Source organism: Streptomyces sp. NPDC044003 (genome assembly GCF_056435185.1).
Window position 1 is genome coordinate 579,697 of record NZ_JBWKFA010000002.1, and the last position, 225,856, is coordinate 805,552.

Here is a 225,856-nt window from a genome sequence, read left to right on the forward strand (position 1 = left end):
CTCGTCAACGCCGATGACTGGACCAAGGACACGGAGAAGGACAAGCAGAAGGACTGGACCAAGGACACGGAGAAGGAAGAGGGCGGCTACAAGGAGAAGCCGAAGGGCGGCATGCACACGGGCGGCGGCGGCCTCGCGAGCGGCACCACCAACGTGACCGGAGCGGCCCTGGTCGTGGGCGGACTGGCCGCGTTCGTTCTCCACCGCCGCAGGAAGTCCGCCGGCGCGGCTGCGTGAGGAAGTACGGACGTTAGGGGGTCGTCTTCTGAAAGACGGCCCCCGCGTCCGGTCGTCCACGCCTCCGTACCCCATCCCGGATCCCCCGCCCGAGTCCCAAGGAGCCCCTGGTGACGACCCGACCGGATCCCGCTGACGTGGGAGCCTCCCGGCGTATCCCGCGGTGGGTGGTCCCCGCCGTGTTCTGGACGCTGGTTCTTGCCGTGCTTCTCCTTGTCTTCCGTCCGGGGATGTCCGACCAGGACACGGAAGCACCGGCCCGACCCGCGGCTGCCGCCGAGTCCGGTCGCGCTTCGGCCCCCGACCCGTCATCCCGCCCCAGCGCCTCGCGGCCTGCCTCGCCGGGTGCCGTCCCGGCGGCCGGTCAACCGTCGATGCCCAGGTCGGCTCCCGTCCGTCTGAGGATTCCCGGGATCGGAGTGGACGCGCCCTTCATCGGCCTGAAGATCGGCCCTTCCGGTGCGCTCGACCCGCCTCCGGCCGACGACACGAACCTGGTGGGCTGGCAGGCGTCCGGTGTCTCCCCCGGTGAAGTGGGGACCGCGATCATCGCGGGCCACCTGGACACCGCCACCGCCCCCGCGGTCTTCGCCCGGCTCGGCGAACTGAAGGCCGGGGACACCTTCGAGGTGAGTCGCGCCGACGGTACCGACGCCGTGTTCCGCGTCGACTCCGTGGAGGAGTTCTCCAAGGACGACTTCCCGGATCAGCGCGTCTACGAGGACACTCCCAGCGCGCTCGTCCGGCTCATCACGTGCGCGGGCCCCTACGACCGTACGGCGAGGGACTACACCGACAACCTCGTCGTCTTCGCGCACCTGGAGCCCACCGACTGACCCGGCCGTGCACCTGTGAGGATGTGGGCGCCCGCCGTGCCTTCGAGGGCACGTGCGGGCGCCCTTCGGTCGCCCGTCCGCCGGGCGTGGTCCATGCCTTCGCGGCGCAATGTCAGCGTGCCGTCGCCGTCGCCGTCGCCCCGCTCTTCGCCCTGGCGCCGCGCGACCAGGGCGACCTCGGCGCACTCTCCCCCGCTGATAGGAATGCGCCGCCGTGAGATGCCGGGGCCGTCGGTGGAGTTCCTCGGCGCGGTTGCCCTGACGCGGCGTAGTCGCCGCGAGACTCTGCCAGGCCGCCGAGGATGACGATCGTCTGCAACTCGCCCCAGCTGTTGCCGAGTTCGCGGAACACCGCGCCGGCGTACGCCGCGTCGGCGCGCGCGGTGTCCGGCTGCCCCCGGTAGAGGGCGACCTCGGCCCGGACGCAGAGTGCGGCGGCCGCTCCCCAGCGGTCTCCCAGGGCCCGGAACTCGACCGCGGCGCCTACCCGGCCGAGGGCGCCGTCCTCGAAACCCACCTGGCCGCGATCAATTACCTCGTACGCGAGAGCGCCGCCGTAATCGAGTCCGTCGCCGGTGCCAAATAGGCGTCTTTATACGGCAGCGCGTCGCCGGATCGCAACCACGTGAAGATTTCGGGCGAATCGCCGATCCGGAATCCAATCAGGTCGGCGAGAATTACTTCTGCTCGGCCTGAGCCACTCCCGTGCACGTGGCGCGCCCGAATGCGCCCATCGCGGTGGCGCGCTGCACGTGCTTATTGCGAATGGCGAGCGTGCAGGACGCCTGCCCGCCCTTGTCGTCGAGGATGATGCTGACGGTCGGGGCCTTGCCGTCGAGGGGCATCTGGACCGACTTGGTCCAGGGGAGTTTGACGCCCTTCTCGACCGTGGCCGTACCCGCCTCATTTCGGGCGAGGTACGAAATCTCCGCCGTTCCCGTCCCCGTGACCTCGTACGTCACCTCGGCCGTCGGCTCGGCGTGCGGCTTCGACTGCTCGTCGGTGTCGAGGAGGCCGTAGCCGGCGAGTCCCAGGCAGGCGAGCAGGGCGACGCCGGCGATCAGCCACCCGCGTCGGCCCGGGGAGCCCCCCGTGCCCTCCTGCTCGGTCTCCTCCCGCACTGCGCTTTCCACAAGTTCATCGGATGACATGAGGGAGCCGGCTTTCGGTTGGGTGGCAGAGGAACCGGCTGGTTATACACCAGGCCGCCGACCGATTGCGAGCGAGCGGAAGAATCGGGCGAACCACACCCCCTCCGGCCTGCTGATTGTCCTTTATGTCGCAGGGGTTGACCGGGCCTCGTCAAAGTGGTTAGAAAGCCCGCTGCAATGCCTGTGAGCTCGTGGCTCATGCCATCCGCGCAATCACTCCGTATTGCTCCAAGCCGGGCGGAAAACTTCGCACCGGCTCGTTTGGCGTACCCATTTCGCGTGCCGCGATGCGGGTGCGTCGATGCCGAAAGGTATTGAGGTGAAAGTTCCGTACAGGAGATATCTCTCCTGTCTGGTCGTGTCGGCGGTAGCGGGCACGCTACTGCCGCAGGTTGCCTATGGGGCTCCGCTGTCACCGGCGACGAGCGACGACAAGGGCGCCTTCGACGCGATCGCGGGTTGGTTCTCGGACGACGAGAACAACGACGAGTCGCGCGGGCTCGAGGCGCAGTCGACCGCTGGGGCTCCCGTGAGCCGGGAGAAGCTGCCGAAGGGCAAGGCTGCGGCGAAGCCGAAGCGTGTCGCGGAGCTGACCGGTAAGCGGACGGCGAACGCGCGGTACTGGCAGCTGTCCGACGGCCGGGTGCAGGCCGAGGTGTCGGCCGTGCCGACCGGGTACCGGGCGGGGAAGTCCTGGAAGGACATCGACGCGACGGTCGTTCCGTCCGATGCCAAGGGCTTCGACTTCGCCAACACGACGAACGCCGCGTCCAGCTGGTTCGGTTCGGACGCGGGCAAGCTGGTCCGCTTCGAGGCCGGTGCCGGTCACGTGGTGACTCTTGGTCTGAAGGGTGCGGGGAAGCTCGCGCCGGTGGCCAAGGGCGACACGGTCACGTACAAGGACGCGGTGTCCGGTGCGGATCTGTCGTACGTGGTCGGTCCGGGCCGGGTGAAGGAGAACATCGTCCTGGACGCGAAGCCGTCCGGTCCGGTGTCGTTCACGTTCACGCTGGACGCGGGCGGTCTGACGCCGAAGCAGAACAAGGACGGCTCGATCTCCTTCTTCGGCGAGGGCGCGGACCCGGTCCTCGTCATCCCGGCGGCGTTCATGACGGACGCGAAGAAGGACGCGAAGGCCGCTTACGGTTCCGCCTACAGCGGGAACGTCACGCAGAAGCTGACGCGGGCCGGCAAGGGCTGGGAGCTGTCGGTCACGCCCGACGCGAAGTGGCTGGCCGCGTCCGAGCGGCAGTACCCGGTCACGATCGACCCGACGATCTCGATCGCTCCGACGCCGTCGACGGCGCAGGACGTGATGATCTCGTCGGACGGTGCGACGACGAACTACGACGACAACTGGCGTCTGTCGGTCGGCAACACCTCCACGGGTGCCTCGCGTGCGCTGATCCGGTTCCCGGTCAGCAGCATCCCGGCCGGCACCAAGCTGGACTCGGCCGATCTGAAGCTGTACTTCGACCAGACGCACACCACGGGTGACACCGAGGTCCAGCTGGAGGCGCACCGCGCCACCCAGGCGTGGACCGAGTCCGGGGCGACCTGGAGCAACGCCAACGCGATCACCGGTGAACTGTCCGGCACCTCGGTGCTGGTGGACAACGGCGAGGCCGGCCGTACCGCTGCGGTGGGTGCCTGGCCGGCGTCGGGGAACACGGCGTACACGCAGTACGCGGTGAACCAGACGTACATGTACAACAAGGATTCGGTCGCGGGTGACACGTACACCTGGCAGCCGAGCCTTCCCGAGGACGGCACCTACCAGGTCGAGACGCACTACGTCCCGGCCTCCGACCGTGCCACCAACGCCCCCTACACCGTCACCTACGACGGCGGTACGAAGGCCTACACCGTCAACCAGCAGGCCGGCACCACCGGCGTCTGGAAGACGCTCGGCTCGCACCCGTTCAAGGCCGGAACCCTCGGCAAGATCGTCCTCGGCGACGGGCCCGTCACGACCGCGACCTCGGTGATCGCGGATGCGGTGCGGTTCACCAAGGGTGGTGTGGTCACCAAGCAGCCCGGTGAGCTCAACACCTGGCACTCGTTCCCCGTCACCAAGACCGTGCAGTCCTGGATCGACGGTACCAACGTCAACAACGGTTTCGTGATCAAGGCCGGTGACGAGTCCGCGAACGGCCCCAAGGGCGGTCCGCGCTACGAGGGCTCGGAGTTCGGGTACGGCGGCGAGACCGCCAACTACCCGCGCCTCGTCCTCACCTTCGGCCGTCAGGGCGTCGACCTCTCCGCCCCGACGACGATCCACGACACCGGCGCGGAGCTGAACTGGTCCGCGTACCAGGACAAGGACCCGGTCGGTACCGGCGACGACATCGTCGAGTACCAGGTCCACCGCTCGGTCAGCCAGACCTTCACCCCGTCGGCCGCCACGCTCGTCGCGCCGGTCACGCCGGGCACGACGTCGTACACGGACACCTCCGCGACGCCGACGAAGGCCGACGACCCGGATCCGTACGGCCGTGCGTACTACTACATGGTCGCGGTCAAGACGAAGGACGGGCAGGTCGTCGCAGCGCCGACCCAGCTCGTGCGTCTGCCGAAGGCCGGCCGTACGACGAAGGTGTTCACCGCCTCGCAGGACACCACCCTGTCCTCGACGCAGTCCACCCTCGCGCACGACACCATCGACGACAGCGGCCCGAAGAACTGGCTGAGCGTCGGCAACAACTCCGCCACCTACGGCGACACCCGCGCCCTGCTGAAGTTCCCGGCCCTGGGCATTCCCGCCACGGCCCGGGTCCTGGACGCCAACGTGCGCCTGTGGTCCACGCAGACCGCCCAGGACACCACCGGCGCCCTGTACGAACTGCGGCCGCTGACGCGTGACTTCGACGAAGCCGCCGCCACCTGGGTCAAGGCCGACAGCGCCACGAACTGGACGACGCAGGGCGGCGACTTCGGCGCCGTGACGGCCGACACCGGCGCGATGACGAACGACCCGGCCCGTCACGACTGGAACGTCACCTCGCTGGCGCAGTCCTGGGTGACCACCCCGGCCTCCCAGAAGGGCGTCGTCCTGAAGATGGCCGACGAGGCCGCCTCGCAGGAGCGCACCCTGTTCCTGTCGTCCGAGGGCACCGAGCCCAGGCTCGCGCCCAGGATCGTGGTCACGTACATCGACTCCACCACGGAGTCGACGTACTACGCGCCGCAGACCCCGGCCCGTATGACCCCGAACTCGGACTACACGGTCGACTTCAACCTCACCAACACGACCGCGTCCAACTGGACTTCGGCCGACAACGTCCTGACGTACAAGTGGGCGCTGCCGGACGGCACGGACGTCACCACCGGCGGAAACCAGGTCCAGACGGCGCTGCCGTCGAACGTCGCCCCGGGCGGCTCGGTCAACCTGCAGGCGCAGGTCAAGACCCCGATCAACTCGGACAACGGCAACAAGCGCACCGACTACGTGCTGACCTGGGACGTCTACAACAAGACGACCGGCACCTGGATCTCGGGCACCTCCGGCATCGCCGGCCTGAGTCAGAACGTGGCGGTGGAGGACCCCACCTCCAACAGCCTCGGCCTGGAGAAGTTCTACGGCTACACCGGCAAGAACACCGGCGCCGGCGCCAGCATGATGAACAACATGGCCTCCGGCAACGTGGTGTGGTCGTACAACGGGTTCAACAACCCCGGCCGGGGCCTGAACACGTTCTTCCGGCTGGCCTACAACAGCTTGGACACCTCCGACACGGTCTCCGGCTACGGCTGGTCCATGCAGGCATCGGGGCCGATCCGGCTCGGGGCCCCGCTGGACTTCCACCCCAACCCCAACCCCACCGAGGTGCGCCTGCCCGACGGTGACGGCACCACCCACGTGTTCCGCTGGGACTCGGCGACGAGCTCGTGGAAGGCGCCGGCCGGTGTCCACTACAAGCTGGCCGCCAAGGCGGGTCTGGACTGCACCCCGCTGAAGGACCCGATCCCGGACGCCTGGACGATGACCCGTCCCGACGGCACCCGCTTCCTGTTCGGCTGCGACGGCTACCTGACCTCCACGGTGGACAAGAACGGCAACACCATGCTGTTCACCTACGAGGAGCGGAAGTCCAACAACAAGCCGACCAAGTTCCTGAAGTACATCACCGACCCCGCGTCGCGGCAGACGCTGACGGTGGACTACTTCAAGAAGGGCGACAACTCCTACGAGTACGTCTCGGGCACGGGCACCATCGCCACGGGCTCGAACCTGACCAACTCCAAGATCTACGACCACATCAAGTCGGTCACCGACGTCTCCGGCCGTAAGATCAACTTCTGGTACACGGACAAGGGTCTGCTCGGCCAGTTCACCGACGGCGTGGGCTCTTCGCAGCCGAAGGTGTTCAAGTTCACCTACGACGCCACGCAGGGCAACAAGAACGTCAAGATGGTGGCGGCCACCGACCCCCGGGGCAACGCCACCAAGCTGGACTACTACGCCCCGCAGACCGGTGACGACCCGAAGTACCACTGGTGGACCAAGACCATCACGGACCGCCTGAACAACAACACGACGTTCGCCTACAAGGCGGACACGGTGAACCCGAGCTTCACCGACACCAAGGTCACGGACTCCGAGTCGCACGCCACGGACTACGTCCTGGACGACTTCGGCCGCCAGGTGAAGTCCACCAACGCCAAGTCCGAGTCCCTGGACATGTCCTGGGACGCGGACAACAACGTCATCCTCCTGAAGGAGGCGAACGGCGCCCAGACCACCTGGACGTACGACCAGAAGACCGGCAACCCGCTGACGAAGAAGGACGCGGAGGCCAACAAGAACGGCACCGCGGCGACGGTCTACACGTACCAGACCCGTGCGGACGGCTTCTCGGCCGACCTGTCCACCAAGACCTCCCCCGAGGGCCGCAAGTGGCAGTTCGGCTATGACGCCTTCGGCAACCTGAAGACGGTCACCGACCCCATGGGCGCCGCCACCACCTCGGTGCCGGACGATTACACCACCAAGTACGACTACGACGCCTACGGGCAGTTGACCAAGGCCACCGACGCCAACGGCAACGCCACCAACAACTCCGACTTCGACGTCATGGGCTACCCCAAGACGATCACCGACGCGGAGAACCACCCCACCTCGTTCGTCTACGACGAGCGTGGCCAGGTCACCTCGGTGACCGACGCGGCGGGCACCACCACCACCCAGACCTACGACGCCTTCAAGCGTCCGCTGGTCAACAAGGTGCCCAAGGACCAGGCGCAGGCGGTGTTCATCACCACTCCGGCCCCGGTGTACGACGCCAACGACAACGTCACCACCAGCACGGCCGCGGACGGCGTGGTCTCCACCGCGGTCTACGACCCGGCGGACCAGGTGACCGAGTCGACCGGCCCGGACAACAACCTGAGCGGTCGCACGACGCGCTACACCTACGACAAGGTCGGCAACCTCAAGACCACGACCGAGCCCAAGGGCGTGGCGACGACCTCCGTCCCGGACGACTACGTCACCACCAACAACTACAACGAGATCTACCAGCTCATGTCGGTGGTGAACGCCCAGGGCGACAAGGTCTCCTACGAGTACGACATCGTCGGCAACCCGGTCACGCTCATCGACCCGAAGAAGAACGCCACCGCCGACACCACCGACTACACCAGCAAGAGCTCCTTCGACCTCAACCACCGCGTCACCAAGGTCACCGACGCGGCGGGCAAGTTCACCACGAGCGAGTACGACAAGGACTCGCTGGTGGTCAGGAGCACCGACAAGGAAGGCAACGTCAGCGAGGTCGTCTACGACCAGCGCGGCAAGACGATCGAGCAGCGGGTCCCGTACTCGACCGGCGTCGTCCGTACCACGAAGTACGAGTACGACCAGATGGGCAACGCCACCAAGGTGATCAGCCCGCGCGGCACCGCGACCGCGGCCGTCGACGACTTCACCAGCCGCACCGAGTACGACAAGCTCAACCGTCCGGTCAAGCAGTACCAGCCCTACGACCCGGCGGACGCGCGCTACAACGACCCCAACGTCTACACGCAGACGACCTACGACGTGGTCGGCCGCACCTCGCGGGTCTCCGCGCCGCCGTCGGCGGGTCAGACGGTCCGTAACGACACCGACTACACCTACTTCGACAACGGCTGGACCAAGACGTCCACCGACCCGTGGGACATCGTCACCTCCTACGGCTACAACACGACCGGCCAGCAGGTCTCGCGCACCCTCTCCTCCGCCGGCGGCTCCAGCTCGCGGACCCAGGGCTGGGCGTACTACCCCGACGGCAGCATCCAGGCCCGCTCCGACGACGGCGTGCCGGTCGGCGCCCACGTGGTGGTGGCCGACAACTCGGACACCCAGACCACGTCGGCGACCGGTACCTGGGCCACGGCCTCGGCCACCGGCCAGCAGGGCTACGACCACCGCACCCACGCGGCGGGCACGTCGACGGACACGTTCACCTGGAACCTGAACGTCCCGCAGGACGGCAGCTACACCGCCTACGCGAAGTACCCGACGACCTCGGGCGCCTCCACGGCGGCGAAGTACACCGTCACGCACGACGGCGGCACCACCGACAAGACGGTCAACCAGACCACCGGTGGCGGCACCTGGGTCTCCCTGGGCTCGTTCACCTTCAAGCAGGGGATCACGTCCAAGATCACCCTGGCGACCGACGCCTCCGGCAAGGTCGTCGCCGACGCGGTGAAGATCGTCCGTACCGTCACCGAGACGGACACCGAGAAGAAGAACTTCACCTACTCGTACGACCTCAACGGCAACCTCGAGTCGATCACCGACACCTCCTCGGGTGCCAAGATCGACAAGTACTCGATGACCTACACCGGCCTCAACCAGGTCCAGAAGGTCAGCGAGTCCCTGGCCGGCGTCGAGAAGAAGGCCACGTCGTTCACCTACGACGCCAACGGCCAGAAGGCGACGACGTCCCACCCCGACCAGTACGCGCAGTACATCTACGACCTGCGTGAGCAGGTCAAGACGGTGAAGGTCGGCAAGTCCGTCTCGGACGCCTCGCCGAAGGTCACCGACTACACCTACACCGACCGCGGCCTGCGGCTGAAGGAGACGAAGGCCAACGGCAACACGGTCGACTACACCTACTACCTCAACGCGGCGCTGAAGACCCAGAACGAGAAGAAGCCCAACGGCACCCTGGTCTCCTCGCACACCTACGCCTACGACGCCAACGGCAACCAGGCGCAGGACGTCGCGTCCAAGATGAACGCCGACAACCACGGCGCGTATCTGAACTCCACCACGGACTCCACCTACGACCCGGTCAACCGGCTCGCCCAGTCCGTCAAGACGGGAACCGGCGCGGGCACCGAGACCTACGTCCACGACAACAACGCCAACGTCGTCACCCAGACGATCAAGAACGTCACGACCAACTACACCTACGACCGCAACCGGCTCCTCAGCTCGAGCATCGGCGCCGCGAGCAACAGCTACAACTACGACCCGTACGGTCGACTGGACACGGTCGTCGCGGGCGGCAAGGTGGTCGAGGACCGGGACTACGACGGCTTCGACCACGTGGTCAAGAACGCCAAGCTGCAGACCGACGGGGTCACGACGAAGACGACCACGTACGTCTTCGACCCGCTGGACCGCACGGCGTCCAAGACGGAGGGCGGCAAGACCACCGACTTCAACTACCTCGGCACCTCCAGCGAGGTCCTGAACGAGGCCGTCGCCGGCGAGGTCACCAAGTCCTACCAGTACAGCCCGTGGGGCGAGCGCCTCACGCAGCTGAAGAAGAACACCGACGGCTCCGAGGAGCTCGGCGTCTACGGCTACAACGGCCACACCGACGTCGAAACCCTCACCGACACCACCGGTGACACCAAGTCGACCTACGGCTACACGGCCTACGGCAGCAACAACGACGACGAGTTCACCGGCATCGACAAGCCCGACACCGCCCAGCCCGACAAGGAGGCGTACAACCCCTACCGCTTCAGCGCCAAGCGCTGGGACTCCGCCAGCGGCACCTACGACATGGGCTTCCGTGACTACAGCCCCGGCCTGAACCGCTTCACCAGCCGGGACATGTACAACGGCGCCCTGGCCGACATGCAGCTGGGATCGGACCCCTTCACGGGGAACCGCTACGCCTTCACGGGCGGCAACCCGATCAGCAACGTCGAGATCGACGGTCACAACTGGTGTGAAGACGGGGCCTTCTGCCCCTACAACGACACCTTCGCCAAGGCGTGGGTCGGCGGTATCGGGCTCCTCACGGACACCCTCGCCAGCCCCGTGATCGCCGCCGAGCCGATCCTTCGAGAGAAGTGCCCTTCGTGCTTCGGAACTGCCGGTAATCCCAATGGAGTGGATCTGGGATTCGAATGGGTCACCGGCAGCGGCCCCAAGCATCGGGACTTCGGCGGAAACGACGCCTTCACGCAGAACCTCATGGACCACTACCACGTCCAGCGGGTGCGCGAGATCGCGGCCGGCAACATCAACATCGGTAACTACAACCTGGGCGACCCGGTCAAGCAGAAGAAGGAGGACGACGGCAGCATCACCAACAACGGCTTGAACCAGTCGCTGAACACCAAGAGCCTCATCCTGGACTTCACGACCAACATGTCCGCGGCGTTCCTCGGTTCCTACACCATGGACTACACGGTCCAGTCGGTGGACAAGGAGGCGGGGACGGCGACCGTTCAGTTCCATGTGCAGAACACCAGTGACATCAACTCCGGTACGCACATCGGTCCGGGGGCCGGCGGGTACAGCCCGTGGTGGGATGAGCACATCGCCGAACCTCTCCTGGCGAATTACGCCACGGGGCGTTTCAGTGAGAAGACGCAGGACGTGACGTGGACGGAGACGATCGACCTCGCGGATCCCAAGGCTCCGTCGGGGCAGTCGGAGTCGTCGCCCGGCCTGCTGGACAGCATTACGAATGCGCTGACCAGCCTCTTCTGGTAGCAGACTGACGCGCTCCCGCCGGTCGGTCGGCGGGAGCGCCTTGAAAGTGGCCGGGCCGCCCCTGGGGACCTCAAGGGATCCCTGGGGGCGGCCCGGCCGTCCGGAGCGACTGGAAGTAGACAGCGTGAAATTCGGCGTATTGCGCAGCGGTGCAAGCCTTGCGGCTGCCATCTTGACGGTATTCGCTTCGACCGCTTGCGGGACGGACGAACCCACCTACGTCCACCCGAAGACCGTAAGTCATTCCGAATTGGTCGGCCGATGGGACGGGGGCCGGGAATGCGGATCACCGCTTCCGGTGATCCGACTGCGGGACGACTACGCCTTTACCGTCAAGGACTATCCGATCGAGTGGAACGGTCCCGTGCGGGGCGAGCAGGTGACACGTCGTTCGACCGACGGGAAATGGCATGCGGTCACCAAAGACCCTGGCCGGCCACCCTATCTCGTGCTTCGTTTCGAGAAGGGGGGAGTGGTGGAAACAGATACCCTCGTCTTCACTGTGGACAAGGGGGCCCTGCGGATGAGTACGACGGTCGAGGCGCACGGGGATCCCGAACACACCTTCCCGTGCAGATTCAAACGCACTTCTGCCGACCCTGAATTCGGCCGATAGCGGGTCCGTCGCGCATCTGCTGACGAGCTCTTCCTGATGGTCCCGCGTCGCCCGAAGCGCCTGCCGCTGTCAGTTCACGGCCCCGTTCGAACAGGACATGCTCGACCTGCCCGCCCCGGGACAGCCGGCCGGGGAGGCCCTGGAGCCGATGTCCACCGCCGAGGCACTGGCCCTGGTCGCGGCGCTCCCCCCGGACCAGGCCGAGGCGGTGCTGCTGCGGGTGGTCATCGGGCTTGACGGCCCTGTGGCGGCCCGGGTGCCGGGCAAGCGGGTCGGAGCGGTACGGTCCGCCGCGCACCGCGGGCTGAAGCGGCTTGCGAAGGAATGACTGGGATGAGCGCTGAGAACGGTATGCAGAGACACGACGACGTCAAGGCGGCGTTAGTCGCTGCCCTGCGCCCCGAGGACGTGGACGACGCCTCGGCCCGAGCGGCCGTCGCCGCGTTCCGAGCGGCCCGCGACACGGGCCTGCACGGGTCTCGGCGCACCAGAAACCGCGAGGACTGGCGTCCCGTGAAGCAACGCTGCGTCGCCTGAGCCCTTCGACGAGACCGAGGCCGCTCGGACGCATCATCGCTCCAGGAGCTCGTCGAGTGCGGCGGCCAGCTCCGCGGCGCCCGTGAAGTGGAGCGCGGTGATTCCCACGGCGCGGGCACCGGCCACGTTCGCCGGCTTGTCGTCGATGAACACCGCCTCGCCGGGCGAGGCTCCCGCGAGGCCGAGGGCCCGGGTGTAGGCGGCCGGATCCGGCTTGGTCGACCCCAGCCGGCAGGAGAAGATCAGCGGGTCGAACCGGGCGGCGACCTCGGGGAGCTGCTCGGGGAGCGCCTCCAGGACCAGGGCGTCGTTGTTGGTCAGCAGCGCCGTACGGTACGGACGCAGCCCGTCCACCAGGTCGAGGACCCGCTCGTCGGGCTCGAACGCGCTGCACCACACCTCGTGGACGGCGGCCGTGTCGCCCGGATACCCGAGCTCCTCCCGCAGGGTCCGGTGGATCTCCGCCGCGGACGCGAGCCCCTGGTCCCACCGTGCGATCCGCCCGGACTCGTACAGCGTCCGCTCCACCCGCTCGGCGCTCACCCCACACGCCTCCGCGAGCAGGTCCATCCGCCGCCGCGGACGGAACCGGCAGACCACGTCTGCGAGATCGAACAGGATCACCTGGGGCCGCATGACCCGACGATAGCCACCGGAGCCCCGGATCTGGCCGGATGGCGCCCCTCCGTTCGGGGGATCGGCGCGCGTGCATACCCCGGTACCTGCGTGGACAGGCTGGTACCTGGAGGCCGGCAGCCGCGCCCGCGGGCCGGAGCCGGCACCTCCGCTCGGGTGGCATTCCGGGCGAAGCCGTACAAGCGCGTAGCGACCGCCCCCGGGCACGCGCAGACCTCCCAAGGTCTTCTGCCTCCCGTTCATGTGCTCGCCGTTGCTGCTTCACCGGTCTGTGGAGTGGTCAGCCCCCGACGCCGTGATTGTCATGCCCGCAGCCACGACGCCGTGTGGTCGATCCTCGGCCACACGCGATGTCCGGGCGAAGGGGGCGGTTCCGTGTCTCGGCCACGGTTTCTGTTTGTCTCACGGGTGGACTTCGAAAGACCTCAGGGGCGCCGCGCCTGGGCGCCCGACGCGGGCCCCACGGCCGCGGTGAGCTGGCGGCTCGTCGGCGCCAACAACCACGAACTCGGGCGCGGACCCGAGCTCCACCGCGACCACACCGCCTGCAGCGCCGCCGTCGGACGACTGCGCGCCGGACTCGACCGCGCGGTGCCCCACGTGGCCATGGCCGCCGTCCGCGGCGCCTGGACCTGGCAACTCGCCGTGGACGAGCGCTGCGTGGCGGTCGCCGCCCGCGAGTTCAGCCGCCAGCGCGAGTGCCGTGACAGCCTCCGCCTCTTCCTGGCCGCGGCCGCCGAGGGCGAGGTCGCCACCGACGTGACGCACACCCGCCGGCTCCGCGGCCTGCGGCTGTCCGGTGCCGTCCAGGAGAACGCCTCGTGAGCACCGTGACCCCCGTCGTCCCCGCCGAGCCCGAGCTGCCGCGCACCGGGACCGCGGCGCACGACCCCGCCGACCGGGTCTTCCGCATCGGCGCCCGCGGAGCCGGAGCCGTCGTCCTCGTCACCATGACCCTGGTCGGCGTCTTCCTCGCCGTCCGCGCCGCCCAGGCGCTCGGCGAGGCCGGCGGCTCCTTCGTCACCACCCCGGCCTGGGAGCCCGACTCCCGCCACTTCGGCATCGCCGCCGTGCTCCCCGGCACGATCCTCATCGGCCTCACCGCGGTCTCCTTCGCGCTGCCGCTCGCCCTCGGCACCGCGCTCTACATCACGGAGTACGCGCCCCGCCGGCTGCGCCGCACCCTGGTGAGCCTCGTCGACCTGATGGCCGCCGTGCCCAGCGTGGTCTACGGCCTGTGGGGCTTCTTCTTCCTCCAGCCGCACATCACCGGCCTGGCCCGCTGGATCTCCACCTACCTCGGCTGGATCCCGCTCCTCTCGGTGAACGGCGCCGACCCGGACGACCCGCTCGCCCCGGCCACCGTCTACACCTCCTCCACCTTCATCGCCGGGATCGTCGTGGCGCTGATGGTCACCCCCATCGCCTGCTCGGTGATGCGCGAGGCCTTCGCCCAGGCCCCGCCCGGCGAACGCGAAGGCGCCTTCGCACTCGGTGCGAGCCAGTGGGGCGTCATCCGTACCGTCGTCCTGCCCTTCGGCAAGGGCGGCATCATCGGCGGCACGATGCTCGGGCTCGGCCGGGCGCTCGGCGAGACCATCGCCGTCGTCATGATCATCTCGCCGGTCTTCGTCTTCCAGCCGCACATCCTGGAGAACGGCGCCAACTCCGTCTCCGCCCTGATCGCCCTGCGCTACGGAGCCGCCAGCCCCTTCGGCATGTCCGCACTGATGGCGGCCGGCCTCTCGCTCTTCCTGATGACCCTCGTCGTCAACTTCGTCGCGTCCTCCGTGGTCGCCCGCAGCCGGTCCGGAACGGGAGCCGACGCATGACCCTGACCACCGACCCACTCCGCGCGGACGCCGTCACGGTCACCCCCGACGTCGTCCCCGACGGCCCCGGCGCCCCCGCGGAGACCCGCCGCACCACCTCCGCCCTGCACGCCCGGGACGTCTTCGCCCTGATCGGCGCGGGCGCCGCCGCCCTCGCCCTGACCTCGGTGCTCTTCGAGCGGGTGCTGCCCTTCGACGGCACCCTCGGCTTCACCGTCGTCACCTATCTCGCCTTCATGGCGCTGTACGCGGTGCTGATCTCCCTCGACGAGAACGGCGCCACGATCCGCGCCCGGCTCGCCCAGACCCTCGTCCACGCCCTGGCGTTCCTGCTGCTCGCCGCGCTGCTGTTCATCGTGGGCTACGCCCTCTGGCGCGGCCGGGAGGCCCTGCCCCACCTGAACTTCTTCACGGAGGACATGTCCGGCACGGGCCCGCTCCAGCCGCTCACCGAGGGCGGCATGCTCCACGCCATCGTCGGCACCCTCGAACAGATCGGCATCTCGCTGCTTGTCACGGTGCCGCTGGGCCTGGCCTGCGCGGTCTTCCTCAACGAGGTGCCCGGCCGGTACGCCCGCTTCGTACGCACCATCGTGGAGGCGATGACCGCCCTGCCCTCCATCGTCGCCGGGCTTTTCATCTACGCCACCGCCATCCTCGCCCTGGGCCTCGGCAAGTCGGGTTTCGCCGCCTCGCTGGCGCTCTCGGTGATGATGCTGCCGATCATCATCCGGGCCGCGGACGTGGTCATCCGGCTGGTGCCCGGATCGCTCCGCGAGGCCTCGTACGCCCTGGGCGCCGGACAGTGGCGCACCGTGTGGACGGTGGTGCTCCCCACCTCCCGCTCGGGCCTCACCACCGCCGTCATCCTCGGCACCGCCCGCGGCATCGGCGAGACCTCCCCGGTGCTGCTGACCTCAGGCGCCGCGACCGGCCTCAACCTCAACCCCTTCGACGGGCCGCAGACCTCGCTGCCGCTGGCCACCTTCACCCTGGTGGCCTCCCCGGAGAAGGCCATGATCGCCCGCGGCTTCGGCTGCGCGGCCCTCCTGATGGCCCTCGTCCTGCTGCTCTTCCTGCTCGCCCGGGTGATCGGCGGGCGCGGACCCGGCCAGTTGAGCCGCCGTCAGCAGAAGCGCAGGACCGCCGCCTCGCTGCGGGACCTGGAGCGCATGGGGTCCTCCGCCGACGGACCCGACCCGGCGGGCGACCGCCCGGACGACCCCGGGGCCGAGGCCTTCGCCGCCCCGCCGCCCCGGGCAGGCTGACCGCCCCCCCCCGTACGACCCCGACACCACCGGTACGACCCGCATCCGCCCGCGGACCCGGTTCCGTACGCGTGCCGGTACGACCCGCACCACCCGCCACCGATCAGGAGAACCCGATGTCCGGACGCCCACCGGCATTCCCCGCGAGCGTGCTGCGGCGCACCCTGGCCGTGCTCGTCACCGCCCTCGCCCTCGTGGCGCCCGCAGCGACGCCCGCCGCCGCCGAGAGCTACGTACCGGTCTCCGGCGCCGGCTCCACCTGGAGCCAGAACGCCCTCGACCAGTGGCGGGCCAACGTCAAGCAGTACGGGATGACGGTCAACTACAACGGCACCGGCTCCTCCGACGGACGCAACCAGTTCCGCAACGGCACCGTCGACTTCGCCGTCTCGGAGATCCCGTACGGCATCAACGACTCGGGCGTCGCCGACCCGCCGCCCTCGCGGAAGTTCAGCTACATGCCGATCGTCGCGGGCGGCACCGCCTTCATGTACAACCTGCGGATCGGCAACCGGCGGGTGACCAACCTGCGGCTCTCCGGAGAGAACGTCGCCAAGATCTTCACCGGCGCCCTCACCATGTGGAACGACCCCGCGCTCAAGGCCGACAACCCGGGCCTCGCGGCGAGCCTCCCCGCCCGCCGGATCGTCCCCGTGGTCCGCTCCGACGGCTCGGGCACCACCGCCCAGCTGACCACCTGGATGAGCAGGAAGCACCCCGCGCTCTGGGACGCCTACTGCCGCCGGGCCGGCCGCAGCACCCCCTGCGGGCCGACCTCCAACTTCCCCGTCGTCGGCGGCACCGGCTTCGTCGGCCAGTCCGGCTCCAACGGTGTCTCCGGCTACGTCGCCCAGGACGGCAACCAGGGCACCATCACCTACGTCGAGTACTCGTACGCCGTGTCCACCACCGGCTTCCCGGTGGCCAAGATCCTCAACGCCAAGGGCTACTACACCGAGCCCACCGCCCAGAACGTGGCGGTCTCACTCACCGAGGCGCGCATCAACCCCGACCTCACCCAGCGCCTCGACGGGGTCTACGACTCCACCGACCCGCGGACCTACCCGCTCTCCAGCTACAGCTACATGATCGTCCCGACGGCGGTCGAATCGAACTTCAACCCGCAGAAGGGCAAGTCCCTCGGGGCCTTCGCCTACTACTTCCTGTGCCAGGGCCAGCAGTCGGTGGACCGGCTCGGCTACTCGCCGCTCCCCGTCAACCTCGTGCAGGCCGGCCTGGCCCAGGTCCGCCGCATCCCCGGCGTGGTCGCCGAGAGCATCGACATCCGCACCTGCAAGAACCCGACCTTCTCCGCCGACGGCACCAACACCCTCGCCAAGACCGCCCCCATGCCGCGTGACTGCGACCTCAAGGGCGCCACCCAGTGCGACACCGGCACCGGCGGCGACAAGACCCCGACCAGGACGGGCGGTTCCTCCGGCGGCACCACCGGCACCGGCGGCGCGACCGGGGGATCCGGCGGAGGCACCGGCGGCGCGGGCGGCGGCACCGGCTCGGGCGGCGGCGCGGCGAACGGCGGAGCCACCGGTTCCGCCGCCGGCGGCGCGACGGGCGGCGCGGACGGCAGCTCCGGCGGGGGCGCCACCGGCTCCGGCGGCGCCGCGGCCGGCGGCACGACCGGCGGCGCACTCGACCCCGAGACCGGCCAGCCCCTCGGCGACGGCGGCGGCGCGGCCGGCGGCACGGGCGACGGCGGCGCGAGCGGTGGCGGAGGCGGAGGCGGCGATCTGTACGGCGTCCCCGTCACCACCGCCGCGAGCGTCGGCGGCGGACTCCAGACCACCCTCATGGTCCTCGGCGCCCTGCTGCTCGTCCTCGTCACCGTCGGCCCGCCGCTGCTGCACCGCCGGCTCGCCGCCCGCCGCGCGGGGGAGGGCCCCCGATGACCGGCGCCCGCCCCGGCCGGCTGCGCAGGCTCCTCGGCACCCTGTGCCTGGCCCTCGTCCCCGTCGTCGCCACCGTCGGCACCGGCCTCGACCCGGCCGCCCCGCCCGCCTACGCCGACACCGGGCAGAACTCGGCGGTCACGGTCTCCGGCACCGGTGAGTTCGCCGACCTGAGGATCACCGTCGGCCAGACCCGGAACCTCGTCAACCAGGTCGTCCGGATCAACTGGACCGGCGGCGCACCCACCGTCTCCGACACCGCCTACGCCGCGAACTACCTCCAGATCATGCAGTGCTGGGGCGACGAGCAGGGCCCCGGGACCGACCAGTGCCAGTTCGGCGGCTCCTCCGCCCTCGGCGCGGGCGCCGGAAACCAGGCCGCCGGCGCCTACACCAACGGACGGCAGCTCAACTACGGCGCCCACCTCAAGGACTCCGAGAACCAGCCGATGCCGCCGCCCGGCCCCAGCGGCATCTCGTACGCGCCCTTCCGCTCGGTCACCGGCGACGACGTCAGCCCCGGCAACTGGAACGAGTTCTTCGACGTCAACAGCACCAACGAGGTCCCCTACGCCCGCACCGACGCCCGCGGCACCGGCGAGGTCCACTTCGAGATGCAGACCGGCGTCGAGGCACCCGGCCTCGGCTGCGGCGCCGCCGTCGAGACGCAGGGCACCGTCACCGGCCGCGGCTGCTGGCTGGTGATCGTGCCGCGCGGCACGAAGGAGGTCGACGACACCCCGTACACCGCCCAGTCCAGCGGCCAGCTCCAGTCCTCCCCGCTCAGCCCGGCCAACTGGAAGCACCGCATCACCGTCCCCCTCGGCTTCGAACCGATCGGCAGCTACTGCCCGATCGGCGCCGAGGAACGCGGCACCCTGGGCAGCGAGATGGTCGCGGAGGCCGTCACCCGGTGGCAGCCCACCCTCTGCCGGACCGGCGCGCACGCCATCTACGGCTACGCCCAGGTCCCCGACGAGACCGCCCGCGTCAAGCTGCTCTCCGGCATGCCCGGCCTGGTCTTCGTCGGCCGCGCCGCCCCCGCCTCCTCCGGCCGCACCCCGGTCTACGCCCCGGTGGCGCTCTCCGGCATCACCATCGGCTACTCCATCGAGAGCCAGGCGTCCTTCCGGGCCCCCGAGGAGGTCCGGCAGCGCAACGGCACCCGGATGACGACCCTGCGGCTCACCCCGCGCCTGGTCGCCAAGCTCCTCACGGAGTCGTACCGCGACGGCGTCTCCCGCTTCGCCGACAGCGTGGCGGGCAACCCCGAGAACCTCGGCCGCGACCCGGAGTTCATCCGCCACAACCCCGAGTACGCCGACCTGGACTTCGGCGGCAAGCTCGGCGACGCCCTCGTCCCGCAGCCGCTCGCCGACACCACCCGGCAGCTGTGGGAGTGGGTGGCCCAGGACCCGGCCGCCGCCGAGTTCCTCCGCGGCACCCCCGACGACGAGGGCGCCCACGGCGACCCCGGCAACTCCGGCATGAAGATCAACCCGCACTACCGGAACATCGCCCTGCCCCTCGACTCCTTCCCCAAGAGCGACCCGTACTGCCAGACCTTCGACGACCGGCCGGAGCACCCGCTCTGCGTCCAGGACAAGAAGCCGTACGCCACCGACATGCACGCCGCGGCACGCGCGGCCGGTCGCGGCGACACCCTGGCCCGTACCTCCTGGGACGCGACCGCGACCCCGCCCGCGTACAAGAAGGACCCGCCGCAGCCGGCCGGCCAGCGGGCCGTGCTCGCCGTGACGGACACCGCGACCGCCGAGCGGTACGGCCTGATGCGGGCCGAACTGCTCAACGCGGCGGGCCGGTTCACCGCACCCGACGCGGTGTCCCTGACGGCCGGGGCGAAGGCCCGCAAGCCGGGCCCGAACGGCGTGAGCCTCCCCGACCCGGGCACGAAGGACCCCGCCGCCTACCCGCTGACCGTCCTCACCTACGCCGCCACCGTCCCCGCCGACCTCACCGCCGCCGAGGGACGCGACTACGGCACCCTGCTGACCTACGCCGCCGGCGCGGGACAGACCCCGGGCGTCACCGCCGGCAGCCTCCCGCACGGCTACGCGCCGCTGACCGAGGAGCTGCGGCGGCAGACCCGCGAGGCCGCGCGGCAGGTGACGCAGGCGGGTGTGAAGCCGTCGACGCCCACGCCCACGCCGACGCCCGTACCGTCCACGTCCACCGGCACCGGCGGCACGACCACCGGCACCGGCTCCGACGGGGGCACCACCACCGGCGGCTCCGACAACGTCACGACCACGGGCGGGTCGGGCGGATCGGGCGGATCGGGCGGTTCGAACGGGGGCGCATCGGGCGCAGCGAGCGGATCGGGGACGGGCGGATCGAGCGCCGACGCCGGTGGTACGGGCTCCTCCTCCGGGGGCACCAGCTCGAACACGGCCCCGGGCACCACCCCGAGTGCGACCCCGAGCACCAGCGCGTCCGCCCCGCCCGCCGCCACCACGAAGCCCGCCCAGGAGAAGCAGACCGTCACCGCCCTGGGCGCCCCGACGCCCGCCTGGACGGTCGGCGCCGTCCGGAACGTGCTGCTCGTCTGTCTGATCGTCGGCGCGCTCGCCGCCTTCGCCGGCCCGACGCTGCCGAGGTACCTGCCGCGCCTCGTGGCGGTCGTACGCGAACGGACGGGGAGGTGACGGTGCCCGAGAACGTCTGATTCGTCCGCGCCAACGGAAGTCCTGCACACGCGCCCCGGGCACCACCGGAGCGCAGCCTAGCTGAGGAGAACCCCCAGTGAACAAGAAGAAGACCGGCCTCGCGCTCGCCGTAGCGGCGCTCGCGGCCCTCACCGTCGGCAGCGGCCTGGCCGCCGCCGACCCGGCCGGCCCTCCCCAGTACCGCCAGCTCGCCGGTGTCGGCTCCGACACCACCCAGGACGTCATGAACGGCCTCGCCGACGTCGTCACCGTGAACGGCCAGAAGGTCATCGGCTCCTACGACGCCACGGGCTCCGCGACCATCACCACGAAGAACCCGGCGACCAACCCCAACTGCACCATCCCCCGGCCCAACGGCTCCGGCGCCGGACGCTCCGCGCTCCTCAACTCCCTCCAGAGCGGCAACGGGTGCCTCGACTTCTCCCGTTCCTCCTCGCTCAGCCTCGGCGCGGCCAGCCCGGGCCTGACGTACGTGCCGTTCGCGATCGACGGCGTCAGCTACGCCATCACCCCCGGCTCGTCGATCCCGCGCAAGCTCGCGATGGCCGACCTCAAGGCCATCTACCACTGCGACCCCAACTACGTGGGCGCCGGGCCGAACTACGACCTGACCGTCTACCTGCCGCAGGCCGGCTCCGGCACGCGCTCCTTCTGGCAGTCGCAGATGGGCATCACCGAGGCCGACGTCGTCGCCGGCGTCTACCCCTGCATCAAGGACAAGAAGGGCACCGCCCCGGTCCAGGAGCACGACGGCCGCGTCCTCGACGACAAGTCGATCGTGCCCTTCTCCATCGCGCAGTACCAGGCGCAGTCCTCGCAGACCATCGCCGACCTGCGCGGCCGCGCCATCCTCGGCACCGTCGAAGGCGTCTCGCCCACGGTCCTCAACACCGGCTTCGGCGTGAAGCGCGATGTCTACAACGTCATCCCGACGAGCAAGGTCACCACCTCCCCGTGGAGCGACGTCTTCGTCGGCCCGGACTCCGGGATCTGCAAGCAGTCCGCCGTGATCAACACCTACGGCTTCGCGACCAACCCGAACTGCGGCGACATCACCAAGCAGACCCCCTGACAGGAGCCTTCGTCGTGCTGAAGAACAGAATCTCCCGGGCCCTCGCGCTGGGTGTCGCGGCCGTCACCACCGCCTTCGCGGCGGGCCTCGCCACCGCGGGCGCCGCGTACGCCGCCCCCATCGGGACCCTCGCCATCACCCCCGCCACCGGTGCCGACACCAGCGGCGTCTCCTTCACCACCTCGGGCGCCTGCCCGGCCAACGCCACCAACGTCCTGGTGAAGGTGGAGGGTTCCGGCTTCCCGGCCGGCGGCCTCAACGTGGTCGGCAACTCGCCGATCACCACCTACCCCACGGCGGCCAACGGCGGCATGGTCATCCCGCTGACGTCCACCATGCGCGACTACGCCTCCCAGGCGGGCTTCACCACCCTCCAGGGCCGGTACGACTTCACGGTCATCTGCCGCACCGCCTTCAACGGGACCAGCCTCGGCGACTTCACGGGCGCGATCTGGTTCACCTCCAACACCACGTACCAGGCGAACGACCCGGCCGTGAAGACGGACACCGCCACCTCGCTCGCGGTCACCCCGGCCGGCCCCGCCCAGGCGGGCTCCCCGGTCACCCTCACCGCCACCGTCACCCCCTCCGGCGCCGCCGGCACCGTCCAGTTCAAGGACGGCTCCGCCGACTTCGGCACCCCGGTCACCGTCAACGGCGGCACCGCGACGCTCACCACGAGCAACCTGACGGCCGGCACGCACGCGCTCACCGCCGTGTTCACCCCGTCCAACGCCTCCTTCAACGGCTCCACCTCGTCGGCCGTCTCCTACGAGGTCAAGCCCGCCGCGGCGACCCAGACCACCACCGCCCTCGCGGTCTCCCCGGCGGCGAGCGCCCCGCAGTACAGCCCCGTCACCCTGACCGGCACGGTCACCCCGGCCGGCGCCGCGGGCTCCCTGAGGTTCACCGACACCATCGGCGGCACCACCACCCCGCTCGGCACGGTCCCGGTGAGCAACGGCACCGCCGTCCTGACCACCTCCAGCCTGCCGGCCGGCCCGCACTCCTTCACCGCCGTCTTCGTCCCCGCCGACCCGGCCCGGTACACCGGCTCCGACTCCGCCGCCATCCCGTACACCGTCGGCGCCTTCGCCGGCGTCACGGCCTCGGAGACCATCACCACCACCGTCAACGCCGGAGCCCTCGTCATCAGCGTCGACAACCCGCAGGTCACCCTGCCCTCGCCGGTCCTCAACGGCGACGGCGACCTGCTGACCACGGCCGGCGCCCTCAGCCCGGTCACGCTGACCGACACCCGCGCCGGCAACCCCGGCTGGACCGTCAGCGGCCAGGTCGGCGACTTCACCGACGGCGCCACCCACACCATCAACGGCCAGAACCTCGGCTGGTCCCCGAAGGTCGTCGACAAGGCGCCCGCGCAGACCGTCACCGCCGGCTCCGCCGTCCCCGCCGCCAAGGGCGCCGCCCCCGGCGACGCGGGCAGCGCGGGCCTGAAGTCCGCGCGCACGCTGGCCAACGGCACCGGCCTCGGCACCGCCCACATCGGCGCCGACCTCGCCCTCAGCGCGCCGACCTCCACCACGGCCGGCACGTACACCACCACCCTCACCCTCACCGCCATCTGATCCAGGCGTGAGCTCCGGGGCGGAACCGCGCCGCGGTTCCGCCCCGCCCCTGACCCCTGGAGACCCGCCATGACCACACCCCGCCAAGCCCACCGGACCGGCGCCCTCCTCACGGCGCTGCTCGCCCTCCTGCTCGCCTTCGCCGGAACCCCGCGCGCCACGGCCGCCGTTCCCGCCGACGGCGGGAAGAACGACACGAAGGCCGTCTTCGGCGTCCAGCCCTCCGGCCCCGGGAAGCCCGACCAGCGGCCCCACTTCTCGTACGGAGTCACCGGCGGCGCCGGGATCCACGACCAGATCGCCCTGTGGAACTACGGCACCCGGCCGCTGACCCTCGCCGTCTACGCGAGCGACGCCGTCAACACCGTCGACGGCGGCTTCGACCTGCTCCCCGCCGGCGCGAAGCCGACCGACGCCGGAAGCTGGATCAAGCTCGCGAAGAACACGGTGACGGTGCCGCCCAAGGGCCGGGTCATCGTCCCCTTCAGCCTCACCGTGCCGAGGAACGCCACCCCCGGCGACCACACCGGAGGCATCGTCGCCTCGCTCTCCGGCACCGGCAAGGACGCCCACGGCAACCAGGTCCGGCTCGACCAGCGCGTCGGCGCCCGCGTCTACCTACGGGTGGCGGGCGCGATCCGCCCGGAGCTGACCGTGGACGGCGTCCACGCCGAGTACCACGGCAGCCTCAACCCCTTCGCCGCCGGCACGGCCACCGTCACCTACACCGTCCGCAACACCGGGAACGTGCGGCTCGGCGCCCGCCAGGCCGTCCGCGTCAACGGCCTCTTCGGCTCCTCGGTCATCGCCTCGGGCACCCGCGACCTCGGCGAACTGCTCCCCGGCAGCGCCCTGACGGTCACCGCCGAGGCCGAGGGCATCGCGCCGCTCCTGCACGCCTCCGCCGTCGTCTCCGTCCAGCCCGTGCAGACCAGGGACGGCGTCGATCCCCGGCTGCCCTCGCTGACCCGCTCGGTGCCGCTGTGGACGGTGCCGTGGACGGCGCTCGGCCTGCTCCTCCTCCTCGTCGCGGGCGTCCTGTGGCGCCGGCGGTCGCGGCGGAACCGGCGCGGGCCGCGGACGGCGGCGTCCCCGAAGCAGTCCACCGAGAACCCCGAGAACCCCGAACTCCCCGACAAGGAGCTCATCGTGCAGTTCAGACGCCTCACCCGGCGCACCGCGGCCGGCGTGGCCCTCGGCGCGGCCACCGCCCTCGCCGGCGTCGGCATCCTCACCGTGCCGACCGCCACGGCCGCCCCTCTGGGCACGGCCGGGATCACCCCGGGCCAGGGCGCCGACGACACCAGCATCGCCCTGACCACCTCGGGCGCCTGCCCGTCGCCCGCCACCCACGTCCTCGTGAAGGTGACCGGCAAGGGCTTCCCCGCCGAGGGCAAGAACGTGGTCGGCAACGCGCCCCTCGGCACCTACGGGCAGGACCCCACCGGCACCGGCTTCATCGTGCCGCTGACCATGACCATGCGGGACTACGCCAACGAGGCCGGGTTCACCACCCTCGAGGGCCGGTACGACCTGACGGTGATCTGCCGGAAGGCCTTCGGCACCGAGACGTACGGGGACTTCACCGGCTCGCTCTGGTTCACCTCGCCCACCGTCTACCAGGACACCGACCCGGACGGCCCGAACCCCACCGGCACGCCCAGCGGCACCCCGACCGGTACGCCGACGTCCACGGAGACCCCCACCGGCACGCCCCCCACCCCGAGCGACACGGCCACCGCGTCGCCCACCGACACCGCCTCGCCCTCGCCTTCGACGAGCACGACCGCGACCGGAACCCCGACCGCGTCGGCGACCGCGACCGGGGGCGACACCGTCGGCGTCTCGACCAGCATCCGGCCCACCACGGCCACCCCCTCGGCCACCGGCACCGGCACCGGCTCCGCCGACGCGGGCGGCACGACCGGCTCCGGCTCCGGGGACGCCTCGGGCGCCGGCGGCAGCGGTGGCGGCCACGGGGGCGGCGGTCTGGCGCACACCGGAGCCGACCCCCTGCTGCTCGGGCTGTTCGCCGCCGCTCTGGTGGCCGCCGGCACCTTCGCCGTCCGGTGGGCCCGCCGCCGCGGACTGATCACCTTCGGCACCCACTGAACCCCCGACGTACGGAGCACACCCGATGACAGCCACCCTCACCCCGGTGGACGTGCGCCCCGCCCCGGCCCCGGCAGGACCCGCACCCCGCTCCAGCCGGCTGTGGACCGTCGGCGGCACCCTGGCGATCCTCGGCGCGCTGCTCCTCGGCTTCGTCGCCGAGGTCGGGCCGTTCGGCGACCTCCGCCAGGAGCGGGACCGCCGCGTCGGCTACGCCGATCTGCGCGCCGCGCTGGCCGAGGCCACCGCGCCGATCGGCTCGTCCACCGAACCTGGCACCCCCATCGCCCTGCTGACGATCCCTCAGCTCGGCGTGAAGGAGGTGATCCGGGAGGGCAGCTCCGCCGAGGTGCTGGCCTCGGGACCCGGGCACCGCCGTGACACGGTGCTGCCCGGGCAGGCCGGGAACAGCATCGTCATGGGCCGCCGGGCGGGGTACGGGGGGCCCTTCCGGCACCTGGACAGCCTCCAGCCCGGCGAGTCGATCGGGGTCGTCACCGGGCAGGGCGAGCACACGTACCGGGTGACCGGCGTCCGGAGGGCGGGCGACCCCAAGCCGCCCGCCCTCCAGGCCGGGCAGGGCCGGCTCACGCTGATGACCGCGACCGGCTCCCCGTACCGTCCGGACGGGGTCCTCCAGGTCGACGCCGAGCTGATCTCGCCGCCCCAGCCGGGAGCCGTCCCCGCCTTCCGCTTCGGCCGCGTCCCGGCCGACGAACTCCCGCTCGCGGGCCGCCCCTCGGCCTGGCTCCCGCTGGTGCTGTGGGCGCAGGCCCTGCTCCTCGCGGCGGCGCTGCTGGTCTGGGCGCGGACGCGGGTGCCCCGCGCGCACGTCTGGCTGGTCGGCTTCCCCGTCCTCGTCGCCCTCGGCCTCACGGCCGGCGACCGGGCGGCGCTCCTCCTTCCCAACCTCCTGTAAGGACAGTCGTGGCTTCCCATCTGGACGCACGTTCCCTCTCCGCCTGGTTCGGGTCCCGCAAGGTCCTCAACCGGGTCTCGCTGACCATGCCCGCCGGCCGGGTCACCGCGCTCATCGGGCCCTCCGGCTGCGGCAAGTCGACCTTCCTGCGCATCCTCAACCGGATGCACGAGCTGATCCCGGGCGCCGAGCTCGCGGGAGAGGTGCTGCTGGACGGCGACGACATCTACGCGCGCGGGCGGCGGCTCACCGAGGCCCGCCGTGACATCGGCATGGTCTTCCAGAAGCCGAACCCCTTCCCGGCGATGTCGGTGTACGACAACGTCACGGCGGGGCTGAAGCTGACCGGCGCCCGCGTCTCCGCCGGCGACCGGGACCTGCTGGTGGAGGAGTGCCTGACCCGGGCCGGGCTGTGGAAGGAGGTCCGCGACCGGCTGCGCCAGCCGGGCGGCGCGCTCTCCGGCGGGCAGCAGCAGCGTCTGTGCATCGCCCGTTCGCTGGCGGTCCGGCCGCGGATCCTGCTGATGGACGAGCCGTGTTCGGCGCTCGACCCCACGTCGACCCGGCGGATCGAGGAGACCATCCGGGAGCTCGCGGAGGAGGTCACCATCGTGATCGTCACCCACAACATGCAGCAGGCGGCCCGGGTCTCCGACCAGTGCGCCTTCTTCCTCGCGGAGCAGGCCACCCCGGGCGTGATCGTCGAGCACGGCCCCACGGAGGCGATGTTCTCCAGCCCGAAGGACTCGCGCACCGCGGACTACGTGGAGGGCCGCTTCGGCTGAGCGGCGGGGGAAAAGCGGAGAGGGCCCGTACGCGTCGCGTACGGGCCCTCGCCATGTGCTCAGGCGGTCAGGATGCCCGGGTCGGACTGGCTCGCCGCGCCGGTCTCGACGTGCCCGGCCAGCCGGCGGAGGTAGTCCGCGTGGACCGGGGAGGTGATCGTGACGTCGTACCAGTGGTGGGCGGCGGAGACGTCGACGCCGTGGGTCGTGGTGCCCTTCGGGAGGGCGAGGGTCACCGTGGTGCCGTAGGCGTCGGTGAGGGTCGCCGTCGTCGCCGCGCCCGCGTTGACGAAGGTGAGGTCCAGGGTGCCCGTGGTGGCGTTGTGGCGGGCGGTGACCTCGGGGACGGCCGTCTTGGCGGGGGAGCGGAAGCGGCGGAGGAAGCCGTTGGGGCCGTGGACCGTGAGGTCGGTGGTGCCCTTGGAGTACTTGGTGTTCCAGGTGTCCGCGATCGTCTTGTTCGCCTCCGCCGTGTACGTCCAGGGGGCGTCCGTGCGGTTCGCGGAGGTCACGTAGAACTGGGCGCCCGACGCCGGGCCGCCGCTGAAGGTGAGGCGGTAGGTGCCCGCCGTCACGTCCGCCGCGCCGTCCACGTACGGGGCGTACTTCAGCGGGCGGGTGGGCTTGGCGCCCGGCTCCTGGCGGGGCATCGTGCCGACCGCCGGGGCGGTGGCCAGGAAGTCCGGGTGGCGGTTCTTGTCCGGCGGGTAGTAGCCGGCCGTCGGCGGGAGCGGGGCGGGCTGCGCGTCCGTGCGCGTGAAGTCGAAGGCCGAGGTCAGGTCGCCGCAGACGGCACGGCGCCAGGGGGAGATGTTGGTCTCGCGGACGCCGAAGCGGGACTCCATGAAGCGGATCACCGACGTGTGGTCGAAGGTCTCCGAGCAGGTGTAGCCGCCCTTGGACCAGGGGGAGACGACCAGCATCGGGACACGCGGGCCCAGGCCGTAGGGGCCGGCCACGTAGCCCGTCTTCCCCGGGAAGTAGTCGAGCGTCGTGGGCGCGGTGGAGAGACCCTGCGCGGCCGAGCCCGGGGCGTACGGCGGGACCACGTGGTCGAAGAAGCCGTCGTTCTCGTCGTACGTGATGAACAGCGCCGTACGGGCCCACACGTCCGGGTTCGAGGTCAGCGCGTCCAGGACCTGCGCGATGTACCAGGCGCCGTAGTTCGCGGGCCAGTTGGCGTGCTCGGAGAAGGCCTCGGGCGCGGCGATCCAGGAGATCTGGGGGAGGCTGCCCGCCTGTACGTCGGCGCGGAGCTTGTCGAAGAAGCCCTCGCCGGCCTTGGCGTTCGTGCCCGTGCGGGCCTTGTCGTACAGCGGGTTGCCCGGCTGGGCGTTCCGGTAGGTGTTGAAGTAGAGGAGGGAGTTGTCGCCGTAGTTGCCGCGGAAGGCGTCGTTGATCCAGCCCCAGGAGCCCGCCGCGTTCAGGCCGTCGCCGATGTCCTGGTAGATCTTCCAGGAGACCCCTGCCGCCTCCAGACGCTCGGGGTAGGTGGTCCAGCCGTAGCCCGCCTCGGCGTTGTTGAGGACGGGGCCGCCGCCCGTGCCGTCGTTGCCGACGTAACCGGTCCACATGTAGTAGCGGTTGGGGTCGGTCGCGCCGATGAACGAACAGTGGTACGCGTCGCAGAGGGTGAAGGCGTCGGCGAGCGCGTAGTGGAACGGGATGTCCTCACGGGTGAGGTGCGCCATCGTGGCCTTGGTCTTGGCCGGGATCCAGTTGTCGTACTTGCCCTTGTTGAAGGCGCTCTGGCCGCCGGCCCAGTCGTGGTTGAGGCCCTGGAGGTACTCCATGCCCAGCTTGTCGCTGGTCGGCCGGAAGGGGAGCGTGACCTTGTTGCCGTCGGACTGGTTCCAGACCGACTTCCCGCTGGGCAGGGTCACGGGGCGCGGGTCGCCGAAGCCCCGTACGCCCTTCATCGCCCCGAAATAGTGGTCGAAGGAACGGTTCTCCTGCATCAGGACCACGATGTGCTCGATGTCCTGGATCGTGCCGGTGGAGCCCTGCGCCGGTATCGCGGCGGCGCGGGCGATGCTCTCCGAGAGCATCGTGAACGCGGCGGCGCCGCCGGTCAGCTGAAGGAACCGGCGGCGGTTGAGGTCGGCCATGGGGGAGTTGCCCTCCGGGGGTGAGTGCTACGTCGACGGGGGTGCGGGTGCGACGGCCGGGCGGACCGGCTGACGGGCGCCCCACAGGAGAGCGCCCGTGAACCACCGCCCGGCGGCCGTCCCATGACTGCCCGTCGTACGGCAGACGAATCCCCCGTGCCCGAACGTGAAAACTCACAACCGAACGCCCCCGGTGGGTCGATGACCACCAGGGGCGTACGGGAACCAACAGAAAACCACGCGCCGCGCTGATCGGCGGGCGGCCGGCGAACTACTCGACGACGAGCTCGACCTCGATGTTTCCGCGGGTGGCCTTCGAGTACGGGCAGAAGGCGTGCGTCTTCTTCAGGAGGGTGAGGCCCGCCTCGCCCTGGAGGTGGTCGGGGAACTCGGCGCGCATCACGACCGCGAGGCCGAAGCCGCCGTCCGCCGGGTCCTTGCCGATGGAGACCTCGGCGGTGACGGAGGCCTCGGAGATGTCGATCTTCTCCTGGCGGGCGACGACGCCCATGGCGCTGGCGAAGCAGGCCGCGTACCCGGCGGCGAAGAGCTGCTCGGGGTTGGTGCCCTGGCCGTTGCCGCCGAGCGCCTGCGGGTGGGCGAGGGGGAGGTCGATGTGGCCGTCGGAGCTGACGGCGCGGCCCTCGCGGCCGTTGGCGGTGGCGACTGCGGTGTAGATCGCGTCCATGGGTGTTCTTCCGTCCTGTCCGGGTTCCGGGAAGTGGTGGCCCTCCATTTGTAGCGCACGATTCAGTTGTGCACAACTTAATCGCGTGTGAGGGGCCTCGCGTATCCTGGAGCCATGGAGACGCTCGACTCGGTCCCGGACGCCGACTTCCTCCGGCTCGACCACCAGATCTGCTTCTCGCTGCACGCGGCGACCCGCGCCTTCAACGGCGTCTACCGGGAGGCCCTCAGGGAACTCGGGCTCACCTATCCCCAGTACCTCGCCATGCTCGTGCTCTGGGAGCACGGCGAGCTGCCCGTGAAGGGGATCGGGGAGCGGCTGAAGCTCGACTCCGGAACCCTGTCGCCGCTGCTCAAGAGGCTCGAAGCGGCCGGATACGTCGAGCGGCGCCGCAGCCCCGAGGACGAGCGGTCCGTCACCGTCCGCCTCACCGGCGACGGCACCGCCCTGCGCGAGAAGGCCCTCGGCGTGCCGCGCCGGATCGCCGCCGCCACGGGCCTCGGCCTCGACGAGATCCGCGAGCTGCGGGAACGGCTCGACGCGCTCGCCGCCCGCCTCGACGCGGTCGACCCGGACGACCTGGCGTCCTGCGCGACCGGTCTCTGAGGCGTACTCGACCGTCCGGCCCGTGCGGCAGCCCGTCCGGCCCGCCCGGCAGCCCGCCCGGCCCGCCCGGCCCGCCCGGCCCGCCCGGCCCGTGCGGCCCGTCCGGCCCGTGCGGCCTCCCGGGCCTGGCGGGACCCCTGGAGTGCGGGCCGTCAGGCCTCGGGGTGGGCCAGGCGGCCGAGCAGGGCTACCGCCTCCTCGGCCCGTACCGGCCGGAAGAACTCGGCGTCGACCGCCTCGACCGCCGCGATCGCGCGGGGTGCCAGGGCGGCGCCGGTGTCCGTGACCCGCAGCCGCTTGGCGCGGGTGTCGGCCGGGTCGACCTCGCGTGCGACGAGGCCCTTGTTCTCCAGGGTGCGCAGGACCTGGGAGGTCATCTTGACGTCCGTGCCGGCCTGCCGGGCCAGGGCCAGCTGGTTCGGCTGCTCGCCCTGGGTGTTGAGCCACCAGGCGCAGGCGAGTAGCACGAACTGCACGTGCGTGAGACCGAGCGGGGCCAGGGCCGCCGCGATGTCGCGCTGCCAGCGCAGCGTGGCGTGCCACAGCAGGAATCCGGGGCTCTGCCCGGGGTCGAGGGGCATCAGCGCTGCGCCAGCTCGACCAGGGCGGCCATGGTGTCGGGCCAGTCGGCGGTGATGCCCGGGCCGATCTGCGGGCCGGCCTCGTCCGCGCCGGCCCCGGTGATCTCCATCCGGTAGACCACCCGGATCCGGTCCTGTGCGACCCGGTCGATCCGGTGGACCGTGCGCAGCAGCAGGTCCCCGAAGCGGGCCTCGTCGACGAAACGTTCGTTCTCGACGGCCTCGGCGACGTGCAGCAGGACCGGGTCGTCCCCGGGCGGGGTCATCGTGATCCGGGCGCCCGTCACGAAGGGGCCGCTGATCTCGATCTTCTCGATCTCGGCGTTCCAGCTGCCCCAGCCGGGGACGTCGGCCCAGAGACGCCAGACGGCCTCCGGGGTGGCGCTGGTCTCGATGCTGTGCTCGTACTCCCACATGAGGACCTCCTCGACCAGATGATGTGCACGTAGACTATCTCCGCGCAGACTATCTGTCGAGGGGTGCGGTCGTACGGCTCTCAGGGCGCGCGCCGTGCGGACGCGCGCGCGTGGTTCAGACCCAGCAGCACGCACACGTCCGTCAGGAGCGGCACGTGATAGGGCAGCGGCCGCGGTCCGGCCTGGTCGGGGCGGGAGACGAAGCCGCCGTCCGGCCGCTGCCGCTCCAGGAGGTGGCGTACCGCCCGCCCGGTCGCACCCCGGGCGGACGGCACGGTCGGCGTCCGGGCCACCGCGATCAGCGCGTACGCGGTGCTGATCGGATCGCTCGGATCGGACGGCACGTGCCCCCAGCCGCCGTCCGCGTTCTGTGTGTCGACAAGGCGCGCCACGGCCCGCGCCCGGGCCCGCGCCACCTCGGTCCGGGCCGCCGTGCCGGGACCGCCGGCCGTCACGGCCAGGAAGGAGTCGTACGCGAGGACGGTACGGAACAGGGCGTTGCTCTCGTTGAGGCTCCAGCTGCGCTCGAACGGCCCGGCGGCCTCCTGCCGGGCCGCGACGAACCGGACGGCGGCCTCCACCGCCGGGCGGTGCGCGGGCTCGGGCGCGAGGGCGTTCACGGCCGCCGCCGTTATCGCGACCTCGGAGGCGGTGCCGTGCTCGAAGGTCGGGAAGCCGCCGTCCGCGCCCTGCCGGGCCAGCAGATACCGCTCGCCGGCCGCCACCTCGGCGCCGAACAGTCCCGGATCGGCCGCCCGCAGGAACTCCACGCAGTACGAGGTGTCGTCCACGTCGCTCTGCGCGACCCGCCGGTCGAACCCCCAGCCGCCGTCGGCGTTCCGGTGCTCCGTCAGGCCGGTCGCGAGGGCCCGCAGGGTGTGGGCGGGGGCCCCTGCCCCGGCCAGGGCGAGTCCGCCGGTCGCCGTCGTGAACACGTCCATGCCCGTGAGGAACGGCAGCCCGCCGTCCTCGCGCAGCCAGTCGCGCAGTTCCCGCGCCCGCGCGCGCACGTCCGCCGCGTACCGGGGCCGCAGCCGCAGGGCGAGCAGGGCCAGGATCCGGGCGAGATGGTTGCCGTACGGGGGCGGGCCGGGCAGCGAACAGGGTTCGAGGGCCCGCCAGTCCTCCTCCGTGACGAGCCGCGGCGCGCCGGTCCCGTGGGCGTACAGGACCTTGAGGGCGGCCATCTCCGTGATCAGCCACCGCTGTTGGCCGCGCGCCTCGAACAGTGCCTCGGGGGAGGGGAGTTCGGGGAAGGGGTGGGCGCCGAGCTCCGCCAGGAGCGTCCGGAACATCAGCCGTTTGCGCCCGGCGGTGAAGTGGTCGAAGCCGCCGAGCAGCCGGGCGAGCGCGCCCCGCCCGTCCACGTACTCGCCGAGGGCGGCACGGGCCGCGGCCTCCTGCACGGGGTCGGGGGCGCCCTCGTCCAGGGCGGTCTTCAGCCGGCGGGTGAGCCGTTCCTGGGCGTCCGGGTCCACGCCCGTCACCGTCAGCAGCCGCAGGGCCAGGGCGGATTCCAGGATCCGGCTGTCGCAGGGGGCCCGGAGCAGCCCGTCGGGTCCCGCGGCCGCCACCAGGCGGGTGGCGAGCCGGGCCCGGGCGCGGTCCAGTGGCTCGCTTCCCGGGAGGGGTTCCGGCCGGGGGCCGGGGGCGGCGAGGGAGACGCCGGGTAAGGGCGGCGCGCAGTGCGTCATGGGGGAGGTGTCCTTGCAGCGGTGTCGTACGGAAGGTGAGGGAGGGGGGAGGGGTAGTCGGCGGGGGAGGGGCGTGGCACGACGCCGCCCGTCGGGGAGTGTGGCGCGCGGCCCCGTCGTGTGGCGGTCAGCAGGGGAAGAGGCGCCGCACGGCCTCCGCGCCGGCCGGGACCAGCGGGGTGTAGCCACCGGTCAGGACCGCGAGCGGTGCGACGAAACCGCACCACGCGATCTCGCGCGGATCGGGCCGGGGCGCGCGGTCCGCCGGCCAGCGGTGGACGGTCAGGAAGCAGGCGCCGTGCGGATCGTCGACGCGGATCCGGTACGCCTCCGTGAGTCCGGGCGCCTGCTCCCAGCCCAGCTCCTCGCGGAGCTCCCGGAGCGCGGCCGCGCGGTACTCCTCGCCGCTGCGGACCGCCCCGCCGATCAGGACGTCGTAGTGGCCCGGGTAGGCGGGCGCCGAGGCGGTCCGCCGGTAGAGGAGGACCCGGCCGGCGTGGTCGGTGCAGACCGTCGCCGCGTACCGGCGGAGCAGCCCGTCGGGGGGCCCGCCTGCCCGCCCGCCCTGGGTCACCACCCGGTCCCCGGGATCGACGTAGTCGACGCGCTCGGAGCCGTGACTCCCGGGTGCCGGCGCGTTCACACGCGCTCGCGGACGCGTGCGCGCACCGGGCCCGCCGGGCGCAGGTTGATGCCGAACACCGGCTCGCCCGCCGGTTCGGTCGTCGCCACCTCGAACCGGGCGAGGAGCGCGCCCAGCAGCACCTCCATCTCCCGCATCGCGAACCGCGTGCCGAGACAGGCCCGCGAGCCCATGCCGAAGGGGAGGTACGCGCCCGGCGGCAGGGGCGACCGGGCCGGGAAGCGGCCCGGGTCGAAGACCTCGGGCTCCGGCCAGACCTCCGGGTCGCGGTGGGTGAGGTACGGGCAGACGAGGAGGTCCGTGCCGGCGGGGATCGCCCAGCCGTCCAGCGTCTCGTCCGCCGTGCTGTGCCGGGGCAGCAGCCAGCCCGTCGGGTAGAGCCGCAGCGTCTCGGAGAGCACCGCCTCGACGGCCCCCGCGTCCCCCGCGGCCCGCTCCATGACCTCCGGGTGCGCGTCGAGCAGGACGAACGCCCAGGTCAGCGTGCGGGCGCTGCTCTCGTACCCGGCGACGAGCAGGGTGACGAGCTCGTCGCGGATCAACCGGTCCGTGTACGCCGGATCCGTCCCGGCCGCGTCGAGCAGCCGGTCCAGGACGCTCACCCCCGCGCCGGACGCCCGGTGGCGGGCCCGGGCGTCGGCGAGCGCCCGGAACATCCGCTCGTCGACCGCGGCGAGTGCCGTCGCCGCCTCCGGTGGCAGCGTGCTCGCGCCGCCGACCTCGGCGGGCAGCGCCGCGACGATGTCCTGCACGGCCGCGAGGTCGACGTACGTCTCCCGGTCCAGGGGCCGGTCCGTGAGCGAGCGCCAGATCGTGTCGACGGTGAAGAACTGCACGTCCTCGGCGATGTCCGTCGGCTCGCCGCGGCGGGCCCGCTCCGCCCAGCGGTCGACGACACACGCCGCCGCCTCCACGATGTGCCGCTCCCAGCGCTGGATGCCCCGGCCCGTGAACATCGCCTGGAGGAGCTTCCGTTGGGACCGCCAGGCCTCGCCCGTGGCGGTGATCATGCCGTCGCCGAGGAGGGGCCTCGCCCGGTGCGAGCGCTTCACGTACCGCTCGCCGCCGACGCCGAGCACCTGGTGCACGTGCCGGGGCTCCGTGACCAGGACCGACGTCCGGCCGCCGCGGCGGAATCCGGTCAGCCGGCCCGGGGTGTGTGCCTGGCGGAGGAGGTCGACGAAGGGTGCTCCGGAAGCGGTCCAGGCCGCCACCGCCTCGTCGTCGAGGAGGTCGGGAGGCAGGCCGGCCGTCACGCCTTCCGTCACGCATTGCGATTGCATGATGACGTATCGTAGCGCTCTGTGCGATCTCCAGACCCCATCCGATCTTCCGCGGCGGTGCCGCCGGCGGTGCTCGCCCCCGAGGCCTGGGAGTCGGCGCTCACAGGGCGCGAACGGCGCGCCGGGGAAGGCGCGTTCGCGGTGGTGAGCGGAGGGGTGGGCGCGCCGTGACCCCGTCCCCGCCCGGCCGCGACGCCGTGACCCCGTCCCCGCCCGGCCGCGACGCCGTGACCCCGCCCCCGCCCGGCCGCGACGCCGTGACCCCGCCCCCGCCCCGCCGCGACGCCGTGACCCCGCCCCCGCCCCGCCACGGCGACGCGCCCCGCGCCTGGCCCCTGTTCGGGCATCTGCCCCAACTGGCCACCCGGCCCCTCGTCTTCCTCGACTCCCTGTCCGGTCACGGCGATGTCGTCCGCGTCCGGATGGGGACCCGGACCGCTCACGTCGTGAGTCATCCCGCGCTCGTCCGCCGCGTCCTCACCGACCGGCGCTCCTTCGACCGGAGCGGTGTCCTGTACGAGAAGGTCCGCGCGCTGCTCGGCAACGGCCTCGCCACCTGCTCCAACGCCGAGCACCGCGACCAGCGCCGCGCCCTCCAGCCCGCCTTCCACCCCTCCCTGATGGACCGCTACACCACCGTGATGACGGCCGAGACCCGGGCCCTGACCGCGCGCTGGCGGCCGGGGGCGGTCGTCGACGTCACCGAGGAGGCGTTCCGGCTCACGACCGCCGTCGCCGTCCGCACCCTGTTCTCCGCCGGCATCGCCCCCGGCGCCGCCGAGGAGCTGCGGGAGGCCCTCGAAGTCCTGCTGCGCGGGGTCTACACCCGGGTCGTGGCGCCCGCCGTCGACCGGGTGCCGTCCCCGCCGCGCCGCCGCTACCGCCGGGCCCTGGACCGCTGGCGTACCGGCGTCTCCGCCATCGTCGCCGCGTACCGGGCGGCCGGGGTGGACCACGGCGACGCCCTCTCCCTGCTCCTCGCCGTGCGCGACGAGCACGGCCGGGCGCTGTCGGACGCCGAGCTCGGCGACCAGGTCGCCACCCTGGTCCTGGCCGGCGCCGAGACCACCTCCTCGGTCGTCGCCTGGGCCCTGCGCCTCCTGGCCGACCACCCCGAGGCCGCCGCCCGGCTGCACGAGGAGCTCGACACGGTCCTGGCCGGAGAACCGGTCACCGGGGCCGACCTGCCCCGGCTGCCGTACACCCGCGACGTGGTGCGCGAGGTGCTCCGCCTCTACCCGCCGGCCTGGGCGGTCACCCGCACCGCCACCCGCGCGACCGAACTGGCCGGGCTGCCGCTGCCGTCCGGGGCCACCGTCATCTGCTGCCTCTATCTCCTCCACCGGCGGCCCGAACTCTTCCCGGACCCCGCGCTCTTCGATCCCGGCCGGTGGGCCGGCGCAGACGCGCCCCGGGACGCCTGGCTGCCGTTCGGGCTCGGCGCCACCAAGTGCGTCGGCGAGGCGTTCGGCACGGCCGAGGCCGGTCTCGCGCTCGCCGCGATCGCCTCGCGCTGGCGACTGACCCCCGTCTCCCCGCGCCCGCCCCGCCCGGTCCCGCGCATCGTCCTCTCCCCGGGGCCGCAGCCGATGCGGCTCGCCGAGCGGTGAGGGGGGAGGGGCGCGGGCCGGCGTTTCCCAAATTGTAAGGAGCATGGCAGGCTCGCGCTCCTATACTCACTCCATGTCCGACATCACCATCCGGCGCGCCACCGCCGACGACTCCCCACGGCTCACCCGGCTCGTCCGGACCTCCCGGGCCTACCGGGGCGACTACGCCGCCATGGTCGAGGGCTACCAGGTCGGCGGGACGTACATCGAGCACCACCCCGTCTACGTCGCCGTCGACGAAGCCGACGGCGGCCGCGTCCTCGGGTTCTACGCGCTCCTCGTCGCCGAGGCCGAACTCGACCTCGCGTTCGTCGCCGACGCCGCCCAGGGGCTCGGCATAGGCCGGCTCCTCATGGAGCACATGACCGAGCAGGCCAGGGCCGCAGGGCTCGACTCCGTGCGGGTCGTCGCCCATCCGCCCGCCGAGGAGTTCTACCTGCGGACCGGCGCCGTCCGCACCGGCACCGTCCGGCCCGCCGGACACATCCACTGGGAGCGCCCCGAGCTGCGCTACGACGTCGCGTGACCGCCACCCAGCAGGCCTCCGAGCCCGAGCAGCGCCGCCTCTTCGCCGACCTCACCCCGCTGCGTACGTCCGCCGACTACCGCCGCCTCTGGTTCGGCAACACCGTCACCTGGGTCGGACAGGGCATGACGGCGCTCGCCGTCTCCCTCCAGGTGTACGACATCACCCGCTCGCCCTTCTCCGTCGGGCTCGTCGGGCTCTTCGCCCTCGTCCCGCTCGTCGTCTTCGGCCTGTACGGCGGCGCCATCGCCGACACCGTCGACCGCCGCAAGCTCGGCCTCGCCAGCTCCACCGGCCTCGCCGTGCTCTCCGCCGGCCTCGCCGTCGCCGCCTTCGCCGGCTTCCACCGGGTCTGGTTCCTCTACGGGATCGTCGCCCTCCAGGCCGTCTGCGCCGCGCTCAACGCGCCCGCCCGCTCCTCGATGATCCCCCGGCTCCTGCCGCCCGAGCAGCTGCGCGCCGCCAACGCGCTCAACTCCATGACCACCACCTTCGGCACCCTCGTCGGGCCCAGCCTCGGCGGCGTGATCGTCGGCCTGGCCGGCTACCAGACCGCGTACCTGATCGACGCGATCGCCTTCTCCGCCTCGCTCTACGCGATGTGGCGACTGCCCTCGATGCTGCCGGAGCGCACCGGCGGTTCCGACGCCAAGAGGGCCTCGGTCCTCGACGGGCTCCGCTTCCTCGCCACCCGCCCCAACCTGCGCATGACGTTCTTCTCGGACTTCTGCGCGATGATCCTCGCCCACCCCCGCGCGCTGTTCCCGGCCATCGCCGTCCTCTGGTACGGCGGCGACGCGAAGACCACCGGACTCCTCGTCGCCGCGCCCGCGTTCGGGGCGCTCCTCGGCGGCGTCCTCTCCGGCTGGCAGGGCCGCATCCGCCACCACGGGCAGGCGATCCTCCTCTCCGTCGCCGCCTGGGGCACCGCCATCGCCGTCTTCGGACTGACCCGGAACCTCTGGCTCGGCCTGCTCCTGCTCGCCGTCGCCGGCTACTCCGACACCGTCTCGATGATCTTCCGGAACACGATGATGCAGGTCGCCGCCCCGGACGAGATGCGCGGCCGGCTCCAGGGCGTCTTCATCGTGGTCGTCGCGGGCGGGCCCCGGCTCGGTGACTTCCTCGCGGGCTCCGTCGCCGACCTCACCTCGCCGGCGGTCGCCGTCACCGGCGGCGGGATCGCCTGCGTCCTGGCGATCGGACTCCTCGCTTTCTACGGGCGCGGATTCCGCCGCTACGACGCCCTCGACCCCACTCCGTGACCCTTCTCCCCGAATGACCCCTGTCGTCCTGGCGGTTGGCCGCCACGGCACATAACCGCCAGGAGTGACGGGGGTCAACTCCCGCCCCACAGGCCAAGACTCCTCGCGGCACCCGGAACCACCCCCGACCCCGGGTCCGCGAGGAGTTCCCACCATGACGTCGAGGACCGCACCCTTCGACAGAGGGAGGGCCGCGCTGCTCGCCGCGGGCATCTCGCTCATGATGCTCTCGGCCGGGCAGACCGCCGCCGCCGCGAACACCGCCCCCACCGTGCCGGACACCTTCAAGGCGTCCGCGACGAGCACCACCGTCACCCTCGTCACCGGCGACCGCGTCACCCTCACCGAGCTCGGCGACGGCGGCAGCACCGTCACCGTCGACCGGGCGAAGGGCGCCACCGGCGCGGTACGCAGCCGGACCGTGAACGGCCGGGTCACCGTCGTCCCCGACGAGGCCCGTCCCTACCTGGCCTCCGGCGCCCTCGACCCGCGCCTCTTCGACGTCACCGGCCTCGTCGAGCAGGGCATCACCGGTGACCTCCCGCTGATCGTCACGTACGGAGCCAAGAGCGCGCGGAGCAGCGCCGCCGCCCCGCGCGGCACCGAGACCGTCCGTACCCTGCCCAGTGTCGGCGGCGCCGCCGTCACCGCCACCGACCCCGCCGCCTTCTGGCAGGGCTTCACCGCCCGCTCCACCGCCCGTTCCGCCGCCCCCGCCAAGGTCTGGCTCGACGGGCGCGTCGACGCCGCCATGGCCGAGTCCAACACCCAGATCGGCACCCCGAAGGCCTGGGAGGCCGGGCTCACCGGCAAGGGCGTCAAGGTCGCCGTCCTCGACACCGGCGCCGACCTCGGCCACCCCGACCTCGCGGGCCGCATCGCCGAGACCAAGTCCTTCATCGAGGGCCAGGAGGTCGCCGACCGCGGCGGCCACGGCACCCACGTCACCTCCACCGTCGGCGGCTCCGGCGCCGCGAGCGACGGCAAGGAGAAGGGCGTCGCGCCCGGCGCCACCCTCGCCGTCGGCAAGGTCCTCAGCGACCAGGGCTCCGGCACCGAGTCGCAGATCATCGCGGGCATGGAATGGGCCGCCAAGGACATCGACGCGAAGATCGTGTCGATGAGCCTCGGCTCCCGCGAACCCAGCGACGGCACCGACCCGATGGCCCAGGCCGTCAACACGCTCTCCGCCGAGACCGGCGCCCTCTTCGTCATCGCCGCCGGAAACTCCGGATACCCCGGCTCCATCGGCTCGCCCGGCGCCGCCGACTCCGCGCTCACCGTCGGCGCCGTCGACTCCGCCGACCGCGCCGCCTACTTCACCAGCCAGGGCCCCCGCTACGGCGACCAGGCCCTCAAGCCCGACGTGTCGGCGCCCGGCGTGAACATCCTCGCCGCCCGCTCCCAACTCGTCGCCGGCAGCGGCCTCTACACCACCATGAGCGGTACGTCGATGGCGACCCCGCACGTCGCCGGCGTCGCCGCGCTGCTCGCCGAGAAGCACCCCGACTGGACCGGCGCCCAGCTCAAGAACGCGCTCATGTCCTCCTCGAAGACGCTCGACGCCGGCTCGTACGAGATCGGCGCCGGCCGGGTCGACGTGGCCGCCGCGATCTCCGCGAACATCACCGCCACCGGCTCCGCCGACCTCGGCTTCACCTCCTGGCCGTACGAGGCGAACAAGCCGGTCACCAGGACCGTCACCTACACCAACTCCTCCGACCAGCCGGTCGAGTTGAACCTCGCCGTCGAGGGCATGCCCGCCGGTGTCGCCACCCTCGCCGACACCGCCCTCACCGTCCCCGCCCACGGCACCGCCTCCACCACCGTCACCGGCGACGGCACCAAGGCCCCCGTCGGCGCGTCCTCCGGACGGATCACCGCCACCGCCGGCGGCTCGGCCGTCGCGCACACCGCGCTCGGCCTGGTGAAGGAGGAGGAGCGCTACACCCTCACCGTCCACGTCAAGGACCGCGACGGCGCCGCCACGCCCGCCTACCTGGGCGTGCAGAAGCTCGCCGAGGGCGAGGACCCGTTCCCGGCGACCGTCGGCGAGTCCGGCACGCTCCAGCTGCGCCTCAAGCCCGGCACGTACACCGTCGACACCTTCCTCGACGTCCGCGGCTCCCACGGCGAGGACTCCCTCGGCCTCGGCTTCCTCACCGAGCCGGAGATCGTCCTCGACCGCGACCGGGAGATCACCCTCGACGGACGGCAGCTCCGCGAGATCCGCGCCGAGGTCGAGAAGCGGACCGAGACCCGCCAGCTCCTCATGGAGTTCGACCGCAAGGCGAACGGCGCCTCCTACGGCGGAGCCGTCCAGGTCCCCATGACCTACGACTCGGTCTTCGCCGCGCCCACCCGGAAGCCCGCCACCGGCACCTTCGAGTACCGGACCGTGTGGCGCCTCGGTAAGCCGCTCATGGAGGCGAGCGTCGACGGCGTCCGCCTCGCCGGCGCCACCGTCCAGGGCGGCGGAACGTTCCTGGAAGGCCGCCACCGCCTCGGCCTCGTCGACGCGGGCACCGGCACCCCCGCCGAGTACACCGGCAAGGACGCCGGCGGTAAGGCCGTCCTCGTCCGGCTCACCGAGGGCGCCGACCCGAAGGCGCTCGCCCAGGCCGCCCAGGACGCGGGCGCGAAGGTCCTGTTCGTCACCGACGACCGGCCCGGCCGGCTGATGGCGTACTTCGGCACCGCCGACTACGAGGACCGGCCGCTCGCCGTCGCCACGGTCAACACCGCCGACGCGAAGCGGCTCGCCGCCGGCGCAGCCGAGGGCCTGCGCGTCGACCTCACCGGCACCCGCTTCACCCCGTACACCTACGACCTCTCCGAAGGACACCCCGGCGCCATCGGCACGGACCTCGTCTTCCGGCCGGACGAGGACGAACTCGCCACCATCGACTCCACCTTCCGCATGCCGACCAAGCGGAAGGAACTCGGCGGCGAGTTCCGGTACTCGCTCACCGACACCTTCCGCATCGGCTTCGGCTTCAAGGAGTGGATCGCCTTCCCGACCACGCGCACCGAGTACGTCTCCACCGGCACCGGCCAGCGCTGGCACGAGTCCGTCGACCTCGGCGACTCGCTGGAGGAGCGCGGCGGACAGTCCGTCTACCGGGGCGGCAGCCGCGTCGGCCTCGACTGGTTCGGCCCCGTCTGGCACCCCTGGCTCGGCACCGGCCTCGGCTGGGGCCAGCAGCGCACCGGCAACGACCTCCGCTTCAACACCCCCGGCTGGGGCGACTCCGGCAGCGACCACACCGGCTTCGGCAACGTGTGGAGCGACGACACGATGACCCAGTACACCGAGGTGTACGTGAACGGCGTCCGCGTCGACCGGAAGAAGAGCTCCGGCGCCTACGCCTGGGACGCACCGGCGGAGGAGGCCACCTACAAGGTCGTCACCGACACGGCGCTCGACGCGGACCGCTGGCGGCTCGGCACCAAGGGCCACAGCGAGTGGACCTTCCGCTCCGCCGAGACCCCCGACGACCGGATCACCTATCTGCCCCTGCTCAACCTCGGCTTCGACGTGGACACCGACCTCGACGGCGACGTCCGCGCCGGCAGCCGGCTGCCCGTCGGGATCTCCGCCGAGTACGTGAAGGGCGCGGCCGGCACCGGCACGATCGGCACCGGCACCCTGGAGGTCTCCTACGACGAGGGCGCGACCTGGACGAAGGTCGCGCTCAAGAAGTCCTGGCGCGGCGCCTCCTGGACCGGTGAGCTGCGGATCCCGTCGGGCGCGGGCTCGGTCTCGCTGCGGGCCGGGGCGAGCGACGACCGGGGAGGCTCCGTGACGCAGGAGCTGATCCGCGCGGTGGGAGTGAAGTAACCGGGCGGGATACGGCCGGGCCCCTCCTCCAGGAGGGGCCCGGCCTTCCCCTTCGCGCTCAACCGGCCGTCGGGAGTGCCTTCTTCAGGACCTTGCCCATGTCGTTGCGGGGGAGGGCGTCGAGGTAGCGCACCACCCGGGGGCGCTTGTGCGGTGCGAGCAACCCGGCCACGTGATCGGCGAGCTCCTTGTCGTTCGGCGGCTTCTCCCCGTCCTGCGGCACCACCCAGGCCACGATCCGCTCGCCCAGGTCCGGGTCCGGCTCGCCCGTGACGGCCGCCTCGCGGACGCCGGGGTGGTCGAGGAGCGCGTTCTCGATCTCGCCCGCCCCGATCTTGTAGCCGCCGCTCTTGATGAGGTCGGTCGCCTTCCGGCCCACCAGACGCACCCCGCCGTCCGCCTCGCGGACCGCCATGTCGCCGGTGCGGAACCAGTCGCCGTCGAAGGCCGCCGCCGTCGCGTCCGGCCGGTTGAGGTAGCCGGAGAAGAGGTTCGGGCCGCGCACCTGCACCTCGCCGACCGTCTCCCCGTCGAGCTCCTCCAGGACGGAGCCGTCCTCGTCCACGAGGCGCAGGTCCACGCCCGCGAGCGGGTTCCCGACCGTCCCCGGCCGGGGCTCGCCGCCCGGGCGCACGCTGGTGTTCATGAGCGTCTCGCTCATCCCGTACCGCTCCACGACCGTCCGGCCCGTCGCCGCCGCGATCCGCTCGTGGTCGTGCACCGGCAGCGCCGCCGAGCCGGAGACGAGGAGCCGGGCGCCCGCCAGCGCGTCCGTGAGGCGGTCGTTCGCGTCGAGCGCGTCCGCGAGCCGGTGGTACATGGTCGGTACGCCGAACAGCATCGTGCCGCCCCCGGCGCCGAGCTCCCGCGCGACGCCGTCCACCGAGAACCCGCCCAGGTGCCGGACCTCGCCGCCGCGCCGCAGCGGGCCCAGGATCCCGAGGACGAGCCCATGGACGTGGAACAGCGGCAGCGCGTGCACGAGGACGTCGTCCGCCGTCCACGACCAGGCCTCGGCCAGCGCGTCGAGGGAGGCGGCGACCGCCCGGCGGGAGAGCAGAACGCCCTTCGGCGGGCCGGTGGTTCCGGACGTGTAGACGACGAGCGCGGTGGCCTCCGGGTCGACCGGCGCCGCCGGCGGCGCTTCCGGCCCGGTGAGCTCCACGTCGACCCGGGGGAGCGCCGCGAGCCCGCCCGGCAGCTCGTCCTCCGGCCCCGCGAGCACGAGGCCGGGCGCGCTGTCGCCCAGGATGTGCGCCAACTCCCGCTCTCCGGTGCGCGGATTGAGCGGTACGGCAGGCACGCCGGCGAGCAGCGCGGCGACCACGGCGACGGCCGTCCGGGCGGTCGGCGTGGCCCAGACGGCGACCCGCTCCACCCCGGCGAGGCGCCCGGCGAGCGCGCCGGCGGCGCGGGCCAGCTCGGCGTACGTCAGGGTGTCGGGGCCGACACGCAGGGCGGGGCGGTCGGACGGGTCCGCCAGGGCGGGGAAGAGCGCACTCACCGGTCGTACTCCTCGGGTCGTCGAGGGAGGGGGCTACCAGGAGGAATTCTGCCCGTGCGGAGGGCGCGGCGTGGCCGATGGCCCAGGTCGGGGACCACCCCTTCGTGGTGGGCGCGCGGCGATCACCGCGCACAGGGCCGCGAGGGGGAGCTCCGCGCACACGGCCATGGCGACGGCGACGGCCAGCTCCGGTCCTGCGGCGGAGGTGGCGAGGTCGACGCAGGCGTCGCCGAGGAGGAACACCGCGGCGGCGGCCGCGGGCGCGCGGTGACGGGCGTCGCCGCGCAGCAGCCGGCTGCCGGCGGTGAGCAGCGCGGCGGCCTCCAGGGCGTCGAGGGCGACCCAGGCGGCGGCCTCGGCGGGCGGGAGCGTACCGGCGATATAGCCGAGCCAGGGCAGCAGGGCGAGGCCCGCGCCCAGGAGCACGCGGCCCTGCAGGCGGCGGACGCGGCCGAGGCGGGGGATGCCGACGGAAGCGCGACTGTCGTCAGCGGCAAGGGGGATGAGGGAGGTCAGAGCCATGTCGGAGGTCGCTTTCGCTGTCACGAACCCGGCCGTCGGGCTCGTGATCAACCCTCCGGTCGCCGCGCTCCGGAGTCAGTAACACCGCTGTCCGTCTTGGGGTGGCACTGGCTACACCCCCGATGCGGACGACAGGTTCATGGCAGGCCGCGGAGACCGGCCCCTACGGTGAGGGCATGAAGATCCGTACCCGGCTGCGGCGAGCGCTCACCCGCCTGACGCGCGACGCGTCCTTCCTCGCCCTCGGGGCGCCGCTCCATCTCCTCATGAGCTCCCTGCTGTTCGTGGTCTTCGGCTTCGTGTGGGAGAGCGTCGCGGGAGCGGACGGCAGCTGGCCGATCGGCCTGGGGATCACGGTCGTGTTGACGGTGCTCTGCGTGCCGGCGCTGACCGTGGCCCAGTGCTGGCGTTTCCGGCGGCTGCTCGGCATCGACATCCCCCGCCCGGGGTGGCGGCGGCCCTGGCGCCAGTTCGGCTACCACTCCCTGGCCGGGATGCTGTTCGGCTGGCTCGAAGCGCTGGTGGTGGCGCTGATCCCGGCCGGCCTCGCCACTTCGCTGACCACGGTGTGGGTCTACGCCGTCCCCTGGAAATGGCGGATCAAGCACCCCGAATACTCCACGCAGGCCGCGTACATCTCCGTCGCGGGACTGCTCGTGCTGGCGGCGGTCCCGTACCTGGCCGCCGCCCTCGTACGCCTGGAGAGCGAGGTGGTCCCCGCCCTGCTCGGCCGCAGCCGGGAAGAGGACCTGGCGCGACGGGTCGAGGACCTCACCGAGAGCCGGGCCGGCGCGGTGGACGCCGCCGACGCGGAACGGCGGCGCATCGAACGGGACCTGCACGACGGGGCGCAGCAACGGCTCGTCTCGCTGGCACTGAACCTGGGCATAGCCAAGGCCACGCTCGTGGACCTGCCGCCCGAGGCGCGCGAGGTGATCGACGCGGCGCACCGGGAGGCGAAGGAGTCGATCGAGGAGCTGAGCAGCCTCGTGCGCGGCCTGCACCCCGCCGTCCTGGACGAACTCGGCCTGGACGCAGCCCTGTCGGGACTCGCGGCCCGCGCCCCGCTGCCCGTACGGCTGAGGGCGGACCTGCCGCGACGGCCGCCGCCGGTGATCGAGGCGGTCGCCTACTTCGTCGTCTCCGAGGCGTTGACGAACGTCGCCAAGCACGCACGGGAGGCGACCCGGGCCGATGTGACGGTCACCCGGCTGGGCGGGATACTGCGGGTGATGATCGAGGACGACGGCCTGGGCGGGGCCGACCCCGGCAAGGGAAGCGGCCTGACGGGGCTCGCCCAGCGCGTGCGGTCCGTCGACGGAACGTTCCGAATGAGCAGCCCGGTGGGGGGACCGACCATGATGAGCGTGGATCTGCCGTGCCAGAACTGAAGAACGCCGGGCAGGAGGAGCCCCGTGTGCGACGTGCGGTGATCGCCGAGGACTCCGTCCTGCTGCGGATGGGACTGGTCAAGGTCGTGGAGATGGCCGGCTTCGAGGTGGCCGCCGAGGCGGGCGACGCCGAGGGGCTCCTCGCCGCGGTCGAGGAGCACCGCCCCGACCTGGCGGTGATCGACGTCCGGATGCCGCCGGGCTTCACGGACGAGGGGGTGCGCGCCGCGCTGTCCATCCGCCGCAGCCGGTCGTCGACCGCCCTGCTGCTGCTCTCCCAGTACGTCGAGGAGCGCTACGCGGCCGACCTGCTCGCCGCCCACACCAGCGGCGTGGGCTATCTGCTCAAGCAGCGGGTCGCGGACGTCGAGGAGTTCATCGAGGCGCTGCGGCGGGTCGCGGACGGCGGCACCGCGCTCGATCCGCAGGTCGTCGCCCAGCTCCTCGTACGGCGGTCGAACGATCCGCTGGAACGGCTGACGGCCAGGGAACGGGAAGTGCTCTCCCTCATGGCCGAGGGCCGCTCCAACGCGGGCATCGCCACCCAGCTCGTCGTCAGCGAGAGCGCCGTCGCCAAACACATCAACAGCATCCTCGCCAAACTCGACCTGTCCAAGGCGGACGCCGACCACCGCCGGGTCCTGGCCGTGCTGCGTTTCCTCGGCGTGGGCGCGTGACCGTGTCCGGTGGGCGCGTGACCGTCTAGGGGCGGCGCGCCGTGACCTCGGCGGGCTTCGGGTCCGGGCTCTCGCCGCCCGGCCTGATCCCCCGCATCCGCCCGTACGCGTACACACACCCCGCCAGCGCCAGGTCCGACAGCAGCATGAAGCCGATCGAGTACGAGCCCTTCGCGCTGTAGATCGCGCCCATCACCAGCGGCGGCACGAATCCGCCGAGGCCGCCCATCGCGCCGACGATGCCGGTCACGCTGCCGACCTGGGCCTGCGGGGTGACCTGGGAGACGAGGGCGAAGACCGAACCGCTCGCCGTGCCGAGTCCGGCCGCCATGAAGAGGAGGGCGATCGTGCCGCCCGGGTACAGCGGCGGGTCGAAGGCCTGGACGATCGCGAACAGGGCGGCCGTGCCGAGCGCCCCGGCCGTCACGAGCGCCGGGTGGATCCGGTCCGAGAGCCAGCCGCCGATCGGCCGGAAGATGACCGTGACCAGGGCGAATCCGGCGGCCTTGGTGCCCGCGTCCGTCGGGTCGAGCTCGTACCAGGTCTTCAGGTACGTCGGCAGGTAGACGCCGAACGCGACGATGCCGCCGAACCCGATCGCGTACAGCGCGGACAGCTCCCACGTCACGCGCAGCCGTCCCGCCGAGGCGAGGCGGGACCCGAGGGAGGCCGTCGGGACGGGCCGGTCCGGGCGGTCGGTGATGAGGAACGCGGCCAGCACCGCGTACACGGCGAGCGCGATCGCGACCACGATGAACGGCAGGTTCTCGCCGTGCTTGGCGATCCGGGGCGTGAAGTAGCCGGAGAGCGCCACACCGCCCATGCCCATGCCGAACACCCCGAGCGCGAGACCGCGCTTGGCGGGCGGGAACCAGGAGTTGACCAGGGGGATGCCGATGGCGAACGTCGTGCCGCCCAGACCGAGGAGGAAGGCGACGACCAGCAGCAGGCCGTAGGTGTCCTTGACCACGGTCAGCAGCAGCACGGGGACGATGGTCAGCGCCGAGACGAGCGGGAACATCCGCTTCGCGCCGTACCGGTCGGTCAGGGCTCCCGCCGGGACGCGCCCGAGCGAACCGACCAGGACGGGGACCGCGACGAGGAACGACTGCGCGAAGGAGCTGAGGTCGAGCCGGTCGCCGTACCAGCTTGCGAGCGGTGCGATCAGGTTCCACGCCCAGAAGGTGAGCGTGAAGCCGATCGTGGCCATCACCAGATTGCGGTAGGCCGCCGCTGTCGGGGACTTGGTCTCGGTGGTCACGTCCTCAGTCAAGTTCCGGGGGAGGGGCTCGGCGCGCCCAACTGCTCCGTACGAGGGACGCCGTCCGGTCCTACGGCCAGGTCACCGTGGTCGGCGGCGTCCCGTCGTCCTCGACGCGCAGCCGGGCGCCACCCTCCCCGGCCGACACCTCGACCGTGATCGCGCCGACCCCGGCCCGCCGGTGCGCCGCCGCGAGCGCCCCGCGCAGTACGGCGAGGAGCTTGTCCGCCGTCGCCTCGTCGACGAGCGTGTCGACCGCGCCCGAGAAGTGCACGGACGGCTGGAAGCCCAGCAGGGCCGCCGCACCGCCGGTCTCGCGCAGCACCCGCCCCCGGAAGGAGGTCGGCGCGTCCGCCGGCGGCTGCTGGAGGGCGAAGATGGTCGTCCGGACCTCCTGGATCGTCGAGTCCAGTTCGTCCACGGCCCGGCCGAGCAGCTCGTTCTCGTCGGAGGAGCCGGCGGCCCGCCGCCGCGTCGACTCCAGCATCATCTCCGTGGCGAACAGCCGCTGCACCACCAGGTCGTGCAGGTCCCGCGCGATCCGGTCGCGGTCCTCGAAGACCGCGAGGCGCTCCCGGTCGTGCCGCGCGTCCGCGAGCACCAGGGCGAGTGCCGCCTGCGAGGCGAACTGCGAGGCGTGCAGCCGGTCCACGGCCGAGTAGGGCGCGCCGCCGCGCCGCCGGGGCAGGGCGAGGGTGCCGATGAGTTTCCCGCCGCTCTGCAGCGGCAGCATCATCGAGGGGCCGAAGCGGGACCGTACAGGGGTGGTCATCCGGGGGTCCGTGGCCGAGTCCTCGATGAACACCGGCTCTCCGCCCAGGAGCTGGACCAGGACCGGGGAGCCGGGCGCGATCGTCGTGCCGACCAGGTCTCCCGGGTCGTCCGTGGTGGAGGCGGCGACGATCTCCATCCCGCCCTCCTCGGTGGGCTGGAGGACGACGCCGGCCGAGGCGTCGGCGAGGATGCGGGCCTGCTCGGCGACGGTCGTCAGGGCGTTCTCGGCGGGGGCGCCGGTGAGCAGGGCCGTGGTCACCGCGGCCGCGCCCTCGATCCAGCGCTCCCGCTGCCGGGCGGTCTCGTACAGCCGGGCGTTGCCGATGGCGATCCCGGCCTGGGAGGCGAGGACCCGCAGCAGGGCGAGGTCCTCCTCGGTGAAGCGCCCCGCGTGCTTCTCGGTGAGGTGCAGATGCCCGAAGACCTGGGTGTGCACCCGGATGGGGACATCGAGGTGGTCCTCGGGGACGCCGGTCGAGCGCGGACCGTTCGTCAGATCGTCGAGGCGGCCGATCCGCTGCCGCTCCTCCTCGGTCATGCCGGAGGTGAAGAGCTCGGTGAGGCGGTGGCGCTCGGGGTCGACGACCCCGAGCGCCCCGTGGCGGGCTCCGGTCAGCTCGGTGGCGGAGTCCACGATGTGCTGGAGGGTGGTGCGGAGTTCGAGGTCCGTGCCGACGCTGAGGACCGCTTCGAGCAGCATCGGCAGGCGGGGCGTTTCCGCGCCGTCGTCGGTCTCCGCGTCCGCGTCCTCGTCCATGATCGTCATGGTCTCATTGTCGTACGGAACATCCGGTTTTGCGGTGTTCAGTCCTCGTCGTCGGCGAGCGGGTCCCGCTCCGACAGCGGGTCGAGGACCATCGGCTTGACCTTGCCCTCCAGCATCGCGCCGAGGCCCAGGACCGCGCACACGTCCGGCCGTTCGGCGATGTGCACCGGCATCCCGGTCGCCTCGCGCAGCATCTGGTCGAGGCCCGGCAGCAGGGCACTGCCGCCGACCATCATGATCCCGCGGTCCGCGAGGTCGGCCACCAGGTCCGGCGGGCAGTCCCGCAGCACCTTCCCGATGCCGTCGAGGACCGCCGTCAGCGGGGTGTGGATGGCGTCCCGTACGGCGGCGGTGTCGACGGTCACCGACCGGGCCAGGCCCGTGGCGACGTCCCGGCCGTGGATCTCCGTCCAGGCGGGGCCCTGCGTGGTCAGGCCGTTGCCGCTGAGGGCGAGTTGCAGCGGGCGCACCGACTGGCTCGGCAGCATCAGCTCGTGGTGGTGGCGCAGGTGCTGGATGACGGCGTGGTCGATGGCGTCGCCGCCGACCGGCATCCGCTCCGCCGTGACGATCGCGCCGAGCGAGAGCACCGCGACCTGCGTGGTCGCCGCCCCGCACACAAGGATCATGGTCGCGGTCGGCTGCTCGACGGGAAGCCCGCACCCCACGGCCGCCGCGATCAGCGTGTCGACCAGCTCGACCCGGCGCGCCCCCAGACCGACGAGGGTCTCCACGGCGGCGCGCTGCGCCAGCGGATCGCTGTCGTGCGGGGTGCAGGCCGCCGCGCGCAGCCGGGGCTTGCGGCGCAGCTGCCGGCGCAGCTTCTCGCCGAGGAGGTGACGGAGCATCCGCTGCGCCATGTCGATGTCGACGACCGTGCCGCCCGAGACCGGGCGCACGACCCGGATGTAGTCGGGGGTGCGGCCGGTCATCTTCTCGGCGAGGGCGCCGACGGCGATCAGCGCTCCGGTACGGGTGTTGACGGCGGCGACGCTGGGCTCGTCGACGACGAGTCCGGCGCCCTTGACGTAGACCCGGGTGCGGGCGGCACCCAGGTCGACGGCGACATGGCAACGGCGCAGCTGCTCAAGGCTGACGGTCACGGCGGATCCTCCGGAGTGCGGTGCTGGCACGGGCGAGGCGGGTCGCGATGCGCGGTCCTGTTCGCATCGTCCGGCCGTCCGGGGCGCGGCGCGCGCTGGGCTGCGCCGCCCGGGGCTCCGGTGCGGGCCGTGTCGGCGACCCCACTCCGGGTGAGGGGCGCCCCGGAGGCCATCCCTCCCGAAGCGGGAGAATCACGGCGCACCGCCGACGACCTGCGGTTTCCACACAGGATCCTCACTTCCGCGCCTACCTGACGCCGCACCTGGCCGCATAGCCTGCGGGCCCCATGGACTACTGCCACGCGTGCCGGCGGCATCTCAACGGGGCCCTCGCCTGTGCCGGGTGCGGGACTCCCGTCGAGGAACTGCGGTACGAGACCCCCCACATACCGGTCCACACCCCGGACCACAGCTACGGCGGGCCGACCCGGCCCGCTCTCTACGAGACGCCGAACCAGCCCGCGATGTACGGCGGGCAGACCGGGTCCGCGGTCTACGGTGCCCCGAACGGCCCCGCGGTCTACGGTGCGCCGAACGGGCCGGCGGTCTACGGTGCGCCGAACGGGCCCGCGGTCTACGAGACGCCGAACCAGCACGCGGTCTACGGTGCGCCCACCGGCCCCGCGGTCTACGGCGATCCGATGCGCCCCGCGATCTACGAGTCGCCCCTGACGCCGGACGCGCCCGAGACTCCGGACGCGCCGGAGGACCACGACGAGTCCGACCGGCCCGCGCCCGAGCACGTCTACGAGCTGGACGTCCTGGAACCGCCGCGCCCGGCTCCCGGCGGGCGCCGGGCCGCCCGTGGCGCCGCGCAGGACCGCGCCGCCTCGCGGGGCCGCTCCGCCGCGCGGCGGGGGAAGAGCGCGCGCCGGGGCCGTACGGTCCTGGTGGGAACGGTGGGACTGGTCCTCGCGGCCGGGACGCTGACCCTGGCGAAGCTCGCCCTGGAGGAGCCGCCGCAGGACGGCGCCGCCACGGCCGTCGAGGAGCTGGAGGCCACCGAGACCCCGATGTCTCCGCCCCCTGTGGAGGCCTCCGAGACGCCGGAGGGGACGAGCCCGTCCCCGGCGACGGACGCGCCGAGCTCCGTCGCGGCACGCCCCCGCCAGGTGAGCGCGGGCTCGAGCTCGGGATCCGGTACGGGCTCGGGCACGGGATCCGGTACGGGGACGGGCTCGGGGACCGGTACCGGCCACGGGAGCGGCGGCGCACCGACCTCCGCGCCGACCACCCGCCCGAGCTCGCCCTCCGGCACGCCGACCGCGACCCCGTCCGCGCCGGCGGGCGGCGCGACGCCGAGCGAATCGGGGACGCCCGGCGGTCCCGTACCGTCGACCACCGGCCCCACCCCGAGCCAGACGCCGACGCCCAGCCCGGAGCCGACGTGCACCCGCTTCCTCTGGTGGTGCGTGTAGGGCCTGCCTCAGGCCACGGCCTCGCCCAGCATCCGCTTCAGGAGGTCCCGCAGGAGGGTCCGCTCGGTCTCGGTCAGTTCGCCGAGCGGCTCGCGGGCGAAGTCGAGGGACTCGCGGAGGCGGCGGGCGGTGTCGCGGCCCTCGTCCGTGGGGACGGCCAGCTTGACCCGCCGGTCGTCCGGGTCGGGGCGGCGCTCGACCAGGCCGCGGGCCTCCAGGCGGTCGACGATCCCGGTGATGTTGGAGGGCTCGCACTTCAGCTTCTGGGCGATGCGCCGCATCGGCAGCGGATCGAGCGAGAGCAGGCCGAGGACGCGGGCCTGGGCGCCGGTCAGCGCGTGCTGTGCGGCCGCCTGCTCGTACTCCTCGTAGTAGCGCGCCACGACCGTGCCGATCAGCTCGACGACTTCGACGGTCAGGGGGTCCGTGCGTGAGGTGGCCATGGGGCTCAGTCTACCCAGATACTTGACAACATGAAATATCCAGGCGCATGGTTGTTTCAGTCAGTGAACCTTTTGTGATCTCAAGCTTTGCCTGGAGGCCGTGCTCATGTCCGTTCTTCCCGCGTCCAGCCGTGAGTGGCACCTCGTCGCCCGTCCGCACGGCTGGCCCGTGCCGGCGGACTTCGCCCTGCGCGAGACCCCGGTCACCGAGCCGGCCGAGGGCCGCATCCTCGTGCGCAACCTGCACTTCTCCGTCGACCCGTACATGCGCGGCCGGATGAACGACGTGAAGTCGTACATCCCGCCCTTCAAGCTCGACCACCCCATGGACGGCGGCGCGGTCGGCGAGGTCATCGCCTCCAACGCCGAGGGCTTCGCCGTCGGCGACCACGTCCTGCACGGCCTCGGCTGGCGCGAGTACGCCGACGTCCAGGCCCAGCACGCCACCAAGGTCGACCCGGCGCTCGCCCCCCTCTCCGCCTACCTCGGCGTGCTCGGCATGACCGGCCTCACGGCCTACGCCGGCCTCTTCGAGGTCGCCTCCTTCAAGGAGGGCGACGCGGTCTTCGTCTCCGGCGCGGCCGGCGCCGTCGGCAGCCAGGTCGGCCAGATGGCGAAGCTCAAGGGCGCCTCCCGGGTCATCGGCTCCGCCGGCTCCGACGAGAAGGTCAAGTTCCTCGTCGAGGAGCTCGGCTTCGACGCCGCCTTCAACTACAAGAACGGCCCGGTCAAGGACCAGCTCCGTGAGGCCGCCCCGGACGGCATCGACGTCTACTTCGACAACGTCGGCGGGGACCACCTCGAAGCCGCGATCTCCTCGCTCAACGTGCACGGCCGCGCCACCATCTGCGGCATGATCGCCCAGTACAACGACACCGAGCCGGTGGCGGGACCACGCAACATGGCGATGATCATCGGCAAGCGGCTGCGGCTCCAGGGCGTCCTCGTCGGCGACCACTACGGCCTGCAGAACCAGTTCGTCCAGGAGGTCGGCGGCTGGCTCGCCTCGGGCGAGCTGAAGCACCGCGAGACCTTCGTCGAGGGCATCGAGAACGGCGTGGACGCCTTCCTCGGCCTGCTGCGCGGTGACAACACCGGAAAGATGATCGTCTCGGCGACCCGCTAGTCTTCCCTCAGCCGTCGCGATCGTGGGCGCGAGTCGTCGGCGGAGTGAAGAAGGAAGACATCCGCATGTCCATCCAGCAGTCCGAGGTTCTCTACACCGCCGTCGCCACCGCCGAGAACGGCCGTGACGGCCGTGTCGCCACCGACGACGGTCAGCTCGACGTCGTCGTGAACCCGCCCAAGGCCATGGGCGGCTCCGGCGCGGGCACCAACCCCGAGCAGCTCTTCGCGGCCGGCTACAGCGCCTGCTTCCAGGGCGCGCTCGGCGTCGTCGCCCGCAACGAGAACGCCGACGTCTCCGGCTCGACGGTCACCGCCGAGGTCGGCATCGGCAAGAACGACGACGGCTTCGGCATCATCGTCAAGATCTCGGCGACCATCCCGAACGTGGACGCCGAGACCGCCAAGAGCCTGATCGAGAAGGCCCACCAGGTCTGCCCGTACTCCAAGGCGACCCGCGGCAACATCACGGTCGAGCTCGCCGTCTGAGTCACGGACGCGCACACCGTGCGAGGACCGCACCCCGACCGACCGGGGTGCGGTCCTCGCCGCGTACGGAGGGCTGCGGCATCATGTCCGTGTCCTGCGGACGGGGGGAGCCAGCGTGTCGAACAACCGGTCGGAACAGGCCGATCACGAGCTGATCGGCGGGCGGTACCGCCTCGGCGAGCGGCTCGGCCAGGGCGGCATGGGCGTCGTCCGGCGGGCCACCGACGAGCTGCTCGGACGCCAGGTCGCCGTCAAGACGCTCGCGCTCGACTCCGGCGCCGACCCGGAGGGCGCCCTGCGGGAGGCCCGGGTCGTCGCCCAGGTCCGCCACCCGCACGTCATCGTCGTCCACGACGTCGTCGAGCACCAGGGACAGCCCGCCCTGGTGATGGAGCTCGTCGACGGCGGCTCGCTCGCCGACCGGCTGGCCGCCGGCGAGGTCCTGTCCCCGCGCGAGACCGCGCGGCTCGGACTCGACCTGCTCGACGCGCTGTCCGCCGCCCACGCCCGCGACGTCCTGCACCGGGACGTGAAGCCCGCCAACGTCCTCCTGGAGAAGGGCACCGGCCGGGCCGTCCTGACCGACTTCGGCATCGCCAGCCTCCCCGGCGCGACGACGCTCAGCCGCACCGGGGTCTTCATCGGCACCCCGGAGTACACGGCGCCGGAGCGGATGCGCGGCGACGACGCGGGACCCGCCTCCGACCTGTGGTCGCTCGGCGCGCTGCTGTGCGCGGCGTCGACGGGCACGTCGCCGTTCCGCCGGGACTCCATCGGCGCCGTCCTGCACGCGATCGTGTACGAGGAGATCCGCCCGTCCGAACGGATGGGACCGCTCGTCCCCGTCGTCCAGGGCCTCCTCGAACGCGACCCGGCCCGCCGCCTGGGCGCCGCCGAGGCCCGCCGTCTGCTCGCCGCGTGCGCGGCCGAACCCCAGCCGGTGCCCGACCTCCACCCGCCGACCGCACGGGACACCGCCCCGGAGCCACGGCACCGACCCACGGGCCCCGAAGGCCCCTCCCGCCGCGGCGGGCTCGCGCTGCCGTTCGTCGTCGCGGCCGTCGCCGCCTCCGTCGCGGCGGTGACCGTGGCCGTGCTGCTCGCCGGTCGCGACGAGCAGCCCGCGGTGGCCTCGCCCACCGGTTCGCGGAGCTCCTCCGCGACACCCGCACCCGCGCCCGTACCCGCCGGATACACCGCCGTCCGGGACGAGCGCGGCTTCACCCTCGCCGTGCCCGCCGGGGCGCGCCGCTCGACCGACGGCGAGCGGGTCTTCTACACGACGGGGGACGGGGGCGTCTGGGTCGGGATCAGGATCCGGGCCATCCCGACCGGCGGGGCGATCGGGGTGATGCGTACCGCCGACGCGGCCGGCCCGAAGACCAACAAGGGCTACCGCGACGCCACCGTCGAGGAGACGCGGCACAAGGGACTGCCCGCCGCCCGCTGGGAGTTCACCTGGGACGGCTTCACCGGCGCCGAGGGCCCCCGGCACACCGTCGACCTGTGCTGGGAGCAGGCCGGGACCCTGTACGACCTGTGGGCCTCGGCCCCGGTCGGCCGCGCCGCCGAGGCCCGCCGTCACTTCGCCACGGCCCTGGAATCCTTCCGTACCACCGGCGGTTAGGGTGGCCCCCATGCGTGATCTCGGGGTCGGTTTCAAGTACGTGCTGCAGGGCCAGAAGTGGGTCGGACAACACGGGCGGTGGTTCGGTTTCGGGCTGTTGCCCGGGCTCGTGACGCTCGTCCTCTACGCGGGCGCCCTCGTCGGCCTCGGCTACGGCGCCGACGACCTGGCCGCGTGGGCGACGCCGTTCGCCGACGACTGGACCTCGCCCTGGCAGGGCCTCTTCCGCGGAGCCCTGACGGGGCTCGTCTTCGCCTTCGGGCTCTTCCTCGCGGTGATCACCTTCACCGCCGTCACCCTCCTCGTCGGCCAGCCCTTCTACGAGTCGCTCTCCGAGGAGGTCGACCGCAGCGAGGGCGGCGAGGTCCCCGAGTCGGGCCTGCCGCTCTGGCGAGAGCTGTGGATCTCGGCCCGTGACAGCCTGCGGATCCTGCTGCGGGTCGCGCTCTACGGTGTCCTGCTCTTCGCCTGCGGGTTCATCCCCGTCGTCGGCCAGACCGTCGTCCCCGCCATCGGCTTCTGTGTCTCCGGCTTCTTCCTCACCGAGGAGCTGACGGCCGTCGCGCTCCAGCGCCGGGGCGTCGAGCTCAAGGAGCGGCTGCGGCTGCTCCGCGGGCGCCGGACGGCCGTCCTGGGCTTCGGCGTTCCGCTGACGCTCGCCTTCCTGGTGCCGTTCGTCGCCGTCCTCCTCATGCCGGGAGCGGTCGCCGGAGCCACCCTGATGGCCCGTGACCTGTGCGGAGAGACGTCCGGCGACGACTCCGAGGAAAACGATCAAGAAGGCGGCAACCTTCCTTCCTCCGGTGGCGACCAGGAGGTGCATCACCTCCCCCACTGAAGAAGGAACACATGACGTCCCACAAGCGGAAGACGGGCCGCCGCCGCGCGGTCATCGGCGGCCTCAGCGCCCTCGGTATCACCGGCGCGGCCCTCGTCACCAGCTCCCTGCTCGCCCCGGCGGGCGCGGCGAGCGCCGTCCCGGCCTGGCCGGCGGCGAAGGGCGAGAAGCCGGTCGCCACGACCATCGAGGTCTCCGGCACGTACGACGGGAAGCTGAAGCGCTTCTACGGCACCGGTGAGCTGGGCTCGGACGGCCAGGACGAGAGCCAGAAGCCGGTGTTCGTCCTCAAGGACGGCGCCGTCCTCAAGAACGTGATCATCGGCACCCCGGCCGCCGACGGCGTCCACTGCCTCGGCAGCTGCACCCTGCAGAACGTCTGGTGGGAGAACGTCGGCGAGGACGCCGCCACCTTCAAGGGCACCTCGGCCTCGTCGGTGTACGCGGTCTACGGCGGCGGTGCGAAGAGCGCCTCCGACAAGGTCTTCCAGTTCAACGGCGCGGGCAAGCTGGTCGTGACGAAGTTCCAGGTCGCCGACTTCGGCAAGCTCGTCCGCTCCTGCGGCAACTGCAGGAAGCAGTACACGCGCACGATCCTGGTCAACGACGTCGACGTCACCGCGCCCGGCAAGTCGATCGTCGGCGTCAACGCCAACTACGGCGACACCGCGACCCTGCGGAACATCCGGATCCACGGCGACGCCAAGCAGAAGATCAAGCCGTGCACCCGCTTCACCGGCAACAACACCGGCAAGGAGCCCAAGGAGATCGGCACCGGCCCGGACGGCACCACCTGCCGCTACTCGGCCGGGGACCTTTCGTACGACTGATTCCGGACGAGCACCCGGTCCTCAGACCTCGAGGACCGGGTGCAGTTCCGGCCGCGCGTCCCACCAGGCCCGGTGGAAGGCGTTGTTGTCGACGTTCGCCAGATAGGCGCGGGCCGCCGCCCCGTACAGCAGTTCCGCCTGCGGGGCGGGGACCGCCGCCCGGTTCCAGGCGAGCCGGATCCGCCCCGTCACCGGATCGCCCTCCAGGGGGCGCAGGACCGTGCCCTCCGCCGCCGGGGCCGTCGGCTGGCTCATCGAGATCGCCCGGCCCGCCGCGATCAGGTCGTAGTGCATCTTGCGGTCGGCGACCCGGTGCCGCAGCGAGGGCGTGAACCCGGCCTTCTCGCAGGCCGCGACGAGCGCCTCGGGGCCGCCGTCGTCGTCCTCCACCAGCGTCATCCAGGACTCGCCCGCGAGCTCGGCGAGTGCGATCCGCTCCCGGCCCGCCAGCGGGTGCGCCGCCGAGAGCCGCACGCAGAACGGCTCCTTGGGGACCAGGGTGCGGGCGCTCGTCCCCTCGGGCAGCGGCACCTCGTGGTCGTTGACCTCCCCGTACAGCACGGCGTCGTACCGGCCCGCGCCGAGCTGCCGGGTCAGCGTCGTCGCCGAGTGCTCCACGGTGACGGCGATCTCCTGCCCCGCCATGACCTCCTCCAGCTCCCCGAGGAGCCGGTCGACGAGGACGAGCAGGATGCAGCCGAGCCGCAGCGGGGTGTGCGGGGCGACGGCCCGCGCCCCGGCGGCCAGCGCGTCCATCTCGCCGAGCACGAGCCGCGCCTTGGAGAGCACGAACTCGCCCAGCGGAGTGGGCTCCACGCCGTGCCGGCCGCGCAGGAAGAGCTCCCCGCCCGCGACCCGCTCGATGCGGCGGAGCTGCGCGGAGAGGGCCGGCTGCGAGACCCCGAGCCGCCCGGCCGCCCGCCCCAGACTGCCCGCTTCGGCTATCCGGCAGACGGCCTCGAGATGCCTCAACTCCAGCTGCATTTCAGCAGCGTACGCAGCGGTGCGCGGGCGCACCATAACCCGCGTCTTATGCCGCGTGAGATGTCCCGAACTAGCCATGTCCACGCCCATACTCGGCGCGACGATCCGTCTCCCCCACCCTTGAACGGAGCACGACGTTGCACCCGACCAGACTCACGGCGGCCGTGGCCGCCCTGGCGCTCTCGGCGAGCCTCGCGACCGCCCTCGTCGGACCGGCGACCGCGGCGACCCCGCAGGCACAGCCCGTACCCCCGGGCCACGGCAAGGCGCTCGCCCTCGCCGCCGCCGACAAGGCCGCGAGCAGCGGTCTCGACGAGCTGCGGCACGGAGCCGACGAGGACCTCGTCCGGACGTCCGTCACCCCCTGGACGAACGGCCTGTACTACGCCTCGTACGAGCGCACCTACCGCGGCCTCCCGGTCGTCGGCGGCGACGCGGTCGTCGTCTCCGACAGCTCCGGCAAGGTCCGCGAGGTCACCGGCGCCCCGGCCCCCGTGATCAGGCTCTCCACCAAGGCGAAGGTGACGGCCGACGCGGCCCTCGCCACCGCCCGGAAGCAGCTGGCCTCGGTCGAGAGCGCGAGCGCCCCCGAGCTGACCGTGCTCCTGAAGGGCGGCAAGGCCGTCCTCACCTGGCACACCCTGGTCATCGGCCGGACGGCGCAGGACGCGCCCAGCTCCCTCGACACCTTCGTCGACGCGCGCACCGGGTCCGTCGCCCGCGCCACCGACAAGATCCTGCACGCCGACGGCCGCGGCTACCACAACGGCAACGTCACCATCGACACCGCCGCGACCTCGATGACCGACCCCACCCGCTCCGGCTTCAAGTGCGGCGGCCAGAACGGCAGCGCCTACACCGGCTCCTCGCCGTGGGGCAACGGCACCGCCAACGATCTGGTGACCGCCTGCGTCGACATCATGTACGCCGCGCAGAAGGAACACTCCATGCTCAAGGAGTGGTTCGGCTACAACGGCCAGAACGGTCAGGGCGGCATGGTCCCGGCCCGCGCCGGACTCGGCGAGGTCAACGCGTACTACGACGGTACGAAGACCACGTACGGCCGCAACCAGACCGGCTCCATGCAGCTCACCGGCATCGACGTCGTGGCGCACGAGTACGGCCACGAGATCTTCGACCGGACGCCGGGCAGCTCGGGCTCGTCCAACGAGAACGGCGGCATGAACGAGTCGACGGGCGACATCTTCGGCGCGCTCACCGAGCACTACGCCGACAACCCGAACGACACCCCGGACTACACGGTCGGCGAGAAGCTGAACTTCCTCGGCGACAACAAGCCGATCCGCTACATGTACAACCCCTCGCTCGCCGACAACGCCCCCAACTGCTACCCGCAGTTGACCTCGGGCACCGAGGTGCACGCGGCGGCAGGACCGCAGAACCACTGGTTCTACCTGCTCGCCGAGGGCTCCAACCCGGGCGGCGGCAAGCCGAGCAGCCCGATATGTTCCGGCGGGCCCTCCTCGGTGACCGGCATCGGCATCCAGAAGGCCGGCAAGATCTTCATGGGCGCCCTGCTCATGAAGACCTCCTCCTGGAACCACCCGGCCGCCCGCAAGGCGACCCTGACCAGCGCCAAGAACACCTACGGCAGCGCCGAGTGCAACGCCGTGAAGGCGGCCTGGAACGCGGTCGGCGTGCCCGCCCAGTCCGGTGAGACCGACTGCGGCGGCACCACCACCCCGGACTTCTCGCTCGCCCTGAACCCGTCCTCGGGCTCGGTGCAGCCGGGTGCCTCCGCCACCTCCACGGTGAACACCTCCACCACCGGCGGCAGCGCGCAGACCGTGCAGCTCTCCGCGAGCGGCGCCCCGAGCGGGGTCACCGTCTCCTTCAGCCCGGCCTCGGTGACCTCGGGCTCCTCGTCCACGATGACCGTCCAGGTCGCCGCGGGCACCGCGAACGGCACGTACCCGATCACCGTCACCGGTACGGGCTCCGCCACGCACACGGTCACGTACCAGCTGTCGGTCGGCACCACGACGCCGCCCACCGGCTGCGACACCACCGAGTACACCTACCAGGGCACCCTGGCCGACGGTCAGGCCGAGGCCCAGCCCGACGGTTCGTACTACTACTCGGCGACCTCCGGCACCCACGTGGGCTGCCTGCGCGGCCCGGCCGGCACCGACTTCGACCTGTACCTGCAGAAGTGGAACGGGTCGGCCTGGGCTGACGTGGCCGTCGGCGGCACGGCGGGCGCCGACGAGGACACCAGCTACTACGGCACCGCGGGCTACTACCGGTACGTGGTCCACGCGTACAGCGGCTCCGGCGCGTACACGCTGGGCCTGAGCGCCCCGTAAGGGAATGAGCGCCCCGTAACGGGGGCGGGTTGACGTCGCGGACCGGGGGTTCCGCGGCGGGCTCCCCGGAGGGCCGGACGGTCGTATGTCCCACGACCGTCCGGCCCTTCCTCCGTGCTCAGCCCACCTCGGCGAGGACGAACCCGGGCTCCTCGGAGCCCGCGTCCGCGATCCGCCCGCCGTCCGGGCCCCAGGCCCCGGCCCGGCCGCAGCCCACCCCGTCCTCGTTGGGCCCCAGGACGTTGCCGAGCACCACGTGCAGACCGAAGTCCCGGGCCCGCGCCGGATAGACCTTCTCGAAGGAGTCGTTGTCCGCGCCGAGCACCGAACTCGCCAGATAGGCGGCACAGTTGTCGGCGGCGGCCCGCTCGGCGAGCTCGGGGAAGCGGTTGTCGTAGCAGGTGGCCAGGGCGAAGCGGACCCCGTCGAGCGCGAACCGCCCGTCGGTGGCCCCGGGTTCGAAGACCTCTGCCTCGACGCCGTACAGGTGCTGCTTGTCGTAGCGCGCGAGGAGCGAGCCGTCGGGACCGATCACGAGCGTGGTGATCCCGGTGCCCGAACCACCCGTCCGTACCGGCCCGTTGACCACGGCCGCCGCACCGGCGGCCCGGCAGGCCTCCCGTACGGGGTCGAGGCGGGGGTCGTCCTCGGTCAGGACGAGGCCGGGCGTGTCCCGGATCAGGGACGGCTCGTACCCGGTGAGCGAGAGCTCGGAGAAGACCACGACCCTGGCCCCCTCCGCCCCGGCCGCCCGGACGAGGCCGGCGATCGTACGGACGTTGGCGTCGATGTCCCCGGCGACCGGGGCGAACTGGGTGGCTGCGACGATCATGACCGCCATCCTCTCGCGCGGGCCTGTAAGGGTCAATATGGGGTTGAGTCTGTTAGCTCGCGGGCCGTCTCGCGCAGGACGGAGAGGAAGGCGGTCGCCGCGACCGTCGCGGCCGGCGGGGTGGCCGCGCAGATCCGGCGGTACGGGACGTCCTCCGGGTGGATCGTGACCAGCGCGACGTCCGGGCGGACCGAGGCCGCCGCGAGCGCCGGCACGAGCGTGACGCCCAGACCCGCCGCGACCGCGCCGAGCTTGGCGATCCAGTCGTGGGCCAGCAGCCCGGTGCGCGGGCGGAACCCGGCCGCGACCGCCGGGCGGAACAGGGTGTCCTCCAGGCGCTCGTTGCCCACGATCCACTCCTCGTCGGCGAGCTCGGCCAGCCGCACGGCCCGCCGCCCCGCGCGCGCGTGCCCCCGTGCGAGCGCCACCAGCATCGGCTCGTCCAGCAGGTGGTGCAGGGTCACGCCCGGCGGCGGGGGAGTGTCCTGGGGCGGGCTGACCACCGCGAGGTCCTCCTCCCCGGCGGCCACCAGGCGCAGGTGCTTCACGGAGGGCCCTTCGAGGCGGCTGACCGTCACCCCCGGGTGCCGCTCCCGGAACGCGGCCTGGGCGCGCGGCACCAGCGCGGCCGTGGCGCTGGAGAAGGAGCCGAGCCGCAGCAGTCCGCCGTCCAGGGAGCGCAGGGCCTCCAGCTCCGCCCGGGCGGTGGCCAGCCGGTCCCGGACGGCCTCCGCGTGCGGAACCAGCACCCGGCCCGCCTCGCTCAGCCGCACCCCGCGCGGCAGCCGCTCGAAGAGTTCGGCGCCGACCTCGTCCTCCAGGGCCTGGACCTGCCGCGAGACCGCGGACTGGGTGTAGCCGAGGAGCTGGGCGGCGGCGGTGAAGGAGCCGGCGCGGGCGACGGCGAGGAACACCTCGTACAAGCCATGAGAACGGGGCATGGGAACCATGCTAGACATTCGCTTGTCGCATGCCGGAGCCGGTTCTAGCGTCGACGGCATGGACACCACCCCGCAGAAGATCGCCTTCCTCGGCCTCGGATCCATGGGCCTGCCCATGGCCCGCCGCCTCCTCGACGCCGGACACCCCCTGACCGTCTGGAACCGTACGGCCGCCAAGGCCGACGCCCTCGTCGCCGACGGCGCCGTCCGCGCCGCGACCCCCGCCGAGGCCGTCCGGGACGCCGACGTCGTCGTCACGATGCTCGCCGACCCCGCCGCCGCCCTCGCCGTCGCGGACGAGCTCGTCCCGGCGCTGCGCCCCGGCACCCACTGGATCGACACCTCGACCGTGGGCCCGGACACCGTCGCCGCCCTCGCCGCCCGGCTCCCCGCCGGGGTCACCCTGATCGACGCGCCCGTCATGGGCAGCGTCGACCGGGCGGCGACCGGCGAGCTGCTGATCCTCGCGGGCGGCGACACCGCGCCCGTCGCCGCCGTCCTCGACCGGCTCGGCTCCGTGACGCCCTGCGGCGGCCCCGGCACCGGCGCCGCCCTCAAGCTGGTCCTCATCAACGCCGCCATCGGCGGGGTCGCCCTCGTCGCCGAGGCCCTCACGCTCGCCGGCTCCCTCGGCCTGCCCCGCGAGCTCGCGCTGCGCACCCTCGGCGCGGGCCCGCTGTCCGGCGCCGTCGCCCGGGCCACCGCCACCGGCTCGTACTTCCCGGTCGCCCTCGCCGCGAAGGACGTCGCCCTGGCCACGGCGGCGGCGAAGCTCCCCGTCCTGGAGGCCGTCCACCACCTGCTGACCGAGGACCCGGCCCTCCTGGGCGAGGACCTGTCGGCGGTCGTCCGCTAGCCGCGCCCCTCGGCGCCGTCCTCGGAGCCGTACAGCAGCCGCAGGAAGTCGCGGAAGGCGCCCGGCATGTCCACCGCCGACGGATCCAGGAGCCACTGGTACTGGAGGCCGTCCATCACCGCTGTGAGCAGCGGCGCCGCCCGCTCCGGGGTGAGGCCGCCCGGCAGCCGCTCGCCGAACTCCAGGCGCAGCACGTCCGCCATGTTGGCCCGCACCTGTGTGTACCGCTCGGTGAAGAACTCCCGCGCCGGATGCCCGTCGGTGACGCTCTCGCCGAGCAGCGCCGAGAAGGTCTGCACGATCCCCGGCCGCATCGCGTTGTACTCGACGAGGGACTCCAGGAGGTCGAGCCGCCAGCCCTCGCGGTCCCGGCCCCCGCTGGTGTCCCAGCGGTCGCGCTCCTCCAGGACCGCGACGAGCAGCGCCTCCTTCGTCGGGAAGTAGTGGAGCAGCCCCTGCTGGGTCAGCCCGACGCGCTCGGCGACGGAGCCGAGGGTGGCGCCCCGGTAGCCGCGCTCGGCGATCACTTCGAGGGCGGCGCGCAGGATGTCCGCGCGCCGCTCCTCGCTTCTGGCCCGCACCATCGCCGTGGCCCCCTTTCACAGGTCCGTCCGACAGGACCGTACCTCCTCGCGACGACAGCGAAGTAACGGAATGATTACGTCACCTACCGATCTACAGGTAGGTGGGTGCACGATGGGCGCATCGGGGTCATTCGGTACGTCAACGAGGAGGTACGGCCATGGCGGAGACCAGCGCGGAGACCGTGAGGAACACGGTCGTCGAGGCGGCGCTCGGCAAGCTCGACCTGGACGCCAAGACCCGGCTGCTCGCGGGCCAGGACATGTGGTCCCTGCCCGCCCTGCCGGAGATCGGCCTGAAGTCCCTGGTCATGTCCGACGGCCCCATCGGCGTCCGCGGCGTCCGCTGGACCGCCGACGACCCGTCGATCGCCCTGCCGTCCCCGACCGCCCTCGCCGCCACCTGGGACCCCGCGCTCGCCCGCCGGGCCGGCCGGCTCCTCGCCCAGGAGGCCCGCCGCAAGGGCGTCCACGTCCTCCTCGCGCCCACGGTCAACCTGCACCGGACCCCGCTCGGCGGCCGCCACTTCGAGGCCTACAGCGAGGACCCGTACCTCACCGGAGCCATCGGCACCGGCTACGTCCAGGGCGTCCAGGACGGCGGGGTCGGCACCACCGTCAAGCACTACGTCGCCAACGACGCCGAGACCGACCGCTTCTCCGTCGACAACCGCATCGCCCCGCGCCCGCTCCGCGAGCTCTACCTCGCCCCCTTCGAGGCCATCGTCAAGAACGCCCACCCCTGGGGCATCATGACCGCCTACAACCAGGTCAACGGCGTGACGATGACCGAGCACCACCAGCTCGTGAACGAGGTCCTGCGCGGCGAGTGGGGCTTCGACGGCTACAACGTCTCCGACTGGATGGCCGCCCGCTCCACCACCGCCGACATCGCGGGCGGCCTCGACGTCGCCATGCCCGGCCCCGACACCGTCTACGGCCCGGCCCTCGCCGCCGCCGTCCGTGCCGGCGAGGTCGAGGAGTCCGCCGTCGACACGGCCGTACGCAACGTCCTGCGGCTCGCCGCCCGCGTCGGCGCCCTCGAAGGCGCCCCGCCCGTCGTCACCGAGCACCCCGCCGCCATCGACGGCGACGCCCTCGCCCGCGAGATCGCCCGCCGCGGCTTCGTCCTCGTACGGAACGAGAACGGCGCCCTGCCTTTGAAGAACGCCACCGTCGCGCTCTCCGGCGCCGCCGCCCGCGACGCCCGCGTCCTCGGCGGCGGCTCCGCCCAGGTCTTCCCCGACCACGTCGTCTCCCCGCTCGACGGCCTCACCGCCGCCCTCCCCGCCGACGCCCTGACCTACACGATCGGCGCCGACCCCAGCGAGGAACTCGCCCCCGCCGACCAGGGCTTCACCCTCCGCGCCCGCTGCCGCGACGCCGCCGGAATCGTCATCGGCGAGGGCTCCCTGCCCAACGGCCAGGTCCAGTGGATCGGCGACGACCTCCCCGCGGGCGTCACCCACGAGACCCTCGCCTCCATCGAGGTCGTCGGCACCTTCACCCCGCGCGAGTCCGGCGAGCACGCCTTCGGCACCCGCGGCCTCGGCGCCTTCACCCTCACCGTCGCCGGAGAGACCGTCTTCGACGGCACCCAGGCCATGGGCCCCGAGACCGACCCCTTCGAGGCCTTCTTCGGCTCCCCGGTCGAGCGCGCCAAGGTCACGCTCACCGCCGGCGAGACCGTCGAGGTCTCCCTGCTGCACACCCTCGACAAGGCGTTCGCGGCCCCGCTCCCGGCCGTCATGTTCTCCTTCGTCCACCTCGGTCCCCGCCGTGACCCCGACGAACTGATCGCCGAGGCCGTCGAGGCCGCCCGCGCCGCCGACACCGCCGTCGTGGTCGTCGCCACCACCGAACGCGTCGAGTCCGAGGGCTTCGACCGCAAGGACCTCGCCCTCCCCGGCCGCCAGGACGACCTCGTACGGGCCGTCGCCGCCGCCAACCCGAACACCGTCGTCGTCGTCAACGCCGGCTCCCCGGTCGAACTGCCCTGGCGCGAGGACGTGGCCGCGATCCTGCTCAGCTGGTTCCCCGGCCAGGAGGGCGGCGCCGCCCTCGCCGACGTCCTCACCGGCGCCGAGGAGCCCGGCGGCCGCCTCCCCACCACCTGGCCCGTCGCCCTCGCCGACGCCCCCGTCACCGAGGTCACCCCGACGGACGGCGAACTGCACTACACCGAGGGCGTCTTCATCGGCTACCGCGCCTGGGACAAGGCCGGCGCCGTCCCCGCGTACCCCTTCGGCCACGGCCTCGGCTACACGACCTGGTCGTACGACTCCCTGGTCGCGGCCCCCGACACGGTCACCGTCCGGCTCACCAACACCGGCGCCCGTACCGGACGCGAGACGGTCCAGATCTACCTGGCGCCGACCGGCGCCACGGTGGAACGCCCCGCCCGCTGGCTCGCCGCCTTCGCGAGCGTCGAGGCCGCGCCCGGCGAGACCGTCGAGACCGAGATCGCGCTGCCCCGCCGCGCCTTCGAGATCTGGGACGAGGACAAGAACGACTGGACCTTCGTCGCCGGCACCTACGAGGTCGTCGCCGCGCACTCCCTCACGGACGCGCGCCTGACGGCCACCCTGGAGGTCTGACCTCCCCCGTGACCGGCCCCGGGGCGGAACCTGACAACCGCCCCGGGGCCCCTCACTCCTTCGTGATCCGCCGGTACGCCAGCTCCGCGAGCCGCGCCTGCCCGTCCTTGCTCGGATGGAACCAGTCCCAGGGGCTCAACTGCCCGCCGCCGAATCGGAACCCGAAGACCGCCCCGCCGTCGTACCGGCAGCGCGCGTCCTTCGCGCAGACCTGCTCCAGGACCTCGTTGTACGCCACCACCCGGTCCCGCACCGACGCCCGTCGCCGCTCGGCCGCCGGACCCAGGTCCTCCGCGTCCGCCAGCATCGCGCCGCAGATCCCCAGCTTCCACACCTCGCGCCCCATCGGGCTCACCCGCCCCGTCGACCACAGGTGCTTCAGGTCCGGCACACTCGCCACGTACACCTGCGCCTTCGGTGCGCCCGCCCGCAACCGGGCGAGGGCCGACTCGAAGGAGGCGCGGAAATCGGCCACCGGGGTCATCAGGTCCGGGGTGGCGCGGCAGGCGTCGTTCGCCCCCATCATCACCGTCACCAGCTCGGGCCTCTCGGCGGCCGCCCCGGCCATCTGCTCCGGGAGCTCCGCCATCCGCGCGCCCGTCCTGGCCAGGTTCCAGCTGCGGGTGGCCACCTTCTCCGGCCCGAGGAGCCGCAGCGCCAGGCTGTTGACGGCGGTGTCCGTGCCGGTCGCCCACGACACCTCGGGGCAGTCCGACAGCACCGAACAGGCGTCGAAGGCGCGGGTCACGGAGTCGCCGACGGCCGCGACGGAGGCGGGGGAGACGTCCCACAGAGGCGTCGGCTTCGGTACCGGTCGTGCCGAGGGCGCCTTCGCCACCGGCTCCCCGGCCGTGCAGCCGGAGAGCACCCCTCCGCACAGCAGCGTGGCCGTCGCGGCGGCGACAGCGGTACGGAATCGGCCTCGGCCGCGCATCCCCGGCCCCTCCTTCGGCGTCCTGGCGGGTGAAAGCTTCGTGTTCACCGACCCCCGGACCGACCGTACGTCACACCGATGACGGTGCGGCACGGTAGCTTTTCCCCCGTCGAACCAGAGGCGCCTTCGCCGACCGGCTCCGGTAAATTACATCACGTCACATGCTGTCCCCTTTTTGAGGGTTTGCGGTGTTCTGCTCCTGATGCTGTTTACTGAGGCCGCTGGGCAAGGCGAACCTCGTCCCACACTGGAGGTCCCGGTGACGACACGTGGAGTCCTGTACGTACACTCCGCACCGCGCGCGTTGTGCCCGCACGTCGAATGGGCGGTCGCGGGCGTCCTCGGTGCGAGGGTCCAGCTCGACTGGATCCGCCAGCCGGCGTCCCCCGGCACCTGGAGAGCCGAGTTCTCCTGGCAGGGCCGGACCGGCACCGCCTCCGAACTCGCCTCCGCGCTCCGCGGCTGGCAGATGCTCCGCTTCGAGGTCACCGCGGAGCCCTGCCCCACCGCCGAGGGCGAGCGCTACAGTGCCACCCCCGACCTGGGCATCTTCCACGCCGTCACCGGCATGCACGGGGACATCCTGGTCCCCGAGGACCGGCTGCGGGCCGCCCTCGCGCGCTCCGCGCAGGGCGAGACCCAGCTGGAGGCGGAGATCGCCAAGCTGCTCGGCAAGCCCTGGGACGACGAGCTGGAACCCTTCCGGTACGCGGGCGAGGGCGCCCCCGTCCGCTGGCTCCACCAGGTCGTCTGACGGGGCTGTAGATTCCGCCCGGGCGCGCAGGGGGCGCGCCGGGTGGGAGAGAAGTGACGCGTGACGGTATACCGGGCGCCGCGTTCGGCGCGGCGGCGGTCTTCCTGGGGGCAGGTGTCGCCGGCGGTGCCTGGCCGACGGGCTGGGCGGCGCTCGTGTGCGCCCTCGTGTGCGGGGCGCTGGGGGCGACGCTCCTCGCGGTGCGGCGGAGCCGCCGTACGCCTCCGGTCCCGGAGGAGGTACGGGACAGGGCTCCGCGCCTTGCCAAGGAGGACCTGAAGCGGGCCCCGCTGCCCACGCGGCCGGGCCGGTCCTCGCTCGTGGCCGCGGCCGTGGTCTGGGCGCTCGCCCTCCTGGCCGGCGGCGTGTGGGCGGTGACGGCCGGGGACGACGACACCACCGCCGAGGACAAGGCGCCCGGAAAGCCCCCGTCCACCGCTTCCCCCTCGCGCACCCCGAAGCCGGCCGTCGCGTGGAAGGTCCCGGGCGTCGGCCAGAAGTACGACGAGGGGGTCGGCTCCTGGGGTCTCGGCTCCGTCGTCGCGCAGGGCCGGATCGACGGACTCTTCGCGTACGACGGCTCCGACGGCCACGTCCGGTGGAGCGTGCCCGCGCCCACGCGCGAAGCCCTGTGCGCGATGACCCCGGACACCGAGGAGGGCGTCGGGCTCGTCGCGTACGGCCGGCACGACAAGCCCTGCGCGACGCTGCTCGCCGTCCGTACCTCCGACGGCAAGGTCCTGTGGAAGCGGAGCCTCGGCGGAAAGGGACTCGTCGAAGGTGCCCTCGCCGTCGGCGGCACCACCGCCGTCGGCGTCGAGGACGGAGCCGTACGGGCCCGCTCCACCGAGTCAGGCGAGCAGCGCTGGCAGCGGGCGGTGCCCAAGGGGTGCGAGACCCTGGCGGTCGACGCCGACGCCACCCGTACGCTCCTCGCCGAGCAGTGCGGGAAGGGCGCCCGGCTCCTCGCCCTGGACACCCGTACCGGAGCCCGGCGGTGGGCCCGCGACCTGCCCGTCGAGTCGAAGGCCACGGCGGCGGTCGTCTCCGTCTCCCCGGTGATCCTCGCCGTCGACGAGGAGGACACCCGGGGCACCCACGCCTTCCTGGGCTTCGACGACAAGGGCGCGCCGACCGTGACCGTGCCGCTGAACGGGCCCGAGGGCGTCCTCTCCGCCCCCGGCGAGGTGGGCGACGGCCGCACCGTCAGGCCCCTCGTGCTCGGCGACCTCCTGATCACCCTCGCGGAGAGAGGTTCGAGCGTGCCGACGTCGGTCGTCGCGTACTCCCTGAAGGACGGCCGGAAGGCGTGGCTGTACGGCAGCGAGCACCAGACGATGGCCCTCGCGACGGAGCCGGACGGCCGCGTCGCCGTCCTCGGGTACGACGCGGGCATCACCGTTCTCGACCGCGCCACCGGCACGGTCCGCACGCGCCTCGCGCCCGACACGGCCAAGACGCCGGAGATCTCCATCAGGCCCGAGCTGCACGCCGTCACCGGCGGCCACGTCGTCCTCAACCAGATCCTGATGCAGGCGGAACCGGCGGCCTTCGCCCTCCGCTGACCCCACGACGAAGGCCCACCCCCGAACGGGGGTGGGCCTCACTGTTCAGACAGGCGTCAGACGGTGCGGAACGCGGCGGGCACGGCGGAGGCCCGCCCCCGTGCTGGGGAGCGGGCCTCGCTGTTCAGGCAGGCGTCAGACGGTGCGGAAGGCCAGCACCACGTTGTGGCCGCCGAAGCCGAACGAATTGTTGATCGCCGCGATCGTGCCCTGCGGCAGCTCGCGGGGCTCGTCGCGGACGATGTCCGCGTCGATGTCGGGGTCCAGCTCGTCGACGTTGATCGTCGGCGGGGCCAGGCGGTTGTGCAGGGCCAGGACCGTGGCGACGGTCTCGATGCCGCCCGCGCCACCGAGAAGGTGACCGGTCATCGACTTCGTCGCGGAGATCGCGACGTGGTCCAGGTCGTCGCCCAGGACCTTCCGCAGCGCCTTGATCTCGGCGGTGTCGCCCTGCGGCGTCGACGTGGCGTGCGCGTTGAGGTGGACGACCTCGGACGGCTTGAGGTCCGTCGAGTCGAGCAGGTTCTGCATCGCGGCGGCGATGCCCCGGCCGGTCGGCTCGGGCTGCGCGATGTGGTGGCTGTCGGCCGACAGGCCCTGGCCGAGCACCTCGCAGTAGATGCGGGCGCCGCGCGCCTTCGCGTGCTCCTCGGACTCCAGGATCACGACACCGGCGCCCTCGCCGAGCACGAAGCCGTCGCGGCCGGTGTCGTAGGGACGCGAGGCCTTCGTCGGCTCGTCGTTGTTCTTGGACATCGCCATCATGTTGGCGAAGGCGGCGATCGGCAGCGGGTGGATCGCCGCCTCGGTACCGCCGGCGACGACCACGTCGGCACGGCCGGTACGGATCATCTCGACGGCGTAGCCGATCGCCTCGGCACCCGACGCGCACGCGGAGACCGGGGTGTGGACGCCCGCCCGGGCGTTCACCTCGAGGCCCACGTTCGCGGAGGGGCTGTTCGGCATGAGCATGGGCACGGTGTGCGGGGAGACGCGGCGTACGCCCTTCTCCTTCAGCACGTCGTACTGGTCGAGCAGGGTGGTGACACCACCGATGCCGGAGGCGATGACGGAACCGAGCCGCTCGGGCACGATCTTCTCGTCCTCGCCGGCCGGGCCGGTGTAGCCCGCGTCGGCCCAGGCCTCACGGGCCGCGATCAGCGCGAACTGCGCCGAGCGGTCCAGCTTGCGGGCCAGCGGGCGGGGCAGCACGTCGCCGGGGTCGACCGCGGCGAGCGCCGCGATCTTGACGGGCAGTTCGGCGAAGCGCTCGCCCTCGAGGGGCTTGACGCCGGAGCGTCCCGCGATCAGACCTTCCCAGGTCGATGCGGAGTCGCCACCCAGCGGTGTGGTTGCGCCGAGACCGGTGACGACCACGGTGCGATTGGTCGAGCTCACAGGAATTCTTTCTCCACGTGTGTGATGGTCGAAATACGGCGCCACCGCCGGGTGGCGGACCGAGTCAGCAGGGGCCGAATCAGGCCTGGTGCTTCAGGATGTAGCTGGCGGCGTCGCCAACGGTCTTGAGGTTCTTGACGTCGTCGTCCGGGATCTTGACGTCGAAGCGCTCTTCGGCGGCGACGACGACCTCGACCATGGACAGCGAGTCGACGTCCAGGTCGTCGGTGAAGGACTTGTCCAGCTGGACGTCCTCGACGGGGATGCCGGCGATCTCGTTGACGATCTCGGCGAGACCCTCGACGATCTCCTTCTCGGTGGCGGCCATGTGGCGCTCCTTCTTGTGGTTGTACTGAGGAAAACGGCTTCCGGAAGATCCGGTGTGCCTAGGGGAGAGTAACGACCGTCGCGGCGAAGACGAGACCCGCCCCGAAGCCGATGACGAGCGCGGTGTCGCCGCTCTTCGCCTGCCCGGTCGCCAGGAGCCGCTCCATCGCGAGCGGGATCGAGGCGGCCGAGGTGTTGCCGGTGGTCTCCACGTCACGGGCGACCGTGACGTGCTCCGGCAGCTTCAGAGTCTTCACCATCGAGTCGATGATCCGCATGTTCGCCTGGTGCGGGATGAAGACGTCGAGGTCGTCCGCCGAGATGCCGGCGGCGTCCAGCGCCTGCTGGGCGACCTTCGCCATCTCGAAGACGGCCCAGCGGAAGACCGCCTGGCCCTCCTGCGTGATGGCCGGGAACTTGATCTCGCCCTGCTCGTTGAGGGGAAGCTTCGAGACGTCGCCGACGTGGAACTCGTTCCACGGGACGGTCTGCTTGATCGTCTCGGACTTGTCGCCCTCCGAACCCCACACGGTGGGGCCGATGTGCGGCTCGTCCGAGGGGCCGACGACCACGGCGCCGGCGCCGTCGCCGAACAGGAAGGCCGTCGCGCGGTCCTCCAGATCCGTCAGGTCGCTGAGCCGCTCGACACCGATGACGAGGACGTACTCCGCCGAACCCTCGACGATCATGCCCTTGGCGAGCGTCAGGCCGTAGCCGAAGCCCGCGCAGCCGGCGGAGATGTCGAACGCGGCCGGCTTGCCGGCGCCGATCTTGTCGGCGATCTCGGTGGCGACGGCCGGGGTCTGCTTGAAGTGCGAGACCGTGGAGACGATCACGGCACCGATCTGCTCGGGGCTGATCCCGGCGTCGGCGATGGCCTTGCCCGAGGCCTCCACGGACATGGCGGCGACCGTCTCCTCCGGAGAGGCCCAGTGGCGGGTCGCGATGCCGGAGCGCGAGCGGATCCACTCGTCGGACGAGTCGATCTTCTCGAGGATCACCTCGTTCGGCACGACCCGGGTCGGACGGTAGCCGCCGACACCGAGGATGCGTGCGTACGGGGCGCCCTTGCTGGGCTTGATCTTCGACATGTTTCTCGACACTCCTTGTCAGACGGCCGCGTGCTCGGCGATGAGCGTACGGGCCGCGTCGAGGTCGTCGGGAGTCTTGAGGGCGACCGTGGCCACGCCCGGCAGGGCACGCTTGGCGATGCCGGTCAGGGTGCCGCCGGGGCACACCTCGATCAGCGCGGTCGCGCCGAGCGCCTGGAAGGTCTCCATGCACAGGTCCCAGCGGACCGGGTTCGCGACCTGGCCGACCAGACGGGCCACGACCTCGGCGCCGTCGGCGACGACCTGCCCGTCCTTGTTGGAGACGTAGCGGGTGGTCGGGGCGGCCGGGGACAGCTCCTTCGCCGCCTCCTCCAGCTTCGCCACGGCCGGGGCCATGTGGTGCGTGTGGAACGCGCCGGCGACCTTGAGCGCGACGACCCGGCGGACGCCCTCGGGCTTGTCCGCCTCCAGGGCGGCCAGCTGCTCCAGGGTGCCGGCGGCCACGATCTGGCCCGCGCCGTTCACGTTGGCCGGGGTCAGGCCGAGCTTCTCCAGGTGCGGGACGGTGACCTCGGGGTCGCCACCGAGCAGCGCCGACATGCCCGTCGCGGTGATCGCGGCGGCCTCGGCCATCGCGAGACCACGGGTACGGACGAGGCGCAGCGCGGCCTCGTCGTCGAGGACGCCCGCGAAGGCGGCGGCCGTGAACTCACCGACGCTGTGACCGGCGACGACGCCGGGCTTCACGTCACCGAGCGCGGCCGCGGACAGCAGGCCGGCGGCGACGAGGAGGGGCTGTGCCACGGCGGTGTCACGGATCTCGTCCGCGTCCGCCTTCGTGCCGTAGTGCACGAGGTCGAGCCCGATCGCGTCGGACCAGGCCGCGAGGCGGTCGGCGGCGCCGGGGAGTTCGAGCCAGGGGGTCAGGAAGCCGGGCGTCTGGGCGCCTTGGCCGGGAGCGACGAGTACGAGCACCCTCACACCTTCTCTTGGGGACGGCTCCGAGCGCCCGTGGGGACAAGGACGAAGAACCGTCGGGGGATTTGTTGGTGTTCGACAAAAGTCTAGGACTGCGGATCTCCGTCGGCCAAGCGTCCCAGGATCAGGGCGATCCGCAGCGTGAACGCGGAGCGAACATCGGAGGGTGACCAGCCGGTGACGTCGGTCACACGTCGGAGCCGGTAGCGCACGGTGTTCGGGTGGACGAAGAGCATCCGGGCCGCGCCTTCCAGGCTGCTCGCCTGCTCCAGATAGACACTGAGAGTTTCGAGCAGCGCCGAGCCCGCCTCCTCCAGCGGTCTGTAGATCTCCTCCACCAGCTGCTCTCGCGCCGAAGGGTCGGAGGCGATGGCGCGCTCCGGGAGGAGATCGTCCGCCAGGACCGGCCGGGGCGCGTCCTGCCATGCCGAGCAGGCCTTGAGCCCGGCGGCGGCGGCCTGCGCGGACCGGGTCGCGGCGAGCAGATCGGGCACGACGGGCCCGGCGACGACGGGCCCGGGCGCGTACGGACCGATCAGCGCCTTCGCGACGGCCAGCGGGTTGTCGTTGCCGCCGGCGATGACGACGAGCCGGTTGCCGAGGACACCGGTGAGGACCTGGAGCTTGGCGTGCCGGGCCGCCCGGCGGATCGCCTCGACGGTGAGCTCGCTGTCCCCGTCGGGCGCGGTGCCGAGAACGACGCACACATGGTCGGGCGAGTTCCAGCCGAGGGCGGCGGCGCGGGACACGGCCCCCTCGTCGGCCTCGCCCGAGAGCACCGCGTTGACGACGAGGGACTCCAGGCGCGCGTCCCAGGCGCCTCGGGCCTCGGCGGCCTGCGCGTACACCTGGGCGGTGGCGAAGGCGATCTCGCGGGCGTAGACGAGGAGCGCCTCGCGGAGCACGGACTCGTCGCCGGGGGCGGCGACCTCCTCGATCGCCGACTCCATGACCTCGATGGTCGTCCGGACCATCTCCACGGTCTGGCGCAGAGTGATCGCGCGGGTCAGCTCGCGGGGCGCGGTGCCGAAGACGTCCGTCGAGATGGCCTGCGGGGTCTCCGGGTGCCGGAACCACTCGGTGAACGCGGCGATACCGGCCTGGGCGACCAGACCGATCCACGACCGGTTCTCGGGCGGCATCGCGCGGTACCACGGCAGCGTCTCGTCCATGCGGGCGATGGCGCCGGCGGCGAGCCGCCCGGACGACTGTTCGAGGCGCTTCAGGGTCGCGGCGTGCGGATGGGCGGCGTTCACGGGTTCAGGCACGGGGACAAGACTGCCTTATCGGGACGCCGGCGTGCGGGGTCGGGGCTACGGTACGTCCGTGATACGCATCCAGCGCGCCGGCGAGCGCTACCCCGGGGGCGACCCGGCGGCCGGGATCGAGACCCGGCACGCCCTGTCCTTCGGGCCGTACTACGACCCCGACAACCTCCGCTTCGGCGCGCTCCTCGCCTGCAACGAGGAGCGGCTCGCGCCCGGCGCCGGCTTCGACGAGCACCCCCACTCCCACACCGAGATCGTGACGTGGGTGGTGGAGGGCGAGCTGACGCACGCCGACAGCGCCGGCCACACCTCGGTGGTCCGCTCCGGCGACCTCCAGCACCTCAGCGCGGCGGGCGGCGTCCGCCACGTCGAACGCAACGACGCCGCCGTCCCCCTGGTCTTCGTCCAGATGTGGCTGGCCCCGCTCCAGCCGGGCGGCTCGCCGTCGTACGAGGTGGTGCGGGGCGTCGGCGACACGTACGAGGTCCCGGCGGCGGGGGCGGTCCTGCGGGTGGAGCGCATGAAGGCGGCCGAGTCCGCCGCACTGCCGCCGGCGGACTTCACGTACGTGCACGTGGTGCGGGGCGGGGTGTCGCTGGACGACGAGGAACTGGGCCCGGGGGACGCGGCGAGGCTGACCGGGGAGGGGACGGTGGACCTCTTGGCGACCACGGACACGGAACTCCTGACCTGGCAGATGCGAGCCCCGTAGACCTACACGGGCACGGGAGGCGCGTCAGTGCAGCGCGCTCTTCGACTTCCACTCCGGCCACGGCACGTTCCACGCCCCGTACCCGTTCCCCTCCGCCACCGTCCCCTTCGTCTCGCGACCGGTGATCTCGAAGGGGTCGCCCACCTTCACCGCCGCATAGAACGACGCCGCGTTCTCGTCGCTCATCCCGATGCACCCGGAACTGTGGTTCGCCCGGCCGAAGTACGCCGCGTTCCAGGGCGCCGCGTGCGCGTACATCCCCGACCACGTCAGCCGCATCGAGTAGTCGACGTCCTTGTTGTAGGCGTCGCCGAGCCCGACCGTCTCCGAGTTCATGTTGATCGTGCCCTCCTTCGCCATCAGCACGGCCGTCCCCCGCCAAGAGCGCTTGTCGCCGCCGGGGGTGCCGCCGGAGACGGGGATCGTGCGGACCGCCCGCCCGTCCCGTTCGAGAGTCAGCCGGTGCGCGTCGAGGTCGACCTTCACCACCTGCGCCGCGCCGACGGTGAAGCCGGTGCGGTAGTCCCGTACGAACCAGCCGCCGCCCGAGTCCGTGCCGTCGAGGTCCGCTTCGAGGGTGACCTTCGTGCCCGGCTTCCAGTACTCCCGGGGCCGCCAGTCCGCCCTGTCCCGGCCCGAGTAGTCCTTGACCCAGCCCCAGGAACCCTCGGTGCCGTTCGAGGTGGTCACCTTGAGCTGCTTCTCCACGTCGGCCTTCCGCGTCACCGGCAGGTCGAACACGATGGAGAGGGGGTGGGCGATGCCGACGGTGGTGTTCTTGCCGGGGGCCAGGGTCAGCTTGTTGACCTTCTCGGGCTCCGGGGTGGCGAAGGACGACCGGCTGGTCGACTCCTTGCCGTCGGCCGTACGGGACGTCACCTCGACCGTGTAGGAGGCGCCGGGCACCGCCTTGCGGTCCGAGACCCAGCTCGAACCGCCCGCGTCCGTACGGCCTTCCAGGACACCGCCGTCGGCGTCGACGACCCGTACCGCCCTGAGCGTGCCGCCCGTCGCCGTCACCGTCACCGGACTGCCGGCCGTCTTCTTCACGACCGTCACCTTCGCCGGCGGAGCCTCGGACGCCCCGACCCGCGTCCCGGACGGGCCCCCGTCCGCCGCCTGGGCCGTGCAGGCGGTGAGGGACACGGTCAGCGCGACGACCGCCAGGGCGGGACGGGATGTGCGTATCGGCAGCACGGAAGACCTCCGCGGTGTGAGGGAGAAAGGGTGGGATGTCCTGGACTGTAGGCCGCCGCCGAGCGCCCCGGGGCGCCGGACGCCTCTGTGACGACGGCTGAGGCGGAACGGTCATCGTCCGGTCACAATCGCCGCGCGCACCCGTCGAATTCGGCTGTGAGTCTGCTGTGCGCCCCACCACCGAGGGGCGGAACAAGGAGGCTCCCGTTGTGTCAGCGCTGCTCGTGACGGCCGCACCCACCGACCGCCGCGCCCCCGCAGGACCGGTCAGGCTCGGGCCCGTGACCCCCGAGGCGTACCGCGCGTTCCTCGACTCCCGCTCCGGCGCGGACGGGCCCAGCTTCCTCCAACTCCCCTCCTGGGCCCAGGTGAAGGACGGCTGGAGTCATCAACTCCTCGGGTGGGGGCGGGAAGGCGCCGAGCTGTCCGGCGTCGCGCTCGTCCTCCTCCGGCCCTTCCCCGGCACCCGGAAGTACTTCGCCTATCTGCCCGAAGGGCCCGTCGCCGACTGGGCCGACCCCGACCTGGACGGCTGGCTCGGCCCGCTCCTCGGCCACCTCCGCTCGCTCGGCGCCTTCGCCGTCCGCATGGGACCCGGGCCCGCCTACCGCCGGTGGAACGCCGCCACCGTCAAGGCCGGCACCGGGCCCGGCCGCCGGCTCTCCGACGTCCTCGCCGACGAGGTCGACCCGCTGGGCACCGCCGTCGCCGAGCGCCTGCGCGCCCGCGGCTGGCGCAAGTGCGGCGGCGACTCCGAGGACGGCGCCGACGCCCAGCCCCGGCACGTCTTCCAGGTCCCGCTCGCCGGCCGGAGCACCGACGACCTGTGGACCGGCCTCAACCAGGAGTGGCGGCGCAACGTCCGCAAGGCCCGGAAGTCCGGCGTCGAGGTCGTCGTCGGCTCCGCCGCCGACCTTCCCGAGTTCTACCGGCTCCTGCGCATCACCGAGGAACGCGACGGCTTCCGCCTCGGCCGCTCCCTCGCCTACTACGAGCGCCAGTACGCCGTCCTCAACGCCGAGCAGCCCGGCCGCATGCGGCTCTACCTCGCCCGCCACGAGGGCGGGATCCTCGCCGCGCACACCATGCTCGCCGTCGGCGGCCGCGTCTGGTACCAGACCGGCGCCTCCGCCGACCACCGCCGCGAGGTCCGGCCCTCCAACGCCCTCCAGTGGCGCATGATGCTCGACGCCCACGCGCTCGGCGCCGCCGTCTACGACCTGCGCGGGGTACCCTCCACCCTTGATCCGGACGACCGCGCCCACGGGCTCCTTCGCTGGAAGCTCGGCACGGGCGGGCAGGTCGTCGAGACGCTGGGGGAGTGGGAGATTCCGATGCAGGGCACGACCAACGGGGCGCTGTACCGCGCCTTCCAGGCCTATCTGGCCCGTCGATGACCGCGACGCTCACCGCGGCACCACCCGAGCCGAAGTCCTCCGCCCTCCGCAGCGGCGCCCTCATGGCCGCCGGCTCGCTCGTCTCCCGCGCCACCGGCTTCGTACGGGCCTCCGTCGTCGCCGCCGCGCTCGGCGCGGGCCTCGTCGCCGACGGGTACGCGGTCGGCAACTCCGTCCCCACCATCGTCTACATGCTGCTCCTCGGCGGCGCCCTCAACGCCGTCTTCGTCCCCGAACTCGTCAAGGCCGCCAAGGAACACGAGGACGGCGGCGTCGCCTACACCGACCGTCTCCTCACCCTCTGCGTGCTGGCCCTCGCCGCACTCACGGCGGTCGCCGTGCTCGCCGCGCCGCTGATCGTCGACACGTACACCGACTACGCGGGCGGACAGCGGGACATGACGGTCGCCTTCGCGCGCTCGTGCCTGCCGCAGATCTTCTTCCTGGGACTCTTCACCCTGCTCGGACAGGTCCTCAACGCCCGGGGCCGGTTCGGCGCCATGATGTGGACCCCCGTCCTCAACAACGTGGTCGCCGTCACCGTCTTCGGCCTCTTCCTGGCGGTGAGCGACGGCGGCGAGCTCACCCCCGGGGAGACCGCCCTCCTCGGTTGGGGCACCACCGCGGGCATCGCCGTCCAGGCCCTCGCCCTGCTGCCCTCGCTGCGCGCCGCCGGCTTCCGCTGGCGGCCCCGCCTCGACTGGCGCGGCAGCGGCCTCGCGGCCCCGCTGCGCTCGGCGGGCTGGCTGGTGCTGCTCGTCCTCACGAACCAGGGCGCGTACTGGGTGACGACCTGGATCGCGACCTCGGCGGGCGGCCTGGTGCAGGACGGCGGCGCGGGCCTCGCCGCGTACAACAACGCGTACCTCCTCTGGACCGTCCCGCACGGCATCATCACCGTCTCCCTCGTCACGGCGCTGCTGCCCCGGATGAGCGGCGCGGCCGCCGAGGGCGACCTCGCGGGCGTCCGCCGGGACGTCTCGTACGCCCTGCGGACCAGCGCGGCGGCGGTGGTCCCGGCGGCCTGCGCGCTCCTCGCCCTCGCCGTCCCGCTGATGACGCTGGTCTTCGGGTACGGGGCGACCGGCGGCGACGACGTGCGCGCGATGTCCTGGACCCTGATGGCCTTCGCGCCGGGCCTGGTCGCCCTCTCCGGCCAGTACGTGTGCACCCGGGCCTTCTACGCCCTGCGGGACACCCGCACCCCGTTCTTCCTGAACCTGGTCATCGCCGCCCTGAACGCGGGCCTCTCCCTGGCCGCGTACCACTACCTCCCGACCCGTTGGGCCGTCACGGGCATGGCGGCGGCGTACTCGCTGGCGCTGTGGGCGGGCTGGGCGGCCACGGCGTACGTGCTCCGCCGGCGGCTCGGCGGGGCGCCGGGCGGGGCGGTCCCCGCGCTGGCCCGGCTGCTCGTGGCGGCCGTCCCCGCGGCGGGATACGGCCTGTTCGTCGCCGACACGGCGGGAGTCGCGGGGCCGGTGGTGGCGGGCCTCGCGGGAGCGGCGACGATCCTGACGACCTTCGCCCTCCTCTCCCGCCCCCTCCGCCTCACCGAGCTCCAGGCCCTCCTCGCCTCGACCGCGAACCGCCTCCGCCGGACCTGACCCGCCGAACCCGACGCCCCGCCCCGTGCGGGCGCCCGCACCGACCTTGGGATACTCCACACATGCCCCGCGTGCTCCTCATAGAAGACGACCCCTCCGTCCGCGAGGGCGTCGAGCTGGGTCTCCGCCGCCGCGGGCACGACGTCCGGACCGCCCCCACCGGCGAGGCGGGGCTCGCCGCGCTCGGGGAGTTCCGGCCCGACCTGCTGCTCCTGGACCTGATGCTGCCCGGCATGAACGGCGTCCAGGTCTGTCGTCAGGTCCGGGAGAGCAGCCAGCTCCCGATCATCATGCTCACCGCGCGGGGCGACGACTTCGACGTCGTCGTGGGCCTGGAGGCCGGGGCCGACGACTACATCGTCAAGCCCGCCCGTACCGAGGTCATCGAGGCCCGGATACGGGCCGTGCTGCGGCGCATCGAGGAGCCGGGCTCCGGCCGCTCCGCCGTCGAGTTCCACGGGGAGCTCGCCATCGACCGGTCCGGCCTGACCGTCGCCAAGGCGGGCGAGCGCGTCGCCCTCGCCCCCTCCGAGCTGAAGCTGCTGCTGCACCTCACGGCCGCCCCCGAGCAGGTCTTCAGCCGGCAGCAGCTCCTCGAACACGTCTGGGAGCACAGCTACCACGGCGACGCCCGGCTGGTGGACGCCTGTGTCCGTCGGCTGCGCAACAAGATCGAGGACACCCCGGGCGAACCCCGGTACATCCAGACCCTGCGGGGCTTCGGCTACCGCTTCGGTCCGCTGTGAAGGCCTGCGTGACCCCGGAGCCGGACACGGAGCCGCAGGCAGGACGGGCCCGGCGCCGCGCCCGGCGCCCCCGTCCGTACCCCTTCGGCCTCCGTACCCGCCTCGTCCTCGCCTTCCTCCTCGTCGCGGCCGTCGGCTGCGGCACCACCGCCGCGCTCACCTACCGCGCCGCCCGCAACGCCATCCTGGAGCAGACCCAGGACACCGCCGTCTCCGCCCTGCGCGACCAGGTCGACCCGATCGTCATCAGCCTGCCCGTCAACACCGACCAGCTGCAGTCGCTGGTCCTCGGCATCGCCCGTCAGGGCAAACCCCGCCCCTGGCGCGTCTACGCCGAGTACGGCAGCGTCCGCGTCTCCTCCACCAACCGCCCCACCTCCTCCGTCATCACCCCCGCGCTGCGCGCCCGCGCCCAGGCCCGGCCCGGAACCCCGCACGGCAGCTTCCAGCGGGTCGTGAAGAACGGCACCCCGTACCTGACCATCGCCGTCCCCGCCGTCTTCCGCACGCACGCGACCCAGGGGACCGCCCAGCCCACCGGCCTCGTCTTCTACGCCGTGATGGAACTCGACGACGAGGAGGCGAACATCGAGGCCATGGTCAGTGCCGCCCGCGACGGCGCCCTGCCGGCCCTGGCCGTGGCCCTCGTCCCCGCGCTCATCGCCTCCCGCGGCGTGCTCCGCCCCGTACGGGAACTGCGGCACGCGGCCCACAGCATGGGCCGGGGACGGCTCGACACCCGCATCCACGCCAAGGGCAGCGACGAACTCGCCGATCTCGCCCGCACGTTCAACGAGTCCGCCGCCGAGCTGGAACGTTCCGTCGCGGAACTCCGCAACGCCGAGGCCCGCGCCCGCCGCTTCGCCTCCGACGTCTCGCACGAGCTGCGCACCCCGCTCGCCGGCATGCTCGCGGTCACCGAGGTCCTCGACGAGGACGCCGGGAGCCTCGACAGCGACACCGCCCGCGCCGTCCGGCTGATCAGCGCCGAGACCGGGAAACTCGCCGTGCTCGTCGAGGACCTGATGGAGATCTCCCGCTTCGACGCGCGCGCCGCCGAGCTGCACACCGACGAGGTCGACGCCGCCGACTGCGTCCGCAAGACCCTCCAGCACCGGCACTGGACCGATCCGGCGCAGGTCGTCCCGTACCTTGAGGAGGGCATCAGGGCCCGGCTCGACCCGCGCCGGTTCGACGTCGTCGTCGCCAACCTCGTCGGCAACGCCCTGCGGCACGGGGCCGCGCCGGTGACGGTCAGGCTGTACGCGGAGGGGGACGAGCTGGTGACCGAGGTCGCCGACCGGGGGCCGGGCATCCACCCGGACGTCCTGCCGCACGTCTTCGACCGCTTCTACAAGGCGGACCAGGCCAGGACCCGTTCGGCGGGCAGCGGTCTGGGCCTGGCGATCACCCTGGAGAACGTCCGGCTGCACGGCGGCACCGTCCGCGCCGCCAACCACCCGGCGGGCGGGGCGGTCTTCACCGTACGGATGCCGCGGTGAGGCGCCGGCCGGCCGCCGTGGCGGTGGGGCGTGGGACGGCCGCCGCCGTGGCGGTGAGGCGTCGGAGGGCCGCCGCCGTGGCCCTGCTCGCCATGGTGTCGCTCGCCGCCTGCGGCATCCAGGAGAGCGACGTCGTGGAGGCGGGCGGCGCCGCGACCGTCGCCGTCAGCCCGGCGCCCGAGTTCCGCATGGTGCTCTACTTCCTCGGACCGGACGGCCGGCCGGTCCCGGTGGTCCGCGAGGTCGGGCCGTCGATCCCCGATCCGACGTTCGCCTCGGGCGGCTCCGAGTGGGCCCAGGACCGGAAGGCCCAGGGACTGGGCACCGGGCAGTCGCACGAAGAGCACGGCACGGGGGTCGCCACCGACAAGGTGCTCGCCGCGCTCGTCGCCGGCCCGGCCGACGCCGACACCGTGGCGGGCCTGACCACGGGTCTCCCCGTGTCCAGGGAAGCGCCGCACGCCGAGCAGATCAAAGGCCTGAACCCGGAGGGCCGCCGGATCGTCCGGCTCCGGTCGCCGTTCCCCGTCCTGGACCTGTCGGAGGCGGCCGTCCAGCAGCTGGTCTGCACGGCCGCGTACGCGGAGGACGACGGGGGCATGGCCGACGTGAGCGTCGTGGGCCTCGACGGCACGCTCCCGACGACCCGCTGCGAGACCTAGGGGGTGCTCCTGGGGGTCAGCGCGCCCGCAGGTCCGCGAGCACCGCGTCCGTGAACGGCGGCCAGGCCTCGACCGCCCACGCCCCGAAGGGCCGGTCGGTGAGGGCCACGCACGCGGCCCGCGCGTCCGGGTCGATCCACAGGAAGGTGCCCGACTGCCCGAAGTGCCCGAAGGTGCGCGGCGAGGAGCTCGCGCCCGTCCAGTGCGGGGACTTGCCGTCACGGATCTCGAAGCCGAGCCCCCAGTCGTTCGGCTTCTGGTGCCCGTAGCCGGGCAGGATGCCGGTCAGACCGGGGTACGTGACGGTCATCGCGTCCAGGACGGTCCGCGCGTCGAGCAGCCGCGGCGCCTGCACCTCGGCGGCGAACCGCACGAGGTCGTCCACGGTCGACACGCCGTCCTTGGCGGGCGAACCCTCCAGGGTCGTGGAGGTCATCCCGAGGGGCTCCAGGACCGCCTGGTGCAGATACTCGGCGAAGGGGATGTCGGTGGCCTTGGCGACGTGGTCGCCGAGCGCCTCGAAACCGGTGTTGGAGTAGATCCGGCGGGCGCCGGGCGCGGCCATCACCCGGTTCTCGTCGAACGCGAGCCCCGAGGTGTGGGCGAGGAGGTGGCGGACGGTCGCACCCTCGGGCCCGGCCGGCTCGTCGAGGTCGATCGCCCCCTCCTCGTACGCGACGAGGACGGCGTACGCCGCGAGCGGCTTGGTGACGGAGGCGAGCGGGAAGCGCTGCCCGGTGGGGCCGTGGGACCCGGCCAGGGTGCCGTCCGCGCGGACCACGGCGGCCGCCGCGGTGGGGACGGGCCAGTTCTCGATCGACGCCAGGCTCGGCACGCTGCTCTGCATGGGGCCGAGCCTACTTGCTTCGAGTGCACTCCAACGTTTTAGCGTGGACCCATGAGCGTGATCGAGAGCACGACCGGGCTTACGGGGAAGGACCGCTACACGATCAGCGAGGTGGCCGCGCTGACCGGGCTCACCGCGCACACCCTGCGCTGGTACGAGCGGATCGGCCTCATGCCGCACGTCGACCGTTCGCACACCGGACAGCGCCGCTTCACCGAGCAGGACCTCGGCTGGCTGGCCTTCGTCGGCAAGCTGCGGCTGACCGGAATGCCGGTCGCCGACATGGTCAGGTACGCCGAGCTGGTGCGCGAGGGCGACCACACCCGGGACGCGCGACGGGAGCTCCTGGAGGCCACCCGGCGCGACGTCCTCACCAGGATCACCGAACTCCAGGACACGCTCGCCGTGCTCGACATCAAGATCAGCCATTACGGGACCGCATGCGGAGGAGCACCTTCATGACCAGCGTGACCAAGATCGACACCGTACGTCTCGGCGGCCAGGACGGACCGGAGATCGGCGTCCAGGGCTTCGGTGCCATGGGCATCAGCGAGTTCTACGGCGACACCGACGAGGCCGCCGCCCGCGACACCCTCGACGCGGCCCTGGAGGCCGGCGTCACCCTGATCGACACCGCCGACATCTACGGCAGCGGCGCCAACGAGGAGTTCCTCGCCCCGTTCCTCGCCGCCCACCGCGACGAGGTCACCCTCGCCACCAAGTTCGCCATAGAGCGCCGGGCCGACGACCCCACCTACCGCGGGATCCGCAACGACCCGGCGTACATCAAGAAGGCCGCGGAGGACAGCCTGCGCCGCCTCGGCATCGAGACCATCGACCTCTACTACATGCACCGCCGCGACCCGGAGATCCCCTTCGCGGAGTCCGTCGGCGCGATGGCCGAGCTCGTCCAGGAGGGCAAGGTCCGCTTCCTCGGCCTGAGCGAGGTCACCGGGCCCGAGCTGCGCGAGGCCCACGCGGTGCACCCGATCGCCGCCCTGCAGTCGGAGTGGTCGCTCTTCTCCCGGGACGTGGAGCGCAGCGCCGTCGGCGCCGCCGCCGAGCTCGGCGTGACGTTCGTGCCGTACTCGCCGCTCGGCCGGGGCTTCCTGACCGGCGCGTTCGCGGACGCCGCCAAGGAGCTGTCGGGCGGTGACTTCCGCCAGTACCAGCCCCGGTTCACCGGCGACAACGCCGAGCGGAACGCCGCCCTCCTCGACCCGGTCCGGAAGATCGCCGCCGCCCACGGCGCGACCCCGGCGCAGATCGCCCTCGCCTGGGTCCAGCAGCGCGCCGCCGTGCACGGCCTCACGGTCGTCCCCATCCCCGGCACCCGCAAGCGCTCCCGCCTCCTGGAGAACGCGGCCGCCACCCGGATCACCCTGACCACCGCCGAACTCGCCGAGCTCGAGCCGATCGCGGGCCTGGTGGCCGGCGACCGCTACCCGGACATGAGCTCCACGTCGGCGGCCCGGGAGGCCTGACATCCAGGGGGTGTTGCGCACGTCCCGCACAGCACCCGCGGCGCCCGGCACGCACCGGACACCGCGGGCACCGCACGGGACTTTCGCGACACCCCCCTAGGCCAGCCCCAGGGCGAAGACCGCGAAGCCCGCCGCGAGGACACCCGCCAGGGTGCGGCGGGCCGGGCCGGTCTTGGCCCACGGGGACTCGAAGACGCGCGCGTACCGGCCGATCAGGACCAGGAGACCGGCGAAGACCGGCATCCAGGCGAGCCGGGCGAGGATCCAGCCGACCGAGTCCGGCCCGCCGACCAGACCGGCGACCTCCCCGGCGTACGAGGCGGGGATCGCGGCGGTGAGCATCGCCGTCTGGTGCCAGCACAGGATCGTCATCGCGGACAGGTTGACCACGACGACCGGCGCCCACAGCGCGGGCCGCTTCAGGAGCCGGCCGAGCCGGTCCCGGAGCAGGATCGCCGCGCCGCTCTGCGCGGCGGCGAGGGCGAGGACGAGCAGCGACGGCGGGTGCGAGTTGGTGCGGGCCTCACCGGGCACGCCGACCATCGACGCGGGGTAGCCGAAGGCGAGGAGCAGGGCGGCGAAGAGCGCGGCGCCGCCGAGCAGCAGCCCCCACGCGTGGCGCCGGGTGACCCGGCCCTCGCCCCACGAGACGCCGAGCTGATACGCGAAGAGCCAGCCGGGCAGGATGTTCAGCAGGCTCAGCCAGGACGGCACGGCGTCGGCGTACGGCCCGTACCGCAGGAAGTCGACGACGGCGACCGAGCCGAGCAGCGGCGCCGCGGCCCACACCCCGAGACGGCGGGCCGCCCGCACGCACAGCGGGGTCAGCGCGGTGACCACCGTGTACACCCCGACGAACCAGAGCGGCTGGATCACCAGCGTGGACGCCGTCCGCAGCGTGTCCACGGGCACCCCGAGACCGAAGTGAAGGACCGGGAGCAGCGCCGCCCACACGGCGGTGACCCCGAGCACCGGACGCCCGAGCCGGGCGAGCCGGCCGCCCAGCCACGCGCGCGTGGAGCCCTTGCGGCGCCGGTACGACAGGACGGAGGCGTAGCCACCGACCAGGAAGAAGATCCCCAGCATCTGGAGGACCCAGCTCACCGGGGCGAGGCCGGCGAAGGTGCCGAGCGGGCTCGCGTTGTGGAGGGCGCCGTCGGAGGAGAGCGTGAAACCGCCGAGCAGCCAGTGCCCGGTCGGCACGGCGAGCAGCGCGAGGGCGCGCAGCCCGTCGATCGCTCGGTCGCGGTGGGCGGGCGTGGAGGACTCGATCTTCGCGACGAGCGTCTTCATCGGACGTCCCCCTCGGCGATCGCGGCGAACGCGCGGAGGGAAGCGGTGCCGGGCGCGAAGTAGCCGCCGTGCCCGGCGGCGTCCTCGGCCGGGATCCGGCGGGCCCCGAAGGCCGGGTCGGTGGGGTCGGCGCCGTGCCCGAGGCCCGCGAACTCGACGTTCGGGACCCGGTCGATCCAGTCGGTGGGATCCTTCGCCGCCCAGACGCGGGCCGAGGTGCCGAGCTCGGAGACGTTCTCGGCGCGCATCCCGGGGGAGCCGAAGACCACCAGGTCCTTGGCCTTCAGCCGGTGGGCGGCGAGCCCGCAGACCACGGAGCCGTAGCTGTGGCAGAAGACGGACGGCTCGGCCGCCCCCACGGTCGCCAGGCCGTCCGTGAACCGGGTCAGACGCTCCGCCCCGGCCTCCGCGAGCCGCCCGGTGGCCGCGTCGAGCCCGACGCCGACGGGCGTGGTGTACCCGGCCCAGGCGACGACCGCCGTACGGCCGCCGGTCGCCCGGCGCAGCTCGGCCGCCATGTCCGCGAGCGGCTCGACGTGCTCCGCGTCGATGTCGGAGCCGGGCACGATCACGGCCACGTGCTCGGCCCGCGCCAGGTCCCCGTAGACCAGGGCCACCTGCCCCCGGCCGCGCGGATCGTGGGCGAGGACCCGAGCCCCGGCGAACTCCCCGTGCGTGGAGCGGGCGTTGGCCTCGTACCGCAGCTCCAGGGGCGCCCCGTCGAGGTTCCCGACGACCGTCGGGTGCGTGCGGGCCAGCTCCCGCTGCCGTACGGGACTCAGCCCCGCGAAGAACCGCGCGACCTCGGCCGGGCCCATCCGCTCCGGGTCCGGCAGCCCCTCGGCCCGCCACGCCGCCGTTCCGGCGGGGGCCCCGGTCACGGCCTCCTGGGTGTTCCCGGACGCCCAGCCGGCCGTTCCGGCGATCACGCCGGTCACCACGGCCGCGGTGATCAGGGTCCTCGTGAAGCGGCGCATCGGCCCGCCCTCCCTCGCTCTTGTCGTTGGCGAGAGGAAGGTAGGAAGACGAGGGGTGACGGCACGTCACACCCGGGAGCCAACTCCCGTCTGATACCGGGGTAGGGGGTGGAGGAGCAGCCAACCCGAGGGTGGGGGTGGGGTTTTCCCCCGGGCGCTCGGCGTCAGCTCGCCCCGGGGGTCACCAGGCCCGACTCGTACGCGAAGACCACCGCCTGCGCCCGGTCGCGCAGGTCCAGCTTGGCGAGGACCCGGCCGATGTGGGTCTTCACCGTCTGCTCGGCGAGGACCAGGCTGTCCGCGATCTCCTGGTTGGACAGGCCCCGGGCGATCAGCTCCAGGACCTCCGTCTCGCGCGGGGTGAGCCCGTTCAGGCGCAGCGCCGTGGTGTCCCGGCGGGGCGCCGGGCGCGAGGCCGCGAAGTCGGCGATGAGGCGGCGGGTCACGGACGGGGCGAGGAGCGCCTCGCCCGCCGCCACCACCCGTACCGCCGCGATGAGATCGGCCGGCGGCGCGTCCTTGAGGAGGAAGCCGGACGCGCCCGCGCGCAGCGCCTCGTACACGTAGTCGTCGACGTCGAAGGTGGTCAGCATCAGCACCTTCGGCCGGTGCGTGACCCCGGCCGGCGGGTGCAGGATCTCCCGGGCGGCCGCGAGCCCGTCCAGCTCCGGCATCCGCACGTCCATCAGGACCACGTCCGGGTGCGTCGAACGCGCCACCTCCACGCCCTGCCGCCCGTCCGGCGCCTCGCCGACCACGTCGATGTCGGGCTGCGCGGCGAGCAGTGCGGCGAAACCGGCCCGCACCATGGCCTGGTCGTCGACGATGATCACGCGGATGGTCACTCGGTGTCCTTCGTACGCAGGGGAAGCCGGGCCGCGACCCGGAAGCCGCCGTCCGGAAGCGGCCCGGTGTCCAGGGAGCCGCCGGTCAACCGTACGCGTTCCCGCATGCCGACGAGCCCGTGCCCGGTGCCGGGGGCGCCGCGCTCGACGGACGAACGCTCCTCCAGGGGCGGCCCGTTGACGACGAGGATGGTCAGCCAGCCCTCGTCGGCCCGCACCGACACACGGGTCGAGGCCCCGGGCGCGTGCCGTACGACGTTGGCGAGGGCCTCCTGCACGATCCGGTACGCGGACAGGTCCACCGCCTGCGGCACGTCCCCGAGATCGGCGGCGAGCCGCAGCTCCGCCGGCACGCCCGCGCGTACGGTCGCCTCGACGAGCTGCTGGACCCGGTCGAGGCCCGGCTGCGGGGCCCGCTCGCCCTCGCTGCCGTCACTGCGCAGCACGGAGAGCAGCCGCCGCATCTCGGCCAGCGACTCCCGGGCGCTCGCCGCGATCGAGGTGAACTCCTCGCGGGCGGCCTCCGGGAGTTCGGGGATGCGGTACGGGGCCGAGTCCGCCTGCACGGTGATCACGGACATGTGATGGGCGACGACGTCGTGCAGCTCGCGCGCGATCCTGGCCCGCTCCTCCAGGAGCGTGCGGCGGGCCCGTTCGGCCTCGCTGATGGTCTCCTGCTCGGCGAGCCGCCGCTGCGCGTCGCCGCGGGCACGGACCGCCGAGGTGAGGAGCAGCAGCACGCCGCTCAGGACGAGCAGAAGGACGTGGAGGCTGGTGAGCCCGGCGGGCCGGAAGGCCTCCAGGACGAAACCGGCGACGCCGGTGGCCAGCCACACCCCGAACAGCGCCCGGCGGGACTCGCGCAGTCCGAGCGCGACCATGAGGGCGCAGTAGCCGATGACGACCGGCGGGGTCCATGGCCACATCTCCGCCTGGGGACCGTCCGAGCCGAGCAGCACGAGCGCGCCCAGCACATCGGCGGCGAAGACGATCCACCAGGCCTGGAGGGGGCGGGTGACGGCGAGGAGCAGCGGCGCGGCCTGGGCGGTGCCGAGGGCGCCGGCGAGGGCGCCGTTGACGCCGTAGTCGTTGACGAGGAGCAGGATGGTGGAGGGGAGGAGCGCGGCGCTGAACGCGAGGGCGACGACGTAGGGCAGCAGCCGCACCCACCGCCCCGAGGCACCCGCGAGAAGCGGAGCCCCCGGCGTGGTCGGGGTGGTGAGCGCGGCCCCGAGCCCCTGGAACATCTCACGCAGACGTGTGGCGGACGGGCGGGCGGCGGGCGGCTCGGGCCGCGATGCGGTAACCATGACGAGCCCAGAGTAGGCAAGCCCCCACCCCCGGACGTCATACCGGAGACTGGACCGGGGGGTGATACCGGGGTATGACCCCCACCCCCGTTGCGGGCGCAGTCGCTCCGCCGGGGCGGTACCCACCCACCCCCGTTGTGGGCATGCGTTCCGCCGGGGCGGTACCCACCCCGTTGTGGGCAATCGTTCCGCTGGGGCGGAACGGGTGGGCACAACGGACCCGCGCCCTGCCGGCGCCAGAGGCTTTCGCGCCTGAACCCGCACCGCAGGTACGGCGCACAACGTGGTGCGGGTCAGGCTCGGAACGCGGAGGCGCCGCTAGAGGGCGCCGTCCCGTGTGCCCACCCGTCCCGCCCTGCGGGACACCTGCCCACACGGCGGGTGGGCGGTGGGCACCGCCCAGCCCAGGCGCGGGCACAGGGCAAGGCGCGGGCGCAGGGCAAGGCGCGCCCCCTCAGAGCTCCGCCAGGAGTTCCGCCTTCTTCGCCGAGAACTCCGCATCCGTAACCAGCCCCGCCTGATGCAGCTCCCCCAAGTGCCGAATCCTTTCAGCCACCGCCCCCGGATCCCGAGCCTCCCCGTCCCGCCCCCCGGCCGACGCCGCGACGGGCACGGGCACGGGCACGGGCGTCCGGTCCTTGCCCCGGATCGCCGCGAGGACGGAGGCCGCGAAGGTCAGGGACTCGTACACCGGCCCGTAGCGGCCGAAGACGACGCACGCCGGGTCCTGGTCGGGCCGGTCGGCCCGGGGCCCGCCGCCCCGCGGCACCAGCCGCAGGTACCCGTCGACGCCGTCCGGCGAGCGCCATTCGACCCCGCAGAGGTCCCGTACGGGAAAGACCTGATCGCCGGACTTCCACTTCTCCGTGGACGCCCCCGTCCAGGACCAGCGGAACGCGACCTCCGAGGTTCCGTCGAAGCTGGCCTTCCCGTCGTACGCCTTGAAGGATTGCGGCCCCGGCGGCGGCGCCACCAGGAACCGCTCGGCGGGCGCGACGCCCCCGACGTCCCCGCCCGCGTCGTACGCCTCGTACCCGGCGGCCCCCGCGGCCCCCGGGTGCGACGCGAGGAGCGCCCGCAGCTCGTCCCGGTACTGCTCGGCGAGCGTCTCGCGCTCCGCCGGGAGGACCAGGCGGTACGGATCGCTGCCTTCCTTGAGCTGTCCCGCGGCCGCCTCCATCAGCGGATCGGCGCCCGGCCTCGGCACGGCGTGCAGCACGACGGTGCCCCGCTTGCCGGGCGTGAGCGTCACAGACGCCAGCGCCTCGTGCGGTACGCGTCTCTCGCGCAGCGCGGAGAACAGCTTCGGCGTGCGGATCCCCCGATCGAAGCGGATGACGAGTGCGTCGCTCTCGAGCTCCCAGGTGGCATGAATTCCGGCCAGCACATCACCCATACGCCTCATCGTAAGCGGCGTGTGCCCTCGCGTCGCCCCTGTGAAAGGTCCCGAAATTGCGTGATCTACGCGCGTCAGAGCCCTTCCGTGCCGGATATTCCGTCGTGGCAAGCGCTGTCGGCACGTGCGCAGATCAGCCTCGGGTAGGCCCCGACGCCTATCGAGGCGAAGTTTCCGAGGCTCTCCGTACCCGGCTCGAAATAGCCGCTGTGGCCGAGTGCCCCGCGCGCGGAGAGCAGCCGGGCGCCGAACTCCGGCGCGACGGGGTCGGCGCCGTGCCCGAGCCCGGCCACCTCCAGGTGCGGCACGTCGGCGATCCAGTCGTCGGTGTCCCGCATGGCCCACACGTGCGCGGGGCTGTCGAGTTCGGCCGCCCGCTCGACCCGCATCCCGGGGCTTCCGGCCACGGCCACGTCGGTCACCCGGGCGGGCAGCCGGGGCGCGGCGACCCCGCAGAGCACGGAACCGTAGCTGTGGCAGAAGAGCGCCACGCGCGTCTGCGGGGGCAGCGACTCGGTGAGCCCGACCAGGCGCGCGGCTCCTTCCTCGGCCAGCCGGCCGGTCATCGCGTCGACGCCGATCCCGGCGGGCGCGGTGTAGTCGGCCCAGGCGACCACCGCCACGCGCGCGCGGGGCGCGGCCTGCCGCTCGGCGGCGTAGAGGGCCTCGGCCATGCCGACCGGGGCCCTGTACCGGCCGTGGGTCTTCTGGAAGGTGAGCAGGTTGGTGTCGACGCCCGGCACGATCACCGAGACGCGCCGGGCGCGCTCCAGGTCCCCGAGGACCTCGGCGGCCCGCCCCGTACCGGTCGGGTCGAAGGCGAGGACCTGGCGGCCGGGCCGCATCAGCGAGGCGAAGCGGTCGACGCGGCGCCGGGCCTCGTGCCGGCCCTCGGGGGAGAGCCTGGTGTCGTCGACCCGGCCGCGCTCGGCGGCGTACGCGCGCGCGAGGGTGATCCGGTTGGCGCGGTAGCGCAGGGAGACCGGGACGCCGTTGAGGTTGCCGACGACGAGCGGATGCCGTGCGGCGAGCCGGTCGCCCTCCGCGGGGCCGAGTCCGGCGAAGAAGGCGGCGACGGTACGGGCCGGGGCGGCCGGGTCGGGCAGCGGACGGAGGTCGATCCGGTCGCGCGCCCAGGCGGCGAGCGCTGCCTCGCGGGACGGCCAGGGCACGGGCCGGTGCCGGATGGTGGTCCACCCGGTGGTCGCGAGGAGCACGAACACGACGGCGAGCGCGAGGAGCGCGCGCGTGGCGACGACGGCGGGCGAGGAATCGACGGAGGTCACGGGCGGCCACCCTACGGGGCGAAGATGACGGCCCCGGACCTGCGGGGTCCCAGGGCCCGTCCGGTGGATCATGGCCGGGTCCGCCCTGGTCCGCCGGACAGGCCCCGGGGCCCTATCCCTCCCGCTCCCGCCAGTGCGGGGCCAGAGCCGGGCCGAGGTGGTCGAGGTACTCCTCGGTGAGCGCCCTGATGGCCTCCAGGCTCTGGTCCGTACCGCGGCCCCACATCTGGCCAGTGACGCGCATCACCCCGCCGAACGCCGCCACCGCGATCCGGGGGCGGGGGTCCTCGTCGACGTCGAGGCCCTCGCGCGCGGCGATGATCCGGGCGAGGGTCTCCTCCGTCTCCGTGGAGCGGCGCAGATGGACGGCGAGCAGCGCGGGCGTCGACTCGATCATGAGGTACGTGCGCAGGTGCAGCTCGACGGGGACGACCTCGGCGATCGCCTCGCCGATGGTGTCCCAGGCGCACAGGACGGCGTTGCGCATCGCGTCGAGGGGCGCCTCCTCCGGGGGGCGCTGCCCGAGGGCGTGCACGAAGCGCTCCTCCACCATCTGCTGGACGGCGAAGGCGACCTCCTCCTTGGAGGAGAAGTACCGGAAGAAGGTGCGCTGGGAGACCTCCACGGCGTCGACGATCTCGTCGACGGTGGTCCGCTCGTACCCCTGGGTGGTGAAGAGCTCCAGGGCGACCCGGATCAGCGCGTCGCGCGTGCGCTGCTTCTTCCGCTCGCGCAGTCCGGGCACGGGCACGGTCACGTCGGGGTCCTCTTTTCCGGCATTTCGTCCGCTCAGCCTACCTGTGAGCTACGTGACAGTTACCGACGCGTGAATCGCTTTGTCAATTGTCAGTGACTGTCATTAGCCTCGTTCGCATGACTAGTCAGACCACCGTGGAAAAGGCCCCGCAGGGTCAGGGGGACACCCGGGAACCCGTACCGGTCCCGGCGAAGGGACTGCGCGGCCACCCGTGGTTGACGCTGTTCGCCGTCGCCGTGGGCGTGATGATGGTCGCGCTCGACGGCACGATCGTCGCCATCGCCAACCCGGCCATCAAGGAGGACCTCGGCGCCACCCTCGCCCAGGTCCAGTGGATCACCAACGGCTATCTGCTCGCCCTCGCCGTCGCCCTGATCACCGCCGGCAAGCTCGGTGACCGCTTCGGCCACCGGCAGACCTTCCTCATAGGCATCGCCGGCTTCGCCGCCGCCTCCGGCGCGATCGGCCTGTCCCACTCCATCGGCGCGGTGATCGCCTTCCGCGTCCTGCAGGGCCTCTTCGGCGCCCTGCTGATGCCGGCCGCGCTCGGCCTGCTGCGCGCCACCTTCCCCGCCGAGAAGCTGAACATGGCGATCGGCATCTGGGGCATGGTCATCGGCGCGTCCACGGCGGGCGGCCCGATCCTCGGCGGCTTCCTCGTGGAGCACGTCAACTGGCAGTCCGTCTTCTTCATCAACGTGCCGGTCGGCGTGCTCGCGCTCGTCCTCGGCCTGGTCATCCTCAAGGACCACCGCGCCGAGAACGCGCCGCGCTCCTTCGACATCCTCGGCATCCTGCTGCTCTCCGGCGCCATGGCCTCCCTCGTGTGGAGCCTCATCAAGGCCGGCGAGTCCTGGGGCTGGTCCAGCGGCAAGACCTGGGGCTGCCTGATCGGCGCGCTGGTCCTGTTCGCGGTCTTCGCCTTCTGGGAGACCAAGGTCAAGGAGCCGCTGATCCCGCTGGGCATGTTCCGCTCCGTGCCGCTCTCGGCCGGCGTGGTGCTGATGGTCCTGATGGCCTTCGCCTTCATGGGCGGCCTCTTCTTCGTGACCTTCTACCTCCAGGGCGTGAAGGGACTCGGCCCGGTCGACGCCGGTCTGCACCTGCTGCCGCTGACCGCGATGATGATCGTCTCCTCGCCGCTGGCCGGCGCGCTGATCACCAGGTTCGGGCCGCGCGTGCCGCTCGTCGGCGGCATGGTCTGCACGGCCGTCGCGATGTTCGGCATGATCACGCTCACCGCAGGCACCGGAACCCTCGCCATGTCCCTCTGGTTCGCCCTGCTCGGTCTGGGCCTCGCCCCGGTCATGGTCGGCGCGACCGAGGTCATCGTCGGCAACGCGCCGCTCGAACTCTCCGGCGTGGCCGGCGGTCTCCAGCAGGCCGCCATGCAGGTCGGCGGCGCGCTCGGCACGGCGGTGCTCGGTGCCGTCATGTCCTCCAAGGTCTCCGACGCCTTCGCGGGCAACTGGAAGGAGGCCGGCATCCCGGTCCCGGCCGACCCGCGTCTGGAGCAGGCCGCCGAGTTCGGCATGGCCCCGCCGGAGCTGGCCCAGGCGCCGGGGATGACTCCCGGGCTCCTCCAGCAGATCACCGGGGTCATCCACGACACCTTCCTCGACGGCATGGGCCTGGCCTTCACCGTCGCCGGCGGCGTCGCCGTCGTCGCGGCCCTCGTGGCCACGCTCACCAAGCGCGGCGAGAACGCGGAGGCGGGCGGCATGGGCGGTCACATCTGACGTCCGCCCGTCAGGGTTCCCGTAGGGGGCCGTCACCCGTTCGCGTGAACGGGGGCGGCCCCTCTTCCGTCGCGGGGAGACCTCCGCCATTCTCGTGATTACAGAGAGTGACGAAACGGGGGTTCATCAGCATGTACGTCAGCGTGTATACGAAGACCGCTCTCACGATCGCGGCGGTCCTGACCGCACTCCTCGCCGCGCCCGCAAGCGCCGCGCCCGCAAGCGCCGCGCCCGCAAGCGCCGCGCCCGCAAGCGCCGCGCCCGCAAGCGCCGCGCCCGCGAGCGCCGTGCCCGCGAGTGCCGCGCCCGCGGGCGCCGCACCTGCCGGGGGCACCGCCCTCGGGGCCTGCGGACCGGGCCGGCTCTGCCTCTGGCCCAAGCCCGACTTCAAGGGCAGGCCGTGGACGCACGAGCTGGCCACGACCGACATCGACAGCTGCGTCGCCCTGCCGCCCGGCACCTCGGCCCAGTCCCTCGCGAACCGCACCGGACGCCCCGTCACCACCTACCAGTCGGCCGAATGCGGGGAGACGGGGGAGTTCGAGACGTACCCGGGGCGGGGGACCTGGGTGCCGCAGACGGCCTACGAGGTCAGAGCGTTCAAGCTCTGGGAGCGGTAGGCGAGGGGACCTCGTGCGGGCCCGGCGGTTCCTGCGGGCCCGACGGGCCGGGGAGACCGGGCGGTTCGTGCGGGCCCGGTCCCGGCGGGGCCGACAGCCGCGCCACCTCGGCGCGCAGCTCCCGGACCTCCTGGGTGAGCGCCTCCAGGAGCTCGGTCTGCCGGCGCTCCACCGCGTCGTCGCGGTCGAAGCGCGAGATGAACCAGGCCGCGATGTTGGCCGTGACGACACCGAGCAGGGCGATGCCCGAGAGCATCAGGCCCACCGCGAGGATCCGGCCGAGCCCCGTGGTCGGCGCGTGGTCGCCGTAGCCGACCGTGGTCATCGTGGTGAACGACCACCACACCGCGTCCCCGAGCGTCTTGATGTTGCCGTTCGGCGCGTCCCGCTCCACGTGCAGCACGGCCAGCGAGCCGAACATCATCAGCCCGACCACCGCGCCCGCCACATACGTGGTGAGCGTTATCTGCGGGGCCATCCGGGCCCGCCGACCCACGAGGAGGAGCGTGGAGACGACCCGCAGCAGCCGCAGCGGCTGCACCATCGGCAGTATCACCGCGAGCAGGTCCAGCGGATGGCCGCGGACGAAGCGCCAGCGGTCCGGGGCGAGCCCGAGACGGACGAGATAGTCGAGCGCGAAGGCACCCCAGACGGCCCACTCGACGTGCGTGCACAGCCCGTGCACCCACGGCTCGGCGCCGGGAGCCACGATCGGCACCGCGTAGGCGACGCCGAACGCGACAGCGAGCACCAGGAGCGGCGTCTGGGTGCGCTCTTCCCAGCGAAGTTTCATGACGGGCATGACCGGCATCGTAAGGAATGGCGAAGGGCGGCGGGACCGCGTCCCACCGCCCTCACCAGCCGAAACGAACGACCGGCGTCAGGCGTCGCCGCCCGCCGCGCCCGGGTCGGCGGCCGCCACGTCGAGGAGCTGGTAGCGGTCCACGGCCTGCTTCAGGGCCGAGCGCTCGACCTTGCCCTCGCGGGCCAGCTCGGTCAGCACCGCCAGCACGATCGACTGCGCGTCGATGTGGAAGTACCGGCGGGCCGCGCCGCGCGTGTCCGCGAAGCCGAAGCCGTCCGCGCCCAGCGAGGTGTACGAGCCGGGAACCCAGCGGGAGATCTGGTCCGGCACCGTGCGCATCCAGTCCGAGACCGCGACGAACGGGCCCTCGGCGCCCTGGAGCTTGCGGGTCACGTACGGGACGCGCTGCTCCTCGTCCGGGTGGAGCAGGTTGTGCTCCTCGACGGCCACGGCCTCGCGGCGCAGCTCGGTCCAGGAGGTCGCGGACCAGACGTCGGCCTTGACGTTCCACTCCTCGGCGAGGATCCGCTGCGCCTCGATCGCCCACGGCACGGCGACACCGGAGGCCATGATCTGCGCCGGGATCGTGCCCGCCTCGCCGGGCTTGAGGCGGTGGATGCCCTGGAGGATGCCGTCCACGTCCACGTTCTCCGGCTCGGCCGGGTGCTGGATCGGCTCGTTGTAGACGGTCAGGTAGTAGAAGACGTCCTCGGCCTCGGGGCCGTACATGCGGCGCAGACCGTCCTTGACGATGTGCGCGATCTCGAAGCCGAACGCCGGGTCGTAGGCGATGCAGGCCGGGTTGGTCGAGGCCAGGAGGTGCGAGTGGCCGTCCGCGTGCTGGAGACCCTCCCCGGTCAGCGTCGTCCGGCCGGCGGTGGCGCCGAGCACGAAGCCGCGCGCCAGCTGGTCGGACATCTGCCAGAACTGGTCGCCGGTCCGCTGGAAGCCGAACATCGAGTAGAAGACGTACACCGGGATCAGCGGCTCGCCGTGCGTGGCGTACGCCGAGCCGGCGGCGATCAGCGAGGCCGTGCAGCCGGCCTCCGAGATGCCGTCGTGCAGCATCTGGCCGGTCGGCGACTCCTTGTAGGCGAGGAGGAGTTCGCGGTCCACCGCCTCGTACTGCTGGCCCAGCGGGTTGTAGATCTTGGCGCTCGGGAAGAACGCGTCCATGCCGAAGGTGCGGTACTCGTCGGGGGCGATCAGCACGAAGCGCTTGCCGATCTCCTTGTCCCGCATGAGGTCCTTCAGGATGCGGACGAAGGCCATCGTGGTGGCGATCGACTGCTGCCCCGAGCCCTTCTTGGCGGCCGCGTAGGCCTTGTCGTCGGGGAGGACCAGCGGCTTCGCCCGCACGACCCGGGTCGGGACGTACCCGCCCAGCGCCTTGCGGCGGTCGTGCATGTACTGGATCTCCTCGGAGTTCCGGCCCGGGTGGTAGTACGGCGGGAGGCCCTCCTCCAGCTGCCGGTCCGTCACCGGGATGTGCAGCCGGTCGCGGAAGCGCTTGAGGTCGTCGACCGTCAGCTTCTTCATCTGGTGGGTCGCGTTGCGGCCCTCGAAGTTGGGGCCGAGCGTCCAGCCCTTGACGGTCTGCGCGAGGATCACGGTCGGCTGGCCGGCGTGGCCCTTCGCCGCCGCGTAGGCCGCGTAGATCTTCTTGTGGTCGTGACCGCCGCGGCCCAGGTGCAGGACCTGCTGGTCCGACATGCCCTCGACCATGGCCCGCAGCCGGTGGTCGTCGCCGAAGAAGTGGTCGCGGATGTAGCCGCCGGTCTCCGTGGCGTACGTCTGGAACTGGCCGTCCGGGGTGGTGTTCAGCTTGTTGACCAGGATGCCGTCGCGGTCCTGCGCGAGCAGCGGGTCCCAGGAGCGGTCCCAGATCAGCTTGATGACGTTCCAGCCGTTGCCCCGGAAGATCGACTCCAGCTCCTGGATGATCTTGCCGTTGCCGCGGACCGGGCCGTCGAGCCGCTGGAGGTTGCAGTTGACGACGAAGGTCAGGTTGTCCAGACCCTCACGGGCGGCGATGGAGAGCTGGCCGAGCGACTCGACCTCGTCCATCTCGCCGTCGCCGAGGAACGCCCAGACGTGGGACTTGGAGGTGTCGGCGATGCCGCGCGCCTCCATGTACCGGTTCATCCGCGCCTGGTAGATCGCGCCGAGCGGGCCGAGGCCCATCGACACGGTCGGGAACTCCCAGAAGTCCGGCATCAGCCGCGGGTGCGGGTACGAGGAAAGGCCGTTCGGGAACTTCGACTTCTCCTGGCGGAAGGCGTCGAGCTGCGTCGCGTCCAGCCGGTCGAGCAGGTACGCGCGGGCGTAGATGCCGGGGGAGGCGTGCCCCTGGAAGAAGATCTGGTCGCCGCCGTCGCCCTCGTCCTTGCCGCGGAAGAAGTGGTTGAAGCCGACGTCGTACAGGGAGGCCGAGGAGGCGAAGGTCGCGATGTGACCGCCGACGCCGATGCCCGGGCGCTGGGCGCGCGAGACCATCACGGCCGCGTTCCACCGGGTGGCGTTGAGGACCTTGCGCTCGATCTCCTCGTTGCCGGGGAAGAACGGCTCGTCCTTGGTGGCGATGGTGTTGACGTAGTCCGTGCTGCGCATCTCGGGCACGGCCACGCGCTTCTCGCGGGCCCGCTCGATCAGGCGGAGCATGAGGTAGCGGGCCCGCTCACGGCCCCGCTCGTCGACGGCGGCGTCGAGGGAGTCGAGCCATTCCTGGGTCTCTTCCGGGTCGAAATCCGGGACCTGGCTGGGAAGGCCGCCAATGATGATCGGGTTGCGATCGGATCCGGGAGCCACGCTCTTCCTTCGCTGTTCGGTGGTGCCCACGGGGCCACGGGCTGTCGGGATGTCCATCGTGTACCCCGCCGACGCCAGACGTCACATTTACCGAGGGGTAACCCCCGGGGGTGCCTCGCCCTGCCCTCCAGATGTCCGGTGCGGTCGATCCGGCTGTTCTGTGCGGTCAAATCGCAACCTTACGCCCAACCCGCGCATGCGTTTCGTCCGGGCGTTCGGCAGACTGAAACCGCAGAAGCCAGCAGAACGGGACGAACCGTGTGTGCCTGATCGTGGAGGAGGGTCCGACGATGCCGGAAGTTGCGGCGAGACGGCCCCAAACGTCACCGTTTCGGCGGTCTCGGCGGCCGGGTACTTGCGCGATCCGCCCCGGCACGTGTGGACTACGGCCAGCGCCGCGCGCATACGCGCGGCCCACAGGATTTTCCGAATGAGCAGGAGGCAAGCCGTGAGCGCGACCGCGGACCACGCGGAGGAGCGGACCAACCCGGCAGCGAGGCTGGGGTTCGAGCCCGGACAGGTGGTCCAGGAGATCGGCTACGACGACGACGTCGACCAGGATCTCCGTGAAGGCATCGAGTCCGTCATCGGACAGGACCTCGTGGACGAGGACTACGACGACGTCGCCGACGTCGTCGTGCTGTGGTTCCGTGACGAGGACGGCGATCTCACCGACGCCCTGGTGGACGCCATCGGTCTTCTGGAGGACGGCGGCAATATCTGGCTGCTGACCCCGAAGACCGGCCGCGACGGCTACATCGAGCCGTCCGACATCCAGGATGCCGCGCAGACAGCGGGTCTCTCCCAGACCAAGAGCATCAGCGTCGCCAAGGACTGGTCGGGCACCCGTCTGGCCGCCCCCAAGCGCTGATCACCACGCTGCGAGAAGCCCCCGCCGGTCCGCCGGCGGGGGCTTTCGTGCGCAGGCCGTAGGGTGGGAGCCACCCGGGTTCACCGATACGGCCCAAAGCCCCGGGACCCGTCGAAAGGGACGCGTACGCGATGGCGATCGAGGTCGGCACCAAGGCCCCGGAGTTCGAGCTCAAGGACAACCACGGCCGGACCGTGCGGCTCTCCGGCTTCCGCGGCGAGAAGAACGTGGTGCTGCTCTTCTACCCCTTCGCCTTCACCGGCGTCTGCACCGGTGAACTGCGCGAGCTCCGCGACAACCTCCCGGCGTTCGTCAACGACGACACCCAGCTCCTCGCCGTCTCCAACGACTCCATCCACACCCTCCGCGTCTTCGGCGACCAGGAGGAGCTGGAGTTCCCGCTGCTCTCCGACTTCTGGCCGCACGGCGAGGCCTCCCGGGCCTACGGCGTCTTCGACGAGGAGAAGGGCTGCGCGGTCCGCGGCACCTTCGTCATCGACAAGGAGGGCGTCGTCCGCTGGACGGTCGTGAACGCCCTGCCGGACGCCCGCGACGCCGCCGAATACATCGAGGCCCTCAAGGCGCTCTGAGCGCCCCGGGGCCCGCCGGGACCCGACACCCACGGATTCACCGGGCGAATCGACTGTTTCGACCGGGAACCCGTCACTAGGATCCAGACGTTGATCCGATGCCAACGCACGACTGGGGGCGCTGCCCCTGGAAACCTATGGAGGGACTCGTGGGAGTCAGCCTCAGCAAGGGCGGCAACGTCTCGCTGACCAAGGAGGCCCCTGGCCTCACCGCCGTGACCGTCGGTCTGGGCTGGGACGTCCGCACCACCACCGGTACGGACTTCGACCTCGACGCCAGCGCCATCCTGGTGAGCGAGGAGGGCAAGGTCCGCAACGACCAGGACTTCGTCTTCTTCAACAACCTGAAGAGCGCCGACGGCTCGGTCGAGCACACCGGTGACAACCTCACCGGCGAGGGCGAGGGCGACGACGAGCAGGTCAAGGTCAGCCTGGCCACCGTGCCGGCCGACGTGGCCAAGATCGTCTTCCCGGTCTCGATCTACGACGCCGAGAACCGCCAGCAGTCCTTCGGCCAGGTGCGCAACGCGTTCATCCGCGTCGTGAACCAGGCCGGCGGCGCCGAGATCGCCCGGTACGACCTCTCCGAGGACGCATCGACCGAGACCGCGATGGTCTTCGGCGAGCTGTACCGCCACGGTGCCGAGTGGAAGTTCCGCGCCGTCGGCCAGGGCTACGCCTCGGGTCTGCGCGGCATCGCGCAGGACTTCGGCGTCAACGTCTGAGCCGAGCACCGTACGAACCGTCCGGCGCCGCACCTCACGTGCGGCGCCGGACGTGCCTCATCACCACCGGGGAGGAACCGAATCATGGGCGTCACGCTCGCCAAGGGAGGCAATGTCTCCCTCTCCAAGGCCGCACCCAACCTCACCCAGGTCCTCGTGGGGCTCGGCTGGGACGCGCGCTCCACCACCGGAGCCCCCTTCGACCTCGACGCCAGCGCGCTGCTGTGCCAGGCCGGCCGGGTGCTCGGGGACGAGTACTTCGTCTTCTACAACCAGCTCCGCAGCCCCGAGGGCTCCGTCGAACACACCGGCGACAACCTCACCGGCGAGGGTGACGGGGACGACGAGTCCCTCATCGTGGATCTCACCAAGGTGCCGGCCCACTGCGACAAGATCGTCTTTCCGGTGTCGATCCACGACGCCGACAACCGCGGCCAGAGCTTCGGCCAGGTCAGCAATGCGTTCATCCGCGTCGTGAACCAGCTGGACGGCCAGGAACTCGCCCGGTACGACCTCTCGGAGGACGCCTCCACGGAGACCGCGATGATCTTCGGTGAGCTCTACCGGTACAACGGCGAATGGAAGTTCAGGGCGGTGGGACAGGGGTACGCGTCCGGGCTCCGGGGCATCGCTCTAGACTTCGGGGTCAACGTTTCGTAAAGCCATGTAATTTCACGATGGGGTAGACAGTGATTCTGAAAACCTTCGGCTGGTCGTTCGCGATCACTGTGATCGGCCTGGCCGTGGCGGTCATCTACGGGGGGTGGGAGGCGTTCGGGATCGTCGCGATCCTCTGCGTCCTCGAGATCTCCCTGTCGTTCGACAACGCGGTGGTCAACGCCGGAATCCTGAAGAAGATGAATGCCTTCTGGCAGAAGATCTTCCTCACGATCGGCGTCATCATCGCCGTCTTCGGCATGCGCCTCGTCTTCCCCGTCGTGATCGTCGCGATCAGCGCGAAGATCGGCCCCATCGAAGCCGTCGATCTCGCACTGAACGACGCCGACCGGTACCAGGAGCTGGTGACCGACGCGCACCCGTCGATCGCCGCCTTCGGTGGCATGTTCCTGCTGATGATCTTCCTCGACTTCATCTTCGAGGAGCGTGACATCCAGTGGCTGCGCTGGATCGAGCGCCCGCTGGCCAAGCTCGGCAAGGTCGACATGCTGTCGGTCTGCATCGCGCTCGTCGTCCTGCTCATCACCTCGATGACCTTCGCGACCCACGCCCACCAGCACGGCGGCGCGCACGTCGACAAGGCGCAGACGGTTCTGATCTCCGGCATCGCCGGCCTCATCACGTACCTCGTCGTCGGCGGTCTCTCCGGCTACTTCGAGAACAAGCTGGAGGAGGAGGAAGAGGCCGAGCAGGAGGCCGAGGAAGAGGCCAAGCGCACGGGCAAGAAGGTCTCCGTGGTCCAGCTCGCCGGCAAGGCCGCCTTCTTCATGTTCCTCTACCTGGAGGTCCTCGACGCCTCCTTCTCCTTCGACGGTGTCATCGGCGCCTTCGCCATCACCAACGACATCGTCCTGATGGCGCTCGGCCTCGGCGTCGGCGCCATGTACGTCCGTTCGCTGACGGTCTACCTGGTCCGCCAGGGCACCCTCGACGACTACGTCTACCTGGAGCACGGCGCCCACTACGCGATCGGCGCCCTGGCCGTGGTCCTCATGATCACCATCCAGTACGAGATCCCCGAGATCGTCACCGGCGGCATCGGCGTCGCGCTCATCGGCTGGTCCTTCTGGTCCTCCGTCCGCCGCAACCAGCGGCTCGCGGCGGCCGAGGGCGGCTCGGGCTCCTCGGGCGACAAGACCGAGGTGTCGTCCGGGGTGTGACACCCCCGGCAGCGAGGAATGCTTCCCTGCGGGGCGGCCGGTGCATCCGGCCGCCCCGCAGGCATGTGCGCGGTGCTGACGACCGCGGTGTTGACGACCAGTGGGGGGTGAAGGCGACATGGCCTTCTGGGACAACCTGTTTCCGGGCAGGGCGGCGCAGTTCGACTCGGGCAGCGCCGCATCGAACTCGATCGACCTGACGAAACGGCGCCCGACCGTCTCGCTCACCCAGCAGGGCGCCGCCACCGGCAACCTGCGGGTGAACCTCTCCTGGCGGATGCGGACCTCCGACATCGAGGGCCGCTCGCGCCAAAGCGGACGGCTGTTGCGGAACCCCGCCCAGTTCTTCAAGCCCGAGGTCGTCCAGGCCCACACCCAGGGCATGGTCAACGTCGACCTCGACCTGGGCTGTCTCTACGAGCTCACCGACGGCAGCAAGGGGGTCGTGCAGCCGCTCGGCGGCTTCTTCGGCGACCTCAACGCCGCCCCGTACGTGAAGCTGAGCGGCGACGACCGCTTCGGGGGCTCCTCCGGGGAGACGATCTTCGTCAACCTGGACCACCGGGACGAGATCAAGCGGCTGCTGTTCTTCGTGTACATCTACGACCAGACGCCGGCCTTCGACCGTACGCACGCCAAGGTCACGCTCTACCCGAGCAACGGCCCCCGGATCGAGATCGAGCTCGACGAGCGCGCCCCGCAGGCCCGCTCCTGCGCCGTCTTCTCCATGGAGAACGTCAAGGGCCAGCTGACCGTCCGCCGCGAAGTGCGGTTCGTGTACGGCTTCCAGGCCGAACTGGACCGGCTGTACGGCTGGGGACTCCAGTGGGGGCGCGGCTACAAGACCAAGGCGTAGCCGTTGCCCCCGTCCTGCTTACGACCGGACGAACTGGGGTCCCATCGGCGGCATGCGGAACTCCGGTGCCGGGTTCTGCTCGGGGGCGGTCACCGGCTGGGGGTAGCCGTACGCGGGGGCCGGGGCGTTCTCCTGCTGCTGGGGGTAGCCGTAGGAGGGCGCCCGGTCAGGCATGGGCGGCACCGTCGGCTGCGGCGGTACGGGGGTGTGGACCACGGTCCGATCGAGATCGGGGTCGTGCGCGCCGGCGGGGCCCCAGGGGGCCTGAGCGGCGCCCTGAGCGGCGTCCTGCCCGCCTCCCTGTCCGCCTTCCTGCCCGCCTCCCTGTCCGCCTTCCTGTGCGGCTGCCTGTGCGGCTTCCTGTGCGGCGTCCTCGTCGACCGAGATGCCGAAGTCCGTGGCGAGGCCCACCAGACCCGTCGGATAGCCCTGGCCCACCGCGCGGAACTTCCAGGCGTCCCCGCGCCGGTACAGCTCGCCGCAGATGACCGCCGTCTCCTCGCCGGTCTCCGCCGTCACGTCGAACAGCGCCAGCGGCTCGTGCTCCGCCCCGCCCACCGCGTCGTACAGCAGGATCCGCAGGTCGGAGACGGAGCGGAAGGTGCCGCCGTCGGAGGAGGCCGCGATCACCACCCGGTCGACCGAGACGTCGAGCGCGGCCAGATCGGCCTCCACGGTGTCCGTCAGACCCTCGGCGACCCGCTTCTTCGGCAGCCGCCGCACCAGGCCCGAGGGGTGGCGCGGCTGGTTGTAGAAGACGAAGTCCTCGTCGGACCGCACACGCCCCGACGGCCCCAGGAGCAGGGCCGAAGCGTCCACGTCGGGGACCCCGGGGCCCGGGGTCCAGCAGAGCACGGCCCGTACGGCCGCGGTGTCGAGAGGGACGTTGGAGCCCTTCAGCATCGCGTGCGTCATGACGGCAATCCTGCCCTCCCGCCCGACCCGCGGACAACGCGGGGGCGCCACCGATAACGGGACAGGGTGACGGATGCTGACGAGTTACCTGAATTTCATGCAGGGAGGGAACTAAGGACACCCGTACCTACGTACTATTACCGGCCACATGTCATCAGGGCCCGGAGGGGCAGGCGGGGGATTTACATGCGTCATTTCGGGCACATCCCGTCCGCGGTGCGGACCGGGCTGTTCCACCGCGAGCCGGCCGAGTTCACCGCCGACTCGCCCGCCCGCACGCTCGCCGTGGCCCTGGGCGCCACGCTCTACAGCCCGGCCACCCGGCCCCGGCTCGCCGACGCCGTACGCAAACAGGCCGGTCGCGGAGTGGTCTCCATGGTCCTCTGCCTGGAGGACTCCATCAGCGACGCCGAGGTCGAGGCGGGCGAGGCCAACCTCGTCCGGCACTTCGCCGACCTCGCCGCGGACCCCACCACCAGGCCGCGATACCCCGCGGACCCCGCAGGGACGCGACCTTCCGCAGACCCCGCAGGGACGCGACCTTCCGAAGACCCCGCCGCCGGGACCGTGACGGACGCCGACACCGCCACGGACCTCCCCCTGCTCTTCATCCGGGTCCGCGAACCGCACCAGATCACCGACCTCGTCGACCGCCTCGGCGCCTCGGTCCGCCTGCTGTCCGGATTCGTACTGCCCAAGTTCACCGAGACCCGCGGCCACGCCTTCCTCGAAGCGCTCACCCAGGCCGAGCGGACGAGCGGCAGGCGCCTCTTCGCCATGCCCGTCCTCGAGTCCCCCGAGCTCCTCCACCTGGAGACCCGGGCCGAGACCCTCGCCGGGATCGCCTCGATCACCGACAAGTACCGCGACCGCGTCCTCGCCCTCCGCCTCGGCGTCACCGACTTCTGCTCCGCCTACGGGCTGCGCCGCTCGCCCGACATGACGGCCTACGACATCAAGATCGTCGCGAACGTCATCGCCGACGTCGTCAACGTCCTCGGCCGCTCCGACGGCACCGGCTTCACCGTTACCGGACCCGTCTGGGAGTACTTCCGCCCCGGCGAGCGCATGTTCAAGCCACAGCTGCGCCGCAGCCCCTTCCTCGAAGGCCGCGCCGAGGACCTGCGCACCGCCCTCATCGAGCACGACCTCGACGGCCTGCTCCGCGAGATCGAACTCGACCGGGCCAACGGCCTGCTCGGCAAGACCTGCATCCACCCCACCCACGTGGTGCCGGTGCACGCCCTCTCGGTCGTCAGCCACGAGGAGTGGAGCGACGCCCGGGACATCCTGCGGCCCGAGCGGGACGGCGGCGGAGTCCTCCGCTCCGCCTACACGAACAAGATGAACGAAGTGAAGCCGCATCGCGCGTGGGCCGAGCGCACCCTCCTGCGCGCCGAGGTCTTCGGCGTCGCCAAGGAGGACGTCGGCTTCGTGGATCTGCTCACCGCCGGCCTGGCCGGCTGACGAAGGGACGTCGACGACGTGGTGTGGACCGGAACGTGGGTCGCGGAGCGACTGGGCGTCGAACTGATCGGCGACGAGGAGCTGCCGGCCCTGTTGGGCCTCGCACTGCGTCGCAACCCCAAGCGCGCGCACCTGCTGGTCTCCAGCGTCCTCGGCAAGCACGTGCCGCAGCGCCCCTCCGTCGTGTACGGCTCCGGCCTCGCACTCGGCCGGCGCGTGCGCGAGCTCCTCGGCGACGAGGAGGCCGCCCGGTCCGTCGTCCTCGGGTACGCGGAGACGGCCACCGCCCTCGGGCACGCCGTCGCCGACGGCCTCGGCCTCGCCCCGTACCTCCACTCCACCCGCCGTCCGGTGGCCGGCGTCGCCCGCGCGGGCGGCTTCGAGGAGTCCCACTCCCACGCCACCTCGCACCTCCTGCTCCCCGAGGACCCGAAGCTCCTCGCCGGCGACGGCCCGCTCGTCCTCGTCGACGACGAGTTCTCCACCGGCAACACGGTCCTCAACACCATCCGCGACCTCCACGAGAGCTACCCGCGCGGGCGGTACGTGGTGGTGGCCCTCGTCGACATGCGCTCGGCCGCCGACCTCGGCCGCCTGGACGCCTTCGCGACGGAGATCGGCGCCCGCGTCGACCTGATAGCCGGCGCAGCGGGCACGGTCCGCCTCCCGGCCGGGGTCCTGGAGAAGGGCCAGGCACTGGTGGCGGAACACGAAGGCACCGCCGCCGTGCCGCACCCCCGCGCGCCGCGGGAGGCACCCGTACGGGTGGAACTCGGCTGGCCCGAGGAGCTTCCCGACGGCGGACGGCACGGCTTCACGACCGAACACCGGGAACGCCTGGAGGCGGCCCTGCCGGGGATGGCGGGCGCGATCGCCGAGGCATTGCGACGCCACCCGGGCGCGGGGGAACGGGCCCACGGCACCACAGAGCCCCCGGCCACTCCAGGGCAGGCCCAGGAGACCGAACGAAGGCCCGCCGCCCTGGCCGGGGAGGTCTTGGGGGCCCCGGTGGCAGGGGAGGTCCTGGAGGCCTCGATGACCCAGGAGGCGCAGGAGGCGCAGGAGGCCCTGGTGACCCGGGAGGTCCAGGAGGTCCTGGAGGCCCCGGTGGCCCAGGAGGCCCGGGTGGCCCCGGTGACCCGGGTGGCCCCGGTGACCCGGGAGGCCCCGGTGACCCGGGAGGCCCCGGTGACCCGGGAGGCCCCGGTGACCTGGGAGGTCCAGGAGGCCCCGGTGGCCCTGGTGACCCGGCAGGCCCAGGAGGACCCGGTGGCCCAGGACGCCCCCGCCGCGCCCCCCGCAGGGCCCCGCGTCCTCGTCCTCGGCTTCGAGGAGCTGATGTACGCGCCGCTGCGCCTCGGCACCGCCCTGGAGGAGACCGGCCACGACGTCCGCTACTCCACCACCACCCGCTCGCCCGTCCTCGCCGTCGACGACCCCGGCTACGCGATACGCACCCGGCTCGTCTTCCCCGCCCACGACGCGCCCGCCGACGGACCCGGCGAGCGCTACGCCTACAACGTCGTGGGCGCGGGCTTCGACGCCGTCGTCCTCGTCGTCGACTCCGCCGCCGACACCCCGGCCCTGCACGCCCCGGACGGTCTGCTCGCGCAGCTCGCCGCGCACATCCCGCGCGTCGTGCTCGCGGTGATCCCGTCCTACACACCGTCCTCCACACCCACGGTCCGCGTCACCGAAGCCACCGAAGCTCCCGAAAGGAGCTCCATGCTGCCCGAGCCCCTCCGCGGCCCCGCCTTCTCCTCGTACGCCCCCGAAGAGGTCGGCTGGCTGCTCCAGGACCTCTCGGACGTCGAACTCGAAGCCCCCACCGAGGAGCGCGAGGAGGCCATCCAGAGCGGCGGCGCCCACTACGCCGAGTCGCTCCCTGTCGAGTACCAGCCCAGCGAGCGCTACCAGAACCTCTTCCACGCGGCCCTGGAGAGCTCCGCCGCCCGCATGGCCCGCGCGGTCGGCACGGTCACCGAGACCGTCCTCGCCGAGCGGTCCACGCGACCCGTCCTGGTGTCCCTGGCCCGGGCCGGCACCCCCGTCGGCGTCCTCATGCGCCGCTGGGCGAAGGCCCGCCACGGCCTCGACCTCCCGCACTACGCCGTCTCCATCGTGCGCGGCCGCGGCATCGACGCCAACGCGCTGCGCTGGCTCGCCGCCCACCACGACCCGGCCGACGTCGTGTTCGTCGACGGCTGGACGGGGAAGGGAGCCATCACCCGCGAACTCGCCGAAGCCGTCAAGGAGTTCGACGGCTTCGACCCGGAGATCGCGGTCCTCGCCGACCCCGGCTCCTGCGTCCGCACCTACGGCACCCGCGAGGACTTCCTCATCCCCTCCGCGTGCCTCAACTCCACGGTCTCCGGCCTGATATCGCGTACGGTCCTCCGCTCCGACCTGGTCGGACCGGACGACTTCCACGGCGCCAAGTTCTACCGGGAGCTGGCCGAGGTCGATGTGTCCGTGGCCTTCCTGGACGCCGTCGCCGCCCGCTTCGACGAGGTCGCCGCGACCGTCGACACGGACGTCAAGGAGCTCCTGGCCGCCGACCGCACCCCCACCTGGGAGGGCTGGGCGGCCGTCGAGCGGATCAGCGAGGAGTACGGCATCCACGACGTCAACCTGGTCAAGCCGGGCGTGGGCGAGACCACGCGCGTGCTGCTGCGCCGCGTCCCCTGGAAGATCCTCGCCAAGCGGGGCGCCGACGCGGACCTCGCGCACGTCCGACTGCTCGCCGAGCAGCGCGGGGTGCCGGTCGAGGAGGTCGACGAACTCCCGTACAGCTGCGTGGGACTGATCCACCCTCAGTACACGAGAGGCGCGACAGGCGCCGACGGCAAGGCGGTGGTGTCCCAGTGAGCAGCCCCACCAGCGTGAAGACCCTGGTCGCGAGCGACCTCGACCGCACCCTCATCTACTCGACCGCGGCCCTCGCCCTCGGCATGCCGGACGCCCAGGCGCCCCGGCTGCTCTGCGTCGAGGTCCACGAGTCCAAGCCGCTCTCGTACATGACCGAGGACGCGGCGGACCTCCTGGCGCGACTGACCGGCGAAGCCGTCTTCGTCCCCACCACGACGCGGACGCGCAAGCAGTACCAGCGCATCCAACTCCCCGGCACCGCACCGAAGTACGCGATCTGCGCCAACGGCGGGCACATCCTCGTCGACGGCGTCTCCGACCGCGACTGGCACGAGTCCGTCGTCCGCAGGCTCGCCGAGGAATGCGCGCCGCTCTCCGAGATCCGCGCCTACCTCACCGCCACCACGGACCTGTCCTGGGTACGCAAGCACCGGGTGGCCGAGGACCTCTTCGCCTACCTGGTCGTCGAGCGGGAGCGGCTCCCCGAGGACTGGCTGGACCGCTTCGGCACCTGGGCGGGGGACCGCGGCTGGACCGTCTCGCTCCAGGGCCGCAAGGTGTACGCCGTACCGAAGCCGCTCACCAAGAGCGCGGCGGTCCGCGAGGTCGCCCGCCGCACCGGCGCCACGCTCACCCTGGCGGCGGGGGACTCGCTCCTCGACGCCGACCTGCTGCTCGCCGCGGACCGGGCCTGGCGCCCGGGCCACGGAGAACTGGCCGACAGCGACTGGACGGCCCCCCACCTCGACGTCCTCGCGGAGCGCGGGGTCGCGGCGGGGGAGGAGATCCTCCGCCGCTTCAGGGCGGCGGCAGCGGTCTAGGCCCTAGCCGCAGCAGCCCCCACCGCAGCAACCGCCACCGCCGCCACCGCCGCCACCGCCCTGAGCGGGGGCGGCGGAGGAGCTTCCGCCGACGGCGACGGCGGAGAGCAGCTTCACGGTGTCGTCGTGCCCGGCGGGGCAGGCGGCGGGAGCGGAGGACTCGGCCATGGGACGGCTGAGCTCGAAGGTGTCGCCGCAGGTGCGGCAGCGGTATTCGTAACGAGGCATGGGACCAGGCTAACGGCGGGGTCTGCCGGGCATCAGTGCGCGGCTCCCCGCTCCTCCCGGATCAGGCCGACGACGCGGGCGGCCGAGGCGCGGACGGCCTCCAGCTCGGTCAGGAAGTGCCAGTAGTCGGGGTGGCGGCCCTCAAGCCCGTCGACCGCGCGGTCGAGGCGGGAGACGGCGTCGTCGAGGGGCCGGGCGTGGCGCGGGTCGGGCGTGTTCCGCCCGGCCATGGCGAGCCGCTGGGCGTCCCGTACGGCGAACCGGGTGCGGTCGATCTCCGCCTTCGGGTCCTTCGCGACGGCGTCCAGGCGGCGCAGCCGCTCCCCGGCGGCCGAGACGGCCTCGTCGGTGGAGTCGAGCAGCGCGCGGACGGTGGAGAGCAGAGAGGTGGCGTCGGGCCAGCGCTGCTCGGCCCGCGCCTTCCCGGCCTCGGCGAGCCGCTCCTCGGCCTGCCGGAGGGTCACGACGGCCTGCTCGGGCACGTGCTGGAGGTCCTGCCAACAGGCCGCCGAGTACCGCCGGCGCAGCTCGGAGAGGACGGGCTCGACGCCCCCGGCGCGGGTGGTGAGCGCCTCCGTGCGGGTACGGAGCGACACCAGCCGCTTGTCGATCTCGGCGGCCCGCTCGGGCAGCCGCTCGGCCTCGGCGCGTACGGCCTCGGCGTCCCGCAGCACCCGGTCGGCACGCTGCAGGGTCTCGGTGACGCCGTGCCGGCCCGCGCCCTCGTTGAGGCGGGTCAGCTCGGGCCCGAGCGCGGCGAGCCGCGCGGCGAGGTCATCGGCGCGCAGCCCACCCTCGCGTACGACATCCAGGGCACCGCTCGCACCCCGCAGCGCCTGCCGGGCGCGCTCGACGGCGGGGGCGAGGCGGGCGAGCTGGGTCTCGGCGCGCCCGAGGAGCGGGGCGAGGCCCTCCTCGAACCGGTCCAACTCGCCCTTGACGCGGTCGAGCTCCTCCTTGGCACGGGTGAGTTCGGCACGGGCGCGCGACGCACTGCCCGCATCCAACTCGTCCCGATCAAGGTCATGAGCATCGACGGCATCGATGTACAGATGGCTGACCTCGTCGATCCGCCGCCCGAGCGCCTCGAACCCGTCGACGGCGCGACGCGCCTCGGGGGAGCTGTCGACGGCGGTGATCGTCTCGATGGAGATGCGGAGCCCGCGCTGGGCGGTGTCGAGCTCGTAGAAGGCGGCAGCGGCGGCGTCCTTGGCGGCCTGGGCCTCGGCCCGCTGCCCCTCCCCGCGCCCGCCGAACCAGCGGCGGGTCCCGCCGCCGGCGAAGGCCTGCGGCAGCAGCGCGCCCACGAGCAGGGGAAGCGCGAAAGCCAACCGGAACGCGGAGGTATGCCTGGGCGCCGAAGTACCCCTCACGTCACTCGCCGCCACGTACTTCTCCCCGTGCTGTGTCCGCCGTGCCCGGTCCGGTTCATTCTCCCACCCGGTAAGGACGAACACACGGCCCGGTCAGTTCACTGTGCGGACGGTGACATCCCCGTCGTCGCTGCGCAGGTTCACGACATGCCCGCTGCCACCACGGAGGGGCACATCGACACGGACGTCACCGTCGTCGCTGGCGCCGGTCGCCTCGTACTCGGCCTTCGGCACGGCAACGTCGACGTCACCGTCCTTGGTGGCGACGTCGACGTCGCGGGGGACGGCGGCGAGGGTGATCCGTACGTCCCCGTCGTCGGACCGGACGGCGACGGAGGGCGAGCTGACGGAGTCCTCGACGCTCACGTCCCCGTCCTGACTCCCGAGATCGAGAGCCCCACTGGCCTTGCGCACCCGTACGTCCCCGTCGTCGGCCCGCACCGTGAGAGGCGTGGTGAAGCCCTCGACGCTCACGTCCCCGTTGCCGCCCTCGACGGTGACGGCGACCCCGCGGGGCACCTGGATCCGGTGCACGGCCGAACAGCTCGCCGCCATGGCATCACAGTCCACCCGCAACGTGAGCCGCCCGTCCACCAGCTCCCAGCTCGCCTCGGGCCCGGACCCCATCACCACCCACCCGTCGACCTGCCGCTCCACCCGCACGCCGTCGACGTCGGCGGGCGTGATCACCAGATCGGAGTCGTCCGAGTCGACGGTGAGCGCGTCCCCGTCGAACGCGAACGCCCTCCGCTCCACCGGCGCCCCCTCGGCATCGGCGACCGCCCCACACCCGGCGAGCGCGAGCACGGCGACCCCGGAAGCGAGCAGCACACGGAACGGGCGACCTACGGCCATGACGATCCTTCCCCCAGAGAGACACGACGACCCCCCGACGCTACGACGCCACTACCCCAGGTCACGATCAGGCGACCCACCGTCCCAGGGGTGGGGCTACCCCCCGCCGGACCATCCATTTGCAGCACCCACCCCCGGGCCATGTAGGCTGTTGCCTCTTCCACGGGTGCGTAGCTCAGGGGTAGAGCGCTGCTCTTACAAAGCAGATGTCGGCGGTTCGAAACCGTCCGCGCCCACCAGGGAAAAGGCCCCCAGTCGATCATGACTGGGGGCCTTTGACATCTACATCTGACATCAACGCCCATGGTCACCTGTACTAGCGGGCTGCGATTCCGTCGAAGGGGGAACGGTGGAGGACGTTTTCGACACGACCGGCAGACCGCCGAAGGGCTGGATGCACGCCATCTTCCACGGTGGCCCGTACGGGGAGGATGCGGGTCGCTGCATCCCCGGTCCTCCCGCGCCGGAAATCCTTGCGGTGCGGCTGGCCGAGGGTGGCGTCCACACGTACCGCCTGTGGACGGTGGGCTCGTGGTCCGATCCGGAAGACCCCATAGCCGTCTACAACCCTGACGGCCCCCCCGTACCGCCGCCTCTCCTGACTGGCCAGGAGAAAGGGTGGCTCCGGGATAGGCATCAGAAGGAGGGACTCGGTCCGCTCAAGCTTGTCGCGCTGGCCGCCAGCGGACGGCTGGTCCGTGACCCCGGCGCCCCCACCATCGAGGCGATGCTTGCCGAGCTGCGGCGCAGAGAGCACCTGCTGCTCCAGCGAATGACCGACCACGATGAGGGCGACTGGTACATCCAAGTCCTGCTCGACGAGGACGACACTTACGAGGTGGTTCACCAAGCGGGCACGGCCGCCGAGCGTCACCGGACGCGGTCAGCTTCCCAGGCGGAGGTCCGTGATGCCGTCCTCCGCTGGGCAGCCGATCAGCCGAGCGGCACGTGAAGGAGCTGGAGGGAACAGCCGTAGCTGAGGGGACAAGTCGGGCGACATTGAACGCATTTCCAACGCGCACATCGTGGTCGGCTGGTTCGCGCCGGCGGAGAGGGAAGAAGGCATGTCCAAGGTCTTCGCGATCCGCCCCCTGGAGGGTCACGGATCCACGTGCGCAGCCACGAGGCCGCCAGTTGGTCGTTCAGCCGTGACCCGGCATCGTCAGCCGAGGATGACCCGGGACGAAGCGATCAACCTCGTGAGCCGCCTGATGAACGGAGAGCTGTCTGACGAGGAGTGGACTGAGACCGTGGACGTCCTCCGTCAAGGCTTGAGCTGCCCACACATCAGCGACTACATCTACTGGCCCTCCACCCCCGAGCCGACAGCAGAGCAGATCGTCGACAGAGCCCTGTCTCACAAGCCGATCGCTCTCTGAAGTCCCAGGCACCACGGCGCGATAAGACTTTCTCTACTTCATCAAGGCACCCGCCGCGCACGGCGCGGCGCGTGCGGCCCGTCACCCGGGCCTGCGCTCCTGTCTGCGCCCCGCTCCAGCCCGGCCGCCAGCCCGCACGCCTGACGGCTCGGGTTGATGGGTGACGAACCCCGGAGCGGCCGAGGCGGTACGCGAGTGCGGCTCAAGGCGATGCTTCCGGCGGGGGCGCTCAGGCTCCGGGATGGAGGAGGCTCCGTGGGCGGGTGCCGGCCGGTGGGGTGTGATGGTGGGGGGCTCCCGTCCCGTCTGCCGTCGACCCAGGCAGAGCCGAGCAGACACGGCACCGGGCGTCCAGGTCGTTCGTACAGTGGCGCGCTCCACCTGGACGCCCGGCACCGCGCCTGCTCCACGGTGTGTGGGTCGACGGCAGACGGGACGGGAGCAGGACGCACTATGGCGGCGGCCGTCCCACAGCCGTCCGCAACCCCATGGGCCAATGTGAAACGTTCCGCCCCCAGCCCTTGCTGAATCGTCATAAAAGGGACACGTTCGCAGCCTGCACCTCCTTCAGAACCCGAACCGTTTCGGATCAATGGGGCCACCGCTACTTCAGCCGGCGGCGCCTGACGATCGGCTCCACTCAGCTGAACCGGCGACGTGCTCCTCCACAGGTTGGTCTAGCTGCTGCTGCCGACGTCGCTGCTCATTCCGGAAAACTTCAACCCTCTCAACGAGGCGGGCAAGGGCTTCCGGCCGCGTCAAGCCGGAATAGTCGCCGATTCCCAACGTCATCGCATTAACCTCCTGCTCGATCAAATCAGCCGTTTGCTGGAGGTAAAAACTGCGCTCTCGGAACTTGAAGTACCCCATAAATCCAGCAGCCAGCCCCACGGAGAAGCTCAGACCTACCGTGAGCCACCTATCGAGCGTCATCTCCCCCGACTGCAGTGCGGCCACAGTGGTAGTAGAAAGGGAACCGATGATAATTACCGACTGGAGACGATTATGAACCTTCCTATATTTGTCGCTTTCGTCTTGGTACTGGGAGATGTGAGCTGCAATATCGGCCCTGTAGAGACTCTGACTCAACTCGCTGGAAACGGCATTGCCTGCCTCGGTCCACCGTAGATCATCACGGATTCTTTCGAGCGTCGCCTCAGCCTCTTCGAGGCCAGGCAACCCGCGGCGGCGAGTCCAAACATTGATACCCAAGGCAGCGGTACCAGAAATCACAGCGAGAACGCCACAAATCAGATCTACTTTCTCAACTACTTCGTTACCCCAAGCCGCCGCGGAAGCCAGCGATGCAACCAACACAGCAGTTGCCAAAACTACCGAAAAGACCCAAAACCATCTTTTTGCCCTACGGCGCATGATCAGCATCGTCTCTGCTTCGGCAGCCTGCCGCTTGAGAGATCTAGCCAGCTGCCTTCCGGCGCCGCTCTGCTCCCCTGACATGCACCCTCCCCGATCTTTCCTGCGTCAATGTAGCCAATGTAACGCCTTCGATCAGTGCGGAATGCTGGGTTCCATTTTTGATGCCGCGAGCTTGGTCTGCCTTGCCGTGAGCAGACGCAGCTCGTTCGCGGTAACAGGAAGCCTCGACCTCAGGAGGCTCTGCCGGCTTGCGTGCTGAGCCAAACCCCTGCCATGACCTGGTCTCCCGTCTAGACTGTGCCCCTTGACAGAGGCTTGCCGCAGCTGGGCGAGTCGGCCCAACTACTCGCCATCACAGCTGGAGGTCCGGACGATGTACACGGCAGAGATCAGCCGCAGCAACCCAGCCTGTCTAATTTTCCTGGTCGACCGATCCACATCTATGGCAGAGCTAATTGGCGGAGAAATGCCGCAGCCAAAATCCGAGGTAGTCGCCGACTCCATCAACCGTCTCCTTTTCGAGCTTACGGTTAAATGCGCCAAGGAAAGTGGCGTTCGGGACTATTTCCAGGTGGCAGTTATTGGCTACGGAGGAACTGTAGAGTCCGCGTTCAGCGGGAAGCTTGCGGATCGCGACCTTGTCCCTCTATCGCAAATCGCAGACAACCCTGCGAGGGTGGACCAGCGGATCAGAAAGGTGCCTGACGGTGCCGGAGGCCTCGTGGACTCGGCGTTCAGTTTTCCTGTTTGGCTGGAGCCAGCCGCAGCCGGAGGAACTCCTATGAACATGGCACTGCGATATGCGAAGAGCCTGGTAGAAAATTGGGTAGCAGAGCACCCTGGCAGCTTCCCCCCGATTGTACTAAACCTCACTGATGGGCAATCAACTGATGGCGACCCTGCAGAAGCCGGCGCCGAAATCTGCAAGTTGACTACCGCAGACGGCGCGGCGCTTCTTTTTAACCTGCATGTGTCTGAATCAGGGGGACACCCAATGACATTTCCTCACTCTGAGACTGCGCTGCCTGACGATTATTCCCGTCTTCTTTTTTCGATGTCGAGTCGGCTCCCGAGCCACATGCGTTCCTATGCAAATTCTCTAGGGCATCGAGTGACCGACGAAACTCGCGGATTTGTCTACAACGCGGACATCAGCGCAATCGTGCAATTTCTCGACATCGGCACCCGAACCTCCGATCTCCGGTGACAAAATTCGTGATCTCACGAACAGTCATCATCCCCAAAAGGGGTAGCACCGCAGATGAGTGTGAGGACTCTGCCTATTGCGTGAGCGGGCCGTCTAACGAACGTGAGGGTCCTCAAACCGTCGTAGCAGTAGTCTCTGACGGAGCCTCTGAAAGCATTCATGCCCGAACCTGGTCCCATATCATCACTAAGGAGACCGCGAACAGAGTCTATGCCGTACCAGAATCCATCGGGGGTCCCGGGGATAGTTTCCGAAAGTGCGTTTCCCAGCTTCAAAACAGCTGGGAGTCATGGCTCGCTGCCTACATTAAGCTTCGCTCTAATTCGTCCCGCCCTCTTCGCTGGTACGAAGAAGCAAAGATCGCTCAGGGCTCATTCGCTACTTTCTTGGCGGTACATTTCGAGAAGAGCAACAACTCGCCAACGTTGGCTGGCTCCTGGCACGCTGCAGCCTTAGGGGACTCCTGCCTGTTGCACATCCGCGGACATACCCTCATGTCGCATTTTCCAGTCGAATCGTCCAAAGATTTCGATATAACGCCAAAACTTCTAGGTAGCAAGACCGACATCGAGCGGGTTTGTCACCACACCAAATTCACGCAGGGGAACTTTAGACGCGGTGACGACTTCCTCCTAATGACAGACTCCCTGGCCGCCTGGTTCCTCGACGTAACCGAAAGGGGAAACATTGGCGAGATGTCGGCGATTTTGGATAGCATCAGGCAAGCGGACACAGCAGACGGAGGCAACGGGATAGAGGGTTGGCTCACGAATCTTATCGCACGCGGGGATCTCAGGAACGACGATATTACTCTCATGCACATCCGCATCACGGGTAACGAATGAGAAATCCGCGAGAAACTGTGGTCAATAAGCTTCCCAGTGGGGCTCAATACGTCACGGCGCTACAGAATCCACAAATTTGCTTTGCCCGTTCGGCGCTGAAAAGCGCGCGTCCGGTCAGGGATGCTATGGGGATGCCGAAGCCTATTTCGGGAAACTCGGCAATTGTACTTTCGCTTGTCGGTACCGATGGGCAGCGTACGGCAGTGAAATGCTTCACGCGTCCAGTGAGTGATCGGGTAAATAGGTATCGTGAAGTAACTGAACACCTTGACAAGATTGACAAGTCAATCCTTTCGCAGCCTTGGAAGATTGACTTCGAATACATTCCTGACGGCATACTTGTGGAGGGGCATCGATACCCAATTCTCGTAATGGAGTGGGTCGAGGGGAAAAGCCTTACGGAGTGGCTGGACGAGCACCACGAAGACCAAGCTGCTGTAGCCGCGTTGGCTTGCAAATTTTTCGACCTAATAGAGGATCTACGCAAGCTTGGGATTGCCCACGGGGATCTGCAGCATGGAAATCTTCTGGTCACCGACGACCTTACTCTACGGTTGGTGGACTATGATGGCATGTTCGTTCCTTCGCTCAGTGGGCAGAAGAGTAACGAGGTCGGACACCGAAACTACCAATCACCGAACCGGTCTATCGAAGATTTCGATCTCAGCGTAGACAATTTCTCTTCATGGGTAATCTACGTTTCACTTGTTGCTATCGCGGCAGACGCTTCGATATGGACACAACTTCACGAGCCCGACGGCGATTACCTGATTCTGACGGAGGACGACTTCGAAAATCCGGAAGGATCTGCACATTTCCCAGGACTAGTCCGTCATAGGAACCTGGAAATTAGCGAAGCCATGAAATGGCTCGAAGTGCTTTGTGGACTACCACTAAATGAGGTTCCGGCGCTAGATGACAGACTCTCTCGCGCCGGCAAGAAGCACGATGAATCGAGAGCCAGTGACGGGCAGTGTTCGACTGACGCAAAAAGCGGTATCCCGGAATGGCTCAATGAGCACATGCCCACACGTGTCATTCAGGAAATCAGCCCGGTCGTGCGATTTGAAGAATGGCGCCTGGAGGAAGGAGTCTTGGCGCTACTTGGCTTTCTCTCTGTCACCCTCTCGCTGGGAGCGGCAGTGTTCCTCGCGTCAGGTATCAGCGCTGCCCTTATAATCTTTCTCCTGCTTTCGGTTACGTTCTTCGTGGGGTCCTCGCGCATGCACTATAAGCGGGCCGAAATTACAGCTATGCGAAATGAGCAGAGGAGTTTGGAACAGCTACTTAGCTACGCGCAGGAGGCAGCTTCTAAGTATCTTTCCGCTTCAAAGGAACGCTCTAGTATCCTCGCTGAGCAGGAACGCATGGTCGAGGTGCACGCTGAAAGAAATCAGGAGTTGACTCATCAACTCCACTCAAGTCTAGCTCGAATCGAGTCGTGGAGAAATGCTGCTGCAGAAGCAGTCTATAGTGACTTGAAGTCGGTAAAAGGCGATTTGCAGAGCGCTCTAGGCAGTGCATTGATGCCTCTCCAGCAACCTTGGATAGAAGCACAGCTGCCTACCTATTTGATCGCGGATGCACGCCTTAGTGTCATAACTTTGAAGGATAAGGCTGCACTCGCAAGAGCGGGTATCCTCAGTGCGGCAGATATCGCCGGGGTCAATCAAACGAAGAGCGGATCGAATGTTCGGATCTTGACTAGTGATGGCCGGTCGGTCAAGATTCCAGGGATTGGCCCCGGTAAGGCTTCTGCTTTGAGAAAGTGGAGGCTGCGATGCGAGAGTGAGGCTCGCTCAGCGTGCTCGATTGAACTGCCAGGGGATGAAGAAAAACGAATCAGATGCAAGTTCAATGATCGCTTCTCGGGAATAGCTAAACGGGAAGTCGCGATTAACGATGAAGCTGAACGCAAGCGGGAAGATGTCCGCCGCAAAACGATCACCGCACGCACGGAAATGGCCGATCTCCAGCAGGGTGAAATCGCGGAATTCCACGCCCGGTTGGCGGCGCTTGATGTTGAAATCGCAGGCTTCCGTTCTATGGCGAACGAAGCTAGCGAAGTTAAGCGGTCGCAGATTATGTTGACGAACAAGGTGCGCTGTCTGTCCTACGCCCGGTACCTCGTTTTCATCTTTCTGCGACGCTAAATATCGCATCCAGTAGGCCAACTGTTTTGACTTGAAAGTGCGGTGTCGGTCAGTCGTCGATGATCAGGCTGGTGCCGGCGAGACCAGATGTCGATCAGGTCTGGGCGGTACTAGATTTGTTTGAGCCTGCGCTTGACGTCGCGGGTGATCTGGCCGAGGTCGGTTGTGGCGAGGTTGCCGATGTCGCGCTGACCAGCGACCAGATGCCCTATTGCGGGTTCAGGTCCGAGGGCATGGGCGACGGTGAGCCAGTCCTCGTGGTCGGCGATGAGCAGGAGCAGTAGGGACCGGAGTGCGAGACGACTTACTCAGGCACCTTGGCGTCGGAGCTGTCGTCGTGAGCCGGATGGCCAAGATCGGCGTCACGGTCAGCAATGCTGTCGAGCAGCCCGGGCCGCGGCAGGCCAACGGGCATCAACGGCGCACTCTGTGTCAGCATCAATGCCTGGTGAGGTTCAACGGCGCCTCGCGGGATGCGGCCTATTCGCGGACCGAAAGAGCTTGGCCTCCCGATCGTAGGACGCTGAACTGCGCAGACACTTCAGACATACGGGGCCTCCGGGGCCGTGGGCAGAGAAGCCCCGGCCTTTGGTCCGGGGCTTCGACTCTTTGGCGCTGGATAGCTGCTAACCGAAGGCTGCCGCGGGCAACTGAGGGCCTGCATCTTCTTCTCCGCGCGCGGCGGAGTCCGGCGCAGGGAGGCGGTGGCCGCGGCTTACGGCCACGCGGAGTGTGTCCCGCAAAGCTTCTGTGAGATCCCTCGCCAGGAGGCGAAGTTCCGCCGGCCCGGATTCCGCATCGGCGATTACCTCCATGGCGTGCTCCAGGAGCTCTTGGCCGACGTCGAGTTGGGCGGCTTCGGTGGTGTCGGCCAGGCGGGACAGGCGGCTGTCGTCGTCGTCAGTGCTCAGGTAGCAGGGCTTTCCATCGGGGCCGGACCACGGCAGGAGGCGGAGCTCGCTGTGGGCTTTCATCCTTCCGTCCTCATCTCTTCGATCGTGTGGTGAGTGGTGAAGAGCGCTTCGGCGCGGTCGCCGGGGAGGATCAGGCGAGCCGCCTCGATCACGCGGCCTGTGATGTCGACAGACACTCGCGTGATCGCGAGTACGGCCAGAGAGGTGCTGAGCCGGAGGGCGGAGGCCTCTTCTGGGGTGGGGAGTCGGGCGGCGACCACTTCTCGGGTTTCAGCCCGTCCGGGGCTTGGCCACCACGGCAGTTCGGTCGGTTCCAGGTCGCGCGGGACGTAGACGCGGGCCAGGCTGTGCGGCCTCTCTCCCTGGTGGGTGAGGCAGAGGAACTCCGTCAGCGGGGTGCGCGAGGGGACCTTGAGTAGGGAAATGAGGTCTCCGCGTGCTCGGAGGTTCGTGGTGCGGATCGTGACGTGGAGGTCTGCGTCCGGGGTGAGGCGGCTTTCGGTGTACGTGAGTCTGCGGAGAGGGCGACGGACGAAGTTGCCCCTGCCGTGGATCTTCTCGATCAGGCCCTCGGCCTGGAGGAGCGCGAGGGCGTTGCGCAGGGTCGGGGTGCTGACCTTGTAGTCCGCAGCGAGGCGGGGCTCTGAGGGGAGACGGGCGCCGGCCTTTAGATGGCCGGTGGTGATTTGATCCCGGAGGTCGGCGGCGATGGTCTGGCGTAGGGACGGCATGAGGGCGCTCACCACCTTCTGAGCACTCGTACGGCGATCAGCCGCGTACGGGTGTGCATGGTCAGGAGTTCGCCCGACTCGAAGAGGAGGCGTTTGGCTCCGCCGGGCAGTTGGCGGAGGTCGGCCACTCGGCACGGTTGGCCGCCGATCTGGATGACGTCGCCGCGCTGCACGGTGGCCGTGGTGATCTCGACCGGGGAAGCGAGTGCGCCGCTGGAGGGCAGGCCGTTCACGAGGCCGCCTCCGATGACGTAGTCGCGGAGTGGCAGAAGCAGGCGCACGCCTCGTAGACGACCGGGATGCCGATCGGCGCCGTCGTCGGGGAGGAGTGTGCGCACTCCTGGTGGGTGCCGATCCGGCATGCGCTGGACTCGTAGGGCGTGGCCAGCGCCGGGGGAACGCGGGTCATCCGTGGACCTCCGCCGGCACGAAGCAGGTGTGGGCGAGGAGGAAGTGCGGGACCGGCACCGAGCTCTGCCGAGTGAACTGCTCGCTGGCCAGGACGTACGGGCGGACGAGGGAGGTCTCTTCGCCCAGGAGGAAGTTTGTGCGGTCTCCGAGCTGCCGGAGGAACAGTGTCAGTTCCTCGGACGGCTTGGGGTGGGTGGGCGTCGGGCGCGTTGGTGTTAAGGCCTTGCCGTGTCGGGCCCTTGGAGCGTGCCGCTCCCTGGTGCGCCTGATGGCGTGACGGATACGGTTGAACATGCTGATCAGCTCCTATCGCTGATGGCCAGGTCCCCGGACATCGCCCGTCGCGGGGACCACTTTGTTCACGGCGGCCCAGAGTGTGCGGCCGCCCAGGCTGGTAGCCAGGAGACCGAATCGGTCCGCCGCGGCCACTACTTCCAGGACCTCCCGCCATGTCTCGGCGGGGAGGGATTCCGGTACCTCCGCTTCGATCGATGTGTGCCGGGGGTGCTCTTCCACGCGTGTGGCGAGTCCGACGGCGGCCAGCCGGGCGGCCAAGGCCTCCGCGCTTACCTCTGGAGCAGGCACAGGCAGCCTCCGTCACCGGCGATCACTTTGAGTGAAGCTAGTTAACTAGATTAGAGCTAGTGGACTAGATTTTCCATATGCCTGAGCAGCCGCCATACCTCCGCATCGCCGACGAACTGAGGCGGCGGATCGCGGAGCACGAGTGGACTCCTGGAGACCGGCTGCCCTCGCGGGCCCAGATCGGCCAGGAGTGCGGGGTGGGCGAGAACGTCGTCCGTCGCGCCCAGGAGCTGTTGATCTCCCAGGGTGTGCTGGAGGGGCGGGCCGGGTCCGGGACCTACGTGGCCGAGCCTCGGCAGCGGGTGCGGATGGTTCGGTCCGCGGCGCGCGAGCAGCCCGACGGGTCGCCGTTCCGGGCGGACATGAAGGCCGTGGGGGCGGACTGGCGGCTGGGAGAGCCGGACCGATGCCAAGGTGTCCGCGCCGGCGGAGATTGCTGCGCGGCTTGGGATCGGTGAGGGCGAGCTGTGTGTCCGGACCGTGTACGAGTTCCTTGCCGAGGGGCGGCCCGTGCAGCTGTCGACGAGCTGGGAGCCGTACGACCTCACTGGCGGGACCCTCGTCGTCCTTCCCGAGGGCGGGCCGCACGCCGGGGCCGGCGTTGTGAACCGGATGGCCGAGATCGGGGTCACGGTCAGCCATGCCGTCGAGCAGCCGGAGCCGCGGCAGGCGACCGCCGAGGAAGCGTCACTCCTCGGGATCCAGAAAGCTGCACTCGTCACGCACATCCGACGGACCTACTACAGCGATGAGGGGCGCCCCGTAGAGACGGCCGACATCGTCGTGCCTGCTGCGCTTTGCGAGATCGTGTACGAGATCCCGATCAAGAGGTAGCTCGCCTCAGTTCCGCAGGTCTGGCCAGCCGTCCCTGTTGGAGTAGCCCTCGAAGCAGTGCCGGGTGGAGCGGTCCCACTCCTCGCCGGTGGCTAGCTCGTACGCCTTGTCCGGCACGTACAGCAGCCATTCGCCGTCACGCTCGCTTGAGGTGTACGGAGCGAACTTCTCGACGTCGAAGAAGACGCTCTCCCACACAGTCTGCCCCGCCGCCACGACAGCGCAGCGCGCGTACAGGAACACGTCGGACGGCTGCGGGAACGGGCTGCCGAACCGGGCCGTCAGGTCGACCACCGGCAGAGTGCCGAACTTCTCCTGGTCCAGTCGATAGAGTGCCTCAGCATGTCGTTCTGCGAAGCCGACGATGTCGGGGACGGGACGGCGGCTCAGCTCTTCGGCGAGGCGCTGGCAGTTCGCGTGGGTGGCTTCGCCGTTCAGGGTGGCTATCAGTGCCCAGAAGTCGGCCCATGTCATTCTCACGGGCGCAGGATGTCAGGGCGGTCTGACATTCACGCTGCCAAAACACCAGGGAGCGCCCCGCCAACCTGTATGGGATCGTCTACGAGATTCCGATCAGCAGCCCTCTGTCGTGATGGTTCCCGTCCACCAGCCTGGTTCGCCGCTTGCCTCCCAGGAGATAGTCAGCGCTCGGCCGGCCAGTTCCTCGGCCTTGCCGTGTGCGGCTGTCTGGGCCTCGCCGGGTTCGCTGGCGGCGCCGGGCTGGGCGAGGTAGCCGTCGACGATGGCGCCGGAGAAGTACATGGCATAGCGCCACACGTCAGGCGTGCGGTACAGGACGAACGACGTCGGTGTCCCGAAGCCGTCCCGCCAGTGCTTTCGTCCGCGCTTCATGCCCGCACGGTAGCGCTGGAGCCCGGCGAGCCGCCCGTGTGTTTCGGCTCGGGTATCGTCCGGCCCCGTCGATCAGTCGGTAGTGAGGGTGACATGCATGATGAGCGGCACGACGAGCGGCTGTCCGATGAGGAGCTGGAGCTGTTCGTCCAGTATCTGCACCGGTTCGCGAACCACGACGTGGACATCTCCGTGCGGATGGAAGCCGGGGATCCCGAGCACCCCGTCTACGTGATGTTCGGCAGGGACTATCCCCCGGTCGGGGACGCCTCGGACCGTCGGCGGCCGTTCGCGGACCGGCGCCAGGTGACATCCAAATCTGACATCAACGACGGCGGATGAGAGCAGCTCTGCACGGCCCTGCCTGGTGTCCGCGAGCTGGGGTGGACCCTCGCCCACCGTGATCTGCACGAGCTTACAAAGCAGATGTCGGCGGTTCGAAACCGTCCGCGCACACCAAGGGAGAGCCCTCGACCGATCACGGTTGGGGGCTTTCCCATGCCGCGTGGGTGCCACATGCCATCCACGGTTGAGCTTGTCGAGGTCGACGTTCTGCCAGCGGAGGCCGACGACATCGAGGGCGGTGTGCAGGACGCGGTGCGACTTCTTGTTCGTGGCGGCGCGGTGAGAGGGAGTGGGGTCCGAGCTGAGAGTCCCGAGGCGTGAAAGGCCCCCGCTGCCCCGAGTGCGACCTGCGCGAGGAGGGTGGGAAGCGAGTTCGTTGTTCTCCGGTGGCGCTGGGGTGACCGCCCGGGCGAACCCTTGGAGTCTGTCCCTCTCCCAACCTGGTCCGCTGACATCCACCGTCGACAACAACGGGCCCTAATCGGCAGACAATGGCGGTATGACGTTGACGATTTGGGTCGATGGCTGGCAGATCCAGTGCTGCGGGGAGACCTTCGCGCCGGGGGATGTCGTCTCGTGGACGCTGCTGGAGGCTGATCCCGGGGACTTCGTGGACGTCGTCGGTGGCGAACGTGCGACTGGGATCGACTTCCGGGAGGACCATCACGTCCACGGCGACGACTGTCCACCCGCCTTATTGGAGGTGCTGACGATCGCCGAGGTGCACTGTCGTTACGCGGTGCCCATGGGCAGCAGGTCCGAGGACCACTACCCCGTTCCCGGCACTACCGTGCTGGTTCCGTCCGAGAAGGCGGATGGGTGGGCGAAGTCCCGGCCGGACGTTCGCTTCGCGGGCTACTTGGTGACTGCTCGGCGTGCCGGAGACGCGTCGGACGGTGCTGCTCCTCGTCCTGGTCGATGAGGGAGCCGGCGACAGGCTTTCGGGTTGGTTGCGGTACTGCAGCGCCGTACCGCAACCCCAGCAACCGACCTGGCCGACAGAGCCCCTCTGCGGCTCTCGGCGAGATTCTCCGTCAACCGGTAGCAGAGTTGGGTGTCGTCGGATCCGTGGGGCCGGGCGTGATGGTTCCCGTCCACCAGCCTGGTTCGTCGCTTGTCTCCCAGGAGATCGTCAGCGGTTGGCCGGTCAGTTCCTCGGCCTTGGCGTGTGCGGCTGTCTGAGCTTCGCCGGGTTCGCTGTCGGCGCTGGGTTCGGCGAGGTAGCCGTCGACGATGCCGCCGGAGAAGTACATGGCACAGCGCCATGCGTCAGGTGTGCGGTACAGAACGAACGTCCGCGGTGTCCCGAGTCCGTCCCGCCAGTGCTTTCGGCCCCTCTTCATGCCCGCACGGTAGCGGTGGCGTCCCACGCTCCGCCGGTGTGTTTCGGCTCGGCCGATCGGTCGTCCACCGGGGTGGCAGGCACGACGAGCCAGATGCCGGCGGTTCGAAACCGTCCGTCCCCGCAAGTGTCGTTCGTCAGGCGCCGGTGTGTTGCATGAGGCAGACGTACGCCCGTGGTACCTCGGGGTCGAGGCTGCTGTAGTCGAGGATCGCCGGGTAGGTCAGGCGGGTCCCGGGGTAGGCGGGGTTGCAGTCTTGGGGGGAATCGTAGAAGACGCTCGACTCGCCGTTCAGATGTACGGCTTGGCCGTCGACGGCACCCACGAGAGTGGCGCCGCACTGATAGCCGGGGGCGTTCAAGAGAAGTGCGCCGTTGCGGCCGGCTGCCGTTTCTTCGCCGGTCCAGGAGACGCAGAACACTGTGCCGGGATCGCCGCCGGTTTCCGGTTGGGAGACGAGGTGGACAAGCTGGGGGGAAGGGCGTGTGCCGCACAGTGTGTTGATGTCGGAGACGTACCACGGTGCGCCGTCTTCGCAGATTGCTTCCTTGGGTTCACAGCTTGGCTCGCCGTCGGGGAGTCTGTACGTGACGGGTAGGCATGTGGCCGACGCCTTGGGGCTTGGCTGAGCACTGGTTGGTGGTGTGGTTCCGGGAGGGCGGGCTTTCGTGTCGACCGGTTTCGTGTCGACCGGTTTCGCGTCGACTGTTGTCGTGTCGGTCGGATCGTGTCCGCGGAGGGCATAGCCGCCTCCCAGGGCCACGGCGAACGCGGTCACTCCGACGGCGGCCAAGAGGCCGGCGCGGTGTCTGAGCAGGCTGCGGCGGGCGAGTGTCCATGCGGGGTCGTCCTCGGTGGGCATGTCCCAGTGGGTGGCGACGAGGTTCCCGACGGTGGTGGGCGTGTCCGCATTCGGGGGTACGACGCTGGTTGTTTGGGTGGCCAGGAGTTCGGCGCATTTCTCGGCCAGCATCTCCGCTGCCGGGCGGTCGCCCGGGTCTTTGGCCAGCGCCGATGTCACCATCGCGAGCAAGTCATCCGGCACACCGGCGATATCGGGTTCGCCCGACATCACCCGGAACGCCACCACGTCAGGGGCTCCCGTGCCGAAAGGCAGGCGTCCTGTCGCGGCGTATGCGATCAGAGCTCCCCAGGCGAATACGTCGCCCTCGGCGCCCGCGGTGCCGGTTCGGTAGTACTCGGGGCTGATCCAGCCGGCGGTTCCCGTCATCACACCCGTGCGGGTCACCGAGGTGCCGTCCAGAGCGTGGGCGATACCGAAGTCGAGTACGCGGGGACCGGACGGCGCCAGGATCACGTTCGCCGGTTTGACGTCTCGGTGCACCACTCCCGCCGCGTGGATGGCCGCCAGGGCTGCTGCGGTGCCCGCCGCCAGGGCGTACAGAGGGGCACCGGTCAGTGGACCGGCTGTCGTGACGTGCTGACCGAGGGTGGGGCCAGGGACGTACTCGGTGGCCAGCCAGGGGTGGTCGGCGTCGGTGTCGGCTTCGAGCAGCGCCACCAGACACGGGCCGGAGACCCGCCGGGACAGCGCGACCTCTCGTTTGAACCGTGCGCGGAACTCGCCGTCGTCGGCCTGCGCCGGATGAATGAGCTTGAGCGCTACTCGGCGTCCCCCGGGGTGCAGAGCGGCATGGACGGTTCCCATCCCGCCTGCCCCGAGGCGGCCGACTATCCGGTACGGGCCTACGCGGCTCGGGTCGCCGGGGCGGGCGGGCTGGACACGCGTGAGCAACGAACCTCCAGGAGCTCAGGTCGGAACGAGGCAGACCGTAGCCGTCTCGGCCTGCTTTCCGGGCGCCTTTGGGTTTTCGCGGCCCGACCGTCGCGCGTTCCGCGTCGGTGGTTGCCAGGGCATTGTGGGTGGTCAGGAGCGGTGTGGTCGGATGGAGGGATGAGCACCCTGTACTTGTTCGCCAGTGCCGCCGAGCCCGTTTTCGAGGTCGCCCGTGTCATCGAGGACGCGCAGGCCGACGGGTGGGACGTCTGTCTTGGTCTCACCCCGACGGCGGCCCGTTGGCTAGCCGGGTCGCTCGATGGGCTGGCCGTGCTCACCGGGCATCCCGTGCGGTGGGACTACCGGCTGCCCGGTGAGCCGGATGTGTGGCCGGAGGCCTCGGCGATCCTTGTCGCGCCGGCCACCTTCAACACGGTCAACCAGTGGGCGCTCGGGATCACCGACAAGTTCGTCGTCGGTGTGGTTGCCGAGGGGATCGGCCAGCGGATTCCGACGGTGGCCGTGCCGTGTCTCAGCGCCGCCTACGCCCGGCATCCGCAGTTCGAGCGGTCCGTGGAGACCCTCCGGGGAGCCGGGGTCTACGTGTTGGACGGGGAGGGGGGTGGCGTCGCGCCGCATGGGCCCGCGCCGTTTCCCTGGCGGCTCGGTCTCGACGCCGTGCGTGAGTGGGGCGGGGTCTCCTTCGGCGGGAGTTGACGTGGACTCGTCCTTCCCGGTGTACTCCCGGCATGGCTGACGTGGGGGACGCGCCCGAAACAGGGGTGCCAGGTGGCGAGATGACGCCGCAGCGCTACATCGAGACCAGGCTCGCGCAGTACCAGGGGTGGTACGACACCAAGGCGACCCGGATGAAGGCGATGCATCTGCGGATGCGGACCGTCTCCGTCGTCGGCGGCGCGCTGGTACCGGTGTTCGTGAATCTGGACCTGGGGTTCGCTCGGGTCACCGCCACGGTCCTGAGCGTCGTGGTCGTCGCCGCCGTGTCCCTGGAGAGCGTCTACCGCTATCGCGAGCAGTGGAAGAACTACCGGTCCACCGAGCAGTTGCTCGGGCACGAGCGGGTCTATTTCGAGACCAAGGTCGGGCCCTACCACGACCTGGGCAAGCGTGAGGCGTTCTCCGTCCTCGTCTCCCGTGTCGAGAAGGCCATCGCCAACGAGAACTCCGCCACCCTGAACGTCATGACCCTCGGCGGGCAGGTCAACTCCGATGTGCAGCAGCACGGTGGTGGCGTGCCCGGCGCCCGGGAGGCGGCGGAGGGCTCCTGAGCCCGGGGGCCTCGGTGAGTCGGGGGAGCCGAGCCTGGGGCCCCGGTCGCGGGGCCCTCAGGGGTATCAGCTGTCGCGCCTCGTCAGCACCACTTGTAGTCCACCCGCGTCGAGTTGTACGCGCACGTGTCCACGGTCGAGCCGTTCGACTTGCGCAGCGTCGCCGTGTCCTTGTCGTTGTTCCAGACGTACGCCGCGCGGTTCTGGTAGATGTTCGCGGCGGTGTTCGTGCCCCGGCCCGTGCGGACCGTCACGATCTTGCCCGCGCCGAGCGGGAAGTTGCCGAAGGTGTACTTGTGGTTGGCCGCGTCCGTCAGCGTCCAGCCCCGCAGGTTGACCGCAGCGCCGGTCGTGTTGCGTATCTGGACGTACTCGGCGTTCAGGCTGCTGTTGGACCGGTTGTCCGTGCCCGGGCTGTCGTAATAGATCTTGTACAGGTGGACCGAGCCGGCCGCCTGCGCCTGCGAAGGCAGCAGCAGGATGCCGGAGGCGGCGGCCGCGGTGACGGCCGCGAGCGTGCGTACGCGAAGCATGAATGTCCCTCAGTTCTCTGCCGGGCGCCCGCCGATGGGGCCCGGCGAGCCCACAGAATACGCACGATCTTTACTGCTTCTGCACAAGTTCAGGCCAGTTGTCGGTAGCTCGGCCTAGACTCGGCTCATGGGCAGCGACTTGTTGCGGATCACCGTCCTCGGGTCCGCCACCCCCTTCCCCCGGCCCGGCAACGCCTGCTCCGGCTACCTCGTCGAGGGCGGCGGCGTCCGCCTGTGGGTGGACGCCGGGACCGGCACCCTCGCCGAGCTCCAGCGGCACGTGCCGCTCGGCGAGGTCGACGCCATCTGGATCTCCCACCTCCACGCCGACCACAGCGCCGATCTGCTCACCACCTACTACGCGCTGCTGTACGCGGGGCTCGACCTCCCGCTGCCCGTACCCCTCTTCGGCCCGCCCGGCATCGCCGATCGCCTCGCCGGCTTCCTGAGCGGCGGACCCGACCGCAGTCCCGTGGAAAAGGCCTTCGCCGTCGAGGAGTTGTACGACGGGCATGTCGTCCGCATCGGCGGGCTCACCCTTCGTTCGCGCGCCGTCGAGCATGGCGGTCCGCCCGCCTTCGCCCTGCGCGTGGAGGATGCGGGAGGGGCCTCCCTCGTGTACTCCGGGGACTGTGAGCCCTGTCCCTCCCTTGTCGAACTCGCCCTAGGTTGCGATCTGTTCGTCTGCGAGGCCGACGGCTGCGTGCCCGGGCATCACTCGGCCGCACAGGCCGGAAAGAGCGCCGCCGAAGCCCGTGCCGGCCGCCTCGTCGTGACCCACGTCGGGCCGGGGACCACTCCGGCGGACGCCGTCGCCCTGGCCGCCGCCGAGTTCCCCGGCGACGTCGTCCACGCCGACCCCGGACTGCGGTTCGACGCCGTCGTCACGCGTCGAAGTCGTACTCCAGGACGTACGACGACGAGTCCAGCGTCATCTCGTTGAGCTCCACCGCCATCCCGGGCCCCGTGAAGGCCGTACGTCCGATCAGGACCACCGGCGTCCCGAACTCCAGGGAGAGCCGGTCCGACTCGTCCGCCGTCGGCATCCGGCAGCGGATCTCCTCCCGGAACCGCACCGGCCGGTGCCCCAGCTCCGTGAGCCGCGCGTAGGTGCCGCCCGGACCCGTGTCCGGCTCGGCGATCGGCGTACCCCGTACCAGCTCGGCCGAGAGGTACGAGACCGAGAGCAGCACCGGCTTGGCATCGAGTACGAAGCGGCGGCTGCGGACACAGACCGGCGCCCCCGGCGCCAGGTTCAGCGCCCCCGCCACCCGGTCCCCGGCCTCCGTCTCGCCCACCTCGATCTGGTCCACGACCAGCTCCCGGTCCTCGTCGACGTCCGCAGACCAGACCGAGCGGCCGCTGCCCCACTGCTCCCCGGCGAGGCGCGGGATGCCCCGGCGCCGCAGCGGGCGGAAGACCCGGACGAAGACCCCGGCGCCCTTGCGCGCCTCGGTGAGCCCCTCCGTACGCAGCACGGACAGGGCCTGGCGAGCGGTCATGCGGGCCACGTCGTAGGTCGACATGAGGTCGTTCTCGCCGGGGAGCCGATCGCCCGGCGCGAAGGCGCCCGACCGGATCGCGGTTCTCAACTCGTCAGCGATGCGCTGGTACTTGGGCCGACGAGCGCTGTCCTGGTCAGTCACGGGTGGACCACTCCCTTCCATTGCGGGACACCCTACGGCGCGCTCCTCGGCCCAGGTGCACACCTGTACGCCGTCCCGCCCGGTCGATCCATCCATCGGGGGACATCTCTAGAGATACGTTGACAGGGCGGAGTCGCCGCGCTTCCCTGAGTGTCCCCATGCTTCAGGATTCGGGACGGAGGGGATGCGTGCAGCCAGTGCCCGAGGTCGGTGACCTCGTCCGCGACACCGCCACGGGGCGGGTCGGTTTCTATGTGCAGAGCGTCTCCGGGCGCTTTCTGATCCGCGCCGTCCACGGCGGCGGCGAGTGGGAGGCCGAGCCCGTCGACGTCCAGCCCGCCACGCCCCTGCACGAGCTGCGCGCCCGCACCGCCGAGATCAACGCACGGAGCAGACGCGGTCTCGGGGGTGGGTGAGGGCCGGCTCCGGGCGGTTGTCAGTGGGGCGCGCCACACTGGAGGCATGTGCCGAAGCATCAAGACGCTCCGCCCGCCCGCGCTGCCCGAGGAGGCGACCGAGGACGACATCCGCGCCGCCGCCCTGCAGTACGTCCGCAAGGTCTCCGGCTTCCACGCGCCCGCCGCCCACAACCGCGAGGTCTTCGAGCGGGCCGTGGACGAGATCGCCGACGCGACCGCGAGACTCCTCGACGGCCTGGAGGTACGCGGCTCGCACCCCGCCGCCGCCAGGACGCGGGAGCCGCAGCCCGTCTCGGTCGGGACTCGGTAGTCGCGGTCCGTCTCGGTGGGACGCGTTCCGTCGCGGTCGGGATGCGGTAGAGGTGGTCCGTCGCGGTCGGGATGCGGCCGTCGCTGCCGGGACGCGGTTGTCGCAGCGTGTCGTGGCTCGGTTCGTCGCGGTCAGGGCGCGGTCGTCCTCTGCCCGCCGCGGTCAGGGCATGGTCGCCCTCGGCTCTTCGCCGTCAGGACGTGGTCGTCCTCGGTCCTCCGCCGTCAGGACGTGGTCGTCCTCGGCCCTTCGCCGTCAGGACGTGGTCGTCCTCGGCCCTTCGCCGTCAGGACGCGGGTGCCGGAGCCGTAGCCGGACGGCGTATGAGGTACGCCGCGAGGCCGCCCGCGAGGAACAGGGCCAGGGTCGACACCCCCGCGCTGAACCAGGTCGCGCCCAGCCACTGGCCGCCCAGCCAGCCGAGCCCCACGCTGTACGAGGCCCAGGTCACGCCCGCCAGCGCCGACCACGGCAGGAACTCCTCGATCCGCCGCTTCGCCGCGCCCGCGCCCAGGGAGACCACGGAGCGGCCGGCCGGGGCGAAGCGCGCGAGCACGACGAGCAGTCCGCCGCCCCGGGCGAGTGCGGTGCCGAGACGTTCCTGCGCCAGGGAGAGGCGGCGTGATCGGGCGATCGCCCGGTCCAGCCTGGCCCCGCCCCGCAGGGCCAGGCGGTACGCGAGGAAGTCGCCGAGGGTCGAGGCGGTCGCCGCGCAGAGGAGCAGGGGGAGCAGCGACGGTACGCCGGAGGTGGCCCCGGTGGCCGTCGCCGCCGCCGTGGCGGCGGTGATCACCAGGAAGCCGCTCGGCAGCACGGGCAGGAAGACGTCGAGCAGGATCGACGTCGCCACCACCGGGTAGATCCACGGACCGGCGGTGAGCGACCGCAGCGAGCCCAGGCTGTCGAGCAGATTCACAGGGCCAGAGCCTACGCGGGGGTGAGGGGATCGCGGCCGGTGGGTGCCGGGGGAGGGGAGTGGGCCCGGGTGGGTGTTCGTGTGGGGGACATGGTGTCGAGGGGCGACCAGGTCCGCGGTTGTCGAGGACCAGTGCGGGGAGCGGCGGCCCGGCGCCGAGAAGGGCCGGAAACCGCGCTGCGGATTCCGGCCCCCTCCAGTAAGTGGCTCGTACGTCAGGCCGCGACCGGCGTGCCCCGCTCCTCGCGGGCCTTCGCGTCCGTGGCCTCGCCGGCGCCGAAGAGCCGGTCCAGGGCCAGCGCGCCCGGGCCCGTGAACACGAGCAGAGCGAAGGCCCAGCAGAACATGGCCGCGCCTTCACCGCCGTTCTGGATCGGGAAGAGCGACTCCGGCTGGTGGACCTTGAAGTACGCGTACGCCATCGAGCCCGAGGCGAGGAAGGCGGCGCTCCGGGTGCCGAGTCCTGCCAGGACCAGGATTCCCGCGGCGAGCTGGATGACCGCCGCGTACCAGCTCGGCCAGGTGCCTGCGGGCATCCCGGTGCCGCCGAGGAGGCCGAAGAGCGCGGAGGCGCCGTGGCAGGCGAAGAGCAGGCCGACGACGATGCGGAAGAGGCCGAGCGCGTAGGGCTGGGCCTGGTTCAGACGGGCCGTGAGGCTCGCGGGGGCGGAGCTCGGGGCCGAGCTCGGAGTGGAACTCGGGGTGGTGCCTGAGGTGGTGCTCTCAGCGGTCATGGGGGAGGGACTCCTTCGGCCTGGCCCTGTCCGTGGGGAACGGGGCGCGGGGGGACGAAAACCGATGAGGCCGTAAGGTTAGGCATCCCTCATTAGTGCTTGCAAGTTCAACATTCGGTCATCGGGGAGCGTGTGGCACGGCTCACTCCCCGACGACCGTCGCTGACGTGAACTCAGCAGTGCTTCAGTCGGCGGCGCTTCGGTCAGCAGCCGTTGAGGACAGACTGGAGCGCGCTCTTCTCGGCGGAGTCGACGCTGAGGTTCCAGTAGTACTTCACCTGCACCCAGGCCCTGACGTACGTGCAGCGGTAGGCCGTGCGCGAGGGCAGCCAGGTCGACGGGTCCTGGTCGCCCTTGGACTGGTTGACGTTGTCGGTGACGGCTATGAGCTGCGGCCGGGTGAGGTCGTTCGCGAAGGACTGGCGCTGGGAGGTGGTCCAGGAGTTCGCGCCCGAGCGCCAGGCCTCGGCGAGCGGGACCAGGTGGTCGATGTCGAGGTCGGAGGCGAGGGTCCAGGTGGCGCCGTCGTACTCGGAGTACCAGCTGCCGCTGGTCGCGGCGCAGTTGGAGTCGGTGACGACGTTCACGCCGTCGCGCTTGAGGACCGTCTCCCGCGTGTTGCAGGTGCCGGACTGGGTGATCCAGTGCGGGAAGAGGTCCCGGCTGTAACCCGTGGTGGAACCTTCCGCCTTGACCGTGAGGGCGGCCAGGTAGGTGCGGGCGGTCGCGGCGCTGACCGGGGTGGGCATCGCGGCCTGCGCGGCCGGGGCGGTGGCGAGGAGGCCGGTGACGGTGAGGGCGGCGGAGGTGGCGAGTACGGCGAGTCGACGCGCGTAGATCATGCCGACGGGCATGTGAACTCCCTGGAAGCGGGGGGACCTTGGCTGACTACGTCCCCGTGGGGTGCCGGGCGGTGGGCCCGGTCATCGTGGCGGCGCCAGGTTTCGGTGGGGGGTGCGCCAGGTAACAGAGTGGCGACATGGACACGTCACATCAAGGGGTGTGACGTGTCCTGATGGAGTGCCAGATTCCGCCCGCGGTCAGGGGGTCGGGGGCCCGGAAGCGCCTCGCGCGCGGCCGGAAGCTCCGGTCGCGCGCGAGGTGAGAAGGGGGAGGGGGAGGCTACGCCAGGACGGTCAGCGTGATCGATCCGTCGGCCGCGGGCTCCACCCGCAGCCGCGTGAGGTCGGCGACGTGCACGTCCGGCGCGAAGGCCGCCGCGCGCGGGCCCACGCCCACGACGCGCATGCCGGCCGCACGGCCCGCCTGGATGCCCGCCTCGGAGTCCTCGAAGACCACGCAGTCCGCCGGCTCGAAGCCCAGCGCCGCCGCGCCCTTGAGGAAGCCCTCGGGGTCCGGCTTGCTGGCACCGACCATCTCGGCCGTGACCCGGATCTCCGGCATCCGGAGCGCCGCCGCACCCATACGGGCCTGGGCCAGGCCCTCGTCCGCCGAGGTCACCAGGGCGTGCGGGAGGTCCGCGATCGCAGCCATGAAGGCGGGGGCTCCGGGGACGGGCACGACCCCGTCGAGGTCGGCGGTCTCCTCGGCCAGCATGACCCGGTTGTCGGCGTGGTTCTCCGCCATCGGGCGGTCCGGGAGGAGGACGGCCATCGTCGCGAACCCCTGGCGGCCGTGGACCACCTTGAGCACCTCGTCCGCGTCGAGACCCTGGCGGTCCGCCCAGCGGCGCCAGCAGCGCTCGACGACGGCGTCCGAGTTCACGAGGGTGCCGTCCATGTCGAGCAGGAGGGCGCGGGCGGTGAGCGTTGCCGGGGTGGTGGCAGGCATCGGGTCTCCAGAGGGGGTGGTGTGGAGAACGAAGTGGTCCCGCCCACCGGTCAGGGAGTGCGGGCGGGGCCACTTTGTTCTTCTACGATACAAAACCCGGGGTCGTCTTGGCCAACCGGTCCGCACTCCGGAATCCCGCGGCCCGCTGCTCTGCTGTCTTACGGAGGTCGTACGGAGGTCGTACGGAGGTCTAGAGCCAGGTGCTCCGCTCGAGGGCCTCGCGCGTGTTCGGGCCGTACACGCCCTTCGGGTCACCCTGGATGTACATCCAGGACTGGTAGTTCTTCACCGCGCGCCAGACCTCCTGGTCGTACTCCCCGTCCACGTCGCCGTGGTACGCCCCCGCGAGGGTCAGCCGCGCCTGGAGCTCGACGACCTCGTCGCCCGACGAGCCGAGGCTCAGCGTGGCCGCCGCCTCCTCGGTCGCCCGGGGCGGCTGCGAGGACGGCGTGGCCGTCTCCGCGGCGGTCGTCGGCGCCGCGGAGGGGGTGGCGGCCGGAGGGGCCGCGCTCGCGGTGGTACGGCTCGGGGAGGGCGTGGACGACGGCGACGCGGACGTGCGGTGCGGGGTCGGGGAGGAGGAGGTCGGCTCCGGCGTCTCGGAGGACGGGGACGGCGCCTCGGACACGGCGATGTTCAGGGACGCGCTCGTGGTCACCTCGGGCACGGCCGCCCGGTCGTCGGTCTCGTCCGCGCCGCCGAGGACGGCCGCCGCCAGGGCCGCGGTGCCCGCCACGGCGACGGCGGCCACCGCCGCGACCACGACGCCGCGCCTGCGACCCCGCGCCCGCTCGTGCCCGTACGCGGGCGGTACGTCGCCGACGCCGCGCAGCAGCAGCGGCATGGTCTCGGAGGGGTCGCCCGCGGGCGCGCCGGGGGGGACGTGCTCGGGGTACGCGTCCGGGCCGGGGCCGGAGGGGTACGTCTCCGGGTCGAAGTCGCCGGGGTACGTCTGCGCGCCGGAGCCGCCCGGGTGCGCGCCCGGATGGGGCGCCGTCGGGTACGCCTCCGACTCGGGGCCGCCGGCCGGGTGCGCGGCCGGCATCGGTGCCGTGAGGGCGCCCTCCGCGTGGATCGCCGCCAGCTGGGTGGTCGGCGGGTCCTCCGTGGAGTACGTCGGCATGTGCGCGGTCGCCTGGCCGTCCGTGGAGTACGGCGGCACGTGCGCGGTCGCCGGGTCCTCCATCGAGTACGCCGGTACGTGCGTGGCCGCCGGGTCCTCCATCGAGTACGCCGGTACGTGCGCGGTCGCCGCGTCCTCCGTCGAGTACGCCGGCAGAACCGTGGTCTGCTGCACGTCCGGCCCCGCCGCACCGGCCCCCGCCGCGCCGCCGGGCGCCATGCCGCCGCCCGTCACGCCGACACCCCCCGCCCCCGCCTCGTACGGCCCAGCAGGGCCCTCCGAGGCGTCCAGGGTCACGTAAGGCCTGATCCGCAGCGGGTCGAAGTCCTCGGCCGCCGCCATTTCCGCCGCCCGGGCGCAGGCGCAGCCAGGTCTGTGTACACCGCATTCAGGACAGACGTGTCCGGTCATGATGGGTCCCCTCCCCGATACCACTGCGAGCGATTATGCAGGCCGCGTCTGTACGGCGGGCGAACGGCCGTGCCCTTCCGCAGGCCATAACGGGACATTCCGATCAGGATGGAGGAGCCCGTCGCGGTACGAAGACCGGCACGAAGACGGACACGGAGACGGACACGGAGACGGAGACCCCATGGCGCAGGACACGCACCCGTCCCGGCCCCCCGACGCCGACGCCCCCGTGCCCGGCGAGGGGCAGAGCCGCCGCACCGTCCTCGTCGCGATCGGCGCGCTGCTGCTCGGCATGCTGCTCGCCGCGCTCGATCAGAACATCGTCTCCACCGCTCTGCCGACCATCGTCAGCGAGCTCGGCGGCCTGGAACACCTCTCCTGGGTGGTCACCGCGTACCTGCTCGCGTCGACGGCCGCCACCCCCCTCTGGGGCAAGCTCGGCGACCAGTACGGGCGCAAGAAGCTGTTCCAGGGCGCCATCGTCCTCTTCCTCGTCGGCTCCACCCTCTGCGGCATCGCCCAGAACATGCCGCAGCTCATCGCCTTCCGCGCCGTCCAGGGCCTCGGCGGCGGCGGCCTCATGGTCCTGTCCATGGCGATCGTCGGCGACCTCGTCTCGCCCCGGGAGCGCGGCAGGTACCAGGGCCTCTTCGGCGCCGTCTTCGGCGGCACCAGCGTCCTCGGCCCGCTGATCGGCGGGCTCTTCACCGAGCACCTCTCCTGGCGCTGGGTGTTCTACATCAACCTGCCGATCGGGATCGTCGCCCTCTTCGTGATCGCCACCGTGCTGCACATCCCGGCCCGCTCCACCCGGCACACGATCGACTACCTGGGCACCTTCCTCATCGCCGCGGTCGCCACCTGCCTGGTCCTGGTGGCCTCCCTCGGCGGCACGACCTGGGCGTGGGGCTCGCCGCAGATCATCGGGCTCGCCGTCCTCGGAGCCGTACTCCTGGTCTGGTTCCTGTACGCCGAGCGGCGCGCAGCGGAGCCCGTGCTGCCGCTCAAGCTGTTCCGGATCCGGACGTTCAGCCTCGTCTCGGTCATCAGCTTCGTCGTCGGCTTCGCGATGTTCGGCGCGATGACCTTCCTGCCGACCTTCCTCCAGGTGGTCCGGGGCGTCACGCCGACCATGTCCGGCGTCCACATGCTGCCCATGGTGCTCGGCGTCCTGATCACCTCGATCGCCTCCGGTCAGGTCGTCTCGCGCACCGGCCGCTGGAAGGCCTTCCCCATCGCCGGCACCGCCCTCACCTGTTTGGGCCTGCTCCTCCTCCACGGGCTGACGGAGACCAGCTCGACCTGGTCGATGAGCGTCTGCTTCTTCGTCTTCGGCGCCGGACTCGGCCTCGTCATCCAGGTCCTCGTCCTGGTCGTGCAGAACGCCGTCTCCCACCAGGACCTCGGCGTCGCCACCTCAGGAGTGACCTTCTTCCGCTCGATCGGAGCATCCTTCGGCGTCGCCGTCTTCGGCACGATCTTCACCAGCCGGCTCACCGACGAACTCGCCACGGCGTTCGCGGACGCCGGTACGGAACTCCCGCCCGGCGCCGGCCCCGGCCGGGTCGCCGCCGACCCGCGCGCCATCGCAGCGCTCCCGCCCGAGCTGCGGCCGTCCGTCCTCCACGCGTACGCCACGTCCATCACGGACGTCTTCCTGTACGCGGCGCCCGTCGTCCTCGTCGCCTTCGTCATCGCCTGCTTCCTGAAGGAGGACAGGCTGCGCGGCCCGGTCACCGCACCCGACGCCGGCCGGCCCTCCGCCGATCACGTCGGCCGCGCCCTGTCCCTCCTCGGATCCTGGGAGGGCCGCAAGGCGGTCTACGTGAGGATCACCGAGCGCGCCGGGCTCGACCTGCAGCCCGCCGCGAGCTGGCTGCTGCTGCGCGTCCGCCGCCACGGGACCGTCGAGCCCTCCCGGCTCGCCGAGGTCACCCCCGTACCCCTGCGGGTGATCACGGAGGCGTCCCGGCAGGTGGAGGAGCGGCGCCTGGTGGCGCGGGAGGGGGTCCAGCTGGTCCTCACCGAGGACGGCGTACGAGCAGCGGCGGTACTGGCCAGGGCCCGGGAGGAGTCGCTCGCCGAACTCCTCGGCGACTGGTGGCGACCCGACCGGCCCACCGACCTCGTGCAGCTGGCGGAGGAGCTGACGGCCGAGCTGTCCGGCCCGGACGGGGAGCGGCCCCACACACCGGAACCGCCCGGCGGCGACCACCACGCCTGAAACCGGCGGGGCTCAGAGCTCCTTGCCGTACCAGATGTCCATGTACGGCCCGGTGCAGTACGCGGGGATCTCCGCGTACCCGTGCCGCGTGTACAGGGCGCGCGCCTCGACCAGGTCGAGGCGCGTGTTGAGGACCATCCGGCGCGCCCCGAGGCCGCGCGCCTCCTCCTCCAGCTTGCGCAGCAGGGCGCCCGCGCCGCCCGCGCCACGGAAGGCGTGCCGCAGGAACACCCGGGTCAGCTCGGCGCGTTCGGCATCGAGCATGAGGACCCCGCCGCAGCCGGCCGGCTTTCCCTCGAACCGTGCGACCAGGAACTGCCCGGTCGGCGGGGTCAGCTTCTCGACCCCGTCGTTCGTCAGGCCCTCGTCTATCTCGGCCTCGGTCGCGGGCCGCTTCCAGTAGCGGCTGGCGACGTCGTCGTAGTAGTCGCGCCGAAGGGCGGTCGCGTCCGGGGTGTCGACGCGCTCGGGAGAGATGGTCCAGGTCATGCGGGCCATTCTGCGGCCCGCACGACCACTCTCGCGGCCCAATTACTTGGGCGACGCCTGCTGGACGACCTCGAAGGACCACAGGGTGGAGCCGGAAGCGGCCGGCTTCGGCCGTTCGCCACCGCCCTGGTGGGCGTCCTTCATGGAACCGCTCATCCAGTTCTGGAAGTCCTCCTCACTGCGCCACCGGGTGTACACCAGGTACTGGTCGGTGCCCTCCACCGGGCGCAGCAGCTCGAACCACTCGAAACCGTCGGACCCCTCCACGGCCCCGGCCCGGGAGGCGAACCGCTGCTCAAGCACCTCACGCTGCTCGGCCGGCACGGTCAGGACGTTGATCTTTACCACACTAGGCACATGACACCTCTCAGGAAGCACAGGCCGGGCGCTGCGCCGAGCCTTGATCACGTACGTGCAGTCTCGTACATCCGCCAGTCAAAGCGGCGTGAGGACGACTCGCAGGCGTCGCCCGTGGCGCAGCGCGAACGGTGCGCCTCGCTGATCGCGTCGAAGGGGTGGAGCGACGCGGGCCACTTCGAGGACGTGGGCAAGTCGGGGTGGGACCCGAGCATCCACCGCCCGGGGTTCGAAGAGATGATGACGGCCGTGCGCGGTGGGCACGTGGACGCTGTGGTCGTCTTCTCGCTGTCCCGCCTGACGCGTCGTGGCGCGCTGGAAGCGATGCGCATCATCGAGGAGCTGGAGGCGCACGGCGTCCGGCTGGTCAGCGTCGAAGAGCCGTACCTCGACACGTCCACCCCGGTCGGCGTCGGCATCCTCGCCATCATCGCGGGGCTGGCGCAGCAGGAATCCGACATGAAGTCGGCGTACGTCTCCGCCACCAAGGACACGCTCCGGCGAGCCGGCAGCCACGTGTCGGGCGTCGCCCCGTACGGCTTCACGACGGAGAGGGCGACCAGCGGCAAGCTGTCCGTCGTCCGACTCGTCCCGGACCCGGTGGAAGCCCCGCACGTTCGTGACATGGCCAAGTGGGCCGCAGAGGGCGTGTCCGCCTCGCAGATCGCCAAGCGACTCAATGAGGACGGCGTTCCCACGAAGGCGGTGTCCCTGGGGGAGTCGGGAGCCAAGCGCCTCGCCTCGCGCCGTGCGCGCGGAGTCTCGGAAGCCGTAGAGCGTCCCGCGTGGGTGTCGTCCACTGTCCTGCGCATCTTGCGGGACCCGCGCCTTGCGGGGTACGCGATCGAGTGGCAGGGACGGGTACAGGCGACCAAGGACGCCGACGGCAATCCCATCCCGGGCAAGACGGGGAAGCGCGCCATCCTGCGTGACGACGAAGGGCAGCCCGTCCAGTCGCACGAAGCGCTGATCCCCATGGATGAATGGTGGAAGCTCCAGGACGTGCTGGACGGCCGGACGCAGGTGGTCGTACGAGCGGGCCGACGAGTCCCTACTCTGCTGGCTGGACACGGAATGCTGTTCTGCGACGTCTGCGGATCGGTGATGGTGACCGACCGACGGGCCGGGAAGCTCTACTACAAGTGCAACCGCGCCGGGGGAGTCGTTGCAGGCCACGGCGGTCTCGTCATCGGCCAGGACGCGGCGGACAGCGAGACGGCGGGGCGGGTATGGGCCCGTCTCATGGCCATGGACCCCGACGACCCGGAAGACCTCGAATGGCTGGCCGAGGCGTCACGGCGCTTTGCCCGCCAACAGGACACGTCCCAGCGAGACGCGGAACGCGCATCGGTACGAGCCGAGTTGGAGCACGTACGGGAATCCCGCCGCATCCTCCACGTGGACCGGCTGGCCGGCGTCTACGCCGACGAGACCGGTGCGCAGATGTTCAGGGAGTCCATGGCGCGGTTGGCTGCCCACGAGGAGCGGACAGCCGAACGGCTGGTGGAACTGGAGGCGACCGGCAACCGAAGCATCCAGATCCCCAACGAGTGGACGAGCGTGGACGGGGATCCCATCGGGGAGGGTTCGACATGGGCGGTGTGGGACCTGGAGAAGAAGCGGGAGTTCCTGGCGCTCTTCATCGACTCCGTGAGGATCACCAAGTCCGTCGGCAGGGGGCGGAACGCGAATACGCGGGACCGTGTGATCGTGCGCTGGGCTGAGTCGCCCGGCCCTGCGGACACCTGAGCACCCTGAGAGGTCTGCACGGTCCGCCGCTGGAGAGATCTGGCGGCGGGCCGTTTGGCTTTTCTGAGCCCCGCAGTCTTGCGGGTCGCCCGAGTCGAGCCCCGGTAGTCCCTCGCAGGCCGCCGGGGCTTTGCTGTGCCGCAGCGGGCCGACCAGCGGGCGGAGCCATGACTGTATGACGGTTCAGACTGTTTTTTCGTATGCACAAGAAAAATAAGGAGAAAACCAAACCGTCCGTCGAATCATCATCCCGTCATGCTCGGCCCTCGGGAATCCGATGGTCCCCACACCACGGTGAGGGACCGAGCGGCACGGCTCGCGGCCGGACAGATGGCGCGGGAATCTGCTGGTCCCCACAACACAGTGAGGAGGTTCGCTGGCTCGCTCGGGCGGGGCCGCCCCACAGCGGGGCGAGGAGGTGTTGAGAGTGACGACTTTCGACACTTTTTAGAACGCATAGAAAAAAATACAGAGAAAGAGAAACCGGGGTCTCTGCCGTCACCACCGACACCGCTCGGCACCCTCGGGACACCGTTGGTCCCTACTACTGGGGCACCAGGGAGGAACCGAGCGACCCCGACCGTCCACCGCACGAAGCGGCGAGGGCGCGGGACACCCTCGGTCCCTACTACTGGGGCAAGAGAGAGCGGGACTACCGCGCACCCACCCCGAGGGGGAACCACGGCGGACCGAGTGCCCGCCCTCACACCAGCTCTGTCCGTGCACCACGCGCCCCGCGTTACCGGGGTGGCCGCAGGGGTCGTGTGGCAGAGCGCGGGGGACTGCACCGCCCATGAGTAACCGGCTCGTCCGCGAGTCGCCGAAAGGGGTTGTAAGCGCGTGCGGTCCCCCACCACGGCTTGTTCGCGCGAATGGGAAGCCCCCGGAGGTCTGCTTGCTGCGGCGCCGCGGTGGTCATTCTGTGGCTCCGCCGAAGCCCGCCAACACAAAGGTTGACGGGCCGAGACCGACGGTGCTCCTTACGGGGCGGTGACCACGTCCACGTTGGTGACCTTGGCGCAGATGGCGTAGGCCCGCAGCTTTCCGGGGGTGTTGGGGTCCATGTTGGTGGCGTAGGCCCACCACTGCTGGTTGCCGTTCGGGAAGCTGGAGACGAGCTTGTAGTTCTGGGTGTACGAGTTCCCGGACGTCACGTTGGCTCCGCCGCCCGTGAGCGTCTCGCCAGGGGGGCAGCTGGCGGTGGCCGAGGCGTTGCCGGCGAAGCTGCCGGTGGCCGGAGGAATCGTGACCTCGGCTCCCTGCACGATGTGCAGATCCGAGTTGGCCTGCGCCAGCCCGGCCGTTCCGAACATCATTGCGACGGCGGCAGCGGCGACGAAAGATTTCTTGAGCACAGAGTTCTGCTTTCGCTGGTTCCGTTGGGAAGCTCGCGCCTTATGCGTGAACCTGCCAGAGGGATACCAAGACTCTGCCGAGGAATCCGGACCGCCTCGCGGTGGATCAGTCATTCGCCGGAAGCATTTTCGACCAGCTGGCCGTGGTGTCGTCATGGGTGCCCCTTGGAACTGGCCCGACAGGGTGACCTTCCTGCGCCTGTGTCAGTCCCCTCGGGATATCAGAGTTCCGGGTTCGAGTCCCGGGGTGGGCACCGGGCCGGGAACGCGTGGTGCCGCTACGGGTAGTCGATCACATTGCCGTTGGAGCAGTTGTTTACGTGGTCGCCGACATAGCCCGTCTCGCCGACGAGGACGGGGACGATGGCCACTTCCTGCATGCAGACGGCGGCAGCACTCCAGGTCCAGTTGTTGGCGGCATTCACGCCGCCGCCGAAGTTTTGGTCGTTGTCGGCGTGGGCGGGGGCCGTGATGGCGAGGGCGCCGACAGCGAGTGCAGTGGCAGCAATGAGCTTCTTCATGATCAAGAGAACGACTATTGGGGGCAGGGGAAACGGTCCATCACCCCATCGGAGCCCGCCTAGCCCAACGGCAAGAGGCGTCGCGCTTAGACCGCGAAGGTTCCCGGTTCGAGTCCGGGGGCGGGCACGTAGAGAACGACGACCAGGCCGACGACATCGAGGGGGCGCCATGCGCTGTATCGACTGCACGGAGCCGGCGACCCATCGGGGCCGCTGCAAGACCCACCACGGGGCGTACGAGGGACGTCCGACCGTCCGCGACCGACGAGCCCGGAGCCGACGACGAGCGGCCCGGAACGACGCGGCTGCACGACTCCGCCGGATCATCGAGCGGAAGGGGCACGCGTGGTGTGACTGGTGCCTAGACGACTTCCCCGCGGCAGACGTGGACGTGGACCATGTGCGGCCCCTCTCGATGGGAGGGACCGACACGGACGGGAACGTTCAAGCGCTGTGCCGTGGGCGTCACCAGCTCAAGACGAGCACGGAGTTCGGGCGGGCCGTTCGACCCGTACGTGTGCGCAGCGCCCCGCTGGCCTGTCTGTTGTGGTGATCAGTTCACGTAGACGCTGGTACCGAGTTCGGAAACGGCGCTCTCTCCGGGGGCGACGAGTGCGAGGACATCGCCGGTGCAGTCCGATCCCGAGAAGACCTGTGCGACCTCGTCCGTGCGGTTGTCGACGGCCAGCGGCCACGAGTCCCCGGCGTAGCAGCCGCTGGGGTCGGTGTGTTCCACTCCGCCGACGACCAGGACACCTTCCGCCGCGAACGCAGAACCTGACGTTCCCAGCGAGAGCATGACGGCAGCCGCAGCGGCTCCCAGAGTCACAGCGATGCGACGCATGAGCGTCCCTTTCTCTCAACCAATTTGGCCGTGCCAGTGTGGGCGCTCGGCACTCTGTGGCGTGCACGAAGTCACCCGGACGTGGTTGCTGAATCGATCCTTCGTCCACCGAAGAGGTGATCCCCATGCCCCGTAGACCCCGCCCCCCGTGCTCGGTACCCGGATGCCCCGAGCTGACTGCCCGTGGCGGCCGCTGTGCTGCTCATGAGCGTGAGGCGAACGCGGACCGTGCGTCACGTGGTGGCGCCGTGTACACGACGCGGTGGCAGCGCATCCGTAAGGCGTACCTGTACGCGAACCCGTGGTGCGTGCTGTGCGGTCGCGCGGCGAACGTGGCGGACCACTTCCCTTTGAGTCGACGTGAGTTGGTCGCTCGGGGTGAGGCGAACCCGGATGCGCCGAAGCATCTGCGTCCGCTGTGCACGTCGTGCCACAACGGCGAGACGGCACGGCACCAGCCCGGTGGGTTCGCTGCTGAGGCTCGTTCGCGGCGTGAGTCGTTGGAGCGTCCGCCGTACTGACCAGAGGGTGGCCCCCCTTCCCTCGCCTGCCAGAGCGGCAGGGAGGCAAAAAACTCGCATGGCTCATTTGAGCGTTTCTGCGGAGAGCCATGTGCTGATCAATTAACCAACCATGGAAGGAATTTCCTTGACTCTCACTCTTGCCGAATCGGCCAAGCTCACCCTTGACCAGCTTCAGCGCGGCGTAATCGAGACGTTCGTTCAGGAGTCGCCGATTCTCGACCGGCTTCCCCTTGTTCAGGTGGAGGGAAGCGCGTTCAAGTACAACGAGGAGTCCAGCCTTCCCGGCGTGGCCTTCCGAGCGATCAACGAGGCGTACCCGGAGAGCACCGGCACGCTGAACCAGCGCGTCGAGACTCTGGCCATCCTGGGAGGTGACGCCGACGTGGACAAGTTCATCGTCCAGACGCGCGGAAACCTCAACGATCAGCGTGCGATTCAGACCCACATGAAGGTCAAGGCCGCCTCGATTCACTTCGCCGACCAGTTCTTCAACGGCGACGTCGAGGTCAACCCGAAGGGGTTCGACGGTCTTCGCAAGCGGCTGGTCGGGCGCCAGGTCATCGATGCCAAGGGCAAGGGGGCCGTCGCCCACGGGCACGACTTCTTCGATCTGCTCGACACCCTGACGAACCAGGTGCGTGGCATCGATGGCAAGAACGGCGCGCTCTACATGAATGCCGCGCTGCGCGCCAAGATCGCATCCGGATTCCGACGGCTCGGTGGCAGTGAGCTGCTGAGCACGGACATCGCCGGAAAGCCCACGGTCATGTGGAACGGCATCCCGCTGCTGGACGCCGGCCAGCGTCTCGACGGTGCGGACGTGCTGCCGCTGACGACTGGGACCGGTGGTGTGGAGACCGGTGACATCTACGCCGTTCGCTTCGGGGCGACCGAGGCGGACGCCGGTGTCTCCGGACTGACCAACGGTGGTGTTCAGGTCACCGACCTGGGCGAGTCGCACGACAAGCCTGTCTACCGCACCCGTATCGACTTCTACTGCGGCATCGCTCTCTTCGGCGGTAAGGCAGCCGCACGCCTCACCGGCGTACTGAACGGCTGATGCCGCCATACGGCCCCTGTGTCTCTCTCCATTGCCGGAGAGGGGCGCAGGGGCCTTTTGGCGATTCCGTAGTCGGTCGGACGGTCAGCCGAGCGACGACAGGGCGGACGTGACGAGCGAGCGTGCGGCGGCTCCCCGTGCCGACCCCTGCGACAGTCGGTCGAAGGCTCGTGTGTACAGCTCGACTTGGCTTGGCTGCGTCAGCGTGGACGCGGCGTCCAAGGTGTCCGCGTGCACCCTCGTTTCGTCGAAGATGGTGAAGGTCGGCATGGGCCAGACGGTTCGCTGCGACGAGAACGGAACGATGCCCACGGCCACGTTCTGGAGATCCATGACCCCCAGGAGGTGACCGAGCTGCGCCGCCATCGTCTCTACGGTGCACAGCCGGTAGCGCAGTACCGATTCCTCCAGGACGAACGAGAACCGGTGCGCCGCGTTGCTCAGCACGGCGTTCCGCCTCATACGGACCTTGACGGCGTCTGTCACGTCGTCCGGTGTCCCGCGAAAGTCTGCAATCGACGAAAGGAGCGCGGTCGCGTACCCGGGTGTCTGAAGAAAACCGGGGATCACGTCCGAGACGTAGACCCGGAACAGGCGAGTGCGCCGGTACAGGTTCTCCGTGGACTCCTGCACGTGCCGTAGGCCGCCCCGTTGGAGGCGCTTCCACTGGACGTGCGCATCCGCCGATTGCCTGTTCGCCGCGATCAGATCCGGCGCCTGGTCGTCGGCGCCGCACGCACGACACCACGCCCGGATGTCCGCGTCGGATGGTGGCGTTTTCGCGTTTCCGATGCGCGACACCTTCGAGTCCGACCAGCGCAGTCCGACGGCCAGCTCCCGCCCGCTGATTCCGGCGTCCCTGCGGATCTCGCGCAGCCGGCTTGCCAGTGCTTCGCGAGCCTGCTGAACGCTCGATGAGGGGTGTGGGGGCATGGAGCTGGCTGTCCTCAGATCGCGTACAGGTGGTGCGGGACGGCCCGGTCCCAGACGGCTTCGAAGGCCGATGCGCAGAGTTTCACCGTCGCCACGTCGTCGGTGATCTCGTCCTCGACCACCGCACCGTCGCCTGAGAAGTGGTGCACGCGCAGGAGCTTGCCGTCGAAGAGCCAGAAGTCATTGCCGGGGAGGCCGATGTCCGTGGCCCGACGGCGCGGCAGCCATCGGACGTCCTCGCCGGCCGTGACGTTGGCGTGGGTGACGTAGTGCTCCCACCGGATGTACTCCGTCACGGGCTCGGAGATGATTCGCGCACGGCGGATCGACACCCCTCGCGCCACGGTGTCCACGATCAGCTGGTCGTACGGGTGCCACCAGGACGCGCGGTCGTCCCAGTCGATGCGATCGCCGCGCTTCCACGCTTCGAATCTGTCGGTGGACGCGTACGAGTCACGCATCTCCAGGTGCACGGCGGACCGCTCGCACCGGCCCAACAGCTCAGCGAAGCTGGGCACGCTCGATGGCATCGCACGCCTCCCGGATCATCGGAATCATGCGGGCCGGAATCCTGACGATCGCCTCGTTGTCGGGTACCGGTCCGTTCGCGGGGCTGCTCGCCTCGCACTGGGCCTGAGTCTCGCTGTCCGGCTTCCAGCCTTGCAACAAGATCTCCTGAGCTTCCGCGTCCGCCCACACCGTCGGGCAGTGATCGCGGTCGGTGTTCGGGTCGATGCCTACGAACTCTACGGCCATGGCTGACTCCCTGGTCCAGTTGATTGCGCGGGCTTGCATCAACCATGACTACCTGCTCTTACAGCGTCAACGCTCGAATGAGACAAGTGATTTGGTGTGCAAACTCATGCAATTTCGTAGAGCTTCCGGCGGACGTCTTCCTAGCGTCCTCTGCAACTACGCAGACGGACCGAGGGGACGACGACATGCCCGGCAAGTCTCAGGAGCGCGAAACGGACGCACGGCAGTGGGAGTACACGACCTACGCCCCTTCGGGCGAGGTGTGTCCCGCCTGCAACAAGCCGATTGCCTCGCTCGAACGCTGTCGCCGGGGAACGCTGCGCGAGCCGTCCCAGCCCGACAAGGCCGTCTACCAGCACGTGAAGTGCCCCAAGTGATCGGCCCGGACGACATCGGCCGGCGCGTCGAGGACGGCGAGGGAAGGGTCGGCATCCTGCGTGACGTGATCCGGGACTACGAGGATCCCGCCGAGTTGCCCGGCGAGCGCCGAAAGCGCCCCATGGCGTTCCTGTGGCCGGAGCGCGGCGGGCGGGAGTGGCTCGTCCCGCCCGACCATGTGCGGCGTGCGAAGTGTGGGCATGGGCCAACGGCGAAGGCCGACGGCTTCTAGGCTGGCTAGCCGTAGTGACACTCGCCAATCAAGCTCTATGTGAGTGACTTGACCCATTCATTGATCTTCACGATGCTCATGGAAGGCAGGATATGACCCAGGGCCCCGCCGTCCCCGAAGCGGACGCGACAGAGGACGCGACTGCGGACGCGATACGGAATCTGGCCGCGCGCTGGCTGCCTCGGCTCGGGGACGACGACTTCGTCGTGTCGCCCGTCGGGTTGTGGCTGGCGCTCGGGGTCGTGGCGTCCGGGGCGCGGGGGCGGACCGGGGAGGAGCTGCGGGGGCTGCTCGGGGTCGAGGGGGAGGCGGCCGGTGAGGCCGTGAGCGTTGTCCGGCAGCGGGTCGCGGGGAGCGACGGGGTTTCCGTCGCCACCGGGGTGTGGAGCGCGCTGCCGACCCTGGAGGCGTTTCGGCGGGGGGTGCCCGGGGTGCGGTTCGGGGTGTTGCCCTGGGCGGTCTGGTTCGCGTTGCCCGACGAGGTGTTCGGGGCCACGGACGACATGTCGATGGGTGAACTGCCCGACCTCCAAGAGGAGCTTGATGAGTGGGTACGGCGGGCCACCGGTGGGCGGATCGAGCGGCTGCCGCTCGATCTGGACGGTTCCGAGGACCTCGTCCTGCTCAACGCGCTGGCTCTGAAAGCCTCCTGGCTGACCGCCTTCCCCGCTCACCTCACCCGCGACGAGCCCTTCACCGACGGGTACGGCGACACCCGGCCCGTACCGACCATGCGGCAGCGGATCCCGGCCGGGTGGGTCTGGCACGTGGAGGGGGTCTGCGTGGTCGAGCTGCCCTGTCAGGAGGGGGTGTGCGTGCGGTTCGTGCTCGGCGCCGAGGACGCCGGGCCCGCCGACGTGCTGCCCGCCGCCTGGGCCGGGCCCGGGGCTCGGCGGCCGCTCGTCGCCGACTCGGCCGATCTCACCCTGCCGCGGTTCACGCTCCGTACGACGACGGACGCACGGGAGCATCTGGCGGCGTTCGGCGTCCGCGACGCCCTGCGGCCCGGCGCCGACTTCTCGGGGATCTCCGCCGCCGACCTGTACATCGGCAAGGTCGCCCAGTCGGCGATGGTCGAGGTCGCCGAGGAGGGCGTGGAGGCCGCCGCCGTCACCCAGGTCACCATGACCCGCGGTGCCGCCCTGCCGCGCCACAAGGTGGTCGAGCGGATCGCCTTCGACCGGCCCTTCGGCGTCGTGGTGCTCGACGGCGACGGCGAGCTGCCGCTCTTCACCGGCTGGCGGTCCAGCGCCCCCGTTTGACGATCGCCGTCGGCGGGCGTAGTCCGGAATGAGGGGGATTCGGGCTGAGAGGAGTCCCATCATGCTCGGCGAGGAGATCGGCACGATTTCAGGAGAGACGGCGGGTATACGCGTGCTGTCCACGGACGGCGGTCACGCCGTCACGGAGACCTCGGTCCAGGCGACGGGCACGCTCCTCGGAGCGGCCGTCAAGGACATGGCGACGTACGAGTCGGTCCTGCGAGCCGACGGCACGCTCTTCGGCGAGGGCCAGGGGATCACCATGACCCAGGGCGGTGACACGATCACCTGGCACGGCAGCGGTGTCGGTCGCTTCAACGACTCCGGCGGTGTGAACTGGCGGGGCGCCCTCTACTACGAGACCGCCGCCGCCGATTTCGTCAGGCTCAACGGAATCGCCGCCGTCTTCGAGTACGACGTCGAGGAGAGCGGGAAGGTGTCGGGCACGGTCTGGGAGTGGAAGTAGACCTACCTGACGACGCGGGCCAGCAGCAGGCCGTCGTAGCCCTTCGTGCCGACCGTCTGGATCGCCGTCGCGTCCAGGCGGGCGTCGGCGGCGATCCGGGCGAACATCTCGCGCGTACCGGTGATCGCCGGGTCGTCCGGGTCCGGAGTGGCGACCCGGCCGTTGCGCACCACGTTGTCGACGATGATCACTGTGCCGGGACGGGAGAGCTTCACGGCCCACTCCACGTAGTGCGGGTTGTTGACCTTGTCGGCGTCGATGAAGACGAGGTCGAAGGGGCCCGCACCCTCCGCCTCCAGCTGCGGCAGGGTGTCCAGGGCCGCGCCCGTCCGGACCTCGACGATCTTGTCGAGGCCGGCGCGGGCGATGTTGGCGCGGGCGACGTCCGCGTGGGCCGGCTCGTACTCCAGGGTGATCAGCCGGCCGTCGGCGGGCAGCGCACGGGCCAGCCAGATCGTGCTGTAGCCGCCGAGGGTGCCGATCTCCAGGATGTTCCGGGCGCCCTGCATCTGCGCGAGCAGGTGGAGCAGCTTGCCCTGGTTGGGGGCGACGGCGATCTCCGGCAGGCCGGCCGCCGTGGAGTCGGCGAGGGTGGCCGTGAGCACCTCGTCGCCGGGGGCGATCGTGTCCGTGAAGTACTGGTCGACCGCAGTCCACTGAGGGTTCGTCATGTCGCCGAACGTACACCCGCGTCCCTGTTCGGGCGGCGCCTTGCCACCCGTACGGCCAGCAGTGCCGCGGCCACCAGCCCGCCTCCCACCGTCAGGAGCCAGACCGGGATGCCGCCGCCGACCGTGAGCAGCCGGTCCGTGTACTCGACCTGGCGGTAGGGCGTGTCGGCGACGGTCCGCAGGTGGTGGTCGTCGTCGATCCGTTCGGGGTGGGGGAAGTGCTGTTCCAGGACCGTCAGATGGACGGGCGCGTCGCCCGTCAGGCCCGCCACCGTGGCCTCGGGGCGCTCGATCCGGCCCGCGAACGTCACCTCGGGGCGGTCGCCTCCGATCGGGGAGCGGGGCTCCATCCGATGGTCGGCGAGGATGTACAGGCCGAGGGTCTGCGGGGTCCGCGCGAGGCGGGAGAGCCGCATGGGGTAGACGAGTTCGGGGGAGGCGAAGCGGATCCGCAGCGGGGTCAGCTCGCCGTACAGCGTCGCGCCCTGCTCCTGCGGGGCCAGGCGGACGGCGACGTACTCCCACTTCCGCTCGACGTACGGCTGGAGCGCGTCGGTGAGCCGCTCGGGCAGCTCGAATCCGTTGGTGCGCAGCCAGTCGCCGAGGGCCTCGGGGTCGGTGGCGGTGAGCCGGGCCACGTCGAAGGGGCCGAGCCGTTCGCGGCCGACGACGCCGACGCCGGAGCCCGCGCCGGGCGGGGCGGCGGCGGCTCCGTCGCCGTACGTGGTGTCGAAGGGCCAGTCGCCCTCGCGGGGCCAGAAGTAGAAGCGGTCGCGCTGCTCGGGCTCGGTGAGCCGGTCGAGCTCGTCGAAGAGCGCCGGGTCGCCGAGGGTGACGTCGGCGCGGCCCGGCACCGGCATGATCCAGGCCGCCCGCCGGGCGTTCCCGTGCACGTTGAAGCGCATGACGACGGTCTCGGTGCGGCCGTCCCAGCGGACGGCCGACTCCTCCCGGTCGACGCCGATGCGCTCGGACTTGTCCGGGATCATCGCGCCGCAGCCGCAGGCGTAGGCCGGTGCGACGAGCGAGCCGAGCTGGAGCGCCAGCAGCGCGATGATGATCGTCAGGATGTTTCTCTGTGTCCCCCGCATGTCGGGTCGGACGCGGCCGATCGGATTCCGGTTCCGCCCGGTGCGGGTTGCGCCGGATCGGGTTCCGGTTCCGCCCGGCACGGGTCACGCCGGATCGGGTTCCGGTTCCGATCGGCGCCGGCTACGCCGTACGGACCCGGAGTTCCTTCACCCCGTTCAGCCAGGCCGCCCGCAGCCGGCGCGGTTCGCCGGCGAGGGTGAGGTCGGGCAGGGCGTCGGCGATCGCGTTGAAGATCAGCTCGATCTCCTTGATCGCGAGGGACTTGCCGAGGCAGAAGTGGGGTCCGCCGCCGCCGAAGCCGAGGTGGGGGTTGGGGTCGCGGGTGATGTCGAAGCGTTCGGGGTCGGTGAAGACCTCGGGGTCGTTGTTGGCGGAGGAGTAGAAGAGGCCGACCCGGTCGCCCTTGCGGATCTTCTGCCCGCCGAGTTCGGTGTCCTGGGTCGCGGTCCGCTGGAAGGAGACGACGGGGGTCGCCCAGCGCACGATCTCCTCGGCGGCGGTCGCGGGCCGCTCCCGCTTGAAGAGTTCCCACTGGTCGGGGTGGGTGAGGAAGGCGTGCATCCCGTGGCTGATGGCGTTGCGGGTGGTCTCGTTCCCGGCGACGGCGAGCAGCAGGACGAAGAAGCCGAACTCGTCGGAGGAGAGGTTGCCCTGGCCCTCGGCGGCGACGAGCTGCGACACGATGTCCTGGGCCGGGCACTCCTTGCGGGCGGCGGCCATGTTCATCGAGTAGCCGATGAGTTCCATGGCGGCCTCGGCGCCGATCTCCTCGGTGATGGCGTACTCGGGGTCGTCGTACGCGACCATCTTGTTCGACCAGTCGAAGATCCGGGAGCGGTCCTCCTGGGGGACGCCGATGAGTTCGGCGATGGCCTGGAGGGGGAGTTCGACGGCGACCCGGGTGACGAAGTCGAAGGTGCCGTCGGCGTCGGTGGCGCGCCTCGCCTCCTCGACGATGGCGTGCGCGCGCTCGCGCAGGGCGGTCTCCAGGTTCCGGATCGCGCGCGGGGTGAAGCCGCGCTGCACGATCTGGCGGACCCGGGTGTGCTCGGGCGGGTCCATGTTGAGCATGATCAGCTTCTGGACCTCGATCTGGTCCCGGGTGATGTGCTCGTTGAAGCGGATGACGGCGGTGTTCTCGTTCGAGGAGAACAGCTCGGGGTGGGTGGAGACGTACTTGACGTCGGCGTGGCGCGTGACCGCCCAGTACCCGCCGTCCGCGAAGCCGGTGACGCCGGCCGGCTGGGAACACCACCACACGGGCGCGGTCTGCCGCAGCCGGGCGAACTCCGGGAAGGGGACGCGGTCGCGGAGCAGATCGGGGTCGGTGGCGTCGAACCCCTCGGGGAGCCCCTCCGGGAGCCCTTCGGGGAGCTGTCCTCCGGGGAGATGCGGGCAGGCCATCGGCAACACTCTCCATATCTGATGGACCATCAGAAGTTGCCGGGAAAGTTAGTAACGAGTTCTACAAGTAGCAAGGGGCGGAGCGGGAACTGTTGCGTCCCGGACCCTTGCGTACCGGCGGTAGCAGTCATAAGACTGCACTCAGAACTAGAACGCGTACTAGTTCCCCCGTGACGCCGACCGACCGGGGTGCCGGGACACCCCGTCCGGTCGAGGAGAGGACGAGCTCATGGCCGCGGAACCCGTCATCGTCGAAGCCGTACGCACCCCCATCGGCAAGCGCGGAGGCGCGCTCGCCAACCTTCACCCCGCCTACCTCCTGGGCGAGACCTACCGTGAACTCCTCGGCCGCACCGGCATCCACGCCGACTGCGTCGAGCAGATCGTCGGCGGTACGGTCACCCACGCCGGCGAGCAGTCCATGAACCCGGCGCGCACCGCCTGGCTCACCATGGGCCTGCCCTACGAGACGGCCGCCACCACCGTCGACTGTCAGTGCGGCTCCTCGCAGCAGGCCAGCCACATGGTCGCCAACATGGTCGCGGCCGGCGTCATCGACATCGGGATCTCCTGCGGCGTCGAGGCCATGTCCCGCGTCCCGCTCGGCTCCGGCTCCAAACACGGTCCGGGCAAGCCGTTCCCCGACGAGTGGAACGTCGACCTGCCCAACCAGTTCGAGGCCGCCGAGCGCATCGCCCGCCGCCGCGGACTCACCCGCGAGCGCGTCGACTCCCTCGGTCTGCTCTCCCAGGAACGGGCCGCGATCGCCTGGTCCGAGGAGCGCTTCAAGCGTGAGACCTTCGCCGTCCAGGTCCCCACCACCGAGGCCGAACAGGCCGCCGGGCAGGGCATGTGGCGGCTCGTCGACCGCGACGAGGGCCTGCGCGACACCACCATGGAGGGCCTGGCCCGCCTCAAGCCCGTCATGCCCACGGCGATCCACACCGCCGGGAACTCCTCGCAGATCTCCGACGGAGCCTCCGCCATCATGTGGGCGTCCAAGCGCATGGCCCGCGCCCTCAAGCTCCGCCCGCGTGCCCGGATCGTCGCCCAGGCCCTGGTCGGCGCCGACCCGCACTTCCATCTCGACGGGCCGATCGACGCGACGCGGGCGGTGCTCGGGAAGGCCGGGATGTCGCTCAAGGACATCGATCTCGTCGAGATCAACGAGGCCTTCGCTTCGGTGGTGCTGAGCTGGGCGCAGGTCTTCGACCAGGACCTGGAGAAGGTCAACGTCAACGGCGGCGCCATCGCCCTCGGCCACCCCGTCGGCGCCACCGGCGCCCGTCTCATCGCCACCGCCCTGCACGAACTGGAGCGCACCGACAAGGAGTTCGCGCTCATCACCATGTGCGCGGGCGGAGCGCTCGCGACCGGGACGATCATCCAGCGGCTCTGACGGCTCCTTCGATCAGAGCGGAGAGGTACGCGGCGGCCGAGGGCTCCTGCGCCAGAGCCGCCGCCTGGCCGGCCCAGAGGTTCACGTACTCGGGCCGGCCCTGCTCCGCCGCGGCCCGCCGCACCGGACCCATCAGCGCGTTCTGCACGGGATACGGCGGTACGTGATCCTCGTGGGCCGCCATGTCCCGGACGAAGCCGTTCGGGATGCCGCGCGCCGTGCGCCCCGAGAAGAGGCGGGTGAGGACGGTCGTCCGGGCCTCCGGCGTGCCGAGGACCCGCCGGTGCGCCTCGCTCGCCCCCGACTCGCGCGTGGCCAGGAAGCCGGTGCCGACCTGGACGGCGTCCGCGCCGAGCGCGAGCGCGGCGACCACCCCGCGCCCGTCGGCGATCCCGCCCGCCGCGACCACCGGGACCCTCACCGCGTCCGCCACCTGCGGGATCAGGGAGAAGGTGCCGACCAGGGACTCCCGTACCGGCCGCAGGAAGGCGCCCCGGTGGCCGCCCGCGTCACTGCCGGAGGCCACGACCGCGTCCACCCCGGCCGCCTCCAGGGCCACCGCCTCCTCCACCGTCGTCGCCGTGCCGACCACGACGATCCCGCGCCGTCGCGCCTCCGTGACCAGGCGGCGCGGCGGCAGGCCCATGACCAGGCTGATCACCGGCGGGGCGGTCGCGATCAGGGCGTCCAGCTGCGCGTCGAAGTCGGGCCACGCCCGGACGTCCTCGGCGCTCGGGGGACGTACCCCCAGCTCCTCGTAGTACGGGCGCAGTCGCTCGATGTGCTCGGCGAGCGCGGACTCGGGGAGGTCGGCCCGCTCGCCCTCCTGCGGCACCCACAGGTTGACGGCGAAGGGGCGGCCGGTCGCGGCGCGGAGCTTGGCCACGAGCGCGGTGATCTCCTCCGGGGTGTGGATGTGCGCCCCGTACGAGCCGAGGCCGCCGCCCTCGGAGACGGCCGCGGCCAGCTCGACGGAGGAGAGGCCCCCGCCGAAGGGGCCCTGGACGACGGGGAGCGGGATCCCGACGAGGTCGCCGAAGCGGCCGGGCGGGAGGACGGGGTGTGCGGGGTGTGCGGGCATGGGCCACCTCCGGTGTCGCGGCGGGCCGTCCGGTGGGGGCCGCCGATGCCGGGAACACTAGACGAGGCTAGACGACCGGTCTACTAAATCTGTCGACCGGGAGAATCGCGCGGAAAACGCCGCAGGCCCCGCCCCTCCGTGAGGAGGGCGGGGCCTTGCGGATACGCGCTGCGGCAGGTGTTTCTTAGTACCAGCCGTTGGCCTGCCAGAACGCCCAGGCGGCGTTCGGGGAGCCGTAGCGCTCGTTCATGTAGTCGAGACCCCACTTGATCTGGGTGGCGGGGTTCGTCTTCCAGTCGGAACCGGCCGAGGCCATCTTGGAGCCCGGGAGAGCCTGGACCAGGCCGTAGGCGCCCGAGGACGAGTTGGTGGCGGTATGGTTCCAGCCGGACTCGTGCTCGACGATCTTGCTGAAGGACGCGAACTGCGCCGGCGGGACGATCTGGCGGGCGATCTCCTGCTCCGAGGTGGCCGAGGCCGAACCCGTCGTGCCCAGCACCGCGGCCGACGTGCCGACGAGCACAGCGGCGGAAACAGCGAAGGTCTTCTTGCGGGCGTTGACACGAGTGGCGATCGAGCGGAACAAAACGTCTACCTAACGTCGGGGACAAGGGTCGCGCCGGGCGCTTTCGGCATGCCGGAACCAGAGCCCGGGAGACCCGGGAACTGGGGGAACCGGCCTGCCGTGGTGCTCTCGGACGAGATGTCCTGAGCACCGGCTGCCTGGCGACGTCCACCAGAGAAGCAGGGCCCGCGGGGCCGGGGCAAGGACCCCCTGTACGAGGGAGGTTCGGACCCGGGGGCCTTCGGGGGTGGGCCGGTGTGCGGGGTTTCCGCAGGTCGTGCGGGGATGTGGGGTGATTTAGGCCGGTCTGACGGTCTACTATTCCGGCTCGTACGTGACGTAGGTCCTGTGGGGCGCCTCACCCGGGGAGGCCTTTTCCGGGGCCTCGAATGTGACCTGGGCCTCGAAGTTCGCCCGCCGCGTGGCCCGCCGCAGCGCCCTCAGGAGGGTGCCGCCGACGGTGAGGGTCAGGACGACGGTGAGGGCGGCACGGCCCAGGTCCCAGCCGAGGGAGGTGGCGAGGACGTACGCGAGGAAACGGACCAGGTTCTCGGGGAGCGGCGCACCCGGCTCGAAGGAGATCCCGCTGCTCAGGCCCTGCAGCAGGACCCAGCCCTGCAGGTTCATGACCGTCCCGTACGCGAACGCCGCCACGAATCCGTACGCCGACAGCATCAGCAGCTCGGCCCGCCCCCGCAGCCTGTCCGGGCCCGGCAGCAGCCCCGCGCCCATCGTGAACCAGCCCATCGACAGCATCTGGAACGGCATCCACGGGCCCACCCCACCCGTGAGCAGAGCCGACGCGAACATCGTCACCGAGCCCAGGACGAAGCCGAAGCCCGGCCCGAGGACCCGGCCGCTCAGCACCATCAGGAAGAACATCGGCTCCAGACCGGCCGTCCCCGCCCCCAGCGGGCGCAGCGCCGCGCCCACCGCGGCGAGCACGCCCAGCATCGCCACCGCCTTCGCGTCCATCCCGCAGTCCGCGATCGTCGCCACCACCACCGCGACCAGCAGCGGAAGCAGCGCCGCGAACAGCCACGGCGCGTCCCCGGCGTGCGAGGTGACGGCGGAGCCGGCGTCCGCGAAGAGGGGCCAGCAGAAGGCGAGGACCCCGACGAGGGAGACCAGGACCAGCGCGGCGACCGAGCGGGGGCCGAGGCGGACCGGGCGTGCCGTCTTCACAGGGCCGCCTCCACCTGCTCGACCGTGAGCCACGGCTGCGGCGCGAGGATCTTCGCCACCTGCGGCGAGAACGCGGGCGAGGACACGACGACCTCGGCCGTCGGGCCGTCCGCGACCACCTCGCCGTCCGCGATGATCACCACCCGGTGCGCCAGCTCGGCCGCGAGCTCCACGTCGTGCGTCGCCAGCACGATCGCGTGGCCGTCCGCCGCGAGGGTCCGCAGATGGGCGACCAGGCGGGCCTTCGCCGCGTAGTCCAGTCCGCGGGTCGGCTCGTCGAGCAGGAGCAGCGGGGGGCGGCCGGTCAGGACCACGGCCAGCGCGAGCGCGAGCCGCTGGCCCTCGGACAGGTCGCGGGGGTGTGTGTCGTCCGCGACGCCCGGCAGCAGCTCCTCCACCAGGGCCCGGCAGGTCCCGGGCTCCGCGCCCGCGTCCGCGTCCGCCGCCGTGCACTCGGCGGCGACCGTGTCCGCGTACAGGAGGTCCCTCGGCTCCTGCGGAACCAGGCCGACCTGGCGGATCAGCTCGCGGGGGGCGGTGCTGTGCGGGGTCCGGCCCGCGACCCGGACGGTGCCGCTCGTCGGCTCGATCATGCCCACGAGGGTGGAGAGCAGGGTGGATTTGCCGGCGCCGTTCCTTCCCATGAGGGCGACGGTCTCGCCGGGGGCGACCTGGAGGTCGATGCGGCGGAGGGCTTCGACGCGGCCGCGGCGTACGGCGAGGCCTTCCGTAATAAGGAGGGGCGCGGTGGGTGCGGGTGCGGGTGTGGTGCGGCGCCGGCGGAAGAGGGAGAAGCCCCCACCCCTCCCCCTACGCCCAAGGGCGTGGGGGGACCCCCACTTCCCGAAACCGGGGGCTCCGCCCCCGGACCCCCGCGCCTCAAACGCCGGCGGGGCTGGATTTTGGTGCGGCGAATTCAGCCGGTCCGGCGTTTGAGGGCCGGGGTCCGGGGCGGAGTCCCGGTTACGGGAAGGGGCGGGGTGGGGGAGAAGCCCCGCAGGGCCCCACCCCGCAGGGTCCCGCCCCTCCAGCCGCTCCTTCAGCTCGCCCGCCCGCCTCCGCGCATCCCGCACCGTCAGCGGCAGCGGTTCCCAGCCCGCCAGTCGGCCAAGGGCCACCACCGGCGGGTGCACCGGCGACACCGTCATGATCTCCGTCGGCGGGCCCATGACCGCGTCCGGCAGCAGCAGTACCTGGTCCGCGTACTGGACCACTCGTTCCAGGCGGTGTTCCGCCAGGAGAACCGTCGTGCCCAGGTCGTGGACCAGGCGCTGGAGGACCGCCAGGACCTCCTCCGCCGCCGACGGGTCCAGCGCGGAGGTCGGTTCGTCGAGGACGAGGACCTTGGGGTGCGGGGTCAGGACCGAGCCGATCGCGACCCGCTGGCGCTGGCCGCCGGAGAGCGTCGCGATCGGGCGGTCGCGGAGGTCGGCGAGGCCCAGGAGGTCCAGGGTCTCCTCCACCCGGCGGCGCATCACGCCCGGCGCCAGGCCCAGGGACTCCATGCCGTACGCGAGCTCGTCCTCCACGGTGTCCGTGACGAAGTGCGCGGACGGATCCTGGCCCACCGTCCCCACCAGGTCCGCCAGCTCCCGCGGCGGATGCGTGCGGGTGTCGCGGCCGTCGACCGTCACCCGCCCGGTCAGGGTGCCGCCCGTGAAGTGGGGGACGAGGCCCGAGACCGCGCCCAGGAGGGTCGACTTGCCGACACCCGAAGGGCCGACGAGGAGCACCAGTTCGCCCTCGGGGACCGTGAGGTTCACGTTCCGCAGGGTCGGCTCGGCGTCCTCCTCGTAGCGCACCGAGACGTTGTCGAAGCGGATCACGTGTTCTTCTTCTCCTTCGGCGAAGGGGCCGGCGCCACGAACGCAGGCAGCAGGCCCACCAGGACCGACAGCGCCGGCCACACCGGCAGCTCCGGCGCCTCCAGGGGGACCACCCCGGGGTGCAGCGCCTCCGGGGCGTACGTGTTCGCCCAGATCATCAGGACCGCCACCGCGATCCCCGAGCCAGCGACCAGCCAGGCCCGCGCCCCCCAGCGGTCGGGGCGGTAGCGCGTACGGACCGTCCTGCGGCCGCCGAGCCGGAGCCCGGCCATCGCGGCGAGCAGCCCCGCGCCGAGCAGCGGAAGCCCGTACCCGGCGCCCTCCGCCGCCAGCAGCCCGTACGAGCCGGCGCACACGCCGAGGAGCCCGCCCAGGGTCAGGACGTTCGTCGTGCGCCGTACGGAGGCGGGGACCCGGGCCGTCCGGCCGTAGCCCCGCGCGTCCATCGACGCCGCCACCGCGATCGACCGTTCCAGCGCTCCCTCCAGGACCGGCAGGCCGATCTGGAGCACCGCCCGCACCCCGCCCGTGGGCCGGCCCCGCAGCCGGCGGGCGGTCCGCAGCCGGACCACGTCGGCGACCATGTTCGGCGCGAAGGTCATCGCCACGACGACGGCGACCCCGGCCTCGTACAGCGCCCCGGGCAGCGACTTCAGCAGCCGCGCCGGGTTGGCCAGCGCGTTCGCCGCGCCCACGCAGATCAGCAGGGTCGCCAGTTTCGCGCCGTCGTACAGCGCGAACACCAGCTGCTCGGCCGTCACCCGGCCCCCGATCCGTACCCCCTGCGCCCAGTCCGGCAGCGGCACCTCGGGGAGGGTGAACAGCTCGTGCTCACCGGGGATCGGGGAGCCGAGAAGAAGGGAGAAGACCACGCGCAGCGCCACCACGAACAGGCCCAGCTTCACGAACGCGCCGTACGAGCGCGCCCAGGGCGCGTCCGTGCGCCGCGCCGCCACCACATAACCCGCCACCCCGACGAGGAGTCCGAGCAGCAGCGGGTTCGTCGTCCGGGACGCGGCGACGGCCAGGCCGAGCGCCCACAGCCACCACGCGCCCGCGTGCAGGGCGTTGGCCCGGCTCGCCTCGGGGGCCGTGATCGCGCTCCGGGCCGACGCCGTGATCACGCTCCGGGCCGTACTCATCCGCGCCGGCGGGCCTTCCAGATCGCCGCCCCGCCCAGGGCCAGGACCGCCGCCCCGCCGGCGAGCACGCCGAAGGACGGGCCGCCGCCGCCGGATTCCTGCGGAGCGGCCGTCGGAGCGGCCGACGCCGTCGGCTTCTCCTCGACCTGCTCGCCGCAGCCCTTCGCCGGGTAGCCCGCGATCCCGCACAGCATCGCCGCGCTGTCGTACCGCAGCGGCTTCGCCACCGCCGCCAGCGCCTCCGCGCCCGTCGCCTCCTCGCGGACCTCCGCGCAGCCGACCTTGATCAGCTTCTCCGGCGGGGTCTCCCCGGGCGGCGCGTCCACCGGACCGCCGAAGTCGACGACGACCGCGATCCGCTTCGTACCGTCCTTCTTCTCCACGCCCCCGCAGATCCCCGCGAAGTCGGGGGCGACGGAGGGCTGGGAGGTGTCGGCCGTGCCGTTGCTGATCGCGAAGCGGAAGCCGAGGGCGTCGCCGTCGGCGGGCCGGGCGGTCGCCGGGCCCTGCGTGGCGTACACCCAGGGCTTGCCGCCGGCGCTCTCCCAGAACGACCAGTAGCGGTAGCCGGCCGCCTGCGCCGGAGCCGCCGCGACCCCGGCGAGGGTCAGCAGCGCCCCGGCCGCGGCGCCCGCGGCCTTCGTCCGCGTCCGGCTCACTTCTTGCGGCCGCTCACGAGGAAGCCGATGCCGACGCCGACGACCGTGCCGATGCCGATGATCCACCAGACGTCGAAGCCGGAGCCCTCGTCGTCGCTGGTGGAGGAGGCCGAGGTGTCCGGGGTCTTGGGCGCCGGGCCGGTGGCGTTGAGCTGCTCGACCAGGTCCGCCGTGCCGAACTGGCGCGGGTCGGTGTCGGTCGCGCGGGCCGCCAGGATCAGCTGCGCGTACGCGGCCGGGCCGCCCTCCTTCGCCCAGGCGGCCGAGTTCTTCTCCAGCCACGCCAGCGCCGGCCGGGCCTCCTTCGTGGCGCCGGCGGCGGCGAGCGCGACGACGGCGTCGGCGGTGTTGCCGACGTCGGGCTGCTCGGTGGTGTCGGTGGCGCCCGGCATCGGAGGCAGGGTCAGGTGGCCGGTCTTCGCGAGGGACTTCGCCAGGTAGGAGGCGCCGTTCAGGGCGGCCCGCTCGGCGGTCGGCTTCGACAGGTCGTTGCAGGCCGGCGGCTGCTCGGGCGAGGCCTTCGTGGCGACGATGCTCTTGCCGAGCCCGGCGAGGACGGCCGCCGCGGTGGCGTCGGCGTTGGCGAGGAGCTTGCCGGTCTTGTCCGGCTGGTAGGCGAACGCCCCGGCGCCGTCCTTGGAGGAGCAGGGCAGGGCGAAGGTGAGGAGCGCGTCGTACGGGGTGTGGCCCTCGGCGGAGGTGAACGAGACGGGCTTCACGCCTATCGCGGCGAGTGCGCCGGTGACGACCGAGGTGGAGTTGGCGTCACTCGCGCCGCCCACGCCGTAGCCCCAGCCGCCGTCCTTGTTCTGCACGGTCCGCAGCCAGTCGGAACCGGCCTTGACGGTCTTGTCGATCGCGCTCGGGGCGGCGGACTGGCCGCGCACGGCGCGGAGCGCCTGGACGGCGACGGCGGTGGCGTTGGTGTCCCGCATCGTCTTCGCGTCGCACGGCTTCGACACGTCCGCGCGGTAGGAGGCGAACGAACCGTCGTCGCACTGCTGGCCGAGCAGCCAGTTCACCGCCTGGTCGGCGGGCTGGTAGCCGGCGCCGCGCTGGGCGAGGAAGGCGAGCGACTGACGCCAGACACCGTCGTACGTCGGGTCCTTCGTGCCGTACAGGCCGGCCGGGAGGGTGCCGGTCGAGGGGGTCGGGGACGGCGCGGCGGCGGCCGGGAAGGCTGCTGCGGTGCCGAGCACGACTGCGGCGGCGGCGAGCGCGGCGGCGCCGCGGCGGACGGTGTTCATGGGGCCCTCTCCTGCGGCCGGGCACCGGCACGCCTCGGGGGCACCAGGCTCGGCTCCGTATTCCTCGACGGTGCCGGCGGTCACGTCCCGGGCGGGGCATTCCGACTCGCCGCTCCCTCAAGGGGGGCGGCTCACGGTTGCGGGTCAGTGCCGGATTCGCACCGGCTTCCCCCCGTACGGGCATGATGACGACCCGCTCACTCTACCGGCCCGTACGCCCGCCGCCCCGGGGGTGCGAGGCGCCTCACACCGGTCCGCTGCCGGGGAGCGGACCGCTGTGCCATGCTGGCGCCCGCGCGTGGACACGACGGCGTCTTCATGGGGGTGCACATGCGGCCGTTGACCGAGACCGACCCTCGACGGGTCGGTTCGTACCGGCTCCTGTACCGGCTGGGCGAGGGCGGCATGGGCCGCGTCTACCTCGGCCGTTCGCGGGGCGGCCGGACGGTCGCGCTCAAGGTGGTGCACGGCGCGCTCGCCGGCGACCCGGGCTTCCGTACGCGCTTCGCCCGCGAGGTACGGGCCGCCCAGTCGTTACGCGGCGCCGGCACGGTCCCGGTCCTCGACGCCGACCCGGACGCGGAGGTGCCCTGGCTGGCCACCGCGTACGTGCCGGGTCCCGCGCTCTCCGACGCGGTCCTCACCCATGGACCGCTCCCCGAACCGGCCCTCTGGCGGCTGCTCTCGGGCCTCGCGCACGCCCTCGACGGCGTGCACCGCGCGGGGCTCGTGCACCGGGACGTCAAACCGTCCAACGTGCTGCTCTCGCCGTCCGGGCCCCTGCTCATCGACTTCGGCATCGCCCGCTCCGCCGACGAGACGGCCCTCACGGGGACGGGACTGGTCGTCGGCTCGCCCGGCTTCATGTCGCCGGAGCAGGCGGAGGGGCGGACGGTCGGGCCCGCGGCAGACCTCTTCTCGCTCGGCGCGGTCCTCGCGTTCGCGGCGACCGGGCGCGGGCCGTTCGGGGGCGGTTCGGTGGCGGAGCTGCTGTACCGGCTCGTCCACCACGAGCCGGACCTCGCCGGGGTCGAGGGGCCGTTCGCGGAGCTCGTACGGCGCTGCCTGGCCAAGCGGCCGGACGACCGGCCGGCGGTGGCCGAGCTCGCCGCGACGGCGGACGCCCACCGGGAGGAGTCGGGCAGCTGGCTGCCGGCGCCGGTGGTCGCGGCCATCGCGCAGAAGGCGGAGGAGCTGCTCAACGCGGAGGCGGAGTCCGAGCCGGAGCCGGAGCCGGAAACGGCGGCGGAGTCGAGGCCGGGGTCGGGGTCGAAGCCCAGGCCGGAGACTGAGCCCAGGCCGGGGCCGGAGCCCAGGCCGGAGCCCGAGTCCGAGTCCGCTCCTGCCGGGGCCGGTGCCGCCGGTGCGAGTGCTGCACCCACCGCCGCCACCACCGTCCTCCCGCAGCCGGCCCAGCCACCCAAGACGGCCGTTCTGCCTTCGCGTGTACCCGTCCGCGGCCCGGCCGCCGTGCCGCGGGCCAGGGCCTCCTCGACGGGGGTGCCGTCCGCGCGGGAGCGTGCCGTGCGGGCGCTGACCGCGGGCCTGGGGAGGCCGGTCCTCGGGCTGTTCTACCTGGTGCCGATGGTCGCCTTCCTCGTCGGCGGGGTCGACCTCCTGAGCCGCGCGGTGGACTACCCCTCGCTCTCCGGCCAGGCGCAAGGCCCCTACCAGTGGGCGATGAACGACTGGTGGCGCGTCCCCGCGACGCTGCTCCTGATCGCCGCCATGGTCGGGCTCCAGGGCTACCGTGGGCGACTGCCCACGGTCCGGCCCGGCCGGGTCCGGTTGTGGTCGGCCGGGATCGCCCTCTACTGGATCGCGCTGATCGCCGTACTGACTCTGCACCTCCTCTGGTTCCTGTTCGTCCACAACGGCTACGACTCCTACGAGCACGGCGGGCAGCACTGGCTGTGGTGGGTGGCGATCCCCGTGATGGTGCTCGGCGGCGGCATCTCCCCGCTGGTCCTGGTCATGTCCCTCATCCGCCTGTTCAAGGCCTGAGGCGGGTCCTCGGGGTCCTCACACCGCGATGTACGTGACCGGGTCCGTGCCCGCCACGGGCTCCGCGCGGCCGAGCTTCACCAGGCGGCGGAGGTGGGCCTCGGCCTCGCTGACGGCGATGTTGCGGGAGCCGTAGGGGATCTGCTCCCAGGGGCGGTTCCACTCCATGCGCTCGGCGAGCTGCCACGGGGTGAGCGGGGTGGCGAGGAGGCCGAGGAGGCCGGTGAGGCGCTCCTCGTGGTGGTCGAGGAGTTCACGGACGCGGCCGGCGGCGTCGGTGAAGGCGTACTGGTGGGCGGGGAGGACCTCGGCGACGCCGAGGCGGCCGATCCGTTCGAGCGAGTCCAGGTAGTCGCCGAGGGGGTCGGTCATGGTGAGCTCGTCGGGGTCCTCGTACAGGCCGATGTGCGGGGAGATCCCGGGCAGCAGATGGTCGCCGGAGAAGAGCCGGCCGTGGCCGGGCAGCCGGGAGGGGTGCTCCTCCTCCAGGTGGAGGCAGACGTGCCCGGGGGTGTGGCCGGGCGTCCAGATCGCGCGGAGGCGGCGTCCGGCCAGGTCGAGGAGTTCGCCGGGGACGATCTCGCGGTCGGGGAGGGCCGAGCGGAGGCCGGGCAGGGTCCGCATCCGGCCGGCCGCGCGGGCGGCGCGCAGCGGGGCGATGTGGTCCTCGGGGGCGCCGACGGTGGCGAGTTTGCGGGCGAGGTAGTCGAACCAGGTGCCGGGTTCGGCCTCGCGGGTGCGGCGGACGACGGCCGTGTCGGCGGCGTGCATGGCGATCCAGGCCCCGGACTCCTCGCGGACCCGGCCGGAGAGGCCGTGGTGGTCGGGGTGGTGGTGGGTGATGACGACCCCGTGGATCTCCCGGACCGAGAGGCCCAACGCGTCGAGCCCGGCCGTGAGTTCGTCCCAGGAGGCCGGATCGTCCCAGCCGGTGTCGACGAGGACCGGGCCGCGGTCGGTGTCGAGGACGTGCACCAGGGTGTGGCCCAGTGGATTGTCCGGGATGGGCACCCGCAGGGACCAGACGCCTCCGCCGTGCTCGGTCACCTGGGTCATGAGCGTCCTCATCTCTGCGTACCGGTACGACCATTGCCCACCATAACTAGAACTGGTATCAGTTCTGAAGCACCGTCAGGAACATCGTCAGGAACATCGGCAGGCAATTCCATCTCCTCGGGAGGCAGCGGTCATGACCGAGCTTGTGGAGCACGGAAAGCTGTTCATCGGCGGGGAGTTGACCGACCCGCTCTCCGACGGGGTCATCGAGGTGATCTCCCCGCACACCGAGCAGGTCATCGGCCGTGTCCCGCACGCCTCCGAGGCCGATGTCGACCGGGCCGTCGCCGTTGCCCGACGGGCCTTCGACGAAGGGCCCTGGCCACGGATGACGATCGAGGAGCGGATCGCCGTCGTGACCCGCATCAAGGACGCGATCGCCGTGCGGTACGAGGAGATCGGCCGCTCCATCAGCGCGCAGAACGGCTCCCCGTACTCCTGGTCCGTCCTCGCCCAGGCGCTCGGCGCGATGATGGTCTGGGACGCGGCGATCACCGTCGCCCGGGACTTCCCGTACGAGGAGCGGCGCGGCGGTGTCCTCGGACCGCTGCTCGTGCGGCGCGAGCCGGTCGGGGTCGTCGCGGCCGTCGTCCCGTGGAACGTGCCGCAGTTCACCGCCGCCGCCAAGCTGGGGCCCGCGCTGCTCGCCGGCTGCACGGTGATCCTCAAGCCCTCGCCGGAGTCGCCCCTCGACTCGTACATCCTCGGCGAGATCGCCGCCGAGGCCGGTCTCCCGGAGGGGGTCCTGTCGATCCTTCCCGCCGACCGCGAGGTCAGCGAGTACCTCGTCGGCCACCCCGGCGTCGACAAGGTCTCCTTCACCGGCTCGGTCGCCGCCGGCAAGCGGGTCATGGAGGTCGCCTCCCGCAACCTCACCCGCGTCACCCTCGAACTGGGCGGCAAGTCCGCCGCCGTGATCCTGCCGGACGCGGACCTGGAGACCGCCATCGCCGGGATCGTCCCGGCCGCCTGGATGAACAACGGGCAGGCCTGCGTGGCCCAGACCCGTATCCTCGCGCCCCGCGCGCGGTACGAGGAGATCGCCGAGGCCTTCGCCGCCGCGGCCGGCGCGCTCGTGGTCGGCGACCCGCTCGACCCGGCCACCCAGGTCGGCCCGCTCGTCGCCCGGCGCCAGCAGCAGCGCTCCCTCGACTACATCGGGATCGGTCAGGCGGAGGGCGCGAAGCTGCTCACCGGCGGCGGCCGCCCGGAGGGCCTCGACCGGGGCTGGTACGTCGAGCCGACCCTCTTCGGCGACGTCGACAACTCCATGCGGATCGCCCGTGAGGAGATCTTCGGCCCGGTCATCTGTCTCCTGCCGTACGGGGACGAGGACGAGGCGCGGCGGATCGCGAACGACTCCGACTTCGGGCTCAGTGGCAGCGTCTGGACCGGCGACGTGGAGCACGGCATCGACTTCGCCCGCCAGGTCCGCACCGGCACCTTCAACGTCAACACCTTCAGCCTCGACATGCTCGGCCCCTTCGGCGGCTACAAGAACTCGGGCCTGGGGCGGGAGTTCGGCCCCGAGGGCTTCGGCGAGTACCTGGAGCACAAGATGATCCACCTCCCCGGCGGCTACGAGGGCGGGGCGTGATGGGGGACCGCTGGCGCGTCGAGGTCGACCGGGGTGTCTGCATCGGCTCCGGTATGTGCGTCAACCACGCCCCGGGCGGCTTCCGCCTCGACACGGCCCGCCAGTCCCACCCGGTGGAGCCGGAGACGGACGCGGGCGAGCGCCTCCTCGCGGCGGCGGAGGGCTGCCCGGTGGAGGCGATCCTGATCACCCTGGCGGACGGAGGAGAGCCGGTGTTCCCACCGGAGGAGTAGCGGTGTCGGGGCGGAGCGGTCGTTCCCACGTGCAAAACTGGGCCCCTTGGTCACGGGGGCAAGGGGCCTTCGTGCGCGCGGAATTGGGAGTGTTGTGCGCAAGGCGATGTGGGTGGCCGCGGCCGCTGGTGTGGTGCTGCTCGTTGCGGGTTGTGGCAGCGAGGGCGGTACGGACAAGGGCGGTTCGTCCTCCGCCGGTTCGGCCGCGACGGGCGGTTCCGGTGCGGGTGGTGCGAGCGACGAGAAGCTGGACGCGGCCGCCGTCACCAAGGAGTTGACGGACGCGGCGACCGGCGCCGGCTTCACCCAGGACTCCTCGGGCGAGGCCGTGCCGGCCGAGGCCAAGGAGTGCATGGTCAGTTGGACGGCAGACGCCGAGAAGGCCGCGGACCCGGCGAAGTCGTATGCCGGCACGGTCGCGACCCTGACCGGGGGCGGCTGGAGCGAGGAGCGGAGCTCCGAGGTGGGCGGCTCGGTGATCAAGTCGCTGAAGAAGGGCAGCTGGAAGCTCCAGGCCAGCAACCACGCGGCCGGCCCGCTGAAGCTGGTGATGTTCGTGGCCGTCGACAGCAGCGCGGAGTGCGAGGCGGTCCTCGCGGCCAGCAACGCCAAGACGCAGGGCTCCTGACCCCGCACCGCCCGGGCCCCCGGCAGGCGAACCGCCGGGGGCCCGGGCGGGAGGCCTCAGACCGCGGGCTCCGGCGCCGTCAGGTCGATCAGGCGGCAGACCGTCTCGATGTCGATCTTCACCTGTGCGATCGAGGCGCGTCCGGACAGCCAGGTGATCAGCGCCGAGTGCCAGGTGTGCTCGATCACCCGGACCGCCGAGAGCTGGCTCGGCGTCGGGTGCTCCGCCCCCATCGCGTCCAGGATGATCGCGGTCGTCAGCCGGGAGACCGTGTCGACCTCGGGGCTCACACTGCGGTCCGCGAAGGTCAGCGCCCGCACCATCGCGTCGGCCAGCTGCGGTTCCCGCTGGAGCGCCCGGAAGGCGCGCATCAGGGTCTCGGCGACCCGCTCCGCCGGGTCGGCACCCGCCGGCGGGCGCTTCCGCAGCGTGGTGTGCATGTGCTGGAGCTGGTCCTGCATGGTCGCGACGAGCAGGTGGATCTTGGACGGGAAGTACCGGTACAGGGTGCCCAGGGCGACCCCCGCCGCCTCGGCGACCTCCCGCATCTGCACGGCGTCGAATCCGCCCCTGGCCGCGAGCTGGGCGCTGGCGTTCAGGATGCGGCGGCGCCGCGCCTCCTGGCGCTCCGTGAGGGGCGGCGACGCGGGTCTGTGGTCCGCTCTGTTCTCTGCGGTCATGAGGTCCCGTTCCGTGCGGCTTCCGTTCGGTGGGGAGCGACAGTATGGCCGTGCGGCCGCCGTGGCGCGAATCACCTGTTCCGGCTCTCACCACGGAGCTACCTGCCGGTAGATTCTGTGCTCCTTGAAGGATCAAGAACGTTCAAGTCTGTAACTTGTTCTAGATTAGCGCGAGCGGTTACGCTCCCGCGAAACGCACGCTCGAAGGGGGTCGCGCATGACCGCTGAGGCCATAGAGGCAAGCCCCCGACAGGGCGTCACCGCTGCCGGTGACCGTCCGTTGCGGATCGCTCTCCTCACGTACAAGGGGAACCCGTTCTGCGGGGGCCAGGGCGTCTACGTCCGGCACCTCTCCCGCGAGCTCGCCCGCCTCGGCCACAGCGTCGAGGTCATCGGCTCCCAGCCGTACCCCGTCCTGGACGAGGGCGAGGACCTCGCGGGACTCAAGCTCACCGAGATCGCCAGCCTCGACCTCTACCGCTCGCCGGACCCCTTCCGGACCCCGAAGCGCGAGGAGTACCGGGACTGGATCGACGCCCTCGAAGTCGCCACCATGTGGACCGGCGGCTTCCCCGAGCCGCTCACCTTCTCCCTGCGGGCCCGGCGCATGCTCGCCGCCCGCCGCGGCGACTTCGACGTCGTCCACGACAACCAGACCCTCGGGTACGGACTCCTCGGCGGCCCGCGCGCGATCGGCGCGCCGCTCGTGACGACGATCCACCACCCGATCACCGTCGACCGGCAGCTCGAACTCGACGCCGCCGCCGACTGGAAGCGCCGCGCCTCCGTCCGCCGCTGGTACGCCTTCACCGGCATGCAGAAGAAGGTCGCCCGCCGGCTGCCGTCCGTCCTCACCGTCTCCGGCACCTCACGCCAGGAGATCGTCGAGCACCTCGGCGTCCGCGAGGACCGCATCAAGGTCGTCCACATCGGCGCCGACACCGACCTCTGGTCCCCGGACCCGTCCGTCGCCGAGATCCCCGGCCGGATCGTCACCACCTCCAGCGCGGACGTCCCCCTCAAGGGCCTGGTCCACCTGATCGAGGCGCTCGCCAAGCTCCGTACGGAGAACCCCGACGCGCACCTCGTCGTCGTCGGCAAGCGCGCCGAGGACGGGCCGGTCGCCGCCGCGATCGAGCGGTACGGGCTCGACGGGGCCGTCGAGTTCGTCAAGGGCATCAGCGACGCGGAGCTCGTCGACCTCTACCGGTCCGCCCAGGTCGCCTGCGTGCCCTCGCTGTACGAGGGGTTCTCGCTGCCGGCGGCGGAGGGCATGGCGACCGGGACGCCGCTGGTCGCCACGACGGGCGGGGCGATCCCGGAGGTCGCCGGGGCCGATGGTGAGACCTGCCTCGCCGTGCCGCCGGGCGACGCGGGAGCACTTTCCGCCGCGCTGGGCCGGGTGCTGGGCGATGCGGAGCTGCGGGCGCGGCTCGGCCGGGCCGGCCGTGAGCGGGTCCTGGCCAACTTCACCTGGGCGCGTGCGGCGCAGGGGACGGCCGAGCTGTACCGCGAGGCCGTGGCCCGGCAAGGGGCCGGAGCCCGCCGGTGATGCTCAGCCTTGCGCGCCGGGTGCAGCCCGGTGGGTGGGTTGTGCCCACCCTCGCCCCGGCGGAACGCCTGCCCACAACCCTCCTCCCCGAAAGGCAGACCCCGTGCTGACCGTCGACTTCACCCGCTTCCCGCTCGCCCCCGGCGATCGTGTGCTCGACCTGGGCTGCGGTGCGGGCCGGCACGCCTTCGAGTGCTACCGGCGCGGCGCCCAGGTCGTGGCCCTCGACCAGAACGGCGAGGAGATCCGCGAGGTCGCCAAGTGGTTCGCGGCCATGAAGGAGGCCGGTGAGGCCCCCGCCGGCGCCACCGCCACCGCGATGGAGGGCGACGCGCTCAACCTGCCGTTCCCCGACGAGTCCTTCGACGTCGTCATCATCTCCGAGGTCATGGAGCACATCCCCGACGACAAGGGCGTGCTCGCCGAGATGGTCCGCGTCCTCAAGCCGGGCGGCCGGATCGCGATCACCGTGCCCCGGTACGGCCCCGAGAAGGTCTGCTGGGCGCTCTCCGACGCGTACCACGAGGTCGAGGGCGGCCACATCCGCATCTACAAGGCCGACGAGCTGCTCGCCAAGATCCGGCAGGCCGGCCTCAAGCCGTACGGCACCCACCACGCGCACGCGCTGCACTCGCCGTACTGGTGGCTGAAGTGCGCCTTCGGTGTCGACAACGACAAGGCGCTGCCGGTCCGCGCGTACCACAAGCTCCTGGTCTGGGACATCATGAAGAAGCCCGCCCTGACCCGGGTCGCCGAGCAGCTGCTCAACCCGGTCGTCGGCAAGAGCTTCGTCGCCTACGCCACCAAGCCCCACCTCCCCAAGGCCGACGCGCAGTGACCCTTCCCGAGCGGATCGCCGAGCACCTCGTCCTGCCCGGGGTGCTCACCGCCGAGCAGGCCGCCGAGACCGTCGCCGGGATCCTCGCGGTGCAGCGCGAGGACGGCGCCATACCCTGGTTCCGCGGCCACCACCTGGACCCCTGGGACCACACCGAGGCCGCCATGGCCCTGGACGCGGCCGGCGAGCACGAGGCCGCGGCCCGCGCCTACGAGTGGCTCGCCCGCCACCAGAACGGCGACGGCTCCTGGTACGCGGCGTACCACGACGGCGACCCGGAGCAGGTCACCGACTCCAGCCGTGAGTCCAACTTCGTCGCGTACATCGCGGTCGGCGTCTGGCACCACTACCTCTCCACCGGCGACGACGCCTTCCTCGACCGGATGTGGCCCGTCGTCTACGCCGCCGTCGAGTTCGTCCTCGGGCTCCAGCGGCCCGGCGGCCAGATCGGCTGGAAGCGCGAGCCCGACGGGACGCCGGTGAACGACGCGCTCCTGACGGGCAGTTCGTCGATCCACCAGGCGCTGCGCTGCGCCCTCGCGATCGCCGAGGTCCGTGAGGAGGCGCAGCCCGACTGGGAGCTGGCCGCGGGGGCCCTCGGCCATGCGATCCGCCGGCACCCCGAGCGCTTCCTCGACAAGTCCCGCTACTCCATGGACTGGTACTACCCGGTCCTCGGCGGCGCGGTCACCGGGGCCGACGCGAAGACCCGGATCGACGCCGACTGGGAGCGGTTCGTCGTCCCCGGCCTCGGCGTGCGCTGCGTCGTCCCCAACCCGTGGGTCACCGGCGGCGAGAGCTGCGAGCTCGCCCTCGCGCTCTGGGCGATGGGGGAGTCCGACCGGGCTCTCACGATCCTCCAGGACATCCAGCACCTGCGCGCCGGGAACGGCATGTACTGGACGGGGTACGTCTTCGAGGGCGCCACGGAGAGCGACAAGGCCGTGTGGCCCGAGGAGCAGACCGCCTGGACGGCGGGCTCGCTCCTCCTCGCGGTCGCGGCCCTCGGCGGCGAGGAGGCGACCGTCGCCGTCTTCGGCGGCGACCGCCTCCCCACGGGCCTCGAACCGGACTGCTGCGGCGCCTGAGCGGCCCCGATCGGCGTCGCCCCGGTGGCGGGCGCCGCGGGGCCGGGTGAGGCTGGCGGGACCGTCGTCAGGGAGGTCCCGTCGTGCCCAGAGGTGTCTCACGTGGAGTCGTGGCGCTGCTGCTGTCCTGCACCCTGCTCCTGACCACCGCCGCGTGCAACGACGACACGAAGAACACCGGCAGTGCCGCGACCCCGTCGGCCTCCGCGAGCTTCGAGCAGCAGAAGCTGGCGAAGACGCGGTTCGTGGCCAACGCCGGTCTGGCCGCGGGTGCCACGTACCAGTGGATCGTGAAGCCGTACCGCGCCGGCACGTTCAAGAAGGGCGCGGACGGCCGGACCTTCGCCCTGGTGAAGGCAGGGCTCGCGGGCGCGTTCACGTACAACAGGCTCAAGGCGGCGCTGAACAACGCCAAGGGCGACCCGCTGCTCTCGAAGGCCGTCGCGCCGCTCACCGCGGGCATCGAGTCGCTCAAGGGCCTGGGGACGAAGCTCCGCAAGGGCGAGGTGGGCGCCGCGGACGTCGGCGCCTTCGAGAACATCATCAACAGCGTGAAGGACGCCGGTAAGAGTGCCGGTGCGGAGGTCGTGGACCAGGTCCCCAGCGCTTCGCAGCTGAGTGGTGGGTAGGTCTCAGGAGTTGAGCTCCGCGAGGAGGCGGAGGGTGGCCGGGTCCGGTGCCGTGACCAGCAGGTCCGTCACGGGGCCCTGCCGCCATCGCTCCAGCCGCTCGGCGATCCGCTCCCTGGGTCCGACCAGGGAGATCTCGTCCGCGAAGGCGTCCGGTACGGCCAGTACCGCCTCCTCGCGCCGCCCCGCCGCGAACAGTTCCTGGATGCGGCGGGCCTCCTTCTCGTACCCCATGCGCCCCATCAGGTCGGCGTGGAAGTTCCGGGCCGCGTGCCCCATGCCGCCGATGTAGAAGCCGAGCATCGCCTTGACCGGCAGCAGCCCCGCCGTCACGTCCTCGCAGAGCTGCGCCCGGACCATCGGTGCGACGAGGAAGCGCTCGGGGAGCGTGTCCGGGAGGGCGTACACCTCGGCCCAGCGGTCGGGCGTCCAGTAGAGGGGCAGCCAGCCGTCGGCGATGGCGAGGGTCTGCGCGATGTTCTTGGGTCCCTCGGCGCCGAGCAGCACGGGGACGTCGGCGCGCAGCGGGTGCGTGATCGGCTTGAGGGCCTTGCCGAGGCCGGTGCCGTCCGGGCCGTTGTACGGGTGGGAGTGGTGGCGTCCGTCGAGCCGTACGGGGGCCTCGCGGCGCAGCACCTGACGGACCACGTCCACGTACTCGCGGGTCGCGGTCAGCGGGGAGCGGGGGAAGGGGCGCCCGTACCAGCCCTCGACGACCTGCGGCCCGGACAGGCCGAGCCCGAGCAGCACGCGCCCGCCGGAGAGGTGGTCGAGCGTGAGTGCGTGCATCGCGGTGGTGGTGGGCGCGCGGGCGGCCATCTGTGCGACGGCGGTGCCGAGCCTGATGCGGCTGGTGTGCGCGGCGATCCAGGTCAGCGCGGTGAAGGCGTCGGAGCCCCAGGCCTCGGCGGTCCACACGGAGTCGTAGCCGAGCCGTTCGGCCTCGCGGGCGAGGTCGAGGTGGGCGGGGGAGGGGCCGCGGCCCCAGTAGCCGAGGGCGAGTCCGAGTCGCATGCCCCACATCCTTTCTGACGCTCCGTCAGGTGTGTTGCGGGGACTGTACGGCAACGGCCCCCCGCCCGGAAGAGATCCGGGCGGGGGGCCGAGCGGGGGTGATCAGCCGCGCTGGATGCCCGTCGTGTCCTGGAGGACACCGCGGCGGCCGTCCTGCGTCTGGGCCACCAGGCCGGGACCGCGCTGCTCGACCGCCAGGTACCAGGTACCCGGGGCCAGCTCGGCGATCGGCGCCTGCGAGCCGTCCTCCGCGTACAGCGGACGCGCGACCGGGACCGCGAACCAGAACGGCGCGAAGTCCGAGGCCGGCTGCGGGGCCGGAGCGGCCGCCTGCGGCTCGGGCTGGTGCACGGCCTGCGGCTGCGGGGCGGCGGCCTGCGCGCCGAACGGCTGGCCCTGGGACGGGTCCTGCGGGCCGCCGTACGGCGACTGCTGCGCACCCGGGTAGCCGTAGCCACCGGGGACACCCGGCTGACCCGGCTGACCCGGCTGGCCGGGCTGCATGCCGTACGGCTGCGGGGTCTGCGGCTTGGGCGCGCCGACGAGCGGCGCCTTCAGGGCCGGAACCAGCGGACCGGCGACGGCGGCACCGGCCAGGACCAGGGCGGCGATGAGGCCGAGGATCAGGCCCGCACCGGCGCTCTCCGCCTCGAAGATCCACATGAGCAGGGTCCAGGCGGACGCGATGGTGAACGCGGCACCGACCTGACCGAGCTCCAGGCCGGCCACCTTGCGCTGCTGCGGCAGGGCGCGGGAGGCGACGACGAGGGCGGCGCCCGCGATGCCGACGAAGAAGGAGCCCCAGCCGAGGTACGAGAGCTCCCACGAGTTCGGGCTGTCGAACTTGTCACAGATTTCGGCGCCGGCGTCGCAGCCGGCGATGCCGAGGAACGAGGCGATGAACAGCACCACCGCTGCGCCGATCAGCACGCCATCGCCTCGGGTGAGGGAGCGGATATTCACGTAAGAGTCCTTCGTCGGTCGTCGGTCGTCGCGTCGAGTGGCGCTCAGGTCATGGCGCTCGGGTTCGTGGCACGGGGGGCGGGGCCCCCATCGTACGGAGCGAATCTATCGCCCGCGGGTTCTACCCCTTGAGGTAGGTGGCGATGCCGTCCGCAAGTCCCTGTGCCGCCTTCTGCCGCCACGTCGGCGACGTGAGCAGCTGGGCGTCCTTCGGGTCACGCATATTGCCGCATTCGACGAAGACCTTGGGAACGGTCGAGAGGTTGAGGCCGCCGAGGTCGTCCCGTACGTCCAACCCCGTACCGGAACCGATGTAGTTGGCGGGCGAGGTTCCGGTGGCGCGGGCGAAGGTGTCCACGATCCGCTCACCGAGGGTGCGGGAGGGGGCGACGATCTTCGCTGTGTCGGCGGAGCCCGCCCGCACCTTCGCGGGCAGGATCACATGGAAGCCGCGGTGGCCGACGGCCGAGCCGTCCGCGTGGACGGAGACGACGGCGTCGGCGTGGGCGGCGTTGCCGATCCTGGCCCGCTCGTCGATGCACGGGCCCCAGGGGCGGTCGCCGTCGTGGGTGAGGACCACCTTGGCGCCGCGCGCGGTGAGGAGGTCCCGCAGTCGGTGCGAGACGTCGAAGGTGAACGAGGCCTCCGTGTAACCGGCGTTGGTGGAGGTGCCGGTGGTGTCGCACTCCTTGCGGTTCGTCCCGATGTTGACCTTCTGGTTGATTTCGGACGAATGCTGGAAATTGCCGGAGTTGTGGCCGGGGTCGATGACGATGGTCCTCCCGGCGAGCGAGCCGCTTCCCGGGGCTGCGGGCGGCGCGTGGGGGGTCCGGGGCGAGGAGGGGGAGGCGGGGGCGGAGGCGAACGGCGGCCGGGACTGCGTCCCGCTCTCGCCCTGGGTGGCCTGGGACTGCCCCGCCTTCTCGTTCGGCGACGAGGCCTGTGAGGTCGCGCACCCGGCGAGCACGGCGCAGCAGCCCGTGGCGGCGAGGGCGAGGGCGAGGGTACGGCGGGCGGTGTTCCGGTGGTCGTACGGCACCCCGCGACTTTAGGCCCTGCGCGGGGCGAAACGCCGTAGGGGTACGTCGCAGGTCGGTCACCGGCTTCATGGATCGGTGGACGCGTGTGAGCGAACCGTGAAGGGTAGGGGGGAAGGGCGACGGTGGGGTGTCACCGCGCATGGACCCACGAGGGGGAACCGTGGTGGGGGAAGAACCGAACGACGCACGTCCCGAGCCGACCGACAGACCACCGGGCGAGGACGGCTTAGACCAGAAGCGCGGAACGGCGGCGGACCCGGCCGCGCACCCGGACCCGGCACCGACCGGACCGCCGCCCGGAGGCCCTGCGGGAGCGCCCGAGCCGCCGTGGGCACCGCCGACGCCACCGGCCGGGGCTGCCGGCTTCGGCCCGGCGTCCGACGCGGGGGCTGGGGCCACGGCCGCACCCGCCCCGGCTGCCTCCGGTGCTCCGGCGACTCCGGCAGCGCCGGGCGCGGGAGCGCCGACGCTAGGCTTCGGGTCGCCGCCAGGCGCTGGACCCGAGGCCGCCGCCCCATCCGGCCCGGCTGCCCCTGGCGCTCCGGCCACGCCCGCCGCCGGTGCGCCCACGCTTGCCTTCGGCCCGCCGCCCGGCGCAGGTCCTGAGGCCACTCCGCCCTCGGCCGCCGCCACCCCGTCCGGTGCCGGTCCCGGTGCCGGTGCGTCCACGCCCGGCTTCGGGCCGCCGCCCGGCGCAGGTTCCGGCGGTACTCCGCCCGCGGGCACGGCCGCCTCGTCCGGCGCCGGTCCTCTGCCCGGTCCCGGTGCTGCGTCCGGGCCCGCGACCGCGCCCGGGTGGGCGGGGGGCGGGACCCTGCCGCCGCCGCCCGGCGCCCCGCCCGGCTTCGGGCCGCCGCCCGGGCACGGCCCCCAGCCCCCCGGCAACGCGAACCCGGCGCAGGCCGCGATGGTCGGGCTGCTCAACCTCTCCTGCCTCGGGCTCGGCTACGTCCTGCTGCGGAACTGGGTCGGCGCCGCGGTCTGCTGGCTCGCCACCGCCGCCCTGCTCGTCGTCGCGCTCCCCGCCGACGTCGACGGCGTGCCCTTCGGCCTCCTCGTCGGCTACGGCGTCTTCCTGCTCGCCGTCGCCGCCGACGGCGCTCGGCGCGGACTGCGCGCCACCCTCCGCATCGGCGCCTCCTTCCGGCGCCTCGCGCTCCCGCTCGCCCTCGTGCTGCTCGCCGTCCCCGCGGGCGGTTCGCTCGCGTACGGCGCCGCCCGCGACGAGGCCAAGGAGCAGGCGCTCCTCGAACGGCTCGCCGCGGCGGACGCGCTGGTGAAGTCCGCCGACGGCCTCGCCTTCGACAAGGCCGAGCCGACCTACCGCAAGGCGCTCGACACCTACCAGGACCTCGGCACGAAGTACGTCGGCTCGCGGGCCGGGAAGCTCGTCCCCGACCGCCTCGACGCGTACTACAAGACGGTCTCCGCCCCGTACGACAAGAAGCAGTACTGCGCGGCCGTCCCGCCGCTCAAGCACCTGCGCGAGCTCCCCGCCACCGTCGACAAGGAACTGCTCGGCTCCCGGCCCGCCAAGACAGACGAGCCGCTCGCCGAGTCGCTCTACCAGTGCGGCACGGCGGCGCTCGGCGTGCAGACGGCGAACCCGTCGGCCGACGAGAGCCTCAACGAGCTCCTCGACACCTTCCCGAAGTCCACCCAGGCGACCCGCGTCGAACCGGCCGTCCGGGCAGCCGTCAAGACCCGCACCACCGCCCTCCGCGGTGCCGAGCCCTGCGACGCCACCGCCGAGCTGCGCGCGCTGCGCTCCTCCCTCGACAACATGCCGGACCCGTCCCTCGAAGCCGCGTCGAAGGATGTGGCGGACGCGGTCCAGGAGGGCGACTTCGCCTGCGGCACCGACCAGTTCAAGGACAAGGAGTTCAGCACCGCGGCCACGACCATGACCGACTATGCCAAGGCCTACCCGAACAGCCCGCAGGCCGCCCACGCCCGCTCGATCGCCATCGCCGCCGAGATCGCCGAGGAGGAGCCCGCCGCCGGCAGGCGCCTGCCCCCGGCCGACGTCCCCGGCGGCGCCCGCATGGTCATGGTGGTCAGCAACGACGGCCCCGGCGAGGTCGAGCTGCTCTACACGGGCCCGATGACCGGCAAGGTCACCCTCAAGGCGTGCGGGACCTGCAAGAAGTACCAGACCCCGCTGCTCGTGAACTCCCCGAAGATCAAGGCCTGCTCGGGGCCGTCCTCGAAGTATCCGAAGGCGACCCTGCTCCTGCCGGCCGGCGACTACCACTTCCTCCAGAAGCGCGCGGCCACCGGCACCTCCACGGCGGGGGACACCAAGTCGAGCAAGACGAAGATCGAACCGGGCTACAGCTACACCAACTGCCTGTACGTGACCTCGCTCTTCTGAGCCGTCACGTGCGTCAGCGGCGGCGGAGCACCCGCAGCGAGTCGGTGACCGAGACCTCCTCGAAGTCGCCCGACTCCAGCGCGCGGAGATAGATCCGGTACGGCGCCTGGCCGCCGTCCTCCGGGTTCGGGAAGACGTCGTGGATGACCAGCAGGCCCCCGGGGGCGACCTTGGGGGCCCAGCCCTCGTAGTCGTTCGTGGCGTGCTCGTCGGTGTGCCCGCCGTCGACGAACACCAGCCCGAGCTGCCCGCCCCAGGTCCTGGCGACCAGCGGCGAACGGCCGACCACCGCGATCACGTGCTCCTCGAGGCCCGCCTTGTGGAGCGTGCGGCGGAACGTCGGCAGCGTGTCCATCAGGCCCACCTCCGGGTCCACCACGCTCGTGTCGTGGTACTCCCAGCCCGGCTGCTGCTCCTCGCTGCCCCGGTGGTGGTCCACGGTCACCGCGACCGTCCCGGCCTGGCGGGCCGCGTCCGCGAGCAGGATCGTCGACCGCCCGCAGTAGGTCCCGACCTCGAGCAGGGGCAGTCCCAGCTTCGCGGCCTCGACGGCCGCCGCGTACAGCGCGAGCCCCTCCCCGACGGGCATGAACCCCTTCGCGGCCTCGAAGGCGGCAAGAATCTCGGGCGAGGGCTCGGACATGGTCACTCCTACTGGCGGGTACGCGTCTACGGGCGCCCATGGTGCCCTATGCGTCGCGCTCGAACCACCACGGTCACGGAGGGGCCGCTCCGGGACGCTCACCAGCGAGTGGCCCGCTCTCTCGGTCCGACCGTGGTGACCCTCATAGGGATGCTGATCCTCGCCGTTGCTCCGGGCCTGACAGCCCGATGGCGGGTCAGGCTCCCGCGAGGACCGCCCGCAGTCTCCGTACGCCCGCCTTCCACTCCTCCCCGTCCGACTCCTCCCAGAGCTCCAGGAGTTCGGACGGCTCGGCGAGGACCCGGTCCAGGGCCTCGACGGCCGCCGGACGCAACTCCGGCGGAAGTACGGGCAGCGGCTTCTTCGGGCCGTACGAGGTGGTGACCGGCTCCCCGCCCGGGCACTGCGCCGCCACCAGCGCCGCCGACGCGATCGCCTCCACCGCCAGGTCCGAGTCCAGGTACTCCTCACCCGTCGCCGTCACCTCGCGGAAGGCCGAGAGCAGCACCCCGGCCCGCTTCTCCTCCGGCGCCTCGTCCACCCGGTACGAGAAGTCGGCGGCGGTGTCGTTGTCGAAGGGGCCGATGTCCCAGGTACCCATGGTGTGCTCGCTCTCTGCTCTTCCTCCGTCTGTGCCGACAGCGTGGCAGCCCCCACTGACAACGCCCTCCGAGGAGCCTGCGCGGCTGACCCTCCCGGCCGTCCGCGCGCCGCGTCGCTCAGGGCCGGCCGGGTCCTTCGAGGTTCTCGATCATGCGCTCCAGGACGCGGACGGCGGTCCCGTACTCCTCCGGTGAGATGCCCTCGACCGACCGGGTGCGGAAGGCGGCCACCCGGGTGCCGACCTCGGTCAGCCGGCGGGTGCCGTCGGGGGTCAGGGCGAGTCGTCCCGGGGCCGGGCGGGACACCCAGCCGCCGGTCACGGTGGTGTCGATCGCGGCGGTCAGGGCGGGGGCGTCGGCGTTGGCCGAGAGGATCGACAGGACCTCGGCGTCGGTCGTTCCGTCGCCGTCCTCGACGACGTTGAGCACCTGCCAGGCGAGGCGGGTGAGGCCGAACTCCCCGAGCGTGCCGTCCATGACACGCGTGAGGGCTTCGTCGGTGCGGTTGAGCAGAAAGCCGATGGGCTTGGGCCTGTGCTCCATCTGGGACTCTCCAAACGGTGAGGAAGGTGTCAGTGGTGGGACGGTTCCGGCGCCAGTATCGACGTCCAGTCCTGCGTGCGGGCCCAGTCGTCGAAACCGTGCCAGCCGACCTCGGGGAACTCGCGGCGCAGCCCGGCGACGTCCACGTCGAGACCGGTCGTCGTGAAGTAGGAGAACATCGCGGCCAGGTCCGTGGACCGGGTGCGCACATAGTCGAGCGGGACCTCCTCGTAGGAGACCGGGCGGCCCATGGCGGCGGCGAGGATGCCGGTCATCTCCGCGGGGGTGCGCTCGTCGGCGGCGATGTCGATGCGCCGGCCCGTGAAGTCCTCGCGGCGCCCGAGGGCGAGCGCGGCGAACGCGCCGATGTCCCGCGAGGAGATGAGCGCGAGCGGGCGGCCGGCCGGCATCGGCCAGGCGAAGGTGCCCTCGCGCAGTCCGTCGGCGGTCCAGCCGCCGGCGTAGTTGTCCATGAACGCGGCGGGGCCGATCACCGTCCAGGGCGTGCCGGAGGCGTAGAGGTGGTGCTCGACCGCCCGCTTGCTCTCGTAGTGCGGGACGCCGGTGTCGCGGTCGGCGTGGGCGACGGAGGTGAGGACGACATGCCCGAGGCGGGCGGTCGCCGCCGCGTCGACGAGGGCCCTGCCCTGCCGGATCTCGACCTCGGCGCCGGCCTCGAAGGCGGTGACGGCGAAGAGGGAGTCGGCGCCCGCGAGGGCGGCGTCGAGTGAGGAGCGGTCGTCGAAGTCCGCGTACCGCACGTCGGCGCCGAGGGTGCGCAGGGCGTCGGCGGCCGGTGAGTCGGGGCGGCGGGTGAGGGCGCGGACCCGGTGGCCCGCGGCGAGCAGGCTGCGGGCGGTGGCTCCGCCCTGGGCTCCGGTGGCTCCGGTGACGGCGACGGTGAGCATGGTTCCCCCTGGGGTAGTGGCTGTGCAGTGCATTCTCTGCGCTACACAGAAGACTCTACTTCATTTTCTCTGCGTCGCGCAGGTTTTCTCGAATCAGGTTTCTGACCTTCCGTCAGAATGGAACGTGTTCTAGTCTGCGGCCCATGGGCATCGCCATCACGCACGAACAGCGGGAGCTCGCCCGATCCGTCCGGGGCTGGCTCACCCGCGCCGTACCCCCCGAGGAAGTCCGCAAGCACCTGGACGTCCCCGACACCGCCACCGGCCGCCCCGCCTACTGGGACGCCGCCGCCGATCAGGGGCTCCTCGGACTGCACCTCCCCGAGGAGCACGGCGGCGGAGGCGGCGACCTCGGGGACCTCGCCGTCGTCGTGGAGGAGGCGGCCCGGGCCCTGCTGCCCGGGCCCTACCTGCCCTCCGTACTCGCCGCCGAACTCCTCCACCGGTGCGGGCGGCACGAAACCGCGGGCACGCTCGCGCGTGGGGAGCGGATCGGGGCCGTCGCCCTCGGCGGCACCGGCACCCTCACCGCCGTCCGCACCGCGAGCGGCTACCTCCTCGACGGCACCGCGCCCCCCGTCCTCGGCGGCGCCCAGGCCGACCTCGTGCTCCTCCGGGCCGCGACCGCCGACGGCTCCGTCTGGCTCGCCGCCGACACCGAGGGCCTCGCCGTCCGGCCCCACGAGAGCGCCGACCCCACCCGGCCCACCGCCGAGATCACCGCCCGCGCCGCCCACGTGCCCGCCGCGCAGGCCCTGGACCTCGACACCCCCCTCGTCCACGACCTCGCCGCCGTCCTCTTCGCCGCCGACGCCTGCGGCACCGCCGCCCGCGCCGTCGAGACCGCCGCCGAACACGCCCGCACCCGCGAACAGTTCGGCCGGCCCATCGGACAGTTCCAGGGCGTCAAACACCTCTGCGCCGACATGCTCGTCCGGCTCGAACAGGCCCGCGCCCTCACCTGGGACGCCGCCCGCGCCGGCCAGGACGGCCAGGAGGGAGTCCGCTCCCTCACCGCCGCGCTCGCCGCCGCCACCGCCCTCGACACCGCCTACACCTGCGCCAAGGACTGCATCCAGATCCTCGGCGGCACCGGCTTCACCTGGGAGCACGACGCCCACCTGCTGCTCCGCCGCGCCCTCGTCGCCCGCCAGCTCCTCGGCACCGGCGATCACCACCGGCTCGCCGCCCTCCGGCACGCCTCCGCCGGCGTCCGGCGCGGCCTCCGCCTCGACCTGCCGCCCGAGGCCGACACGTACCGCCGCGAGGCCCGCGAGGCCGTCGCCCCCGCCGCCGGGCTCGACCCGGCCGCCGCCCGGCGCGCCCTCGCCCCCACCGGCTACGCGGCCCCGCACCTCCCGGAGCCGTACGGGCTCGGCGCCGGCCCTCTCCAGCAGCTCGCCGTCCAGCGCGAGCTCGACGAGGCCGGGATCACCGTCGCCGGACTCGGCATCGCCACCTGGGTGGTGCCGTCCCTGCTCGCCCACGGCACCCCGGAGCAGCAGGCCGAGCACCTCGGCCCGACCCTGCGCGGCGAACGCCTCTGGTGCCAGCTCTTCTCCGAGCCCGGCGCCGGCTCCGACCTCGCCTCCCTCCGCACCCGCGCCGAACGCACCGAGGACGGGCGCTGGCGGATCAACGGGCAGAAGGTGTGGACGAGCGCCGCCCAGTGGGCCCACCACGGCATCCTGCTCGCCCGCACCGACCCCACCGCCCCCAAGCACCAGGGGCTCACCTACTTCCTCGTCGACATGCGGAACACCCCGGGGATCGACATCCGGCCGCTCAAGGAGATCACCGGGGACTCCCTCTTCAACGAGGTCTGGTTCGACGACGCCCTCCTCCCCGCCGACGCCGTCGTCGGCGAGGTGAACGACGGCTGGCGCGTCGCCCGCAACACCCTCGGCAACGAACGCGTCCACATGGCCGACCAGGTCGCCTTCGACACCGGCCTCGAAGCCGTCATCGCCCGGGCGGACCGGGTCGACAGCTCCGTACGCGTACGGATCGGGGCGCTGCTCGCCGAGGCGCACGCGCTCGCGTGCATCGGATTGCGCACCACCCTGCTCCAGGTGTCCGGTCTCGAACCCGGCGCGGGCGCCAGCGTCCGCAAACTCGTCCAGACCCTCCACCAGCAGAGACTCGCCGAACTCACCCTCGAACTCCACGGCCCCGAAGGCGCCGTGCGCGAGGGCCCCGGCGAACGGGCCGTCCACGGCCTGCTCATGTCCCGCTGCCTCACCATCGCGGGCGGCACCACGCAAGTACAGCTCAATGTGGTCGCCGAGCGCCTGCTCGGCCTCCCGAAGGACTGAGGGGGAACCTCCTATGGGCAAGGCGTACGTCGTCGGCGTCGGGATGACGAAGTTCGAGAAGCCGGAGACCCGGGACTGGCAGTACTGGGACATGGCCGAGGAGGCGGGCACCGCCGCCCTCGCCGACGCGGGCGTCCCCTACGCGCGCGTGGAGCAGGCCGCCGTCGGCTACTGCTTCCAGGCCTCCACCGCCGGCCAGCGCGCCGTGTACGAGCTCGGGCTCTCCGGCATCCCCGTCTACAACCTCAACAACAACTGTGCGACCGGCTCCACCGCCCTCATGACCGCCCGGCAGTTCGTCGAGGGCGGCATCGCCGACTGCGTCCTCGCCCTCGGCTTCGAGAAGATGAGCCGGGGCTCGCTCGGCGGGGGGTCGGGCGCCGGAGACTTCAAGACGTCTCCCGTCGCCCGGCACTACGGCATCATGGCCGCCGCCCACGGCTTCGAGATGTCCCCGCCCACCGCCCAGATCTTCGGGAACGCCGCCCGCGAGCACATGGAGCGGTACGGGACGACCGAGGTGCAGCTCGCGGCCGTCGGCGCCAAGAACCACCAGCACTCGGCGAACAACCCGAACGCCCAGTTCCAGGACGTCTACACGGTCGACGAGATCCTCGCCGCGAAGACCGTCCACCGGCCGCTCACCAAACTCCAGTGCTCGCCCACCTCCGACGGCGCGGCCGCCGCCGTCGTCGTCTCCGAACGCTTCGTCGACGAACACGGGCTGCGCGACAGGGCCGTGGAGATCGCCGGCCAGGCGATGACCACCGACACCGAGGAGTCCTTCGCCTCCGGCTCCTGCATCGACGCCGTCGGCCGCCCGATGTCCCGGGCCGCCGCCCGCCTCGCGTACGAACGCTCCGGCCTCGGCATCGAGGACGTCGACGTCGTCGAACTCCACGACTGCTTCTCCATCAACGAGCTGCTCACCTATGAGGCGCTCGGCATGTGCGAGGAGGGCGCCTCCGGCAAACTCGTCGAGTCGGGCGCCACCACGTACGGCGGGCGCTGGGTCGTGAACCCCTCCGGCGGCCTCATCTCCAAGGGCCACCCGCTCGGCGCGACCGGCCTCGCGCAGGCCGCCGAACTGGTCTGGCAGCTCCGGGGCGAGGCGGGACCCCGGCAGGTCGCGGGGGCGCGGGTCGGCCTGGCGCACAACATCGGCCTGGGCGGCGCGGCGGTGGTGACGCTGCTGCGGAAGTCGTAGGACCACCCCGCTCACGTCCTACGACCGAATCCCCATGTACGGGGCGGAGTCGCTCTGCGACCATGACAGCCATGCCGCAGACCGACTCCGCCGCCACAGCCACGTCCGCCGCCGCCACACCCTCCACCCGCGCCTGGACGGTCGTCCTGACCGCCTGCGCGGGGCAGTTCCTCGTCGTCCTCGACGTCTCCGTCGTGAACGTGGCGCTGCCGTCGATGCGGTCCGGCCTCGGGCTCTCGGCGGCCGGCCTGCAGTGGGTGATCAGCGCGTACGCGATCGCCTTCGCCGGGTTCATGCTGCTCGGCGGGCGGGCCGCCGACCTCTACGGGCGCAAGGCGATGTTCCTGCTCGGACTCGGGCTCTTCACCGCCGCCTCGGTCGCGGGCGGCCTCGCCCAGGAGGGCTGGCAGCTTGTCGCGGGCCGCGCGGTCCAGGGCCTCGGCGCGGCCGTCCTCTCGCCGGCCACGCTGACCCTGGTCACCGGCGCCGTCGCGGCCGGACCCGCCAGGACCCGGGCCATCGCCACCTGGACGGCGGTCGGCGCGGCCGGCGGCGCGGCGGGCGGCTTCGTCGGCGGGCTCCTCGTCGACCTGCTGTCCTGGCGGTGGGTCCTCCTCGTCAACGTCCCCGTCGGCGTGCTCGTCCTGGCGGGCGCCGTGCTGTGGCTCCGCGAGAGCCGCACCGGCACCGGCCGCCGCCTCGACCTGCCGGGCGCCGTCCTCGTCACCGCGGGCCTCGCCACCCTCGCGTACGGCATCGTCCAGACCGAGGAGGCCGGCTGGACCGCCCCGGCGACCCTCCTGACGCTCCTCGGCGGCCTGGTGCTCCTCGCCGCCTTCGTGACCGTGGAGGCCCGCACGGCGGCCCCGCTGATGCCGCTGAAGCTGTTCCGTACGCGGGCGGTGTCGGCGGCCAACGTGGGGATCCTGCTGAGCGGTTCGAGCTCCTTCGGCATGTGGTTCTTCATGACGACGTACGCGCAGACCGTCCTCGGTTACAGCCCGCTCCAGGCCGGTCTGGCGCTCGTCCCCAGCTCCCTCAGTGTCATCCTGGGCTCGAAGCTTGCCCCGCGCCTGATGCCGTCCGTCGGCGCCCGCAACCTCGCCGCGACCGGCGCGCTCATCGGGGCCACCGGCTTCGCCTGGCAGTCCACGATGACCGCCGACGGCAGCTTCCTGACGACGATCCTCGGCCCGGGGATCCTGATGATGGCCGGCATCGGCCTGGCCACCACCCCGCTGGCCACCCTCGCCACCTCCAGCGCCGCCCCCGGCGACGCGGGCCTCGTGTCCGGCCTCGTGAACACCTCCCGCACCATGGGCGGCGCCCTCGGCATCGCGATCCTGACCACGCTCGCGACGGCCGTGAGCGAGGCCTCCCCGAGCCCCGCCGCCCTCACCGCCGGCTACGCGGCGGCGTTCCGCGTCTCGACGGCCGTCCTCGTCGGCGCGGCCCTGCTGATGCTCCTGTGGCTCCCGAAGCGCCATGCGAAGCCTCAGAGCCAGCCCTGAGGCTCAGAGCCAGCCCTGCTGACGGGCCGCCCGCACCGCCTCCATGCGGTTGCGGGTGCCCGTCTTCCCGATCGCGGAGGAGAGGTAGTTCCGTACGGTCGACTCCGAGAGGTGCAGGGTCGCGGCGATGTCCGCGATCGTCGCGCCGTCCACCGAGGCCGCCAGGGCGTCCCGCTCACGCCCCGTCAGGGGGTTCGGGCCCGCGCTCAGGGCCGCCGCCGCGAGCGCCGGATCGATGACCGTCTCGCCCCGCAGCACCTGCCGGACCGCCTCGGCCAGATCCTCCACGGGACCGTCCTTCACGAGGAAGCCCGCCGCCCCCGCCTCCATCGCCCGCCGCAGATACCCGGGCCGGCCGAAGGTCGTGAGGATCAGCACCCGGCACTCCGGCACCTCGTCCCGCAGGTCCGCCGCCGCGTCGAGGCCCGAGCGGCCCGGCAGTTCGATGTCGAGCAGGGCCACGTCCGGGCGCGCGACGAGCGCCGCGTCGACGATCTCGTCGCCCCGCCCGACCTGCGCCACGACCTCGATGTCGTGTTCCATCCCGAGCAGCAGGGCCAGCGCCCCGCGCATCATGCCCTGGTCCTCGGCGAGCAGCAGTCTGATCATCCCGTGGGCTCCCCCTGGTGCTGTACGGAGGTCTCCACGGGGAGTTCCGCGGTGACCCGGAACCCGCCCCGCGGAGCGGCTCCCGAGTCAAGAGTGCCGCCTGCCGCGGCGACACGCTCGCGCAAGCCCCGCAGTCCGCTCCCCGGGGTGCCGCTCGCCGGGCCCCGGCCGTTGTCCGTGACGGTGAGGCGGACCCGGTCGGCCGAGCCGGAGAGGTCGATCTCGCAGCGTGAGGCGCCGCTGTGCCGTACCGCGTTCGTCGCCGACTCCCGCACCACCCAGCTCAGCAGGGCCTCCGTCTGGGGCTCCAGGAGCGGGCCCGAGCGGCGCACGACCGGCTCGATGCCGGCGGTGGACAGGGCGTCGCGCGCCCGGTCGAGCTCGGTGGCGAGGCTGCCCTCGCGGTAGCCGGTCACCGCCTCCCGGATCTCGGTGAGCGCCTGACGGCCCACCGACTCGATGTCCGCGACCTGCGCGAGGGCCGCGTCCAGGTCGCGCGGGGCGAGTCGGCGGACGACCTCCGACTTCACGACGATCACCGACAGCGTGTGGCCGAGCAGGTCGTGCAGGTCGCGCGAGAACCGCAGCCGCTCCTTCTCGACGGCCGTACGGGCCAGCTCCTCGCGGGTCTCGCGCAGCTCCCGGACCGTCTCGTCCAGGGCGAGGATCGCCGCCGTCACCATGACGGAGATGAAGGTGCCGTACACGACACCGACGGAGCTCCAGTCGTCCTTCCAGAACGTCACCGCCCCGGTCGCGACGACCAGCGGGAACGCGACCATGGGCAGCAGCCTGCCCCGCCGGACCACCGCGCCGACCGTGAGGCCCAGGAGCGGGAAGAGGAGCAGCCAGTCCCCTCCGTAGCCGATGGTGAGCGCGAAGGTGAGCGCGCCGAGGGCGGCGAGGAGCCACCAGGTCAGCGGGGCCTCGCGGCGGCGCCGGTCGAAGGCGCGGAAGACGATCGCGATGTACAGGGTGTTGAAGGCGAGCAGCCCGAGGCCGCCGATCCACGGGTTCGGCGCATCGCCTCCGAGGAGGTGGGAGAGCGCACCCAGGCCCATCAGGAGCCAGGGGAGCAGACTCAGCCCGCTCGGCCCCCGGTCGTCGCGCTTGCGCGCCGTGGCTCGACACCGCTGCCAGTTCGTCATGTTCACTCCCCGCACCGTCCTCTCCCTACGCCGTCCTCGCCGAACGACGGTACGAGGCCGCCGCGTACCCACCGAACAGTGCCGCCCAGACCACGATGACCGCGAGCGCCGCCATCCCCGGCGCGTGGCCCTCGGTGACCGAGACGCCGAGCTCGGCGAAGCGGTTGGTCGGGGTGTACTCGGAGAGGGAGCGCAGCCAGCCGGGGAAGAGGCTCACCGGGAACCACAGGCCGCCGAGGACCGCGAGGCCCAGGTTGCAGGCGATGTTCACGACGCCGGTCGTCTGCGCGGTGAGGCGGTAGCCGTTGCCGATGCCGAGGAGCGTGAAGGGGAGCGAGCCGAGCCAGAGGGTGAGCGCGACCACGGCCCACTGCCAGGCCGCCAGGTGGACGCCGTTGAACAGGCCGCCGGCGAGGAGGACTCCGAGGATCGACGGGAGCACCACCACCGAGCCGGTGAGGGCGCGGCCGGTGACGACCTGGCGCGGGGACATCGGGGTGATCCGCAGCTGACGCAGCCAGCCGGATCCCTTGTCCTCGGCGACGCCCGTGCCGATCGACAGGGCGGCGCCGAGCGCGCCGTACGCCGCCATGCCGACCATGGAGGCGGCCTTCCACTCCGGTTCGTTCTGGCCGCCGAGGTTGGTGAAGAGGAGGTACATCATCACCGGGACGGCGATGGTGCCGATGGCGAAGCCGGTGTCGCGCAGGGTGCGGCGGACTTCGAGGCGTACGTACTCGGTGATCATCGGGTCGTCTCCAGGGCGGGGGCCTGCGCGGCCGGGGCGTGCGCGGTGAGGGTGAGGAAGGCGTCGTTGAGGGACACGGGGGCGACTTCGAGGCCCCGGATCGCGTCGCGGTCGGCGAGTGCGCGGACGGTCGCGTCGGAGTCGTCGGTGTGGAGCCGGGCACGGTCGCCGCGGATCTCGACGGCGGTCACTCCGGGGAGCAGGGTCAGGCCCTCGCTGGGGGCGCCGGCCAGGTCGAAGGAGACGAGGCTGCCGCCGGCCGCGCGCTTGAGCTGCTCGCTCGTGCCGTCGGCGAGGACGCGGCCGGAGTCGATGACGACGATCCGGTCCGCGCTGGCGTCGGCCTCCTCCAGGTAGTGGGTGGAGAAGAGGATCGTGTTGCCGCGCCGGGCGTAGCCCCGCATCGACTCCCAGAAGACCTCGCGGGCCTCGACGTCGAGGGCGGCGGTGGGCTCGTCGAGGACGATCAGCTCGGGGTTGCCGACGAGGGCGACGGCGAAGCGGACGCGCTGGACCTGGCCGCCGGAGAGCCGGTCGACCCGGCGGCCGGCGAGGTCGGTGAGGTCGGCGAGCGCGAGGGCCTCGGCGACCGGCATGGGATCGGGGTAGGTCCGGGCGACGAAGGTGACGAGCTCGCGGACGGTGACCCGGGGGACGGGGCGGCCGTCCTGGAGCATCGCGCCGACCCGGCCGGCGGCGACGGCCTGGGCCGGGGTGCCGCCGAAGAGCCGCACCCGGCCGCCGTCGGGCTCGTCGAGGCCGAGGAGCAGGCCGATGGTGGTGGACTTGCCGGCGCCGTTGCGGCCGAGCAGGGCGACGGTCTCGCCGCGCCGGATGGTGAGGTCGATGCCGTCCACGGCGCGGACCGGTCCGAAGGACCGGGTGACTCCGGTGAAGGCGACCGCTGTCTCGTTCTTCATGTCTCCGACGCTACGGAGCGGGGCCCGGGGTCCGGCAGGCGTGAATGTACGGACCCGGCCGTGACAAATGTCCCGGGCCCACTCATCTGACGCGCCGTCAGGAGGGGTTCACAACCCCCGGCCCCTCCGCTATACATGGGTCACCGAACTGGAACGCGTTCTAGATCCGGCGCGTACGGGACGGTCCCGCACGGCCTCGGTGCGGTCGACGGTGCGGACGGCCGCGCCGAGGTCTCCACCCGCCACAAGGAGCAGCAGCCCGATGCCCATCGACCCCGCAAAGGCCGTCGCCGCGGAACCCCGCAGCGCCGAGATCTCCTGGGACCACAAGGACGTCCAGCTCTACCACCTGGGCCTCGGGGCGGGCTCGTCTCAAGGCAAACCCAGCCCCGCGACCGACCCCGACGAGCTCCGCTACACCCTGGAGTCCAGGCTCCACGTCCTGCCCAGCTTCGCCACCGTCGCGGGCGCCGGCATGGGGGTCGTCGGCGGGCTCTCCGCCCCCGGCATCGACATCGACCTCGCCGCGGTCCTGCACGGCGGCCAGTCGATCACCCTCCACCGCCCCCTGCCGACCGGCGGCCGCGCCGTCTCCACCTCGCGCGTCGCCGCCGTGTACGACAAGGGCAAGGCCGCCGTCCTCGTCCTGCGCTCCGAGGCCGCCGACGAGGACGGGCCGCTCTGGACCAGCGACGCGTCGATCTTCGTACGGGGCGAGGGCGGCTGGGGCGGCGACCGCGGGCCCTCCGAGCGCCTCGCGCTCCCGGACCGCGCGCCCGACGCCACCGTCGAGCGGCCCATCCGCGAGGAACAGGCCCTGCTCTACCGGCTCTCCGGCGACTGGAACCCGCTGCACGCCGACCCCGAGTTCGCCAAGCTCGCCGGCTTCGACCGGCCGATCCTGCACGGCCTCTGCTCGTACGGCATGACCCTCAAGGCGGTGGTGGACACGGTGCTCGGCGGGGACGTCACCCGGGTCCGCTCGTACCGCACCCGCTTCGCCGGGATCGTCTTCCCGGGCGAGACCCTGCGCATCCGGATGTGGGCCGGGGACGGCCGCGTCCAGGTGGCGGTGACGGCCGTGGAGCGCGACGACGCCCCGGTCCTCGCGGACACCCTCGTCGAACACTCCTGATCGCTTGATCCCTTGATTGCCCGATCGTCTGATGGGAGCCGCACCATGCGCGCAGCCGTACTGCACGAGATCGGCCAGGACAAACTCGAAGTCCTCGACGACGTCGAGGCGGTGGGCTTCGGCCCGGGCAAGGTGCGGATCCGGGTGAGGGCCACCGGCCTGTGCCACTCCGACGTCTCCGCGATGAGCGGCGTCCTCCCGCAGCCCGCCCCCTTCATCCCCGGCCACGAGGGCGCCGGCGAGATCCTCGACGTCGGCGACGGCGTGACCGGCCTCAGCCAGGGCCAGCGGGTCCTGCTGTGCTGGCTGCCCGCCTGCGGCAGCTGTCCCGCCTGCAAGCGCGGTCAGACGCAGCTGTGCCTGGCCGGCTTCATGAACGCCGGCGTCCCCAACTTCAAGCGCCCCGGCGGTGAGGTCTTCGGCTTCGCCGGCACCGGCACCTTCACCGAGGAGGTCGTCGTCGACGCGGGCTGCGCCGTCCCCATCCCGGACGACGTGCCCTTCGACATCGCGGCCCTCATCGGCTGCGGCGTCACGACGGGCCTCGGCGCCGCCATCAACACGGCGAAGGTGGAGGCCGGTTCCTCGGTCGCCGTCATCGGCTGCGGCGGCGTCGGCATCTCCGCGATCCAGGGCGCCAAGCTCCAGGGCGCCGCCCAGATCGTCGCCGTCGACCCCGTCGAGTCCCGCCGCGAGGCCGCGCTGAAGTTCGGCGCCACGGAGGCGGTCGCCCCCGACGCGCTCGCCGACGCCAAACAGCGGATCACCGGCGGCGAGGGCTTCGACTACGTCTTCGAGGTCGTCGGCAAGTCCGCCACCGCGCGCACCGCGTACGAGACGACCCGCCGCGGCGGCACCCTCTGCGTCGTCGGCGCGGGCGCCCTCGACGACTTCCTCCAGCTCAACATGTTCGAGCTGTTCTTCGACGAGAAGCGCATCCTGCCCTCGATGTACGGCGGCGGGGACGTGCTCCGTTCGTACGAGCGGGCCATCGCGCTCTGGCGGGCCGGCCGCATCGACCTGGAGTCGCTCATCACCCACCGGGTGCCGCTGGCGGGCATCAACGAGGCCCTGGAGCAGATGCGGACCGGCGCGGCCCTCCGTACCTGCATCGAGATCTGAGAGGACCTGACCCATGTCGCTCCCTCTTGAGGGACTGAGCGCGATCGTCACCGGCGCCGGGCGCGGACTCGGCCGCGCCGAGGCCCTGGAACTGGCCCGACTCGGCGCCGCCGTCGTCGTCAACGACTACGGGCAGCCCGGCCGCGACGGCTCCGGCGCGGCCTCCGCCGCGCCGGCCGAGGAGGTCGCGGCGGAGATCCGCGCGGCGGGCGGCCGGGCGGTCGCCCACCTCGGCGACGTCTCCGACTTCGAGACGGCGCGGGGCCTGGTCGACCTGGCGGTGACCGAGTTCGGGAAGCTGGACGTCCTCGTCAACAACGCGGGCATCCTGCGCGACCGGATGGTCTTCTCGATGAGCGAGGACGAGTGGGACTCGGTCGTACGGGTCCACCTCAAGGGCCACTTCAACACCACCCACTTCGCGGCGGTGCACTGGCGGGGCCGCGCCAAGGCGGGTGAGGCCGGGGTCTACGGCCGCATCGTCAACACGTCGTCGGAGGCCTTCCTCGCAGGTTCGGCCGGCCAGCCCAACTACGCGGCGGCCAAGGGCGGCATCGTGGGCCTGACCACCTCGTCGGCGCTCGCGCTCGCCCGGTACGGCGTGACGGCCAACGCGATCTGCCCGCGCGCCAGGACCCGGATGACGGAGGACGTCTTCGCCGGCTTCGGAGAGCCGGGGGAGGGGGAGCTCGACCCGCTGTCCCCGGAGCACGTGGCGCCGCTCGTCGGCTATCTGGCGTCCCCGGCGGCGGCCGGGGTCAACGGACAGCTGCTCGTCGTGCACGGCGGGATGGTGGCGGTCGTGGACCGGCCGAAGGTGTCGGCCAAGTTCGACACGGTCAAGGAGACGTTCACGTACGAGGAGCTGGACTCCCTCCTGACCCCGCACTACGCGTCCCGCCCGGCGGGCGAGACCTTCGCCGCGACGGAGGTGCTGGGGCTGAAGAAGGGCTGAGCCACGGGGGTGGCGAGAACCGTCGGAAGACGGGTGGTGGGGAACGGCGAAGGGCCCCGGGGGAGACCCCGGGGCCCTTCGCTCCGTACTTCCTAACTTCCTACTGCGCGTGGGCCTCGGCCTCGCGGCGGTGCCGGCCGTGCGGCGAGGACGTGGAGTCCTCCACCGGCGAGGCCTGACCGCGGTGCTTCCCGGAGCCGTGCGACTCCGAACCCTGCGTGTTTGCTTCGGACATGCTGGAACTCACCCCGTGTGTCTTGCTCTTGCTGTGCGGCCGTGAGTCTAGCCAGCCGGTCTGCGGTCGGTCAGAGGAGCCTGCTGCAAAGGCACCGGACGGCACACCCGGGGCTCCTCGACGACCGCCACCGGCTCGGGCTCCGGCTCCGGCGGCACCTCCAGGGCGGCGAGACCGCACGGCACCTCGGCCGTCGCGTACGGCAGCCGCAGCACGCCCTCGGCCGTCCACAGTCCCGCTCCGGCCAGCCAGCCCTGGGGTACGGCCAATTGGGCCATTCGGCGGGACGAGGGCTGCCAGGCGCCCACCCAGCTGCCGCCCGCCGCGTCGATCCGCAGCGCCACCGCGCAGCTCTCCGGCATCAGGACCTGCCCCGGCTGCACCGCGAACGGCGTCACCGCCGCGTCGTCGAGCCGCAGGCACTCGGGGAACCGCACCGGCAGCAGGGACCCCAGCACGCCCCAGCCGAGCCGGTCGTGCCCCGGGGACGGCGCGTCGGAACGGATCAGGAGCAGCCCGCTGTCCGGGTCCGCGAGCAGCAGCCGGTCGTCGCTCTCCTCGGTGATCTGCAGCAGCGGCGTCACCTCCCCGCCCCGCTCCAGGTCGACGGCGACGGCCTTCACCGGCCCGCCGTCGAGCCGCCGGTCGAGGGCGAGTATCCGGCCCGTGCGGTCGAGCCACACCCCGCCCGAGCAACGGCCCTTGACCTCCGCCACCTGCTCCGGGCCGAAGGCCCCGCCCGCCACCAGCCACAGTGTGGTCGTGTCGGGGCCGACGCACAGGGCGTACGCGCAGATGCCGTCCGGCGAGGGCGGGAGCAGCACCAGACGCTCGGAGCCGGGCGCCTCCACCGCGCCGAGCCGGAGCTCGCCGGTGGCCGGGCCGGTGGGGTAGAGCAGCGAGAACGTGTGCCGCCGGCCGTCCACGCGGCGTGCGACGAGCACCCGGCCGTCCGCGAGGGGCAGCAGCTGCGTGCCCGCCTCCTCCGGCTGGTCGAGGGGGAGCGGGACGGCGTACGGCTCGGGGCCGTCGAGCGTCCACCTCTCCACGTACAGGGCGTCACCGGCGCCCGCGAGCCTGGCCGCGTACGCGCCGTTGGCCGTGATCGTGAACCCCGCCGGCCATGCCGCACCCGCGTCGCGGTCGTCGTCCTCGGCCGTGGTCTCGATGGCACACGCTGTCATCGACTCGTCACCTCCGGCCACGAAGCTAGTTTTCGCACTTCCAGCCGAACAACACGAGTGGGGTCACTTCACACATAAGGGTGGCCCTGCGGCGGTTCGGCTGAGGGTGCGGGGGCGGTTGTGCTGGAGTGGCCCGTGGTGAGTAAGGTAAGGCGAACCTAAGCGGAGGCTGTGTCTCCGTCGGGACGCGCCCGTGTCCCCGCCAGGACGACCCGTACAGGAGCCTTCTCATGTCCCTCCGCCGCCGCGGCACCGCCGCCGTCGTCGCCCTCGCCGCCGCGCTCTCGCTCGCGGCCTGCGGAGGCGGAGACGGGAGCTCCGACTCCGCCAAGAAGGAGGACACGGCCAAGAAGAAGGACGCCGCCACCGGAGGCAAGGACTTCGGCGACGCCGCCGCCAAGACCGCGGCCATGGGCACCGACGCGAAGCCGGGCCAGTTCCCCCGCACCCTCACCCACGCCCTCGGCACGACCGAACTCAAGGCCGCCCCCAAGCGGGTCGTCGTCCTCGACGTCGGCGAGCTCGACAACGTCGTCTCCCTCGGCGTCAAGCCCGTCGGCTACGCCCCCTCCGAGGGCGACGACGGCATCCCCGGCTACCTCGCGAAGGACGCGGGCACCCCGAAGTCCGTCGGCACCATCAACAACCTCAACCTGGAGGCCATCGCCAACCTCCAGCCCGACCTCATCCTCGGCAGCCGGCTGCGCGCCGCCGACAAGTACGACGAGCTGTCGAAGATCGCGCCGACCGTGTTCTCCATCCGCCCGGGCTTCACCTGGAAGGAGAACTACCTCCTCAACGCCGCCGCGCTCGACAGGACCGCCGAGGCGAAGGCGAAGCTCGCCGCCTACGAGACCAAGGCGAAGCAGCTCGGCAAGGACATCGGTCCGGACAAGCCGACCGTCTCGATGGTCCGCTACCTCCCCGGCAAGATCCGCCTCTACGCCAAGGCCTCCTTCATCGGCACCATCCTGGAGGACACCGGCCTGCCCCGGCCCGAGAACCAGCAGATCAACGAGCTGGCGGCCGAGATCAGCCCCGAGAAGATCGACGAGGCCGACGCCGACTGGATCTTCACCGGCGTCTACGGCGACGCCAAGGCCACCAAGAAGGACACCGCCCAGGCCAACCCGCTCTGGAAGAACCTCAAGGCCGTCAAGGCGGGCCAGGCCAAGGACGTTCCGGACGAGACCTGGTACCTCGGCCTCGGCGTCACGGCCGCGAACAGCGTCCTCGACGACCTGCGCGCGGACCTGGTCAAGAAGTAGCCCCGGGGCCCGGAGTTGTCCACAGGCCAGGACGGCGGGGCGCGGGGGGACAGGTAGCCTTTCCCTCGTGCCCCGTCTGTCTGAAGTCATCGCCGCGCTCGACGCCCTCTGGCCGCCAGAGCGAGCCGAGTCGTGGGACGCCGTCGGCACCGTCTGCGGCGACCCCGACGCGGAGGTCAACCGCGTCCTCTTCGCCGTCGACCCCGTCCAGGAGATCGCCGACGAGGCGATCGCCCTCGGCGCCGACCTGATCGTCACCCACCACCCGCTCTACCTGCGCGGTACGACGACGGTCGCGGCCGGCCACTTCAAGGGCCGCGTCGTGCACACCCTCATCAAGAACGACATCGCCCTCCACGTGGCGCACACCAACGCCGACACCGCCGACCCCGGCGTCTCCGACGCCCTCGCCGGCGCGCTCGACCTCCGGGTCACCGGCCCCCTCGTCCCCGAGAACAACCTCGGCCGGATCTGCGAGCTCGACCACCCCGAGACCCTCGCCGAGTTCGCCGCCCGCGCCGCCAAGCGACTGCCCGCCACCGCGCAGGGCATCCGCGTCGCCGGCGACCCCGGCATGACCGTGCGCCGCGTCGCCGTCAGCGGCGGCTCCGGCGACAGCCTCTTCGGTGCCGTACGCGCCGCCGGCGTCGACGCCTTCCTCACCGCCGACCTGCGCCACCACCCGGTCTCCGAGGCCACCCAGCAGTCGCCCCTCGGCCTGGTCGACGCCGCCCACTGGGCCACCGAATGGCCCTGGTGCGAGCAGGCCGCCGCCCAGCTCGACGAGATTTCCGACCGCCACGGCTGGGACCTCCGCGTCCACGTCTCGAAGACGGTCACCGACCCCTGGTCCTCCCATCACACCTCCCCTGGAGCCCCCAACTGAACGCCGCGCCCGCCGACCAGATCCGCCTCCTCGACGTCCAGGCCCTGGACGTCCGCCTCCAGCAGCTCGCCCACAAGCGCCGCTCGCTGCCCGAGCACGCCGAGATCGAGGCGCTGACGAAGGACCTCACCCAGCTGCGCGACCTGCTCATCGCCGCGCAGACCGAGGAGAGCGACTGCGGCCGCGAGCAGACCAAGGCCGAGCAGGACGTCGACCAGGTCCGCCAGCGCGCCGCGCGCGACCAGCAGCGGCTCGACTCCGGCGCCGTCTCCTCCCCGAAGGACCTGGAGAACCTCCAGCGCGAGATCGTCTCCCTCGCCAAGCGCCAGGGTGACCTGGAGGAGATCGTCCTGGAGGTCATGGAGCGCCGCGAGTCCGTCCAGGAGCGCCTCGCCGAGCTGACCGAGCGGGTCTCCGCCGTCCAGACCAAGGTGGACGACGCCACCGCCCGCCGCGACGCCGCGCAGGCCGAGCTGGACACCGAGTCCGCCTCCGTCGCCAAGGAGCGCGAGCTCGTCGCGGGCGCCGTCCCGGCCGACCTCATCAAGCTGTACGAGAAGCTGCGCGAGCAGCAGGGCGGCATCGGCGCGGCCCGGCTGTACCAGCGCAAGTGCGAGGGCTGCCACATCGAGCTCAACATCACCGAGCTCAACGAGGTCCGTGCCGCCGCGGCGGACACGGTCGTCCGGTGCGAGAACTGCCGCCGGATCCTGGTCCGCACCTCGGAGTCCGGCCTGTAATGCGCGCACTCGTGGTCGAGGCGGACGGCGGCTCCCGGGGCAACCCGGGGCCCGCGGGCTACGGCGCGGTCGTCCTCGACCCGGCGACGGGGGAGACCCTCGCGGAGGCCGCCGAGTACATCGGTGTGGCCACGAACAACGTCGCCGAGTACAAGGGCCTGGTGGCGGGCCTGAAGGCGGCCCGGGAGCTGTTCCCGGACGCCACCGTCCACGTCCGGATGGACTCCAAGCTGGTCGTCGAGCAGATGTCCGGCCGCTGGAAGATCAAGCACCCGGACATGAAGCCGCTCGCGGCCGAGGCGGGACGGATCTTCCCGCCCGGTCAGGTCCGCTACGAGTGGATCCCGCGCGAGCGGAACAAGCACGCGGACCGGCTCGCGAACGAGGCGATGGACGCGGGCAAGCGGGGCCGCCAGTGGGAGCCGTCCGCCTCCACGGCGGGCCTGGACGCCGCGGCCGCCCGCAACGCCGCGACGCCGCCCCCGTCGGGCCCGCCGGGCGACGCGACCGCGGGCGCGGCACGCGCGCGAGCGGCGCTGGCCGCTTCCGCACCGACGTCTGCCGCGGGCGGTACGGGTACGGGCACCTGGCCGGGCGCCGTGGCGCGCCCGACGGCCCCGGACGCCGGACCGGGCGCCGGTGACGACGGCCTGTTCGCCGCCGAGGAAGCCGTCGCGGCCTCGGTGGCCTCCGGTGACTTCGAGGCCGAGGCGGGCGCCCTGGCCCCGACGGGCCATGCGGCGCGCGTCCAGGCCCTGGTCGCGCCGGCCGAAGCCCCCGCTCCCGCGGCCGGGCACACCGGGGCCGCGCCCGTGAGCGCCGCGGCGCACGCCGCGCCCGTCCAGGCCCCCACCGCGCCCCGCCAGGGCTGGGCCGGCCCCGACATGGGGGCTCCGGCGACCTTCGTGCTGCTGCGGCACGGGGAGACCGCGCTCACGCCCGAGAAGCGGTTCTCCGGGAGCGGGGGGAGCGACCCCGAGCTGTCGGCGGCCGGACTGCGGCAGGCCGAGGCCGTCGCCGAGGCGCTCGCCGCGCGCGGCACCATCCAGGAGATCGTCAGCTCGCCGCTCACCCGCTGCCGTCAGACCGCCGGCGCCGTCGCCGCCCGCCTCGGCCTCGACGTGCGGATCGAGCAGGGCCTGCGCGAGACCGACTTCGGCGCCTGGGAGGGCCTGACCTTCGGCGAGGTGCGCGAGCGGTACCCGGAGGACCTCGACGCCTGGCTGGCCTCCCCGAAGGCCGCGCCGACCGGCGGGGGCGAGAGCTTCGCGACCGTCGCCCGGCGCGTCGCCGCGACCCGGGACCGGCTGACCGCCGCGTACGCGGGCCGCACGGTCCTCCTCGTCACCCACGTCACGCCGATCAAGACCCTCGTCCGGCTCGCGCTCGGCGCCCCTCCGGAGTCGCTGTTCCGGATGGAGCTGTCCGCCGCCTCCCTCTCGGCCGTCGCCTACTACGCCGACGGCAACGCCTCCGTACGGCTCCTCAACGACACCTCGCATCTGAGGTAGCCGCAAAGCGCTGGCGCCGGCGCCGGGCCCCGTACCACCATCGCCCGCATGACGTGGTCCTTCACCGACAGCGCCGCCGCCTTCCGGGCCGCCGCCGCCGAGCATCTCGCCGCCGACCCCGCCCGCAACACCGCCGTGCTCACGCTCATGGACACGGCGGGGCGGCTCGGCTGGTGGGAGGAGGCGGACGGCCGGGTCACCGGCGTCCTCGTGGTGTCGCCGCCCGGCGTGCCCGCCTTCGGGGCCATGACGGAGGAGGCCGCCCGCGCGCTCGAACTCCCCGGCGGCGAGGAGCCGACGGAGGTACGCGGCGAGACCGCCGCCGTCGAGGCGTACGCGAAGGCCACCGGCCGCCCCTGGACGCCCACCGTCCGCATGCGGCTCTTCCGGCTCGGCGAGCCGACCCCGCCGGACCCTGCCCCGGCGGGCCGTGCCCGGCTCGCGGCCGGGGCCGACGTCCCGCTCGTCGCCGCCTGGACGCGGGAGTTCGCCGTGGCCATCGGGGACGAGCCCGCCGGGGACTACACCGGCTTCGTCACCGAGCGGATCTCCGAGGAGCGGCTGTGGCTCTGGGAGGCGCCGGACGGCCGCCCGGTCTCGATGGCCGCCGTCTCCCGCACGATCGAGGGTCAGGCCCGCGTCCACCTCGTCTACACCCCGCCCGCCGAGCGCGGCCGGGGGTACGCCGCCGGTGTCACCGAGGCGGTCGGCCGGGCCGCGCTCGACGCCGGCGTCGCACAGGTCCTGCTCTTCACGGACCTGGCCAACCCCACCAGCAACGCCCTCTACCAGCGCCTCGGCTACCGGCCGGTGACCGACCACCTGGGCGTGCGGTTCGAACCCGCGACCGTATGATCGCGCGTCACGTGGAGGCCGTTCGGAGGATGGGGTGGGGGCCGTGGAGACGGTGCTGTCGGGAAAGGGCACGAGCGCGAGATTCAACGGCTCGCGCCTGAGAGTCGTGCGGGGCGGCACGACGTGGACGGTGCCGGTCGAGGCGATCGCCTCGTCCGCAGCCTGGTCCTCGGGCTGTCCAGCCTGCTGCCCACGGCCGTGGGCGTCTACGCGGTCCTGGAGAGCACGAGCGTCCTCGCCTCCTGAGCCCTTACGGGGCCGCCAGTTCCGCCGCCCCGCGCGCGAGGGACTCCACCCGTGCCCAGTCGCGGGCCGCGAGGGCGTCGGGCGGCAGCATCCACGTACCGCCGACGCAGCCGACGTTCGGGAGGGCGAGGTAGGCCGGGGCGGAGGCGGGGGAGATGCCGCCCGTGGGGCAGAAGCGGGCCCGGGGGAGCGGGCCCGCGAGGGACTTCAGATACGGGATGCCGCCCGCGGCCTCGGCCGGGAAGAACTTCATGTCCGCCACCCCGCGTTCGAGGAGGGCCACGACCTCCGAGGCCGTCGAGACCCCCGGCAGGAACGGCACTCCCGCGTCCCGCATCGCACCGAGCAGCCCGTCGGTCCACCCCGGGCCGACCAGGAAGCGGGCCCCGGCGCGCACCGCGTCCGCGACCCCGTCCGGCGAGACGACCGTGCCCGCGCCGACGACCGCGTCCGGCACCTCGGCCGCGATCGCGCGGACGGCGTCCAGCGCGGCCGGGGTGCGCAGGGTGACCTCGATCAGCGGCAGCCCGCCGGCCACCAGGGCCCGCGCCAGGGGCACGGCGTCGGCGGCGTCCTCGATCACGACGACGGGGACCACACGGACGGCCGGGGCAAGGTCGAACACGCTCGTCATGGGCGTCATCCTGCCCAGGGCGAGCGTTACCCGCAACGAGCGTTGCGGAGGGTGCAACGAGTTAGTGGATCTCGTCCACCAGCACGTCGAGCGCCCCCGCCTTCCCGCCCTCCTCCACCACGTACCGCAGGTCCCGCAGCGCCTCCGCCAGCTCCGCCGGCGAACCGGGCTCCGCACCCGCCTCCAGGAGGCTCCGCACGATCCGGCCCTTCGTCGCCTTGTTGAAGTGGCTGACCACCTTCCGGGTCGGCGCGTGCAGCACCCGCACCGTCGCCGTCCGGGCCGCGAGCTCTCCCTTCGGCTTCCACGCCGAGGCGTACGCCGAGGAGCGCAGGTCCAGGACGAGCCCGTCCCCGGCCGCCTCCGGCAGCACCGAGGCCATCGCGCCCCGCCAGTGCGCGCCCAGCGCCCCGAGCCCCGGCAGCTTCACGCCCATCGAGCAGCGGTACGACGGGATCCGGTCCGTCACCCGCACCGCGCCCCACAGGCCCGAGAACACCAGCAGCGAGCTCCCCGCCCGCTTCCGGGCCGCCGCGTCCAGGGTCGCCAGACCCAGCGCGTCGTACAGCACGCCCGTGTAGATCTCCCCGGCCGGACGCGCGCCCGCCGTCCGCAGCTCCGTGTTCTTCGCGACCTCGCCGCGCAGCCCCTCGCTCAGACCGAGCACCTCGCGCGCCTTCTCCTCGTCGGCGGCGCACAGCTCGACCAGCTCGTCCAGGACCGCCGCCCGCGCCTCCGCGAGCCCCGGCAGGGACAGCGACTCCGGCTTCAGCGGCGCCCCGCGCCCCGAGGAGGCCTTGCCTTCGGAGGGCGGCAACAGCACGAGCACGGTGGTTCTCCTTCGTCCGTACGGGGTGGGGGTGCGGCCCCGGTCGTCCAGCCTACGAGGTGCCGCACCCTGCCCCAGCTCATACGCTCGGTCCATGCCCCGCCGCCACATCCACGTGACCGGCGCAGCCGAGGCTCCGCTGCGGGCCGCCCTGCGCGCACTCCGTACCGAGCTCGCGATCCCCGAGGACTTCCCGCCCGAGGTCCTCGCCGAGGCCGAAGCCGCCGCGAAAGCCCCCAGGATTCCTTCCTACGACGCCACCGACCTGCCGTTCTTCACGATCGACCCGCCCACGTCCACCGACCTCGACCAGGCCATGCACCTGGCCCGCCGGGCCGACGGCGGCTACCGCGTCCACTACGCCATCGCCGACGTCGCCGCCTTCGTCACCCCCGGCGGCGCGCTCGACGCCGAGGCCCACCGGCGGGTCCTCACCCTCTACTTCCCCGACGGCAAGGTCCCCCTCCACCCGCCCGTCCTCTCCGAGGGCGCCGCCAGCCTCCTCCCCGGCGAACCCCGCCCCGCCCTCCTCTGGCGCGTCGACCTCGACGCCGAAGGACGAAGGGTCTCCACCGACGTCCGCCGCGCCCTCGTCCGCAGCCGCGCCAGACTCGACTACGAGGGCGCGCAGCGCCGCATCGAGGACGGGACGGCGGAAGAGCCCCTGGCCCTCCTCCGGGACATCGGCCGCCTCCGCGAGGCCCTCGAAGCCGAACGCGGCGGGATCTCCCTCAACGTCCCCGAGCAGGAGATCGTCGAGACCGACCACACCTACTCCCTCGCCTACCGGGCCCCGCTCCCCGCCGACGCCTGGAACGCCCAGATCTCCCTCCTCACCGGCATGGCCGCCGCCGACCTCATGACCGCCGCCGGCACCGGCATCCTGCGCACCCTCCCCACCGCGCCCGACGGCGCCGTCGCCCGGCTGCGCCGCTCCGCCCACGCCCTCGGCGTCGACTGGCCGCACCACGTCTCGTACGCCGACGTCGTCCGCTCCGCCGACCCCACCAACCCGCGCCACGCCGCCTTCCTCCAGGACTGCACCAGCCTCCTGCGCGGCGCCGGCTACACCGTCTTCACCGACGGCCACGTCCCCAGCCCCGCCGTCCACGCCGCCGTCGCCGACGAGTACACCCACTGCACCGCGCCGCTGCGCCGGCTCGTCGACCGGTACGCGGGCGAGCTGTGCGTGGCGGCGGTCGCCGGGGACGAGCCGCCCGAGTGGGTACGGGCCGCCCTGCCCGCCCTCCCCGACGAGATGGCCACCGGAGCCCGCCGCGCCAACACCGTCGAACGCGAGAGCGTCGACATCGTCGAGGCGGCGCTCCTGAAGGAACGGATCGGCGAGATCTTCGACGCGTACGTCATCGACGTGAAGGAACGCGAACCCGCCGTCGGCACCGTCCACCTGGAGGACCCGGCGGTCGTCGCCCGCATCGAGGGCGGCGAGGCGAAGCTGCCGCTGGGGGAGTGGCTGCGGGTCAGGCTGTCGGCGGCGGACCCGGGGACGGCGAAGGTCCTGTTCGCGCCCGCGTGAGCTCCCGTACGAGCGTCCGCGGGTCGTCGGCGTGGAGCCGGATCAGCCGTACGGGGCGGGGCGCGCCGAGCAGCCGGGGCGCGTCGACCGGCTCGGTCAGCTCGATCGTGACGGAGGTCTGGGAGCCGACGGCGAGGTTCAGCTCGCCGTCCTTCCTCTCGTGCGAGAAGAGGGACTCGCGCCGGACGGACGCGATCCGCCCGACCGGGACCCGCACGTCGACGTGCGCGCCCTGCCGGACCCGCAGGACATCGCCGGTGAGCGTGTGCGGGCGGGTCACGGACGCGGCGTGCAGCCCCAGGACGAACAGCACGGTGTAGACGTCCAGGACGAGGATGACCGCGTGGACGAAGGGCCAGTCGGCGAGCAGGTACGACATGCCGACCGTCTCGACCACGCACACGAACGCGAAGCCGTACATCAGCGCCGCCTGGTCCCGCGCGTGCGGGAACACGCCATCCGCGCCCGCCACCCCGTGCGCCCGCCGCCCGGCCCACCGGACAAGGCTCTCCAGGAGCCGCAGCTCGTGCCCGACCAGTCGCCGCACGACCTCGGGCAGCGCCCGGCTGCGGGGCCCGCCACCCTCGTCCGCCCTGCGGGTGCTGTGCGTCATCGGTCCGCCTCCCCTTCTGCCGTCCTTCGTGCCGTCACCAGTTCCACCGCCCGCCGTACCGCCGCCGACTGCGCCGGGGCGAGGTCCGCGAAGAACGTGTCCGCGAGACCCCCGGCGCCCGCCGGGGGCAGCTCCACCGCCATCCCGTCCGGCAGGACGGCGGCCAGGGCGCGGGCCGCCCCCTCCACCCGGGGGTCGTCCGCCGCCACGTCCGCCAGGGCGTCCAGGAGCCCGTACAGCTCCCGCGCGCTGCCCGCCGCGTCGTGCATCAGCGCCATCAGCCGGGCCCGCTCCGCCTCGGGGACGACGGTGTCGAGGAGGGCCAGGATCTCCCGGTCCTTCGCCGCCATCGGGGACTCGGGCAGCTCGCCGAGACCCGCGAGCAGCGCCGACAGCTCCGGCGAGACGGGGCCCTCGGCGGGCAGGCGCCCGGCACGGGCCTCGGCGAGGAGCGGGGCGAGGCGCTCCCGGCGCTCCCGGATCACCGCCTCCTGCCGGGCCAGGTCCTCCGCCAGCTCCTCCAGGACCTCCGCGAGGCCCCGGCCCTCGTCGTCGGCGAGCACGTCCCGCACCTCGTCGAGGCCCAGCCCCAGCTCGGTCAGCCGCCGGATCCGGGCGAGCAGGACGGCGTCCCGGACCCCGTACTCCCGGTACCCGTTGGCCCGCCGCGGGGGCTCGGGCAGCAGACCCGACTGGTGGTAGTGCCGCACGGCCCGGGGGGTGACCCCGACGAGCGCGGCGATCTCGCCGATACGCATGCGCCCAGTAGAAACCCTGACGTCGCGGCAGGGTCAAGGGTGTTCGCCCCGCCAGGTAGCATGGTCGGCACGGCAGACGAGCCGGGCGGACGGCCGCGTGGAGATCCTCGGATCTTCCCGAGGAACGTCCGGGCTCCACAGAGCAGGGTGGTGGCTAACGGCCACCCGGGGTGACCCGCGGGACAGTGCCACAGAAAACAGACCGCCGGGGACCTCGGTCCTCGGTAAGGGTGAAACGGTGGTGTAAGAGACCACCAGCGCCTGAGGTGACTCAGGCGGCTAGGTAAACCCCACTCGGAGCAAGGTCAAGAGGGGACACCTCGGTGTCCCTGCGCGGATGTTCGAGGGCTGCTCGCCCGAGTCCGCGGGTAGACCGCAGGAGGCCGGCGGCAACGCCGGTCCTAGATGGATGGCCGTCGCCCCGACGACCGCGAGGTCCCGGGGCACAGAACCCGGCGTACAGCCCGACTCGTCTGTCGGCCCACGTGGGAAGGGCCCCCGAACAGGTTTCCGCCTGATCGGGGGCCCTTCCTCGTTCTGCTCACACCGGCTCCGGGCCGCCGTGGCGGCGGAGCCAGGCCAGGACGGCGCGGACCCGGCGGTGGCCGCTGTCGCCGGCCGACAGGCCGAGCTTGAGGAAGACGCTGCCGATGTGCTTGTGGACGGCGTTGTCGGTGACGAAGAGCCGCCGGGCGATGCCCGCGTTGTCGTGCCCTTCGGCCATCAGCGCCAGGACCTCGCGCTCGCGGGGGGTGAGGGCGTCGACGGGATCGCCGCGGACGGCGAGGAGCTGGGCGATGACCTCGGGATCCATGGCCGTGCCGCCGGCCGCCACACGGCGCAGCGCCTCGGTGAACTCCGCGATGCGGCTCACCCGGTCCTTGAGGAGATAGCCGATCCCGCCGCGGGTGTCGGAGAGGAGGCGGCCCGCGTACTCCTGCTCGACATACTGGGACAGGACGAGGACGGGAAGGCCGGGACGGTCGCGGCGGGCTCGGAGCGCGGCGCGGATCCCCTCGTCGCGGAAGCCCGGCGGCAGCCGCACGTCGACGATGGTGACGTCCGGGCGATGCGTCTCGACGGCGGCGAGGAAGCCGGGGGCGTCGTCCGCGATCGCGGCGACCTCGAAACCCTGCGAGCCGAGGAGGAGTTCGAGTCCCGAGGCCAGCAGGACGTTGTCCTCGGCGATGACTACACGCACGGCAGCTCCACGGTGATGACGGTCGGCCCGCCCGGCGGGCTGCTGATCCTCAGGGTGCCGTCCAGGGCGGCGGCGCGGCGGCGGATCCCGTCCAGGCCGCTGCCCCGGGACGCGTCCGCCCCGCCGGTCCCGTCGTCGGTGATCCTCGCGCACAGCAGCACGCCGTCGCGGGCGACGTCGACGGAGGCCTTGCCGGCCCGGCTGTGCCGCGCGATGTTCGCCAGCGCCTCGGTGACGGCGAAGTACGCGACCGCCTCGACCGCGGCCGGTACCTCGCCGAGCTCGCCGACGCCGATGCGGGTCGGCACACCGGCCCTGGTGCCCAGGGTGCCGAGCGCGCCCACGAGACCCTGGTCGGCCAGGACCGGGGGGTAGACGGCGCGGATGACGGAACGCAGCTCGGTCATGGCCTCCTCGGTCTCGGCCCGGGCCTGCCGGACGAGCGCGGCGGCCGCGTCCGGGTCCTGGGGCAGGGTCTCCCCGGCCACGGCGAGCCGCATGGCGATGGCCACGAGCCGGGCCTGGGTGCCGTCGTGCAAGTCCCGTTCGATCCTTCGCAGTTCCGCGCCGTGCGCCCGCAGGACGTCCGCGCGCGTCCGGGTGAGCTCGGTGACGCGCGCGGCCAGGCGCTCCACCGGAGACGGCGCCAGGACCGCCAGACAGCACCGCGCGTGCACCCGGGCCAGCGGCGGCAGGACGAGCGCCGCGAGCGCCGCGAGGACCAGCAGCTGCACCAGGTTGACCGTCAGCGCGGGGACCCAGCCGTCGACACGGACATCGAGCAGCAGCAGCCGTGGCGGATCCGACGCGGGAAACGCCCACCACCCCACGGCGACCACCAGGGTGAGGAGCAGATTGCCCAGACACAGCAGGGCGACCAGACCCGCGGGCAGACCGGTCGCCACCTGCACCACGAGCCACGCCAGATCGCGGCGGACAGGGCGCGGGCCCGGCTCCACCGGCCGGCCGAGCAGCGCCCCGGCACGGCGGCGGTGGCGCTCCGCCCAGGGAGCCGCGAGCGACGGCACGCACAGGAGCGGCGCCGCCACGAGCGTCACCGTCGCGGTCGTCAGGGTGCCGAGCAGATAGCGTCCGCCGCGCCCGGTCTCGACCGACCGTGCGCGGGCCTCGCCGGTCACGCGGTGCACTGGGCTCGCCTTCCTTCGGTGTGTACGGGACCGGATCCGGCCCTCCGGAAGCGACCGTACGTGCCGGCGACCCGGACGGCACTACAGCAGGCTGTAGGTCACAACCGGTCGCCCGCGGCAGCGACTTGCCACGCGGCGCCTCCCTAGCGTGACCGGCATGACATCCACCACCCCGGCCTCAGCGCCGCAGAGCCACCCGTCCCCGAAGCGCCACCGCCGCATCCGCCGGGGATGGCCGGCCGTCGCGGCGGCGGCCGCACTCGCCACCGCGGGTGCGGCCCTGGCCGTCCGGTCCGCGGACGGCGCGGCCACGCCCGGCTACCATCAGGCCGACCTGCGCCGGGACACCGATGCCCTCCGGGCGCTGGGGATCACCGGCGTCCAGGCGCGGGTGACCACCGCCTCGGGCCGGGACCTGGTCGCCACCGCCGGCGTCGCCGAGGTGGGCACCCAGCGGCCGGTGCCCCGCGACGGCTACTTCCGGATCGCCAGCACCGGCAAGGCACTCATGGCCACGCTGGTCCTGCAGCTCGTCGACGAGGGCAAGCTGTCACCGGACGACACCGTGGACCACTGGCTGCCCGGTGTGATCGCCGGAAACGGCAACGACGGACGGAAGATGACCGTGCGTCAGCTCCTGCAGAACACCAGCGGCCTCCACGACGACCTGCCCGGCTTCGACACCCCGCAGCAGTACTACCGGCACCGCTACGACACCTACACCGCCGAACAGATCGTCGCCCGGGCGATGAAGCACCACCCGGACTTCGAGCCCGGCACCGGCTGGGGCTACTCCAACACCGGTTACGTCGTCCTCGGCATGATCGTCGACAGGGTCACCGGCCGCCCCTGGCAGGAGGAGGTCGAGAGGCGGATCCTGAAACCGCTCGGCATGCACCACACGTATCTCCCGGGCGCCACGCCCACCCTGCGCCGCCCGCACGCCGACGGCTACCAGGTCTTCGCCTCCGGCGAGCGGACCGACGTCACCGAACAGATCGTCCCCGACCTCGGCGGCTACGTCTCCACCACGGCGGACGTCAACCGCTTCTTCCAGGGCCTCCTCGGCGGCGAGCTGCTCTCCGAGGCGCGCCTGGCCGAGATGAAGCACACCGTCCCGGTCCCCAAGCCGTTCGACGCCTTCTGGCCCCGCGGCCGCTACGGCCTCGGCCTGGTCGAGCGCCCCCTGAGCTGCGGCGGCAGCTACTGGAGCCATGAAGGAGGCGAAGCCGGCTACATCACCCTGAACGGCGCCACCGCGGACGGCCGCCGCACGGTCACCGTCTCGCTGACCACCAGCTTCAACGACCTCGGCAGGACGATTCGCCAGCAGAAGCAAGCGAGCGACCTCGTCGACCGCGCCCTGTGCGACACCTCCGGCACGCGCCGCTAGGGCCTGTCGTCACGGGCGCCGGACCTCGAAGTGGAAGCAGCCGTACTCGACGGCCCGGACGTGCACGAGGGCGACGGCCGGGTCGGCGAAGGCCTCGGCGAGAGCCTCGTCGAAGCCCTCGGCAGGGGTCTCGGGCAGCTCCAGAAGACGGCCGCCGGCGATCCGGCCGGCCGCGTCGTAGCGGCGCAGGGTGCGGAGCGCCCCGGCACGGGAGAAGGGGTACGCCTCCGAGGGCGCGGGGCCGCCGCAGTCCTCGGCGTGGACGAAGACGGGGCCCTGCTCGTCGTACGCGCCGGGCTCGGCACCGGTCTCGGCGGCCCAGCGGCGGAGCGGCGCGTACGAGACGAGGGCGATCCGCTCGCCGGGCTCCGAGAGGCGCAGGCAGCAGCGGAGGGGATGACCGCCGTCGGTGGCGGTGTACGGCACGCAGGCGCGGCCGGCGTCGTCGGTGACGCGCAGCCGGGCGAGGGCGGAGGGGGAGATGGCACGGACGGAGTAGGTGTTCATGCCGTCAGGGTGGCCCGGGGCGGCACCGAACCGCTGGCGCAATTCGGACGCCGCGCTCGGGCATGCCCGACGAGCGGGCCGAGTGTTCCGCCGGGCCGGTGTCAGTGCGCTTGGGTACGGTCGCTTCGCGAACCGCTATCGAACGGAGCCGTACGGATGAGCCGTCATTTCCAGGTCACCTTCGACGCCCACGACCCCCGGGCCCTGTCCTCCTTCTGGCGGGACGCGCTGGGGTACGTCCACCCCGGGCCGCCCGGAATGGAACTGCCCGAGGGGGCCGACCCGCTCGCCGCCTGGGACGAGTTCCTCGCGCGGATCGGCGTCCCCGAGGATCAGCGCAACTCGCGGTCGGCCATCGAGGACCCGGACGGCGTGGGCCCGCGCGTGTTCTTCCAGCAGGTGCCCGAGGACAAGGTCGCCAAGAACCGCGTCCATCTCGACGTCCGCGCCGCGCCGGGGCTCCAGGGGGAGGAGCGGATGGCCGCCCTGGAGGCCGAGTGCGACCGGCTCGTCGGGCTCGGGGCGAAGCGGATGCGCCGCTTCGAGCCGGCCCCGCCGATGAGCGCCGGCCACATCGTGATGACCGACCCCGAGGGCAACGAGTTCTGCCTCGACTGACCGGGCCCACCCTGGGTGCGGACGGTGAACACGCAGGTCATACCCTGTGTGCCGCCGAAACGTCGTCAGGGAGGGGCAGGGTCGGGTGGGCGTGTCGCTGGGCAAGGGGCCGGTTCGGGAGGAGTCGCGGTGGCGGCGGCCCGGGGTCGTCGTCTTCTGTTTGGTCCTCCTGCCGCCCCTGGGCATCATCCTTGCCTGGCGCAGCCGTTGGTCGCCGGGGCAGAAGGTGCTCGCGACGGTGCTGTCCGGCGTCTGGTTCGTGGCCCTGGGCACGAGCGAGCCGCCGGCGGACAAGCCCGCGGTGGCCGACGCCGAGCCGCGGGTCAGTGCGTTCCCGTCCTTCACGCCGTACACCCCGCCCACCCCCACGCCGACGCCGATCGTGCGCCGGGTCGTCGCCGACTACGTCGGCCAGAACCTGGAGACCGCCTCGCGGGCCGCGTACGAGGCGGGGTTCCGGGCGCGTTCGCACGACGCCACCGAGGACGACAAGATGCAGCTCGTGGACGGCAACTGGAAGGTCTGCTTCCAGGAGCCGGCCGCGGGGGAGACCGCCGCGATCGAGGAAGGGCGGCGGATCGGCATCGAGTTCGCCGTCGTCGAGAAGAGCAGCCCCTGCCCGGCGCGGGACGGCGCCGCCGTCGTCTTCCCCAAGGTGCCGAACGTCGTCGGCAAGACCTTCGCGGCCGGCTCCGCGGTGCTCCGGAAGGCGGGCCTCACCGAGATCCGCGGCGCCAGTGTGTACACGGACGTCGACCTGGCGGCCCGTCATGACGACTGGCGGATCTGCTTCCAGGACCCGGAGGCGGGCGAGGACATCGAGCGGCCGGAGTACATGTCCGTGCGGCTGTCCCTCGCACGGCCCGGCCTGTCCTGCCCCTCGGAGGACTACGCCCGGCTGAACCCGGACCCGGACCCGGACCCGGACCGCCACGGCAGCGGCAGCGGTTCGGGAGGCTCCGGCGATTCCGGCGGTGGCGGCGGCGCCGCCTACTACAAGAACTGCGACGCCGTCCGCGCCGCCGGCAAGGCCCCCATCTACGCCGGCCAGCCCGGCTACCGCTCCGGTCTCGACCGCGACGGCGACGGCAAGGCCTGCGACTGGTCCTGACGGTTCCGGACCGCTGTCGGGGGGACCTCACGGCCGGGGCGCCCGGAGAGGGGCGCCCCGCAGGTGTACGGGTGGGGCATGACCATTCGCGTGAACCAGCTCAGCGATCCGACCGTGCGCGCCTTCGTCACGGCCCTCAACGCCCATGACCAGGCGGCCCTCGCCGCCGTTCTGGCGTCCGGTGCGACCATGTCCGACGACGGCTCCGACCGCAATCTGCAGGAGTGGCTCGACCGGGAGGTGTTCTCCTCGAACGGGCACATGGACGTCGCGTCCGAGGCGGACGACGGGTTGGCCCTCGTCGCCGACTACCGCAACGACACCTGGGGCGCGATGCGCACCAAGTGGGTCTTCACCGTCGACGGCGGGAAGGTGTCCCGGTTCGAGACCGGGCAGGCCTGACCGCCGTGTCGTCGGCCGGGGCGCGCTACCCCCGGCCGATGTACGGCATCGCCGTCGCCATCACCGTCGCGAACTGCACGTTCGCCTCCAGCGGCAGCTCCGCCATGTGCACCACCGTCGCCGCCACGTCCGCCGCGTCCATCACCGGCTCCACCGCCAGCTCGCCGTTGGCCTGGAGGATGCCGGTCTGCATGCGGGCCGTCATCTCCGTCGCCGCGTTGCCGATGTCGATCTGGCCGCAGGCGATCCGGTACGGGCGTCCGTCGAGGGACAGGGACTTCGTCAGGCCCGTCATCGCGTGCTTGGTCGCCGTGTACGCGATCGAGTGCGGGCGCGGCACGTGCGCGGAGATCGAGCCGTTGTTGATGATCCGGCCGCCCTGCGGGGCCTGCTCCTTCATGGTCCGGAAGGCCGCCTGGGCGCAGAGGAACGCGCCCGTCAGGTTCACGTCGACCACCGCGCGCCAGGTCGCCGGGTCCAGGTCCTCGACGGGGACGCCGCCGCCCGCGAACGTACCGGCGTTGTTGAAGAGCAGGTCCACCCGGCCGTGGCGGGCCCGTACCGCCGTGAAGAGGTTCGCGACCTCTTCTTCCGACGTGACGTCCGTCGGGACGGTCAGGAAGTCGCCCTCCGGCAGGGCCGCGGCCGTCTCCTCCAGGGCCTCCGCCCTGCGGCCCGCCAGGGCCACCGTCCAGCCGGCCGCCGCGAGGGCCAGCGCCACGCTCCGGCCGATGCCCGAACCGGCTCCCGTCACCACTGCGATGCTCATGGGCGCGCAGCGTACGCGAGACGCATGCCCCATGAACTCATCCGTCCGACACGTGGATGTTCTGTACTCGACAATGACAGGTCGTTCCCTCCCCTTCGAATGACGGACGGACAGCATCCGTCTGGGGAGGGGCACATGCATCACACGCTTCAGCACTCCGAGGAACTCCGCGCCGCCGCACGCCACTTCGGGCGCCGACGGTTCCTGACCGTCACCGGCGCCGCCGCCGCGCTCGCCTTCGCCACCCAGCTGCCCGCGGCCGGCGCCGCGGCCGCCGCCGAGCTCGACGGCCGGCGTGTCACCGAGGACCCGTTCACCCTGGGCGTCGCCTCGGGCGACCCGCTGCCCGGCTCCGTGCTCCTGTGGACGCGGCTCGCGCCCCGTCCCTTCGAGCCCGGGGGCGGACTGCCCGCCGAGAGGGTCTCCGTGCACTGGGAGCTCGCCCACGACGAGCGGTTCACCCGGATCGCCCGGCGCGGCCGCGCCACCGCGCACCCCGAGTTCCGGCACACCGTCCACGTCGAGGTCGACCACCTGGACTCCGGCCGCGTCCTCTTCTACCGCTTCCGGGTCGGCGACTGGGTCAGCCCGGTCGGCCGGACCCGTACGGCCCCGGCGCCCGGCGCCCGGAACAGTGAGCTGAGGCTCGCCGCCGTCTCCTGCCAGGCCTACCAGGACGGGTACTTCACCGCCTACGGCCACCTCGCCCAGGAGGACGTCGACGTCGTCTTCCACCTCGGCGACTACCTGTACGAGTACGCCGTCAACGCCACCGGCGGCGCCCGCGCCTACACCGACCGCCGGCTGCCCGACCTGTTCAACCGCGAGACCCTCACCCTGGAGGACTACCGGCTCCGCTACGCGCTCTACAAGTCGGACCCCGACCTGCGCGCCGCGCACGCCGCCCACCCCTTCGTCGTCACCTGGGACGACCACGAGACCGAGAACAACTACGCGGGCGACACCCCCGAGAACAACGTCCCGCCGGAGGAGTTCCTGCTCCGACGCGCCGCCGCCTACCGCGCCTACTGGGAGCACCAGCCGCTGCGCCGCCCCCAGCTGCCCGAGGGCCCCGACATGAAGCTGTACCGGCGGCTGCGCTTCGGGCGGCTCGCCCAGTTCGACATCCTCGACACCCGCCAGTACCGCTCCGACCAGGCGTACGGGGACGGCTGGCAGGCCCCGGGGCCCGAGTCCGAGGACCCGGCGCGCACCCTGACCGGGGCCACCCAGGAGCGCTGGCTGCTCGACGGCTGGCGCGCCTCCGACGCCCGCTGGAACATGCTTCCCCAGCAGGTCGTCCTCTCCGAGCGCCGCGACCGCTCCACACCCGACTTCAAGCTCTCCATGGACTCCTGGGACGGTTACCCGGCCTCCCGGCAGCGGATCCTCGCGGGGGCCGAGGCGGCCGGTGTCGAGAACCTGATGGTGCTCACCGGTGACGTCCACGTCGGCTACGCCATCGACATCAAGGCCGACTTCCGCGACCCGGCCTCCCGGACCGTCGGCACCGAGATCACCGCCACGTCGATCAGCAGCGGCAAGGACGGCGCCGACCGGCCGGCCAACCACGACAAGCTCATGGGGGCCAACCCGCACCTGAGGTTCCTCAACGGGCGGCGCGGCTATGTGACGGTCGCCCTCGGCGAGGAGAGCGCCCGCGCCGACTTCCGTACGGTGCCGTACGTGACCCGGCCGGGCGCCCCCGTCACCACCGCCGCCTCCTTCGTCACGGAGGCGGGCGACCCGGGGCTCAAGCCCGCGTGAGGACCGTCTCCTGCGGATAGCGGACGCCGATGCGGTCCCGTACCGCGTCGAGCGTCCGCATCACCGCGAGCGAACCGTCCAGGGGGACGAGCGGGGACTCCGTCTCGCCCGCCCGCAGGCAGCGCATCACCTCGGCGGCCTCGTGCCGGAAGGAGTGCGGGTCGTCCGTCGACACGAACTCCTCCGGCTCGTGGCCGTTCCTGAGCAGGGTGAACCGCTCGGGGAAGAAGAAGCCGCGCGGGACGTCGATCCGGCCCTCCGTGCCCGTCACCGAGGCCGTCAGCGGCGTGTCCGCCTCCAGCGAGCAGGACAGCAGCGCCGAGGCGCCCGAGTCCCAGCCCAGCAGCATGCCCGTGTTCAGGTCGACGCCCTCCGGCGAGATCCGAGCGTGCGCGTGGACCGTGGACGGCTCGCCGAGCAGCAGGTGCGCGAACGACACCGGGTACACCCCGAGGTCGAGCAGTGCCCCGCCGCCCGTCGCCGGGTCACGCAGCCGGTGGCCGGCGTCGAAGGGGCCCGCGAGCCCGAAGTCCGCCTGGACCGTGCGGACCTCGCCGATCGCCCCGCCGCGGACGAGTTCCGCGATGCGCCGGATCAGCGGGTGGCAGTACATCCACATCGCCTCCATGAGGAAGAGGCCGCGGTCCCGGGAGAGGCCGACCAATTCCTCCGCCTCCCCGGCGTTGAGTGTGAGAGCCTTCTCGCAGAGCACCGCCTTGCCCGCCTCCAGGGCGAGGCCGGCGGCCGCGCGGTGCGCGTGATGCGGAGTCGCCACGTACACCACGTCGACGGACTCGTCGGCGAAGAGCCCCGCCCATTCCCCGTACGCCCGCGGAATCCCGAACCGGTCCGCGAAGGCCTTCGCGGACGCCTCCGTGCGGGAGGCCACGGCGACGACCTCGGCGCCGTCGAGCGCCAGCAGGTCCGTCGTGAACCGCTCCGCTATCCCACCCGTCGCCAGGATTCCCCAGCGCACTGTCCCGTTCGCGTCCATCTCCACCCCACAGGTCTCGACCATGCCGGTCGAACTGAGAGCATAGGTAAGGATTCAACGAAATGGAGCAGTCGATGCCGGAGAGCGGCCAGAAAACAACACAGGGACACATAACCGAACCCGCCCCGGTCGTCACCGCCGCCGCCCGGCGGACGGGTCTCCTCGTCACCCTCGTCCTGGGCGGACTCACCGCCCTCCCCCCGCTCTCCATGGACATGTACCTCCCGGCCCTCCCGGAGGTCACCGGTGCGCTGCGGGCCCCCGCCGCCACCGTCCAGCTCACCCTCACCGCCTGCCTCGCCGGCATGGCCCTCGGCCAGCTCGTCGTCGGCCCCATGAGCGACAAGTGGGGACGCCGCCGCCCGCTGCTCGTCGGCATGGCCGTCTACGTCCTCGCCACCGCCGTCTGCGCCCTCGCGCCCAGCGTCGAACTCCTCGTCGGCTTCCGGCTGCTCCAGGGCCTTGCCGGCGCCGCCGGCATCGTCATCGCCCGCGCCGTCGTCCGCGACCTCTACGACGGCGTCGAGATGGCCCGCTTCTTCTCCACCCTGATGCTGATCTCCGGCGTCGCCCCGATCATCGCCCCCCTCATCGGCGGCCAGATCCTCCGGCTCACCGACTGGCGGGGCGTCTTCCACGTCCTCACCGCCATCGGCATCCTGCTCACCGTCGTCGTCTGGCGCTTCCTCCACGAGACGCTGCCCCCCGAGCGGCGGCACGAGGGCGGCGTCGGGCAGGCCCTGCGCACCATGCGGGGGCTCCTCGCCGACCGGGTCTTCACCGGCTACATGCTGACCGGCGGCCTCGCCTTCGCCGCCCTCTTCGCGTACATCAGCGCCTCCCCCTTCGTGGTCCAGGAGATCTACGGCGCCTCCCCGCAGACCTTCAGCCTGCTCTTCGGCCTCAACTCGGTCGGGCTCGTCGCCGTCGGCCAGATCAACGGCAAGCTCCTCGTCGGCCGCGTCAGCCTCGACAAGGCGCTCGGCTGGGGCCTCGGCATCATCCTGCTCGCCGGCCTCGCGCTCACCCTCATGACCACCGGCGTCTTCGGCGAGGTCGGCCTCGTCCCCATCGCCGCCGGCCTCTTCGTCCTGATGTCCGCGATGGGCCTGGCCATGCCCAACACCAACGCCCAGGCCCTCATGCGCACCCCGCACGCCGCCGGCTCCGCCTCCGCCCTCCTCGGCACCTCCTCCTTCCTCATCGGCGCCGTCGCCTCCCCGCTCGTCGGCATCGCCGGCGAACACACCGCCGTCCCCATGGTGGTCGTCCAGCTCACCTGCGCCCTCCTCGCCCTCGCCTGCTTCCTGGGCCTGTGCCGCCCCTGGCAGGCCAAGGCCGCGGACGCCTGACCGGACGTGAAGTCCATGCACGTCTCGTCCGTGCCGCTCCGGCCCCGCCCTCCTTCGCCGGTCGAGCGCACGCGCGTACGACATGTCGCACATGCTGGTGAATAGGTGCGTGGACCGCCTGCAGATGCGGACTGATCTCTAGGTTGAGTCCGAGGCCGGGGCGACACCGAGGGGGTGACAGTCGTGCGGGCTGCCCAGAAGACAACAAGGTTTCGTGGCAAGAACAAGGCCCCGAAGTGGGAGAAACCCAAGGGCGGGCAGGTCTCGGTCATGGTGCTGCCGCTGACTGTCACCGATCCCGCCGACGTGGTGCGTCTGGGGAAGCTGTTCGATGCGATGTGGTCGGTCAAGCGGGCCGTCCAGCGTGATGCCCGTGCCAGGGTCGATGCCTACTGGGCTGCCAGGCATGAGCGCGAGCGGGCCGGCGCGAAGGCCGTACGGCAGCGCCTCGGACTGTCCCGTGAGGCTCTGGAGCGTTGCGCCTACAAGCACCTCGAAGACGCCGGGCACCTCAAGCACCACGCGTCCAAGGCCCTGGCCATGCACATGGCCGACGAGGTGTGGAACGGTGTCCAGCGACACCTCTTCCCCGACGTCACCGGCAAGCGACACGGCCGCCCGAGGACGGGCCGCCGACACGACTTCACCCGCATCCCCGGCCGGGCACGTTCGCATACCGTCGACCGCAAGTGGGAGACCTTCCGCCTTGTCGGTACTCTCCACGGCCACACGATGGCCTACACCGACGGCGGCCGGCACCCCCTGATGCAGCCCCGCCGGATGCCGACCCCCGTCCTTTCTCTCACCGGCGTGCCCACCGGCAGGACCACCTCCTCGGGCGAACCGGTCTTACGGAAGGCCACCTGGTGGGATCACATCGGCCCGCTCGCCGTGGTGTTCGCGGGTGGTCCCGCCTCCGGCCGGGGTGACCTGGTGCTGCCGGTCAGGGTGCCGCAGCAGCCGGGCCGGTGGGCCCGTGTCGCATATTTCCTCGCCCATCCCGGCCGCTGGCACAAGGTCGACCTCGTGCGGCGCCGCAAGGCGTCCGCGCCGGGCGGATGGGTGTACGAGGCGCACCTGATGGTCCTCGGCCCCGGTTACACACCCCCGGTTGTGAGGGAGGTGCGGCAGCGGGCCGCCGCCCTGGACCGGATCGGCGGCGTGGACGGCAATGTCTCCAACCTCTCCGTCGTCTCCCTGCCTGCCGACCTCGACCCCACCGACGGCGTCCCGGCCTCCACCGAGATCACCCTCACCGACGCCGAGCGCGCCCGGCTGGAACGGGAAGCGAAGAAGCGGCGCGGTCGGGCACGGGCGCTGGAACGCTCCCGCCGGGCGACGAACACCGCCCAGTACGGACTGTCGAAGAAGCAGATCCGGCGCGCCGAGCACCGGGCGGCCAAGGGCCTGAGCCCCAAGACCGTCACCGTGCCCGGCGGTGCTCGTGCCGCCCGCATCGACGGAGTGCCGAGGCAGGCGTACCGGCGCGACCGAATCTCCATCGGCTACCGAGAAACGCGCGACCGGCAGGCCGAAGCCGCCGCCTCGGCCGCAGAGCGTCGTCGCCACCGAGCCCGCACCCTGGCCCGGCAGATCATCGCCACTCATGGCCCCGTGCTCGTCGTCGAGGACTGTGACGTCCGCACGTGGTACCGCCTGTGGGGAAAACGCTTGTCCCAGACCACTCCTGGTCTGTTCATCGACGCTCTTGAGCGTGAGTGCCAGGCAGCGGGCGGCCGTCTCTCAAGGGCCTCCACCTGGTCCACAGCCCTGTCCCAGCACTGCCTGTGCGGTGAACGTGTGCGGAAGACCCTGCGGCACCGTGAGCACAAGTGCACCGCGTGCGGCCTGACCGGGAAGCGCGACCTCGTCTCCGCGGCCCTGGCCGTGTTCGTCCGCTTCACCGAAGCCGACAACCCCAAAACCGCGTACCTGGACGTCAACGCATCCAGGCACGCACGGATCGCATTCGCACAAGGGCTGGAAGAAGCCCTGCGGGAGTCAACCGCGCCGAGCCGGACCACCCCACAGGGTGCCGACCAGGCGGCAGTCCCACGACAACGTGGAACCTCTGCTCCCCGAACCGCCGGACAACGGAACCGCGCAACCCCGGATGAGCCACGCCCCAGGCGTGACCACGCCGGAAAGCCCGGACACCCCACGGCGTGCAGTCCGCGGCTCACTCTCTGGTGACGTGCGGATCAAGTTTTAGACTGTCTCGGTGAACGCCGTGTCCTCCCCCTCCGCCGACTCCCTGCGCGCCGCCCTCGCCGCGGTCCTCGACGGGCTGCCGCCCCACCGGGCGGCGCAGGCCGTCGAGCGGCTGATCGCCAGCTACCGGGGCACCACCCCGACGGACGCCCCCGTGCTGCGCGACCGCTCCGACGTCGCCGCGTACGCCGCGTACCGGATGCCGGCGACCTTCGAGGCGGTACGGGGCGCCCTCGACGCGCTCCGGGCGGCCGCGCCCGACTGGGAGCCGCGCACCCACACCGACGTCGGCGGCGGCACCGGCGCGGCGAGCTGGGCCGTCGCCGAGGCCTGGGAGGAGGAGCCGCCCCGCACCACCGTCCTCGACTGGGCGGAGCCCGCCCTCACGCTCGGCCGCGAACTGGCCGCCGGGGTCTTCGACGCCGAGTGGCGGCGCGAGCGGATCGGGGCCGCACTGAGCCTCCCCGAATCCGACCTCGTCACCGTCTCGTACGTCCTCAAGGAGCTGACCGAGGCCGACCGGACGGCGCTCGTCACCGAGGCGGCCCGCACCGCGCAGGCCGTCGTGATCGTCGAGCCCGGCACCCCCGACGGCTACGAGCGGATCATCGCCGCCCGCACCCTGCTGGTCGACGCCGGCTTCACCGTCGCCGCGCCCTGCCCGCACAGCGGGGCCTGCCCGATCGTGCCCGGCACGGACTGGTGCCACTTCTCCGCCCGGGTGAGCCGGTCCTCCCTGCACCGGCAGGTGAAGGGCGGTTCGCTGCCGTACGAGGACGAGAAGTACGCGTACGTGGCCGCCGTCCGGTTCCCGGTGACCCCGGCGCCCTCCCGTATCACCCGCAGGCCGCAGATCCGCAAGGGCCAGGTCCTCCTGGAGCTCTGCGGGCCCGAGGGCCTCGGCCGCGACACGGTCACCAAGCGGCACGGGCCCCTCTACAAGCAGGCCCGTGACGCGGAGTGGGGCGACTCCTGGCCGCCCGAGGACGAGGACTAGGGCCGCAGCTCCTGGGTGCAGCACTTCACGCTGCCGCCGCCCTTGAGGAGTTCGCCCAGGTCCATGCCGACCGGTTCGAAGCCGCGGGCGCGGAGCGGGTCGAAGAGGCCCACCGCGGCCTGCGGGAGCAGGACGTGCCGGCCGTCGCTGACCGCGTTGAGGCCGAGGGCGGCCGCGTCCTCGCCGGTCGCGACGAGGGCGTCGGGGAACAGCCGGGCGAGGACCGCGCGGCTGCCGGGGGAGAAGGCGTCCGGGTAGTACATGATCTCGTCCCGGGCGTCGTCCAGGACGCACAGCGCCGTGTCCAGGTGGTAGTAGCGCGGGTCCACCAGCTCCAGGCCGATCACCGGGCGGCCGAAGAACTCCTGGGCCTCGTCGTGGGAGAGCGGGCTGGAGCGGAAGCCGCGGCCGGCGAGGATCCAGGAGGCGGTGACGGCGAAGTCGCCCTCGCCTTCGTTCACGTGCTCCGGGGCCCGCACGGCGTCGTCCGCCCAACCGTTCCTGCGGAACCAGGACAGGTGGGCATCGGCCTCGGCCGCGCGCTCCCGGTGGGCGAACTTCGCGCCGAGGACCCGGCCCTCGACGACCGTCGCGCCGTTCGCCGCGAAGACCATGTCCGGCAGCGCCGGGTCGGGCCGCAGCAGCTCCACGGTGTGGCCGAGCGAGCGGTAGCGGTCGCGCAGGTCCTCCCACTGGGCGAGGGCGAGCGGCAGGTCGACCGGTTTCGTGGGGTCCATCCAGGGGTTGATGGAGTACGTCACCGTGAAGTGCGTGGGTGGGCACATCAGATAACGGCGGGGCGAGGACGTGCGCGGAGTGGGGCGCAATGAAGCCTCCTCACGGAGAACGGTCGGTGATCGGTTGACGATCGGAGGACCCCATGGTCCGCTTTCGGCGGCCTTCGCGCAGTGGACCGTTCGGGTGGTTCGGGACCGTTCGAGTGGCGAGACGTCTCGTCTCGCCTGCTGTTAGATTGAGGTCATGTCCGATCCCACGTCCGCGCCCCGGGCCGCCAAGGCCGCCCCCGACGCCTCCCGCCGCAGCGAGCGCTCCCGCCGCGCCATCTTCGACGCCGCCCTCGCCCTCGTCGCCGAGACCGGCTACGCGAAGACCACCATCGAGGGCATCGCCGCCCGCGCCGGCGTCGGCAAGCAGACCATCTACCGCTGGTGGCCCTCCAAGGCGGCCGTCCTCCTCGACGCCTTCCTCGACCTCGCCGCCCGCGCCAACGAGGCGCTCGGCGGCGATGCCGACAGTGAGATCCCCGACACCGGAGACCTCGCCGCCGACCTCAAGCTCGTCCTGCGCTCCACCGTCGACGAGCTGAGCGACCCCGCCTTCGACGGCCCCACCCGCGCCCTCGCCGCCGAGGGCATCGTCGACCCCGAGCTCGGCGCCCGCTTCACCGAGGCCCTCCTCGAACCCCAGCTCCGGTACTACGTACGCCGCATCGAGGCCGCCCAGGCCAAGGGCGACGTCGACCCCGGCGTCGACCCGCGGGTCGCCGTCGAACTCCTCGTCGGACCGCTCCACCACCGCTGGATCCACCGCACCCTGCCGCTCACCCACGCCTACGCCGACACCCTCGTCGATCTCGCCCTGCGCGGCCTCGCCCCCCGCTCCCGCCCCGTGTGACCAACCCCGGTTCCGCACTCCGGTCACCAGGGGCGCAGGATGGTGGGACCATGGGCAGAGCCGAACGGGCGAGCATAAGGTGTGAGGGGATAGATGGGCGACGGCATCGGCCGCTACCGCGGCACGGAGAGCAAACTCGCACAGTGGCTGCGCAGGCGCCCCAAACGCACCGCGGCCGACGACGAGAACGACCGCGAGAAGCTGCTCCTGGCCACCGCCGCCGCCGGGCTGCCCCTGGCCCCCGCCGCGTACCCCGTCGGCTACAGCTGTTCGTGTGAGCGGATCGGCTGTCCCACTCCCGCCCGGCACCCCGTCTCCTTCGCCTGGCAGACCCAGTCGACCACCGACCGCGGCCAGATCGAGCGCTGGGCGCGCAACGAGCCCGAGGCGAACTTCATCACCGCCACCGGCATGGTCCACGACGTCCTCGACGTCCCCCTCGCCGCCGGCCGCGCCGCCCTGGAGCGGCTCCTCGCCGAGGGCGTCGAGGTCGGGCCCGTCGCCGAGTCCGCCGACGTCGACACGGTCGGCGGACGGATGCTCTTCTTCACCGCCACCCGCGGCACCCCCGAGGACGAGGACGAGTGGTGGCCGTGCGAGCTGGACTGCCACCCGGAGACCATGGACGAGCACCCGGGGCTGCGCTGGCACTGCCGCGGCAGCTACGTCCTCGTCCCGCCGGCCCGGCTCCCCGGTGACGAGGACGCCCACCCGGTCGTCGCCTGGGTCCGCGGCCCCGAACACCCGCTGCCCGACCCGCTGAACCTCCTGGAGACCCTCCAGGACGCCTGCGCCCGCCACGCGGCCGAGCGCGAGGCGGACGGGGACGGGGAGCACCAGGCCCACGAGATCGCCTGGCCGCTGACGCGCTGAGCCGTACAGGCCCGTACCGCTGTACGGACCGAGTCGTCGCGCGGCCCGCGGCAGGGCCGCGAGGCACGCGCCGCGCGGAGGGCTACGAGCCCTCCGCGCCCACCACGCCCTGGAGCCGGCCAGCGATCGTGACCCCGTCGCGGTCCGTGCCCGCCGGCTTCACCAGGACCGCCTGGCTGGACACCCACTCCCGGGTGACCGTGTTCTTGATCTCGCCGGTCAGCAGCGCCTTGGTGTCGGCGCCGACCTTCGGCCGGTAGCCCTTCGCCGTCGTCTGCCGCTCGAAGTACCGGGTCGCGAAGAAGACCAGCGCGCCGCCGTCCCGGGTCCGCAGTGCGAGCGGCGCGAAGTCCCCCCGGTCCGTGACCTGGTCGATGTACTGGGTGGCGATGCCCGGCCGCTTGGCGGCCTTCTGCCGCTGCGCCCGCCACTCGGTGGTGTGCAGGCCCGGCGCGAACGGCCCCGGCTGCCCGTCCTTCAGATACGCCACGTACTTCTCGCCGAGCTTCCCGGGCGCGACCGCGAGCGCGTCGCTGTCCGCGGCGACCGGCACCGCGTACCCCTCCTCCTCGGCGAACGCGGGGACGGCGCCGCGCGGGAGGATCGCGAGGTAGGCGGCCTCCCACAGCTGCTCGGGCCCGTTGCGCACGAAGACCAGGAGCCAGCGCTCGTCGCCGGAGCTCCGGTTGGACGCGGTGTCCGCGACGAACCAGCGCGGCCAGCCCGCCTTGCGGGGCAGCACGAACCGCGCGTCCGTGAGGGCGAGGGGCTGGTGGTCCGGGTTGCCGCCGGGCGTGTTGATCGACCGCGCGTGCAGGCCCGCCTGGTTGATCGCCCCGAGCGGGCCGGTGACCCGGCCCGCGTCCAGGGCCGGGTCATAGGCCTTGTCGGCCTTGTTGTAGGCGGTGGTGAAGTCCGCGAGGGCCTGCGTGGCCTCGGCCTTCGTCGCCGGCGGCAGCAGTGCCAGCTCGCCGTGCACGGTCACGCAGCCGCTCGCCGTCAGCGACAGGACGGTCGCCGCCGTCGTCGCCAGGAGGAACCTCGCCGGCCGGCGGTCCCCGGAGGGCGACCACCGCTCAAGCGCTCGCCTCAGCCTCAGCCTTCTCATCGGTCGCCTTCTGCTTCTTCAGCCGCACGGACGGACCCGACCCTATCGGGGCCAGGAACAGCGCGAGCGTCGGGACCAGATACAGCGCCCACACCGTGACCTGAAGGACCGTCGGATCCGGCTGGAAGTTGAAGACGCCCTTGAGGAGCGTGCCGTACCAGCTGTCCGGCGGGATCGTCGCCGAGATGTCGAAGGCCTTGTCCGCGAGGCCGCCGAGGAAGCGGGCCTCCTGGAGGTCGTGCACGCCGTACGCGAGCACGCCCGCCGCCACCACGACCAGCATCCCGCCGGTCCAGGTGAAGAACTTCGCCAGGTTGATCTTCAGCGCGCCCCGGTAGAACAGCCAGCCGAGGAGGACGGCCGTGAGCAGGCCCAGGACGACGCCGATCAGCGGCGCGTACGAACCGTCCGAGGAGGCCCGGACCGACGCCCACACGAAGAGCGCCGTCTCCAGGCCCTCGCGGCCCACCGCCAGGAAGGCGGTGGCGACCAGCGCGCCGGTGCCCATCTGCAGGGCCGCGTCGAGCTTGCCGTGCAGCTCGGCCTTGAGGTGCCGGGCCGTACGACGCATCCAGAAGACCATCCAGGTCACCAGACCGACGGCGAGGATCGACAGCGAGCCGCCGAGCGCCTCCTGCGCCTCGAAGGTCAGCTCCTGGGAGCCGAACTCCAGGCCGGCGCCGAAGGCCAGGGCGACGCCGACGGCCACGCCGATGCCGATCCAGATCGGCTTCAGCGCGTCACGGCGCCCGGTCTTCACCAGGTACGCGATGAGGATGCAGACGACCAGACTGGCTTCGAGGCCCTCGCGCAGGCCGATCAGATAGTTACCGAACACGTCGGTTCTCCTCCCCGATTACGAGAACAGCGCCCGGCCCCACCAGTCGTCCTTGTCCCGGACGCCCGGCGGGATCGCGTACAGCGCCGAACCCACGTGCTGGATGTATTCGTTGAGGGCGTCGGTCGCCAGCGAGGTCTGCACCGGGATGAAGCCGGTACGGACGTCCTTCTGGTACGCCAGGAAGAACAGGCCCGTCTCCAGACGGCCGAGGCCGTCCGTGCCGTCCGTGAAGGAGTAGCCGCGGCGCAGCAGCGTCGCCCCGTGGTTGCTGTCCGGGTGGGCGAGCCGGACGTGCGCGTCCGGCTTCATCGCCTTCAGGAACGGCTCGTCGTGCTCCTTGGCCTTGCCGACCGGGGCGCCCTCGCGCTTGTCCCGGCCGAAGATGTCCTCCTGCTCGGCGAGCGGAGTCCGGTCCCAGATCTCGACGTTCATGCGGATGCGGCGGGCGACGAGGTACGAGCCGCCGTCCATCCAGGCCGCGCCGCCCTCGGCGTCCTTGCCGGAGACCCACACGTGCTTCGCGAGCCGGTCGGTCTGGGTGCCCGCGATGTTGCGGGTGCCGTCCTTGAAGCCGAAGAGGTTGCGCGGGGTCTGGGCGTCCGGGGTCGTCGAGGACGTCTTGCCGAAGCCCAGCTGCGACCAGCGCACCGCGACCTTGCCGAAGCCGATCCGCGCGAGGTTGCGGATGGCGTGCACGGCGACCTGCGGGTCGTCCGCGCAGGCCTGCACGCAGATGTCGCCGCCGCTGCGCGCCGGATCCAGGTTGTCGCCCGCGAACTTGGGCAGGTCCACCAGGGCCCCGGGCCGCTTGTCCTTCAGCCCGAAGCGCCCGTCGAAGAGCGAGGGGCCGAAGCCGATCGTGAGGGTGAGTCGGGAGGGCTTGAGGCCGAGGGCCTCGCCCGTGTCGTCCGGCGGGGCCTCCGGCAGGCCGCCGTACGCGCCCTCGCCGACCTCCGCGCCGGCCGTCATCCGCTCGGCGGCCCGCGTCCAGTCCTTGAGGAGCTGGATCAGCTCCGCGCGGTCCTTCGTCTTCACGTCGAAGGAGGCGAAGTGCAGCCGGTCCTGGACGGCGGTCGCGATGCCGGACTGGTGCGGGCCGTGGAAGGGCACGGCACCGCCGGTGTCGGCGACGGGGGCGGTGGTGTCGCCGCCGGCGCTCAGCGCGACGGCGCCGCCGGCCGCGGCGGCACCGAGCGCGAGCCCGGCACCTCCCCAGCCGATGACGGTACGGCGGGAGGGCGCGGTCGGCTCGGCGGCCGCGGTCTGCTCCTGGTTTTCCTCGGACATGTCGGTGTTCCCGTCCCTGGTGGCTCGACGACTACTTGACGACCGCGGCGGCGAGCTTGGAGAGCGGCTCGCCCAGCGCGTTGACGCCGTCGGAGAGCTCCTTGCGCTCGGTCTTGCCGACCTTGTCGTAGGAGGTGAAGACGTAGGCGCTCTTGTCCGTGCGGTACGTGTCGAGCAGCGTGTTCAGCGCGGCGAACTGCTTGTCGAGTTCGGCGACGAGCTTCGGGTCGTTCTTCGCGGCGACCGGCTTGAGCAGCTCGAAGGACTTCTGCGCGCCCTCGACGTTCGCCTTGAAGTCGACGAGGTCGGTGTGGGAGTAGCGCTCCTCCTCGCCGGTGACCTTGCCGCTGGAGACCTCGTCCAGGAGCTCCTTGGCGCCGTTGGCCATGGACGTCGGGGTGATCTCGGCCTTGCCGACCCGCTTCACCCAGTCGGCGAGGTCCTTGTCGAGGAGGTCGGCGAGCTGCTTCTCGCGGTCGCCGATCTTCTTGTCCTGCCAGAGCGCCTTCTCCAGGCGGTGCCAGCCGGTCCAGTCCTTCGCCGGGTCCTGGCCGTCCTCCAGGCCGTCCTCGCGGACGTCGACCTTGGGGTCGATGTCGCCGAAGGACTCGGCGACGGGCTCGGTGCGCTCCCAGCCGATGCGGGAGTCGGCGTAGGCCTTCTTCGCGGCCTCGATGTCACCGGCGCGGACGGCGTCGGTGAAGACCTTCACCTTGGGGAGGGTCTCGTCGGCCTGCGCCTGGACGTACTGGCGGTAGGAGGCGACGGCCGCGTCCATCTCGGGGGAGCGCTTCGCGCTCACGGCGCCCTTGCCGGTCGCCTTGACCTGCTGGCGGATGCCGTCGCCCTTCATGCCGGGCTTGCAGGCGATGGCGTAGTCGCCGGCCTTGATCTCGGCGGTGATGGTGGCCTTGGTGCCGGGGCCGATGTTCTCGCGCTCGGTGACGATCCGGTCGTCCGGGAAGAGGACGTAGACCTCGGTGATCTTGGAGCCGCGGTTCTCGACGGCCAGCTTCACGTGGCCGGCCGGGAACTCCTTCTTCGAGACCTCGCAGGAGTCGTCCTTGGCGACGACGGTGATCGCGCCGTCCTCCGCCTTGGAGTCGCTTTTCTCGGCGCAGCCCGTGACGGCGGTCAGAGCCGCCGCGGTCGCGGCGGCGGTGACGACGGAGAGGCGGACGGCTCGCATGAGTACTCCAGGAACGCGGGGACGGGACTGAGGCGGACCTAACTTAACCGAGGCTTACCTCAGCAATACCCACCCGTCCAGTGATTCAGCTCTCAGGCCGGACGTACCGGACACGGCTCGATCACGGGGTTTCCATGGAGGCCTCATGGCTTGGTCAAGAGAAGGTCAAGGGGGGCGGAATGTCCTGAATCCGGTTACGCGTCGGTACGCGGGCGGGGGAAGGGCGGTGCGGCTCCGCCGGGGCGTGACGGGTGGTTGAATTCCGGCATGAACACGACCGCCACTGACATCGACGTCCTGCGGGTCTTCTGTGCGGGCGACGGCCGGCACGGCAACCGCCTCGGAGTCGTACGGGACGCCCGTACCCACCCCGACGAGTCGTCCCGGCAGGCGCTCGCCAAGGAGCTCGGTTTCAGCGAGACGGTGTTCGTCGACGACCCGGAGCGCGGGATCGTCGACATCTACACGCCCGGCCTGCGGCTGCCGTTCGCCGGACACCCGCTCGTCGGCGCCGCCTGGCTGCTCGACCTGGAGGTCGTCCACCCGCCGGCCGGCGAGGTGTGGGTGCGCGCGGACGGGGAGTTCACCTGGATCGAGGCGCGCGCCGAGTGGGCGCCGCCCCGCACGCTGCGTCAGTACGGCTCCGTCGCCGAGGTGGATGCCCTCGACGTGCCCGAGCCGGGGGAGTGGATCTACGCCTGGGCCTGGGAGGAGGAGGCCGCGGGCCGCATCAGGGCGCGGGCCTTCCCGGGTCGCGGCGACGGCATCGACGAGGACGAGGCGACCGGCGCGGCCGCGCTGCTCCTCACGGCGGAACTGGGGCGGGCCCTGAACATCACGCAGGGCCGGGGTTCGCAGCTGCTCACCGCCCCTGGCCCCGACGGCATCGTGGAACTGGGCGGACGCGTCCGCCTGGAGGGAACGCTCACGCGCTGAGGGGCTCTCAGGCGCTGAGGGGGTACTCCAGGCCCAGCTCGCGGAAGACCGCGCTGTTGAAGTCGAAGGCGCGCTTGCACTCGTCGACGATCCGCTGCTTCTCCAGGTCGTCGGCGTTCACCCCGTCGAGCAGCTCCCGGTAGGTCCGCTTGAACGCCGCCGGGTTGGAGATCTCCTCGAAGACGTAGAAGCGGACGCCGTCGCCCTTGCGGTCGAAGCCCCAGGTCCGCTCCGCCCTGTCGCGGATGATCTGACCGCCCGACAGGTCGCCCAGGTAGCGCGTGTAGTGGTGGGCCACATACCCCGCCGGCCAGTCACGGGCGCACTCGGCGACCCGCTCGGCGTAGGCGACGGTGGCGGGCAGCGGGGAGGCGCCCTCGCGCCAGCCGGGGCCGCGCAGGTGGGCGAGGTCCTGCTCCAGGGCGGCCGTGCGGAACAGCTCGGGCTGTATGAAGGGCCCGGCGACCGGGTCCTCGCGCAGCGCCTCCGCGCCCTCCTCCAGCGCCCGGTACACGAACCAGAGCTGCTCGGTGTACCGCGCGTACGCGTCGACGGCCAGCCGTCCGCCCAGCAGGTCACCCATGAAGGACGAGGTCTCCGCCTCCGTGTGCTGCTCGTGCGAGGCCGTGCGGATGAGCGTCGAGAAGGGCGTGTCCAAGGCGTGCCTCCGAGACCGATGGGACGGGAACCAGTGACGATCCTGCCGAGTTAGGGTCACCTAAGTCAACTGGTTCCCGACGTCCTGTCGGTAAAACGCTACCCAGTCCCGGGGTCAGGGCAACGTAAGGATTTCGGCCCCGTTCTCGGTCACGACGAGCGTGTGCTCGAACTGCGCCGTCCGCTTCCGGTCCTTGGTCACCACGGTCCAGCCGTCGTCCCACATGTCGTAGTCGTGGGT

General features: G+C 71.7%; 209 protein-coding genes, 2 tRNA genes, 1 other RNA gene, 5 pseudogenes and 1 riboswitch (1 of these 218 cut by a window edge). Of the genes and pseudogenes, 111 read left to right on the forward strand and 106 right to left on the reverse strand.

The features are described 5' to 3' along the window. Positions 1-237, forward strand: a pseudogene (locus AC07AW_RS09230) (hypothetical protein); the annotation flags it as partial. A gap of 230 nt (positions 238-467) precedes the next feature. Further along, positions 468-1,073 carry a class F sortase gene (locus tag AC07AW_RS09235; RefSeq protein WP_478814814.1) on the forward strand — a complete coding sequence of 202 codons (606 nt, stop codon included), beginning with the start codon at positions 468-470 and terminating at the stop codon, positions 1,071-1,073. 677 nt (positions 1,074-1,750) lie between these two features. On the opposite strand, the gene AC07AW_RS09240 is transcribed toward AC07AW_RS09235, so the two are convergent. After that, on the reverse strand, positions 1,751-2,206 hold the full coding sequence (locus tag AC07AW_RS09240; protein ID WP_478814815.1) for an MmpS family transport accessory protein: 456 nt from the start codon (positions 2,204-2,206) through the stop codon (positions 1,751-1,753). 319 nt (positions 2,207-2,525) lie between these two features. On the opposite strand from AC07AW_RS09240, the gene AC07AW_RS09245 reads away from it, so the two are divergent. The 4 genes and pseudogenes from AC07AW_RS09245 to AC07AW_RS09260 all read left to right on the forward strand — a co-directional run bounded on the left by AC07AW_RS09245 (position 2,526) and on the right by AC07AW_RS09260 (position 12,327). Then, the gene (locus AC07AW_RS09245) at positions 2,526-11,174 is read left to right on the forward strand and encodes a golvesin C-terminal-like domain-containing protein (RefSeq protein WP_478814816.1); all 8,649 of its coding nucleotides are present in this window, start codon (positions 2,526-2,528) and stop codon (positions 11,172-11,174) included. A 124-nt stretch (positions 11,175-11,298) separates the two neighbouring features. Next, entirely contained in the window at positions 11,299-11,790 is a 492-nt protein-coding gene (locus tag AC07AW_RS09250; RefSeq protein ID WP_478814817.1) for a hypothetical protein, read from the forward strand. A 76-nt stretch (positions 11,791-11,866) separates the two neighbouring features. Beyond that, a pseudogene (locus AC07AW_RS09255) lies at positions 11,867-12,118 on the forward strand (sigma factor-like helix-turn-helix DNA-binding protein); the annotation flags it as partial. A 5-nt stretch (positions 12,119-12,123) separates the two neighbouring features. Next, positions 12,124-12,327: a hypothetical protein gene (locus AC07AW_RS09260; RefSeq protein WP_478814818.1), complete on the forward strand. Its 204-nt coding sequence runs from the start codon at positions 12,124-12,126 to the stop codon at positions 12,325-12,327. A gap of 33 nt (positions 12,328-12,360) precedes the next feature. Here AC07AW_RS09260 and AC07AW_RS09265 read toward each other — a convergent pair whose 3' ends face one another. Further along, a complete protein-coding gene (locus AC07AW_RS09265; protein WP_478814819.1) occupies positions 12,361-12,963 on the reverse strand; it encodes an HAD family hydrolase in 603 nt (200 codons plus the stop codon). A gap of 408 nt (positions 12,964-13,371) precedes the next feature. On the opposite strand from AC07AW_RS09265, the gene AC07AW_RS09270 reads away from it, so the two are divergent. The 10 genes from AC07AW_RS09270 to AC07AW_RS09315 all read left to right on the forward strand — a co-directional run bounded on the left by AC07AW_RS09270 (position 13,372) and on the right by AC07AW_RS09315 (position 27,134). Next, positions 13,372-13,788 (forward strand): hypothetical protein, encoded by a 417-nt coding sequence (locus AC07AW_RS09270; RefSeq protein ID WP_478814820.1) that lies wholly within the window; start codon positions 13,372-13,374, stop codon positions 13,786-13,788. After that, positions 13,785-14,795, forward strand: coding sequence for a phosphate ABC transporter permease subunit PstC (gene pstC, locus AC07AW_RS09275; protein WP_478814821.1), 1,011 nt, complete (start codon positions 13,785-13,787; stop codon positions 14,793-14,795). Before AC07AW_RS09270 ends, pstC begins: the two co-directional genes overlap by 4 nt. Further along, entirely contained in the window at positions 14,792-16,063 is a 1,272-nt protein-coding gene (gene pstA, locus AC07AW_RS09280) for a phosphate ABC transporter permease PstA (RefSeq protein ID WP_478814822.1), read from the forward strand. The genes pstC and pstA overlap by 4 nt, the downstream gene beginning before the upstream one ends. 116 nt (positions 16,064-16,179) lie before the next feature. After that, positions 16,180-17,970: a phosphate ABC transporter substrate-binding protein PstS gene (locus AC07AW_RS09285; RefSeq protein ID WP_478814823.1), complete on the forward strand. Its 1,791-nt coding sequence runs from the start codon at positions 16,180-16,182 to the stop codon at positions 17,968-17,970. Beyond that, a complete protein-coding gene (locus AC07AW_RS09290) occupies positions 17,967-20,636 on the forward strand; it encodes a hypothetical protein (protein WP_478814824.1) in 2,670 nt (889 codons plus the stop codon). The genes AC07AW_RS09285 and AC07AW_RS09290 overlap by 4 nt, the downstream gene beginning before the upstream one ends. Before the next feature lie 97 nt (positions 20,637-20,733). Continuing rightward, positions 20,734-21,729, forward strand: coding sequence for a hypothetical protein (locus AC07AW_RS09295; protein ID WP_478814825.1), 996 nt, complete (start codon positions 20,734-20,736; stop codon positions 21,727-21,729). Positions 21,730-21,743: 14 nt separating this feature from the next. Further along, positions 21,744-23,318, forward strand: a complete 1,575-nt coding sequence (locus AC07AW_RS09300) for an Ig-like domain-containing protein (protein WP_478814826.1) — start codon at positions 21,744-21,746, stop codon at positions 23,316-23,318. Positions 23,319-23,387: 69 nt separating this feature from the next. Next, complete coding sequence (locus AC07AW_RS09305) at positions 23,388-25,430, forward strand: hypothetical protein (RefSeq protein WP_478814827.1); 2,043 nt, start codon at positions 23,388-23,390, stop codon at positions 25,428-25,430. A 25-nt stretch (positions 25,431-25,455) separates the two neighbouring features. Next, positions 25,456-26,349, forward strand: coding sequence for a class E sortase (locus AC07AW_RS09310; protein ID WP_478814828.1), 894 nt, complete (start codon positions 25,456-25,458; stop codon positions 26,347-26,349). Between the two features lie 8 nt (positions 26,350-26,357). After that, on the forward strand, positions 26,358-27,134 hold the full coding sequence (locus tag AC07AW_RS09315) for a phosphate ABC transporter ATP-binding protein (protein ID WP_478814829.1): 777 nt from the start codon (positions 26,358-26,360) through the stop codon (positions 27,132-27,134). Positions 27,135-27,193: 59 nt separating this feature from the next. On the opposite strand, the gene AC07AW_RS09320 is transcribed toward AC07AW_RS09315, so the two are convergent. Continuing rightward, a complete protein-coding gene (locus tag AC07AW_RS09320; RefSeq protein WP_478814830.1) occupies positions 27,194-29,242 on the reverse strand; it encodes a phosphocholine-specific phospholipase C in 2,049 nt (682 codons plus the stop codon). A 271-nt stretch (positions 29,243-29,513) separates the two neighbouring features. Continuing rightward, complete coding sequence (locus AC07AW_RS09325; protein ID WP_351191498.1) at positions 29,514-29,930, reverse strand: organic hydroperoxide resistance protein; 417 nt, start codon at positions 29,928-29,930, stop codon at positions 29,514-29,516. 114 nt (positions 29,931-30,044) lie between these two features. Between AC07AW_RS09325 and AC07AW_RS09330 the strand changes: the two genes are divergently transcribed. Further along, positions 30,045-30,536, forward strand: coding sequence for a MarR family winged helix-turn-helix transcriptional regulator (locus tag AC07AW_RS09330; protein WP_478814831.1), 492 nt, complete (start codon positions 30,045-30,047; stop codon positions 30,534-30,536). A gap of 152 nt (positions 30,537-30,688) precedes the next feature. On the opposite strand, the gene AC07AW_RS09335 is transcribed toward AC07AW_RS09330, so the two are convergent. From AC07AW_RS09335 to AC07AW_RS09355, 5 genes are all read right to left on the reverse strand, one after another. Then, the gene (locus tag AC07AW_RS09335) at positions 30,689-31,117 is read right to left on the reverse strand and encodes a MarR family winged helix-turn-helix transcriptional regulator (protein ID WP_478814832.1); all 429 of its coding nucleotides are present in this window, start codon (positions 31,115-31,117) and stop codon (positions 30,689-30,691) included. Then, on the reverse strand, positions 31,117-31,533 hold the full coding sequence (locus AC07AW_RS09340; RefSeq protein ID WP_478814833.1) for an SRPBCC family protein: 417 nt from the start codon (positions 31,531-31,533) through the stop codon (positions 31,117-31,119). Before AC07AW_RS09340 ends, AC07AW_RS09335 begins: the two co-directional genes overlap by 1 nt. 80 nt (positions 31,534-31,613) lie before the next feature. Next, a complete protein-coding gene (locus AC07AW_RS09345) occupies positions 31,614-33,227 on the reverse strand; it encodes a prenyltransferase/squalene oxidase repeat-containing protein (RefSeq protein ID WP_478814834.1) in 1,614 nt (537 codons plus the stop codon). Between the two features lie 127 nt (positions 33,228-33,354). Beyond that, positions 33,355-33,870 carry an NUDIX domain-containing protein gene (locus AC07AW_RS09350; protein WP_478814835.1) on the reverse strand — a complete coding sequence of 172 codons (516 nt, stop codon included), beginning with the start codon at positions 33,868-33,870 and terminating at the stop codon, positions 33,355-33,357. Beyond that, on the reverse strand, positions 33,867-35,153 hold the full coding sequence (locus AC07AW_RS09355) for a cytochrome P450 (protein WP_478814836.1): 1,287 nt from the start codon (positions 35,151-35,153) through the stop codon (positions 33,867-33,869). The genes AC07AW_RS09350 and AC07AW_RS09355 overlap by 4 nt, the downstream gene beginning before the upstream one ends. 167 nt (positions 35,154-35,320) lie before the next feature. Between AC07AW_RS09355 and AC07AW_RS09360 the strand changes: the two genes are divergently transcribed. The 4 genes from AC07AW_RS09360 (at position 35,321) to AC07AW_RS09375 (ending at position 42,395) form a co-directional block, all read left to right on the forward strand. After that, on the forward strand, positions 35,321-36,763 hold the full coding sequence (locus tag AC07AW_RS09360) for a cytochrome P450 (RefSeq protein WP_478814837.1): 1,443 nt from the start codon (positions 35,321-35,323) through the stop codon (positions 36,761-36,763). Positions 36,764-36,836: 73 nt separating this feature from the next. Continuing rightward, positions 36,837-37,289, forward strand: coding sequence for a GNAT family N-acetyltransferase (locus tag AC07AW_RS09365; RefSeq protein WP_392152434.1), 453 nt, complete (start codon positions 36,837-36,839; stop codon positions 37,287-37,289). Further along, positions 37,286-38,554, forward strand: coding sequence for an MFS transporter (locus AC07AW_RS09370; protein WP_478814838.1), 1,269 nt, complete (start codon positions 37,286-37,288; stop codon positions 38,552-38,554). Before AC07AW_RS09365 ends, AC07AW_RS09370 begins: the two co-directional genes overlap by 4 nt. Positions 38,555-38,708: 154 nt before the next feature. Continuing rightward, the gene (locus AC07AW_RS09375; protein WP_478814839.1) at positions 38,709-42,395 is read left to right on the forward strand and encodes a S8 family serine peptidase; all 3,687 of its coding nucleotides are present in this window, start codon (positions 38,709-38,711) and stop codon (positions 42,393-42,395) included. Positions 42,396-42,453: 58 nt separating this feature from the next. Here the strand turns inward: AC07AW_RS09375 and AC07AW_RS09380 are convergent, their stop codons facing one another. Further along, positions 42,454-43,899, reverse strand: a complete 1,446-nt coding sequence (locus tag AC07AW_RS09380; protein WP_478814840.1) for an acyl-CoA synthetase — start codon at positions 43,897-43,899, stop codon at positions 42,454-42,456. 33 nt (positions 43,900-43,932) lie between these two features. Next, positions 43,933-44,421 (reverse strand): hypothetical protein, encoded by a 489-nt coding sequence (locus AC07AW_RS09385; protein WP_478814841.1) that lies wholly within the window; start codon positions 44,419-44,421, stop codon positions 43,933-43,935. A 176-nt stretch (positions 44,422-44,597) separates the two neighbouring features. Between AC07AW_RS09385 and AC07AW_RS09390 the strand changes: the two genes are divergently transcribed. Together AC07AW_RS09390 and AC07AW_RS09395 are read left to right on the forward strand one after the other, a co-directional pair. Beyond that, positions 44,598-45,812 carry a sensor histidine kinase gene (locus AC07AW_RS09390; RefSeq protein WP_478814842.1) on the forward strand — a complete coding sequence of 405 codons (1,215 nt, stop codon included), beginning with the start codon at positions 44,598-44,600 and terminating at the stop codon, positions 45,810-45,812. 38 nt (positions 45,813-45,850) lie between these two features. Then, the gene (locus AC07AW_RS09395; RefSeq protein ID WP_478815318.1) at positions 45,851-46,489 is read left to right on the forward strand and encodes a response regulator; all 639 of its coding nucleotides are present in this window, start codon (positions 45,851-45,853) and stop codon (positions 46,487-46,489) included. Positions 46,490-46,514: 25 nt separating this feature from the next. On the opposite strand, the gene AC07AW_RS09400 is transcribed toward AC07AW_RS09395, so the two are convergent. From AC07AW_RS09400 to mreB, 3 genes are all read right to left on the reverse strand, one after another. Next, entirely contained in the window at positions 46,515-47,699 is a 1,185-nt protein-coding gene (locus AC07AW_RS09400; RefSeq protein WP_478815319.1) for a nitrate/nitrite transporter, read from the reverse strand. 121 nt (positions 47,700-47,820) lie between these two features. Beyond that, complete coding sequence (locus AC07AW_RS09405; protein WP_478814843.1) at positions 47,821-49,290, reverse strand: GAF domain-containing sensor histidine kinase; 1,470 nt, start codon at positions 49,288-49,290, stop codon at positions 47,821-47,823. A gap of 38 nt (positions 49,291-49,328) precedes the next feature. Continuing rightward, complete coding sequence (gene mreB, locus AC07AW_RS09410) at positions 49,329-50,393, reverse strand: rod shape-determining protein MreB (protein ID WP_478814844.1); 1,065 nt, start codon at positions 50,391-50,393, stop codon at positions 49,329-49,331. A gap of 287 nt (positions 50,394-50,680) precedes the next feature. Here mreB and AC07AW_RS09415 point away from each other — a divergent pair, with 287 nt between their 5' ends. Next, positions 50,681-51,811, forward strand: a complete 1,131-nt coding sequence (locus AC07AW_RS09415) for an SCO2400 family protein (protein WP_478814845.1) — start codon at positions 50,681-50,683, stop codon at positions 51,809-51,811. Between the two features lie 8 nt (positions 51,812-51,819). On the opposite strand, the gene AC07AW_RS09420 is transcribed toward AC07AW_RS09415, so the two are convergent. After that, entirely contained in the window at positions 51,820-52,254 is a 435-nt protein-coding gene (locus AC07AW_RS09420) for a MarR family winged helix-turn-helix transcriptional regulator (RefSeq protein WP_478814846.1), read from the reverse strand. Between the two features lie 106 nt (positions 52,255-52,360). Between AC07AW_RS09420 and AC07AW_RS09425 the strand changes: the two genes are divergently transcribed. The 5 genes from AC07AW_RS09425 (at position 52,361) to AC07AW_RS09445 (ending at position 57,163) form a co-directional block, all read left to right on the forward strand. Beyond that, positions 52,361-53,380: an NADP-dependent oxidoreductase gene (locus tag AC07AW_RS09425; RefSeq protein WP_478814847.1), complete on the forward strand. Its 1,020-nt coding sequence runs from the start codon at positions 52,361-52,363 to the stop codon at positions 53,378-53,380. Between the two features lie 65 nt (positions 53,381-53,445). Next, positions 53,446-53,868 (forward strand): organic hydroperoxide resistance protein, encoded by a 423-nt coding sequence (locus tag AC07AW_RS09430; RefSeq protein WP_392152454.1) that lies wholly within the window; start codon positions 53,446-53,448, stop codon positions 53,866-53,868. Between the two features lie 115 nt (positions 53,869-53,983). Next, positions 53,984-55,495 (forward strand): serine/threonine-protein kinase, encoded by a 1,512-nt coding sequence (locus AC07AW_RS09435; RefSeq protein WP_478814848.1) that lies wholly within the window; start codon positions 53,984-53,986, stop codon positions 55,493-55,495. Positions 55,496-55,505: 10 nt separating this feature from the next. Further along, on the forward strand, positions 55,506-56,333 hold the full coding sequence (locus tag AC07AW_RS09440; RefSeq protein ID WP_478814849.1) for an EI24 domain-containing protein: 828 nt from the start codon (positions 55,506-55,508) through the stop codon (positions 56,331-56,333). 11 nt (positions 56,334-56,344) lie between these two features. Next, positions 56,345-57,163 (forward strand): pectate lyase, encoded by an 819-nt coding sequence (locus AC07AW_RS09445; protein ID WP_478814850.1) that lies wholly within the window; start codon positions 56,345-56,347, stop codon positions 57,161-57,163. A gap of 21 nt (positions 57,164-57,184) precedes the next feature. Here the strand turns inward: AC07AW_RS09445 and AC07AW_RS09450 are convergent, their stop codons facing one another. After that, positions 57,185-58,147 carry a LysR family transcriptional regulator gene (locus tag AC07AW_RS09450; RefSeq protein WP_478814851.1) on the reverse strand — a complete coding sequence of 321 codons (963 nt, stop codon included), beginning with the start codon at positions 58,145-58,147 and terminating at the stop codon, positions 57,185-57,187. Positions 58,148-58,284: 137 nt separating this feature from the next. Between AC07AW_RS09450 and AC07AW_RS09455 the strand changes: the two genes are divergently transcribed. Further along, positions 58,285-60,474, forward strand: a complete 2,190-nt coding sequence (locus AC07AW_RS09455; protein WP_478814852.1) for a M4 family metallopeptidase — start codon at positions 58,285-58,287, stop codon at positions 60,472-60,474. A 118-nt stretch (positions 60,475-60,592) separates the two neighbouring features. On the opposite strand, the gene AC07AW_RS09460 is transcribed toward AC07AW_RS09455, so the two are convergent. Beyond that, the gene (locus tag AC07AW_RS09460) at positions 60,593-61,306 is read right to left on the reverse strand and encodes a carbon-nitrogen hydrolase family protein (protein WP_478814853.1); all 714 of its coding nucleotides are present in this window, start codon (positions 61,304-61,306) and stop codon (positions 60,593-60,595) included. A 32-nt stretch (positions 61,307-61,338) separates the two neighbouring features. Next, positions 61,339-62,247, reverse strand: a complete 909-nt coding sequence (locus AC07AW_RS09465) for a LysR family transcriptional regulator (protein WP_478814854.1) — start codon at positions 62,245-62,247, stop codon at positions 61,339-61,341. Between the two features lie 58 nt (positions 62,248-62,305). Between AC07AW_RS09465 and AC07AW_RS09470 the strand changes: the two genes are divergently transcribed. Beyond that, positions 62,306-63,103 carry an NAD(P)-dependent oxidoreductase gene (locus tag AC07AW_RS09470; RefSeq protein ID WP_478814855.1) on the forward strand — a complete coding sequence of 266 codons (798 nt, stop codon included), beginning with the start codon at positions 62,306-62,308 and terminating at the stop codon, positions 63,101-63,103. Here AC07AW_RS09470 and AC07AW_RS09475 read toward each other — a convergent pair. Further along, complete coding sequence (locus tag AC07AW_RS09475) at positions 63,100-63,687, reverse strand: TetR/AcrR family transcriptional regulator (RefSeq protein ID WP_478814856.1); 588 nt, start codon at positions 63,685-63,687, stop codon at positions 63,100-63,102. The two genes, AC07AW_RS09470 and AC07AW_RS09475, sit on opposite strands and share 4 nt — an antisense overlap. Positions 63,688-63,845: 158 nt before the next feature. Here AC07AW_RS09475 and AC07AW_RS09480 point away from each other — a divergent pair, with 158 nt between their 5' ends. Further along, complete coding sequence (locus tag AC07AW_RS09480) at positions 63,846-66,281, forward strand: glycoside hydrolase family 3 protein (RefSeq protein ID WP_478814857.1); 2,436 nt, start codon at positions 63,846-63,848, stop codon at positions 66,279-66,281. Between the two features lie 52 nt (positions 66,282-66,333). Here AC07AW_RS09480 and AC07AW_RS09485 read toward each other — a convergent pair whose 3' ends face one another. After that, positions 66,334-67,215: an SGNH/GDSL hydrolase family protein gene (locus AC07AW_RS09485; RefSeq protein WP_478814858.1), complete on the reverse strand. Its 882-nt coding sequence runs from the start codon at positions 67,213-67,215 to the stop codon at positions 66,334-66,336. Between the two features lie 259 nt (positions 67,216-67,474). Between AC07AW_RS09485 and AC07AW_RS09490 the strand changes: the two genes are divergently transcribed. Together AC07AW_RS09490 and AC07AW_RS09495 are read left to right on the forward strand one after the other, a co-directional pair. After that, positions 67,475-67,969, forward strand: coding sequence for a DUF3145 domain-containing protein (locus AC07AW_RS09490; protein WP_266891520.1), 495 nt, complete (start codon positions 67,475-67,477; stop codon positions 67,967-67,969). A 53-nt stretch (positions 67,970-68,022) separates the two neighbouring features. Further along, positions 68,023-69,534: an outer membrane protein assembly factor BamB family protein gene (locus tag AC07AW_RS09495; RefSeq protein WP_478814859.1), complete on the forward strand. Its 1,512-nt coding sequence runs from the start codon at positions 68,023-68,025 to the stop codon at positions 69,532-69,534. Between the two features lie 135 nt (positions 69,535-69,669). On the opposite strand, the gene fabF is transcribed toward AC07AW_RS09495, so the two are convergent. The 5 genes from fabF to fasR all read right to left on the reverse strand — a co-directional run bounded on the left by fabF (position 69,670) and on the right by fasR (position 74,557). After that, on the reverse strand, positions 69,670-70,932 hold the full coding sequence (fabF, locus tag AC07AW_RS09500; RefSeq protein ID WP_392152476.1) for a beta-ketoacyl-ACP synthase II: 1,263 nt from the start codon (positions 70,930-70,932) through the stop codon (positions 69,670-69,672). Positions 70,933-71,011: 79 nt separating this feature from the next. Next, positions 71,012-71,260: an acyl carrier protein gene (locus AC07AW_RS09505; RefSeq protein ID WP_478814860.1), complete on the reverse strand. Its 249-nt coding sequence runs from the start codon at positions 71,258-71,260 to the stop codon at positions 71,012-71,014. Positions 71,261-71,318: 58 nt separating this feature from the next. Further along, the gene (locus tag AC07AW_RS09510; RefSeq protein WP_478814861.1) at positions 71,319-72,350 is read right to left on the reverse strand and encodes a beta-ketoacyl-ACP synthase 3; all 1,032 of its coding nucleotides are present in this window, start codon (positions 72,348-72,350) and stop codon (positions 71,319-71,321) included. A gap of 18 nt (positions 72,351-72,368) precedes the next feature. Further along, on the reverse strand, positions 72,369-73,286 hold the full coding sequence (locus AC07AW_RS09515; protein WP_478814862.1) for an ACP S-malonyltransferase: 918 nt from the start codon (positions 73,284-73,286) through the stop codon (positions 72,369-72,371). An 89-nt stretch (positions 73,287-73,375) separates the two neighbouring features. Continuing rightward, positions 73,376-74,557 (reverse strand): fatty acid biosynthesis transcriptional regulator FasR, encoded by a 1,182-nt coding sequence (gene fasR / locus AC07AW_RS09520; RefSeq protein WP_478814863.1) that lies wholly within the window; start codon positions 74,555-74,557, stop codon positions 73,376-73,378. 58 nt (positions 74,558-74,615) lie between these two features. Here fasR and AC07AW_RS09525 point away from each other — a divergent pair, with 58 nt between their 5' ends. Continuing rightward, on the forward strand, positions 74,616-75,269 hold the full coding sequence (locus tag AC07AW_RS09525) for a pirin family protein (RefSeq protein ID WP_478814864.1): 654 nt from the start codon (positions 74,616-74,618) through the stop codon (positions 75,267-75,269). A 24-nt stretch (positions 75,270-75,293) separates the two neighbouring features. On the opposite strand, the gene AC07AW_RS09530 is transcribed toward AC07AW_RS09525, so the two are convergent. After that, positions 75,294-76,466, reverse strand: a complete 1,173-nt coding sequence (locus AC07AW_RS09530; RefSeq protein ID WP_478814865.1) for a L,D-transpeptidase family protein — start codon at positions 76,464-76,466, stop codon at positions 75,294-75,296. Positions 76,467-76,675: 209 nt separating this feature from the next. On the opposite strand from AC07AW_RS09530, the gene AC07AW_RS09535 reads away from it, so the two are divergent. The 5 genes from AC07AW_RS09535 to AC07AW_RS09555 all read left to right on the forward strand — a co-directional run bounded on the left by AC07AW_RS09535 (position 76,676) and on the right by AC07AW_RS09555 (position 82,380). Then, positions 76,676-77,863 (forward strand): lipid II:glycine glycyltransferase FemX, encoded by a 1,188-nt coding sequence (locus AC07AW_RS09535; RefSeq protein WP_478814866.1) that lies wholly within the window; start codon positions 76,676-76,678, stop codon positions 77,861-77,863. Next, entirely contained in the window at positions 77,860-79,470 is a 1,611-nt protein-coding gene (gene murJ, locus AC07AW_RS09540; RefSeq protein ID WP_478814867.1) for a murein biosynthesis integral membrane protein MurJ, read from the forward strand. The genes AC07AW_RS09535 and murJ overlap by 4 nt, the downstream gene beginning before the upstream one ends. Before the next feature lie 62 nt (positions 79,471-79,532). After that, complete coding sequence (locus AC07AW_RS09545) at positions 79,533-80,216, forward strand: response regulator (RefSeq protein ID WP_478814868.1); 684 nt, start codon at positions 79,533-79,535, stop codon at positions 80,214-80,216. 8 nt (positions 80,217-80,224) lie between these two features. Beyond that, on the forward strand, positions 80,225-81,718 hold the full coding sequence (locus AC07AW_RS09550; protein WP_478814869.1) for an ATP-binding protein: 1,494 nt from the start codon (positions 80,225-80,227) through the stop codon (positions 81,716-81,718). Beyond that, a complete protein-coding gene (locus AC07AW_RS09555; protein WP_478814870.1) occupies positions 81,715-82,380 on the forward strand; it encodes a hypothetical protein in 666 nt (221 codons plus the stop codon). The genes AC07AW_RS09550 and AC07AW_RS09555 overlap by 4 nt, the downstream gene beginning before the upstream one ends. A gap of 16 nt (positions 82,381-82,396) precedes the next feature. Here AC07AW_RS09555 and AC07AW_RS09560 read toward each other — a convergent pair whose 3' ends face one another. Continuing rightward, the gene (locus tag AC07AW_RS09560; protein ID WP_478814871.1) at positions 82,397-83,227 is read right to left on the reverse strand and encodes a serine hydrolase domain-containing protein; all 831 of its coding nucleotides are present in this window, start codon (positions 83,225-83,227) and stop codon (positions 82,397-82,399) included. A 51-nt stretch (positions 83,228-83,278) separates the two neighbouring features. Here AC07AW_RS09560 and AC07AW_RS09565 point away from each other — a divergent pair, with 51 nt between their 5' ends. Both AC07AW_RS09565 and AC07AW_RS09570 read left to right on the forward strand, forming a co-directional pair. Then, positions 83,279-83,689, forward strand: a complete 411-nt coding sequence (locus AC07AW_RS09565; RefSeq protein ID WP_478814872.1) for a MerR family transcriptional regulator — start codon at positions 83,279-83,281, stop codon at positions 83,687-83,689. Continuing rightward, the gene (locus AC07AW_RS09570; protein WP_478814873.1) at positions 83,686-84,711 is read left to right on the forward strand and encodes an aldo/keto reductase; all 1,026 of its coding nucleotides are present in this window, start codon (positions 83,686-83,688) and stop codon (positions 84,709-84,711) included. Before AC07AW_RS09565 ends, AC07AW_RS09570 begins: the two co-directional genes overlap by 4 nt. Before the next feature lie 96 nt (positions 84,712-84,807). Here AC07AW_RS09570 and AC07AW_RS09575 read toward each other — a convergent pair whose 3' ends face one another. The 7 genes from AC07AW_RS09575 to AC07AW_RS09605 form a co-directional block, all read right to left on the reverse strand. Continuing rightward, positions 84,808-86,004, reverse strand: coding sequence for an acyltransferase family protein (locus AC07AW_RS09575; protein ID WP_478814874.1), 1,197 nt, complete (start codon positions 86,002-86,004; stop codon positions 84,808-84,810). Next, complete coding sequence (locus AC07AW_RS09580) at positions 86,001-86,981, reverse strand: alpha/beta hydrolase (protein ID WP_478814875.1); 981 nt, start codon at positions 86,979-86,981, stop codon at positions 86,001-86,003. The genes AC07AW_RS09575 and AC07AW_RS09580 overlap by 4 nt, the downstream gene beginning before the upstream one ends. A gap of 164 nt (positions 86,982-87,145) precedes the next feature. Then, positions 87,146-87,826, reverse strand: a complete 681-nt coding sequence (locus AC07AW_RS09585; protein ID WP_478814876.1) for a response regulator — start codon at positions 87,824-87,826, stop codon at positions 87,146-87,148. Further along, positions 87,823-89,136 (reverse strand): sensor histidine kinase, encoded by a 1,314-nt coding sequence (locus AC07AW_RS09590; protein ID WP_478814877.1) that lies wholly within the window; start codon positions 89,134-89,136, stop codon positions 87,823-87,825. The genes AC07AW_RS09585 and AC07AW_RS09590 overlap by 4 nt, the downstream gene beginning before the upstream one ends. Positions 89,137-89,590: 454 nt before the next feature. Then, positions 89,591-90,532: a DUF4429 domain-containing protein gene (locus AC07AW_RS09595; RefSeq protein ID WP_478814878.1), complete on the reverse strand. Its 942-nt coding sequence runs from the start codon at positions 90,530-90,532 to the stop codon at positions 89,591-89,593. A gap of 74 nt (positions 90,533-90,606) precedes the next feature. Beyond that, complete coding sequence (locus AC07AW_RS09600) at positions 90,607-91,818, reverse strand: alpha/beta hydrolase (RefSeq protein WP_478814879.1); 1,212 nt, start codon at positions 91,816-91,818, stop codon at positions 90,607-90,609. 112 nt (positions 91,819-91,930) lie between these two features. Beyond that, positions 91,931-92,569: a TetR family transcriptional regulator gene (locus AC07AW_RS09605; protein WP_478815320.1), complete on the reverse strand. Its 639-nt coding sequence runs from the start codon at positions 92,567-92,569 to the stop codon at positions 91,931-91,933. Between the two features lie 122 nt (positions 92,570-92,691). Between AC07AW_RS09605 and AC07AW_RS09610 the strand changes: the two genes are divergently transcribed. Both AC07AW_RS09610 and AC07AW_RS09615 read left to right on the forward strand, forming a co-directional pair. Then, positions 92,692-94,314 carry an MFS transporter gene (locus AC07AW_RS09610; protein WP_478814880.1) on the forward strand — a complete coding sequence of 541 codons (1,623 nt, stop codon included), beginning with the start codon at positions 92,692-92,694 and terminating at the stop codon, positions 94,312-94,314. Positions 94,315-94,445: 131 nt separating this feature from the next. After that, entirely contained in the window at positions 94,446-94,934 is a 489-nt protein-coding gene (locus AC07AW_RS09615; protein WP_478814881.1) for a peptidase inhibitor family I36 protein, read from the forward strand. Here the strand turns inward: AC07AW_RS09615 and AC07AW_RS09620 are convergent. Together AC07AW_RS09620 and aceE are read right to left on the reverse strand one after the other, a co-directional pair. Further along, on the reverse strand, positions 94,915-95,727 hold the full coding sequence (locus AC07AW_RS09620) for a potassium channel family protein (RefSeq protein ID WP_478815321.1): 813 nt from the start codon (positions 95,725-95,727) through the stop codon (positions 94,915-94,917). The two genes, AC07AW_RS09615 and AC07AW_RS09620, sit on opposite strands and share 20 nt — an antisense overlap. 87 nt (positions 95,728-95,814) lie before the next feature. Continuing rightward, positions 95,815-98,547, reverse strand: coding sequence for a pyruvate dehydrogenase (acetyl-transferring), homodimeric type (gene aceE / locus AC07AW_RS09625; protein ID WP_478814882.1), 2,733 nt, complete (start codon positions 98,545-98,547; stop codon positions 95,815-95,817). A gap of 448 nt (positions 98,548-98,995) precedes the next feature. Here aceE and AC07AW_RS09630 point away from each other — a divergent pair, with 448 nt between their 5' ends. The 6 genes from AC07AW_RS09630 (at position 98,996) to AC07AW_RS09655 (ending at position 103,427) form a co-directional block, all read left to right on the forward strand. Further along, positions 98,996-99,418: a DUF3052 domain-containing protein gene (locus AC07AW_RS09630; RefSeq protein ID WP_093876287.1), complete on the forward strand. Its 423-nt coding sequence runs from the start codon at positions 98,996-98,998 to the stop codon at positions 99,416-99,418. Between the two features lie 131 nt (positions 99,419-99,549). Continuing rightward, on the forward strand, positions 99,550-100,008 hold the full coding sequence (locus AC07AW_RS09635; protein ID WP_478814883.1) for a peroxiredoxin: 459 nt from the start codon (positions 99,550-99,552) through the stop codon (positions 100,006-100,008). A 149-nt stretch (positions 100,009-100,157) separates the two neighbouring features. Next, positions 100,158-100,733 carry a TerD family protein gene (locus tag AC07AW_RS09640; protein WP_026058190.1) on the forward strand — a complete coding sequence of 192 codons (576 nt, stop codon included), beginning with the start codon at positions 100,158-100,160 and terminating at the stop codon, positions 100,731-100,733. 84 nt (positions 100,734-100,817) lie between these two features. Next, positions 100,818-101,393: a TerD family protein gene (locus AC07AW_RS09645; RefSeq protein ID WP_041129058.1), complete on the forward strand. Its 576-nt coding sequence runs from the start codon at positions 100,818-100,820 to the stop codon at positions 101,391-101,393. 29 nt (positions 101,394-101,422) lie between these two features. Beyond that, positions 101,423-102,571: a DUF475 domain-containing protein gene (locus AC07AW_RS09650; protein WP_478814884.1), complete on the forward strand. Its 1,149-nt coding sequence runs from the start codon at positions 101,423-101,425 to the stop codon at positions 102,569-102,571. Between the two features lie 118 nt (positions 102,572-102,689). After that, positions 102,690-103,427, forward strand: coding sequence for a TerD family protein (locus tag AC07AW_RS09655; RefSeq protein WP_478814885.1), 738 nt, complete (start codon positions 102,690-102,692; stop codon positions 103,425-103,427). Between the two features lie 18 nt (positions 103,428-103,445). On the opposite strand, the gene AC07AW_RS09660 is transcribed toward AC07AW_RS09655, so the two are convergent. Further along, positions 103,446-104,351: a TerD family protein gene (locus AC07AW_RS09660; RefSeq protein ID WP_478815322.1), complete on the reverse strand. Its 906-nt coding sequence runs from the start codon at positions 104,349-104,351 to the stop codon at positions 103,446-103,448. A 177-nt stretch (positions 104,352-104,528) separates the two neighbouring features. Between AC07AW_RS09660 and AC07AW_RS09665 the strand changes: the two genes are divergently transcribed. Genes AC07AW_RS09665 through AC07AW_RS09675 form a run of 3 tightly spaced genes read left to right on the forward strand, consistent with a single transcriptional unit; the run spans position 104,529 to position 109,498 of the window. Then, positions 104,529-105,809, forward strand: a complete 1,281-nt coding sequence (locus AC07AW_RS09665) for an HpcH/HpaI aldolase/citrate lyase family protein (protein ID WP_478814886.1) — start codon at positions 104,529-104,531, stop codon at positions 105,807-105,809. 18 nt (positions 105,810-105,827) lie between these two features. Next, positions 105,828-108,677 carry a phosphoribosyltransferase gene (locus AC07AW_RS09670; protein ID WP_478814887.1) on the forward strand — a complete coding sequence of 950 codons (2,850 nt, stop codon included), beginning with the start codon at positions 105,828-105,830 and terminating at the stop codon, positions 108,675-108,677. 14 nt (positions 108,678-108,691) lie between these two features. Next, positions 108,692-109,498: an HAD family hydrolase gene (locus tag AC07AW_RS09675; RefSeq protein WP_478815323.1), complete on the forward strand. Its 807-nt coding sequence runs from the start codon at positions 108,692-108,694 to the stop codon at positions 109,496-109,498. A gap of 3 nt (positions 109,499-109,501) precedes the next feature. Here the strand turns inward: AC07AW_RS09675 and AC07AW_RS09680 are convergent, their stop codons facing one another. From AC07AW_RS09680 to AC07AW_RS09690, 3 genes are all read right to left on the reverse strand, one after another. Further along, positions 109,502-109,726 (reverse strand): FmdB family zinc ribbon protein, encoded by a 225-nt coding sequence (locus AC07AW_RS09680; RefSeq protein ID WP_478814888.1) that lies wholly within the window; start codon positions 109,724-109,726, stop codon positions 109,502-109,504. A gap of 32 nt (positions 109,727-109,758) precedes the next feature. After that, the gene (locus AC07AW_RS09685) at positions 109,759-111,057 is read right to left on the reverse strand and encodes a hypothetical protein (RefSeq protein ID WP_478814889.1); all 1,299 of its coding nucleotides are present in this window, start codon (positions 111,055-111,057) and stop codon (positions 109,759-109,761) included. Between the two features lie 135 nt (positions 111,058-111,192). Next, a complete protein-coding gene (locus tag AC07AW_RS09690; RefSeq protein WP_478814890.1) occupies positions 111,193-111,954 on the reverse strand; it encodes a DUF4097 family beta strand repeat-containing protein in 762 nt (253 codons plus the stop codon). A gap of 164 nt (positions 111,955-112,118) precedes the next feature. On the opposite strand from AC07AW_RS09690, the gene AC07AW_RS09695 reads away from it, so the two are divergent. Together AC07AW_RS09695 and AC07AW_RS09700 are read left to right on the forward strand one after the other, a co-directional pair. Next, a tRNA-Val gene (locus tag AC07AW_RS09695) sits at positions 112,119-112,193 on the forward strand. A gap of 110 nt (positions 112,194-112,303) precedes the next feature. Then, a complete protein-coding gene (locus AC07AW_RS09700) occupies positions 112,304-112,906 on the forward strand; it encodes a hypothetical protein (RefSeq protein ID WP_478814891.1) in 603 nt (200 codons plus the stop codon). Between the two features lie 1,036 nt (positions 112,907-113,942). Here the strand turns inward: AC07AW_RS09700 and AC07AW_RS09705 are convergent. Then, the gene (locus AC07AW_RS09705; protein WP_478814892.1) at positions 113,943-114,716 is read right to left on the reverse strand and encodes a DUF4231 domain-containing protein; all 774 of its coding nucleotides are present in this window, start codon (positions 114,714-114,716) and stop codon (positions 113,943-113,945) included. A 367-nt stretch (positions 114,717-115,083) separates the two neighbouring features. Between AC07AW_RS09705 and AC07AW_RS09710 the strand changes: the two genes are divergently transcribed. The 3 genes from AC07AW_RS09710 (at position 115,084) to AC07AW_RS09720 (ending at position 118,915) form a co-directional block, all read left to right on the forward strand. Then, positions 115,084-115,917 (forward strand): vWA domain-containing protein, encoded by an 834-nt coding sequence (locus tag AC07AW_RS09710; RefSeq protein WP_478814893.1) that lies wholly within the window; start codon positions 115,084-115,086, stop codon positions 115,915-115,917. A 386-nt stretch (positions 115,918-116,303) separates the two neighbouring features. Next, positions 116,304-116,762 carry a hypothetical protein gene (locus AC07AW_RS09715; protein ID WP_478814894.1) on the forward strand — a complete coding sequence of 153 codons (459 nt, stop codon included), beginning with the start codon at positions 116,304-116,306 and terminating at the stop codon, positions 116,760-116,762. 17 nt (positions 116,763-116,779) lie between these two features. Then, positions 116,780-118,915, forward strand: coding sequence for an AarF/UbiB family protein (locus tag AC07AW_RS09720; protein ID WP_478814895.1), 2,136 nt, complete (start codon positions 116,780-116,782; stop codon positions 118,913-118,915). A 49-nt stretch (positions 118,916-118,964) separates the two neighbouring features. Here AC07AW_RS09720 and AC07AW_RS09725 read toward each other — a convergent pair. Next, positions 118,965-119,187, reverse strand: a pseudogene (locus AC07AW_RS09725) (IS630 family transposase); the annotation flags it as partial. 53 nt (positions 119,188-119,240) lie between these two features. Here AC07AW_RS09725 and AC07AW_RS09730 point away from each other — a divergent pair. Further along, positions 119,241-119,345: pseudogene (locus AC07AW_RS09730) on the forward strand (GntR family transcriptional regulator); the annotation flags it as partial. A gap of 540 nt (positions 119,346-119,885) precedes the next feature. On the opposite strand, the gene AC07AW_RS09735 reads toward AC07AW_RS09730, so the two are convergent. The 4 genes from AC07AW_RS09735 to AC07AW_RS09750 all read right to left on the reverse strand — a co-directional run bounded on the left by AC07AW_RS09735 (position 119,886) and on the right by AC07AW_RS09750 (position 121,556). Continuing rightward, on the reverse strand, positions 119,886-120,560 hold the full coding sequence (locus AC07AW_RS09735; RefSeq protein WP_478814896.1) for a GntR family transcriptional regulator: 675 nt from the start codon (positions 120,558-120,560) through the stop codon (positions 119,886-119,888). A gap of 8 nt (positions 120,561-120,568) precedes the next feature. Then, positions 120,569-120,793 carry a hypothetical protein gene (locus tag AC07AW_RS09740; RefSeq protein ID WP_478814897.1) on the reverse strand — a complete coding sequence of 75 codons (225 nt, stop codon included), beginning with the start codon at positions 120,791-120,793 and terminating at the stop codon, positions 120,569-120,571. Then, a complete protein-coding gene (locus AC07AW_RS09745; RefSeq protein ID WP_478814898.1) occupies positions 120,790-120,969 on the reverse strand; it encodes a hypothetical protein in 180 nt (59 codons plus the stop codon). Before AC07AW_RS09745 ends, AC07AW_RS09740 begins: the two co-directional genes overlap by 4 nt. Positions 120,970-121,277: 308 nt before the next feature. Next, positions 121,278-121,556, reverse strand: coding sequence for a hypothetical protein (locus tag AC07AW_RS09750; protein WP_478814899.1), 279 nt, complete (start codon positions 121,554-121,556; stop codon positions 121,278-121,280). A 77-nt stretch (positions 121,557-121,633) separates the two neighbouring features. Here AC07AW_RS09750 and AC07AW_RS09755 point away from each other — a divergent pair. Then, positions 121,634-122,390 (forward strand): annotated as a pseudogene (locus AC07AW_RS09755) (GntR family transcriptional regulator). A gap of 6 nt (positions 122,391-122,396) precedes the next feature. On the opposite strand, the gene AC07AW_RS09760 reads toward AC07AW_RS09755, so the two are convergent. Together AC07AW_RS09760 and AC07AW_RS09765 are read right to left on the reverse strand one after the other, a co-directional pair. Continuing rightward, positions 122,397-122,864: a DUF4240 domain-containing protein gene (locus tag AC07AW_RS09760; protein ID WP_478815324.1), complete on the reverse strand. Its 468-nt coding sequence runs from the start codon at positions 122,862-122,864 to the stop codon at positions 122,397-122,399. A gap of 99 nt (positions 122,865-122,963) precedes the next feature. Then, positions 122,964-123,242: a hypothetical protein gene (locus tag AC07AW_RS09765; protein WP_478814900.1), complete on the reverse strand. Its 279-nt coding sequence runs from the start codon at positions 123,240-123,242 to the stop codon at positions 122,964-122,966. Between the two features lie 93 nt (positions 123,243-123,335). Here AC07AW_RS09765 and AC07AW_RS09770 point away from each other — a divergent pair, with 93 nt between their 5' ends. Continuing rightward, a complete protein-coding gene (locus AC07AW_RS09770) occupies positions 123,336-123,584 on the forward strand; it encodes a hypothetical protein (RefSeq protein WP_478814901.1) in 249 nt (82 codons plus the stop codon). Positions 123,585-124,086: 502 nt separating this feature from the next. After that, entirely contained in the window at positions 124,087-124,509 is a 423-nt protein-coding gene (locus AC07AW_RS09775) for a DUF6578 domain-containing protein (protein WP_478814902.1), read from the forward strand. 112 nt (positions 124,510-124,621) lie between these two features. On the opposite strand, the gene AC07AW_RS09780 is transcribed toward AC07AW_RS09775, so the two are convergent. Further along, positions 124,622-124,840 carry a hypothetical protein gene (locus AC07AW_RS09780; protein ID WP_478814903.1) on the reverse strand — a complete coding sequence of 73 codons (219 nt, stop codon included), beginning with the start codon at positions 124,838-124,840 and terminating at the stop codon, positions 124,622-124,624. 226 nt (positions 124,841-125,066) lie between these two features. Beyond that, on the reverse strand, positions 125,067-126,599 hold the full coding sequence (locus AC07AW_RS09785; protein WP_478814904.1) for a serine/threonine-protein kinase: 1,533 nt from the start codon (positions 126,597-126,599) through the stop codon (positions 125,067-125,069). Positions 126,600-126,845: 246 nt separating this feature from the next. Between AC07AW_RS09785 and AC07AW_RS09790 the strand changes: the two genes are divergently transcribed. Together AC07AW_RS09790 and AC07AW_RS09795 are read left to right on the forward strand one after the other, a co-directional pair. Then, on the forward strand, positions 126,846-127,385 hold the full coding sequence (locus AC07AW_RS09790) for a flavoprotein (protein WP_478814905.1): 540 nt from the start codon (positions 126,846-126,848) through the stop codon (positions 127,383-127,385). Positions 127,386-127,465: 80 nt separating this feature from the next. After that, positions 127,466-127,957, forward strand: a complete 492-nt coding sequence (locus tag AC07AW_RS09795) for a DUF4231 domain-containing protein (protein ID WP_478814906.1) — start codon at positions 127,466-127,468, stop codon at positions 127,955-127,957. Positions 127,958-128,040: 83 nt separating this feature from the next. On the opposite strand, the gene AC07AW_RS09800 is transcribed toward AC07AW_RS09795, so the two are convergent. Next, on the reverse strand, positions 128,041-128,490 hold the full coding sequence (locus AC07AW_RS09800) for a lamin tail domain-containing protein (protein ID WP_478814907.1): 450 nt from the start codon (positions 128,488-128,490) through the stop codon (positions 128,041-128,043). Positions 128,491-128,617: 127 nt separating this feature from the next. On the opposite strand from AC07AW_RS09800, the gene AC07AW_RS09805 reads away from it, so the two are divergent. Next, a complete protein-coding gene (locus tag AC07AW_RS09805) occupies positions 128,618-129,433 on the forward strand; it encodes an MBL fold metallo-hydrolase (protein WP_478814908.1) in 816 nt (271 codons plus the stop codon). Here the strand turns inward: AC07AW_RS09805 and AC07AW_RS09810 are convergent. Beyond that, positions 129,375-130,136: a GntR family transcriptional regulator gene (locus AC07AW_RS09810; RefSeq protein WP_478814909.1), complete on the reverse strand. Its 762-nt coding sequence runs from the start codon at positions 130,134-130,136 to the stop codon at positions 129,375-129,377. The two genes, AC07AW_RS09805 and AC07AW_RS09810, sit on opposite strands and share 59 nt — an antisense overlap. 188 nt (positions 130,137-130,324) lie before the next feature. Between AC07AW_RS09810 and AC07AW_RS09815 the strand changes: the two genes are divergently transcribed. Together AC07AW_RS09815 and AC07AW_RS09820 are read left to right on the forward strand one after the other, a co-directional pair. Next, positions 130,325-130,552, forward strand: a complete 228-nt coding sequence (locus AC07AW_RS09815; protein ID WP_392152569.1) for a hypothetical protein — start codon at positions 130,325-130,327, stop codon at positions 130,550-130,552. A 46-nt stretch (positions 130,553-130,598) separates the two neighbouring features. Then, positions 130,599-130,865, forward strand: coding sequence for a DUF2277 domain-containing protein (locus AC07AW_RS09820; protein WP_478814910.1), 267 nt, complete (start codon positions 130,599-130,601; stop codon positions 130,863-130,865). Positions 130,866-131,151: 286 nt separating this feature from the next. On the opposite strand, the gene AC07AW_RS09825 is transcribed toward AC07AW_RS09820, so the two are convergent. The 5 genes from AC07AW_RS09825 to AC07AW_RS09845 form a co-directional block, all read right to left on the reverse strand. After that, positions 131,152-131,781, reverse strand: a complete 630-nt coding sequence (locus AC07AW_RS09825; protein ID WP_478814911.1) for a DedA family protein — start codon at positions 131,779-131,781, stop codon at positions 131,152-131,154. 215 nt (positions 131,782-131,996) lie between these two features. Beyond that, complete coding sequence (locus AC07AW_RS09830) at positions 131,997-132,515, reverse strand: DoxX family protein (RefSeq protein ID WP_478814912.1); 519 nt, start codon at positions 132,513-132,515, stop codon at positions 131,997-131,999. Positions 132,516-132,718: 203 nt separating this feature from the next. Continuing rightward, a complete protein-coding gene (locus tag AC07AW_RS09835; protein ID WP_478814913.1) occupies positions 132,719-133,369 on the reverse strand; it encodes an HNH endonuclease family protein in 651 nt (216 codons plus the stop codon). 268 nt (positions 133,370-133,637) lie between these two features. Continuing rightward, entirely contained in the window at positions 133,638-134,306 is a 669-nt protein-coding gene (locus tag AC07AW_RS09840; RefSeq protein WP_478814914.1) for an HAD-IA family hydrolase, read from the reverse strand. A gap of 190 nt (positions 134,307-134,496) precedes the next feature. Then, entirely contained in the window at positions 134,497-135,771 is a 1,275-nt protein-coding gene (locus tag AC07AW_RS09845) for a peptidoglycan-binding domain-containing protein (RefSeq protein ID WP_478814915.1), read from the reverse strand. A 250-nt stretch (positions 135,772-136,021) separates the two neighbouring features. Between AC07AW_RS09845 and AC07AW_RS09850 the strand changes: the two genes are divergently transcribed. After that, positions 136,022-138,064 (forward strand): MDR family MFS transporter, encoded by a 2,043-nt coding sequence (locus AC07AW_RS09850; RefSeq protein WP_478814916.1) that lies wholly within the window; start codon positions 136,022-136,024, stop codon positions 138,062-138,064. Positions 138,065-138,076: 12 nt separating this feature from the next. On the opposite strand, the gene AC07AW_RS09855 is transcribed toward AC07AW_RS09850, so the two are convergent. Together AC07AW_RS09855 and AC07AW_RS09860 are read right to left on the reverse strand one after the other, a co-directional pair. Continuing rightward, a complete protein-coding gene (locus AC07AW_RS09855) occupies positions 138,077-138,562 on the reverse strand; it encodes a GNAT family N-acetyltransferase (RefSeq protein WP_478814917.1) in 486 nt (161 codons plus the stop codon). 33 nt (positions 138,563-138,595) lie between these two features. Continuing rightward, complete coding sequence (locus AC07AW_RS09860; RefSeq protein WP_478814918.1) at positions 138,596-138,910, reverse strand: antibiotic biosynthesis monooxygenase family protein; 315 nt, start codon at positions 138,908-138,910, stop codon at positions 138,596-138,598. Between AC07AW_RS09860 and AC07AW_RS09865 the strand changes: the two genes are divergently transcribed. Further along, positions 138,911-140,659, forward strand: coding sequence for a recombinase family protein (locus AC07AW_RS09865; RefSeq protein ID WP_478814919.1), 1,749 nt, complete (start codon positions 138,911-138,913; stop codon positions 140,657-140,659). Between the two features lie 980 nt (positions 140,660-141,639). Here the strand turns inward: AC07AW_RS09865 and AC07AW_RS09870 are convergent. Both AC07AW_RS09870 and AC07AW_RS09875 read right to left on the reverse strand, forming a co-directional pair. Further along, positions 141,640-142,014 (reverse strand): hypothetical protein, encoded by a 375-nt coding sequence (locus AC07AW_RS09870; protein WP_478814920.1) that lies wholly within the window; start codon positions 142,012-142,014, stop codon positions 141,640-141,642. Positions 142,015-142,292: 278 nt separating this feature from the next. Further along, positions 142,293-142,535, reverse strand: coding sequence for a hypothetical protein (locus tag AC07AW_RS09875; protein WP_478815325.1), 243 nt, complete (start codon positions 142,533-142,535; stop codon positions 142,293-142,295). Positions 142,536-142,588: 53 nt separating this feature from the next. Here AC07AW_RS09875 and AC07AW_RS09880 point away from each other — a divergent pair. After that, positions 142,589-142,662: transfer RNA gene (locus AC07AW_RS09880), tRNA-Leu, on the forward strand. A gap of 42 nt (positions 142,663-142,704) precedes the next feature. Then, entirely contained in the window at positions 142,705-143,088 is a 384-nt protein-coding gene (locus tag AC07AW_RS09885; protein ID WP_478814921.1) for an HNH endonuclease, read from the forward strand. Here AC07AW_RS09885 and AC07AW_RS09890 read toward each other — a convergent pair whose 3' ends face one another. Continuing rightward, positions 143,089-143,379, reverse strand: a complete 291-nt coding sequence (locus AC07AW_RS09890; RefSeq protein ID WP_478814922.1) for a hypothetical protein — start codon at positions 143,377-143,379, stop codon at positions 143,089-143,091. A 648-nt stretch (positions 143,380-144,027) separates the two neighbouring features. Here AC07AW_RS09890 and AC07AW_RS09895 point away from each other — a divergent pair. After that, entirely contained in the window at positions 144,028-144,963 is a 936-nt protein-coding gene (locus AC07AW_RS09895) for a major capsid protein (protein WP_478814923.1), read from the forward strand. Between the two features lie 84 nt (positions 144,964-145,047). Here AC07AW_RS09895 and AC07AW_RS09900 read toward each other — a convergent pair whose 3' ends face one another. The 3 genes from AC07AW_RS09900 to AC07AW_RS09910 are packed head-to-tail and all read right to left on the reverse strand — an operon-like array spanning position 145,048 to position 146,652. After that, positions 145,048-145,896, reverse strand: a complete 849-nt coding sequence (locus tag AC07AW_RS09900) for a helix-turn-helix domain-containing protein (RefSeq protein WP_478814924.1) — start codon at positions 145,894-145,896, stop codon at positions 145,048-145,050. Positions 145,897-145,910: 14 nt separating this feature from the next. After that, positions 145,911-146,426 carry a DUF6879 family protein gene (locus AC07AW_RS09905; protein ID WP_478814925.1) on the reverse strand — a complete coding sequence of 172 codons (516 nt, stop codon included), beginning with the start codon at positions 146,424-146,426 and terminating at the stop codon, positions 145,911-145,913. After that, complete coding sequence (locus AC07AW_RS09910) at positions 146,398-146,652, reverse strand: hypothetical protein (RefSeq protein ID WP_359522139.1); 255 nt, start codon at positions 146,650-146,652, stop codon at positions 146,398-146,400. The genes AC07AW_RS09905 and AC07AW_RS09910 overlap by 29 nt, the downstream gene beginning before the upstream one ends. 185 nt (positions 146,653-146,837) lie before the next feature. Here AC07AW_RS09910 and AC07AW_RS09915 point away from each other — a divergent pair, with 185 nt between their 5' ends. The 4 genes from AC07AW_RS09915 (at position 146,838) to AC07AW_RS09930 (ending at position 148,990) form a co-directional block, all read left to right on the forward strand. Next, entirely contained in the window at positions 146,838-147,029 is a 192-nt protein-coding gene (locus AC07AW_RS09915; protein ID WP_478814926.1) for a hypothetical protein, read from the forward strand. After that, positions 147,017-147,262: a hypothetical protein gene (locus AC07AW_RS09920; RefSeq protein ID WP_478814927.1), complete on the forward strand. Its 246-nt coding sequence runs from the start codon at positions 147,017-147,019 to the stop codon at positions 147,260-147,262. The genes AC07AW_RS09915 and AC07AW_RS09920 overlap by 13 nt, the downstream gene beginning before the upstream one ends. Positions 147,263-147,354: 92 nt before the next feature. Beyond that, the gene (locus AC07AW_RS09925) at positions 147,355-148,524 is read left to right on the forward strand and encodes a serpin family protein (RefSeq protein ID WP_478814928.1); all 1,170 of its coding nucleotides are present in this window, start codon (positions 147,355-147,357) and stop codon (positions 148,522-148,524) included. Between the two features lie 61 nt (positions 148,525-148,585). Further along, entirely contained in the window at positions 148,586-148,990 is a 405-nt protein-coding gene (locus AC07AW_RS09930) for a hypothetical protein (protein WP_478814929.1), read from the forward strand. A 2-nt stretch (positions 148,991-148,992) separates the two neighbouring features. On the opposite strand, the gene AC07AW_RS09935 is transcribed toward AC07AW_RS09930, so the two are convergent. The 3 genes from AC07AW_RS09935 to AC07AW_RS09945 form a co-directional block, all read right to left on the reverse strand. Further along, on the reverse strand, positions 148,993-149,661 hold the full coding sequence (locus tag AC07AW_RS09935; protein WP_478814930.1) for an O-methyltransferase: 669 nt from the start codon (positions 149,659-149,661) through the stop codon (positions 148,993-148,995). Next, a complete protein-coding gene (locus AC07AW_RS09940) occupies positions 149,658-150,752 on the reverse strand; it encodes a DUF2330 domain-containing protein (RefSeq protein WP_478814931.1) in 1,095 nt (364 codons plus the stop codon). Before AC07AW_RS09940 ends, AC07AW_RS09935 begins: the two co-directional genes overlap by 4 nt. A 121-nt stretch (positions 150,753-150,873) precedes the next feature. Further along, positions 150,874-152,157, reverse strand: a complete 1,284-nt coding sequence (locus AC07AW_RS09945) for a cytochrome P450 (protein WP_478814932.1) — start codon at positions 152,155-152,157, stop codon at positions 150,874-150,876. A gap of 229 nt (positions 152,158-152,386) precedes the next feature. On the opposite strand from AC07AW_RS09945, the gene AC07AW_RS09950 reads away from it, so the two are divergent. Further along, the gene (locus AC07AW_RS09950; protein ID WP_478814933.1) at positions 152,387-153,556 is read left to right on the forward strand and encodes a steroid 3-ketoacyl-CoA thiolase; all 1,170 of its coding nucleotides are present in this window, start codon (positions 152,387-152,389) and stop codon (positions 153,554-153,556) included. On the opposite strand, the gene AC07AW_RS09955 is transcribed toward AC07AW_RS09950, so the two are convergent. The 7 genes from AC07AW_RS09955 to AC07AW_RS09985 all read right to left on the reverse strand — a co-directional run bounded on the left by AC07AW_RS09955 (position 153,540) and on the right by AC07AW_RS09985 (position 161,261). After that, positions 153,540-154,637, reverse strand: coding sequence for an NAD(P)H-dependent flavin oxidoreductase (locus AC07AW_RS09955; protein ID WP_478814934.1), 1,098 nt, complete (start codon positions 154,635-154,637; stop codon positions 153,540-153,542). The two genes, AC07AW_RS09950 and AC07AW_RS09955, sit on opposite strands and share 17 nt — an antisense overlap. A 184-nt stretch (positions 154,638-154,821) precedes the next feature. Further along, positions 154,822-155,223 carry an aggregation-promoting factor C-terminal-like domain-containing protein gene (locus tag AC07AW_RS09960; protein WP_478814935.1) on the reverse strand — a complete coding sequence of 134 codons (402 nt, stop codon included), beginning with the start codon at positions 155,221-155,223 and terminating at the stop codon, positions 154,822-154,824. A 297-nt stretch (positions 155,224-155,520) separates the two neighbouring features. Continuing rightward, a complete protein-coding gene (locus AC07AW_RS09965; protein ID WP_478814936.1) occupies positions 155,521-156,387 on the reverse strand; it encodes an ECF transporter S component in 867 nt (288 codons plus the stop codon). Then, complete coding sequence (locus AC07AW_RS09970; RefSeq protein WP_478814937.1) at positions 156,384-158,213, reverse strand: ABC transporter ATP-binding protein; 1,830 nt, start codon at positions 158,211-158,213, stop codon at positions 156,384-156,386. Before AC07AW_RS09970 ends, AC07AW_RS09965 begins: the two co-directional genes overlap by 4 nt. Next, positions 158,210-159,355 (reverse strand): energy-coupling factor transporter transmembrane component T, encoded by a 1,146-nt coding sequence (locus AC07AW_RS09975; RefSeq protein ID WP_478814938.1) that lies wholly within the window; start codon positions 159,353-159,355, stop codon positions 158,210-158,212. The genes AC07AW_RS09970 and AC07AW_RS09975 overlap by 4 nt, the downstream gene beginning before the upstream one ends. Further along, positions 159,352-160,014, reverse strand: coding sequence for an SCO2322 family protein (locus tag AC07AW_RS09980; RefSeq protein WP_478814939.1), 663 nt, complete (start codon positions 160,012-160,014; stop codon positions 159,352-159,354). The genes AC07AW_RS09975 and AC07AW_RS09980 overlap by 4 nt, the downstream gene beginning before the upstream one ends. Further along, positions 160,011-161,261: a prenyltransferase/squalene oxidase repeat-containing protein gene (locus AC07AW_RS09985; protein ID WP_478814940.1), complete on the reverse strand. Its 1,251-nt coding sequence runs from the start codon at positions 161,259-161,261 to the stop codon at positions 160,011-160,013. The genes AC07AW_RS09980 and AC07AW_RS09985 overlap by 4 nt, the downstream gene beginning before the upstream one ends. Before the next feature lie 94 nt (positions 161,262-161,355). Then, positions 161,356-161,433: riboswitch (cobalamin riboswitch) on the reverse strand. A 158-nt stretch (positions 161,434-161,591) separates the two neighbouring features. Between AC07AW_RS09985 and AC07AW_RS09990 the strand changes: the two genes are divergently transcribed. Further along, positions 161,592-163,265 carry a serine/threonine-protein kinase gene (locus AC07AW_RS09990; protein ID WP_478814941.1) on the forward strand — a complete coding sequence of 558 codons (1,674 nt, stop codon included), beginning with the start codon at positions 161,592-161,594 and terminating at the stop codon, positions 163,263-163,265. Between the two features lie 18 nt (positions 163,266-163,283). Here the strand turns inward: AC07AW_RS09990 and AC07AW_RS09995 are convergent, their stop codons facing one another. After that, on the reverse strand, positions 163,284-164,321 hold the full coding sequence (locus AC07AW_RS09995) for an MBL fold metallo-hydrolase (protein WP_478814942.1): 1,038 nt from the start codon (positions 164,319-164,321) through the stop codon (positions 163,284-163,286). A 133-nt stretch (positions 164,322-164,454) separates the two neighbouring features. Between AC07AW_RS09995 and AC07AW_RS10000 the strand changes: the two genes are divergently transcribed. The 3 genes from AC07AW_RS10000 to AC07AW_RS10010 all read left to right on the forward strand — a co-directional run bounded on the left by AC07AW_RS10000 (position 164,455) and on the right by AC07AW_RS10010 (position 166,779). Next, complete coding sequence (locus AC07AW_RS10000) at positions 164,455-165,918, forward strand: aldehyde dehydrogenase (RefSeq protein ID WP_478814943.1); 1,464 nt, start codon at positions 164,455-164,457, stop codon at positions 165,916-165,918. Beyond that, on the forward strand, positions 165,918-166,151 hold the full coding sequence (locus tag AC07AW_RS10005; RefSeq protein WP_392152614.1) for a ferredoxin: 234 nt from the start codon (positions 165,918-165,920) through the stop codon (positions 166,149-166,151). The genes AC07AW_RS10000 and AC07AW_RS10005 overlap by 1 nt, the downstream gene beginning before the upstream one ends. Positions 166,152-166,257: 106 nt before the next feature. Then, entirely contained in the window at positions 166,258-166,779 is a 522-nt protein-coding gene (locus tag AC07AW_RS10010; RefSeq protein ID WP_478815326.1) for a hypothetical protein, read from the forward strand. 56 nt (positions 166,780-166,835) lie between these two features. Here AC07AW_RS10010 and AC07AW_RS10015 read toward each other — a convergent pair whose 3' ends face one another. After that, positions 166,836-167,459 (reverse strand): TetR family transcriptional regulator, encoded by a 624-nt coding sequence (locus AC07AW_RS10015; protein ID WP_351185931.1) that lies wholly within the window; start codon positions 167,457-167,459, stop codon positions 166,836-166,838. Between the two features lie 217 nt (positions 167,460-167,676). Here AC07AW_RS10015 and AC07AW_RS10020 point away from each other — a divergent pair, with 217 nt between their 5' ends. The 4 genes from AC07AW_RS10020 (at position 167,677) to AC07AW_RS10035 (ending at position 171,566) form a co-directional block, all read left to right on the forward strand. After that, entirely contained in the window at positions 167,677-169,011 is a 1,335-nt protein-coding gene (locus AC07AW_RS10020; protein ID WP_478814944.1) for a glycosyltransferase family 4 protein, read from the forward strand. Positions 169,012-169,114: 103 nt separating this feature from the next. Further along, positions 169,115-169,849, forward strand: coding sequence for a class I SAM-dependent methyltransferase (locus AC07AW_RS10025; protein WP_041128992.1), 735 nt, complete (start codon positions 169,115-169,117; stop codon positions 169,847-169,849). Further along, on the forward strand, positions 169,846-170,937 hold the full coding sequence (locus AC07AW_RS10030) for a prenyltransferase/squalene oxidase repeat-containing protein (RefSeq protein WP_478814945.1): 1,092 nt from the start codon (positions 169,846-169,848) through the stop codon (positions 170,935-170,937). The genes AC07AW_RS10025 and AC07AW_RS10030 overlap by 4 nt, the downstream gene beginning before the upstream one ends. 83 nt (positions 170,938-171,020) lie before the next feature. Next, on the forward strand, positions 171,021-171,566 hold the full coding sequence (locus tag AC07AW_RS10035; RefSeq protein WP_478814946.1) for a hypothetical protein: 546 nt from the start codon (positions 171,021-171,023) through the stop codon (positions 171,564-171,566). Between the two features lie 3 nt (positions 171,567-171,569). On the opposite strand, the gene AC07AW_RS10040 is transcribed toward AC07AW_RS10035, so the two are convergent. From AC07AW_RS10040 to AC07AW_RS10050, 3 genes are all read right to left on the reverse strand, one after another. Then, complete coding sequence (locus AC07AW_RS10040; RefSeq protein WP_478814947.1) at positions 171,570-172,580, reverse strand: LLM class F420-dependent oxidoreductase; 1,011 nt, start codon at positions 172,578-172,580, stop codon at positions 171,570-171,572. A gap of 102 nt (positions 172,581-172,682) precedes the next feature. Further along, on the reverse strand, positions 172,683-173,543 hold the full coding sequence (locus tag AC07AW_RS10045; protein WP_478814948.1) for a DUF5336 domain-containing protein: 861 nt from the start codon (positions 173,541-173,543) through the stop codon (positions 172,683-172,685). 121 nt (positions 173,544-173,664) lie between these two features. Beyond that, positions 173,665-174,582 (reverse strand): N-acetylmuramoyl-L-alanine amidase, encoded by a 918-nt coding sequence (locus tag AC07AW_RS10050; RefSeq protein ID WP_478814949.1) that lies wholly within the window; start codon positions 174,580-174,582, stop codon positions 173,665-173,667. Positions 174,583-175,490: 908 nt separating this feature from the next. On the opposite strand from AC07AW_RS10050, the gene AC07AW_RS10055 reads away from it, so the two are divergent. Then, positions 175,491-176,957, forward strand: coding sequence for a hypothetical protein (locus AC07AW_RS10055; RefSeq protein ID WP_478814950.1), 1,467 nt, complete (start codon positions 175,491-175,493; stop codon positions 176,955-176,957). A 13-nt stretch (positions 176,958-176,970) separates the two neighbouring features. Here AC07AW_RS10055 and AC07AW_RS10060 read toward each other — a convergent pair whose 3' ends face one another. The 4 genes from AC07AW_RS10060 to AC07AW_RS10075 all read right to left on the reverse strand — a co-directional run bounded on the left by AC07AW_RS10060 (position 176,971) and on the right by AC07AW_RS10075 (position 179,653). Then, entirely contained in the window at positions 176,971-177,600 is a 630-nt protein-coding gene (locus AC07AW_RS10060; protein ID WP_478814951.1) for a class I SAM-dependent methyltransferase, read from the reverse strand. Between the two features lie 196 nt (positions 177,601-177,796). Further along, the gene (locus AC07AW_RS10065) at positions 177,797-178,201 is read right to left on the reverse strand and encodes a DUF4259 domain-containing protein (protein ID WP_478814952.1); all 405 of its coding nucleotides are present in this window, start codon (positions 178,199-178,201) and stop codon (positions 177,797-177,799) included. A gap of 118 nt (positions 178,202-178,319) precedes the next feature. Next, positions 178,320-178,745: a MarR family winged helix-turn-helix transcriptional regulator gene (locus AC07AW_RS10070; RefSeq protein WP_478814953.1), complete on the reverse strand. Its 426-nt coding sequence runs from the start codon at positions 178,743-178,745 to the stop codon at positions 178,320-178,322. 29 nt (positions 178,746-178,774) lie between these two features. Continuing rightward, positions 178,775-179,653, reverse strand: a complete 879-nt coding sequence (locus tag AC07AW_RS10075) for an NmrA/HSCARG family protein (RefSeq protein WP_478814954.1) — start codon at positions 179,651-179,653, stop codon at positions 178,775-178,777. A 143-nt stretch (positions 179,654-179,796) separates the two neighbouring features. On the opposite strand from AC07AW_RS10075, the gene AC07AW_RS10080 reads away from it, so the two are divergent. The 3 genes from AC07AW_RS10080 (at position 179,797) to AC07AW_RS10090 (ending at position 184,686) form a co-directional block, all read left to right on the forward strand. After that, positions 179,797-181,968, forward strand: coding sequence for an acyl-CoA dehydrogenase (locus tag AC07AW_RS10080; protein ID WP_478814955.1), 2,172 nt, complete (start codon positions 179,797-179,799; stop codon positions 181,966-181,968). Positions 181,969-181,981: 13 nt separating this feature from the next. Further along, on the forward strand, positions 181,982-183,175 hold the full coding sequence (locus AC07AW_RS10085; RefSeq protein ID WP_478814956.1) for a lipid-transfer protein: 1,194 nt from the start codon (positions 181,982-181,984) through the stop codon (positions 183,173-183,175). 71 nt (positions 183,176-183,246) lie between these two features. After that, the gene (locus AC07AW_RS10090) at positions 183,247-184,686 is read left to right on the forward strand and encodes an MFS transporter (protein ID WP_478814957.1); all 1,440 of its coding nucleotides are present in this window, start codon (positions 183,247-183,249) and stop codon (positions 184,684-184,686) included. A gap of 3 nt (positions 184,687-184,689) precedes the next feature. Here the strand turns inward: AC07AW_RS10090 and AC07AW_RS10095 are convergent, their stop codons facing one another. Genes AC07AW_RS10095 through AC07AW_RS10110 form a run of 4 tightly spaced genes read right to left on the reverse strand, consistent with a single transcriptional unit; the run spans position 184,690 to position 188,111 of the window. Then, positions 184,690-185,295, reverse strand: a complete 606-nt coding sequence (locus AC07AW_RS10095) for a response regulator (protein ID WP_478814958.1) — start codon at positions 185,293-185,295, stop codon at positions 184,690-184,692. Next, positions 185,292-186,443 carry a sensor histidine kinase gene (locus AC07AW_RS10100; RefSeq protein WP_478814959.1) on the reverse strand — a complete coding sequence of 384 codons (1,152 nt, stop codon included), beginning with the start codon at positions 186,441-186,443 and terminating at the stop codon, positions 185,292-185,294. Before AC07AW_RS10100 ends, AC07AW_RS10095 begins: the two co-directional genes overlap by 4 nt. Before the next feature lie 25 nt (positions 186,444-186,468). Then, complete coding sequence (locus tag AC07AW_RS10105; RefSeq protein ID WP_478814960.1) at positions 186,469-187,191, reverse strand: ABC transporter permease; 723 nt, start codon at positions 187,189-187,191, stop codon at positions 186,469-186,471. Beyond that, on the reverse strand, positions 187,188-188,111 hold the full coding sequence (locus tag AC07AW_RS10110) for an ABC transporter ATP-binding protein (protein WP_478814961.1): 924 nt from the start codon (positions 188,109-188,111) through the stop codon (positions 187,188-187,190). The genes AC07AW_RS10105 and AC07AW_RS10110 overlap by 4 nt, the downstream gene beginning before the upstream one ends. 262 nt (positions 188,112-188,373) lie before the next feature. Between AC07AW_RS10110 and AC07AW_RS10115 the strand changes: the two genes are divergently transcribed. From AC07AW_RS10115 to AC07AW_RS10125, 3 genes are read left to right on the forward strand one after another with little or no spacing between them, the layout of a single operon-like run. Continuing rightward, positions 188,374-189,246, forward strand: a complete 873-nt coding sequence (locus AC07AW_RS10115; protein WP_478814962.1) for a MaoC/PaaZ C-terminal domain-containing protein — start codon at positions 188,374-188,376, stop codon at positions 189,244-189,246. Between the two features lie 45 nt (positions 189,247-189,291). After that, positions 189,292-190,368: a Zn-dependent alcohol dehydrogenase gene (locus AC07AW_RS10120; RefSeq protein WP_478814963.1), complete on the forward strand. Its 1,077-nt coding sequence runs from the start codon at positions 189,292-189,294 to the stop codon at positions 190,366-190,368. A 13-nt stretch (positions 190,369-190,381) separates the two neighbouring features. Next, positions 190,382-191,323 (forward strand): 3-oxoacyl-ACP reductase, encoded by a 942-nt coding sequence (locus AC07AW_RS10125; protein WP_478814964.1) that lies wholly within the window; start codon positions 190,382-190,384, stop codon positions 191,321-191,323. A gap of 100 nt (positions 191,324-191,423) precedes the next feature. On the opposite strand, the gene AC07AW_RS10130 is transcribed toward AC07AW_RS10125, so the two are convergent. Then, complete coding sequence (locus AC07AW_RS10130; RefSeq protein WP_478814965.1) at positions 191,424-191,558, reverse strand: hypothetical protein; 135 nt, start codon at positions 191,556-191,558, stop codon at positions 191,424-191,426. Between the two features lie 47 nt (positions 191,559-191,605). Then, on the reverse strand, positions 191,606-192,742 hold the full coding sequence (locus AC07AW_RS10135) for a hypothetical protein (protein WP_478814966.1): 1,137 nt from the start codon (positions 192,740-192,742) through the stop codon (positions 191,606-191,608). 230 nt (positions 192,743-192,972) lie between these two features. Between AC07AW_RS10135 and AC07AW_RS10140 the strand changes: the two genes are divergently transcribed. From AC07AW_RS10140 to AC07AW_RS10165, 6 genes are all read left to right on the forward strand, one after another. Next, positions 192,973-194,010 carry an ABC transporter substrate-binding protein gene (locus AC07AW_RS10140; protein WP_478814967.1) on the forward strand — a complete coding sequence of 346 codons (1,038 nt, stop codon included), beginning with the start codon at positions 192,973-192,975 and terminating at the stop codon, positions 194,008-194,010. Between the two features lie 67 nt (positions 194,011-194,077). Next, complete coding sequence (locus AC07AW_RS10145) at positions 194,078-194,896, forward strand: Nif3-like dinuclear metal center hexameric protein (RefSeq protein ID WP_478814968.1); 819 nt, start codon at positions 194,078-194,080, stop codon at positions 194,894-194,896. After that, the gene (locus AC07AW_RS10150) at positions 194,893-195,636 is read left to right on the forward strand and encodes a zinc ribbon domain-containing protein (RefSeq protein ID WP_478815327.1); all 744 of its coding nucleotides are present in this window, start codon (positions 194,893-194,895) and stop codon (positions 195,634-195,636) included. The genes AC07AW_RS10145 and AC07AW_RS10150 overlap by 4 nt, the downstream gene beginning before the upstream one ends. Beyond that, complete coding sequence (locus AC07AW_RS10155; RefSeq protein WP_478814969.1) at positions 195,636-197,147, forward strand: bifunctional RNase H/acid phosphatase; 1,512 nt, start codon at positions 195,636-195,638, stop codon at positions 197,145-197,147. Before AC07AW_RS10150 ends, AC07AW_RS10155 begins: the two co-directional genes overlap by 1 nt. Positions 197,148-197,195: 48 nt before the next feature. Then, positions 197,196-198,002 (forward strand): GNAT family N-acetyltransferase, encoded by an 807-nt coding sequence (locus AC07AW_RS10160; RefSeq protein ID WP_478814970.1) that lies wholly within the window; start codon positions 197,196-197,198, stop codon positions 198,000-198,002. A gap of 123 nt (positions 198,003-198,125) precedes the next feature. Further along, the gene (locus AC07AW_RS10165; protein ID WP_478814971.1) at positions 198,126-198,248 is read left to right on the forward strand and encodes a hypothetical protein; all 123 of its coding nucleotides are present in this window, start codon (positions 198,126-198,128) and stop codon (positions 198,246-198,248) included. A 4-nt stretch (positions 198,249-198,252) separates the two neighbouring features. Here the strand turns inward: AC07AW_RS10165 and eda are convergent, their stop codons facing one another. Both eda and yaaA read right to left on the reverse strand, forming a co-directional pair. Next, positions 198,253-198,882, reverse strand: a complete 630-nt coding sequence (gene eda, locus AC07AW_RS10170) for a bifunctional 4-hydroxy-2-oxoglutarate aldolase/2-dehydro-3-deoxy-phosphogluconate aldolase (protein ID WP_478814972.1) — start codon at positions 198,880-198,882, stop codon at positions 198,253-198,255. Between the two features lie 61 nt (positions 198,883-198,943). Next, positions 198,944-199,711: a peroxide stress protein YaaA gene (gene yaaA / locus AC07AW_RS10175; RefSeq protein ID WP_478814973.1), complete on the reverse strand. Its 768-nt coding sequence runs from the start codon at positions 199,709-199,711 to the stop codon at positions 198,944-198,946. Between the two features lie 94 nt (positions 199,712-199,805). Here yaaA and AC07AW_RS10180 point away from each other — a divergent pair, with 94 nt between their 5' ends. Beyond that, a complete protein-coding gene (locus AC07AW_RS10180; protein ID WP_478814974.1) occupies positions 199,806-201,248 on the forward strand; it encodes an RNB domain-containing ribonuclease in 1,443 nt (480 codons plus the stop codon). On the opposite strand, the gene AC07AW_RS10185 is transcribed toward AC07AW_RS10180, so the two are convergent. Both AC07AW_RS10185 and AC07AW_RS10190 read right to left on the reverse strand, forming a co-directional pair. After that, positions 201,193-201,861 carry a hypothetical protein gene (locus AC07AW_RS10185; RefSeq protein WP_478814975.1) on the reverse strand — a complete coding sequence of 223 codons (669 nt, stop codon included), beginning with the start codon at positions 201,859-201,861 and terminating at the stop codon, positions 201,193-201,195. The genes AC07AW_RS10180 and AC07AW_RS10185 overlap by 56 nt on opposite strands. Beyond that, positions 201,858-202,619, reverse strand: coding sequence for a MerR family transcriptional regulator (locus AC07AW_RS10190; protein ID WP_478814976.1), 762 nt, complete (start codon positions 202,617-202,619; stop codon positions 201,858-201,860). Before AC07AW_RS10190 ends, AC07AW_RS10185 begins: the two co-directional genes overlap by 4 nt. Positions 202,620-202,696: 77 nt before the next feature. Here AC07AW_RS10190 and rnpB point away from each other — a divergent pair. Next, an RNA gene (gene rnpB / locus AC07AW_RS10195) (RNase P RNA component class A) lies at positions 202,697-203,095 on the forward strand. A 65-nt stretch (positions 203,096-203,160) separates the two neighbouring features. On the opposite strand, the gene AC07AW_RS10200 is transcribed toward rnpB, so the two are convergent. Further along, positions 203,161-203,820, reverse strand: coding sequence for a response regulator (locus tag AC07AW_RS10200; RefSeq protein WP_478814977.1), 660 nt, complete (start codon positions 203,818-203,820; stop codon positions 203,161-203,163). After that, the gene (locus tag AC07AW_RS10205; protein WP_478814978.1) at positions 203,811-204,968 is read right to left on the reverse strand and encodes a sensor histidine kinase; all 1,158 of its coding nucleotides are present in this window, start codon (positions 204,966-204,968) and stop codon (positions 203,811-203,813) included. The genes AC07AW_RS10200 and AC07AW_RS10205 overlap by 10 nt, the downstream gene beginning before the upstream one ends. Before the next feature lie 157 nt (positions 204,969-205,125). On the opposite strand from AC07AW_RS10205, the gene AC07AW_RS10210 reads away from it, so the two are divergent. Then, positions 205,126-206,361 carry a serine hydrolase domain-containing protein gene (locus AC07AW_RS10210; protein WP_478814979.1) on the forward strand — a complete coding sequence of 412 codons (1,236 nt, stop codon included), beginning with the start codon at positions 205,126-205,128 and terminating at the stop codon, positions 206,359-206,361. Between the two features lie 9 nt (positions 206,362-206,370). Here AC07AW_RS10210 and AC07AW_RS10215 read toward each other — a convergent pair whose 3' ends face one another. Further along, a complete protein-coding gene (locus AC07AW_RS10215; RefSeq protein WP_478814980.1) occupies positions 206,371-206,868 on the reverse strand; it encodes a DUF1203 domain-containing protein in 498 nt (165 codons plus the stop codon). Between the two features lie 156 nt (positions 206,869-207,024). On the opposite strand from AC07AW_RS10215, the gene AC07AW_RS10220 reads away from it, so the two are divergent. From AC07AW_RS10220 to AC07AW_RS10230, 3 genes are all read left to right on the forward strand, one after another. Continuing rightward, complete coding sequence (locus tag AC07AW_RS10220; RefSeq protein WP_478814981.1) at positions 207,025-207,486, forward strand: VOC family protein; 462 nt, start codon at positions 207,025-207,027, stop codon at positions 207,484-207,486. An 85-nt stretch (positions 207,487-207,571) separates the two neighbouring features. Next, positions 207,572-208,597 (forward strand): excalibur calcium-binding domain-containing protein, encoded by a 1,026-nt coding sequence (locus AC07AW_RS10225; protein ID WP_478814982.1) that lies wholly within the window; start codon positions 207,572-207,574, stop codon positions 208,595-208,597. A gap of 78 nt (positions 208,598-208,675) precedes the next feature. Then, on the forward strand, positions 208,676-208,999 hold the full coding sequence (locus AC07AW_RS10230) for a nuclear transport factor 2 family protein (RefSeq protein WP_478814983.1): 324 nt from the start codon (positions 208,676-208,678) through the stop codon (positions 208,997-208,999). 25 nt (positions 209,000-209,024) lie between these two features. Here AC07AW_RS10230 and AC07AW_RS10235 read toward each other — a convergent pair whose 3' ends face one another. Continuing rightward, the gene (locus AC07AW_RS10235; RefSeq protein ID WP_478814984.1) at positions 209,025-209,801 is read right to left on the reverse strand and encodes an SDR family oxidoreductase; all 777 of its coding nucleotides are present in this window, start codon (positions 209,799-209,801) and stop codon (positions 209,025-209,027) included. A 102-nt stretch (positions 209,802-209,903) separates the two neighbouring features. On the opposite strand from AC07AW_RS10235, the gene AC07AW_RS10240 reads away from it, so the two are divergent. Further along, a complete protein-coding gene (locus tag AC07AW_RS10240; protein WP_478814985.1) occupies positions 209,904-211,535 on the forward strand; it encodes an alkaline phosphatase D family protein in 1,632 nt (543 codons plus the stop codon). Here AC07AW_RS10240 and AC07AW_RS10245 read toward each other — a convergent pair. Further along, positions 211,522-212,553 (reverse strand): Gfo/Idh/MocA family protein, encoded by a 1,032-nt coding sequence (locus AC07AW_RS10245; protein WP_478814986.1) that lies wholly within the window; start codon positions 212,551-212,553, stop codon positions 211,522-211,524. The two genes, AC07AW_RS10240 and AC07AW_RS10245, sit on opposite strands and share 14 nt — an antisense overlap. Before the next feature lie 50 nt (positions 212,554-212,603). On the opposite strand from AC07AW_RS10245, the gene AC07AW_RS10250 reads away from it, so the two are divergent. The 3 genes from AC07AW_RS10250 (at position 212,604) to AC07AW_RS10260 (ending at position 217,089) form a co-directional block, all read left to right on the forward strand. Further along, on the forward strand, positions 212,604-213,881 hold the full coding sequence (locus tag AC07AW_RS10250) for a Bcr/CflA family multidrug efflux MFS transporter (RefSeq protein WP_478815328.1): 1,278 nt from the start codon (positions 212,604-212,606) through the stop codon (positions 213,879-213,881). A gap of 183 nt (positions 213,882-214,064) precedes the next feature. After that, positions 214,065-216,074 (forward strand): zinc ribbon domain-containing protein, encoded by a 2,010-nt coding sequence (locus AC07AW_RS10255; protein WP_478814987.1) that lies wholly within the window; start codon positions 214,065-214,067, stop codon positions 216,072-216,074. 28 nt (positions 216,075-216,102) lie between these two features. Further along, positions 216,103-217,089, forward strand: a complete 987-nt coding sequence (locus AC07AW_RS10260) for a small ribosomal subunit Rsm22 family protein (protein ID WP_478814988.1) — start codon at positions 216,103-216,105, stop codon at positions 217,087-217,089. Here AC07AW_RS10260 and ddaH read toward each other — a convergent pair. Then, positions 217,086-217,916 carry a dimethylargininase gene (gene ddaH / locus AC07AW_RS10265; protein WP_478814989.1) on the reverse strand — a complete coding sequence of 277 codons (831 nt, stop codon included), beginning with the start codon at positions 217,914-217,916 and terminating at the stop codon, positions 217,086-217,088. The two genes, AC07AW_RS10260 and ddaH, sit on opposite strands and share 4 nt — an antisense overlap. 154 nt (positions 217,917-218,070) lie before the next feature. Between ddaH and AC07AW_RS10270 the strand changes: the two genes are divergently transcribed. Together AC07AW_RS10270 and AC07AW_RS10275 are read left to right on the forward strand one after the other, a co-directional pair. Continuing rightward, entirely contained in the window at positions 218,071-218,724 is a 654-nt protein-coding gene (locus tag AC07AW_RS10270; protein ID WP_478814990.1) for a TetR/AcrR family transcriptional regulator, read from the forward strand. A gap of 93 nt (positions 218,725-218,817) precedes the next feature. Then, complete coding sequence (locus tag AC07AW_RS10275) at positions 218,818-219,597, forward strand: bifunctional DNA primase/polymerase (protein WP_478814991.1); 780 nt, start codon at positions 218,818-218,820, stop codon at positions 219,595-219,597. 82 nt (positions 219,598-219,679) lie between these two features. On the opposite strand, the gene AC07AW_RS10280 is transcribed toward AC07AW_RS10275, so the two are convergent. The 4 genes from AC07AW_RS10280 to efeO are packed head-to-tail and all read right to left on the reverse strand — an operon-like array spanning position 219,680 to position 224,022. Continuing rightward, positions 219,680-220,705: an SCO2278 family lipoprotein gene (locus tag AC07AW_RS10280; protein WP_478814992.1), complete on the reverse strand. Its 1,026-nt coding sequence runs from the start codon at positions 220,703-220,705 to the stop codon at positions 219,680-219,682. Then, complete coding sequence (efeU, locus tag AC07AW_RS10285; RefSeq protein WP_478814993.1) at positions 220,674-221,543, reverse strand: iron uptake transporter permease EfeU; 870 nt, start codon at positions 221,541-221,543, stop codon at positions 220,674-220,676. Before efeU ends, AC07AW_RS10280 begins: the two co-directional genes overlap by 32 nt. Positions 221,544-221,561: 18 nt before the next feature. Beyond that, complete coding sequence (gene efeB, locus AC07AW_RS10290; RefSeq protein WP_478814994.1) at positions 221,562-222,833, reverse strand: iron uptake transporter deferrochelatase/peroxidase subunit; 1,272 nt, start codon at positions 222,831-222,833, stop codon at positions 221,562-221,564. A 31-nt stretch (positions 222,834-222,864) separates the two neighbouring features. Then, positions 222,865-224,022, reverse strand: a complete 1,158-nt coding sequence (gene efeO / locus AC07AW_RS10295; RefSeq protein WP_478814995.1) for an iron uptake system protein EfeO — start codon at positions 224,020-224,022, stop codon at positions 222,865-222,867. 267 nt (positions 224,023-224,289) lie between these two features. Here efeO and AC07AW_RS10300 point away from each other — a divergent pair, with 267 nt between their 5' ends. Continuing rightward, on the forward strand, positions 224,290-224,958 hold the full coding sequence (locus AC07AW_RS10300; RefSeq protein ID WP_478814996.1) for a PhzF family phenazine biosynthesis protein: 669 nt from the start codon (positions 224,290-224,292) through the stop codon (positions 224,956-224,958). A 7-nt stretch (positions 224,959-224,965) separates the two neighbouring features. Here the strand turns inward: AC07AW_RS10300 and AC07AW_RS10305 are convergent, their stop codons facing one another. After that, positions 224,966-225,616, reverse strand: a complete 651-nt coding sequence (locus AC07AW_RS10305) for a biliverdin-producing heme oxygenase (RefSeq protein ID WP_478814997.1) — start codon at positions 225,614-225,616, stop codon at positions 224,966-224,968. A gap of 114 nt (positions 225,617-225,730) precedes the next feature. Next, on the reverse strand, positions 225,731-225,856 hold the 3' end of the coding sequence (gene map / locus AC07AW_RS10310) for a type I methionyl aminopeptidase (RefSeq protein ID WP_478814998.1). 732 nt of this gene lie beyond the right edge of the window; 126 of the gene's 858 nt are visible here — the last part of the coding sequence; the start codon falls outside the window, past its right edge — the gene reads right to left on this strand; it ends in the stop codon at positions 225,731-225,733.

Bases quoted from the DNA above. Each gene is read 5' to 3' on its own strand.
- AC07AW_RS09235 (WP_478814814.1), top strand. From the start codon at position 468: ATGTCCGACCAGGACACGGAAGCACCGGCCCGACCCGCGGCTGCCGCC.
- AC07AW_RS09245 (WP_478814816.1), top strand. From the start codon at position 2,526: ATGCCGAAAGGTATTGAGGTGAAAGTTCCGTACAGGAGATATCTCTCC.
- AC07AW_RS09260 (WP_478814818.1), top strand. From the start codon at position 12,124: ATGAGCGCTGAGAACGGTATGCAGAGACACGACGACGTCAAGGCGGCG.
- AC07AW_RS09265 (WP_478814819.1), bottom strand. From the start codon at position 12,963: ATGCGGCCCCAGGTGATCCTGTTCGATCTCGCAGACGTGGTCTGCCGG.
- pstA (WP_478814822.1), top strand. From the start codon at position 14,792: ATGACCCTGACCACCGACCCACTCCGCGCGGACGCCGTCACGGTCACC.
- AC07AW_RS09285 (WP_478814823.1), top strand. From the start codon at position 16,180: ATGTCCGGACGCCCACCGGCATTCCCCGCGAGCGTGCTGCGGCGCACC.
- AC07AW_RS09290 (WP_478814824.1), top strand. From the start codon at position 17,967: ATGACCGGCGCCCGCCCCGGCCGGCTGCGCAGGCTCCTCGGCACCCTG.
- AC07AW_RS09305 (WP_478814827.1), top strand. From the start codon at position 23,388: ATGACCACACCCCGCCAAGCCCACCGGACCGGCGCCCTCCTCACGGCG.
- AC07AW_RS09310 (WP_478814828.1), top strand. From the start codon at position 25,456: ATGACAGCCACCCTCACCCCGGTGGACGTGCGCCCCGCCCCGGCCCCG.
- AC07AW_RS09320 (WP_478814830.1), bottom strand. From the start codon at position 29,242: ATGGCCGACCTCAACCGCCGCCGGTTCCTTCAGCTGACCGGCGGCGCC.
- AC07AW_RS09325 (WP_351191498.1), bottom strand. From the start codon at position 29,930: ATGGACGCGATCTACACCGCAGTCGCCACCGCCAACGGCCGCGAGGGC.
- AC07AW_RS09330 (WP_478814831.1), top strand. From the start codon at position 30,045: ATGGAGACGCTCGACTCGGTCCCGGACGCCGACTTCCTCCGGCTCGAC.
- AC07AW_RS09335 (WP_478814832.1), bottom strand. From the start codon at position 31,117: ATGCCCCTCGACCCCGGGCAGAGCCCCGGATTCCTGCTGTGGCACGCC.
- AC07AW_RS09340 (WP_478814833.1), bottom strand. From the start codon at position 31,533: ATGTGGGAGTACGAGCACAGCATCGAGACCAGCGCCACCCCGGAGGCC.
- AC07AW_RS09345 (WP_478814834.1), bottom strand. From the start codon at position 33,227: ATGACGCACTGCGCGCCGCCCTTACCCGGCGTCTCCCTCGCCGCCCCC.
- AC07AW_RS09355 (WP_478814836.1), bottom strand. From the start codon at position 35,153: ATGCAATCGCAATGCGTGACGGAAGGCGTGACGGCCGGCCTGCCTCCC.
- AC07AW_RS09365 (WP_392152434.1), top strand. From the start codon at position 36,837: ATGTCCGACATCACCATCCGGCGCGCCACCGCCGACGACTCCCCACGG.
- AC07AW_RS09375 (WP_478814839.1), top strand. From the start codon at position 38,709: ATGACGTCGAGGACCGCACCCTTCGACAGAGGGAGGGCCGCGCTGCTC.
- AC07AW_RS09385 (WP_478814841.1), bottom strand. From the start codon at position 44,421: ATGGCTCTGACCTCCCTCATCCCCCTTGCCGCTGACGACAGTCGCGCT.
- AC07AW_RS09390 (WP_478814842.1), top strand. From the start codon at position 44,598: ATGAAGATCCGTACCCGGCTGCGGCGAGCGCTCACCCGCCTGACGCGC.
- AC07AW_RS09400 (WP_478815319.1), bottom strand. From the start codon at position 47,699: ATGGCCACGATCGGCTTCACGCTCACCTTCTGGGCGTGGAACCTGATC.
- AC07AW_RS09405 (WP_478814843.1), bottom strand. From the start codon at position 49,290: ATGACGATCATGGACGAGGACGCGGACGCGGAGACCGACGACGGCGCG.
- AC07AW_RS09415 (WP_478814845.1), top strand. From the start codon at position 50,681: ATGGACTACTGCCACGCGTGCCGGCGGCATCTCAACGGGGCCCTCGCC.
- AC07AW_RS09420 (WP_478814846.1), bottom strand. From the start codon at position 52,254: ATGGCCACCTCACGCACGGACCCCCTGACCGTCGAAGTCGTCGAGCTG.
- AC07AW_RS09425 (WP_478814847.1), top strand. From the start codon at position 52,361: ATGTCCGTTCTTCCCGCGTCCAGCCGTGAGTGGCACCTCGTCGCCCGT.
- AC07AW_RS09430 (WP_392152454.1), top strand. From the start codon at position 53,446: ATGTCCATCCAGCAGTCCGAGGTTCTCTACACCGCCGTCGCCACCGCC.
- AC07AW_RS09440 (WP_478814849.1), top strand. From the start codon at position 55,506: ATGCGTGATCTCGGGGTCGGTTTCAAGTACGTGCTGCAGGGCCAGAAG.
- AC07AW_RS09445 (WP_478814850.1), top strand. From the start codon at position 56,345: ATGACGTCCCACAAGCGGAAGACGGGCCGCCGCCGCGCGGTCATCGGC.
- AC07AW_RS09450 (WP_478814851.1), bottom strand. From the start codon at position 58,147: ATGCAGCTGGAGTTGAGGCATCTCGAGGCCGTCTGCCGGATAGCCGAA.
- AC07AW_RS09460 (WP_478814853.1), bottom strand. From the start codon at position 61,306: ATGATCGTCGCAGCCACCCAGTTCGCCCCGGTCGCCGGGGACATCGAC.
- AC07AW_RS09465 (WP_478814854.1), bottom strand. From the start codon at position 62,247: ATGCCCCGTTCTCATGGCTTGTACGAGGTGTTCCTCGCCGTCGCCCGC.
- AC07AW_RS09470 (WP_478814855.1), top strand. From the start codon at position 62,306: ATGGACACCACCCCGCAGAAGATCGCCTTCCTCGGCCTCGGATCCATG.
- AC07AW_RS09475 (WP_478814856.1), bottom strand. From the start codon at position 63,687: ATGGTGCGGGCCAGAAGCGAGGAGCGGCGCGCGGACATCCTGCGCGCC.
- AC07AW_RS09480 (WP_478814857.1), top strand. From the start codon at position 63,846: ATGGCGGAGACCAGCGCGGAGACCGTGAGGAACACGGTCGTCGAGGCG.
- AC07AW_RS09485 (WP_478814858.1), bottom strand. From the start codon at position 67,215: ATGCGCGGCCGAGGCCGATTCCGTACCGCTGTCGCCGCCGCGACGGCC.
- AC07AW_RS09505 (WP_478814860.1), bottom strand. From the start codon at position 71,260: ATGGCCGCCACCGAGAAGGAGATCGTCGAGGGTCTCGCCGAGATCGTC.
- AC07AW_RS09510 (WP_478814861.1), bottom strand. From the start codon at position 72,350: ATGTCGAAGATCAAGCCCAGCAAGGGCGCCCCGTACGCACGCATCCTC.
- murJ (WP_478814867.1), top strand. From the start codon at position 77,860: ATGACCGCGACGCTCACCGCGGCACCACCCGAGCCGAAGTCCTCCGCC.
- AC07AW_RS09545 (WP_478814868.1), top strand. From the start codon at position 79,533: ATGCCCCGCGTGCTCCTCATAGAAGACGACCCCTCCGTCCGCGAGGGC.
- AC07AW_RS09560 (WP_478814871.1), bottom strand. From the start codon at position 83,227: ATGCAGAGCAGCGTGCCGAGCCTGGCGTCGATCGAGAACTGGCCCGTC.
- AC07AW_RS09565 (WP_478814872.1), top strand. From the start codon at position 83,279: ATGAGCGTGATCGAGAGCACGACCGGGCTTACGGGGAAGGACCGCTAC.
- AC07AW_RS09570 (WP_478814873.1), top strand. From the start codon at position 83,686: ATGACCAGCGTGACCAAGATCGACACCGTACGTCTCGGCGGCCAGGAC.
- AC07AW_RS09575 (WP_478814874.1), bottom strand. From the start codon at position 86,004: ATGAAGACGCTCGTCGCGAAGATCGAGTCCTCCACGCCCGCCCACCGC.
- AC07AW_RS09580 (WP_478814875.1), bottom strand. From the start codon at position 86,981: ATGCGCCGCTTCACGAGGACCCTGATCACCGCGGCCGTGGTGACCGGC.
- AC07AW_RS09590 (WP_478814877.1), bottom strand. From the start codon at position 89,136: ATGGTTACCGCATCGCGGCCCGAGCCGCCCGCCGCCCGCCCGTCCGCC.
- AC07AW_RS09595 (WP_478814878.1), bottom strand. From the start codon at position 90,532: ATGGGTGATGTGCTGGCCGGAATTCATGCCACCTGGGAGCTCGAGAGC.
- AC07AW_RS09610 (WP_478814880.1), top strand. From the start codon at position 92,692: ATGACTAGTCAGACCACCGTGGAAAAGGCCCCGCAGGGTCAGGGGGAC.
- AC07AW_RS09615 (WP_478814881.1), top strand. From the start codon at position 94,446: ATGTACGTCAGCGTGTATACGAAGACCGCTCTCACGATCGCGGCGGTC.
- AC07AW_RS09620 (WP_478815321.1), bottom strand. From the start codon at position 95,727: ATGAAACTTCGCTGGGAAGAGCGCACCCAGACGCCGCTCCTGGTGCTC.
- AC07AW_RS09635 (WP_478814883.1), top strand. From the start codon at position 99,550: ATGGCGATCGAGGTCGGCACCAAGGCCCCGGAGTTCGAGCTCAAGGAC.
- AC07AW_RS09645 (WP_041129058.1), top strand. From the start codon at position 100,818: ATGGGCGTCACGCTCGCCAAGGGAGGCAATGTCTCCCTCTCCAAGGCC.
- AC07AW_RS09655 (WP_478814885.1), top strand. From the start codon at position 102,690: ATGGCCTTCTGGGACAACCTGTTTCCGGGCAGGGCGGCGCAGTTCGAC.
- AC07AW_RS09665 (WP_478814886.1), top strand. From the start codon at position 104,529: ATGCGTCATTTCGGGCACATCCCGTCCGCGGTGCGGACCGGGCTGTTC.
- AC07AW_RS09680 (WP_478814888.1), bottom strand. From the start codon at position 109,726: ATGCCTCGTTACGAATACCGCTGCCGCACCTGCGGCGACACCTTCGAG.
- AC07AW_RS09690 (WP_478814890.1), bottom strand. From the start codon at position 111,954: ATGGCCGTAGGTCGCCCGTTCCGTGTGCTGCTCGCTTCCGGGGTCGCC.
- AC07AW_RS09705 (WP_478814892.1), bottom strand. From the start codon at position 114,716: ATGCTGATCATGCGCCGTAGGGCAAAAAGATGGTTTTGGGTCTTTTCG.
- AC07AW_RS09710 (WP_478814893.1), top strand. From the start codon at position 115,084: ATGTACACGGCAGAGATCAGCCGCAGCAACCCAGCCTGTCTAATTTTC.
- AC07AW_RS09735 (WP_478814896.1), bottom strand. From the start codon at position 120,560: ATGCCGTCCCTACGCCAGACCATCGCCGCCGACCTCCGGGATCAAATC.
- AC07AW_RS09745 (WP_478814898.1), bottom strand. From the start codon at position 120,969: ATGACCCGCGTTCCCCCGGCGCTGGCCACGCCCTACGAGTCCAGCGCA.
- AC07AW_RS09760 (WP_478815324.1), bottom strand. From the start codon at position 122,864: ATGACATGGGCCGACTTCTGGGCACTGATAGCCACCCTGAACGGCGAA.
- AC07AW_RS09765 (WP_478814900.1), bottom strand. From the start codon at position 123,242: ATGAAGCGCGGACGAAAGCACTGGCGGGACGGCTTCGGGACACCGACG.
- AC07AW_RS09770 (WP_478814901.1), top strand. From the start codon at position 123,336: ATGCATGATGAGCGGCACGACGAGCGGCTGTCCGATGAGGAGCTGGAG.
- AC07AW_RS09775 (WP_478814902.1), top strand. From the start codon at position 124,087: ATGACGTTGACGATTTGGGTCGATGGCTGGCAGATCCAGTGCTGCGGG.
- AC07AW_RS09780 (WP_478814903.1), bottom strand. From the start codon at position 124,840: ATGTACTTCTCCGGCGGCATCGTCGACGGCTACCTCGCCGAACCCAGC.
- AC07AW_RS09785 (WP_478814904.1), bottom strand. From the start codon at position 126,599: ATGGGAACCGTCCATGCCGCTCTGCACCCCGGGGGACGCCGAGTAGCG.
- AC07AW_RS09790 (WP_478814905.1), top strand. From the start codon at position 126,846: ATGAGCACCCTGTACTTGTTCGCCAGTGCCGCCGAGCCCGTTTTCGAG.
- AC07AW_RS09795 (WP_478814906.1), top strand. From the start codon at position 127,466: ATGACGCCGCAGCGCTACATCGAGACCAGGCTCGCGCAGTACCAGGGG.
- AC07AW_RS09800 (WP_478814907.1), bottom strand. From the start codon at position 128,490: ATGCTTCGCGTACGCACGCTCGCGGCCGTCACCGCGGCCGCCGCCTCC.
- AC07AW_RS09805 (WP_478814908.1), top strand. From the start codon at position 128,618: ATGGGCAGCGACTTGTTGCGGATCACCGTCCTCGGGTCCGCCACCCCC.
- AC07AW_RS09820 (WP_478814910.1), top strand. From the start codon at position 130,599: ATGTGCCGAAGCATCAAGACGCTCCGCCCGCCCGCGCTGCCCGAGGAG.
- AC07AW_RS09830 (WP_478814912.1), bottom strand. From the start codon at position 132,515: ATGACCGCTGAGAGCACCACCTCAGGCACCACCCCGAGTTCCACTCCG.
- AC07AW_RS09835 (WP_478814913.1), bottom strand. From the start codon at position 133,369: ATGCCCGTCGGCATGATCTACGCGCGTCGACTCGCCGTACTCGCCACC.
- AC07AW_RS09840 (WP_478814914.1), bottom strand. From the start codon at position 134,306: ATGCCTGCCACCACCCCGGCAACGCTCACCGCCCGCGCCCTCCTGCTC.
- AC07AW_RS09845 (WP_478814915.1), bottom strand. From the start codon at position 135,771: ATGGCGGCGGCCGAGGACTTCGACCCGCTGCGGATCAGGCCTTACGTG.
- AC07AW_RS09850 (WP_478814916.1), top strand. From the start codon at position 136,022: ATGGCGCAGGACACGCACCCGTCCCGGCCCCCCGACGCCGACGCCCCC.
- AC07AW_RS09855 (WP_478814917.1), bottom strand. From the start codon at position 138,562: ATGGCCCGCATGACCTGGACCATCTCTCCCGAGCGCGTCGACACCCCG.
- AC07AW_RS09865 (WP_478814919.1), top strand. From the start codon at position 138,911: ATGACACCTCTCAGGAAGCACAGGCCGGGCGCTGCGCCGAGCCTTGAT.
- AC07AW_RS09875 (WP_478815325.1), bottom strand. From the start codon at position 142,535: ATGAAGAAGCTCATTGCTGCCACTGCACTCGCTGTCGGCGCCCTCGCC.
- AC07AW_RS09885 (WP_478814921.1), top strand. From the start codon at position 142,705: ATGCGCTGTATCGACTGCACGGAGCCGGCGACCCATCGGGGCCGCTGC.
- AC07AW_RS09890 (WP_478814922.1), bottom strand. From the start codon at position 143,379: ATGCGTCGCATCGCTGTGACTCTGGGAGCCGCTGCGGCTGCCGTCATG.
- AC07AW_RS09900 (WP_478814924.1), bottom strand. From the start codon at position 145,896: ATGCCCCCACACCCCTCATCGAGCGTTCAGCAGGCTCGCGAAGCACTG.
- AC07AW_RS09905 (WP_478814925.1), bottom strand. From the start codon at position 146,426: ATGCCATCGAGCGTGCCCAGCTTCGCTGAGCTGTTGGGCCGGTGCGAG.
- AC07AW_RS09910 (WP_359522139.1), bottom strand. From the start codon at position 146,652: ATGGCCGTAGAGTTCGTAGGCATCGACCCGAACACCGACCGCGATCAC.
- AC07AW_RS09915 (WP_478814926.1), top strand. From the start codon at position 146,838: ATGCCCGGCAAGTCTCAGGAGCGCGAAACGGACGCACGGCAGTGGGAG.
- AC07AW_RS09925 (WP_478814928.1), top strand. From the start codon at position 147,355: ATGACCCAGGGCCCCGCCGTCCCCGAAGCGGACGCGACAGAGGACGCG.
- AC07AW_RS09930 (WP_478814929.1), top strand. From the start codon at position 148,586: ATGCTCGGCGAGGAGATCGGCACGATTTCAGGAGAGACGGCGGGTATA.
- AC07AW_RS09935 (WP_478814930.1), bottom strand. From the start codon at position 149,661: ATGACGAACCCTCAGTGGACTGCGGTCGACCAGTACTTCACGGACACG.
- AC07AW_RS09940 (WP_478814931.1), bottom strand. From the start codon at position 150,752: ATGCGGGGGACACAGAGAAACATCCTGACGATCATCATCGCGCTGCTG.
- AC07AW_RS09945 (WP_478814932.1), bottom strand. From the start codon at position 152,157: ATGGCCTGCCCGCATCTCCCCGGAGGACAGCTCCCCGAAGGGCTCCCG.
- AC07AW_RS09950 (WP_478814933.1), top strand. From the start codon at position 152,387: ATGGCCGCGGAACCCGTCATCGTCGAAGCCGTACGCACCCCCATCGGC.
- AC07AW_RS09955 (WP_478814934.1), bottom strand. From the start codon at position 154,637: ATGCCCGCACACCCCGCACACCCCGTCCTCCCGCCCGGCCGCTTCGGC.
- AC07AW_RS09975 (WP_478814938.1), bottom strand. From the start codon at position 159,355: ATGAGTACGGCCCGGAGCGTGATCACGGCGTCGGCCCGGAGCGCGATC.
- AC07AW_RS09985 (WP_478814940.1), bottom strand. From the start codon at position 161,261: ATGAACACCGTCCGCCGCGGCGCCGCCGCGCTCGCCGCCGCCGCAGTC.
- AC07AW_RS09990 (WP_478814941.1), top strand. From the start codon at position 161,592: ATGCGGCCGTTGACCGAGACCGACCCTCGACGGGTCGGTTCGTACCGG.
- AC07AW_RS09995 (WP_478814942.1), bottom strand. From the start codon at position 164,321: ATGACCCAGGTGACCGAGCACGGCGGAGGCGTCTGGTCCCTGCGGGTG.
- AC07AW_RS10000 (WP_478814943.1), top strand. From the start codon at position 164,455: ATGACCGAGCTTGTGGAGCACGGAAAGCTGTTCATCGGCGGGGAGTTG.
- AC07AW_RS10005 (WP_392152614.1), top strand. From the start codon at position 165,918: ATGGGGGACCGCTGGCGCGTCGAGGTCGACCGGGGTGTCTGCATCGGC.
- AC07AW_RS10010 (WP_478815326.1), top strand. From the start codon at position 166,258: ATGTGGGTGGCCGCGGCCGCTGGTGTGGTGCTGCTCGTTGCGGGTTGT.
- AC07AW_RS10015 (WP_351185931.1), bottom strand. From the start codon at position 167,459: ATGACCGCAGAGAACAGAGCGGACCACAGACCCGCGTCGCCGCCCCTC.
- AC07AW_RS10020 (WP_478814944.1), top strand. From the start codon at position 167,677: ATGACCGCTGAGGCCATAGAGGCAAGCCCCCGACAGGGCGTCACCGCT.
- AC07AW_RS10040 (WP_478814947.1), bottom strand. From the start codon at position 172,580: ATGCGACTCGGACTCGCCCTCGGCTACTGGGGCCGCGGCCCCTCCCCC.
- AC07AW_RS10055 (WP_478814950.1), top strand. From the start codon at position 175,491: ATGGTCGGGCTGCTCAACCTCTCCTGCCTCGGGCTCGGCTACGTCCTG.
- AC07AW_RS10060 (WP_478814951.1), bottom strand. From the start codon at position 177,600: ATGTCCGAGCCCTCGCCCGAGATTCTTGCCGCCTTCGAGGCCGCGAAG.
- AC07AW_RS10065 (WP_478814952.1), bottom strand. From the start codon at position 178,201: ATGGGTACCTGGGACATCGGCCCCTTCGACAACGACACCGCCGCCGAC.
- AC07AW_RS10070 (WP_478814953.1), bottom strand. From the start codon at position 178,745: ATGGAGCACAGGCCCAAGCCCATCGGCTTTCTGCTCAACCGCACCGAC.
- AC07AW_RS10075 (WP_478814954.1), bottom strand. From the start codon at position 179,653: ATGCTCACCGTCGCCGTCACCGGAGCCACCGGAGCCCAGGGCGGAGCC.
- AC07AW_RS10080 (WP_478814955.1), top strand. From the start codon at position 179,797: ATGGGCATCGCCATCACGCACGAACAGCGGGAGCTCGCCCGATCCGTC.
- AC07AW_RS10085 (WP_478814956.1), top strand. From the start codon at position 181,982: ATGGGCAAGGCGTACGTCGTCGGCGTCGGGATGACGAAGTTCGAGAAG.
- AC07AW_RS10090 (WP_478814957.1), top strand. From the start codon at position 183,247: ATGCCGCAGACCGACTCCGCCGCCACAGCCACGTCCGCCGCCGCCACA.
- AC07AW_RS10095 (WP_478814958.1), bottom strand. From the start codon at position 185,295: ATGATCAGACTGCTGCTCGCCGAGGACCAGGGCATGATGCGCGGGGCG.
- AC07AW_RS10100 (WP_478814959.1), bottom strand. From the start codon at position 186,443: ATGACGAACTGGCAGCGGTGTCGAGCCACGGCGCGCAAGCGCGACGAC.
- AC07AW_RS10105 (WP_478814960.1), bottom strand. From the start codon at position 187,191: ATGATCACCGAGTACGTACGCCTCGAAGTCCGCCGCACCCTGCGCGAC.
- AC07AW_RS10110 (WP_478814961.1), bottom strand. From the start codon at position 188,111: ATGAAGAACGAGACAGCGGTCGCCTTCACCGGAGTCACCCGGTCCTTC.
- AC07AW_RS10115 (WP_478814962.1), top strand. From the start codon at position 188,374: ATGCCCATCGACCCCGCAAAGGCCGTCGCCGCGGAACCCCGCAGCGCC.
- AC07AW_RS10120 (WP_478814963.1), top strand. From the start codon at position 189,292: ATGCGCGCAGCCGTACTGCACGAGATCGGCCAGGACAAACTCGAAGTC.
- AC07AW_RS10125 (WP_478814964.1), top strand. From the start codon at position 190,382: ATGTCGCTCCCTCTTGAGGGACTGAGCGCGATCGTCACCGGCGCCGGG.
- AC07AW_RS10130 (WP_478814965.1), bottom strand. From the start codon at position 191,558: ATGTCCGAAGCAAACACGCAGGGTTCGGAGTCGCACGGCTCCGGGAAG.
- AC07AW_RS10135 (WP_478814966.1), bottom strand. From the start codon at position 192,742: ATGACAGCGTGTGCCATCGAGACCACGGCCGAGGACGACGACCGCGAC.
- AC07AW_RS10140 (WP_478814967.1), top strand. From the start codon at position 192,973: ATGTCCCTCCGCCGCCGCGGCACCGCCGCCGTCGTCGCCCTCGCCGCC.
- AC07AW_RS10155 (WP_478814969.1), top strand. From the start codon at position 195,636: ATGCGCGCACTCGTGGTCGAGGCGGACGGCGGCTCCCGGGGCAACCCG.
- AC07AW_RS10160 (WP_478814970.1), top strand. From the start codon at position 197,196: ATGACGTGGTCCTTCACCGACAGCGCCGCCGCCTTCCGGGCCGCCGCC.
- eda (WP_478814972.1), bottom strand. From the start codon at position 198,882: ATGACGAGCGTGTTCGACCTTGCCCCGGCCGTCCGTGTGGTCCCCGTC.
- AC07AW_RS10180 (WP_478814974.1), top strand. From the start codon at position 199,806: ATGCCCCGCCGCCACATCCACGTGACCGGCGCAGCCGAGGCTCCGCTG.
- AC07AW_RS10185 (WP_478814975.1), bottom strand. From the start codon at position 201,861: ATGACGCACAGCACCCGCAGGGCGGACGAGGGTGGCGGGCCCCGCAGC.
- AC07AW_RS10190 (WP_478814976.1), bottom strand. From the start codon at position 202,619: ATGCGTATCGGCGAGATCGCCGCGCTCGTCGGGGTCACCCCCCGGGCC.
- AC07AW_RS10210 (WP_478814979.1), top strand. From the start codon at position 205,126: ATGACATCCACCACCCCGGCCTCAGCGCCGCAGAGCCACCCGTCCCCG.
- AC07AW_RS10215 (WP_478814980.1), bottom strand. From the start codon at position 206,868: ATGAACACCTACTCCGTCCGTGCCATCTCCCCCTCCGCCCTCGCCCGG.
- AC07AW_RS10220 (WP_478814981.1), top strand. From the start codon at position 207,025: ATGAGCCGTCATTTCCAGGTCACCTTCGACGCCCACGACCCCCGGGCC.
- AC07AW_RS10230 (WP_478814983.1), top strand. From the start codon at position 208,676: ATGACCATTCGCGTGAACCAGCTCAGCGATCCGACCGTGCGCGCCTTC.
- AC07AW_RS10235 (WP_478814984.1), bottom strand. From the start codon at position 209,801: ATGGGGCATGCGTCTCGCGTACGCTGCGCGCCCATGAGCATCGCAGTG.
- AC07AW_RS10240 (WP_478814985.1), top strand. From the start codon at position 209,904: ATGCATCACACGCTTCAGCACTCCGAGGAACTCCGCGCCGCCGCACGC.
- AC07AW_RS10245 (WP_478814986.1), bottom strand. From the start codon at position 212,553: ATGGTCGAGACCTGTGGGGTGGAGATGGACGCGAACGGGACAGTGCGC.
- AC07AW_RS10250 (WP_478815328.1), top strand. From the start codon at position 212,604: ATGCCGGAGAGCGGCCAGAAAACAACACAGGGACACATAACCGAACCC.
- AC07AW_RS10270 (WP_478814990.1), top strand. From the start codon at position 218,071: ATGTCCGATCCCACGTCCGCGCCCCGGGCCGCCAAGGCCGCCCCCGAC.
- AC07AW_RS10275 (WP_478814991.1), top strand. From the start codon at position 218,818: ATGGGCGACGGCATCGGCCGCTACCGCGGCACGGAGAGCAAACTCGCA.
- AC07AW_RS10280 (WP_478814992.1), bottom strand. From the start codon at position 220,705: ATGAGAAGGCTGAGGCTGAGGCGAGCGCTTGAGCGGTGGTCGCCCTCC.
- efeB (WP_478814994.1), bottom strand. From the start codon at position 222,833: ATGTCCGAGGAAAACCAGGAGCAGACCGCGGCCGCCGAGCCGACCGCG.
- efeO (WP_478814995.1), bottom strand. From the start codon at position 224,022: ATGCGAGCCGTCCGCCTCTCCGTCGTCACCGCCGCCGCGACCGCGGCG.
- AC07AW_RS10300 (WP_478814996.1), top strand. From the start codon at position 224,290: ATGAACACGACCGCCACTGACATCGACGTCCTGCGGGTCTTCTGTGCG.